This is a genomic window from Enterococcus sp. AZ141, assembly GCF_051714385.1.
GTDB classification, from domain to species: Bacteria; Bacillota; Bacilli; order Lactobacillales; family Enterococcaceae; genus Enterococcus_D; species Enterococcus_D entomosocium.
The window spans coordinates 1385001-1615686 of the sequence record NZ_JBIORT010000001.1; the positions used below are offsets into that span (position 1 = coordinate 1385001).

Sequence of the window (230686 nt, forward strand, 5' to 3'; positions counted from 1 at the left end):
TCAATTGAATAGTGTGGTGGCGATAGCAAGAAGGATACACCTGTAACCATGCCGAACACAGAAGTTAAGCTTCTTAGCGCCGATTGTAGTGAAGGGTTTCCCTTTGTGAGAGTAGGACGTCGCCACGCGTTTTTTTTACCTTATGGGGGTTTAGCTCAGCTGGGAGAGCATCTGCCTTACAAGCAGAGGGTCAGCGGTTCGATCCCGTTAACCCCCATATGAGTCGTTAGCTCAGTTGGTAGAGCATCTGACTTTTAATCAGAGGGTCACAGGTTCGAGCCCTGTACGACTCATAGTAATAACCTATGCGGGTGTGGCGGAATTGGCAGACGCACTAGATTTAGGATCTAGCGCCTTCGGGCGTGGGGGTTCAAGTCCCTTCACCCGCACTTCATTGCCGGCTTAGCTCAGTTGGTAGAGCATCTGATTTGTAATCAGAGGGTCGAGGGTTCAAGTCCTTTAGCCGGCATCAGGAATACGCGGAAATAGCTCAGTGGTAGAGCACCACCTTGCCAAGGTGGGGGTCGCGGGTTCGAACCCCGTTTTCCGCTTTGCCTTAGCAATTTTCAGCCGGGGTGGCGGAACTGGCAGACGCACAGGACTTAAAATCCTGCGGTGAGTGATCACCGTACCGGTTCGATTCCGGTCCTCGGCATTTCATAATATGCGCCCATAGCTCAATTGGATAGAGTGTTTGACTACGGATCAAAAGGTTAGGGGTTCGACTCCTCTTGGGCGCGCTTTAATAACGGGAAGTAGCTCAGCTTGGTAGAGCACTTGGTTTGGGACCAAGGGGTCGCAGGTTCGAATCCTGTCTTCCCGATACTTTTACAAAAGGGGCCTTAGCTCAGCTGGGAGAGCGCCTGCTTTGCACGCAGGAGGTCAGCGGTTCGATCCCGCTAGGCTCCATATCATTTGAATAAATGATTCTTTTTTACGCGGTGTAGCTCAGCTGGCTAGAGCGTCCGGTTCATACCCGGGAGGTCGGGGGTTCGATCCCCTCCGCCGCGATTTTTTAAGAGCCTGGACCTTTAGCTCAGTTGGTTAGAGCAGACGGCTCATAACCGTCCGGTCGTAGGTTCGAGTCCTACAAGGTCCATTGTGGCATTGTATCTGTTTTATTATGGAGGATTACCCAAGTCCGGCTGAAGGGAACGGTCTTGAAAACCGTCAGGCGGGTAAAACCGTGCAAGGGTTCGAATCCCTTATCCTCCTTAACTGTCTCTTTTGTTGCGAGCAAAAGAATTACAGTCTTTTAATTACTGAAAAGTAATTACTTATCGCGGGATGGAGCAGTCTGGTAGCTCGTCGGGCTCATAACCCGAAGGTCGTAGGTTCAAATCCTGCTCCCGCAATTGCTTTTGTTTTCAAAAGCGCAATAAAAGCTAAATATGGTTTGGTAGTTCAGTTGGTTAGAATGCCTGCCTGTCACGCAGGAGGTCGCGGGTTCGAGTCCCGTCCAGACCGCCATGCGGGTGTAGTTTAGTGGTAAAACCACAGCCTTCCAAGCTGTTGTCGCGAGTTCGATTCTCGTCACCCGCTTTAGCTTTTATTTTTTGGGGCCTATAGCTCAGCTGGTTAGAGCGCACGCCTGATAAGCGTGAGGTCGATGGTTCGAGTCCATTTAGGCCCATCAAAATGTAGTCATACATTTGGGGAAGTACTCAAGTGGCTGAAGAGGCGCCCCTGCTAAGGGTGTAGGTCGGGAAACCGGCGCGAGGGTTCAAATCCCTCCTTCTCCGTTTTTTTATTGGTCCGTTGGTCAAGTGGTTAAGACACCGCCCTTTCACGGCGGTAACACGGGTTCGAATCCCGTACGGATCATTTGTTACTTTTGGAGGATTACCCAAGTCCGGCTGAAGGGAACGGTCTTGAAAACCGTCAGGCGGGTAAAACCGTGCAAGGGTTCGAATCCCTTATCCTCCTTAACTGTCTCTTTTGTTGCGAGCAAAAGAATCACAGTCCTTTAATTACTGAAAAGTAATTACTTATCGCGGGATGGAGCAGTCTGGTAGCTCGTCGGGCTCATAACCCGAAGGTCGTAGGTTCAAATCCTGCTCCCGCAATCGCTTTGTTTAACGGCAAAGCAGCAATACAAAGCTTCTGGTTTGGTAGTTCAGTTGGTTAGAATGCCTGCCTGTCACGCAGGAGGTCGCGGGTTCGAGTCCCGTCCAGACCGTTGTTTTTGGCTCGGTAGCTCAGTTGGTAGAGCAATGGATTGAAGCTCCATGTGTCGGCAGTTCGATTCTGTCCCGCGCCATAGGAATGCGGGTGTAGTTTAGTGGTAAAACTACAGCCTTCCAAGCTGTTGTCGCGAGTTCGATTCTCGTCACCCGCTTTGCATTTTTTATTTGGGGCCTATAGCTCAGCTGGTTAGAGCGCACGCCTGATAAGCGTGAGGTCGATGGTTCGAGTCCATTTAGGCCCATTACATTTTCAAACTGGTCCGTTGGTCAAGCGGTTAAGACACCGCCCTTTCACGGCGGTAACACGGGTTCGAATCCCGTACGGATCATGCAAACACTCTTGAGAGTGTTTTTTTATTACCCAAAAATGATCTTTTTTATCATTTTTCAACTACGAAGGGTCAAAATTTGTTATAATCAGTCCGTTGCAAGTTCCCGAAAGGATTCGCAGCTGCGAAGATGCCTTGTAACCGAAACATATATTAGGGGGAATACAAAAATGACAGAGAAACACTTATTTACATCAGAGTCCGTTTCAGAAGGACACCCAGACAAAGTAGCCGACCAAATCAGTGATGCCATCTTAGATGCGTTGCTTGCCGAAGATCCAATGGCTCGGGTTGCTTGTGAAACGTCAGTTACCACCGGATTGGTTTTAGTTTTTGGAGAAATTTCTACTTCTGCTTACGTAGATATCCAAAAAGTCGTCCGTGAAACCATCAAAGAAATCGGCTATACACGAGCAAAATTCGGCTTTGACGGCGATACGGTTGCTGTTTTAGTAGCGATCGATGAGCAATCACCAGATATCGCTCAAGGCGTTGACGATGCTTTAGAAAGTCGCGGAGAAACGGATAAAGAAGATATCGGTGCCGGTGACCAAGGCTTGATGTTTGGTTTTGCCGTTGATGAAACACCTGAATTGATGCCTTTACCAATCGCATTGAGTCATCGGTTAGTCCGTCGTTTAGCAGAGTTGCGTAAAAACAATGAACTAAGCTACTTGCGTCCAGATGCAAAATCGCAAGTAACTGTTGAATATGATGATAACGATCAACCACAAAGAGTGGACACCGTCGTTATTAGTACCCAGCATGATGATGCGGCTGATAATGAAACGATCCACCGTGATGTCATTGAAAAAGTGATCAAAGAAGTGATCCCTGCCGATCTTTTAGACGAGCAGACAAAATATTATATTAATCCTACTGGTCGTTTTGTGATCGGCGGTCCTCAAGGGGATGCCGGTTTGACAGGCAGAAAAATCATCGTTGATACTTATGGCGGCTATGCTCGTCATGGTGGCGGTGCGTTTTCTGGAAAAGACGCAACCAAAGTTGACCGTTCAGCCAGCTATGCGGCTCGCTACATTGCCAAAAACATCGTAGCAGCAAAGCTAGCCAAAAAAGTGGAAGTCCAATTAGCCTATGCGATCGGTGTGGCACAACCCGTGTCGATCAGCATCAACACTTTTGGTACAGGAACCGTCAGTAACGATCGCTTGATTCAAGCGGTGCGGGAAAACTTTGATTTGCGACCAGCAGGAATTATTGAAATGTTAGATTTGCGCCGTCCGATTTATCGTCAGACTGCCGCTTACGGACATTTCGGTCGTACAGATATCGATTTGCCATGGGAACGCACCGACAAGGTGGCGGCACTTTTGGCAAGTGTGAAGGATTAAAAGAGGCGACCTCTATTGATGACTATCAATAGAGGTTCTTTTTTTTGGAGTAAAAGGAGGAGTTACATGCGAACCAATGTAAAATTAGTCACTATTGCAGTTTTTGTCGCAACGTTTATGACCGCGATCGAAGGAACGATCATTACGACAGCGATGCCTACCATCGTTAGTTCATTGAAAGGAATCGAGATCATGAACTGGGTCTTCTCGATCTATCTTTTGACCAGTGCGATGTTGACCCCGATTTACGGCAAGTTTGCCGATAATATCGGCCGCAAACCAGTCTTTCTATTTGGTACGCTGCTGTTTATTATCGGGTCGGCGTTTTGTGGGATGGCCAACACAATGTTGACGTTGATCATTGCCAGAGCGTTGCAAGGATTAGGCGCAGGGGCCATGATGCCCGTTGCCCTAACGATCATTGCGGACCTGTATCCTGTTGAAAAGCGGGCGAAAGCCTTAGGGCTCAATAGTACTGCTTGGGGGATCGCCAGTGTCGTTGGTCCCTTAGCCGGTGGATTGATCGTAGATACGATCGGGTGGCATTGGATCTTCTTTATCAACGTGCCCATCGGATTAGGGTTGATCGCCTTAATTTGGTTTTATTTTCATGAAGAAAAAAAGGCCTTTGCTGCAGTCAACATTGATTATGCAGGCAGTCTCTTGTTGATGTTGACGTTAGTAGGGCTCCTGCTAGGCTTCCAATTGCTAGGAGATTATGGTGTAAGTCTGCCTGTTATCGGTCTGTTCGTTTTTTCTGTCCTCACGTTTATCGGCTTCATTCGTGTGGAGAAAAAAGCAGCAGATCCGATTATTGATCTGAAGCTGTTCCACTCAAAACTATTTGTGGTGGTCAACATCGTAGCAGCTTTGGCTAGCGGCTTCCTGATGGGGATCGATGTTTATATCCCAATGTGGATGCAAGGGGTCTTAGGCATGAGTGCGGGGATTGGCGGGCTTGTGTTGGCACCGTTGTCGATTTTATGGATGATTGGTTCCTTCTTAGCCAGCCGTTGGTTGACACAACACAGTGTCAGTTGGGTCTTGACGGTTAGCTTAGTGATCACGGCTACCGGTGCCTTGTGGTTGTTTTTGACACCGGCACAGACATCATTCTGGTTGTTCTTGGTCATTTCTTCTATTACGGGCGTCGGATTAGGGGCAACGATGGTGGTTTGTACCGTTACTGCCCAAACCAGCGTTGCACCCACCCAAGTCGGCGTGGCGACTTCTTTTAATACCCTGCTGCGAACGATCGGGCAAACCATTATGGTGGCGGTCTTCGGTATCGTTTTAAACACCAGCAATAGCGTGGGCTTGGCACAGGCGCAAGTCACTGATAGCAGTGTCATGAATCAGCTGGTAGATCCAGCCGCCGCGCGTCAGCTGCCAACAGCCTTATTAGGGCAATTACGGGAGATTCTTTATAGCGGTCTACACTGGGTTTTTGGGATCGGTGTTTTGTTGATTGTTTTAGCGATTGGTTTGACCCGCACGATTTCGCGAGAATCTGGTACAATATAAAAAAAGGATCGCAGGTGATTGTATGGCTTTTTTACAAGCAAATATCTATTCAAATGTTCTTGAAATGGAGGTAATGATCGATGTGATCTTGCCTCAAAGTACCAAGAAAAAAATCGGCACCCAAAGCCAATCGACGGGCACAGATCTCCCGGTGCTTTATTTATTGCATGGGATGAACGGAAATCATAGTGTTTGGCAGCGACGGACGTCGATCGAGCGGTATGCCGCAGAGTATCAACTAGCGGTCATCATGCCGTCTACTGATCTGGGGTGGTATACCGATACGACCTATGAGATGAAGTATTGGACTTTTATCGCCGAAGAATTACCACAGATTTGCCATGAGCTGTTTCCTCAGCTGACGCAAAAACGAGAAAAAACTTTTGCGGCTGGGCTTTCGATGGGGGGCTATGGGGCAGTAAAACTCGGGCTGAGAAAGCCTGACCAGTTTGCGGCGGTAGCGTCTTTGTCTGGGGCATTAGCGCTGGCTGAAAGCATGGATTCCTTGCTGCAGCTGCGAAGCCAAGCTTATTGGGAAGGAATTTTTGGACCATTAGAGCAATTCAAAGGGTCAGAAAATGATTTGATCCATCTGATTGAGACCATCGATCCAAGCACAGCGCCGCGCTTTTTTATTAGCTGCGGAACCGAGGATCAGCTGTATCCGGCAAGTGAATATGCGGTGGATAAGCTGCAAAAACGCAAACTAGCCGTAACGTTTGAATCGGGAACTGGGGATCATGATTGGAATTTTTGGGATCAATGGATCCAACGAGTCCTGCAATGGCTTTTTAGTGAATAAAAAACCATCAGTCGATCGACACCTTAACGTGCCGAGGACTGATGGTTTTTTCGTTCGATACAAAATAAGATCGGCGGCTGGTTGCGCTGATTGATAAATTGATAGGAAAGGACATTGTATTCCTCTTGCGGCAGCTGCTGACAAAAGGAGTGGACTTCTTTCAGCTCTGCTTCGCCGCCAGCGTGTCCATAATAGCAGACGAGGATGATTCTACCTTTCGGGGCTAAACGTGTCAGTAAAGCTTCTAAAGCCGTTTTCGTTGTATCAGGCAGCGTGATGATCGCTTTGTCCCCTTTCGGCAAGTAGCCTAAATTGAAAATGGCGGCGTGAACCGGACCGCTCACAACATCTGCCAACGTCTCATGGCCTTGATGGATCAGCTGGACTTGCGCCAACAGCTCTTTTTCAGTCAAACGTTTTTTGGTGGCTTGGAGGGCTTGTTCTTGAATATCAAAAGCAAACACCTGACCAGTCGGCCCAACTAAGGAAGCCAGTAATTCCGTGTCAAAGCCGTTGCCCATCGTGGCATCAACAGCGGTATGTCCCGGTTGCACAACTTCTTTTAAAAGGGTGTGGCTATAGCGCATGGCGGTCGGCAGCATTGACAAGCTCCTTTCGCACGTTGAATTTCCCTTGATAGGAGTTGCGGCGTAGCATTTCTTGATCAATCTCATTCAAGACTTCCCATTTTTTCAAACTCCACATTGGACCTACCAGAGAATCCCATGGTGCATCGCCTGTCAAGCGATGAATGATGATCTCTGGGGGGATCATTTCTAACTGATCGCAGATCAATGACACATAGGTATCGCGCCGCATCAATTGCAAACGTCCCTCATGATAATCCCGCAGCATCCGAGTATTGCGCATCAAATGCAGCAGGTGCAGTTTGATGCCTTGGATATCAGAATCTTGAATGGTGCGTCGGACGTTTTCTTGCATCATCTCGATCGTCTCGCCTGGCAGACCATTGATCAAATGGGTACAGACACGAATATTGTGTTTGCGCAGGCTGGCGACGCCGTCTAAGTAGGTTTGATAATCATGGGCGCGGTTGATGGCATTGCTCGTGGTTTCAAAAGTCGTTTGCAGTCCTAATTCGACCCATAAATAAAAGCGTTGATTGAGCTCTGCCAGATAGTCAACGACATCTGCTGGTAAGCAGTCTGGTCGGGTCCCAATGGAGATCCCGACAACACCAGGTAGTGTCAGTACTTGCTCGAAGCGCTCGCGGATCACTGCCACCGGTGCGTGGGTGTTCGTAAAATTTTGAAAATAGACAATGTATTTGTCCACTTGCGGCCACTTTTTGTGCATCATGGCGATCTCTTTTTCAAACTGCTCTGGTAGCGGGGCTTCAGGTGCTACGATCATATCGCCAGAGCCGGACACACTGCAAAATGTACAGCCGCCTTTGGCAACGGTGCCGTCACGATTGGGGCAGTCGAAGCCCGCATCGATGGGAACTTTAAAGATTTTTTCGCCAAATTCTTGCCGCAAAGCAAAGTTCCACGAATGGTATCGTTTGTTTTTATCTTCTGCATAAGGAAATGGATTCATTTTTTTACCTTCTTTTATAATTGTTTACGCGTGAAGCGCCAGACAAAGCGTTTTTGCAAGTAGTACGGATAGGTCAACAGCAGCCAAGACAGGCCGACACAAAAACCGCCTAACACATCGCTGGGAAAATGCACACCAACATAAATACGGCTGATGCCGATGCAGCCCATCAAAAGGCCCAGCAAAAGGCGGATGCCCCATTGCCAAAAAGGTTGCTTGAAGAAAACTGGGACCAAGAAAAGCAAGGTTCCATAAAAAATCATACTGCCCGTCGAGTGTCCACTGGGGAAACTGAAACTTGATTCCGTGACTAAGTGTTCAAGAGTTGGGCGCTCCCGTAAAAAGACCAGTTTGATCAATGGATTAAAGAGCCCAGCAATCCCGATGGTACCAATACTGAGCCATAGAGCTTCAGCATAATACTTGTTGATCACTAGGACAGCTAAGACAGCGAGAAAGAGCAAGATGATCGTGGTAGGATTCGCAAATTTCGTGACCCATAGAAAAAACGGTGTCCAAAACGGGTAGCCGGTACGGATGATGCGAGTCAAGGTTTCGTCAAAGGAGACCAACCAAGTAGGATAAAATTTCACGAGATAGCCGAGAAAAACGAACAGCAGTAAAAAGCAACTGCCGGCAAATTGAAAATAAAGTTTTTTATGCATGGAAAAGCCTCGTTTCTAGAGAATTTCTGCCCCTTCAAGCAAAGAGACATCTAGAAGGTATTATAGCATTTATCGCAAGACGGAAAAAGCAGGGAACCATTCAGGGAGCATCCCACTGCCAAGGAATATTTTTCGTTGGGTTAAATACAAACTCTTCATTTCAATAAATGTTCGTTTGATTACAAAGAGTTTACAGTTTCTGAAATCGGCTCAAATACCTTTTATAAATTCTTAAGAAATTGTATACTAAACCTACGTTCACTATAAGGAAAAAACGGAGGAATAACGGACATGAACACGAGTCAATCAAGAAAAGTACATCGTCAAGCAGACCAATCGGGCGATAAGTATCGAGTGATCAAAAAAAGTGCAGTTGTTTTAGGAACGACACTGACTGCTTGCTCTGTTGTAGCTCCATTGGTGTCATCGGTTCAAGCAGAAGCCGTAGAGACCTCGATCGCCCAAGTTTCTACTAGCAATTTTGCCGCGCCGAATACTTCCGCATTTATTGCCGAAATCGCTACTTACGCTCAGCCCGTGGCACAAGCCAACGATTTATATGCTTCTGTGATGATCGCACAAGCCATTTTAGAAAGTGGTTGGGGCCGAAGCAGTTTATCAAAAGCACCGAATTATAATCTATTCGGGATCAAAGGCAGCTACAACGGTCAAACCGTTTATATGAGTACTTTGGAGTACTTGAACAATCAATGGTTGACTATGAATGAACCCTTTAAGCGCTACCCATCATACACGCAATCATTCGAAGATAACGCACGTACTTTACGCTCAACCTCTTTACAAAGCGGCGTTTCATATTATTCTGGCGCTTGGAAAAGCAATACGACTTCATATCTTGATGCAACCGCATGGCTAGCAGGCCGCTATGCGACTGCACCCAATTATGCTTCTTCCCTGAATGCAGTGATCCAACAATTTGGTTTGACGCAATACGACACACCTGCTTCTGGCAATGCCGGTGGTGGTGCCACAGCTAGCGCATCAACCAATACTACGACTACAACGGCGGCTGTCAGCACGAGCGGCAGTCAAACCTATACAGTCGCTTCGGGCGACTCTGTGTGGTCGATCGCTAACAAACATGGCATCTCCATGGACCAGTTGCGCAGCTTGAACAACATCAAAAATGATTTTGTTTATCCAGGGCAAACGTTGAAAGTTAACGGCAGCACCCAAAGCACTTCGGCAACTTCTACGGTATCGATCGTCAATCGTAATACTTCAGCAACTACATCAGGCAATACCTATACCGTAGTTTCTGGTGATTCAGTCTGGTCGATCGCCAATAAACATGGGATCTCCATGGATCAATTCCGCAGTTTGAACAATATCAAAAATGACTTTGTCTACCCAGGACAAAAAGTTGTCGTAAGCGGTGGTTCGTCTACGAATACCAGCAGTACCACGACCGTCAGCACTGCATCAACTGCTAGCCAAAGCAGTGGCGGTACCTATACAGTGGCAGCGGGTGATTCAGTCTGGTCGATCGCCAACAAACATGGAATCTCCATGGATCAATTTCGCAGTTTGAACAATATCAAAAATGATTTTGTCTACCCAGGACAAAAAGTTGTCGTCAGTGGTAGTTCCGCAACGAGTACAAGTACAACAACGAGCACGACCGTCAGCAGCCAAACCAGCAGCAGTGCTGCAGGCAACACCTATACGGTGGCAGCGGGTGATTCAGTCTGGTCAGTTGCCAATAAACACGGGATTTCGATGGACCAATTCCGTAACTGGAACAACATCAAAAATGATTTTATCTATCCAGGACAAAAGGTGGTCGTCAAGCAAGGCGGCACAACAGCTACTACCAGCACTTCAGCGACAAATGGTACTTACAAGGTCGCAGCGGGTGATTCCGTTTGGGGGATCGCAGATAAGTTTGGCATCACGACGGATCAATTTATTCAATGGAACAATATTCAAAATAACTTTATTTACCCAGGACAAACAGTTAGGGTAAAATAGATTGCTATTCCTAATGATTTTTGTTAGGATAAGTGCAAAGAAACTTTCACGTTTGAGAAGGAATAGTAGAAGTACGGTGGGACTTTTAGAGAGTGCATGGTTGGTGGAAATGCACAGCACACCTTTCGAACTCGTCTTCGAGTGATATCTGACTGAACCTGATTTGGCTAGGCAGATACGGCGATGGCCGTTAAAACATCGAGGTCTGCTTTTTTGAGGAGCAGATAAACTTAGGTGGTACCACGTTGATAACGTCCTATAAAAATCATAGCGATTTTTATAGGACTTTTTTTAAGTTTTGCTGGTTGATTTGACGAGCAAAACACCAATTTTTAGGAGGAGTCCATCGTGAATTACAATCACAAAGAAATCGAAAAAAAATGGCAAAAATATTGGGCAAAGAAAAATGAGTTCAACACCCATGATGAGCCGGACAAACCAAAATTTTATGCGCTAGATATGTTCCCATATCCATCCGGACAAGGATTACATGTCGGACATCCAGAAGGCTATACGGCAACGGATATCTTGAGCCGCTTCAAACGCAGCCAAGGGTACAATGTACTGCACCCAATGGGCTGGGATGCCTTTGGTCTGCCTGCCGAACAATATGCACTAGACACTGGAAATGATCCAGCGGAATTCACGAAGAAAAATATTGAGACCTTCCGCCGTCAAATCAATGCGCTAGGGTTCAGCTATGACTGGAATCGTGAAATCAATACGACAGATCCTGAATATTACAAGTGGACGCAATGGATCTTTACCAAGCTTTATGAAAAAGGGTTAGCTTATGAAGCCGAAGTTCCGGTAAATTGGGTACCAGAGCTTGGAACTGTGATCGCCAATGAAGAAGTCATTGACGGCAAGAGCGAACGGGGCGGCTATGATGTGATCCGCAAACCGATGCGCCAATGGATGCTAAAAATCACGGCATATGCTGATCGTTTGTTGGACGATTTAGAAGAAGTTGATTGGCCAGAAAGCATCAAAGAAATGCAACGCAATTGGATCGGACGTTCTGTCGGAGCCAACGTAACGTTTAAAGTGGCAGGGATGGAAAAAGACTTTACCGTCTTTACGACTCGCCCAGATACCTTGTTTGGTGCGACCTACGCTGTATTGGCACCAGAACATGAGCTAGTGGCTCAAATCACTACCCCAGAACAAAAAGCAGCCATTGATGCCTATGTAGAAGAAGCATCGAAAAAATCTGATTTGAACCGAACAGATTTGGCCAAAGAAAAAACCGGTGTCTTCACTGGTGCCTATGCCATCAATCCCGTGAATGGCAAAGAGATCCCGATTTGGATCGCCGATTACGTTTTGGCTTCTTATGGAACAGGTGCGATCATGGCGGTTCCTGCCCATGACGAACGTGACCACGAATTTGCCAAAACATTTGGCTTAGAGATCATTCCTGTATTGGCAGGGGGCAACGTGGAAGAATCTGCCTATACCGAAGATGGACTGCATATCAATTCAGACTTTTTGGATGGGCTAGACAAAGAGACAGCCATTGAAAAAATGGTCGCATGGTTGGAAGAAAACCATGTTGGGAAAAAAGAAGTCAGCTATCGTCTTCGCGATTGGTTGTTCTCTCGCCAACGGTATTGGGGTGAACCAATCCCAATCATCCATTGGGAAGATGGGACGACCACAGCGCTTGCTGAAGATCAGCTGCCATTGCGTTTGCCAAAAACCGACAATATCAAACCAAGCGGTACCGGGGAATCGCCATTAGCTAATGTCACGGATTGGGTCAATGTCACCGATCCAGAAACTGGGAAAAAAGGACGTCGCGAAACCAATACGATGCCACAATGGGCAGGAAGCTCATGGTATTTCTTACGCTTTATCGATCCTCATAATAAGTCTGTTTTGGCAGACTATGATAAATTGAAACGCTGGATGCCAGTCGATATTTATATTGGTGGGGCGGAACACGCTGTCTTGCATTTGCTTTATGCTCGCTTCTGGCATAAATTCTTGTATGATATCGGTGTCGTACCAACGAAAGAACCATTTGAAAAATTGTTCAACCAAGGGATGATCCTTGGGGAAAACAATGAAAAAATGTCGAAATCCCGCGGCAACGTCGTCAATCCAGATGATGTCATCAATCAATACGGTGCAGATACTTTGCGTCTATATGAAATGTTTATGGGACCATTGGATGCATCGATCGCCTGGAATGAGAATGGCCTTGAAGGCAGTCGCAAATTCTTGGATCGCGTGTGGCGCTTGATCGTCGATGAAAATGGCAAAATGCGCGACCGCATCACGACATTCAACGATGGAAAATTGTCGAAGGTGTATAACCAAACGGTTAAAAAAGTGACGGAAGATTATGAACAGCTGCATTTCAATACGGCGATTTCCCAATTGATGGTCTTCGTCAATGAAGCGTATAAAGCTGATGCCTTACCTTACGAGTATGTCGAAGGATTTGTGCAGCTATTGGCTCCAATCGCACCACATATCGGTGAAGAGCTCTGGTCGATCCTCGGAAATGACAATGGGATCTCTTATGTGCCTTGGCCAACCTATGACGAAAGTGCCCTAGTGGAAGATGAGATCGAAGTCGTCTTTCAAGTCAACGGCAAAGTTCGTGCCAAAGCAATGGTTCCAGCGGACGCAGAAAAAGCAGTGCTTGAACAATTGGCCCAAGAAAACGAACTTGTCCAAGAACAGCTCCAAGGAAAAACGATCCGCAAAGTGATCGTCGTACCCAATAAATTGGTCAATATCGTTGCAAACTAAACGCTAAAAAAGTAGCTGCCTAACAGGTCAATGGTCTGTTAGGCAGCTTTTTGGTAGCGACAAAGAAAAAAAGTGTTACTGAGTGGTTCTCAGCAACACTTTTTTGTTATTTTTTGCGAATGATCCCATAGAACAAAGCGGCTGTTGCGACCAATGGAATCAAGATCACTAGTAGAAAGCCGTTTGGATACGTAGCGCGAGTGAAAATTTCTGATGAAGCATCACTTCCGCCAAATAGATGATTGGAAATCATGAACTGAGCCATCATAGCAACGATTGCGACAAAACCAATTGCAGCACCAGTACCGACGAATAATTTTTTCTTTGCGTTGTTCATTACATTTGCCCCTTTTATAGTCTCTATGTATCATTATACAAAATTTGGATACGTGTTCAATCTGATTTTGTCAAATAATTGATTCGTAATACACTTGAAATGTTTCTGACATATTTAAGCGCTAAAAAAGCCAAATTTCCGCTTGTTAGCGATCATATTATTCGCTGATCCTCACAGACTCTCGTATAATAAAGAAAGAGAAAAGAAAGAGGGGACTTACATGGAGTATCAATCATTTGAAGGCCAAACGGCTTTTTTTGAAGATTATGCACGGATTGCCAAACCTGGCTATGAAGAAGAGGCAGTCACTGCCGATGTCTTGGAACAGTTGAATCAACAATTAACAGAAGAAGAGCTGTTTTACCGTTTAGCAGCCGAAGATGCCAAAGAAGGGCAAGTCTTTTTGTTTCCTTTCAGCAAACGAATGTTTACCGAAGACCTTGACGCTGCCATTTCAACAGAATTCCGTTATGATGGCGCACCCTATGTCTATGAGACTTACGAAGATGAACAACCTTAATCACACAGGAAAAAAGCTTTCAGATGATTTAATGGATCATCTGAAAGCTTTTTTTGTTGAGAAAACTTGTTGCTATTGGTGCTTGGCTTGCTGCTGCGCTAAGGTCAAGTCACCGATGTAAGGGACTTTTTTTCCAGCGACTTTCAAGTATTGTTCGGCGCCTTTGCCCGCAATAATCACGATATCACGACCGTCTGCTTCAGCGATCGCCAATTTGACGGCTTGAGCCCGATCCATCTCATGAATGATAGCAACTTCAGGATTGGTGATAGCATCTGCAATTTCTTTTGCGATCGCAGCTGCTTCTTCAAAATCAGGATCATCGCTGGTCAGGTAGACTTTGTCCGCATATTCTCCTAGCGCTCGTCCCATATCTGCTCGGCGAGATTGGGCTTTTCCGCCAGCACTGCCAGTGACAAAAAGCAGGCGGCCATCTGGGCGTAATTGACGGGCAAGTTCACTTAATGATTGGAAGCTCAGGTAATTGTGGGCATAGTCAACGATCATGACGGCGCCATTTTCTTTTTCTAAAACGATCATTCGTCCAGGGATGATCACTGTCGGCAGGACTTTCTGAGCGTCCTTACGAGAGGCACCCGCTAAGCAGGCAGCCAAAATCGCCGCTGCGGCATTCTCATGGTTGAAAGAACCTAAGATCCCCAGTTGATATTCACCAGAGACCTGCAAGACATCAGAAGCAGCTGTCAGGGCAAAACTCTTTAGGTCCATTCCTTCTTGGACGACATAATCGGCGTCTGAACGTCCGTAGGTGATATAAGGAACTTGATGGACTTCACAAGTTTCTCGCAGCAAGTGGTAGTGATCGCTTTGACGATTTAAAATCATTTGTTTGCTGTTGCGAATCAGTTCCCGTTTGCAGTAAAGATAATCATCATAAGTTGGATGTTCCACCGGTCCAATGTGATCAGGCGAAATATTCAAGAACGCGCCAATATCAAAGGTAATGCCGGCTACCCGTTTGGTTTTATACGCTTGAGAAGAAACTTCCATTACAAGATGGGTCATGCCGTTTGCAACAGCCTCAGCCATCATTTTATAAAGATCCAGTGTTTCGGGAGTCGTCAACACTGCTTCATTAAAGGTTTTTCCATCGACTGAGTTTTCCTCAGATGAAAAGAATGCTACTTTTTGACCCGTCGATTCTGCTAAAATCGCCCGAGCAAAATAGGCGCAGCTGGTTTTGCCTTTGGTGCCAGTGATGCCGATGGTCACCAGCTGTTCTTGCGGGTTGCCATAAAACGCTTGAGCGATCACTGCCATCGTTTCTCGAATGTCCGTAACAATGATCCCGTAGGTTGCGAAGTTGTCATAAGGTGTTTCTGAAATGTAGCACTGAATGCCTTGATCAATGGCGGCGGCTAGGTAGCTTTCTTTAAAAGAAGCCCCTTTACAGAAAAAAAGCGTTGCCGCATCGGCCGTTCGCGAGTCGTAACTTAAGGAGGTAAAGGCAATATCAGTCATTTCTTGCGGCACGGTATAAACCCAATCAGTGGGGGTGATGATTTCTTTTAATAGGTTTTCCTGCAATAAGAGTTTGCGGATCTGTGGCACGGTAATGAGTTCCTTTTGCATCGTTGTTCTCCTTCATTCCTCTAAAGATTTCTCTTATTATAGCATAACTCCTAAAAACCGCCGTTTAGGAGGGAAAAGTTTTCTTTTTTTTCTTCTTATTTTGAAGAAACTTTAAGATGTTGCAAAAATAGATTGCGACCAACTCTTTTTCGAATTAAAATGGAAGGGATATGTTTGTAGAAAGTTGGAGATAATGGCGATGGATAATCACATGCGTTCAGTGTCAAAAGAATTAACTACACAAGAAAAAATGGCTCAAGGATCTGCTTGGATGACAATGGGCAATATCGGTTCACGTTTGCTTGGCGCCATTTACATTTTACCTTGGTATTATTGGATGGGGGCAAATGCCGATAAAGCAAATGCGTTATTTGGGATGGGCTATAATGTTTACGCCTTATTTTTAATGATCTCAACTGCTGGGATCCCATCGGCAATTGCCAAGCAGATTTCTTTTTATAATTCTCGCCAAGAATACCGCACCAGCCAGAAGCTCTTTTTAAGGGCCTTCCAATTGATGGCAGGCTTTGGCGTGGTGACCGCCGGAATCATGTATTTGGCAGCCCCATGGTTGGCAACGGCTTCAGGTGGCGGGGAAGAATTGATTCCTGCAATGCGCTCATTGAGCATTGCACTATTGGTCTTTCCTTGTATGAGTGTTATGCGAGGATACTTCCAAGGAAACCAAGACATGAAACCTTTTGCGATCTCGCAAGTTGTCGAACAAATCGCCCGCGTCTGCTATATGCTTTTGGCGACCTTCATCATTATGCGGGTTATCGAAGGCGAATACACGGCGGCTGTGACGCAATCGACCTTTGCCGCCTTTATCGGTGTCTTAGCCAGTATTTTGGTTTTAGGCTATTACTTCCAAAAGCAACGGGTGCGGATGGACGTCTTAGTCGATATGAGCAAAGAAGAAACCGTGTTGCAAACCAAAGAATTGGTTTTAGCGACCATCAAAGAAGCGATCCCTTTTATTATCGTTGGTTCTGGGATCACGATTTTAAAATTGGTGGATCAATACACCTTTGTGCGGATCATGAGTAGTTTTACTGAATTTTCAAATGATCAGCTCTTAGAATTAATGGCGATCTTCGGTAGCAACCCTGATAAGTTGACGATGGTGGTTATCGGATTAGCTACTTCCATGGCTTCAACAGGCTTGCCTTTGATCAGTGAAGCAGTCGCCAAAAAAGACAAAAAGAACTTAGCTAAATTGATCAGCAACAACTTACAATTGTATTCCTTTGTAATGTTCCCAGCGACCTTTGGGATGATCGTGCTGTCTTATCCCTTATACACCTTGTTTTATCGTCCAGATGCGTTAGGAGCGAGCGTTTTAGTCGCTGCCTGTCTGTCTGGTCTGGTCTTGGGCTTGTTTATGCTTAGTTCTAGTATGCTACAAGGAATGTACCACAACAAAGAAGCCGTTGTTTTCTTCTTTGTAGGATTGCTGGTGAAGTTGATCCTGCAGTATCCAGCGATTCGGTTGTTCCAAGTTTATGGCCCATTAGTTTCCACGACGATTGCTTTAGGGATCGTCTGCTGGCTGAACATTCGCAAGATGATTCGCAAAGGCCATTTCAATGTAAACTTAACGTTGCGACGGACGTTATTGATTGGCGCGATGACGATCATTATGGTGATCGCAGCGTTGATCGCCCGCCAACTCTTTGGTCTCATCTTTAGCTCGGAAAGAAAAGTCCAAGCCTTTATCTTGAGCTTGCTAGTAGCAGGAGTCGGTGGCAGTGTGTACATCTACATTGCGCTGAAATTGCGTTTAGCTGAAAAACTACTCGGCTCATCAATGGTTCGTTTACGCCAGAAATTACACATCAAATAAAACTAGAAGCAGCCGCTGAGCCTCCTTTGCGAGACCTTGGCGGCTGTTTTATATGAAAGGAAGAAACCGATGCGTTTAGACAAGTTTTTAGCGGATATGGGTTATGGCTCCCGCAAAGAAGTGAAACAGTTGATCAAAAAAGGTCTCGTGACCGTCAATGGACAAGTCATCAAGAGTGACAAAGCGCAAGTACTAGAAACACAAGATACCGTTTGTTTTGAGGGGGAACCCATCGTCTATCAAAGCCAGTTTTATTATTTGCTGAATAAACCCGCTGGAGTGATTTCGGCAACCGTCGATTCCTATGAAGAGACGGTCTTAGATTTGTTTTCTGAAGAAGCGTTTCGCGAAGATTTGTTTCCAGTAGGACGGTTGGATAAAGACACCGAAGGCTTTTTGCTGATTACGAACGATGGCGGATTGGCGCATCAATTATTGTCGCCTAAGAAGCATGTGGAAAAAGAATATTATGCCCAAGTCGAGGGAATCATGACAGCGGAGGATCAAAAAACCTTTGCCAAAGGCATCAAATTAGACGGCGAGTGGACCTTGCCGGCTGAACTGCAGATCCTCAACGTCGATGAAGACGAAACGCGCAGCGAAATCAAACTGATCCTCCATGAAGGCAAGTTTCATCAAGTCAAACGGATGGTCCATGCAGTAGGAAAAGAAGTCGTTTATTTGAAACGGATTCGCATGGGAGGCCTGTCCCTGCCAGATGATTTGGCATTAGGCGAGTATCGGGAATTGACTCCTGAGGAATTGGCGAAGCTGCAAGAGCGAGGATAAGACGATCGGCGAGCTAAAGAAATTCTTATGAAAGTTGTTATTCGGCTGCAATATTTGTAAAAAAAGCCCGTTTTATAGGTGATTTACATGAAAGTTTGCAACAATAGACTTTAAACTGTTGGAAAAACCCTCTTTTTTTTCATGAATAAGCATGTTAAAGTAGCCAAGCTACTAAAAAAAGAAGGAGTTACCTAATTGAAGAAAAAGATTTTTTTATTGCTCGCCCTTACGTTGCCTCTTTTCCAGCCAGCTATCAGTTATGCTGCTGAAACCAAGAGCAGCGAGGAACTGACGGTTTTGACCACAGAACTAGCCTCTTATGAAGACGAAGTCACCACCAGCCAACAGAAAGTCACAGCGTTGGAAAGTCAATTAGCGGATTATCAGGAAGAATTAAGCCAATTGGCAGAAGAAAGCAAGGAAGTTCAAACGCAGATCACTGCACTGAATGATCAAAAAGCCCAGCACCAAGGAAGCCAAGCGCAAAGCAGTCTGGTAGTCGATGGACCGCAAGCCACGATCCAGCAACTACGCAAGTTTAGTGAACAACAAGCGGCTTTACGGGAAGTGAACCAACAATTGGCGGAAAAAGAAGCCGAACAACAACGAATCACTTCGTACCAAACCTTGACGCAAGCCCAATTAGTACATAGCGAAGAACAATTAGCAACAGCCAAAAAAGAATTGCAGTCCCAACAAGAGCAGCTGCAGCAGACGCAAGCCCAAGTGCAAGACCTACAAGAAAAAGTGGAGCAAGAAGCAAAAGCAGCTGAAGAAGCGAAACAAAAAGCCAAAGAAGCAGCGGAGAAAGCGGCAGCCAGTGAATTTTCACTGCCAATCACTGACTCCGTGTCGATCTCCAGCGGTTTTGGTACTCGAGCAGACCCGACTGGTTTTTCAGGGACGCAGCATGACGGGATCGACTTCACAGGTCAAGCGGGGGAGAAGATCGTCGCCGCTCGTGATGGACAGGTAGAAGATGCTGGCTATGGCCCAAGCACTGGAAATTACGTGATTTTGGCTCACGATAATGGCTTTTACTCGTATTATTTTCATTTAACAGCTGTCAGTGTCTCAAAGGGGGCGACCGTTGCAGTCGGCGACCAAGTCGGTACGATGGGGACGACTGGAAATTCGACAGGCGTCCATCTGCACTTTGGACTGAGTAAGACGTTGTGGTCAGATTTCGTTGATCCAGCAGCTTACTTACCGCTATAAACCAAAATACCAAGTAGAAGCATGGAGAAAATCATCTGAAACCAAAAAGCATGACTGACAAGAGGGATTCCTCAAGTCGTCATGCTTTTTGGTTGCTTACCACAAGCCCGGTTGAGCGATGATCACTAACTGTTCTTTGGTAAAAGGATGCTCTAGATGCAATTCGTAGCCATGCAGCAGCAAACGTGGCGCTGGTTTGTTTTGGTAAAGCGGGTCGCCAACGACTGGATGACCGATGCTGGCAAGGTGGACGCGAATTTGGTGGGTCCTACCAGTTTCTAACACACAATACACATTGGTTGTCTTTTGTTGGGCGTGGGCGATGGTTACATGGGTGACGGCTGACTGACCGTTGCGGGAGTCAATGATCCGCTTGCGACGATCGTGACGGTCACGACCGATTTTTTTGGCGATCGTTTGATCTTGCGTAAGTTTCCCCAAAACAGTGGCTTGATAGCGACGGAAAATCTGTTTGTTTTCCAGCATTCGGCCCAAGATCGGCAACACCAAAGGATTTTTTGCAAATAAAACCACACCGCTGGTTTCTTTGTCTAGACGATGGACCACATAAGGCTGCTGCTGTTTCGGCGCAAGGTAAGCAGCTGCATCATTCAACAGAGTATCGGCTTCTAATGGCTGATTTGGGTGCGTCTTGACCCCGGCAGGCTTGTTCAGCACCAATAAGTGTTCATCTTCAAAAAGTACGTCGACTTCGTCCGCTTGGCCTAACTGGATCGGCTGGTAGCTGTAATCACTGTCTTCAATGATCAAAGTGATTTGATCGCCGCCACGAACTTCTTGATGAAACATCGCGGGCTGCTGATTGACGGCCACATTTTTCCGTGTGCGCAGAAAATGGCGCACTTTTCGTGGAACGAGCCACTCCTGTTCCAACAAATCGCGAAGCGGCATGGGCGGGTGATTTTCGGGTAAAGTCATGGTGTATTCCATAATAACGTCCTTTCTTTGCTATTCGCTACCGACTATTATAGCATCTTTAAGCTTTTCTTATAAAAAAAACAATAAAAAACAGAGTATTCAATGCTAGAATAATAAAGCATTCTTTTCGAATGAAATTACGTCTAGAGCCGTATAACAAAGAAAGTCATTTATGCTACACTTAACCAAAGGAGCGTGAAGTAATGGATTGGAAACACATCCTTCACAAAATAAAGACCGGTTGGCTGACCTTTTGGCGCTGGTTAAAACCGTATTTGCAGCAATTTCATCAATGGCGCAAGCGGGTTTGGAAAAAATACCACGTAAATAAAATTTTTATTTTACTTAGTTTAGTTGCTATCTTAATCATGAGCGGGTATTTATTTTATATCGCCAAAAATACGAAAGTCAGTGAATTAGAGTCAGGTCTGAAAGAATCGACGGTGATTTTTGATGCCAATGGTGATGAAGCAGGGCAGTTGTACTCGCAAAAAGGCACGTACGTTTCTCTTGATGCCATCTCCAGTGATGTGGTCAACGCCTTGATCTCAACTGAAGACCGCAACTTCTATAATCACCACGGGTTTGATATCAAAGGGATCGCTCGGGCAGCCCTACGTATGCTGGTCAACCGCAGTGCCGAAGGCGGTGGGGGAAGTACCATCACCCAGCAGCTTGCTAAAAATGCCTATCTGTCCTTGGATCAAACCTTTAGTCGAAAAGCCAAGGAGCTTTTCTTAGCGATCGAGATCGAGAAGAAATATTCTAAAGATGAGATTTTAGAAATGTATTTGAACAGTTCCTATTTCGGTAACGGGGTTTGGGGCATTCAAGATGCCTCGCTAAAATATTTCGGTGTCAATGCTTCTGAACTAAGCGTGGGAGAAGCTGCGACGTTGGTGGGGATGCTCAAAGGTCCTTCGATCTATAACCCGATCGACAATCTGGAAAACGCCACGAACCGTCGCGACACCGTCTTGAGTTTGATGGTGGATAACGGCAAGTTGGACCAGTCCGTTGCTGACCAAGAATCACAAGTTGCCTTAGCCAATTTACTTTATGATGGATTTGGCAATTCAGAATCTGGCTATAAATATCCTTATTATTTCGATGCGGTCATCGACGAAGCCGAATCCTATGGGTTGGACGCCGATGATGTCATGAATCGCGGCTACAAGATCTATACAGCCCTGGATCAAAACTACCAAGCACAAATGGAAGCTGCCTATAAAAACGATGCCTTGTTCCCTGAAAATGCCGCTGATGGCACGATGGTGCAATCTGGCTCTGTCGCACTTGATCCGAATACCGGTGGGGTGCAAGCGGTGGTGGGTCGTCGTGGTGAGCACGTCTTTAGAGGATTTAATTTTGCCACGCAAATGAAACGTTCACCAGGTTCCACGATCAAACCGATCAGCGTCTTCGCCCCTGCCCTAGAAGCTGGGTTTGAACCGGACAGTGTCCTGAAAGACGAGCCCCTTGATTTTTATGATGCTCAAAACTTTGACGGGACCTATGCTGGCGAAGCAGTCATGTATCAAGCCCTCGCCCAAAGTTTGAATCTGCCAGCAGTTTGGCTGCTGCATGAGATCGGCTTAGATCGCGGGTATAGCAAAGCACAAGAATTCGGTCTTTCCTTGACCGAATCCGACAAATATTATGGCTTAGCATTAGGTGGTTTGGAAAAAGGGGAATCTCCAATGACGATGGCAGCAGCGTATGGCGTTTTCGCTAATGGCGGGTATTACTACAAACCGCATTTGATCACCAAAATCGTTGATTCAACTGGTGCCGTGATCGTTGACAATACGTCTGTGCAAGGCAAACGCGTGATTTCTAAAGAGACCGCTGATAAAATGACGAGCATGATGCTAGGAACCTTCTCTAACGGGACGGGGGTTAGTGCTAGTCCGTACGGCTTTACGATCGCCGGTAAGACGGGTACGACAGAGACCAACTTTGATGCTTCTAAGGTCAATGACCAATGGATCGTCGGCTATACTCCTGATATGGTTCTGTCAACCTGGCTAGGATTTGAACATGTGAGTGAAGATCATTACTTAACGGGAACTAGCGGACAAGTTGTTGGGAAAATATTTAAAGCAGAGGCCGAAAGCTTACTGCCTTATAGTCAAGGCACCCAATTCCAAGTTGCAGACGCTTATTGGACAGGCGGAAAATTAATGGCAGCCGATGAGGTACCAGATCCTGATAGCAGTACGTCACAAAATAGCAATGATTGGCAACAAACCATCGATGACTTTGCCGAAAGCGCCAAAGAAGGTATGAAGGAATTCGGCAGCAAGATCAAAGAAGGAACGAAAGAATTGTTTGGCGGCTTGTGGAATTCCATTAGTGGAAATTAAAGGAATTAGGCAACTGCTAGTCTAGAACCTGAGAAGAATGGTATACTAGAAAAAAAGAGGAGGCGTCAAAATGGCAAATATTTATGATACAGCAAACCAATTAGAACGTGAATTACGGGAGTCAGAACAATTTCAAGATCTGAAAGGTTCTTTCGACCGTTTGAAAGCAAATGAAGAAGCGTACGCGTTATTCAAAGAGTTTCAAGAGTTGCAACAAAGCCTGCAACAAAAAATGATGGCTGGCGAAGAAATGACGGAAGAAGAAGCGCAAAAAGCCCAAGAATTATCGCAAAAAATTCAACAAGACGGCATCGTTTCTGACTTGATGCAAAAAGAGCAAGCCTTCAGTTTAGTAGCCAATGACTTGAACCGCATCATCATGGGTCCTGTAAGAGATCTATACGAAGCGTAATCGCCAACAAACAAAGACCAAAGAAGCAAGTGAAACTTCAGAGCAACCGGCTGCAACTGCAAGAGTCGTTTCCAAAGAAGTTTCAAAAGCGCTTCTTTGGTTTTTTTTATGAAAAAGGCGAACAAATTTTCGTATTTTGCTGACGAAATGACTGATAAATGTTATGATAGAAGCATTAAGGAGGGAGAAAGAAATGCGATTTTTACATAGTGCAGACCTGCATATCGACCGGTCATTTGAAGGGGTCCATCTGTTATCTGAAAAAGTGAAGACCCAACTCCCTGCTATCAATCAAAAAATCATCCGTAATTTGGTGGATGTTGCTTTAGAAAAAGCGGTCGATTTTGTTTTGCTGGCTGGGGATACATTCCATCAAGCACGGCCGAGTCTAAAAGTGCAGCATGACTTTTTTGCCCAACTGCAACGACTGGGAGAAGCAGAGATCCCAGTCTATATGATTTTCGGCAACCATGATTATTATGATCCGCAACGGTATTGGTTTGCTTTTCCAGAAAACGTCATTCTCTTTTCATCGGAAGAAGTTCAAACGGTACAAGGAACAACGAAAAACGGTGAAACCTATGCAATCAGTGGATTTAGCTACCAACATCCTTGGATCGCTGAAAATAAAGTAACAGAATTTCCCGCAAGAGCAGCGGTGGATTACCATATTGGGCTTTACCACGGGGATCAAGCCGGTGAACGGTATGCCCCCTTTTCAATCAGTGGAATGAAGCAAAAAGGCTATGATTATTGGGGCTTGGGGCACATCCATGTACCTAAGACGCTCTCAGAGCAACCACCGATCCTCTATCCCGGTACGCCTCAAGGAAAGACCAAGAAAGAGCAGGCGACTGGGGTGATTTTGGCAGAATTATCGCCACAAGGACCAACAATCGAGCGCTTGGAGATTGCGGAAATCGCTTGGCAAAAGCAAGTGGTCTCCTTAGCGGATGTGACCGCCTCGAATGCCGTATTGCCAGCGATCATCGAGCGCTTAAAAAGTCCTCGTTCGCGCTTGCTGCATCTGGTGTTGACCGATGTGCAGCAGCTGCCGCCAGATTGGTTTCCAGCTGCGGAAAAAAATGAATGGCTGACCTACCTCAATGAACGGTTGGCACAAACAGAGCCGCTGCAAGTAATCTATGCCCTTGAAGTCGAGCAAGCCAATGAAGACAAGATCGCATTGGCGGTACCACAAGACTATATGCTGCAGTTTTTAGCGATGTATGAGTCACCAGAGATCTTTGCGGACCGACTGTCCGATCTATTGCAGCATCCGCTGATCCAGCGGGGGATCACCCATGAATCATTTCAAGAAGAAGTCTTGCAGCAAGCCAAGCAATTGTTGAAAGACGACTTTCAATGGGAGGAGCAGTCATGAGAATTTTAAAAGCAGAGATTACCGGTTTTGGGAAATACCATGAACAAAGCTTTGCCTTTCATCCGCAAAATCAGCTGCTCTTTGGGCACAACGAGATCGGAAAATCGACATTGTATCAATTTATTGCCGCCATCTTATTTGGCTTTCCGAAAAAGACAGCCAAGAAAAAAGACTATACCCCCAAAAACGGTGCAGCTTACGGTGGCAAGTTATGGTTGGCGCTGGAACCCTTCGGCGAAGTGATCGTGGAACGCTATCGGCATGTAGACCGCGGTCGTGCCAAAGTCCATGTCGCTGGTCAGACGGTCGATGAGCAATGGCTGGCACAACACCTGCAGCCCCTCAATCGAGCATTGTTCTTCGATGTCTTTACCTTTCAGCAAGAGCAATTGACCCAGATCGATAAGCTAGAAGAAAATGAGCTGCACCAAGCGTTGATTTCTCTGGGAATCAGCGGCAGTCAAAAAATGCTGCAGCAAGTGGCACAATATGAAACCATCAATCAGCAGCAATACAAGCCACGGGGGCAAAAGCTGCCTTTGAATCAGGCGTTAAAACAATTAGAAAAACTGCAAAAAACGATTGCGGAAAAAGAAAGCGAAGAAAGCCGCATCCAACAGCAGTATCAGCAGATCGCCCAGTTGCAAGAACAGATCCAAGACTTGCGACACCAGTTTCAAGCATTGAATGAAGCCTATCAGGAAAATCAGCAGCAGCTGAGTCATTGGGGTCTTTATGAAGAGTGGCAGCAAATGGCACCAGCAGATACGTTAGCCGATCCTCAGCAAGTCCAAGCCATCAAACAGTTTTATCAGCAGTATCAGCAGCTGACGGAAGAAATTCGCAAAAAAGAAGCTGAATTAGATCAGTTGGAGCAAGGAAAAGAATCAGATAAGTATTTCTTTTACCTTGATCACGAGCACCAAATCAATCACTTGCTGCAGCAGCAAGTGACGATGGCGCGTTTGGCAGATCGTGAAGCAGCGGCCAATCATCAAGAAGCCGTCGCCATCACGGAGCTGAATCGCTTGGTCGAAAAGCGCCAATGGAGCAGAGAATCGCCGCCGCTAGTAACGGCTTCGATCCATGAACAAACCACACGTTTACTACAAGAACGTGTGCAGTTAGAAGAGCTCGAAAAGCGTATGATGCGTTTAGAAGAAAAAGCGCAGCCTTTGCAAGCCACCGCAGCTCGCTTAGAACAGCAGCATCCTCAATTGATTGGCCGCAAGTCGGTTTCTCACCCGCTATGGCCGCTAGGGATCGTCGGTGGGCTGCTAGCAGTGATCGGTATCTTTTTGCCGAGTCCGTGGCGCTGGCTTGCTCTAGGTGTGGGGATCGCAGCGATCATTGGCAGTGTTTTGCCGTTGATGAAAGCAGCGCCAAACAAACAGCAAGGCATCAAACAGGAATGGCAGACGGTTCTCATGCAGCTGGATCTGCTGGGAGAAGAGTTGGCGCAGCTGGAAAATGAACAGCAGCAAAAGCAGCAGCAGATTGATCGTGCCCACCAAGCCTTAGCCCCCTTTTTTGGTGATTTGCCGGTGGAAAGCTGGCAGGCGTATCTATTGGCCTATGATGAAGATGTTGCTAGCTATCAAGCCTACTCACAGCAGCGCAAACAAGCCTATCAAGAACGGCAAGCCGTCGCAGAAGAACTGGCCCCCTTTGATGAGCAGTTCCGACCTTATGCTGAGTGGCTGCCGTTGCAAAACAAAACCTTGTTAGAAAAAGCAGCGATTTTGCAGAAATTTCATGAAGAGATGCAAACAATCAAGCTTTCACGACTGCAACAACCTAGCACGCTGCTGGCCCAACAGTTGACCCGCACCCGCAATGAACGCGACCAGCTGCTTTCCCAGGCCAGTGATCTCTTGCAGCAACAAGGCTTAGATCACCCTGCAGAAATCAGCCTCTGGTTGAAGCAATGGGAAGCGGCGCAACGCACGCAGCAGCGAGCAGAAGAATTGGCGGTGATGTTAACACCGATTTATCCTAAACCAGTGACGCAAGCAGAATTGCTGCAGCAAAAAGACCAGATCAAGCAGCAGCAAACACAGCTTCAGGCACAAATACAGCAGTTGACGGAGCAAAAACAGCGTTTGGAATTAGAAGCAGCAGCTAGTCAAAAAAATGGCACCTTGAATCAGCTTTATCAAGAAGAAAGTGAGCTAAAGGCGGTCATTGAAGAACTTGCTGTGGCATGGGGGAGTCGTCAGTTGGCGGCTTCGATTTTAACGGATGTCACGACCGAGTTGTCAGAACAGCAATTGCCGCAGCTATTGTCGGCTGCTTCAACCTATTTTGAACAGCTATCAAACGGACGTTATCAAAAGATTCTTTTGGAAAATGGCTTGTTGGTAGCGGCAAATGCCAGCGAGACGTTTTCGATCATCGACCTGTCCACAGGCACGAAGGATCAGTTAATCATGGCGTTACGCTTCGGTTATCTAGCACTGCAAAAAAATCACCCATTGTGTCCAATCATTATTGATGATGGTTGGCTGCATTATGATAGTGTTCGTAAGGAACGGTTTGCCGCACTGTTAAAAGAGTTTGGGCAAAGTTATCAAGTAATTTGTTTGTCTTCTGACCAAGAAATGGTAAGCTATTATCAGAAGTACCAGCAGCCTATCCAGGATCTGAGTAAAGGAAGTGAAAGATTTGGCTGATCGGCCAAATAAGCCCATGAAAAAAATTCGTGAATTAACTGTTGATGAAACGTTTCAACTTTTCTTGCTGATCAAGAATGCCGATGTGCGGATCGCGAAAAACGGCAAAAAATTTATTGCCTTCACCTTTCAAGATACATCCGGCACGATCGACGGAAAGTTCTGGGATGCATCAGATGAAGAAATCGCCCGTTTTGAACCCGGGAAAGTAGTACTGCTAGATGGAAAACGGGAGGTCTACCAAGGCAATCCGCAAGTCAAAATCATGCATTTGCGTTTAGCGAAACCGGAAGAGCCCCATGAACCAAGCCAATACATGGAAAAAGCACCCTTGCGAAAAGAAGAGATGGAAGAAGAAATCAGTCAAACCTTGTTTGAGATCACGAATCCTCACTGGAATCGAATCGTCCGTTTCTTACTGAACAAGTATAAAAAGGAATTCTTTGACTTTCCAGCTGCGAAGCGCAATCACCATGCCTTCGCCAGTGGATTGGCGTATCATACGACCACTATGCTGCGGTTAGGAAAAGCAATCGTCAAAGAGTACCCTGAATTGAATGCTTCACTACTGTATGCGGGTATCATTTTGCATGATTTAGGAAAAGTGATCGAGTTGACAGGTCCGATGACGACAGAGTATACCTTGGCGGGGAATCTAGTAGGGCATTTGGTCTTAGTGGATGAAGAAATCACGCAAGCCTGTATGGCTTTGAAATTTGATGACAAAGAAGAAGATATCGTTGTTTTGCGGCATATGGTTTTAGCCCACCATGGCTTATTAGAATATGGGTCACCTGTTCGCCCCCGCATAATGGAAGCGGAGATCCTCCATCAAATCGATAATTTGGATGCTTCCATGCAAATGATGCTGACGTCGATTCGTTTAACGGAACCTGGTCAATACACAGACCGAATTTTTGGCATGGACAATCGGAGTTTTTATGTACCGAAAGAAGTGTAGCGGTGACCTTGTAGCACGATCAACCAAAGTGAATGACGGAAAGAACAAAAACCACGCTAGGCTTGCTTAGCGTGGTTTTTCAGATGTTGGAAAAAGTAGCTGAATCGGCAATATTAACCTAATTAGCATAAAAAAAGAAGCGCCGCTACGACGGCACTTCTTTTTTCGTTTATTCAGCAGAAGAATCTGTAGCACTCTCACTCGTTGCAGTAGAATCATCGGTTGCATCAGTAGCAGAAGAATCTGCCGCTGAGCTGTCCGTTGCATCGGTAGCAGAAGAGTCAGCAGTCGAATCTTCTGTTTCGGCCGCTGTGATGTAATCAGAAAGCAAGTCTGCTAAGTCAGAGTCTTTCATTTTCACATTAGCTGCTTGCAATTCTTGACCGATCGTTGCTGCCATAAAGGTTGAATCATTCAACAAAGTGTTTTGAGCAATTTCAGTCAATTCATCTTTGTATTTATCCATATCATTGCCTTTGTCTTGGTTTTTCACCATTTTCACGATATAGTATTCCGTCGTGTAAGTTGACGTGTTGGTTGCAGAGATCACTTCAGAGATTTCACCATCTTTTAAATCAAAAGCGGCTGTTTTTACTTCACTTGGTACAGCTGATGAAGTAGAATCGAATTTGATCGTTCCGCCATCTTCTTTTGTTGCCGCATCCGTTGATTTTTCTTTAGCGATTTCGCCAAAGTCTGCATCATCTTTTTTCGCTTCTTCTAAGACGTCTTTGGCATCATCTTCACTTGCTACTTTGATGATTTGTGCTTCTACTTCAGGGTGGAAAGAATCCCAAGCAGTTTTCATGTCTTCATCAGTGATATCCATGTTGGCTTTTAAGCCTTCACGTAACGCAAGTTGTTGTTTCAATTCTGCACGGTAAGATTTCACCGTATAACCAGAGGCAGTCAATGTTGATTCAAAGGAATCACTGCCGCCATATTGTTCAGCCACATTATTGAATTGTTCGTCGATCATTTCTTCTGTTACGTCATCACCGTATTTTTCATCAAACACTTTTAAGACGATCATTTGACGCAACGCTTGTTGATTTTCTGAACTTGTTTTTGCTTGGTCATAAAAATCTTGAACAGTGATTTTACCGCCCTTCATTGTTGCGATTTCCTCACTTGAGTTACCACAAGCCGCTAATGCAAAAAGACTCATTGCACTGACTGCTACTAAAATTAATTTTTTCTTCATTCGTTTAAGCACTCCTAATTCTAAAAAGATTCATAATAATCACTGCACCTACTATACCACTTCTAGAAATGGTTGGAAAGAAAACAGCGGATGTTTCAAACAAAATTCATAAAAACTACAAATTTTCGATTTGTTTGTCATCCTCGGCGCTTTGGGCTTGAATCGTCGTGATGTGCTGATTCAATTGTTCCATTTGGGTTTTTATCCGAGCAAGGCGCGGTTGTGCTTGGAATTTGAAGGCTTCCAAATCTTTCGTGAAAGATTCGGTCACAACTGGGATCGTTTCGTCGATCGTTTTGCGGGTTACCATCACAGCATCTTTGAGCTGTTTGACACTGTCATTGAATTCTAAGGTCGCTTCTGTCGTGTCATCTAAATAGCGAATCAATTCTTCACGGGTTTCATTGCCGCTTTTTGGTGCAAAAAGCAAACCGCCTAAGCCGCCGGCGATGGAACCGAACAAAAGTCCTTTAAGAAAATTACCGATCATTTAGTTCACCTGCTTTCCAATTTTTTCGGCGATTGCCGCCAGCTCTTCCCCCGTGTAATTCTCTGCATGATTGCCAAAATGGATCTTGAAATCATCGTCTTTGCTGTAGCGAGGAATCAAATGGACATGGGAATGGAAGACGGATTGGTACGCCAATTCTTTATTGTTGTTGATGATATTTAAGCCTTCGATCTCAGGGAATGCTTTTTCGATCGCCCGAGCAATCTTAGGGATACGGGCAAAAACCGCTGCTGCCAACGTTTCATCGTACTCGAAAATATCCGTCACATGCGTTTTGGGAATGACCAATGTATGACCAGGGGTGACTTGGGAAATATCTAAAAAGGCATAGACTTGCTCATCCTCGTAGACTTTGTAGCTAGGAATCTCACGATTATTGATTTTACAAAAAATACAATTTTCCATTGTAAAAAACCTCCTTGATCTATTACCTCTACTTTACCATATTTTGCTTTTTTTCGTCTGGTTTCCTCTTTGAAAAAGTCGGAACAAGGCAACTGTTCCTTCAACAAAGGCGCTTTTTTAAAGAAATGCGAAAAGCAAGCGAGAAACGCTTGCATTTAGATTCCAACAACCCTAGACTTAATATCAGAAATCATTTGGAAAGAAGGAACCTATGAAACCGATCATTAAAGAAACCTTACAGAAAAAAACAACGACTTCAGCGAAGCTTCGCTACTTAGCCTATGCCTATAAAGAGTGGTTGATCGCGATCACGCTGTTTGTGGTGTTTGCTGGTTCAATCACTTATTCTCTGACACGTCCGCAAGAAGAAGTAGTCAATGCCGCCATTGTCACTGAAACAGCAATGGACCCTGCGGTGCAAAGTGAATTGGAAGCAGCCGTTGAAGCATGGGCAATAGATCAAGGGTATCAAAAAGAAGAGCTGCGGATCAGCCTGGTTTCTTATGCCGAACCAGCCGCTGTCCAAGCCTTTACCACCCGTCTTGCCGCTGGTGCCATCCAAATGGTCGTCTTTCCAGCCAGCGAAGCACAAACGTGGCAAGAGCGCTTTGGCAGCCAAGAACTAGCGCAAGAAATCATTACAGTGGGAGAAAATGAATTTATCCTGCAAGTCACGAATAAAGAAAAATAAACAACTGTTTTGCCAGCTGACTGAATTGAACAAAAAGAGCCTACGTTGACAAAGAGCCATAATCAGGCGAATCGGAGGGAAAAAATGACTTTACAAGTAGCAAACGTGACAGGCGGCTACAATCAGCTGCCAGTCTTAAAAAATATTGATTTTACGATCGGCGATGGGGAGCTCGTTGGCTTGATCGGCTTGAACGGGGCAGGGAAGAGTACGACGATCAAAGAAATCATCGGTTTACTGCAACCTCATAGCGGCACCATCACGATCGATGGCTTGACCCTTAAAGAAAACCCAGAGCAATACCGCAAACAAATCGGGTATATCCCCGAAACTCCTTCTTTATATGAAGAATTGACCTTAAGAGAGCACATTGAAGTGACGGCGATGGCCTACGATCTTCCACAAGAAGAAGCCATGAAGCGAGCAGAACGCCTGCTAAAAACCTTTCGCTTAGAAAACAAACTCGATTGGTTCCCGGCAAACTTTTCAAAAGGGATGAAACAAAAAGTTATGGTACTGTGTGCCTTTTTGATTGAGCCGAGTGTCTACATCATTGATGAACCCTTTCTAGGATTAGATCCTTTAGCGATCAATGCGTTATTGGAACTGATGAATGAGATGAAACAAACCGGGGCATCTATTTTGATGTCCACCCACATTTTAGCAACCGCAGAGAAGTATTGTGACAAATTCATCCTCTTGCATAACGGTGAGATCCGCGCACAAGGGACATTGGCGGAACTAAGAAGCCAATTTCAAGCACCAGAAGCCTCCCTTGATGATCTGTACCTCGCACTGACAAAGGAGAGTCAAGCATGAAGCAGTTTTTCTCGCAACGCTTACAGCGGCATCAAAAACAGATGACACGCTATTTGCGCTATGTCTTCAATGATCATTTTGCTTTGATCAGCACCTTCTTAGTCGGAGGTCTGGGGCTCTATTATTCTGAATTGCTAAAAACATTGCCGCGGCCGTTTCCATTAGGCGGCATCATCGTGGTCGCTGTTTGGCTCTTTGTTTTACCGCTGGGACGCTTAGCGACACTGACGAAACCGGCAGATTTGATTTTTCTGTTAGCCAAAGAAGGACAAATGACAAGTTATCTCAGCCAAGCGTTACGTTATTCCCTCTGGCTGCCCTTTGGGGTTTTATTTTTAACCGTAGGGGCAACGATGCCTTTGGTCGTGGTCACAGCAAACAGCACCTTTGCCTCATTCCCATACTTTTTAGGGATGATGTGGCTCTTAAAACTGGGGGATCTTTCACTACAACGGATTCGTTTGTATCAAGAAACTCAGCAGCAAGTCAAACAGCAGCGAGGCATCTGGTTCGCAAGTGCGTTAGCTGCCACACTTGCCAGTATTTATGTAGCACCTTGGCTAGGGTTGGGGATCAGCATCTTCCAAGCAATCTGGTTCCTCTTTGGACTGAAAGCCAATAGCCAGCTTTTGGATTGGGACTATATGATCCAAGCCGAACAGTCGCGCTTAATGCGTATCTATCGGTTTATCAACTTATTTACAGATGTTCCCCAAATCACGACGGAAGCCAAACGGCGCAAATACCTCGACTGGCTGCTGGCAAAGATCAAACCAGTGCACAGCAATACGTACCTCTATCTTTACTTGCGCCGAGTGATCCGTGGGGGGCAATATGGCGGGCTTTATGTCCGTTTGACTTTGATTGGTGGGTTCGTCTTATTCTTTGTCGATGAGCTTTGGATCAGTCTGCTGATCGGCTGCTTGTTTCTTTATCTGATCGGTTTCCAACTGATTCCTTTGATCAATGAGTTTCAATACATGGTTTTGACACATCTGTATCCCGTGCCAGAAAAACAAAAAGCCGCAGCGATCAAAAAAATTCTTGGGGCACTCTTACTGGTGACCGCAGTTCTTTTCGGCGTGATCTGTTGCTTGCGCTTGCCTTTTGTTTGGCAAGGCGGTATCGCGTTTCTTGGCTTCTTAGGGTTTGCGGGTCTTTTTTTAGGCATCTACTTGCCAGGGCGATTAAAGAAAATGCACGCCTGATCCACAAGTGGCCTCTCTTACAAAAAGCGAACGCATATGCGCTTGACGGCGACCCATTAGGAAGCTAGAATAAGAGGTACTGCGAAATAAGGAGAGAAGCTAGGATGGATATTCGCTTGGATCAAGATTGGCGTATGCGGCCAATCAAAGGCGACACCGGGAAAGCCTATATCGGGCTCAAGGACAACGACAAAGTCTTTATCAAACGAAATACGACCCCGATGCTTGCGGCACTCTCTAAAGAGGGCATTGCACCCAAACTCGTCTGGACGAAACGGACGGGAAATGGGGATACGCTCTCCGCACAAGAATGGCTGGATGGACGGGTCTTAGATCCCGATGAAATCGGCCAAAGAAATGATGTCATTGATGTGTTGTATCACTTGCATCATTCAAAAACGTTGGCACAGATGCTAAGCAAAATCGGCGGACAAGTCAGATCGCCTGAACAGATGCTGATGGATTATCAGGATCAGCTGCCTTCTGCGGTCGCCCAAAACCGTTTTATTCATTTGGTCACCGAGTATTTAAAAACCAATATTCCAGCTTTTGACGAGCAGAAAGCCGCGGTCGTCCATGGCGATGTCAATTATCGAAATTGGCTAGTTTGTCAAAACTATTTGTATTTAGTCGATTGGGATTCCGTGATGTTTGCAGATCCGGCAATCGATATCGGCACTATTTTAGGTCACTATGTGCCATTATCTGGCTGGTCTCATTGGCTCGTGCGCTATGGTATCCACAGCAGCAGCGAAGTGATCGAAAAGATTTATTGGTACGCATTGTTGAGTATGCTGCAAGAGGTCAAAAAATATTATCTGCGAGGCGATTACAAAGCCATGAATGCAGAGATTTTACAATTAAAACGAATTTATAGCGAATGAAGAGAAGATGGAGCGAGGCAATTTGGTTCCATCTTGTTTTTTCGGAAAGGAAGAAACATGAGAGTAAGAAAACGTGCAGGTGCAAAAGAGCTGATTGACGCTCATCCAGAATACGTTGTGGCAGAGCCTACTGAATGGAAAGGGCGTTGGCATGAACGCTTTGGCAATGATCACCCGCTGCATATCGAAATTGGAATGGGAAAAGGCCAATTTATTACGGAAATGGCGAAAGCTCATCCCGAGATCAATTATATTGGTGTGGAAATGCAGATTAGTGTCGTTTCGATCGCATTAGATAAAATGATCGAGCAGGAGATCCCGAACTTGCAACTGCTGCATGTCGATGGTTCCGCATTGACCAACTATTTTGCAGACAATGAAGTAGACCAGATCTATTTGAATTTTTCTGATCCATGGCCTAAGAAGAAGCATGAGAAGCGCCGTTTGACTTCCAAAGCCTTTTTAGCAGTCGACGAGCAGATTTTACGTCCCAACGGCGAGATCCATTTCAAAACGGATAACCAAGGATTGTTTGAGTATTCCTTAGCGAGCTTTTCTCAATACGGCATGATTATCAAACAAGTTTGGTTGGACTTGCATAACAGTTCCTTTGAGAACAATATCATGACTGAATATGAAGAAAAATTCTCAAGCCGCGGGCAGCGGATCTATCGGGTGGAAGCCCAATTTGTGGCAAAAGAACCACAGAAATAAACGAATGATGAAAGATGAAGCAAATTTGCTTCATCTTTTTTTTCTATTCTCAAAGCGTTTGCGTATTTCTTTTTAGGAGGGATAAGTCGTGGATATTCAAGCATTCTCAGACGAGTTGATTCATTATGGGAGACAAGAACACATGCAGGATCTGACCATTTTGCCTAGCGGTACACAGATGGAGGTGATTTTCAGTAAAAGCTATCTCAGAAAGACCTATCAAGTACTGACCAACGAAGAAGCTCAGCAGCTGATCACCCGCTTCAAATTTTTAGGAGGAATGGAGGTGGGAGAACGGCGCAAAGCTCAGTTAGGCGCAGTCAGCTATCTGTTAGGCGATCAGCTACAGCGGTTGCGCGTCTCAACGGTGGGTGATTATCAAGGGCGTGAAAGTCTCGTGATGCGGTTTCTTTATCCTTTGAACAAGGAGCATCTGCGCTATTTTTTTGCAGAAGACGTCCAGCAGATCCAACAGACAACCAAACAAAGAGGCCTATATTTATTTTCTGGTCCCACTGGCTCAGGAAAATCGACCCTCATGTATCAATTAGCACGGGCAACCAAGGGACAAGTCATTACCATCGAAGATCCTGTGGAGATTGAAGAGCCGCATTTTTTGCAGCTACAGACCAATTTGAAAATCGGACAAGACTATGATGAATTGATTCGCTTGTCTTTACGGCATCGTCCGGACCTGCTTTTGATTGGTGAGATCCGTAACAAAGAGACGGCGCAAGCCGCTGTACGAGCCGCTCTGACAGGTCATCGAGTATTTGCCACGATCCATGCACGAGGCGTAGCAGAAACCAAGACACGGCTGCTGGAATTGCTAGGGGCAGACGATCTTCTGGCGCACGCGTTGCAAGGGATCGTTTATCAGCGATTGTTGCCGAATGAAGTCAACGAACCCCATGGATTGCTGGCGTATCACTTTTATGAGGGGCAAGTGGAAAAACAGTGGCAGCACGTATTAAAACGAGTGAAAGAAAGTGGGTGGATCACCGATGAAGTTTATGAAAAAGAAGCCCCAGCTACCACGCCGTGCAACTGAAGCCCTCTTGGTCACCTTCACGGTGTTATTGGAGAGTGGCTTTTCCCTACAAGAAAGCCTCCAAGTGTTGCTGCGCAGTCGCCAGTTTTCTGAACCTGTGATCGAACAGCTGATTGCCCATCTTGCCCAAGGGCAAAGCTTGGCAGCAGCAGTAGCGCCGTTGTCTTTATCGGCTACCGAAAAAAATCAGCTTTATTTAGCAGAAAGTCATGGGAATCTCACGACGACCTTGCGGCGGATGGTCGACTACCACAAATTGGTCAACAAGCAAAAACAGCTGCTGTACAAAGTAGCGGCCTATCCGCTTTTGCTACTGGTCTTTTTAGTGGCGGCTCTCTTTGGCATGCATCGCTTTTTAATGCCTCAATTGTTAGCCTCTGGCATGATCGACGAAGGTCATTGGGGCATTCGCGCCATCAATTGGGCACCAGCAGTACTTATCCTCTTCTTGTTGGTAAGTGTGCTGCTTTTTGTGATCAGCCGCTGGGTGTTTGCCCGCCGCACTGCCTTGCAAAAAGCTGTATTCTTCAGCCACCTGCCATTGTTCGGAGCATTGTACACGAGTTATCACACGAGTTTTTTCGCATTGGAATGGGGCAAGTTGTTTCAGCAAGGGTTAGATATCCAACAGATCATTGAGTGTATGGAGCACACCAATAAAGCTACCTTGATCCAAGAATTAGCGCGAGAGTTGCGAGTGACCTTGACACTTGGCGGAGAACTCCCAGAAAAACTTCGTCATTTCTCGTTTCTCACACCAGAATTTTCTTTGATCGTCTTTCAAGGAGAAGTACGGGGAAAGTTAGGAGAAGAGCTTTTTTTATACAGTCAATTATTGATGGATCGCTTGTTTCAACGAATCGAAAAAGCTATTCACTGGGTTCAGCCTCTGATTTTTTTGTTGGTTGCTTTAATGATCGTTGGGATCTATGCCGCTATGTTTTTACCAATCTATGGAAATATCCAAGGAGTGATCGAATGATAGAAAAGAAAGTCGCATCTTCTCGCAAGCAGGGGATTTGGCGTGTCAAAAAAGGCTTTACATTGGTTGAAATGTTGGTTGTTTTATTAGTGATCAGTATTTTGGTTTTGTTGTTTGTCCCAAATCTTGCCAAGCAAAGAGGAATCATTGATGAGAAAGGAAATGCGGCCATCGTGAAAGTGGTGGAAACCCAGATCGAACTCTTTCGTCTGAATGAAAATCGGGAGCCCTCGAGAGAAGAATTGATCGCTGAAGGGTATGTATCTGAGGAGCAATATGCGATTTATGAGCAAGGGGACTAAGGGCTGTCGACGTTGCTCTTTTGCTGGTTTTACTTTAATAGAAAGCCTTTTGGTCCTCATGGTCAGTAGTATGTTTCTCTTTTTTCCCGTCGTGGCCATCGAGTACTATCAACGATCTGCTGAAGTCTTAGGCTTTTGTGCACGCTTAGAAAAAGGCCTCTATACCATACAGCAATCGGCCATCATCGATAACACACAAACCCGAGCCGTTTATCAAGCAGCGCCAACGCCAACTGTTTCATTTTATGGCGCTGCAACTGAGCCGGTCACCAAGATCGAAGTCCCTCCTCAACTAGCGATGCAGGCGTTTCCCGATATTCTTTTTAGTGGTCAGTCCGGCAACAATAGCAGTCTGCGAAGGATCGTTTTCTATTGGCAGGAGAAAAAGCAAACCATCAGCTATAAGTTTTTATTTGGGAGCGGACGCTATGAAAAAATCGTTGAATAGCGGGTTCATCTTAGCAGAAAGCCTGATTGGCTTTGGGGTGTTGGCAACCTGTGTGTTATTGTTTTTAGCGATGCAGACCGCTTCACTGACGCAAAGTGCGGCATTGCAGGAAAAAGCCCAAATGCTGCGGGTGCTGTATGAAGAAGTCCAGAACCACTCCTTTGATGCGTCAACCATTACCTACACGACGCAGCGTCAGACGGTCTATCAAGTTCGCTTTTGGCAAGCAGCGCAGCATCAACAGGCACGCATCCAAAGTGGCGAACAGCTCTGGGAGATTGTGTATGAAGAGTAAAGGCTTTACTTTGTTGGAGTGTCTGTTGTCTTTATGGGTATTGGCGATCTGCTTATTGATGATCAGCGGGATCGTCAAGCACCTCGCACCGGTCAATCAGCAGATCATGGCTCGCAAAGATCAAGAATGGCATGTTTTTTTGTTTCAGTTGGAACGGGAATTAAGTACCTGTGTCTATCTATCAGTCAGCGAGAACACGCTATATTTGCGAAGCAGTCAAAACAATTCGGTAACGATCGATCGCATCAACCGCGTGTTGCGGAAACGGGACAACAATGGCTATCAACCGTTGTTGACAGAAGTGGCAGATGTGTCTTTTGAGAAAATTGGCGCAGCGATCCGCTTTACCGTTTCCTTTGAGAATGGAGACCAGAAAATTGGACAATGGAAAATACACTCACAAGAGGCGGCATAAAGGCGGTATTTTACTCACAGCATTGTTGTTTGTGCAGCTGTTGAGTTTGATGTTATTGCTGGTGTTAGAAAACAGCCGCACAACAGCCCTTTTTTATACAAAAACCATTGAAACCTATGAAGCCCGTATTATGAGTGAACTTTTCCATGCGGAATTCTTGCAAAACGAGTTGGAAGATCGAGGGACACGGTTTTATAATGTAGGAAAGTTGACTTATGAACGGCAAGGACAGAGCTTACAGATCGAATGCTATGTCAAAAGTCGGCGATTTACTTTTACCTTTTTGTTGCCTGAAGAGCAGCCTGAAATAGACACAGATGACCAAGAAGAATAGTACAGGAAAAGGATGGTTGTTTCGACCATCCTTTTTCATACAGAAATAGAAAAAGAATGTTTACAGCTTCACAAATTATTCTAAACGAAAGCGATTGATTATTTTGGATGAATCGGCTAAAATTAAACAGGTATATATGTTGTTATAGTTTTGAAAAGAGGTGCAAGATGTCCGCAGAAAAAATGGAAACGTCTTTTCATTTGACCGTTGAAGCGATCCAACTGCTTCAAAACGCATTGGAAACGTCTTTTTTTGATGCTTACGTAGAGACGATCGAAAATTTTGTTGATCAATACCAAGTTCGCGTGATCGATGGGGTACCAGATGAAGCAACTGCTGCTCGTTTAGAAACCATCTATCAAGAAATTCGAGCAATGGAACTATCGGCAGAAGAAAAACGCAAGCTTGCGCAGTTGGTTTTGTTGAAAGGCAGCCAAACGGAGCGCCTGCAGGCCAATCACCAACTGACACCAGATAGTCTTGGGTTTTTATTCGTCTATTTGATCGAGCAGTTGAGTAGTGCCGATCAACCAGTGAAACTTCTTGATTTATCGGTAGGCATGGGGAATCTCTTATTGACAGTCTTGCTGAATCTGCAATTAGCCAAGCGTCCAGTAGAAGGAACCGGTGTGGATATTGACGAAACCTTGTTGGCGATCGCAGCTGCAACTGGCGAATGGACCAAAGCGCCCTTGCATTTGTTCCATCAAGATGGCTTGCAAGAGCTTTTGATCGAACCGATGGATCTGGCGATCAGCGATCTACCGGTGGGCTATTACCCACAAGATGACAAAGCCCGCAGCTTTATTACGGCGGCTCCAGAAGGACACAGTTACGCCCATCATTTGTTGATGGAACAAGCGATGAACTATGTCAAAGCTGGCGGTTACGGTTTGTTCTTACTACCAAGCAATTTCTTGGAAACGGAACAGAGTGAATTTTTGAAAAAATGGCTGAAAGAAAAGGTTTATTTGCAAGGAATGATTCAGCTTCCTGAAGAACTCTTTAAAAATGAACATTCACGTAAAAGTATATTGCTTTTACAAAACCACGGAGGGACAAGCAAACAAGCAGAAGAAGTCTTGCTGGTCAAGCTAGCCTCACTGAAAGAACCAAAGAACATCACAAAACTTTTTGAACAATTTGCGGCTTGGAAAGCAGCAAATCTGTAATATAATTCGGATAAGGAGATCATCATGTCAAAAACAATCGCAATCAATGCTGGAAGTTCAAGTTTAAAATGGCAATTATATCAAATGCCAGAGGAAACCGTTGTCGCTAAAGGAATCGTTGAACGAATCGGTTTGAAAGATTCTATCTTTACCATCAAATATGGGGAAGATCAAAAATTCGAACAAATCATCGATATCAACGATCACGAAGTAGCTGTAAAAATGTTATTGGATCAACTGATCGAATTAAACATTTTAGGTGCTTATGATGAAATCACTGGCGTCGGTCACCGCGTCGTTCACGGCGGAGAAGATTTCCCTGATTCAGTTGTGATCACAGACGAAGTGATGGAACGCATCCAAGCGTTGGCTGAATTTGCGCCATTACACAACCCAGCAAACTTGATGGGGATCACTGCTTTCAAAAAAATCTTGCCTGAAATCATCAGTGTCGCTGTTTTTGATACTTCTTTCCATGCAACGATGCCAAAACACAATTACCTATACAGCTTGCCATTAGAGTACTATAACGAGTTTAAAGTACGTAAATACGGCTTCCACGGTACAAGCCACCGTTATGTTTCTGAGCGTGCGGCAGAAATGTTAGGCAAACCAATCGAAGAATTAAAAATCATCACTTGCCATCTAGGGAACGGTGCGTCGATCACTGCAGTTGACGGCGGAAAATCAGTAGATACATCAATGGGCTTCACGCCATTAGCTGGTGTAACGATGGGAACACGTTCTGGTGACATCGATCCTGCTGTTTTGCCTTACTTAATGGAAAAATTAGATTTGAACATCGATGAAATGGTGGATGTTTTAAACAAAAAATCTGGTTTATTAGGCTTAACTGGTATTTCCAGCGACATGCGCGATCTAGAAGCAAACTACGACAAAGAAGAAGTCAAAGTTGCTTATGACGTCTTTACTGACCGCATCCGTAAATACATCGGTGGCTATGTAACGACCATGAACGGTGTCGATGCGATCGTCTTTACTGCTGGTATCGGTGAAAATGATGCCCACGTCCGCAGCGAAGTTATCAAAGGCATGACTTGGTTTGGTTGCGAATTAGATGCCGATCAAAATGCAAAACGCGGCGAAGAATTAGTGATCTCAACTGAAGAGTCAAAAGTCAAAGTACTTTTGATCCCAACAGATGAAGAATTAATGATCGCTCGTGATGTGGAACGTTTACGCGGCTAAGCGAAAACATTTCTTAGAATAGAAGCTGAAACACATGCAAGAGAAATGCTTGCATGTGTTTTTTTGTAGGAAAGTCCGCAAAACGGGACTAGAGAGAAAAATTGGTGAAGACCATTTTCTAATTTTTTAAACAGAAAATTTAATAATTATACATATGAAAATTGGCTCATACTGCACCTAGGTGGATGGCTTCTCATTTTGCTTTCATTTGAATTTAAATTTCCTTCCTTTTTTACAAGATGTTCTCAGGGAAATACCCTTGTAAAAGTTGCCAAATGGGAATAAACTGGCATTTGTGAATTTTCAGAAAAATTCCGCTATTTTATTTTCATTAATTTTTATAAGGGGCCATTACATATGGAAAAAGAAAAAACATTCTTAGGTCAGCCGCGAGGGCTGTCGACGTTATTCTTCACGGAAATGTGGGAACGATTCAGTTATTATGGTATGCGGGCGATTTTGGTGTACTTCATGTACGATGCAGTTGCCAACGGCGGCTTAGGGTTGCCAAAAGGAACGGCTGTGGCGATCATGTCGATTTACGGTTCCTTAGTGTATATGTCAAGTATTGTTGGCGGTTGGATCTCGGACCGTCTTTTAGGATCAAATAAATCCGTCTTTTATGGTGGGATCTTGATCATGTTAGGACACATCGTCTTGGCAACACCTTTAGGGATTCCAGCGTTGTTTGTGTCCATGATGCTGATCGTCATCGGAACCGGACTCTTGAAATCCAACGTGTCGGGTATGGTGGGGCATTTATACAGCAAAGACGATATCCGTCGGGATGCTGGTTTCTCAATTTTCTACATGGGGATCAATATCGGTGGCTTGTTAGCACCGATCATCGTCGGGATCTTAGGACAAGAGGTCAACTACCACTTAGGCTTTTCGATTGCTGCTATCGGGATGTTTATCGGTTTGGTGCAGTATTATGTGCAAGGAAAAACCACGTTGAAAAGTGTAGCGATCGCGCCAACGAATCCCTTATCGGCAGCCGAAAAGAAAACCTTCTTCCGAGCAGTCGTTCTGGTTCTTCTCGCATTGGCAGTGTTGTTTGGCGCAGCTGCTGCAACGGGCCATCTGACGGTTGATTTCTTCATCAACTTCATCAGTGTTCTAGGTATTTTCTTGCCGATCTACTACTTTACCAAAATGCTGCGTTCGAAAGATGTCACACCAGATGAAAAGAAAAAAGTGTTGGCCTACATTCCGCTGTTCTTGTCAGCGATCGTCTTTTGGTCCTTAGAAGAACAAGGCTCATCGATCTTGGCATTGTTTGCCGCTGACCGTACGCAATCAACGTTATTCGGCATCAATATTCCAGCAAGTTTGTATCAAACCTTAAATCCACTTTTTGTCGTCTTACTGACACCTGTCTTTGTCTGGTTGTGGACCAAACTAGGTTCTCGTCAACCCCGGACAGAAGTGAAGTTTGCCATTGGTTTGGTCTTAGCCGGTTTGTCCTTTCTATTGCTAATGCTGCCAAGCCTCTTGTTTGGAGTAGAAGAACGGGTCAGCCCATTATGGTTGGTATTGAGCTTCTTCATTATGATTGCGGGGGAAATGTGTCTTTCACCTGTGGGCTTGTCGGTGACGACCAAACTAGCGCCGAAAGCTTTCGAAGCACAAACCTTGGCGATTTGGTTGTTAGCAGACGCTTCTTCACAAGCCATCAATGCGCAAATCGCTCGGTTCTATACACCACAAACAGAAGGGATGTACTATGGCATCGTCGGCGGAGTAGCCGTTGTTGTCGGCATCATCTTGTATTTAGCTAGAAAACCGATCCGCAACTTGATCGGCAACATTCATTGATCAAAAAATAAAAACTTGATTTTCCGCCTATGCATGGATTGAACAACCCATGCTTACTGTAGGAAAATCAAGTTTTTTTGTTGCGAATCAATGTCTTAGTCAATCAATGGGCTTAGTGGCTGGCGTGTGATCTGCTGCTGTGCAATGACCAGGGCTTCTTGGAAGTGCTGCTGCAAAAAGTAGCGGTCATGGCTGACTGCCAGCAGGGTCCCTTGATAATCTTGCAGCATTTCTTCAATTTCTTCTCGGGCATAGCTGTCGAGGTGATTGGTTGGTTCATCCAAAATCAGGACGTTGATTTTTTCTAAAAAGAGTTTCAGTAACGCCAAACGGATTTTTTCACCACCAGATAAATCTTTGATTCGTTTGGCCACATCACTTTGATAAAACCCACTTTTGGCCAATTGCCGACGAGCAGCCTCTTCGTTTCCTGTCAACGTCTGTACGTAGGCCAACAAGCGGCTCTCAGGATCGGCAAACTGTAGCTGTTAGGGCAAATAGCCGATTTGTAAGCTGCTGCCGCGCTTGATAGTGCCGCCGCTAGGAAGCTCCTCACCGAGAAGTAATGTGAGTAAGGTTGATTTTCCGGTACCATTGTCGCCGATGATGGCTAGATGCTCCCCACGGTAGATTGCAAAACTGCTGTCTTTGAATAGGAGCTGATCGGCATATTGCTGGTGCAAGTCGCGAACGATGAACACCTCTTTACCTGATTTTCCGCCATTTGCCAAGCCTTGCAGCCGATTTTTCGGGGGCGCTGGCGGTTTGACCAGTGTAAGTTTCGCTAGGCGGCGTTCCAATTCTTTGGCTTTTTTGAAGAAGGATTCATTGTCTCCTTCATGGCCCCACTGACGAAATCGACGAATCATGACTTTCAGTCGCTGGACTTCTTTTTGCTGCAGTTCGTAATTTTTGGTCAGCTCCGCCAAGCGAGCTTCTTTCAAGACACGAAATCGGCTATAGTTCCCAGGATACTCAATCAGGGCGCCTTCTTCCAGTTCCCAGGTCTTGGTGGTGACTTGATCGAGAAAGTGTCGATCGTGAGAAACGACTAGAACCGCTTTTTTCGTATTCTGTAAATAATTTTCCAACCAGCGGATACTTGAAAGATCCAAGTGATTGGTTGGTTCATCCAGTAACAGCAAGTCAGCATCGGTGACTAACACTTTGGCTAAAGCGACTTTGACCCGTTCACCCCCGCTAAGGTCTGTTAACCGTGCGTCCTGCCGATGGGGAATTCCTAACCCTTGTAAGATCGCGGAAATTCGGTCTTCTAATCCATAACCGCCCAGCTCTTCAAAGCGCTGCTGCAGCTCGCCATAACGGATCAGACACTTCTCTAAATCAGTATCGGGTTCTGCCATCAAGGCTTCGTAATGGCTCATTTGCTGTTTGAGTTCTTGAATGTTAGCTGCAGAATGGAGCAGGTAGTGGGTAACGGTTGCTTCAGAAACTGTCAGCTCTTGCTCGACCGTCCCGATCCTCAAGCCTTTTTGGCGGCTGATAACGCCGCTATCGACACCTTCACTGCCAGTCAAGATTTGTAAAAAGGTTGATTTGCCCGTTCCGTTGATGCCGACTAGGGCAATTTTTTCCCCAGCTTCGATTTGGCAGGATAACTCCTCAAATAACGGATTCCCGCCGATATTTTTTTTTATAGCAATTGCTTGTATGATCATGATCTCTCTCCTTGAGACCACTCAAAAAGGCCATGGATATCCATGGCCAGTGTTATTTAAACTCAGATTCTCTTGAGAAAAATACCTTGAGATGGCCATTGATTTTACGTAAATTTAACTGTTTTGGACAGACTCGTCCCGTCAACAGCAACTGTAAAACCAATTGCATGGCTAAATGCGATATGGTATCGTTGGTAATTTTCATTACTTGTTATTTTAGTCATGCGCATCATGGTCGTTTTCCCTCCTTTGTGTCTTTGTCTTTTCAGTGTACCTGAAAGTATCAGAAAGTTCAACCAGGACTGGCGGTTTCTTAGCGTTCCTCGATGCGTAATTCTGTCAGAGAGCTTTCTTTCATCTGACCGATGACCAAAGGAACGGTCTCATGAACCACATCGCTGTATTCTAAGCCGAACCAGCGTTCAGGTGAAATAGTATGGCGTTTGATAAAAAGCTTCGTCTGCATGACTTGCTTCTGCCATTTGCTTAATGCAGTTGCATTCGACAGCTCTTCTTCGATCATCACGAATTGGAAATCACCCACATTGCGTCCAGGCGTTAAGGAATAGCGTTGCGGCTGCAGCGGCAAGCGACCATCTTTCATCAATTCTTGAATGATTTGGCGAATGTAGAGATTGACTTCTTGCGGCACCCGAAAGCCGAGATAAAGCTTTAGTTTAACGATAAAATCGGTATCTGCCATCGAAACTTCATATTTTTTCGTATAAGGTTCATCGGTGACTTCCACATTGACGAACCAATACACTTTGGCACGCTTCGGCCGTTTGTCTAAAATGGAATAGATGAACTGCTGACCGATCTGATCGTCTTGCAGTTTAGGAACCATGAAGACGACGTTCGTCTGAGATAATGGCAAAGAATCATCTTCCCGCAACTGTTTCAATTGAGGGATGTAGGTAGAAAGTGCAACTTCTTCGGCAGCATTTTCTTGAATACGATTGCCCCATTCCCAAATCAGCATCACACCGATGATCACGCTGGCTAATAAGATGGCAACGTAACCGCCATGGAAAAATTTCGTCGCACTAGAGATAAAGAAAATGCCTTCGATCGCTGCAAAAAAGAGCGTGATGAACGGTGCCAAGAAACGGGTCTTCTTGTTTTGGTGCAAGTAGAAATACAGCAAAATAGTGGTCATCAACATCGTTACCGTAATGGCCAATCCATAAGCGGCTTCCATCCGAGTAGAGGTCTGGAAGAATAAGACCACGCCGGAACAGGCGATCCACAGCAAGGTGTTCAAGGCAGGAATATACATTTGCCCGATAGACGCCCCCGGATAGATGATTTGCATCCGCGGCAATAGTTTCAACTTGATGGCTTCAGAAACCAAGGTAAAGGAGCCAGACAGCAGAGCTTGCGAAGCAATGATGGCAGCGAGTGTGGCGAAGCTGACACCAAAGACTGTCCACCCTTGCGGCAACGCTTGGAAAAATGGATTCAAGTTTTCGATTTCTTGATAAGTCGGGTTTTGATAGACTTGCAGCAGCCAAGCCGCTTGACCAAAGTAATTCAGCATCAAGCAGATTTTGATATAGGGCCAGCTAGCATAAATGTTTTTCTTACCCACATGACCTAAGTCCGAGTAGAGGGCTTCCGCACCAGTAGTCGCCAAAAAGATATTGCCGAGAATAAAGAGACCAGCGCTGTTATCGGGACTAAAGAGCAGATTGATCGCATACCGGGGATCAAGGGCCCGAATCACCGAAAGGTCACCGGCAAAGTTCATCACACCGACGATGCCCAAGAAGGTGAACCAGCCTAGCATGATCGGTCCGAAGGCTTTGCCGACAAACTCAGTCCCAAAGCGCTGCAGGGCAAAGAGGACCAATAAGATTGCTAAGGTGATGCCGACGATGATCGATTGGTCATTGCCGAAGCGATCAAAAAAGGCTGGAATTCCCCGTAATCCTTCGATGGCAGTGGTTACGGTCACGGCAGGCGTCAATACCCCATCTGCTAGCAGGGCTGCGCCCCCGATGATCGCTGGAATAATCAAGTAGCGGCTGTTTTTACGAACTAAGGTATAAAGGGAAAAAATCCCGCCTTCTCCATGGTTATCCGCGTTTAATGCGATCAAGACGTACTTGATCGTCGTTAACAAGGTCAGCGTCCAAAAGACGAGCGAGACGCTGCCTAAGATAAAGTCGGGCGTTAAGGTGCGTAGTCCGCCATTATCCTCCACCAGGGCTTTCATTACGTAAAGTGGGCTCGTACCGATATCACCGTAGACCACCCCCATGGCGACTAAAAGTCCGCCGGCGGTCACTTTTTTCATTTTACTTGAACTCATTGACTGTTTTCCCTCCATTTTAAACTGCAAAAAGACCTAAGCGGCCCCTTGCCACTTAGGTCTTGCAAGAAACATCTTAAACCAGCGGATTCCCGCTTGCTGTTGATCTAAGATCATGGAACGATCCATGTGCTACTCCCCTAAAGTGCTCTTATTATCTTTGTTTTTGCAGCTCCTGTCAATTGATTTGATAAAAATGGCAATAAACATTTTTCTTTTACTACGTTTCAGCGTAAGATAACAATAGGTATGGAATAAGGAGGCAGGAAAATGATTGAGATCAAGAATCTGACGAAACAGTATGGACCCAAAAAAGCATTGTCTGATCTTTCCCTGACGATTCGTCAAGGGGAGATCTTTGGCTTTCTGGGACACAACGGGGCAGGGAAGTCGACAACGATCAAAAGCTTAGTTAGTATTTTACAACCGACGAGTGGGGAAATCTTTTTTGACGGTCAATCCCTCGTGGAACATCGGGAAGCGATAAAAAAACAAATTGCCTATGTGCCGGACACGCCAGATTTGTTTTTACAGCTGACGGCTGGGGAATATTGGGACTTGATTGCAGCAGCGTATGAAGTACCAGCAGCGGAAAAGGCCGAGCGTTTGCAAAAATTAGGGCGCTTGTTTGATATGCTGTCTCATGAAGAAGAGACCATCGCTAGCTTTTCCCATGGAATGCGGCAAAAAACGCTGCTGATTGGGGCATTGATCCCCGATCCGGACATTTGGATCTTGGACGAACCATTGCAAGGCTTAGATCCCCAAGCAGCGTATGATTTAAAAGAAATGATGAAACAGCATGCTGCCAAGGGCAAGACCGTGATTTTTTCTACCCACGTCTTAGACACCGCCCAGCAGTTGTGTGATCAATTAGCGATTTTGAAAAAAGGTGAGCTGCTGTACAATGGCTCAGTGGCAGATTTGCTGGCACAGCATCCGTCGCTTTCTTTGGAAACAATCTATCTGCAAATGACTGGGAGAAGTCAAGAAGAAGCGATTCTTGCAGAAGCGGAGGAAGCGTAGATGCGAAAACAACAATTTCTGACGCTGACCTCCGTTAATTTGCGGTATGCCAATCCCCAACTAACAGACAAAGCCCGCAAAAAAGGCAAGGCTGGTTCGACCTTGACCAGTTATTTGTTGTTTCAATATGCGCTTTCTGGAGTGGTGTTTCTGCTAGTCTATGGTTTGACGATGATCACATTGGATTTTAGTCAGATGCCGGGCTTTTTTACCTATTATGTCGCTTTGTTCGGAATCTTAGGCTTTTCCCAAGGGATTTCGTCCATTTACAATGTCTTCTTCGAAAGTCAAGATCTGCCAGCGTATTTGCCGCTGCCCTTTCGACAGAGTGAAATTTTTCTGGCAAAGATCGTGGTGGTATTTCTTACCGTTGCGCCGTTTATTTTTCCTTTGTTGGTCTTATTTCTCCTGACAGGGATTCGGGCAAACGTCTTTTTCTTGCTGACGGTCTTATGGGCGTTCTTGCTATTCGGCTTGTTTTTAGTCCTGATCTTCAGCATTTGCAGCTTGATCGTCTTCAGCCTGACGCGCACCAAGTTTTTCTTGAAGCATAAAAAATTGGTCACTAGTTTATTGCTAGGCGTGACGATGCTGGTTGTTGTGATCGGGGTCTTAATGATGAATCAGGTGAATACCTACGAGGCAGACGTGGTAGACCGAGGAGCGATCAGCTTTTTATTGCCCTTTTATTATGTGATGGTGGCGCCGTTTCAAACAACTGGTTTGCTTAGCTTGCTAGGGATCATCGCCACAGCAGGCGTGTTGCTTTTTGCCCTCTATCGGTTGATCTTGCCGAAGTTTTATGAGCAAGTGGCAGCCGCGGCGCCTAACCAAGGGAGTGTTCGTCGGAAGCATAAACCCAATCAAGGTTTGGGCCAGCTGTTGTTTAATTACAATTCGCAGTTGATCCGTGATCCGAATTTGATCATGCAAGTCTTTTCTTCCTCGTTACTGATGCCCATCATTTTTTTAGTGTCCTTTGTGTTTACTGGGGCGGTTCAGTTAAGTGAATTGGATGAGCGATTTATCGGTGTTGTTTTCGTGGCGGGGATCGCCTTGGCGGCACTGATGGTCAACCCGACTTCTTTTATCAGTAATTTGATTTCATTGGATCAGGAGAATTTCTTGTTTGTCCGCTCCTTGCCGTTATCGATGAAGCGCTACTTGCGGGAAAAATTCCGCTTTGGCGTCGTTTTGCAGCTGAGCTTAACGGCAGTCATCGTGCTGGCAGCAGTGCTTTTATTCAAAATGCCGCTGATTTTGGCTATCTCTTTCCTAGTAGGAGCACTTTGGAGCAGTTTTCTTTTGTGCTTGAAATATTTTGCTCGTGATTATCGATTGCTGCTTTTGGATTGGACCAATATCAGTCAATTGTTTACGAGAGGGGCGGGGAGTCTTGGGTTAGCCATTGGAACAGTCGCAACGCTATTTCTTTCCGTCATTGTTATCATCCTTTATGGCTTTGCTGCGACTTCGATTGATTTTTGGTTATTGAATGGTCCGGTTTTCTTTGTGATCCTCTTGACCAGCGTCCTTTGGATAGCCCACTATGACCATAGATTTTGGCGTCGTTTTTCCTAAGGGAAGCGACGCTTTGCTTTTTTTTATTTAAGGATGGATAAATTAACTATTTATTCAGAAAATTCAGAAAAACTATTTACAATCAAAAGGAAACATGGTTAGATAGGAGTACCTATTACTTTGCTTTCATTTTTTGCTGTACAAGTTTGGATAACCGACTTGTCAAAGAGCTGTGACCAAAGGCAAAAAGACCAATGAGACCTAAGTGCTCGTTGACTCTTTTGCTTTTGTCACGGTTTTTTTTGCACAAAAAAACCTGCCGTTCGTCGGCAGGTCGTCTAGCTATCAAGCTTTGGTGTGGTCTTTTTCTGGGATTTTGTTTTCTAGATCTGTCCGCACAACTAACACATCACAGCCAGCATGGCGAATGACATACTCAGACACGGAACCGATAAAGATTCGTTCCACGGCATTTAAACCAGTGGCACCGATCATAATCAAATCGATGTTGTGATCTTCGGGCAATTGTTTGGCAATGATTGGTTTTGGCGAGCCGTATTCAATCACTGTTTTGACTGCAGTTACTTGGTGTTTGCGGGCATAATCCTCATAGTCTTTCAAAGTTTGTTTGGCCATTTCGGTTGCTTGCTCAGCAAGCATGCCGTCAAAAGAAGAAACGGTTTGAAAGGCCCGAGTGTCGATCACATGTGCTAAAACTAATTCAGAATCATTCCGCTGTGCCACATTCACGGCTTTTTTGAAGGCTAATTCTGACTCGCTAGACCCATCGACGGCTACCATGATTCGTTGATATTGTTGTAACATAAGAAACACTCCCATCTGTTATCTTCTACTTTTATTGTAATGCTTTTTTCTGGAAAAAGAAAACCTAATCTTCCTTTTTTTTCATTTTTTGTGCCAGCAAGATGCTGAATGAAGCGGAAGAGAGCAGCAACAACGCCAAATAAAACAAGGCAATCAGCTCTCTATCGACAAAGCCCACAACCAATGCCACTACGCCTAAAAGGAAATGAATGAGGCTATAGGTTTTTAAGAAGACTTTATTCGCCTCAGTAGTAGGGATCAAAGTGAAAAAAATCGCTTGTTTGGCATAAAGCAAATAACTGGTGCCGAATAATACGAGTGCCACGATCGTAAATAATAGAAGAATCATAAACATACGCCATCCTATTCTAAGTTGATAGGTTTAGTATAGCGAACCCTAGAAAGAATAGCAAAAGCCACCCTTACTTTGATATCAGATGGAGGACGTTGCACGGTTTCTAACGGCTAGAAAACGCAAAAAAGCCATCTGTTAAAAACAGATGGCACATTCTAAAAAGAATGGGTAATATCCGTTGATGCCGTTCTTTTTCCCATAGTATTGATCCCGCAAATTCTAGCAGGTGGGTTCCACGGTCTAAGCTTCGAACTACCAAAGGAAAAGGCATGTTACCAGCATTGACACAAGACGGATCCCAAGATATCAATAAAAATGTTCGGTCAACACACAAAAGGGACAACTCGTACATCACAGAATTCCCACCCTTATAGTAGCATAGGAATGACGAAGGTGCAATAAAGTTGTTTGAAAACGATACCAAAAAGTCACTATTTTTTCTAAGCACCTAGTTTTTTTTCTTTCGTTGCTGCAATTGTTGGTACCGTTGGCCCAACGCTTGCTCGTATTTACCGGTGGCTTTCGGTTGATAATAGTGGGTACCTTTTAGCTTATCAGGTAAATATTGCTGATCGACCCATGCATCATCAAAATTATGTGGGTATTGATAGCCAACTCCTCGATTCAAGCTTTCGGCGCCTTTGTAATGACTGTCTCGTAAATGATCTGGGACATCGCCAGCTTTACCGCTACGAATATCTGCGATCGCTGCATCCACTGCCATGTAGGCCGAGTTGGATTTTGGTGACAAACATAGATCGACCACCGTATCGGCCAAAGGGATCCGCGCTTCCGGCAAGCCCAAACGTTCAGCGGCTAACACAGCATTGACGGTTCGAGCAGCGGCTGCTGGGTTAGCTAAACCGATGTCTTCATAACCGATGACCATCAAGCGCCGACAAATGATCGCCAAATCGCCTGCCTCTACTAAACGACCTAAGTAATGCAGCGCACCATCCACATCGCTGCCGCGAATCGATTTTTGAAAAGCAGAGATCACATCATAGTGCGCATCCCCATCTTTATCATGGGTCAATGCTTTGCGCTGTACGCACTCTTCGATGATCGCTAAGGTCAAATGAATAATGCCGTCTGGTCCTTTTGGTGTGGAACGGGCAGCGAGTTCTAAGCCATTGAGGGCGCTTCGTAAATCACCGTTGGTCGCTCGCGAAAGATGCAAGCGGGCATCATCGGTCAATACGATGGTTTCTGATCCAAGTCCGCGAGTTTCATCTGCTAAAGCTTGATCAATGGCGGTCAAAATATCTTCTTCTTGGAGCGGTTTGACTTCAAAAATCTGTGTCCGACTGCGAATCGCTGGATTGATCGTAATGTAGGGATTTTCCGTCGTGGCACCGATCATAATAATCTTGCCGCTTTCTAAATGGGGCAGTAAAAAGTCTTGTTTTGTCTTGTCTAGTCGATGGACTTCATCAAGCAATAAAATGACAGTACCGCTCATTTTGGCTTCCTCTGCCACGATTTGCAGGTCTTTTTTTGTATCTGTGGCGGCGTTCAGCATGCGAAACGCATAGCGTGTCGAGCCGGCGATCGCACTGGCAATGCTGGTTTTTCCGGTTCCCGGCGGTCCGTATAGAATCATCGAAGAAAGCATTTTGGCTTCGACCATTCGGCGAATGATTTTCCCCGGGCCAACCAAATGCTGCTGTCCGACGACTTCATCTAAGTTCCGTGGCCGCATTCGATAAGCAAGTGGCTGCTGCATAAAACGATCCTCTCCTTTTCCTGTAAGTATAACATAAGAACGTACATTCTCATAAACAAGCTGATTTGCGTCCTTACGAAAACAAAAGGGCGCGTATTTTCCACTCAGTCAGCAAAAAACAGGTTCGTTGAAAAGAAATCGTTGAGATCACCGCAACTCTGTAGTCAAAGATAGTAAGTTGACCGAGAATTGTGTAGAATAAAGAGGGTGATGAGAATGGATGAATTAATGGCACTATTTGCGACACAGCCGACAACGACCATCGCACGTGCCTTATTAGGAATGTATTTGGAACATGAGACCCCAGAAGGAACATTAGGTGGGTATATCGTGGATTGTGAAGCGTATCTAGGTCCCGATGATCTGGCGGCTCATAGTGTGGGCATGCGAAACACACCAAGGGTTCGGGCGATGTATCAGGAACCCGGCACGATTTATTTATATACGATGCATACGCATCGAATTGTCAACTTTATTACGCAACCAAAAGGCATCCCACAAGGAATCATGATTCGCGGGCTAGAACCGGTGGATGGGATTGACTTGATGGAACAACAGCGACAAAAAACGGGACCGGATGTAGCCAATGGCCCCGGGAAACTAGTACAGGCACTACAGATTCCAGCTGAGCTTTACGGCGAATCGATTTTTACGAGTCCGCTGCATTTGGTTCCTGAGCGCCGACGTACCCCAAAAGAAATTTTGGCATTGCCTCGAATTGGTATCCCGAACAAAGGGGAGTGGACTCAGATGCCGCTTCGATTTGCGGTAGCTGGTAATCCTTATTTAACAAATATACGAAAAGCCGCTGTTCAGCAAGATCATGGCTGGCTAGAAAGAAGGAATAGTGATGGCGAAAGAAACGATATTGACTTACTTAGATCAGCGATTAACGAAAAAAATCTCCGATTATGATGTGGCGATCGATTGGGATGCCAAAAATCATACCATCGAATTGGTGTTGCGCTTGTTTGCCGAAAATCCTCAACAAGTCCAAATCGACGATGCGCAAGGTGTGGCATCAGAGGAAGCGATCATTGAATTTGAAGATGGGATTTTGTTGTATGATCCACAAAAATCAACGTTTGATGAAGAAGATTATTTAGCGACGATTCCTTATGCAGGAAAAAAAGGGATCCAAAAAGCGTTGTTAGACGGATTGGTTGATTACATTCAAGAAATTTTAGAAGAAGGCCAAAGCGATCTGCTTGATTTCTTGAACGATGACAGTGAAGAAGCGATCTTTGAATTGCGATTCAACGAAGAAGCATTTGTGGAGAAAATGACGAACTATCAAGCCGGGGCTGGGGAAACCATGATCCCGTACCCTAGTTACTAAGGAGAACGAACATGAAATGGAATGAAGTAACCGTAGCGACAGCTAGCGAAGCAGTGGAAGCAGTCGCCAATATTTTAATGGAACACGGAGCAAGTGGGGTAGCGATCGAGGACGTTTTAGATGTCGAAAATTTTAAAAGCGATGCGTATGGCGAAATTTTGGATAAAGAAACCTATACGACCTTAGAAGAAGGTGCGCAAGTCAGTGCCTATTTCCCAGAGACGATTTTTTTGCCAGAAGTGCTGCCGACGATCAAAGCAGCCATCGACCGTCTGCCGGAGTATGGTTTGGCAATCGGCAAAAACACCATCACAACGAGCGAGGTCGTGGAAGAAGCATGGGCAACGGCCTGGAAAAAATATTACCATCCAGTCCGTATCTCCCGCTATCTGACGATCGTGCCGAGCTGGGAAAACTATCAACCGCTGCAAGAAGATGAAAAGATCATCACCCTTGATCCGGGAATGGCCTTTGGGACCGGCACGCATCCTACGACACGCTTGACATTACAAGCCCTAGAAGTCTACTTGCGGGGCGGTGAAACCGTCTTAGATGTCGGGACGGGCTCAGGGGTGTTAAGTATCGCCAGCAAATATTTAGGTGCCAAAGACGTGTTTGCTTATGATCTAGATGAAGTCGCTGTGAGGTCCGCCCAAGAAAATATGGCGATGAACCCCATTGCTCACGATGTGACCGTGCAAGCCAATGACCTTTTGCAAGGGGTGACGGTCCCTGCTGATCTTATCGTTGCCAATATTTTAGCGGATATCATTTTATTGATGATCCCTGATGCATGGCGTTTATTGAAGCAAGAGGGCACCTTGATCGTTTCTGGGATCATTGAGACGAAAAAACAATTAGTGATCGATGCCATGATCGCACAAGGCTTTGAGATCGATCAATTGTTCAATCAAAAAGACTGGTATGCGATCGCCTTTAAAAAACCAGAGGTAGAGTAAGATGCAGCGATATTTTTTACAGGAGCCTTATGAAGCAAAAGCGGTGTTTGCCGTTTCGGGAGAACCCTTCCACCATATGATCCGAGTGATGCGCATGACTCCCGGCACGAAAGTCGGTTTAGTTTTTGAGGATCATTTGGCGATCATCGCCAAGATCAAAGAGGCCGATGAAGAAACGGTTTACTTAGAGGAAGTCGAAAAAGAACAGCAGGACAAGGAATTGCCGCTGCAGGTCACGATCGCTAGCGGCTACCCGAAAGGCGACAAGCTGGACTTGATCGTTCAAAAAGGCACGGAACTTGGGGCGGCAGCCTTTATCGGTTTTCCTGCGCAAACTTCGGTCGTGAAATGGGATCAAAAGAAGTTACAGAAAAAGCAGCAGCGGCTGCAAAAAATCGCCCAAGAAGCGGCGGAGCAATCCCAACGGCAGATCGCACCAGCCATCACACTGCTGGATAACGCCAAAGCATTTTGGCAAAGCCTCAGTCAGTACGATGCGGTCCTAGTGGCTTATGAAGAATCAGCCAAGCAAGGAGAAGCAGCGATGCTGCTGCAAGTGATCACCGAATTGCCCGTTGGTAGCAAAGTTTTAGCGATCTTTGGCCCAGAAGGCGGTCTGACCCCCTCCGAAATCGAAGGAGCCCAGGAAAACAACGCTAAATTATGCGGGTTAGGCCCTCGGATTTTACGAACAGAAACAGCACCGTTTTATTTTTTAAGTGCTGTCAGTGTGCTAACGGAATTAAAGAGGATGTGAGTTGATGAATAAGAACCAAGAAGCAATCAGTGTCCGTTTGTTGACGGCCGATCTGACCGACTGGGTCTTGAAGGATTTTATCAATCAATATAAAACGGCTTTAAAGGAAGTCGTCGTTTTGCCTAGTGCCATTCGGCGGGCGAAAATCTTGGCACAAGGCTCTTCCTTACAAATCGGCGCAGTGATCGATTACCCCCTTGCCCAAGGAACACTGGCAAAGGTAGCGTTTGAAATCGGTCGGGCGTTTATGGAAGGTGCCGATTTTTTGGAAGTCTGGCTACCGGCTTCTTCCTTCATGGAAAATGATCGTGGCTTTGCGGAATTGACTGAAACGATTCGCTCCTTGACCTTGACAGGAGGGGAGATCCGCTTAGCTGTGCAAACCGAGATCATGAATGAATTGACGAAGATCCAAGTGGCACAACGCTTGAAAGAAGAAGCATGGCCAAAGATCGTGTTAGGACAAAAACAACCACTAGCAGAAGCATTGCACGACGTGAGCTTGTTTTCCTTAGATGGTGGCAGTCAACTGTCGATCCAGATCAATCCTGACACAATAGATGAACAAGCTATGCAATCACTACAGGCTGCCGGCGCCGAGAAAATCGGGCTCTCGTATCATGTTTTTGAAGAATTGCTTAAGGACAAGCCGGCACCCGATGTGCTTTGAACAACAGCGATTGAAAAATAGCTGAAAAATTTGTATAATAATACTACTAAATAAGAACTGCAGGTTAGACAGGAGTCCCATGCTTAGAACGTTTGTCCGCAAGGCTTTGGGTGCGTGACGAAACGTTAACAGCGACTTCTGTCTGCCTTTTTGATAGCACAAAAAAGAAGAGCAGGAGGCGGAATGAATGGCAAAAGAAGTTATATTGACCGGGCCCAATGTCATCAAATTGGTCGCTCATTATATGAGTGAAGAACACGTTGCCTTTGTCCAAAAAGCATTAGACTACGCGACAGAAGCCCACAAAGAACAATTCCGTAAATCCGGCGAGCCTTACATTATTCATCCAATCCAAGTTGCGGGGATCTTGGCAGAATTGCAGATGGACCCTCATACCGTTGCAACTGGTTTTTTGCATGATGTCGTCGAAGATACCGATGTGACGTTAGCCGATCTGAAAGAAGAATTCGGTGCCGATGTAGCGATGCTAGTGGATGGCGTGACCAAGCTGGGTAAGATCAAGTACAAATCTCATGAAGAACAATTAGCAGAAAATCATCGGAAAATGTTGATCGCCATGGCGCAAGATTTACGGGTCATCATGGTCAAACTGGCTGACCGTTTACATAATATGCGTACGTTGAAACATCTGCGGGAAGACAAACAACGCCGCATCGCCCAAGAAACGATGGAAATCTATGCCCCATTGGCTCATCGTTTAGGGATCAGCCGAATCAAATGGGAACTAGAAGATATTTCTTTGCGTTACTTGAATCCACAGCAATATTACCGAATCGTGCATTTGATGCAGACCAAACGAGAAGAACGGGAATCCTACGTTTCCGAAACCGTGGAAGAGATTCGGATCGCTACGGAGGAACTAGATATCTATGCTGAGATCTATGGTCGACCAAAGCATATTTACTCGATCTATCGCAAAATGAAAGACCAAAAGAAACAGTTCAATGAAATTTATGATTTGTTGGCGATCCGAGTGATCGTTGACTCCATCAAAGATTGTTACGCGGTTTTGGGAACGATCCATACAAAATGGAAACCAATGCCTGGGCGGTTCAAGGACTATATCGCTATGCCAAAAGCCAACATGTACCAATCGCTGCATACGACGGTCATTGGTCCCAAAGGCAATCCTGTCGAGATCCAAATTCGGACCCATGAAATGCATGAGATCGCTGAATTTGGGGTTGCTGCGCACTGGGCCTATAAAGAAGGCAAGACCGAAAAAGTCCGAGCCGACAAGATGACCCAACAAGTTGGCTGGTTCCGTGAAATCTTGGAACTGCAAGATGAAAGCTATGATGCTTCTGAATTTATGGAAGGTGTCAAAGGGGACATTTTCAGCGACAAAGTCTATGTATTTACGCCAAAAGGTGATGTGACGGAGTTGCCTCAAGGCTCCAGTCCACTGGATTTTGCCTATAGCATCCATACCGACATCGGCAACAAAACTACTGGTGCCAAGGTCAACGGCAAAATGGTCCAATTAGACTATAAGCTGAAAAATGGCGACATTATTGAGATTCTGACATCACCGAATTCCTTTGGGCCAAGCCGCGACTGGGTCAAACTAGTGGCTACCAGCAAAGCGAAGAACAAAATCAAACGATTTTTTAAAGCCCAAGATCGTGATGAGAATATCATCAAAGGACATGAGGCAGTGGTTCGTACCTTACAAGATATGGGCTTTGTGCCAAAAGAATTCTTGACGAAAAGCAAAATGGCGGAAGCTTGCGAACGATTCAATTATCAAACAGAAGATGACCTGTTTGCCTCTGTCGGCTATGGGGAAGTCAGTCCCACGACCTTAGCCAACCGTTTGACCGAAGAAGAACGGCGCGAGAAACAAATCGAGAAGCAAAAGCAGCAAGTCCAAGAGATGATCAATCAACCGGCGAAAAAAGAACCAGAAAAAATGAAGGTTCGTCACGAAGGCGGCATTGTCATTGAAGGGGTCGATAACTTGTTGATCCGCATCTCCCGCTGCTGCAATCCGGTTCCTGGGGATTCGATCGTCGGCTATATTACTAAAGGGCGGGGAATCTCGATCCACCGCAGCGATTGTCCCAATGTTCAAAACAAAGACGCCGCGAACCGTTTGATTGACGTTGAGTGGGAAGATGCCACCGACATCAACAAAGAATACGATGCCGATCTTGAGATCTACGGCTATGATCGTTCTGGGTTGCTCAACGATGTCTTACAGACAGTCAACACTGTCACCAAGCGTTTGGTAAGTGTCGAAGCCAAAACCAATAAAGACAAAATGGCAACGATCCGTATCACGGTGGCGATTCAGAATTTGACTCATTTGAAATCGATCGTTGATAAAATCAAGCAGATTCCAGATGTTTACAGCGTCAGACGTACGAAGGGGTGAGAAAGAATGCGGGCAGTGATCCAGCGAGTCAGTCAAGCAAGCGTGTCGATTGAGGACAATATCGTCGGTGCGATCCAACAAGGGTTCATGGTTTTGTTGGGGATCACCCATGAGGATACAGGCGACGATGTGGCTTATCTCGTAAGAAAAATCAAAAATCTGCGGGTTTATGAAGACGAAGAGGGCAAAATGAATCGGTCACTGGAAAGCATAAACGGCGCCGTCTTGAGTATTTCACAGTTCACCCTTTATGGGGAGACCAAGAAAGGCAATCGCCCTAGTTTCATTCAAGCGGCACCGCCAAGTATTGCGATCCCGCTTTACGAAGCCTTTAATGAAGGTTTACAAGCCGAAGGCATCACTGTTGCTACTGGAAAATTTGGCGCAGATATGCAAGTCGCCTTGGTCAATGATGGCCCGGTGACGATCGTGATCGATACGAAAGAAAAATAGGGAATACAAAACGAAGGATTTTCTCGCTGGAAAAGAGTGGGAGAATTCCTTCGTTTTTTTTATACTCTCGAAAGCGCTAAGCATTTTTGATGGAATCCAAGTGAAATCTAAGTTGAAATCGGGAAATCTTACAAAACTGTTAGCAAAAATTCCATTCTTTTATTTGTTATTTAACATCTTTTTCTTGTTCTTTTATAAGGGTTATTAAATGGAAATATCTTTTTCACCCGTTTTTTAATATTTTAAATTCGAAAAACGATCCTTTATTGCGATTGTTCTTGAGGGAGAAGTATGGAATAATTGTTAAAAAATAATGTCACTGGAGGAAATAACAATGAACTTTTGGCAGCGTGCATTAAAGAGTATCACCAGAAGAAAAGGGAAATCATTTATTTTATTTTTAGTTCTATTTATTTTAGGCAATGTGATCGCTGGTGCTGTAGCAATTCAACAATCCACTGCCAACGTGGAGCGAGAGACGAAACGCAAAATGGGGAACGTAGCTACGGTGGAAATGGATTGGGAAGGTTTTGAAAAAGACCATGCGGATGCTTCGGAGGAAGAGCAGTCACAAGAAGATTTTTATCCGAAACCACCAGCGCTGGATCTTTATGAGCAAATCGGTCAATTAAGCTATGTGAAATATTTTGATTACCAAAATCAAGCTTGGTTAGAAACAACAAAATTGAAAGCCTATACGCCGGAGGATGGATCGGTCGGCATGGGTGGCAACTACTTCTCTTTGAAGGGCGGAAATTTGGTTGAGCCATTAGACATGCAAGAAGGCTTGATTCGCTTGGAGGAAGGCGAGGGATTGACAGAAAAAGATGTCAGTGAATTGACGAACGCGGTATTGATCAGTAAAGAGATCGCAGAATTGAATAACCTGAGTGTCGGTGATCAATTGGTATGGGATACACGGGCAGAAGTCATGATGGAAGGTGGTTCAAGCGAGGGAGTAAGTGATGATAGTGAGGATGCGACGGACGAAACGGCTGAGAGTGGCAATCGTGTCGCGACCTTTGATTATCCCGTGACCATTGCAGGGATCTTTTCTGTAATTAAAAAGGATCAAAGCAATCAAAGTAGTTCATCAGATCAAAGTGATTCACAAAATAGTGATCAGGTATGGCAAGTGATGGAACAAATCAATACCTTTTATGCTAGCAATAATTTAGTGCAAGATTTTAACAAATTGCAGTCTGAAAAACTTTGGGGTCAAGAAGTGATCGAAGAAGAGTCAGACGCCTATTATCAACCGATCTTTGTCCTAAATTCAACGGATGACGTCGAAGCCTTTAAACAAGAAGCCGGTGCGTTATTGCCCCAATATTATCGTATCATTGCTAATACGGATCAATACGAGCAGATCGCCGGTGGCTTTACTCGGTTAGGGGTGATCGCAAATTACATCGTGATCATTGCGTCGATCGCAACCATCTTTATTATTTCCTTAGTGGTCTTGCTTTTCTTACGAGATCGGAAACAAGAATTGGGCATCTATCTCTCCTTAGGGGAAAGCCGTGGGAAAGTCATTGGACAGATCGTGATTGAAGTCTTGCTGGTTAGTTTAGCCGCACTGCTATTGTCCTTAGTGACCGGGAACTTATTAGGTGGTGCCGTTTCAAATACCTTGATGCAAAACGATTGGATGAGCAATCAAAATGATATGGGCGGTGTTTATTCTGGCGGTTTGATGGCAGCTGATATTGATTACATGGATATCAAGAATGCCTATCAAGTGTCCTTCTCAGCAGGCTACATCATTACGTATCTGCTGTTAGGTTTAGGAACCGTCTTGTTCTCAGCTATTTTACCGCTGTTGTATATTTTACGCTTGAATCCAAAGAAAATCATGATGTAGGAGGAACCAACGATGACTTTATTAGAAACCAAAGCAGTCGATTACTATTACCAAGACGGCGATCAGCGCCGCTATATACTGAAAGAGACCTCTGTTTCTTTTGAAAAAGGGACTTTCTATGCCATCTTAGGGCAATCTGGTTCGGGAAAAACGACGTTTTTATCCTTGATCAGTGCGTTGGATAGTCCGAAAAGCGGTCAAGTACTTTATGAAGGCACCGATATCGAAAAAATTGGGCATGAAAATTATCGCCGCGACGACATCAGTATCATTTTCCAAAGCTATAATCTGATTCCCTATTTAAGTGCAGTTGAAAATGTCTTAGTGCCGATGGCGATCACAAAAAATCAGCTGCCAGACAATCAGCGAGAAGTGGCATACAATTTACTGGATTATATAGGCATCACCAAAGAAAAAGCCGATCGGCTCGTCAATCAATTATCTGGTGGAGAACAACAGCGGGTAGCGATCGCCCGGGCGTTAGCCACCAATGTCGATATCATTTTAGCGGACGAACCAACCGGGAATTTGGATGAAGAAATGGAACAAGAGATCATCGATATCTTTAAGGAGCTGGCACACGTCCACAACAAATGTGTGATCGTCGTGACCCACGCTAACGAGATCGCTCAACAAGCGGATGAAGTCTTGTATTTACGTAAAGGTGTGTTGAGTAAACATGAGTGATTTTTTATCAAATTTTAGCCCGGACAACTATGATGGCAAAAAGAAATCCGCTGGCAATAGCGAGAAAAAAACTAGCGAACCTGTCGGAGATCAAAATGCAAGAGGCGCGGAGCAAGCGAGCAAACCAGCGGAGCCAACGACGGTTCACCAATCAGAAGAGCCGACAGCTAGTGAGCCGATGAGTCGCTCGGCAGCCCGTCAACAAACACAGACGACTGAAGCAAAAGCGGCGAGTTCTGCGACTGAGAAGGTAGCATCAAAGGAACCAGTCAGCCGTTTTGGTAAAGAAGAAACGGAATTTGATCCGACCTACAAAAAGCGTCAGCAGAAAAAAATCTTGCTGATTGCTTTACTGACCGCCTTGGCGGTTGCCGTGATCGGGATCGTCTATTATCAGATGACCCATGTGAAGGTGCCGGATTTCACTGCCCAAGATCTGTCAGAAGCGCGGACGTGGGGCATGGAAGAAGGCGTCGCTATCAAAGTGGAGCAAGAATATGACTTTGACAAAGACGTCAACCAAGTAATCGACCAAAGTGTCGACCCTGAGAAAAAAATCAAGAAGGGTGCCACACTGACACTGACGGCGAGTCTCGGGCCTGATCCTGAAGAACGCTTAGAGCTACCGGATTTTTCAGCGATGCAAGTGACCGAAGCAAAAGATTGGATCGCTAGCAATAAAGCCGAAAACCTCTCTTTGATCGAACAATTTGACGACAATGTAGCAGCAGAAGCTTTTATCAAACAAGAGGCGGCCAACAAAGAGCTTGATTTAGCCGAATACAAACGCAAAGACCGTTTGAGTGTCTACTATTCAAAGGGCAAAGAAGTCTTTGAAAAAAATATTGAAGTACCTGATTTTACAGGCAAAGCCAAAAGTGAAGCTTCTGAATGGGCGAAAAAGAATGACTTGAAATACAAAGAAGAAACCGTCTTTTCTGACAGTGTCGCCCTGGATCTGGTCGTTTCACAAGAACCAGTCAAAGGCAGCAAACTTGCGAAAAAAGAAGAATTTGTGGTGAAGGTCTCAAAAGGCCAAGCTTTGACCGTTCCAGATTTTTCACAATACACGATCGAAGAAGCCCAAGGACTAGAATCAAAAATCCCGCTGCAAGTCAGCACGGTCTATTCCGATCAAGTGGCGTATGGTAGTTTCTTGAGTCAGTCGGAGGAAGCGGGCAAAGAGTACAGCGAAAGCGATACTTTGCCAACTGTCAAAGTCGTCTACTCATTAGGTAGACCGTATTTGAAAGACATCCGTTTCCAAGCAACGGAAGGCGACTTGCCAAAACTATTCTTTGATGAATACAAATCAAAAGGCGCCAATGTCTATTACGAAATCTACTATGTCGATTCGGCGGAACCAAAAGGAACCGTCGTTGAAATGAGCCGCTACGGCGAGTTCATTCCCCTAGAAACGTGGATCACCATCGGTATCAGCCGCGGCAATCTGCAAGGCAGTACCCAAACACCGCCGGCAGAGGATGGCGGGGAGGCGGATGAACCGGTCAGTACCGCTAGTTCATCTGCTGCCGAATAATCTCGCAACCGACACTTTTTCACACAGCATCAAAAGGTAAGCACCCTTCCTTGGAAGGGTGTTTTTACTTACTAATTGTAAAAAAAAACACGAGCGAGCCGCTTGAAATCGCTGGATCGATAAAGTAAACTTGATGGTAACGAGAAAAAATGGCTCCGCAGTGCCATCTATAGAAGGGACGAAACAAATGATAAAAAAATTACTCGCGAATGTTGGCAGCTATAAGAAGGACAGCTTGCTGACCCCTGTGTATGTAGCAGGAGAGGTTGCCTTAGATGTCATTATGCCCCTGATCATGGCAATGATGATCGACCAAGGGATCGAAAAAGGAGACGCCGGTGTGATTCTAAGAGATGGCGGCTTGCTTTTTTTATGTTCCTTGATCGCGTTACTTTTAGGAACGCTTGGCGGACGAACGGCAGCGATCGCTTCGGCTGGTTTTGCCCGCAACCTGCGGCACAATCTATTTCGCCGAATCCAAGATTTTTCCTTTTCAAACATTGACCGCTTTTCTTCCTCCAGTTTGATCACCCGCTTGACCACTGACGTGACCAACGTCCAAAATGCTTATCAAATGATTATTCGTATTCTGGTCCGCAGTCCGTTAGTTCTGATTTTCTCACTTGCAATGGTTAGCACCATCAGCCCAGAGCTTATGACGATCTACTTAGTTGTTTTACCGATTTTAGCGATTGGCCTTGCTTTAGTGATTCGTTTTGCCCACCCGCTGTTTCTAAAAGTATTCCGCATTTATGACCGCTTGAATAATGTGGTGCAAGAGAATCTACAAGGGGTTCGCGTCGTGAAATCGTATGTCCGGGAAGAACAACAAGAAGAACTGTTTGGCGAAGTGTCCACCGATGTTTATCGGAATTTCACTCTTGCGCAACGAATCGTCTCTTTTAACATGCCATTGATGCAATTTGCAGTCTATACATGTATGTTGCTCTTGTCATGGTTTGGTGCCCAGTTGATCGTGGAACAAAGTAGCCTGACGACGGGTGAATTAGTCAGCATGTTCAACTACACGATGCAGATTTTGATGAGCTTGATGATGATGTCGATGGCTTTCGTGCAGATTTTGATCGCACGAACGTCGGCAGAACGGGTCGTGGAAGTATTAGATGAAGAAAGTGACTTGAAAAATCCCGCCGAGCCAATCAAAGAAATCAAAGACGGCTCCATCATTTTTGAAAATGTCGGCTTTAGTTACGCCAATGACAAAAACAAGTTGGCGCTGATTGATGCGAATCTACGCATCGAATCCGGTGAAGTCATTGGGATCATTGGTGGAACCGGGAGCGGGAAATCCACCCTCGTCCAGCTGATCCCCCGCTTATATGATGTGATTGAAGGGCGTGTCATCGTCGGCGGTCATGATGTTCGCGACTATGATTTAGAAGCATTGCGGGACCAAGTAAGTATGGTCTTGCAAAACAATGTACTCTTTAGCGGCACCATCAACGACAATTTACGTTGGGGCAATGAAGAGGCGTCGGATGAAGAGATCCAGCGCGTGGCGACGATCGCACAAGCCGATCCCTTCATTCAAGAGTTTCCTGATAAATATGAAACGCAGATCTCACAAGGAGGGAACAATGTTTCCGGTGGGCAAAAACAACGGTTGACGATTGCCCGTGCCTTATTAAAGAAACCGAAAATCTTGATTCTCGATGATTCTACTAGTGCCGTCGACACCAAAACCGATCGCAGTATCCGCGAAGGCTTGAAACGAGAAATTCCGGGAACGACGACGATCATTATTTCCCAACGGATCAATTCGATCGAAGACGCCGACCGGATCATCGTAATGGATGATGGCAAAATCAATGGCATCGGTACCCACGAAGAATTGTTGGCAAACAATGCCATCTATCAAGAAGTGTACCATTCGCAGCAGAAAGGATTTGGTGAAGGTGAAGAATAGACAAGCAGCAAATCCCAAGCGTACATTAAAACGTTTATTGCGAACGATGTTTGGCGACTACAAAGGACAACTCCTATTCGTCGTTGTTATGATCTTGTTAAGTGCTTTTGCCAACGTTCGTGGTTCGTTGTTTTTACAAGTCGTGATCGACGATCATATCACACCGCTTTTAGGGCAAGCCAATCCTGATTTTGGCGGCTTGTTTCGGGCGATCGTCCAAATGGCGATCATCTACCTGATTGGGATCTTGGCCGCACTGATCTATAACTTTATGATGGTCAAGATCAGTGAGGGCACGCAGAAAAAAATCCGTGACCAAATGTTTACACATATGCAGTCTCTACCAGTCGGCTACTTTGATGCCCGCTCAGATGGCGACATCATGAGTCACTTTACCAACGATACGGATACGTTGCGTCAAATGATCTCCCAAAGTATTCCAAACTTGATGATGGCGACGGTAACCTTTTGTTCTGTCTTTATCGCCATGTTCTCCATCAGTGTTCCATTGACTCTGTTCGTGATGCTGTCGGTTATTTTGATGCTGAATGTGATCCGCATCATTTCTCGCCGCAGCGGCCGCTTCTTTGGCGCACAGCAACGAGATTTAGGCGCTGTCAACGGGTATATCGAAGAAATGATGCACGGACAAAAAGTCGTCAAAATCTTCAATCATGAAAAAATCGTCATGGAAGAATTTGATGCCTTAAATGATCAACTGCAAGAAAGTGCCACTAAAGCCAATGTCAATGCCAATACCTTGATGCCGATCATGATGAACTTACTAAATGTCCAATATGTCTTGATCGCCATCATTGGTGGCCTGTTTGCCATCAATGGTGTTTCTGGACTGACGGTCGGGATGATCGCTTCTTTCTTGCAACTGAGCCGTTCATTGAATGGCCCTATCAGCCAAGTATCACAACAAATCAACTTTGTGATCATGGCATTAGCCGGTGCTGAGCGAATTTTCAACCTATTAGATGAAACGTCAGAAATCGATCATGGCTACGTCACACTGGTCAATGCCAAATGGTCGCAAGGTCAACTAGTTGAAACCAAAGAACGAACAGGCACGTGGGCGTGGAAACATCCCCACGAGGATGGAACCATTACCTATACGGAAGTGACGGGAGACGTGCGGTTTGAAGATGTTGATTTCGGCTATGTCGATAATCAACTGGTCTTACATGAGATCAATCTGTATGCAGAGCCTGGGCAAAAAGTTGCCTTTGTTGGTGCAACAGGTGCTGGTAAGACAACGATTACCAATCTGATCAATCGGTTCTACAACATCCAAGACGGGAAGATTCGCTATGATGGTATCAATATTGAAAAAATCCATCTGGAATCCCTCCGTCGCTCATTAGGAATCGTTTTGCAAGACACCCATTTGTTTACTGGAACGATTCGCGAGAATATTCGCTTCGGAAAACTGGATGCTAGTGATGAAGAAGTGCTGGCAGCAGCGAAACTAGCCAATGCCGACATGTTTATCAACCATTTGCCAGAAAAATACGACACCGTGATCACGGGCGATGGCGAAGGGCTTTCCCAAGGTCAACGGCAGCTGTTGGCAATTGCTCGCGCAGCGATCGCTGATCCGCCAGTGATGATCTTAGACGAAGCCACCTCAAGCATCGATACCCGTACAGAGCGTATCGTCCAATCAGGGATGGATCGTTTGATGTCTGGACGGACCGTGTTTGTGATCGCCCATCGATTGTCTACAATCCAAAACTCCGATGCCATCATGGTGATGGATCATGGCCGTATCATTGAGCGGGGGACCCATGAAACGCTGTTGGCAGAAAAAGGCACCTATTATCAGCTATATACTGGGAAAATCGAATTGGATTGATTCTGCCATTGCTACGGCTTGAAGCTGCAGCGACTGGCGATCTGCCTATTTTCCCCTTGTTTGCAACGACCGATTGGCAGTAAGCCAGTCGGTTTTTTTGCGCAGCTCGAAAAAATGGTATACTGTCACTGAGACAGCCGTAGAACGGCGGCAGCACGTAAGCAGTTGTGCTGCGGAAAATGGATTCCACGAGGTGAAAATATGAAACTAGCATTGGCAAAGATCGTTTTAGACGAAGAATGGTATGAGGTGGTCCAATCGGAAAAAGGGCTAGTGTATTTTGGTCGGCAGCAGGATCATCATGAATTACTCAAATTCTTTCCATTGGCTGAAATCAGTAGTATAGCTGACCTTGATCCAGTAATTGAAACGCAGCTGCAAGCTTATTTTGCAGGGGAACCAGTGACGTTTACTTTTGCGTTTGATTTTGTAGGGACACCGTTTCAACAAACCGTTTGGCAAGCACTGACCCAAATTCCTTATGGTGAAACCACTACGTACAGTGACTTGGCGCTGCGCATTCAACGTCCGACCGCTGTCCGAGCTGTCGCCAACGCAGTGGGGCGTAACCCAATGATGATCGTGGTTCCTTGTCATCGGGTGTTAGGAAAAAACGGCCGCTTGACGGGGTATCGGGGCGGGTTAGCAACCAAACGCCGACTACTGCAACTGGAAGGGATTCCGTTTAAAGAATAAGGAAAGCAAACTATTTATAGTAAAAAATACTAAAAAGCAATTTCATTTCCTTTTTTCTCTGGTATAATAAAATTGATTCCGGTTACAAGAAGGGGTGGAGGAAATGAACATCGTTGATTTGCAAAATGGTTCTGATATTCGAGGGATTGCGATCGCAACAGAAAAAGAACAGGTGACGCTGACGGAGCAAGCGGTTCGGCAAGTTGCTTCGGGCTTGCGCAACTGGTTGGAAACAAAGGGCAGCGGACCTTTTCGCGTGGCAGTCGGTCGTGACAGTCGCTTGAGTGGCGAAGCACTGCAAGAAGTGTTGATGGCACAGCTGCAGCAAGAAGGCGTGGCAGTGATCGATTGTGGCTTGGCAACGACACCAGCCATGTTTATGAGCACACAGTTTGCGGATTTCGACTGTGATGCTGGTGTGATGCTGACAGCTAGTCATTTGCCTTATTACTTTAATGGAATAAAAATTTTCAGCCGCCAAGGCGGTGCCGAAAAAATGGATATCCACTATATTTTGACCCACACTACCGTTCATGAGGCAGCGGAAAAAGGAAGCTATCAGCAAAAAGACCTGCTGACGCCCTATGCCCAAGATCTACTGCAAAAAATTCGCCAAGGGATGGGAACCAATGAGGAAAAACCTTTGGCTGGATTAAAGATCATTGTTGATGCAGGCAATGGTGCCGGCGGCTTTTTTGCTGAAAAAGTGTTGCTGCCGCTAGGGGCAGATACGAATGGCTCGCAATTTTTAGAACCGGATGGGCATTTTCCCAATCATATCCCTAATCCAGACAATAAAGAGGCGATGGCAAGTATTCGTGAAGCCGTCTTACGAGAACAAGCCGATCTAGGCATTATTTTCGATACCGATGTCGACCGCTCGGCTGTCGTGACCAAAAGCGGTGAGCCCTTGAACCGCAACAATATGATTGCTGTATTAAGCAAGATCATCTTAGCGGAACACCCAGGCACGCGCATCGTCACCAATTCGCCAACCTCCAATCATTTAAAAACTTTTATCGAAGCACTGGGAGGACAGCAAGTACGCTATATTTCTGGCTACCGCAATGTGATCAACAAAGCGATTGAATTGAATGAAGCAGGACTGGACACACAGTTAGCCATCGAAACCAGCGGGCATGCCGCGTTTAAAGAAAATTTCTTTTTAGATGACGGGGCGTACGTGATCGCCAAGCTCTTGATGATGCTGCCACAATTGCAACAGCAAGGCACGACACTGGATGAGCTGATCGCGGCGTTGCAACAACCCGCCGAGACCCAAGAATTGCGCTTTGCGATCCAAAAAGCCGACTATCAAGACTATGGTCGCCAAGTGATCGCGGATTTAGCCGATCATTTGCTGCCAGGCTGGCAGATCGATCCAGAAAATGAGGAAGGCATTCGCATCAACTTGACAGCGCCCTATGGCCAAGGCTGGTTCTTGCTGCGAATGAGCTTGCACGAACCACTGCTGGTGCTGCAGATCGAAAATGATGAAGCGGGTCATCTACCGGCAGTCGTTCAAGCAATCGGTCGCTTCCTATCGCAGTATGAAGCCATCGATCAAAGCAAACTGACACAGTTTTTAGCACAGCAACCAAAAATTTGAAGAAAAGCAGGGAACTAAAATGGTGATCTTGATGCTGCTGATCATGGCAGTGACGTATGGTGTGAATTTTTTCTTGTTTCGTTATTTGAACAAACGACCAAAAATCGATGTCGTTGAACGGTTATCAATGCTATTAGGTGTCAACATGAGTGTGCTTTTTTTCGATGGGATTTTATTGTTTATCGGAAAACTACTAATTGAGACTGTTGAGATCATCGAGTAACCTAGTCGTCCGTTTTTTGTTTGCCTCTTCACTGATTCCTCAGGACAGTGAAGAGGTTTTTTAGGGTTTGCTAAAAACGGCGATTAATGTTCGCATTCGTTTTTGATATTTGATAAAGTAAAGAGGAGAAAATTACGCAAAGTGAGGGAATTCACGGATATGGCAAAAATAATGGTAGTAGAAGATGAAGCGGTGATTCGCCAACTGATTATCGAAGAACTAGAAAAATGGCAGTTTGAGACCTTTGGCACGACGGATTTCCATCAAGTGTTGACTGACTTTGAAGAACAAGAGCCCCAACTGATTTTACTGGATATTAATTTGCCGGTTTTTGATGGCTACTATTGGTGTCAAAAAATCCGCGAAGCTTCCAAAGTACCAATCATTTTTATTTCCAGTCGCAATACCAATATGGATATGATCATGGCCATGAATATGGGGGCGGACGATTTTGTGACAAAACCTTTTGAGATCGACGTTCTGATTGCAAAAATCAATGCCTTATTGCGCCGTTCCTACAACTATGTAGAAAGCAGCAGCGAGACGTTAGTGCATAACGGTTTGACCCTCAATATCGACAACAGCAGCATGTATATCAATGGCGAAAGCATCGATCTTAGCAAAAACGAATACCGCCTGCTGTATATTTTGATGAAAAATCACGGCAAGATTTTAAGTCGTGAAAAACTCTTGCGGGCCTTATGGGATGACGAGCGTTTTGTAGATGACAATACCTTGACGGTCAATATCAATCGTTTGCGACGAAAAATCGAACAAGCGGGGATGAATGGCTACATTGAAACCAAGGTTGGTCAAGGGTATATCGTACCATGACAAAGTGGCGGGTTTTGCGCAGTTTTTTGAAAGATCGTTGGCTGCTGTTTATTGGCTGGCTGGTCTTTTTCGTGTTGACGGTCTTAGTTTTTTGGCTGACTCCTCATTCCCCGATGGATTGGGGTACAGTCGGCTATCTCTTTTTGATGCAAAGTGTCTTGATGGTGTTCTTTTTGGCAATCAGCTACTTATCTAAGCGGCGTTTTTGGCAAAAAATCACCCCCAAGCCCGGAGACAGCTTGCTGCAAAACTACTTGCAAGGAGCACGCTCGGCGGAAGAAGAACGGATCGAATCTTACATCAATCAGTTGATCCGAGAGCACCAAGAATTGATGCAGCAAGTCGTCAGCAATCAAGAAGAACAAAAGGAATACATCGATTCGTGGGTCCATGAAATCAAAGTACCTTTAGCCGCATCACGATTGCTTTTGCATTCGATCGAATTTGATATTCCAGATGAAAAATTCATCTTACTAGAAAATGAATTGAACCGCATGAACGAATACGTCGAGCAAGTCTTGTACGTCGCCCGTTTGGACAGCTTTTCAAAAGATTATCTGGTCCAAGAAATTTCATTGAAAGCCGTCATCCAGCCGGTTTTACGCAGTCAGGCAAATTATTTTATCCAAAAGAACCTGCACTATGCCGTTGAAGGTGAGGATCAGCAAGTGTTGACCGATGAAAAATGGCTCGGCTTTATCTTTCGACAATTGGTCAGCAATGCCGTTAAGTACACACCACAAAATGGGCAGCTGACAATTCGGATCGAAAAAGATGCCCAAGGAACCTATCTCCACTTGCAAGATAGTGGGATCGGCATTCCTAAAGAAGACATGCGTCGCATCTTTGATAAAGGCTTTACGGGCGAAAATGGGCGCCAAACGGACACCCACTCGACGGGATTAGGGCTCTTTTTAGCGAAAAGTTTAGCGAAGGAATTAGGCATCGAGCTAACGGCTTCGTCGACAGTTGGAAAAGGAACCACCATGACGCTGTTCTTTCCCTTGTTGAGTTATTATGAGGAAAAACGCTAATCTGCTTTTTTTCGAGTATCTTTTTGTGTTTTTTGACAAAAATCACTTGTCCCTAGAACGTTTTCACTGATACACTAAAGCCTGTGTTTAAAATTGAATGGTAAGGATGAATGAAATGGAGATACTCGTTGCATTAGTACCAATGTTTGCGTGGGGCAGCATTGGTTTAGTAAGTGCCAAACTTGGCGGGGATGCGAACCAGCAAACGCTAGGAATGACGATTGGTGCCTTTTTCTTTTCTCTGGTCGTATATTTTGTGACGATGCCAGTGATTGATGGAAAGGTGATTTTGATCGGTCTTTTGTCTGGTCTCTTTTGGTCCGTCGGTCAAAACGGTCAATTCCATGGCATGAAATATTTAGGTGTGTCTGTTGGACTGCCGCTTTCAACCGGCATGCAGCTGATTTTAAATACGGTCGCCGGTGCATTGTTTTTTGCGGAATGGACCCAGACCCGCGATTATGCATTAGGTGTTAGCGCGTTGATCTTATTGGTGATCGGGGCTTATCTGACCGCTCGCCAAGATGGTGAAAGTCCGGTAGAAGCCGGCAGCAAGATGCTTGATTTTCCTAAAGGATTTCGGGCATTGATCTCATCCACTATTGGGTACGGCGCCTATACGATTTTGATTACTTGGGCAGGATTGGACCCATTGGCGATCATTTTGCCACAAAGTGTCGGGATGCTGATCGGTGCCAGCCTATTTGCTTTAAGAAAGACGAAGGTCGACCGTTTTGTAGGGAAAAATACCTTGTCAGGATTGTTATGGGGCATCGGCAATGTCTGCATGCTGATCACGGTTCAGCAAGTCGGACTAGCGGTGGGCTTCTCATTGTCGCAGATGGGAATCATCATTTCAACGCTAGGCGGGATTTTTATTCTCGGCGAAAAGAAAACCAAAAAAGAACTGCGGTATGTGGTGATTGGTTGTCTGCTGGTGATTATCGGCGGTGTTTTGCTGGGGTATATGAAAGCAACATAAACGTATATTTTTGAGGAGGAGTTATGGATTTATTTCGAAAAAAAGTCATACAACGGGAAAGTGTGACGAATTTAAAAAAAGAGTTGAAGTTAAAAGATTTGATTATGTTGGGGATCGGCGCCATTATCGGCACAGGTATCTTTGTTGTTACAGGGACTGCTTCTGCTGAGTATGCCGGACCGGCATTGATTCTTTCCTTTGTTGTAGCTGGTATCGTTGTTGTGTTATCAGGGCTTTCTTTTGCGGAATTTGCTTCTCGGATCCCCGTTTTAGGGGGCGCCTATTCGTATCTGTATGTCGTTTTTGGTGAATTTACCGCGTGGCTGGCAGGCTGGTTTTTGATTTGCGAGTTCTTATTGGCCGTTTCTTCGGTGGCATCTGGCTGGTCAGGCTATGTGCAAGGCTTTTTGGCCAGTGCGGATATCCATTTACCAACTGCGTTGACGGGCGGTTATGACCCAAGCAAGGGGACCTACATTGATTTGATCGCTGGTTTAGTCATTATTTTTGTAACCTTGTGGGTCAGCCAAGAAGCGAAAAAAGCGTTACGTTTGAACAATGCCATGGTATGGGTCAAATTCGGCGTGATCCTCTTGTTTATCGTCTTTGGTGCCTTTTTCGTGGAACCAGACAACTGGCAGCCCTTTATGCCCTTTGGTTTTTCAGGCGTTTTTAATGGTGCAGCGTTAGTTTTCTTTGCTTTTCTTGGCTTTGATGCCGTCGCAATGGCGGCGGAAGAAGTCGAAGATGCCAAGAAAAATGTCCCTCGAGGAATCATTGGTTCCATTGCGATCGCAACTGTCCTTTATATCATTGTCACACTGATCATGACGGGAATCGTTCCGTTTGCTGAATTAGGAGTCAATGATCCGGTAGCTTTTGCGATGCGTTATGTCGGTCATGGGGTTGTCGGATCAATCATTTCTGTGGGTGCGATCTTGACCTTATTAACAGTGACGATCGCTATGATGTACTCCTTGGCGCGTCTGTTATATGCCATCAGTAAAGATGGGTTATTGCCAAAAGCGATGCAAGCCATTGATCCAAAGCATCAAACACCAAAGAAAGCGACCTACATCGCGGGTGTTTTTGCTTTCTTCTTTGCGGCAGCTTTCCCATTGAATATCTTGGCAGAATTGACCAACATTGCGGCATTGTCGTATATGATCTTAATGTCCTTAGGAATCATCAAGCTGCGGAAGATGATGGGCCCACCTGCTAAAGGCGAATTCAAAGTACCACTGGTACCGTTATTGCCTTTGTTGTCCGTTGCCAGCTGTCTCTTCTTGATGACCCGTCTACAAACGGCGACCTGGATCGTTTTTGGGATCTCCTTAGTGATCGGAATCGCGATCTATTTTGTATATGGCTATCGTAACAGCGAATTAAATGAGAAAATTGACGAATAGGATTGTGAAAAGGCAAAGACCCGGATGCGGTTTTTGTCTTTTTTTATGTAAATATAGCCGAGCTTCCTATAAGCAGCGTTTTAGGAGGCTTTTTTTGTTATTCAAATAGTGGTCATTTCTGGTGCTGATCATTGCAATGACAGTCTTTCTTGATCAAAAGTCCTCTATGAATCTGCTTTTTTGAGAAATTTTCCAAATGACAGATTCGCTAAAGGTTCATCCAGTATGCTTTTGTTAGAGAAAAAAAGAGAGGATGTTGGCAATTGAATTATATGAAACGGGCATGGCTGAGTGTGACGAGAAAGCGAGGAAAATCTGCAATATTGTTTGCTGTTATTCTAATTTTAGGAAATGTGATCGCTGGCGCAATTGCGGTCAATCAGTCGACTCAAAATGTCGAAAAGCAGATCAAAAACCAATTAGGTTCCCTCGCAACGATCGATATCGACTATGAATCCTTGATGGCAAATAGTGAGGGCGGCGCAAGTATGGAGGAGATTCAGCCGCTGCCGGAGGAGCTGATCAAACAAATTGGCGAGCGCTCGGAAGTCAAACAGTATGACTATTTGCGAGAAGCATCGATTGCTGTTGAAAACTTCAAACCTTATCGTTTTAGTCGTCAAGAAGATGATGACAATGTCATGATCGTTGGGGGCATGCTTTCCTTGATCCATTTGGCAGGAACCAATCTCTTAAAGCCGCTAGACTTTGAAGAAGGTACGGTGAATTTAACACAGGGACGCTTCTTCACTGAAGAGGAACAGCGTACCGGAAAACGTGTGGGGTTGATTTCTGAAGAGTTGGCTCAGGAAAACGGCTTAGCCGTCGGTGACACCATGGTCTTAGATGGACAGTTTATCGACTATTCGTCTGGTGAAGAGACAGAGAAACAAAAAGGCAATGATTACCCAATTGAAATCGTCGGGATCTTTAAAAACACAAATTTAGAAAAAGCGAATGAAAAAAATGATAATTCGAGTTCGTCCTTTTTTGATGATAGTCCCTTCAATCGTATCTATATGCCAAATGATGCTGTGAAAACGATTGTTGAAGAGGAACGTGCGGGGCAACAAGCGGCATTTCCAGCGACAGATCCTGGTTCTGATAAGGATTTCTTTACCCCGCAATTTATTTTGAATCAACCAGAAGATGCAGAACAATTCAAACAAGAGGTGACACCACTCTTGCCAAATGGCTATAAGGTCAATGCTTCTACGGATGAGTATGACCGTGTGGGAACCAGTATGAATCGCTTATCACAAATTTCCTCGTATGTCGTAGTGATTGCGGTGATTGCTTCCTTGATTATTATCTCCTTGATCATTGTCTTGTTTACCCGAGATCGTAAATATGAGTTAGGTATCTACCTTTCGTTAGGGGAACGCCGGAAATACGTGTTTGCACAGATTGTGATCGAACTCCTGTTGATTGGTGTCAGTGCAATGCTGATCTCCTTGGTTACAGGGAATATGCTGGGCAAGATGGTTTCTGAATCTTTGTTAACCAGCAGTATGCTAGAGGCAAACCAGACAGGGATGGAACAATTCTTTGTGGGTGCACCGAAAATCGACCAAGCGACGATCAACGAGGCGTTTCGCGTTCAATATACCTTATCTTATGTGATCGCCTTTTTAGCGACTGGGATCGTGACGATCTTGCTTTCGGCAGTGGTGCCGCTGTTGTATATTTTACGGTTGAATCCGAAAAAAATCATGCTGTAAGGAGCGATGAACATGGCAATTTTAGAAACAAAAGACATGACGTATTACTACCAAGATGGCGAGAATCGCCGGAAAATTTTAGATAAAACCAATATCTCCTTTGAAAAAGGCAAATTTTACACGATCTTAGGAAAATCAGGCTCAGGAAAGACCACTTTTCTTTCCTTGATCAGTGCATTGGATCAGCCAACCGATGGGGAAGTGTTTTTTGAAGAAAAAAATATCAAAACGATCGGTTATGAAGAATATCGCCGCAACAAAATCAGTTTGATTTTTCAAAGTTACAACTTGATCCCTTATTTGACGGCTTTAGAAAACGTCCTTGTTTCGATGGCGATTTCAGACAACAAACTCCCGGATCAGCATGATCAAATTGCGTATCGTTTGCTGGACTATATCGGCATCAATTCCACGAAAGCCGATCGTTTCGTCAATCAGCTTTCCGGTGGGGAACAGCAGCGGGTCGCCATCGCTCGTGCTTTAGCGACCAACGTTGATATCATTTTAGCCGATGAACCTACCGGGAATTTGGATGAAGGCATGGAACAAGAAATCGTGGATATTTTTAAAGAACTAGCGGCGATCCACAACAAGTGCATCATCGTAGTGACCCATTCGACCGAGATCGCCAAGCAGTCAGATCAGACTTTTTACTTAAAAAAAGGTGCGTTGACGGCCTATGAGTGATTTTTTATCGAAGTTTGAAGAAGAACCGAAACAGCCAGACAAGGGATCAGCAGCAGCCGAAGTACCTTCTTCCCGTGCTTCCCGCAAAGAAAAAGGTTCAGCTTCTTTAGAAGAGGGGATCGAACATGATCCCTCCTTCAAAAAGAAGCGGCGAAAAAAACGACTGCTAGGGTTAGCTGCCTTGCTTGGACTCTTTATACTCAGCGGCTTTTTATTTTTCCAATTGGCGTATGTCCGGTTGGATAACTTTGTGGACAAAGAGATCTCAGAGGTCAGAGAATGGGCAGCGGAACATGATCTTGCGGTTGATGTCACACCAGCCTATGATGAAGCCCCAGCCAATCAAGTGATCGCCCAAGCAGAAGCCGCCAGAAGTCGAGTCAGAAAAAGAAGCACCCTGCATCTAACCGTGAGCCAAGGACCTGATCCAGAAGAGAAATTGGCATTGCCAGACTTTATGGAAATGACGAGGGACGAGGCAGCAGAGTGGATCGAAAAAAATCAAGCAAGCAATTTGACGATCGTCGATGAATACCACGATGAGATCGAGGAAAAAGCACCGATTCGAGTAGAATTTACCAATAAAGAAGTCTCACGAGAGAACTATCATCGTCGAGATGTCGGACGAGTCTTTTATTCCAAAGGCGAAGAAACCTTTGAAAAAGATATTGAAGTACCAGACTTTAGTGATAAAACCCGTGCAGAGGTAGAAACATGGGGGAAAGCCCATGAGCTGGAGCTTGAAGTCAAAGAACAGGCTTCGGATACTGTGGAAGAAGGCAAGGTCATTGAACAAAGCGTGGCACCAAAAGAAAAAATCGCGAAACGGGATGCGTTTCAAGTAACGATTTCCCTAGGGAAAGGGGTCACCGTACCAGACTTTTCACCGATTTTACCAGATGATGCCCAGGCCGCTGTTGAGGGTGTCACTGTGCGGATGCGGATGCAGTTTACTCAGAGTCTGCCCTATGGACAATTGATCTCGCAAAGTGAGACCGCCGGGACCGTCTTAACCAGCAAAGATGACCAAGGCATTGAAGTCGTCTATTCGGCAGGTCAACCTTATATCAAAGATTACCGTCGAAGCGAGATCCTTGAAGGGGATCTGCAAAAACTCTTCTTTGATGAATTCCGTTCAAAAGGGGCGAACATCAGCTATCAAGTCCGTTATGTCAATTCAGCAGAACCCTACGGGACAATCGTGGGGATGAGCAAGTTCAATCAGTTTTTACCGTTAGAAGATACGATTACCTTCGATATCAGCTTAGGCAATCAGACAGCCCCAGCGGCATCTGATTCTGAATAGTCGCTTTCTTTTTTAGTCAACCTGCAAAAGGAGGAAACCCATGCGTCATCAAGAGAATTTTCAAGACCTTAGGAAAAAGCTGTTTGTGTTTTTACTAAGCGGTATGGTAGCATTGTTGCTACACATGTGGATTCATCAAACAAGTGTACACATGCGGATCGTTTCAACAGAACCTTTTATTGGAGAACAATTGGAATGAGTCTATAGGAATGATTGTGCTTACTGAAAAGTGATTGAAAAAGAAATGATGAGTGTAAAAGGGGGACTGACCGATGCGGATCTTATTCGTAGAAGATGAGCCATCGATCGCAGAAGCGGTTGCCAGCTTATTGAAGAAACAACATTATTCCGTTGATTTGGCGTATGATGGCGAAACCGGATTAGATTATGCAGCGAGTGGTGTATATGACATTCTCGTTTTGGATATCATGCTGCCAAAAATCGATGGGATCACATTGCTAAAGACGTTACGCAAGCAAAATATTCGCACGCCGATCATTATGTTGACGGCCAAAAGCGAAGTCGATGACAAAGTACTCGGCTTGGATGCAGGGGCAGATGATTACTTGACGAAACCCTTTCAAATGAAAGAGTTGCTGGCACGGATTCGTTCGCTAGGCAGAAGAAAAGATTTGGATTATCAAGAAGACCAGTTAGCCTTTGGCAACGTGGGCTTAGATCGTAATGAGCTGCAGTTAGCCACGCCTAGCAATCAAGTGGTGCTGTCACCCAAAGAAATGAAACTGATGGAGCTATTTTTAGCCAGACCTAAAGTGATTTTATCAAAAGAAACCATCATCAATAAAATTTGGGGCTTTGATCCCGATGTGGAAGAAAACCGCGTTGAAATCTATGTGTCTTTGCTGCGGAAAAAACTGACGCTGCTTGAAGCGGATATCGGCATTCGCACGATCCGCAATGCGGGGTATATTTTGCAGAGCAAGGAGCCGCCATGTTAAAAAAATTGCGAAATAAAATGCTGTGGTTCAATATGGCGTTGATCTCAATCATTGTCTTAGGTGCCTTTACCTTTATCTATATTTTGAATGCCACCCAAATTGAAAACGAGATCCAATCATTGATCTCGCAAGAAGCAAACACCCTAGCTGCGGTACCTTTGGATGAGGAGGAAGTGCGGCAATCACTGACAGAGCCTGAGTATCCAATGATGTTGACCATCACGAATAGTACCAGTGAGCTCAGAGAGATCGCTCTACTTGACATTAGCCAAATGGATGTCGTGATTCAAAGTATTGATGAGAGCGTCGATCAAAACGAGCTTTATGAAGCCTTGGTCGATGCAGCGGCGAAACAAGGGGAGATTCCTAACGAAGTGAAGGTGAATGGTCGAAATTGGCGGTATGCGCTCTTTTTAGTGACTTCTTTCAATCAATACTCAATCGATTACGATGCAATAGGGGAATATTCCACCAGTATCAATAATTACGAGCCATTTTATCAAGTGCTGTTCTTTGACGTCACCGACTACAAAACCAGTCTAAGCAACTTAAGAAACACGCTTTTGCTCATCGGCGTTTTAGCTTTAGCCAGTATTTATATCGCTAGTTTTTATGTGGCCAATCGAGCCTTGCGACCGGTGGAACTGGCTTGGCGCAAACAAAAAGAGTTTGTTTCTAACGCTTCCCATGAGTTGAAAACACCACTGGCGATCATTCAAGTCAATGCTGAGGTATTAGCTGGCAGTCCAGAAGAAACCTTGGAAAGCCAAATGAAATGGCTGGAAAACATTCAGTTAGGTTCCGAACGGATGGATGAGCTAGTAAATAGCTTATTGCTGTTGACCAAATTTGAAAGTGCCGAGCAAGAAATGGTGCGTTCGGTGATCGATGCCAGTCAAGTCGTGCAAAGTGTTTATCAAAGCATGGAGGCGATTGCGCTGGAAAAAGGGATCCACTATCAGGAACAGATCGCTAAACAGGTGCGCCTTGAAAGCAATGAGCAAGCCTTGCGGCAATTGACCATGATATTGGTAGACAATGCCTTGAAATACACGCCCGCTGGAGAAACAGTCACAGTGGCCCTAATCGAACGGCAACGAAAGACAGTGCTGCAAGTCTCCAACGGTGGTTGTCCGATCCCCGAAGAAAAAATTCCCTATGTCTTTGACCGCTTCTACCGCGGGGATCCTTCTCGCAATCATCAAGAAGGCGGCTATGGGTTAGGTTTAGCCATCGCCAAAGCCATCACAGAAATGCTGCAGGCGCAAATCAGTTTGACGGTGGATCAAGACGGCGTCAATCATTTTGAAGTTTCATTTCATTGAGATTGGATCGCTGCCTTCACTTAAATAAAATTTTTCAAAAAAAGAGGACTCCATGAATGGAAGTCCTCTTTTGATAGGTGAAATTTACTTGTTGCTAGTTAAATCCAATAAGCGGTCTTTCAAGTCTTCTTCTAGATGACCCAATTCCACTTCGGCAGCACGACGTTTTTCTTTTCCTTCTTTTTGGATCCGTAATGTTTCTTGGATCGTTTCCACAAGGTCGTTTTGTGTTTTTTGCAATGTTTCGATGTCGACGATGCCGCGCTCGTTTTCTTTCGCTGTTTCAATAGCAGAAACTTTCAACATTTCTGAGTTTTTCTTCAATAGATCATTGGTGGTCTCAGAAACTTGGCGCTGTGCCGTAACTGCATCTTTTTGACGCAATAAAGTCAAGGCAATGACCACTTGGTTTTTCCATAGCGGGATCGCTGTATTGACAGAAGCTTGGATTTTTTCTGCTAACGCTTGGTTCGTGTTTTGGATCAGGCGAATTTGCGGTGCCTGTTGGATCGTGATTTGACGTGCCAAGCGCAAGTCATGGGTCCGTTTGTCTAAACGATCTAGGAATTGCGTGTAATCGTTGGCGATCTGTACGTCCATTTGATCATTCGTTTCTTCTGCTTTTTTCATGGCTTCAGGAATGATTTTGGTTTGCAATTCTTGCATCTTCAACTCGCCAGCGGCAATGTAGATGTTCAATGCATCGAAGTAATCTTTGTTCTTTTGATACAACTGTTCCAACATCAGGTTGTCTTTTAGCAAACCGTCTTTTTCTTTATCCAATTTGACGGCGATCTTGTCGATTTGGGCACCGATTTTTTGGTATTTAGCGGTGATTTCAAAAATGGATTGTTTTACTTTACCAAACATCCGCTTGAATAAGTTGCCTTCACCTGCACGCAGTTCATCTGGATTGGCTTCTTGCAAGCGATACATCAACTCAGTCAATGAGTCGCCCACAGGGCCGATATCAGCTGCTTGGACATGGTTCAACATAGATTGGGAAAACTCCCCAAGTTTGGTTTGGGCAGCTGCACCATAGGTGATGACTGCTTGCTGGTCAGTTGCATCGATCTTGCTGGCTAATTCTTGGGCCTGTGCTTGACGCTCTGGCGGTAATTTGTCAATCAAACGCGGTGCTGTTTGCTGTTCTTTCAGCTGACTGATCTCCGCTTGTTGAGTAGTGGTCAAAGTGTCGACAGGGGTTGAAAATGGGTTGTTCAATAAATCGTCAAGCGTATCCGTTACGGGTTTTACTTGATTTGGTGTGTCACTCATAATAACTCCTCCTAATAATTGTCTGCTTTCGAAAAAAATCTAGCCTGGGCTAGATTTTTTTTTAGATTCTTTTTTTGTTGCCAATCAGAATCTATCCCTATTCATTATCTCGTTTTATGCTTTGTTTGGCAATGGATAACTCAATATCCATGTCATCAAGATCGTCTGCTACAAATTGGGAGTAGTCTTTGGCGATCAAGGAAGCCATTTGCTCGATAATTTGTGTGCTTTCTTCGATTTTATCATAGGTCTCACGACTTTTGATCTCATGGCTATTGATTTCAATGAACTTATCGGTCAAATCGACCATATTGGGCAAGTGGGTATAAAGGAAATGACTTGCCAAAGGCAGTTTAGTTGGTTCTTTTACGAGTTCTTTGAAAAGAGCTTTTGAGGCACGCAAGGCATCGTGACGCAAGTCAATGGCTTTTAACTTGTTATTGCTAGTGATATTTTTTTGGTATTTATCGATTTGGTGTTTCGTCTGATTCATCGTTTCACGGAACAATTCGATCTCACGAGCAGTCATTCCGCTTTTCAAGTAATGGGCTTCTCGTTCTCTCGTTAAAGAAGGCAAAACTTGTGGATCCGCTGCCGGAACTTTACGTCCTCTGATACCGACGTAGACTAAAATCGCACCGACGATTAATAATAGGCTCGCAAATGAATCGCCTACTACGTTAAAAATAATACTGATGAGGACGATCGCACCAACGATCAGCCAGATGTTTTTTTTCATTTTTCCTCCTCCTAAAAATCTCTTGGACAAGTAGATTGGGTTATTCGACATCTTTATTTTAGCATGTTCACTAAAAGAAAAATATCAGACTTGGGGTGGATTTTCCGATTTTTAGTAAATTCATAAGCTTTCTTGCTATTTCTTAAGAAGATATTTTTTCTAAATTATGCTAAAGTGTTTGATAGATAAGACGTATGAGGAAAGTTAGGTGTCGATAGATGTTAGAATTTAAAGATTTTGAAGAAAAAACGATCCAACGGAATGAAATTTTCCATGGCAAAATCATTGATGTGGTGGTTGATGATGTCTCCTTGCCCAATGGTGGAACCAGTAAACGCGAACTAGTCTTCCACCCAGGTGGGGTGGCCGTGATCGCCTTGACGAGTGAGAACAAAATGCTGTTCGTTCGCCAATTCAGAAAGCCATTAGAGCGAGTGATTTTAGAGATACCAGCAGGCAAAATCGATCCAGGAGAAGGCGCACGTCCAGATTTGACTGGCGCCCGGGAATTGGAAGAAGAGACTGGCTATCGCGCAAAAACGCTAGAGCATGTTTCTTCTATGTACCTTTCACCAGGATTTGCGAATGAAATCTTGCACGTCTATTATGCGAAAGAGCTGGAAAAAGTGGCAAATCCCTTACCGCAAGACGAAGACGAAGTGCTGGAAGTCTATGAATTGAGCTTAGAGCAAGCACAAGCCGCTATCGCTGATGGAACGATCTGTGATGCGAAGACCGTGTTTGCGATCCAATTTTGGGAGTTGCTGGAATTGAAACGGAGGAACGGACTTGCCTAAAGAACCATTGATCACCCGCAGTGAACTTCGACGCCGACGCGAAGAAGAACAAGCGGCGTCTGAACGTAATCAGCAAATCGTAGAAAAGCAAAGCAAGAAAGAATGGAAACAAAAAGAAAAACAAATTGATAACCACTACCGAAAAGTGCGCAAGAAAAACAAAGAAATCACGAAGACCCGTGCCGGTGAGAACCAGAAATCTCGGGATCTGAACCGTTTTTTAATGAAAGCCATTGTGATCGTCACTTTATTGTTAGTCGTCGTCGGTTTGGCGATCTTTTTGTTGTGATTCATCTAGTACTAAGAAAAAGCCGCCCCTGCATCTTCTGCAAGTGCGGCTTTTTTGTTATTCGGTCGGCTTTTTCAAAATAGCTAAAAACATGGCCGCTGGCTGATTCATGAACAAATGATCCGCTTCATGAAAAACGGTAAAGGAAGGGTCGGTAAACCCAATCGCCTCTGTCAGTTGAGTCAATGCAGCAGGGTCAAACCCATTATGAACCAGCGGGTGAGACACGGCGGGATTTTTGAGGAAATCCACTAGGTAAAGGGTTCCTCCTGGCTGCAGCAAGGCGTATAGTTTTTCCATCATAGCGGCTGTGTCAGGAATATGCAGCAAGACGAGGGATAGCAGCACAGCGTCTGCTTTTGCTTGTAAGGATTCTTGCAGCAGATCGTGGACAGTTGCAGAAGCATTGGCCAGCTGCAGTTGGTTGATTTTTTTTTCAGAAACCTCGATCATGCCAGGGGCAGTATCCCAGATGGCTAAGTGCTGGACATAAGCTGCTAAGGGCAGACTTACTAGGCCGGTACCGCCGCCGATATCGATCAGAGTTTGGTGCTGGTTGTCTTTAAAATAAGGTTCAAGGGTTTGGGTGACTAATTGTGCTAACGCGATCCGTTCAGGGGTATCGTATTTTGCTGCCATGGCGTTGAAAATTTCAGACATAAGTGCCTCCTTTGATAATGACAAAAAACTGTTCGTTTCGTCAAAACTAGTTTATCATGAAAGGAGAAAAAACACGTCAGTAGATACGTGGGAATTTCTGTTGTTTTTCATTTTAAAGGATGAAAAATAAACGAGAAGCAGGAGGCAAACACATGAAAATTGGTATTATTGGTGCAATGGAGGAAGAAATCAAGACGTTGCGGGAACAGTTGATTTCACCGCTTTCTTGGGAACGCGGCGGCGCACTATTTATTTCAGGAAGTATCGGCAATCATGAAGTGATCGTCGTTCGTTCAGGTATTGGTAAAGTTCTGGCATCGATCACCACTAGTTTACTGATCCAACAATACGGGGTCAATATGGTGATCAATACTGGATCAGCTGGTGGGATCGGTGCCGGTTTACAAGTAGGGGATTTAGTGATCTCAGATAAAGTGGCCTATTTTGATGTCGATGTGACTGGCTTTGGTTATGAATATGGCCAGTTGCCTGGTGGGATGCCTTTGTATTATGAAGCCAGCCGCTATTTGATCAGTGAGATGACGAAAGCCGCAGAAGCGACCCATCATACCGTGAAAAAGGGACTGATCGTTACTGGTGACAGCTTTATTCATGACCCGCAAAAAGTACAGGAGATTTTAGGACATTTTCCAGATGCCTTGGCTTGTGAGATGGAAGGAGCCGCGATCGCACAGACTGCGCAGCAATTCAATATTCCTTTCTTAATCGTGCGCGCGATCAGCGACACCGCCGACCACGCAGCAACCGTCTCTTTTGATGAGTTTATCTTAGAAGCTGGCAAGCGTTCCGCTGAAATGGTCTTGGCATTCGTTGAAACATTAAAGTAACTTAAAAAACAGGAGAGCCGATCCGTAAGAGGAGGAAGGAAGCATGAGAGCATTACTATCCATTGATTATACGTTTGATTTTGTTGCAGATGAGGGACGATTGACGACGGGTGCTGCTGGGCAAGCGATTGAAGCTGCCTTAGTGGCTCGGACGCAAGCCTTTATCGAAGCCGGTGAGTATGTCGTTTTTGCCATTGATCGTCATGAGGAAACAGACAACTATCATCCTGAAAACCGCTTGTTCCCACCCCACAATCTTGCGGGCAGTGCGGGGCGACATCTTTATGGTCGTTTAGCCCCGCTTTATGAAACCTATCAGGAAGCGCCAAATGTCTATTGGATCGACAAGCGCCATTACTCAGCGTTTAGTGGTACCGACTTGGACATCCGACTCCGGGAAAGAGGGATCACGGAATTGTACCTGACCGGCGTTTGTACCGACATCTGTGTCTTGCATACAGCAGTGGATGCCTATAATTTAGGCTACCAACTGGTGATCGATGCAGATACCGTTGCCAGCTTTGACGCGGTCGGACATGAATGGGCACTACGCCATTTTGAAAATACCCTTGGTGCGAAAATCATTTCTGCGAAGGAGGAAGCATAAATGGGATGGATGGATCAATTAAAAGCAAATTTCAGTTTCAGTGAACTGACTAGCCTTTATCAAGCGTATCAAAAAGGGAATCTTGATGTGAAGGCGTTGTTGAACAATGACTTCTTACAAAAGTATACAGATTTTCAGAACTTGGATGAGTTTATGGCTAAACTAGGAATCCAGAATGAAAACCAAATCTTCGACTTTCTAAAAGACCGCCCCAATCGACAAAAAGCCGATCAAGTCGTCAATGAGCATTCTCAATTCGATTCTGTGATTAGTATGATGAAAAAAGCTTTACAGAAATAAACAATTGGCGAAGAAAAAGCGCAAGCAGAAAAATCTGCTTGCGCTTTTGTTTACCAGATCTGCACACGATCTTCTGGTGCACGATACATAGGGTCACCAGGTTTGATATCAAAGGTTGTATAAAATTCATCGATATTTTGGACTTGGATATTGGCCCGTAGTTTAGCTGGTCCGTGGACATCGATCGCCAGTAAGAGCTGTTGGTATTGTTCTTTGGCTTTTGTACGCCAAATCTTCGCCCAATTGGTGAAGAAGTCTGTTAAAGAAACATCGCTTTCTTTTTGCGCTGCTTCTAGCGCACAGCTTAGTCCGCCTGCATCGGCGATGTTTTCAGAAACAGTCAATGTTCCGTTGACGGTACCGCCGGCAAAGGGCAGGCCATCAAACTCGTCGATCATCGCTTGAGCTAAGCGTTCAAAGTGGGCCAGATCTTCTTCTGTCCACCAATTGTTTAAATTACCATATTCATCAAATTTTGCCCCGTTGTTGTCAAAGGCGTGGGAGATCTCATGAGCAATGACCGCGCCGATCCCCCCATAATTTGCGCTGGTGGATTGTTCCAAACTATAAAAGGGCGCTTGTAAGATTGCGGCTGGGAAAACGATCACGTTCTTAAATGGGTGATAGTAGGCATTCACGGTAGCGGCGGACATTTCCCATTCCTCGCGATCCACGGGCTGCTGCCATTTTTTGAAGCCATCTTCTCGGAACAAACGATTGAAATGCAGGGCATTTGCCAGCAGACTTTTCTCTTCATCGGTATGCAATTGATCATAAATAGCAGGAACTTGATCAGGGTACCCGACATGGATGCCTAAACGATTCAATTTGATGATCGCTTTTTGGCGGGTTTCTTCACTTAACCACGTGTTGTTGCGCAAACGATCTTGGTAGACAGCAATCATTGTTTCCACCATGTGTTTGACGTCTTTTTTCGCCATTTCCCCAAAGTACTTGCGTCCATAATAATCACCGATCACTTGACTAAAATGACCCATCGTTAAGTAATAAGCCGCTTTTTGTTGGGGAGCCGCTTCATCGATCCCTGATAAGTAGCGACTGTAGGTTCCGCCTAACTGACGCAATTCTTCACTCAGATAGCTAGTATAGCGCAAGCTTTGGTTGACGATCATCCAGCCTTTCAAGAGTTCAAAATGGCTATCAGAAACAATAATGTCAAAGGCTTCAAAGTAAGCGGGTTCCGTTACGATCAGCTCTTCTGGTGTACCTGGTAAAAGGGCTGTCAAGAGTTGTGTAAAATCGATCTTGCTAGCTTGCTTTGCAAATTCCTCCAAGGAGCGAGGATTGTAGTTTTTACTATAATCCGCACTTTCTTCCGCACTGCGGACGTGAGGGGCGATCAATTTATCAAATGCGATCGCTTGCTCTACCAACGATTCCGCTTCTGCTTGGTCTTTTCCGTAAGCAACTAAAACGTTGACGGCCATCTCAAAGTAGACTTGCAGCATTTCGCCTGCTTGGGGATTTTCTGTGTAATAGGTTTTATCCGGCAAAATAGTAGCAGGCGGATAGACCGACAAAGTATTCATTTGCGCATTTTTCATGTCTGCATCGACATCCAGTTGGAAAGGCAAGGCAATGCCATCTAAAACGAAACTTGCCAGTTGCTGATTCAATTCCTCATAAGAACGCAACGCTTCGATTTTTGCTAATAGTGCATTTGCTTCAGTAGCGCCAGCTGCCTCTCGTTGGGCAAAATCGCTGGCTAAGCGGTAAAAAGCCACAGCATCCTTCATGCGGCCTTTTGGCGTAGCATGGGGATCGTGTGCCATATTTTCAAATTCTGCGATCATTAAGGAATCGATTCCGTCAACGAGATCTTGGAATCCACCCGTAGCGGGTTTATCTGCTGGAATAACAGCGGTCTCCAGCCACTCGCCATTTACATAGTCATAAAAATCATCTTTTAACAAGGTTGTCATGTCTTTCGCTCCTCTCGCTTTCTACTATTATGAAACAAAATCTGTAAGGACGCAAAGAAAAGTTTTCTAGACGAAAAAGGGTTTTGATCCAAGTAGGAGGAGAATCTAAGGTATAATAAGAAAAAAGGCAGGTGAACGAGATGGAACAAGTAGAGTGGAAAGGGATCGCCGAAGAGCGGTTTCGTCCGTATAAGCAGTGGGTCACTCCTTCAGGGTATTTATGCGGCACCTATGCGGCAGCCGTCTTTTTGGCCTACTATCAAGATTACATCGATGAAACGATCATCCCGAAAGCGTTTCGTCGAAAAAAACAGCGGGATCTGACAGTAGTGACGGAAATGCTGCGTGTGCTGATTCAGCCTCATGGGTTGCCGACGATCGCTTGGCAAGTCAGTCATGGTTTGACTCGGTTTTTCGATCAATTCCAATTGCCTTACCGCGGACGTGCGACCGTTGTTGGCGGTTGGCATCGAGCGTGCAAACGAATCGACGAAGGCAAACCGGTGATCATCGGTATTTTGAAGCCTTTAGGCAGCACATATGGCAATCATTGGGTCGTGGCTTACGCCTACGCCGAAACCGCCAGCGGAGAACGCTATTTTAAAGTTCATGACAACTGGGGCAACTACAAAAAAGTAATTCCCGCCAGTTGGGTAAACGGTACCGTCACACTTCCTTGAACGAGACGGTTAAAAAAACAGTCACTTTGTGCTAGAATAGAAGAAAACAACCACATTCATTGGAGGCAATCATGGGCGAAAGTTATAAAGATAGTTCGTTGAAAATTTTTAGTTTAAATGGAAATTTACCATTAGCAGAAAACATTGCGAAAGTTTTCGGTACAGAACTAGGGAAGTCAAAAGTGACACAGTTTAGTGATGGAGAGATTGCCATCAATATTGAAGAAAGTGTGCGGGGCGACCATATTTATATCATTCAATCGACGAATGAACCCGTCAATGATCATTATTTAGAGTTGCTGATCATGATCGATGCGATGAAACGGGCTAGTGCGAAGACCATCAATGTCGTTTTGCCTTATTACGCATATGCGCGGCAAGACCGAACCGCCAACCCGCATGAGCCGATTACTGCAAAATTGATTGCCAATATGCTGGTGGAAGCAGGGGCTTCTCGGATCTTGACGCTTGATCTGCATGCCGTCCAAGTTCAAGGATTTTTCGACATCCCAGTGGATAATCTCTTTACGATCCCATTGTTTGCCCATTATTATCGCGAACAAAAAATGACTGGTGACGACTATGTCGTTGTTTCACCAAAAAACAGCGGTGTCCAACGGACCCGTAGTTTGGCAGAATACTTAGATACAGCGATCGCGATCGTCGATCAAGATGAAGCCGATGGCGGCTATGTGATTGGTGATGTCGTTGGGAAAAAATGTATTTTAGTTGATGACATTTTAAATACCGGCCATACATTGGCAAAAGCGGCAGACTTGTTGAAGGAAGCTGGTGCCAGCGAAGTGTATGCTTGTGTGTCTCACGCCTTACTTTCGCCGCCAGCTAAAGAAATTTTGGATCAATCAGCGATTGAAAGGATTTGTGTCACCGATTCTTGTTGGACCAGCGAAGAACGCCATCCAGAAAAACTGCACTACATTTCTTGTGCTGAATTGATGGGGGAAGCCGTTCGCCGCATTCACGAAAATACACCAATGAGTCCATTGTTCCGCCTGGAAAGCAAAGAGTATAAATAAAAATATGAAAAGCACCCGCTATCCCTAGGGACAGCGGGTGCTTTTGCGTGTGGGGGAAGTGGACCAGACACAGCGGATCAGTTCAACTGGTTGCGGTTCAAGACTGTTTCTCGTTTGATCAGCTTATGTGGTACGACCAGCTGTACGCCGTTTGAATCTTCATGATTCAATTGCGCCATCAGCCGTTCGGTAGCGATTTTTCCTAAGGACAACACGTTGATATCGATACTAGTCAAATACGGATGTGTCAAAGTAGCAAAGATCGAATTGTTGAAACTGATGATGGATAAATCGTCGGGGACTTTGTAGCCATACATCGTCGCTAATTGAATGATCCGCACAGCGAACAGATCATCGATCACGACGATGGCCGTTGCTTGGGATTCTTTGATCGTTTCTTCGAACGTGACGTAATCTTCCGCTTTTTCAAAGGTCAATGCTGGATAAAAGGGGAGATTTGCCAGCATCATGGCTTTTTGGTAGCCGAAAAAACGTTCGAAATACAGATTTTCATGGGTCGTATTAGTAGCAAATAAAATCTTCGTATGCCCTTGGGCGATCAGATGCTCGGTTGCTTGCTTGCCTAACAACTGGTTGTCATTATCGACAAAAACGATTTTGTCTTCATTGCTGTATGGCTGACCAATCAAGGTAAAGGGGACTTCTTTTTCGACCAGATAATCGATGATGGGGTCTTTTTCATCGGAATAGACCAAGATAAAGCCATCTACTTGTTTTTGCAGGTGCATCCGTTCCACGTTTTTTAGTAATGTAGCAAAGTCACGGGCGGAGGCAACGGCAACCGTCATTTGATGATGGCGGGCCTCTTCATTGATGGCTTCGATCGTTTCTAAATAAAAGGGGTTTCCTAGTCGTTCTTTCGAATCAAGAGGCGGCAAGATCACGCCGATGGCACTGGATATCTGTTTGCCGAGATTTCGAGCTGCAAGATTGGGGACATAGCCCATTTCTGCCATTACTTTGCGCACTTTCTTCTTGGTATCTTCAGAAATGCTGGGATGATCGTTTACGACACGAGAAACCGTGGATGTAGCGACGCCAGCCTTTTTGGCGACATCTTTGACCGTAATGCTCACTGATTTCCCTCCTTTTTTAGCTTATAGTATCACAAAGTGTCGGCACAAGGGTAGAGCCAATCAAAAGAAAGAAGAAATGCAGACATTTCTTCTTTCAGAAGGCTTGTTTAGTTGATCGCTGTACTGATTTCGTCTTCTAAAACATAGTCTTTGCCATAAACCTTGATTGGCAATGCCTCACCGCTGATTTTTTTCAAAGTCACCGTTGACTCATTGACGGAAACAAAGAGCAGACGTCCACGATAGTTGATGTGGAAGGCATAGCGGCTCCACGTTTTAGGTAAGAATGGCGCAAACCCTAAGTGGTCGTGATCGGTTTTCATTTGAGCAAAGCCTTGAACGATCGCTAACCAGCTGCCGGTCATAGAAGTGATGTGCAAGCCATCATCGGTATCATTGTTGTAATTGTCCAAATCAAGACGAGCAGTCCGCTCATACATTTCCAACGCTTTTTCTTCCATGCCTAATTCCGCTGCCAAAATCGCATGAATACTTGGGGAAAGGGAAGATTCATGCACTGTCATCGGCTCATAGAAATCAAAGTTCCGTTGTTTTTCTTCTTTGCTGAATTGATCACCGAAGAAGTAGATCCCTTGCAAAACATCGGCTTGCTTGATAAAGCAAGAGCGCAAGATATGATCCCACGACCAATTTTGGTTCAATGGTAAATGTTTTGGATCAAGATCGGAAACGGGCATCAAGTCTTTGTCTAAGAAGGTATCATGCTGGACGAAGACTCCAAGCTCTTGGTCTTCTGGGAAGTACATATTGTCGATGATGTCTTGCCATTTGGCTTGCTCTTCGTCAGAGATCGTGACAGCCGCTTCGTCTTTGAAGGCTTCATAGCTGGCTAAGGTATAAGCTAAGACCCAAGTAGCCATTTTATTGGTGTACCAGTTGTTATTGATGTTGTTTTCGTATTCGTTTGGTCCAGTGACGCCATGGATCATGTATTTTTGCTGACGTTTTGAATAGTGGACACGATCTGCCCAGAAACGTGAAATCGCGCTTAACACTTCTAATCCTTCTTTTTTCAGGTAACTTGTATCGCCAGTATAATTCGTATAGTTGTAGATGGCATAAGCGATGGCACCGTTTCGGTGAATTTCTTCGAAAGTGATCTCCCACTCATTGTGGCATTCGATCCCAGTGAAGGTCACCATTGGGTAAAGGGCACCTGCTAAGCCTTGTTTTTGCGCATTGATATGGGCTTGCGGCAATTGGTTGTGACGGTATTTCAACAAGTTGCGGGTCACTTCTGGTTTTGCTAATGCCAAATACAATGGGACTGCATAGGCTTCGGTATCCCAGTAAGTCGCACCGCCATATTTTTCACCAGTAAAGCCTTTCGGTCCGATGTTCAAGCGCTCGTCTTCGCCATAATAGGTTGAAAACAATTGGAACAGGTTGAAACGAATCCCTTGTTGCGCCGCAGCATCGCCTTCAATGATCACATCGGCTAAATCCCAGCGGGCTTTCCAAGCAGCGACTTGTTCTGCACGCAACGCATCATAATCTGCTTTGTATAAAGTGCCTAATTCGGTGACTTTTGCTGGATGATCATGAGCGGGAACATCACGACTCGTAATGATCAAGACTTCTTTGATCAATGAGAAGGTGTCACCGGCTGCCCCAGAAAAGGCAAAGGTATCAGCGACGCAAAGTTCGCTTTTCACGGAATCAGTCGGTGTTTGGCTATGACGCATAGCAGAAGTGACAGTGAAGCGTTCAATGTCAAAATTATTTTCTACAGTCCGAGTGGTCAAGTAATGGAAGGTTTCGGTTTGGCCATGAGCCAATTCTTCCCAGAAACGTTCGTCGTAGTTGCTGTCTTCGTTATGGACGTTGTTATCTAGTTTAGAAACGACTTTAATCTCAGCGTCGCCTTCAATGATCTCAGCATCCATCTTAATGAGGGCAAGTTCACGTTTTACGATGCTCAAGAAGCGTTCAAAAGAGAATTTAACCGTTGCACCTGCCAAAGTGACAGTAAAGTTGCGGCGTAAAATCCCGGTTTCCATGTCTAGTTCTAAACGGAAATCACTTGGGCTGATTTTTGCTAAGTCGACTAATTGGTCATTGACAAATAGGTCCATTGCAATAAAGTTGACCGCATTGATCACTTTGCCAAAATAGTCAGGATAGCCGTTTTTCCACCAGCCAACACGGGTTTTGTCTGGGTACCAGACACCTGCGATATAGGTACCTAAGTGATGATCGCCGCTGTATTGTTCTTCAAAGTTGCCGCGCATTCCCATGTAGCCATTCCCGATGCTTGTTAGCGACTCTTGCAGTCGACGATTTTCTTTATCTAAGGTAGATGTCGCGATTTTCCATGGATCGATCTCGAACAATCGTTGGATTTTTTTCATGAAAGTCCCTCCAGAATCTTTTTGATATCTCTATCATAAGCGCAAACGATTGCATCGTCAAGTGAAAGTTGTTGCGTTTAAAGAATTTCCTATTAGGAAACATCGAGAAAGAAAGATTCAGTTATATAAAGGTGGAAAAGCGAATAGAATCCCTTTTGATATTTCTGGGTTTACAAAATCTTTTTTCTCCGTTAGAATGAAATTATTAAGAAACCGATTGCGTAAATCGATTCAGGGAAGGAAGAAGGAAGATGAAAAAATTATTGAGCTTCGAATTTTGGCAAAAATTCGGAAAAGCGCTAATGGTGGTTGTCGCTGTTATGCCAGCCGCTGGTTTGATGATCAGTATTGGGAAAACGATCCCAATGATTAATGCCGACTGGGCATTCTTGATCACCACAGGAGGCGTCATTGAAAACATTGGTTGGGCAATTATTGGTAACCTGCATTTATTATTTGCATTAGCTATTGGTGGTAGTTGGGCTAAAGAGCGAGCTGGTGGGGCATTTGCTGCCGGGATCGCCTTTATTTTGATCAACCGGATCACTGGTTCGATCTTTGGCGTGACGAGCGCGATGTTAACCGAAGAAGGCGCCTTTACCCATACGTTGTTTGGGACAAAGATCATGATCGACGGTTTCTTTACTAGTGTATTAGAAGCACCTGCTTTGAACATGGGTGTCTTTGTCGGGATCATCGCCGGTTTTGTGGGGGCAACAGCTTACAACAAATACTATAATTTCCGCAAATTACCGGATGCGCTTTCCTTCTTTAACGGCAAACGCTTCGTCCCTTTCGTGGTGATTGCCCGTTCAGTAGTCGTCGCATTAGTATTATCGATCGTTTGGCCTTACATTCAAGCCGGCATCAACAACTTCGGTTTATGGATCGCGCAATCACAAGAAAGTGCGCCCGTTTTAGCACCGTTCTTGTTTGGAACCTTGGAGCGGCTGCTCTTACCATTCGGGCTGCATCATATGTTGACGATCCCGATCAATTACACCGAATTAGGTGGAACCTACACGATTCTTTCTGGGGCACAAGCCGGCACCCAAGTCTTTGGACAAGACCCATTATGGCTTGCTTGGGCAACGGATCTAGTGAATATGCGCAATGCTGGCGATACGTCACAATATCAATTTTTATTGGAAAACTTTGTTCCTGCCCGCTTTAAAGTTGGACAAATGATTGGTTCATCTGGGATCTTGATGGGCTTGTCTTATGCCATGTACCGCAATGTCGATGCGGACAAACGGCACAAATATACCTCTATGTATTTATCAGCTGCCATCGCTGTCTTCTTGACAGGGGTAACAGAACCGTTGGAGTTCATGTTTATGTTTGCTGCCGTACCGCTTTACATCGTTTATGCAGTCGTACAAGGGGCGGCATTTGCGATGGCGGATATCGTCAACTTACGGGTCCATTCTTTTGGGAATATCGAGTTGTTGACCCGTACCCCAATGGCGATCAATGCCGGCTTAGGACAGGATTTGATCAACTTTGTGTTAGTGACCATCGTCTTTGGTGTCGGGATGTATTTCTTGGCAAACTTCTTGATCAAAAAATTCAACTTTGCAACACCAGGCAGAAACGGCAACTATGAAACAGAAGGGGCCAGCGATGCGCCAGCAACTGCTTCGGCGGATGGCAACTTGAACCCAGATTCGCAAGTCGTGAAAATCATTCATTTATTAGGGGGACGTGAAAATATCGCCGACGTTGATGCATGTATGACCCGTTTACGAGTTTCTGTGAAAAATCGAGAAGCGGTCGGCGATGAAAAAGCGTGGAAAGCCGCAGGGGCGTTAGGCTTGATCGTAAAAGACAATGGCGTGCAAGCAGTCTATGGACCGAAAGCAGATGTCTTAAAATCAGACATTCAAGATATCTTAGATTCTGGTGTCACGATTCCCGAACCGACTGCTAGTCAAGCACCCGTAGAAAGCACTACCCATCAAAGCCAAGGCGTGACAGCTGAACTAGCTGCCGTTGCCACTGGAGAAGTGATGCCGATCACCTCTGTCAAAGACCAAGTGTTTGCGGAAAAAATGATGGGTGACGGTTATGGTATACGTCCAGAGCAGACGACAGTTGTCGCACCAATCAGCGGGAAAGTCACCAACATCTTCCCAACGAAACATGCGATCGGCTTGCTTTCTGACGAAGGCATCGAAGTATTGGTTCACATGGGGTTAGATACCGTTGACTTAAACGGTGCCCCCTTTACGGTAGCTGTCACTGAAGGTCAACAAGTGGCGGTCGGTGACAAGTTAGCGGAGATGGATCTAGCTGCAGTAAGTGCTGCTGGCAAAGACATCACCATCGTTGTAGTGTTGACCAACAGCGATCAAATCGATTCCTTTGAATTGACCCAAATCGGCAAGCAACAAGCAGCCGCAGTTGTTGGAATCGTAAAACTATAATAAAATGACAAGCGGGTCGACTCTTTTGTTGACCCGCTCTCTTTTATTTTTAAAAGGAATCGTACAAGCAAATCGAGAGAAGGAGCCTTATTCATGAAGGTATTAACTTTGAACACCCATAGCTGGTTAGAAGAAAATCAGCTAGAAAAATGCAAAATGATCGCACAAGAAATTGCAACAGGCGACTATGACATCATCGCCTTGCAAGAAGTCAACCAAACGATTGCTGCTCAAACCATCGTTCCTGATGGGCTTTATTGCCCGACAGATACGCTGGTGGAAATCAAGGAGGACAATTTTGCTTTACGCCTAGTGGAAGAACTGCAACTGTTAGACTGTGACTACTATTGGTCATGGACATACAGTCACGTAGGATATGACATTTACCACGAAGGCAATGCCTTATTGTCCAAACAGCCCATCATTGCCAAAGAATATCTTGCTTCACAAGCCACGGATGTCTGGGATCATACCACGCGCAAAAACCTGAGCGGCGTGACTGAAGCCGATGGGCAGATCGTACAAGTCGTTAGCTGTCACTTTTCTTGGTGGCAAGACGGTAAATTTGCCTACGAGTGGCAACAGACAGAAGCATTTTTAGCAGAACGGGCAGATACCTTATTGATTCTAGGAGATTTCAACAACGATGCGGCCAGTTCTGGTCATCAACTCGTCCTTGACAGCTCCTTACAGCTGCAAGACAGCTTTTTAACGGCTACCGAAACGATTGGGGAAGCCTCTGTCGTTAAAGCCATTGATGGCTGGCAAGACAATCGAGAAGCGTTGCGGATCGATTATGTTTTTGCATCAAAAGACCTGCAAGCAACGGAATATGAAGTCGTTTTTGACGGAACGCGTACTCCAATCGTCAGCGATCACTTTGGAATCAAAGTGGTTTTTGCTTCAAAAACAGATCCAAACTAACATGAGCGACAGCAAAAAGCAGTGCCAACCGGCACTGCTTTTCTTTTTGGGGAAGTTAAATCGCTGATCGAACAAGGAGGAAAAAGAATAAACTCAATAAAAGAATGAATGCTAATGTCCCATAGGTAAAACTCTTTTCGCCCCAGGTTGCGTTTTCCTCCTGACTCGAAAGACTTCTTCTTGTAAAAAAGACGAGTCCTGCGCCGATGACATTCGCTGTCAGTAACTGCTGGAAGAAGATCAGGAATAAATACTGTCCCAAAAGGCCTTTTTTACTCATGGAAAACCGTTGAATAAAGTACAGGCAAGCCCCTTGCAGCAAAAGGAGACTACTTAACAAGACCCCTAAAGCGGCTAACGGTTGCGAGTTGAGGTACTGGGCAAAGGTCATCCCATGGTTGAAGGCAGTCAAGGAAAGATAAAGATAGTAAGCACCGGCGATCAAAAGCCAATAACTCAGTAAAATCAATGGAAACGCCCATTTTCGTTTAGTCATGGTTGCCCTCCTGTAAAGTGAATAGTCCGTAGGAACGGATCAAATAATCAATCAAGCAGCTCAGTCCGATCAAAGACTGGCTAGGGATTTTCTTGCGACCGATTTGAAAAAAATCGCAATAATAGGTCAGGTGAAACGTTGAATGGCGAGCAAAATAATTATCTCCTGGCGCACTCAATGTCAAAACGGGAATCTGACGAATCGCAAAAGTCGTCAGATTCTCTTTGACGTTTTCTGTTTCGCCGCTGAGTGAGGCGATGATCACACAATCTTCGGCAGTGATCATCGGCATGACCATATCAAATTCCGTTTTGTTCGGCAATACGATCACTCGTTTTTCCATAGAAAGCATCATTTTGGAAAACTCCTCCAGTGCTTTCTTTTGGGAAAACCCAGTTGGGTAGCAGTAGATGGTTTTGCTGCGGTCAAACAAGCGGTTGAGGACAGCTAAGTCTACCGTTTTTACATAGTTGAGGGTGGCGAAAATATCCTCTTGTTGTTTTTCAAAAATCGTTTTTTGCTGCGAAATCGTTGTTGCCTGTTCTTGCTGATGCCGTAGAAAATATTTGAACTCGGAATAGCCAGAAAAACCAAGTTTTTTCGTCAACCGTAAAATAGATGACTTTGAGACGTGAACCTGCTCGGATAGCTCGACGATCCCCATAGATAGAACGGTATCGCCGTGGGAAAGAATATAGTTCAGAATGCCACGATCAAGTTCACTTAACTCTGCTTGGTGCTGTTGAATCAAATACTGTAATTTCACAAAAACCCCTCCTTATTGATTAAGTATAGCTGAAAAGCCAGGAGGGGAGGCGAAGAACGCTGGCTAGTGTAATTCTGGCCAAAAGGCTTGATTTGCTTCGATCAATTCATCGAGTAATTCGTTGGCTACACGGGCATTTGGGACCACTTTTGAAAGAATCAGTGCTTGCCACAGCTTCTGGTAAGAACCCTCTGCCCAAGCTTCCACGACTAATTTTTCTACGGCGACTTGTTGTTCCATCAATCCTTTTTGGAAGCGAGGGATCTTGCCTTGTGTGATTGGTTCTGCCCCGTTACTGCCGACGATACAAGGCACTTCCACCATTGCCTGTTCATCAAAGTTGACGATCGCTCCTTCGTTAGGCACGATCAACAGCATTCGTTCTTGCGTGTTATAAGCAATCGCTCGTGCAAGGTCAACAATGTAGCTGGCGTGTTCATCCACTTCAAGCGTGGTGTCAGTCGCTGTCTGGTTTTCTACGATGCGTTGGCATTCACCAAAGACGTGTTTTTCGCGACCAGCCATGACTTCATTTGCCCGTGTAAAAGATGGGTTGGTGTGCGCCACTTCATCTTGAGGGAAAAAGTAATACTTCAAGTAGGTATTTGGCAAAGTGGATGGATCAACCTCGTACACTTCTTTTGCTTTGGCAAAGGTGTGCATCCAGCTGGCATCAGCATGTTGGCTCGCTTCGATTTCTTCTGGCAATGAATAGCCGTATTTTGCTACATGCGCTTGGATCTGCGGCAGCAAGTCATTGCCAGCTTTGTCTCGTATATCTGTCCACCAGCCAAAGTGATTCAAGCCATAATAGCGAACGACCAATTCTTTGCGAGAAGCTAAACCGATCGCTTGCGCCATCCGTTCTTCGATTCCCACTGGCATATCACAAATATTAATGATCTTAGCATCAGGGCGCAATTTACGAGTCGCTTCTGCGACGATCGCTGCAGGATTGGAATAATTCAACATCCACGCATCAGGGGAATATTTTTCCATATAATCGACTAACTCCAATACACCGCCGATAGAACGCATCCCATAAGCGATCCCGCCAGGACCACAAGTTTCTTGGCCGACCACACCATATTTCAAAGGGATTTTTTCATCCTTTTCGCGCATCGCATACAAGCCAACTCGGATATGCGCCATTACAAAATCGACATCCTGAAACGCGGTTTCGGGATCAGTAGTTGCTAAAAAGCTGATTTCGGGTGCGCGTTCTTTCAATAAAATCTCGCAAGCTTGTGCCACTTTTTCTTGTCGTTCTTCCAAATTGTCGTAAAACTTGATTTGGCGAATTGGGAAACGATCCAAGTGTTCTAAAAGCATCAAGACGATTCCTGGGGTAAAGGTACTGCCGCCTCCGGCGATCACGATTGAAAATTTTTTCATTTTTGTTTCCTCCTTAGTCTGATACAGCTAATAATTTTTCGAATTGTTCTCTCACTTGTGGCACATCCAGGCCAACGATCACTTGGAAGGCGTTGCCGTTGCGAACGACACCATGGGCACCAGCGCCTTTAAAGATGTCATCTGGCAGCACTTGGTCTTGATCTTTGACGGTGATTCTTAGGCGAGTGGCACAATTAGTGACTTTATCGATATTGTCGCGACCGCCAAACCCTTCTAAGTAGACTGCGGCTTGTTCGGTGTAGCGATTGGCACCGGCAATCACTGGAGTTCCAGTGTTGGCTTGTTTTTCTTTGTAATCTTTTTTGGTGTATAGTTTGACTTCGCTATTGTTTTCTTCCCGTCCTGGTGTGGCTAACTTAAATTTGAGGATCAAGAAGCGGAAAACAAGGAAATAAAGCGCAGTAAAGGCTAACCCAATCACCAACTGCGTGAAGATCATACTGCGATGATTTTGAAATAGCGGAATCCAGACCTTCGCTAACAGATCGATCAAGCCGCCCCCCATATCTCCAACGACCCCGAAGGCAAACATCGTTGCCGCCATGGTCGCTGCTAAAACAGCGTGCACCGCAAAGAGGGGTGGTGAGATAAAGAGGAAGGTGAATTCCAATGGCTCAGTGATACCAGCTAAAACGGCAGTTAAAGTGGCAGGGATCAAAATCGCTAAGACTTTCTTTTTATTCTCAGGCTTGGCTGTGAAATAAAAAGCAGCAGCGATCCCCGGTGCAGCAAAGATCTTAGAATTGCCATGTAAAGCAAAGCCCCCTTCAGGGAAAAGCTCTTTCAATGGTCTGGTGGATTGGGCAAATTCTTGTAAATGTGCCATCCAGTATTTGGAGATTCCTTCTTCGACGACAGCAGGACCAAAAACAAAGGGGGTATACACGAAATGATGAAGACCCGTGGGGATCAATATTCGCTCTAAGAAAGTATAGAGCCAGACCCCAAAGACCCCAGCACTTGCTAGAAACCCTTGCATGGACCCAATGCCAGCTTGGACTTTCGGCCAAATCAATGCAATCAAGAAAGCGACTGGCAACATCAAAAAGAATCCAAGGATCACGACAAAGGAAGAGCCTTGGAAGATTCCGAGAAAATCAGGCAGCTTCGTATCGAAAAACTTGTTGTGAAGATAGACGACGATCGCCGAAATAAAAATTGCTCCGATAATACCAGTATCTAATGTTTTGATGCCGGCGATCATTTTCAAGCCACTCTCACCGCCGGGATCAGCTGCAAAGTTGACACCGAAGAAGTGACCAAAGTACTCGATCATGCCAGAAATAAAATAATTACAAGTAATATAGACGACAAAGGCTTCCATTGCCGCTCGCGCATTGGCTTTTTTTGCGAGACCGATCGGTAATCCAATAACAAATAGTAATTCCATTTGGTTGAAGACCGTCCATGCACCGTTTTCAATGATCGTCCAAATGTTGAACCAAGTAGAGCCTTCAGTGGCGATGCTCCCCACAAGCATCGGATTTTTAAAGATAATACACAGCGCGACCATGATCCCCGAAAATGAAAACAAGAGGACCGGGGTAAACATCGCACCGCCAAACCGCTGAACTTTTTCCATCATAATTTCTTAACATCTCCTTTCAATTTTTACTACAACCTCAGTATAGAAAAGAAAGATAGCGGTTACAATAAAGTGAGGCGGCATAGGAACGTAGAAGCAAACAAAGAGAAAAGGTAGCAACTGCGGGGAAATTTCCCATAAAAAAACAAACCTGCGAAAAACAGGTTTGTTTGCTAAGTACGTGTATTTAAATTTCGACGTTGCCATAACGATTGGCAAGGGCGGTGCGGATCAAGCGCTCTGCCAAATGCTCATTTCTTGCGAGAAGCGGTCCGTGGAAGTAAGAGCCGAACACATTGCGGTAAACCACGCCTTCGGTTTGGTCTTCGCCATTGTTTCCTTGTCCTTGGATGACTTTCCCCAATGGTTTTTCCCCTTTACCTAAGAAAGTACGGCCATTATGGTTTTCAAAGCCATAATAGGTCTCATCGAATTCTTCATTGTGGATCACGATGTCACCGATGAAACGGTTGTTTTCTTGGCTTAAGGTGTAATGATCCAAGGCACCGATCCCCTTGATTTTCTCGCCGTTGGCACCGATGTAGTAATGACCCAGCAATTGATAGCCGCCGCAAATTGCCAGCATCACGCCATCATTTTCGATATAGCTGGTCAGGGCTTCTTTTTTTGATTGGATATCTTGTGAAACGATCACTTGTTCAAAATCTTGTCCGCCACCGAAGAAGACGAGATCATATTTTTCAGGATCGAAGGGCTCGTGAATGCTGACGACTTCTGCGTTGAAGGTCACGCCTAGTTTTTCGGCCACGTAGCGCAACATCAAGAGATTGCCGTTATCGCCGTAAGTATTCAAAAGATTTCCATACAAGTGGGCAACATTCAGTTGATACTTAGTCACGACTCATTCCTCCTTTGATATAGCCTTTTTCCGCAAGCTTTTTGCGTAGCTGCAGGACTGCAGTGTAAGTCGCTAAAATATAGACTTTTTCTGTTGGTAAGTCTGCAATTTGCTTGATGACGTCATCAAGTTCAGGGGTTTCAATGATTTTCTCTTCAGGGATCCCCGCAACTTTTAACCGCAACGCCATATCTTTGTGACGATCACCACCAGCGACCACTTGAGGAATCCCCATATCGGCAAACGCTTCATGGTCGCCATCCCAAATCCAGCTGACGTCGATCCCATCTGCGTAGTTGGCATTCAACAAGCTGACTAGTGAGAAAGGATAGGGCGACAGGCTGATCATATCGATGACTTGGTTCAAACCAACAGGGTTTTTAACTAAAACTAACGTACATTCTTTGTCCCCGATGCGGATCACTTCTTGGCGGCCAAAGACTTTTTCGTCATAGGCCAAACCAGATTTGATTTTTGCAGGTGCTACGCCATAATATTCCGCAACCGCAGTTGCCGCCAGCGCATTGTAGACATTGTACATCCCACCAACTTCGATGCGATAGTCATTGCCATCGATCACAAAATCAGCAGAGGTGTTGTCCATTGCAGTCATTTCCGTCAGTTTATAATCCAATTCTGGTCGATGGAAGCCGCAATTTGGGCAGTAGTATTTCCCAAGATTGGCATAGGTGATCATTTTATAATGCAAAATGTGATGACACTCAGGACACAACACGCCATCCGTATTGTAATGGGCCATCTGCTCTTCATCTGGCAAATGATCAAATCCATAGTATTTCCGCGGATTGACAGTTGCCACCGAATTGAACAGTGGCGAATCCCCATTGCAGAGGATCGTTGCTTCCGGTGAGTTTGCGGCACCTTCAACGATCATTTTATAGGTCGTATAGATCTCGCCATAACGGTCCATTTGATCGCGGAAAATATTGGTGAAAACGAACAATTCCGGTTTGATGTACTTCGTTACTTTGCTGAGACTGGCTTCATCGATTTCTAAAACCGCAAATTTTTTGCCTTTTTTAGGGCGTGCCGATAGAAAGGTTGAAACGATCCCTTGGACCATATTGGCGCCGGTGGGGTTCGTTAATACTTCATCAAATTCTTGGCGCAAAATATTGACAGTCAAGGCAGTCGTCAATGTTTTGCCGTTGGTGCCTGTGATCACGACGACTTGGTAATCTTTCGCCAAATGATCTAATATATGTGGATCAACTTTTAATGCTAATTTACCAGGCAGGCTTGAGCCACCTTTGAAAAAGTTCTTTAATACCCATTGAGAGGTCTTACCGACTGAAACAGCCAGATGACTTCGTATTCCCATAATGTAACCCTCCATTAGAGCGAATGCTTTCGTTGTGCAAATTCAATTTATCATACCATATACCAAGAAAAAGGTTAAATTGCTTTTGCGATTCTTTAAATTTCTACAAAGACCATTCTGATAAATGGCTCTTTTACTTGCGATGATCAAAGGCTTGAAAAGCAAAACAGCAAACCTTCTGCCAGGTTTGCTGCTGCTTTAACCGATAATGATTTTTTCCGTTGGGTACTCGTAGCCTAAGTCACGTGTTTCTTTTGGTACGAATAACATCAAGGTGTACAGCATACCGACACGGCCGATAAACATCAAAAGAGCAATCACGAGTTTGCCGATGGTTGATAAATCGCCCGTGATTCCTAAAGAAAGCCCTGTGGTTCCAAAGGCCGAGGAAACTTCAACAATGATGGCGATCAAAGGGATATCCTCGATGGCGGTCAAGAATAAGACACAAAAGAAGCACATGCCCATCGAAAGCATGAAGACCACCACTGATTTACGGACGTCATCTTGATCGATCCGGCGACCGAAGATATTGATATTGTCCTCACTTTTCAAGAAGGCATAGAGGTACAGCCCAATGATGGCAATGGTCGTCGTCCGAATCCCCCCACCAACAGAGCTGGGACTACAACCAATAAACATCAGCAAGGAGAAAACGATCAACGTCGTGGTTTGGAAGTTGCCTAAGTCATGGATCTGCAGGCCAGCATTCCGCGTTGTCATGGAATAAAACATGCTGTTCATCCACATACCACTAAAGCTGTAATCTTTGAATAAATAATCTTTCTCAAGGAAAAAGATCGCTAATGTACCGCCGACAAAGAGGATCACGAAAGCCAAAACAGCAATTTTTGTGAATAAAGAAAAGCGAAACGGCAAGCGGCGGCGTTGTTTTTTCATTTTAAAAAGGACCCATTCCCGAAAGTCCATGATCACTGGAAATCCGATCCCCCCGATAAAAATCAAAATCATGATACACGTCAGGAAGAAATAATCATGGGAAAACGGCAAGATGGAATTGCCCGTCACATCAAACCCTGAGTTGGTCACAGCAGAGATCGCTTGATAAAATCCATAAAAGATCGCGTCACGCCAATTGTCATAATACCCGTAAAGATGAAAATAAACAGCGAAGATCGTACCTGCTACCAACTGACAAACTAAAATGATGGTAAACGTCGTTCGAATCATCCGAACGATCCCGCTAAGCTTTGGCTGGTTCATATCTGTCATGATCAATTGGCGCTGCTTTAAACTGATTTTGCGCCGTGAAACGATCGCAAAAAAGGTCGAGATCATCATGATCCCTAAACCACCAACTTGAAAGAGGACTTCCAATAAAATGACCCCGCGGTCGTTAAATACGTCATTGATCGGGAAGGTAGTCAACCCTGTGACACTGACCGTGCTGACCGCCATAAAGAACAGATCGATAAACGCGACATGAGAGCCCGGTTCCCGAAAGAAGGGAAGTGAAAAAAGCCCCAAAGAGACCACCGTCATCACGATATAATAAAAAACAATCACTTGGATTGAAGATACATTCTGGGAAATAAACGTCTTGCTCCTGCGCTGCGTCAAGCGAGCAAAGCGGGTAAAGTTCATAACAAAAACCCCTCACTAATTAAACTATCCCCAGTATACCAAAGAACCAAGTAGATTTGAAAGAAAGCAGGATAGAATTTATGTGGGGCAGAAATTGCGCAAGGAAACGTTTCTGGAGTGATTCTTTTCATTCGGGCAAAGGAGCCGCCAATCAATCCTTGTGTTTGGCAGCGATGGTCTGCCTTTGAATGATCTTCAATCATTGTAAGGATTTTTGAAAAGGTAGGCACGATTGAATGGTGTAAAGCAGTAGTCTCTTTTTTGAGAGGCACTATCCCTTCAATCGATTTTTTAGCAAGAAAAAGGATGCGGAAGTTGTATATACATGTTAAAATAATAATGTGAGAAAAACGCTTTCTTTAATAAAGAAAGCCAGAATGGAGAGAAGTAGATGAATGCCAACCCTTATGATATCAAGTTAGTAGCTGTCGATATGGATGGAACCTTTATGCGCACGGATTATACGTATGATGTTCCCCGCTTCAAGGCCGTGTTGGCCCGCATGAAAGCAGTCGGCTGTCAGTTTGTCGTTGCCAGCGGCAATCAGTATTACCAGTTGCGGGCTCAATTTCCCGGCTATGATCACGAGCTGAGTTTTGTTGCAGAAAACGGAGCACTTGTCAAAGACAAAGAAACAGTGCTTTTTGCAGCGGACATTCCCCGAGAAACGGTTTTCGCAACCTTAGATTTATGTAAAAAATACCCCGAAGTTAAAAATGTAATGTGTGGGCTCAATAGTGCTTATTGTGAACGGGGAACGGTCAGTGATGCTTTTTTTGAATTAACAAATAAGTATTACCACAAATTGCAATGGGTCGATGACTTTGCCCAAGTAGAGGACACGATCCTGAAATTTGCCCCAACCGTTCCTGTCGAAAAAACGGCCTATTATTCGGAACTATTTCAAAAAGAACTAGCTGGTTTGCTAGTGCCAACAGGCAGTGGGCATGGTTCCGTGGATCTGATCGTGCCTAACTGCCACAAAGCATCAGGATTGGCACGCTTGGTAGAGCGATGGGGGATCACTCCTGAGCAATGTGTCGCTTTTGGCGATGGCGGCAATGATTTGGAAATGTTAGCCTATTGCCAGAGAGGCTATGCGATGGACAATGCGCCAGAAAACGTCAAAGCCGTTGCCACCGCCGTCTGTCCCTCAAATGATGAGGATGGAGTATTAGTCACATTGGATCAGCTGTTCCCGATGGTCTAGGCGTTCTTTAAGATTCTTAAAAATAGGTAAGTATTCCGATCAATTTTCACGATTTCAGAAGAAAACGCTGGCAATTTATGAGAAGATAAAAGAAATAAAAGATAACAGCGACGATCCGCACGGAACAATAGAGAGAAAAGCGCATCAATTTTTTTGAAAATCGAGACGGAAATGGGGAAGATCATGAAGAACGTGAAAATTATTTTTTTTGATGTTGATGGCACACTGATCGACATGAGCAAAAAGCAAATCTCTAAAAGAATGTTAGCCACATTAAAAGCCTTGAAGAAGCAAGGGATCCTGTTGTGCATTGCGACTGGCAGAAGTCCCATCGCGTTGCCGCAATTTGAAGGCGTGACCTTCGATGCGTTTTTGACCTTTAACGGATCGTATTGTTTTAATCAAGCCGAGGGGATCCACCAAAACCCCATTCCTAAAAAAGATGTTCAGCAAATCATAGAAAATGCGACGGCGCTCAAGCGTCCAGTAGCAATCGCAACGAAGGATCGTACCGTTGCCAATGGCAAAGATGCTGATTTAGTTGAGTATTTTTCCTTTGCTCATCAAGAAGTGATCGTGGCAGAAGATTTTGAAGAGTTGATCCAACAGCAAGACATTTTCCAAGTGATGTTAGGTTCAGGGAAAGAAGACTACGCCAAAGTGATGGCAAATACTACAGAGGCGAAAATCACCGCCTGGTGGGATCGGGCAGTCGATATTATTCCAGCCAGCAGCGGGAAAGGAAGCGGCATTGCCAAAATGCTGGCTTACTATGGCTTGGATAAATCCGAAGCCATTGCCTTTGGGGATGGCAACAATGACATTGAGATGCTGGAGGCAGTTGGTTGGGGTCTAGCAATGGCCAATGCTTCGGATGAGTTAAAAGCGATCGCTGACGAAGTGATTGGTCACGTAGCCGAGGAAGGTATTTATCAATACTGCTTAGAAAACGGGTTGCTGGGTGAAGCCGTGCAGTGATGGGCAATGCGTCAGTTGCTGTTGCCCGCTAAGAACATGCGCAGCCAGGATTGCTACTGCGTGTCAGTTTGATCAAATAAAAAAACTGTTTCCGAAATGCATTAGGGAAACAGTTTTTTATTGATATAAAGTTGTTTAGCAATTTGTACGGTTTACAGCGCCTCTACTGCTTCGATCGCCTGATAGACTTTTTCGGGTGTGATCGCAGGATCGATCAAAATAAAGGTTTCTTCTTCCTTGACAGCATAGGTCAGAACCGAGGCGAAGTAATCCCGATCAAGGCGCGTCACGTGGAGATCCTTCAGCTTCATCGGCAAGTGCAAAGCTTCGTAAAACGGCCGTAATTCTTCAATCACATCAAAATCATTGGTATAGGCAAGCTGGACCCAAATGCAGTAGGCGACTTTATTGCCGTGCAAGACACTATGGGTCTCATTCAAATAAGACAAGCCGTCATGCAGCGCATGCGCACCGGACGTGCGGCCAAACTCTACTGCAAAACCGCCAACTTCGCCTGCCAAAGCAATGATCGCGTCGGTGATGCGGGCAAAGGCGGGTGTCAGCTGCCCAGCTTCTAGGTCTTTGACAGCTTGGATCGCATCAGCAATCAGCAAGTTTTTGATCAAAAGAGCGCTTTGGAAACCTAGCCGTACTAAGGCAGTCTTGTCGTCTTCTGCCATGTTGCGGACGATGGCTTCCATTTCATAATATTTGGCTAAGGTATCAGCGATCCCTGCGATAAAGTAATCAACAGGTGTGGCTAGTAAAAAACGGGTGTCGACGATCGTCATGTAGGCACCTTTTTTGGCATAGTCGATTTTACAAATCGTATGATCGGGGTAATAGGCGACGATCACCGGGGTAAAGGGTGCACAGTTGGAAACCAATGTAGGGATCACGATCAACTCTGCGCCAAGGGTTTGGGCGGTGATTTTTGCTGTATCAGCGACCTTGCCGCCGCCGATTGCCACCACGGCATCTGCTTGCTGGATCGCTTCAGCTAAGGTTTGCGCATTTTCATAACTCGATGATCCATCGTAGCGGTAGATCGGGTAGTCAAATGAATGAGGGTAATAGTTCGAAAACACATCGAATGACTGCTCCCCAGTAATTACTGCTACCTCTTGGAACTCTCGTAAATACTCCGGCAAATCAGTTAAGACCCCATCGCCCGTAATATAACGGTTTGGACCTGGACGGACTTCATTAGCTAACATCAAACAAACACTCCTTTATAATCGTCAGAATTTTCTAATCAGTGTAGCGCGAAAATGCCCTGACTGTCAATTTCCTTTTTGGGAAAAAACAGAAAACAGCCGATCTGCTGACGAGGCAGATCGGCTGTTAGTGATGAATTGTAAGGAACGTTCCCCAAAATGTTAAGCCCAGTTTTGGCGAATAAAGCCGGCTCGACCGGAGCCTTCGCTATAAGCATTGTAATGGGCTGCATTTTTTTTGTAAAAATCTTGATGATAATCTTCTGCAGGATAAAAAGGTTCTGCTGGTTCGATCTTCGTTACGATCGGACGGTCAAAGCGGCCGCTAGCTTGCAACTGCGCCTTTGATTTTTCCGCAATCGCTTTTTGTTCTTCACTATTGTAAAAAATCACTGGACGATAGGAATCACCACGGTCGGCAAACTGACCAAACGCATCCGTGGGGTCTGTCTGCTGCCAATAGATGGCAACTAATTCTTCATAAGAGATGACTTCAGGATCAAAGGTGATTTCAACTGCTTCGGTGTGACCGGTGGTACCTGTCGTTACTTGTTGGTAGGTTGGGTTAGGGACATGGCCGCCAGTAAAGCCCGAAACCACTTTGAGGATGCCTGGCTGTGAATCAAAAGGCTTCACCATGCACCAAAAACAACCACCAGCAAAAATTGCCGTATCATTCATAGGTATTCCTCCTTTGCTTCTATGGTATGCTTCTAGTAGAGAAAAACAAGAGATATGCTTAGATAACTTACTAACGAAGAAAGGAACCGCCCATGGAAAGCATGTTAATTTTACTACGGGGGAATTCTGGCAGCGGAAAAACCACTATTGCCAAAGCTGTTCAGCACGTTTTTGGGGAAGAGGCAGTGCTGATTTCACAAGATGTTTTTCGGCGAGAAATTTTTTGTGTCAAAGATACCCCTAATAATTTAGCCAGCGGTTTGATGAAAGAAGCTGTTCTATATGCGAAGGGGAAAGTGCCGATGATACTTGTTGAGGGGATTTATTCTCGTGAAAAATACCAAGACTTTCTCGACTTTCTAATGAAACTCTTTCCCCAAAAAAAGCTAGTTTATTATTTTGATCTTTCTTTCGAGGAAACGGTCAAAAGACATCAGACCCGAATGCAGCGAGACTATTTTTCCGAGGAAGCGATGCGTAAATGGTGGCTTGAGCGAGACTTGCTTTTCCCAAAAGGATCTTCAGAGGAAAGACTGATCAAAGAAGGCCTAACGATAGCAGAAACGGTCGATCAGATCATCGCAGATTATCAAGAAACAAGAAGGAGTGATTGAATATGGCGCGAATCATTGAACAAGGAACAGACCAAGAATTGGCTGCGTTAGAAACAGCATTAACAGCATACACAAAGCATCAAAAACCATTTACACAAACAGAGACCTATCAGAACTTTAGCAGTGTAATCAAAAAAGAGGGTGTGGTGATTGCTGGCGGTATTGCCTACGCCTCAATGTATCATATCGGCTATCTTGACACCCTGTGGGTCAAAGCATCCGAGCGGGGAAAAGGGTATGGCAAGCAGATTCTTACGGATCTTGAACAGCAGTTGAAAGCATTTGGCTGTGAAAATTGCCAGACGGCGACTTTTGATTTCCAAGCACCAGATTTTTATCAGCGAGTGGGCTATGAAGAAATCGGGAGAATCGCCCATACGCAAAATCAGCTAACAGAAATTTTTCTAGTAAAGAAATTACGTGATTGAATCCCAAAGAAACCGTTGAACAAGGACGAAACCAAGGAAAGAGAGGCACAACCAATGTTAGATAAATCAATTCCATATGCAGAAATCTGGATGAAGCGAGCACACAAAAGCACACCGATCCAGCCCATTCAATCCGATAACTATTCGCTACGCAGCTACCAAGCAGGAGACGAAAGGCACTGGGCACGGATCGAAACATCCGTCGGAGAGTTTGACAATGAGGAAGAGGCATTGGCGTATTTTGAAAAAGAATTTATGCCCGAGCAAGCACAGCTAGGACAGCGAATGTTTTTTGCCCTTGATCAAACAGGTACACCGGTCGGCACGGCTACCGCTTGGAAAAAAGCCAAGCAAGACGGTACACCGGTTCCGCTAGTCCATTGGGTAGCAGTAATGCCGCAAGCTCAACGTCAAGGGATCGCTCGCGGCTTGGTCACGCAAGTCGTTTCTGTCTTAGAGGCAGCCAACGAGCCGATGTATCTTCATACGCAAACGTGGAGCCACGCAGCAATCAAGCTCTACCAGCAGCTCGGTTTTGTGATCATTGCAACGGATATCAATGGGAATGAAAATCCAGAATATCCACTGGCTTGTCAAGTATTGGCAGAAGTGGCCAGAAAAGCCAGAAATGATTAAGAAGTACCGGCAGCAAAAAATCCGTTAACTTTTCGTAAAACTCTTGCGTAAAAGGCGGCGTGTGTCGAATTTAAGTCTGTAAAAATTCTCCTTTTTCAAGTATAATACCAAAGGAGTATGAGGAAGGATGGGCGAGATGGCACAGCTTTTTTTTAAATATGGCGCAATGAATAGTGGGAAAACGATCGAGATACTGAAAGTTGCTCACAACTATGAAGAACAAGACAAACCAGTCGTGATCATGACAAGTGGATTGGACACGAGAAGCGGCGTGGGAAATGTTTCGAGTCGCATCGGCTTAGAGCGAGACGCGATCCCGATTTTTGATGAAACGGATCTATTTCATTTGATCAAAGACCTCGGTTATAAACCTTATTGTATTTTGATCGACGAAGCACAGTTCCTAAAGAAGCATCACGTGCTGGCTTTCACCAAAATCGTGGATGAGTTAGGTATTCCTGTAATGGCCTTTGGCTTGAAAAATGATTTCCGCAATGAATTATTTGAAGGCTCAAAATACTTGCTGCTTTACGCAGATAAAATCGAAGAGATGAAAACCATCTGCTGGTTCTGTCATAAAAAAGCAACCATGAACTTGCACTATATCGACGGAAAACCCGTTTACGAGGGCGATCAAGTACAAATCGGCGGCAATGAAGCGTATTATCCAGTTTGCCGCAAGCATTACTTTCACCCGGGAATGAAAAAAGAAGGAGAATAATCAATGTACGATCAGTTACAAGCAATCGAAGACCGTTACGAAGAATTAGGCGAATTACTAAGTGATCCAGCCGTGATCTCTGACACCAAACGCTTCATGCAGCTTTCAAAAGAAGAAGCCAATACACGGGAAACGGTGGAAGTCTACCGCCGTTACAAAGAAGTCGTTGAAGGAATCAAGGACACTGAAGAAATGCTTGGGGAAAACCTAGATGCAGAAATGGCTGAGATGGCCAAAGAAGAACTCTCTGACTTGAAAAAAGAAAAAGACGTTTTAGAAGAACGCATCAAGATTTTGTTGTTGCCAAAAGACCCGAATGATGACAAAAACATCATCATGGAGATCCGTGGTGCAGCAGGCGGCGACGAAGCAGCCTTATTTGCTGGCGATCTTTTCAATATGTATCAAAAATATGCGGAAAACCAAGGCTGGAAAGTCGAAGTCATGGATGCCAACGTCACTGGGATCGGCGGCTACAAAGAAGTCATCATGATGATCACTGGCGACAACGTCTTTTCAAAATTGAAATATGAGAGCGGCGCCCACCGAGTGCAAAGGGTACCGTCTACCGAATCACAAGGCCGAATCCATACGTCTACGGCAACGGTCGTGGTTATGCCTGAAGCAGAAGAAGTCGAAATCGATATCGCAGACAAAGATATTCGTACCGATATTTACCATGCCTCTGGTGCCGGTGGTCAGCACGTTAACAAAACAGCTTCTGCTGTTCGTTTGACTCACTTGCCAACTGGGATCGCTGTTGCGATGCAAGATGAGCGTTCACAGCTGAAAAACCGTGAGAAAGCGATGAAAGTCTTGCGGGCACGGGTCTATGACCAAATGCAGCAAGAAGCACAAAGCGAATACGATGCAAACCGTAAATCAGCAGTGGGTACCGGCGATCGTTCTGAACGGATCCGGACCTATAACTTCCCGCAAAACCGCGTAACAGATCACCGTATCGGGTTGACTATTCAAAAATTGGATCAAATTTTAGCTGGAAAACTCGATGAAATTGTTGATGCACTGATCGTTTACGATCAAACATCAAAATTAGATGAGATGCAAAATGGCTAAAACCTATCGAGAAGTCCTTTCACGGGCTTCTTCTTTTTTAGAAACGAAAGGACTGGACGGGTATGCGATCCAATACCTGTTTTTACAGCGAAAAAACTGGCAGCAACTCGATTGGCTGCTGCAGATGGACCAACCCATCCTAAGGGAAGATGAGGCACAGATCGCAGCAGATCTTGAACAGTTGCTACAGCATGAACCCCCGCAATATTTATTGGGGTATGAAGAATTTTATGGTCATCGCTTAAAAGTGACCCCTGCAACCTTGATCCCGCGTCCAGAAACCGAAGAGCTGGTGGAAAACTGTCTGGCAAAACTACCAGCAGATCAGCCGCTACGAGTCGTTGACATTGGCACGGGTACAGGAGCGATCGCCATTGCCTTAAAATTGGCACGTCCCCAGTGGTCGGTAAGTGCCGTGGATCTTTCAGCAGAGGCGTTAGCTGTTGCTAAAGAAAATGCGACAGCCTTAGGTGCGGAGATCCGCTTTTTCCAAGGAGATACCTTGGAGCCTGTGGCAGATCAGCAATGGGATCTGATCGTTTCCAACCCGCCGTATATCAGCGCTGAAGAGTGGCCGCTGATGGATATCAGCGTACGGGAAAAAGAACCTAAAATGGCGCTTTTTGCTCAAGAACAAGGATTGGCGATCTATAAGCAATTAGCACAGCAAGCACCGAAGTGTTTGGCACCAAGTGGGCAAATGGCGCTGGAAATCGGCTTCCAGCAAGGACAAGCTGTTCAACAGCTTTTTGCAGCCGCTTTTCCCAACAAAGAAGTTACCGTAGTAAAAGATCTTGCGGGTCAAGATCGGATGGTGTTTGTCAGTCATCCACAAGATGTGGATAAATAAATTTTTTTTGCTACAGAAAAAGTGCAAAAACCTTATGAAATGAACAATTTGGGAATAAATGGAGTTATAAACAAGGTTATCCACACTTGACAAACGACTTATCCACAAAATGTGGATAAGAAACGAGAAAATGTTGATAAGTGTGGAAACTTCTCAAAAAAGGATGTGGATAAATTGTGGAAACAAAAATTTTTGATCAATCAAAGTTAAACGAAGCAGCAGCTATCTTAGCTGAGGGGGGATTAGTGGCGTTCCCGACGGAAACTGTCTATGGACTAGGGGCTAGCGCGCTTTTGCCAAAGGCTGTTGCGCAAGTGTATCAAGTCAAAGGACGACCTAGTGACAACCCTTTGATCGTTCATATTGCCGAGCCAGAGCAGTTGGAACCGTTTGTGGATAACAAGCATCCTTTTGCTGATAAATTGATGGAAACTTTCTGGCCTGGGCCCCTAACCTTGATCTTTTCGATCAAAAAAGACAGCTTACCTAGCATCGTTACTGGCGGCTTATCCACAGCGGCGTTTCGGATGCCCAACAACACCAAGACGTTAGCGTTGATCAAACAAGCCCAACAGCCATTGGTTGGTCCTAGCGCAAATACATCTGGTAAACCAAGCCCAACATCAGCTGCGCATGTTCAGCATGATCTGGCAGGCAAAATCGCTGGCATCTTGGACGATGGGGTGACACAGATCGGTGTCGAATCAACGGTCTTAGATTTGAGTGACCCAACGGCACCGCCGATCATCTTACGCCCTGGTGCAATCTCTAAAGAACAGCTTGAAGCAGTCTTACAAACAAAAGTCCTCGTCGATCAGCATTTAGTAACAGAAAGTGAAGCACCCAAAGCGCCAGGCATGAAATACAAGCACTATGCACCGAATACCAACGTCATGATGGTCAATGACCAAGATTGGTCGGCAGCCATGGCTTGGGCGAGAGAACAGCAGCTTAAGGTAGGTGTTTTAGCTGGACCGACGATCGCCGAGCAGGTCCGCTTCGAAGCTGCAGCCATCTATTTATTTTTTGATGACAGTGTGGAAGCTGCGACAAAAGGGCTGTTTGCGGGGTTACGGGCGTTAGATGAATCGATTGCTGAGCTAGATGTCTTATTCTCACCCACGTTTCCAGAAAGCGGCTTAGGGGCTGCTTATATGAATCGGTTGAAAAAAGCTGCAAATCAAAGTTTCTTTCAAGAAAATTAGCAAAAAACCAGAATTCATTATAGGTAGCTTATGAAGAAATGTGATACAATGCTACCATTAAGGTAAAGGGGTGTTGTAAGCATGGATTATCAAACGTTTGATCCCGAATTGTGGCAAGCGATCGAAAAAGAAACGAATCGTCAACAAAACAATTTGGAATTGATTGCGTCTGAAAATATCGTTTCAGAAGGTGTAATGGCTGCGCAAGGTAGTATTTTGACAAATAAATACGCTGAAGGTTATCCAGGTCGTCGTTACTATGGCGGCTGTGAATTTGTTGATGTGGTAGAAAACTTAGCAATTGAACGGGCGAAAAGTATTTTCGGTGCGGCATATGCCAATGTTCAACCGCATTCTGGTTCTCAAGCCAACACAGCAGCTTATTTAGCGTTGATCGAAACAGGCGATACAGTATTAGGGATGGATCTTTCCGCAGGCGGTCATTTGACCCATGGCTCACCAGTGAATTTCAGCGGCAAGACCTATAATTTTGTTAGTTATGGTGTTGATCCTGCAACAGAAGTCATTGACTACAATGTCGTTCGTATTTTGGCGCGCAAGCATCAACCGAAACTGATCGTTGCCGGTGCCAGTGCTTACTCACGTACAATCGATTTTGCGAAGTTCCGTGAAATCGCCGATGAAGTTGGCGCAAAATTGATGGTGGATATGGCGCATATCGCTGGTTTAGTAGCGGCTGGTCTTCATCCAAACCCAGTTCCTTATGCGGACATCACGACTTCTACGACCCATAAAACATTACGCGGCCCTCGAGGCGGCTTGATTTTAACAAATGATGAAGATTTAGCGAAAAAAATCAATAGTGCCGTTTTCCCTGGTATTCAAGGCGGCCCATTAGAGCACGTGATTGCAGCGAAAGCTGTTGCTTTTAAAGAAGCACAAGATGCGTCGTTCAAAGAGTACTCTGAACAAGTCATTCGCAATGCGCAAGCAATGGCGAAAGTCTTCAACCAAGCACCACAAGCTCGCTTGGTCTCTGGTGCAACAGACAATCACCTATTATTGATCGATGTGCGTGGCTTTGATTTGAACGGAAAAGAAGCAGAAGCATTGCTGGATCAAGTCAATATCACCGTCAATAAAAACTCTATTCCTTTCGAATCATTAAGTCCTTTCAAAACGAGTGGGATTCGCGTGGGGACACCAGCGATCACTAGTCGTGGCTTTAAAGAAGAAGATTGTGTCGAAGTGGCGAAATTGATCGTCAAAGTTTTAGAAAAACCAAATGATGAAGCCGTCTTGGCAGAAGTAGCGACGCAAGTCAAAGAATTGACGGACAACTATCCACTTTACAAAAACAAATAAATTGGGACTGTGACAGAAGTTAAGGTCAGACAAGACGTCTCACGCGTTTTTCCTACGCTCCAGCTCCTTTGATCACCAAAAGTGAAAAAGGGGCTAGAATGAACGTAGAGGCGTGTTACATGCCGTCTTGTCTCCTTCCTTCTAACACAATCCTTTTTTTGAGGAAAAGCAGTATTGCCTGTGGCAGATGGTTGTAACAAGAGCCGATTTGCTTTAAAATAAGAGAAAAACCAAAGGAGATTTTTTTAAATGGGTAAATTTCAAGTAATCGATCACCCGCTGATCCAACACAAATTAACAATGATCCGCGACAAGAACTGTGGAACAAAGGTTTTCCGTGAAGTTGTTAATGAAATCGCAATGTTGATGGCGTATGAAGTGTCTCGCGACATGCCGCTTGAAGATCTAGTGATTGAAACACCAATTGAAGAATCAACACAAAAAACACTATCTGGTAAAAAGGTAGCGATCATTCCGATCCTGCGCGCAGGTCTAGGCATGGTTGATGGTATCCTTGAATTGATCCCAGCCGCAAAAGTTGGTCATATCGGGATGTACCGTGATGAAGAAACGCTAGAACCACACGAATACTTCGTAAAATTACCTGAAGATATCGATGAACGTCAATTATTTATCGTTGACCCAATGTTAGCTACGGGCGGTTCAGCGATCATGGCGATCGACGCACTGAAAAAACGCGGCGCTTCAAACATGAAATTCGTCTGCTTAGTTGCTGCACCAGAAGGCGTGAAAGCATTGCAAGATGCCCATCCAGATGTTGATATCTACACTGCAAATCTTGATGAACGCCTAAATGAACACGGCTATATCGTTCCTGGTTTGGGCGATGCCGGTGACCGTCTATTCGGTACAAAATAAATCAATACAAATAAGACAAAGGCAACTGCTTCAAGTTTTGCCTCGTCAATGATGCCATGGAAGAAGATCGACTGCCAAAACGGTTCGATCGGTTATCCATGGCTTTTTTTAGCTTTTCATAAAATCAGACAATGAAAAAAGGAGAAAATCAACTGATTTTCTCCTTGCATTAAACGGGTTATAGTTTGGTTAATTGTTTGTAATTGATGATCAATACACCATTACTTTGCGAAACTAATTTCTGGTTTTCTGGGGTTTCGTTCAGCTCGACCACCGCAGAGTTTTTCAACTGCTTTGTGATGGTACCAGTTTGTTTCTTCCCATGGAACGTGAACATGACAGGAGTAGCGACCTCAAACGTTGAACCTTCTTGTGACGGGACAATTGTTGTTTCGAATTTACCAAATGTTGCCATGTAAAAACCTCCTTGATACTTCTATTATATCACAATTTTCGGAAAATTTCAGTAAGTAGATTTTTTTCAGCAGACCTCTTTACAAAACAACCGTTTTTGCATATAATTTTCTTTGTGCCATACAACGCCAGCTTAGCTCAGTTGGTAGAGCAACGCACTCGTAACGCGTAGGTCACAGGTTCGAATCCTGCAGCTGGCATAAGAAATGAAAAACCATGAATCCTCTTTTAGAGGATTCATGGTTTTTCTTTTGCAGGTGATAAGTAATCTCAATTTTTCCTGATTTACCCGATAACTGTTCTTATTCGCCCATTAGCATTACATGGCATGTCCTATTTCGCACACGATTTTGATCGAAATCAACAAAATAGATATAGCCTACAGAGCCGATCTCTAGCTTGCCGTTACTTAAAATAAAACTTTCGCTTGCACCGAAAAAACTCGAGCGAATATGGGCATCGCCGTTTAAAATCGTTGCTGGATCTGTTGGGTAGTTTGGATCGTCCAGACTCATCAAAAATTCTAAATGCTTTGGTCCAGGATAACGATAATCGGTATTTTCTGATAGTTCACGAGGAATAATTTTATCGAGAATTCGGTTTAAATCAACTTGAAGAAATTCATCTCCGTTAAAGTCTGTATCATGCATGTATTCTTCAAAGATAACAGAACAGGTCGTATGGGGAGACTGTACGAGACAGATTCCATTTGAAATTCCGCTTTTTTCAACCATCGTTTTCACTTCTTCTGTGATGTTGTGGTAAGACACTCGATTCCCGTTAGAAGTTAACGTCAGTTGCTCTTTTAAAAATTTCACAGTGTTAATCCTCCTTTTTATGCTTCACCGCTTGTTTGATCATTTCTGTAAGGGTTTGAACGGGATCATCTGCTTGCACAATGCCGCTTGTCCCTCCGGTACCATCAGCACCTGACGACAAAGCTTTTTCAACATCGGCCGCACTAGATATACCAGCAGCCTGCAAAATCAGGATTTCTGGATCAATTTCCCGAACAACACGATTTGTTTCCGTCATGTATTGAAGATCACTGGTTTGTCCTGTCCCAATTAGTTCGGTTGGCTCGCAAACCATCACATCCGGTTTCAGGGAAGCCGCGGCTCTCGCTTCAGTCAATGAATTCGCACACACAATTGTTAAGAGACCCAATTCATTTGAGCGCTGAATCGCTTTAGTCAGTTCTTGCAATGTCATGGGGTGTTCAGCATGGTTTAAAAAGGTAGCTTCAGCTCCGGCTTCTGCCACTGCTTCGGGTAAAACATAGCCCATTCCACGACCAATTTCGATTCCGTCTAAATGTTGGACAGTGACGAATAAATGTGTTGTTGCCTGTTTAATTAAAGAAACGTCTGCATGCTGAACAGTAAATAGAATGTCGATGTCATACAAAGATGACAACTCATCAGCAACTTTTGCCAATGCCAATGCTTGGTTTCCATAAAGATAGGCTTTGGGATTGACGACAAAGAATGGCGTTCTTAAGGTTCTTTTTTTCATTTGTTTTCTCCTTCACGATAAGGTTTGGTATGAAAGACTGTAAAATAGTGCTCGAGTGTTTTGGCCATTCCATTGCTTGCTGAGTGAAGTAAATCGAAATAGTCATTTGGTTGATTTTTGTTAATTTCATTCATAGCAGCAGTGACAAAGTCAGTAAAAATGTTTATTTTACGGATACCTTCTAAGGCACATTTTTCAAGGTTTTCATCGCCAGAAGAGGACCCACCATGCAGAACAAGAGGAATACTGACGGCAAGGTGTATTTCCTTTAAAACGTCAAAATTTATTTTGGGAATCCCTTGATAATGTCCGTGAGAGGTGCCAATAGAAACTGCCAACGAATCAACCCCGGTTAATTTGGCAAATGCAACAGCCTCAGAAGGTTCTGTGTAAATAGATTGACTATTTCCGGCTGATTCCAGACTGTTTTCCGACCCGACGTGCCCGATTTCGGCTTCAACAACGACACCATTTTTATGAGCGTAATCGGCGATCTCCTTTGATCGGCGGACATTTTCTTCAAATGGCTCCTCAGAAGCATCGATCATTACGGAAGTAAAACCTAAATGAATGGCTTTTTTGATGACCTCTTCATCGGTACCATGATCTAGGTGCAGAGCGATAGGTGCAGTGCTTTTCTTTGCCAAAAATTTTCCAATCATGGCAGCCTCTTCTAAAGTCAACATGTTCATATGGGACTGAGCGAAGGCCAATATCAAAGGCTTGTTTAAACGTTCAGCAGTCTCCGCGTATGTTCTTGCACTAGTTAAGTCGAAAAAATTTGCTGCAGGTAATGCATAGTTGTGTTTTTCTGCATGTGCGAATAGTTCTTTTGTTGTGACCAACATAGGGCATTCTCCTTATTCTTTGATTTTCTTTTCGATTTCCGCGTACATTTCTTCTGTACCAATTCCTGTTAAGAGTGGCAGCCCCATAATTACGCGATCTTTGATTGAGTCTGGAACAACCGTTGTACTCACCACGATGTCATAGTCATCAATTTTATTCATCTCATCTGCCACTTTGGATTGATACAGTTTCACTTGATCAGTCATCCCTTTTTCTTTCAGCCATTCTTTTACCTTATTTGTTACAATTGTTGAAGTTGCAACACCTGTGCCGCACATAATCAATAGTTTTTTCATTATCATTTCCTCCTATTATTTTGATAGTTGTTTCTTGGGACGAATTTTATTTACATAAATCAATCCAAACAAAACAGAGACACCAATTATGGCTAAACCGCCCCAGCTTAATATTTTGGTTAAGCCGACATAAAGGAATGTGGTCCATAAACCACCTTCAGCCATAGCAGTGATCATAGAGTTTCCTTGTAGATCAAAGTTTGCGGATCGAGCAGCAGTAGTGACAAGCGGTGCTGCCCACGAAGTAATATAGAGAATGCTTACCATATAAATCGTTCCAGCAATTACCGTTCGAATGATGTTTCCTCCAAAAACAGCAGCCATCAAGCAAATCAGAAAGGGAATGGTTGCTAAATCACCAAAAGGCAAGGTCGTATTGCCAGGTAGAACTACGGCTAACAAAATAGTGATCGGAACTAGCAGCAATGAGGAAGAAAGGACAGCTGGATGACCAACCGATAATGCTGCATCCATACCGATGTAAAGCTCTCTTCCAGGAAACCGTTTTTTGACGAATTCATTTGCAGATTCAGAAATAGGTGTTAGTCCTTCCATCAGTAAAGCAACCATTTTAGGCATCAAAACCATCACAGCGCCTGTTTGGACGGCTAATTGGCCGACACCTGCTGTGTCATATCCGGCAAGTATTCCCATGATGAGACCAATCAAAAAGCCCATAACAGTAGAGTCACCAAAGACACCAAATTTTTTCTGAATGGTTTCTGGATCTGCTTTCCAATCTTTTAGTCCCGGAATACGATCAAAGAGCCAATTCATCGGTAGTGCAAAGATGAATCCGGGTGCGGCGGTACCATGAGGAAAAGTGATATTAGGAAATCCGTAGAACTTATTAATGATCGGACCTAAAATATCTCCCATTAAAAGAATCATCATCAAATAGATGACGGTGGCCGCGATCCCCATTGCAAAGTCTCCAGTGAGGGCATAAATCAGAGAAGAGATGAAGGCTGCGTGCCAAATATTCCAAATATCTACATTCAATACTTTAGTCAGCCCTAAAATGATGAGTAGAACATTTAGGACCACACCAATCGGAATCGCAAGACTTCCTAAAATCGTCCCATAAGAAATTGCCGCTGCGGCAGGCCATCCGACATCAATCGTTGTCAAATTTAATCCTAGACGTTCAACCATATGCTGGGCGGCAGGACCCAAGCTGCTGCTTAGAAGGTCAATCACCAAATTCAATCCAACAAACCCGACACCAACAGTTAAGGCTGAAGTAAAGGCTTTGCCAGGCTTGGTCCCCAAAATTATTCCAAAAATAAAAATTAAAATAGGCAAAACAACGATTGAACCTAGATCAACGAACCACTGTAATGCATTTAACATAATTGTTCCTCCTTTTTATTGCAGTCCATTTTTTTCAATAATCGAAAGATACGCTTCTTTAGTCGTTACTGCGGATAGGGCTTCCAAAACACCTGGTGTTTGAAACATAGAGATAAGATTTTGTAGCATACCCAATTGCTCATGTGGTTCCTTCAATGCAAGCATGAACAACAGAGATACATCGATTTTCTTTTCTTGCGAACCCATTTCAATAAATGAAAGGGGAGAGGCAAGTGACATAAAAGCGACTTGGGATCGTAAAACAAATTTGCTGTCCGTATGTGGGATCGCTACCCCAATGCCGTTAATTTTTAAACCTGTAGGAAAGGTTTCTTCTCGCTGTACGATATTTTGATAGAACTGATCATTTACACAATGAGTTTTGATGAGTTCGTCTGCTAATAGTCGAAAAGCTTCCTCTTTTGTTTTAAAATCTTTTTCAAGTAACACGATTTGGTGATCAAAAAACATGATCAATTTCCTCCTCTTAACAATCTTTGATACAGTTCTTCTTGCGTTTGACTATTAACGATCCATTGAATTTCTTCGGCTGAGTTAAACAATCCGTAAATCGAAGCGATCAACTCTTTTGCCTCGATCATGTTTTCTTCAGCAATCGCAAGCAAAACAATCAGTTGGATTTTTGTGTCTCCCCAAGTAATTGGCGCATCGAGGGTGAGAAAAGCAAGTTTTGTTTCTTTCACTGTATATGGATCAGCATGTGGAATGGCTACTCCTGTCTTTAAGCCCGTGCTTCCTAGTTCCTCTCGTTCAAATAGAGAATGCTTAAATTTCGTTGTAACAAGCTTTTTTTTCAGATAATCATCTGCTAAAAAATCCAGTACATCTTTTTTTGTTCGAAACTTTTTTTTGACAAAAAGGAAAGTAGGATCTAAATATTTTTGTAATAAAGTCGTTTTCTGGTATTTTTTTGAGTAAAAATTTTTCTCATTCTCATTAAGATTAGATATCTTTGCTGAGATTCTTCCTATTTCTTCGGTAGTAGGAAGCGGCGAAATATAAATAACTGGTAGTGCTGTAATGTCCAATGGAATAGTTGATATAATCAAATCAACAGTCTCAAGAGATGTACTGACCAGTTTACTCAAAGGAATGATCTCCAGTACGGTATCAGCAGCGATCGTCTGTTTGATACGGTTAAAAATCAACTCCGATGTAGCAAAACCAGATTGGCAAACAATTAGTATATGGTTAGTAATTTTTATCTTTTCAAAGGCTAGCTGAAAATGGATCGTCAGAAAAGAAACTTCGTCTTCTGTTAATAAGATTTGAAATCGCTCCTCTAAATCTCCAATTGCATATTTGGTCAATGTATACATTGTTGAGTATTGTTTTTTGATACTTTTTATCAGTGGGTTTTTCAATAAAATTCCTGTCTTTGATCGATGGATCATGGGAACGATATGAGCCAATAATGTTTGCAGCAATAATTTATCTTGTGTCAGATCTGCGTTTAACATATGTGACATTTTTTGAATAATTTGTTTCGTACAATTTGTGATAGTAGATTCGTGAGGCTCATCCATTTGACCAAAAGGTTCGATGCCGTGTGCTAATAACAAGGAACATACATATTGAATATCTGTATCACTAAATTGAACAGGTAGTTGCTGTTGGATCATTTCAGAAAAATCAACCGCGATCATATAGAATTTCATTCGTCTAAGTTCGTCAAATACTAGATGCTCTTGTTTTTCAATGTGTTTATCTATAAGAAGTCTTGAAAGAAAAATTCGCAATGAAAGCTTCAAGGATTCAATAGAATAATTATTGACTGGATGGCCGATTGTTTGAGTCATGTCTGAGACAAATTTCTTCGTTAAATCGAGAACCTTAGAGTCAAAGAGATTGTTGACCAAAAGATTTTCACTGGCTTTGGCGTCGGTATACTTCTCTAAAAAAGATTTGAATACGTTTTGAGCAGCAGATTCAACTGAGGTTAGCTTGAGTCCGCTAGTAGTCATTTTTGTTGATACTTGATGGAATCGACAGAAAGCAACGATTTCATCAACATCTTTCTTTATTGACTGGTTGCTAATATAAAAATATTCAGAGAATTCCTGATAATGCATTGGTTTTACTGAAAACAGATAGTTAGCGAAAATAAAGATTTTACGATAATTAGGTGAAAATAGTTCGAGTTTAGTCTCTTTTTTTGCTAACAATCGATAACCATTCTGTTTTGCTGATTCAGAACCAGATAAAAAGATTCCTTTTCTTGGTACTTTTTTGATAGCTAGTCCCGAATCTTTTAGTTTCTTTTCTAAAGTCGTTAAATTGTTATAAACCGTTTTTTGGGATACATTTAACTGCTTTTGAAAAAAAGAGGCAGGGCGAAACTCCGTTTGTTCTAATAGTAGTTGCAACAGTAGTTGTTCTCGATTATTTAAAATCATTGGTTCACCTCCGGAAGCGCTTCCTTAATTGTATTCTAGTGAAATTATGTGGTGGCGTAAATAACATTTCATTACCACATTAATGTGGTAAATAGGCTCGTCGTGCATCAATTTATATTCTGAGCAACTTAAGGGAAGTAGTCACAGGTTGCTATTTCTTTGAAACGAAAATAAGGTGGCAATTTTTGACTGATTTAAAGTTGCTTTGTTCGGTTACATTGAGTAAAGAATAATTAAAATAAAGAAGAATACTTAGAATAAGATATTTTATTAAGTAAGGAGAATAGACGAATTCAGCGAGTTTTCATTGAAAAGTATGTCGCTGAACTTCCTATCTAGTACATATACGATCGTTTTACTCTGATTGATCAGATATGAATCAGAATATAGCCCTTCTTTCATTGTAATTCTAAACAATTTCGGATTGTTTTTAACCCTCTTTTCCCGAAAATCATTAAAGTTTCTAAATTTTTTGTGAATGCTCGTGGACAATCCTTTCTTTTCTCCTCAAATATCACTATAATGGATAAAGATTCTACAGAAGAGAGTGTGGACATGGAAAATTCACGAATAAAAACGAACGATAATCGAATTGATTACGGTGTGATTCTACCCGTATTTTTATTATGTCTGATTGGTGTGGCGTCCTTGTATGTGGCGTTGACCCACGATCCAAATAACCCGAATATGTTGCGAACGTTAGGGTTTCAAGCTTTATGGTATGTGCTAGGTATTATTGCGGTGATTATTATCATGCAGATCAAATCAAAATGGCTTTGGAAATTGACTCCCTATATTTATGGAGCCGGATTAGCCGTCATGTTGGCGCTTTTGAAATTTTACGACCGGACAATGGCTGCCTCGACAGGGTCAAAAAACTGGTTCCGTTTTGGGGCCTTTACTCTCCAGCCGTCAGAGTTGATGAAGATCGCCTATATTATGATGTTGGCCTTAGTCGTCACACAGCACAATGTCAAGCATCGGGAACGAGATCTGAAAACAGATGGGTTGCTGATTGCGAAAATGTTGGCCGTCACGATTCCAGTACTGATCCTGATCACCTTGCAAAACGACTTTGGTACGATGTTGGTCTTTCTGGCGATTTTCGGTGGGGTCTTCTTGATGTCGGGGATCTCTTGGCGAATCGTTGTGCCAGTGATTGCGGCATTCGTGATTCTCGGCGGCGGAACGATTTTCTTAGTGACTACCGATGTTGGTCGTGAGTTGCTGTACAATACAGGGATCTTTAAAGAGTACCAGTTTGCCCGTATCGATTCGTGGCTAGATCCTTTTCATGATACCCAAGGGCAATCCTTCCAATTGGCGTATGCTCTGATGGCGATCGCTTCTGGCGGGATGTTCGGGAAAGGATTTAATGTCAGCGATGTGTATGTACCGGTCCGAGAATCCGATATGATCTTTTCGGTGATCGGTGAGAATTTTGGGTTTATTGGCAGCGCGTTTGTCATTTTATTGTATTTTATTTTGATCTACCGGATGATCCGGGTATGTTTCGATACCAACAATGAATTTTATGCCTACTTGGCAACTGGGATCATTATGATGATTCTCTTCCATGTGTTTGAAAACATTGGCGCAAACATCGGTCTCTTACCGTTGACGGGGATTCCACTGCCGTTTATCAGCCAAGGAGGATCTGCCCTATTAAGCAATATGATTGGGATCGGTTTGATTTTATCGATGCGCTATCAAGCTGAGACCGCACCAAAAACACTTTAAGGAGTTCACATGATTACATTTTATTGGTACCCAAAATGCAGTACATGCCGAAACGCGAAGCGTTGGTTAGAAGAGCACGAGATTCCCTTTGAAGCGATCGATATGGTGGCCACACCGCCTCAACCGGAACAATTGCTGGCTTGGATTCAATCAAGCGAAGCACCGTTAACCCGTTTCTTTAACACAAGCGGCATGAAATACCGTGAATTGCAATTAAAAGAAAAAGTGCCGACCATGACTGCCCAAGACGCAGCCGATGTGCTGGCAACCGATGGTATGTTGATCAAGCGCCCACTACTCGTTAGCGGCGACCGCTTTTTGATTAATGGATTTAAAGAAAATGAATATGAAGGAGTCTTACAAGAATCATGGAAAAGAAATGCTTAAGAAAAAAAGATAATTTGTGGGTTTTGTTTAACGGGAAAGAATATTGTGTCGGTTTAACAAAAGAAGCGCAAGAAGAACTTGGTGCGGTCACGTTTGCTTCGATTCAAAAAGCAGGAACTGCTTTAAAACAAGGAGAGACCCTTGTTGAGCTGGAAGCGGAAAAAGCAGTCAGTGAATTTCCAAGTCCATTGACGGGCGTGATTTCTTCCGTAAATGAAAAAATCGATCAATCCATTGATACCTTAAATGATGAAGACGAAATGAACGCTTGGCTTGTCAGCTTCAAAGAGGTTGACCCAAGTCAATTTGAAGCCTTGTAAGTCAAATCTGTAAAAACGACTATTTTTTCAAAAAGAATTGACAGTCGGATAAGACGTTGCTATAATTTGCTCAATAAATGAATGCTTTGAAAAGAAGAGTACATGTTCTTAACGTACACAGAGAGCCCTGTTTGGTGCAAATGGGCAACGGAGAGAGGATGGAAGATGGTCTTTGAGCATGATAGGTGAGTGGAAACAAGCCTATCACGGGAGGCACCCGTTACAGTGCAGCAGTATGCGAAGCAATTCAAGTACTGAGCGAGGCTGTTGATGCGAATCGACAGTAAATCAAGGTGGTAACGCGGAAGTTGTGCTTTCGTCCTTTGTAACAGTATAATGTACAGAGGATGAGAGCTTTTTTTGTGTTTAACCAACCAAAGAGGAAAGATGGGAATAACATGGCATTAATCGAATTGTCGCATGTAAAAAAGTCATTCGGCAAAAAGCAAACGGCTGTCCACGCCGTCAATGATGTTTCACTGCAAGTGGAAAAAGGCGATATCTATGGAATCGTCGGCTACTCTGGTGCTGGGAAAAGTACATTAGTTCGTTTGTTGAACGGCTTAGAATTGCCGACAGCAGGAGATGTAGTCATTAACGGTCAAAATATTTTGGCATTGAAAAACAAAGAATTGAGAAACTTCCGCAAAAAAATCGGCATGATTTTTCAGCACTTTAATCTATTATGGTCTCGAACGGTGGCGGAGAACATCGAATTGCCATTGGAGTTGGCTGGCGTTGAAAAAGCAAAACGACGTCAACGAGCGCAAGAGCTGATTAAATTAGTTGGGTTGGAAGGACGGGAAACTGCCTATCCGGCACAATTGTCTGGCGGGCAAAAGCAAAGAGTCGGGATTGCTCGTGCATTAGCGAATGAACCAGAAATTTTGCTGTGTGATGAAGCAACGAGTGCGTTAGATCCACAAACAACAGAAGAAGTGTTGGATCTCTTACTTTCCATCAATAAAAAATTGCATTTGACGATCGTGCTGATTACCCATGAAATGAACGTCATTCGTAAAATCTGCAACAAGGTCGCGGTGATGGAGCATGGGCAGATCGTTGAAGAAGGATCAGTACAATCGGTTTTCCGTAACCCGCAGCAAGAAGTGACCAAACGTTTTGTTCAGCAAGATTTGGAACCAGAAGAAGATGTTGAAGAACTACGGCAAGCCTTCTTACGAGAAAATCCGCAAGGGCATTTAGTGACCTTGACATTCACACAAGACAACGCCAATGAACCAGTGATTTCACAAGCGATCCGCCGCTTTCAGATCGATGTCAATGTCGTTTACGGAAAGATCCAACAAACCAATGAAGGATCCTTCGGCGGCTTGACGGTCTTATTGACAGGTGAAGCAAGTGAGGTCGAAAAAGCGATCGCCTTTTTCAAAGAGCAGCAAGTGGGCGTGGAGGTGATTGAACGTGGATAAGTCATTTGTAGAAACCTATTTTAATTTTGAAAAAGTCGACTGGACCAACATGCAGCAAGCCACTCTGGACACTTTGTTTATGACTTTTTTCTCAATGGTTTTAGTGGTTGTGATCGGTTTGCTTCTAGGATTGGCGCTTTATTCACTAGGGCGTAAACAAACGGCGGGAGCCAACATTTTCTATAATGTGGTTTCCATCATCAGTAACGCCTTTCGCTCAACGCCATTCATGATTTTGATGGTCTTGATCATTCCGTTTACAACATTATTAGTCGGTTCGTTCCTAGGGGCAAAAGCAGCGATCCCAGCATTAGTTTTATCGGCTGCGCCGTTTTATGCTCGGATGGTGGAAATTGCTTTTCGTGAAGTCAATCCTGGTGTGATTGAAGCCGCCGAAGCGATGGGCGCCAGTTACTGGGAAATCATTTATAAGATCGTGATTCCAGAAAGTGTTCCGGCATTGATTTCAGGACTGACGGTCACAACGATCTCAATGATTGGTTATACCGCCATGGCAGGTGCGATTGGTGCCGGTGGGCTAGGCGCTTTGGCTTGGCAAGAAGGATTTCAACGTGGAAATTACACTGTTACGCTTGTTGCAACAGTGATTATTTTAATTATCGTTTTCATTATCCAAGGGGTCGGCGATTTCCTTGCGAAGGCCACCGATAAACGGTAAATGAAACGAAGAACAAAAAGTGGAAAATATGGGAGGAAATGGATATGAAAAAGATTTTTGGTATTGCAACAACCTTATTGTTAACTGCCGCTTTAGCTGCTTGTGGAACGGGCTCAAATTCAGGAAGCTCTGATTCATCTGCGGCTGAGGGAGAATCAACAAAATTAGTGATCGGTGCATCGGTTACGCCTCATGCGGAAATTTTAGAACAAGCCAAACCTTTACTAGCAGAAGAAGGCATTGATCTTGAAATCAAGACCTTCGATGATTATGTGTTGCCAAACAAAGCATTGGAAAATGGCGATATCGATGCCAATTACTTCCAACACATTCCTTACTTGAACAAACAAATCGCAGACAATGGCTATGACTTTGTTAATGCCGGTGCGATCCATATCGAGCCAATGGGTCTTTACTCAAAACGAATCTCTGATATTTCAGAACTAGAAGATGGTGCAACGGTTCTTACTTCCACTTCTGAATCTGACTGGGGTCGTATCCTAACGATTTTACAAGATGCTGACTTGATTACCTTAAAAGACGGCGTTGATACAGAAACGGCAACCTTTGATGATATTGCTGAAAATCCGAAAAACTTAGAATTTAAACATGACGTCGATCCATCTCTTTTGGCGACTGCTTATCAAAACGACGAAGCAGACCTAATTGCCATCAATGCGAACTTCGCATTCGGGATCGATTTGAACCCAGCGGATGATTCTGTTTTATTAGAAGCGGATAATTCTCCTTATGTCAACGTGATCGCTGTCCGCAGTGGTGACGAAGATAGCGACAAAATCAAGAAATTGATCGAAGTGCTTCATTCAGACGAAATCAAAGATTTTGTTGAAGAACAATGGCAAGGTTCAGTGAAAATCGTTGATGCTGACGCAAAATAATTCACTGATAGTAAAATGATTTTAAAAAGAGCGTACCGCTATTCAAGTGGGCGCTCTTTTTGTTGCGGAAAGGCAATGATGGGTTGGAAGAAAGAGACGTCTTGCCAAATGCATTCATAGAGTAAGGGCAACTCGGGATGCTTCTTTAAAAGTTTTTCGTAGTGGGGAAGCTGTGTCAAGAAAGCACGGACCAAGCGTTGTGAACGTTCAGATAAGCGAGGATTTAATGGCGGGTAGACAAATAAATTGCCCTCCAATAATGCCCCCAGCAGATGGGCTTGGAAAATTTTCGGCAAAAGAACCTCTAACGGCTGCTCGATTGGATACTGTCTCAAAACTGGGGTGATGATTTGGCATAAGAGGCCAGATTCTTCTGCAGGTACATAGAAAGGCTCCAGTGTTAGAAGCTGTTTCCATAAAAACAAATAGCTGCGTTCGCCGACTAAGTAGAAACTTGGAACAAAGTGTTTGGGAAAAACTTGTTGAGTAAACGTGATTGATGTGTTGGGATAAAAAGCAGTTTTCCGTAACTGATGGATTTGTGTCAGCTCCTGAAACGCTTGATTGGGGGAGATAAGCGCTGGGTTTGCTAGGAGGGTAAGGCGAAAAAGCACATAGCGCAGTTGTCGTTCGTTGCCAGTGATTAAAGGATAACTGCGGCGATCGATAGCTAGTTGATAAGGTGCTAAAAAGTTAGAAAAGGATGAAAAGCGCCGATGCAAACTGGATGGGCTGAGATAATAGCGTTTGTAGAGATCTGCAAAGGAAATAGTCGGCATTTTTAACAAGAGCAAGAGTAGCTGATAATTTGCACTTTTATTGAATAATGCAGCAATCATTTCCATATGGGGGAGGGTGCAACTGGCTGATTGCTGCAAATGACGGTCTGCACGAATGTGCCCTTGTTGTACATCATAGTGGAAGAATGGGTCCTCGTTTAAATAGCTTGACAGCAGCCGGCGGATCGTTTTGACAGAGATATTTTGGGCGGAAGCAGCTTTATTCAAAGGCAGGGGATTTTCGGTTAAAAGTGTTGTGGAGAGTCGCAGCATTTGCATAATATCTTTTTCAAGGATATTTTTCAACATCATGCACCTCTTTCAGCTAAATTTTGCAACTGTCCTTATTATAAGGGAACTTCATTCGTTATTTTCACTCGCAAAAAATAGTCAATAAAACGTAATAAAAAACGATGTTTTTGTCGAGTATTTATTTGAAATTGCTGCTAGACAGAATTAAATGAAAGGAGGTATGCAAAAAAAACCGCCTTCTAAAATAAAAAGGGTGGTTTTTTATATAGGTGTCGTTATAAAAAGAGAATGGCGAATGGGCGTTAACGAGTCTCGCTAGGCAATAAAATCGTTTGCCGTTGCCCATCGTCATATACATAGACTTTTTGGGGATACAGGTCGGAATACCGGTACGGTAGATCAACACCAAGTTCGATTTGACTTTGGGCTTGAGAAAAAAGCAGGGTGACACGACCATGATTGTTTTGGACTTCAAAGGTGAGCAGATTTGTCAACGGAATAAACCCTTTTAAATCAAGATCAATGATTAACCAGATACTATCGATCAGTTCGCTAGGTAGTGTTTGAACAATACCGCCAGAAGCGTAACGACTGCGGTGATCATCAAATGTTTCAAACATAATAAACCCCTCCTTCAAGTAGGCTTGCCATTAACATCAAATTTGTCTATTTATCATAATGAAGAACCGTCAAAAATGCAACTACTTCTGCTTTTCTTTTTGGTCAGCGACGCATTTTAACTATTTTCTTAAAAATTTGTTGGGTTGGCTGGACCAAGCTTTCCCAAAGACGTCTTTCAATGGGAAATAGTCAGTTGCAGCATACCAGCTCTTCGTAAGAATGAAAAGGACTCTTGAAGGGAAATCCCTTCAAGAGTCCTACATTTCTTAGAAGTGTCTGTTGATTGAAGACGTGGTCTTAAGAACGGTGTTCTATGATTACTCTTCGTCTTCACCGATAACTGCTGGTTCAGCAGCTTCGCCGGCTTCGTCATCTTCAGAGATTTCTTGTGGTTCAGTAACCGCAACGATTTGTTCTTCTGGATCGGTCACGATCGTGTACTCGTCGTTCTTAGGCAGATCAGCCACTGTTAATGAATCGCCGATCTCTAATGACGTCACATCGATCTCAACACGTTCAGGCAATTTGTCTGGTGTTGCTGATACAACGACTGTATACAAGTTTTGTGCTAGAACACCACCAGCTTTGACACCAGCAGATTCGCCAATTAAGGTTACTTCTGCTTCTACTTCTGTTTCTTCATTCATATCGACAGATAGGAATTCAACATGGGTTAAATTGCGTGTGAAGGTATCTGATTGATACTCTTTGATCAGTGTATTGACTTTTTTGCCTTCTAAACTGATCGTGATTACGGTATTCAATCCATTTTCACGCAAGATTTTTTCTAATTCTGCTGCATTGACAGCAATCGGTGTGCTTTCTACTTTGTACCCATTGACAATTGCAGGTACTTTTCCTTCGTGACGCAACTTGTTCCGTAAAGAACGTGGGCGAACTTCTCTTTTCGTAACTTCTAATGATACTGACATAACTCAATTCCTCCTAAAATTTTCTCGTTAGTAACGAGATTTTTTAAGCAAATTTTGTTAACTCTGCACATTAAGTGGTACGTGAGTGAAAACACGCAAAAGGGCAGTTGTGTACACAACTGCCCCAGAAAGTTTTGGTTCAACTTTTCTCCACCAGGTCATAACGCTGTGTATGAGAAACTATATTTACTTTACTCTTTAACCTTACGCAAAAAGACAAAGAAAGTCAAATCATTTGAAATCCTGGCAGTTTCCTTTCGCTAGATCCTAAGCTATAATAGCCACTATGGAGAAAAATTTATGCGTTTAGATAAAGTGATTGAGCAACAATTGAATACATCTCGGAAAGAGATGAAACGGTTGTTCCAGCAAGGAAAGGTCTTTGTGGATCATAGGATTGAGCGAAGGCCCGAGCGCAACGTCGATAGCAGCTTGCATCAAATCATGGTTGCGGGGCGGCAGTTGGAAACACAGGAACGCTATTATATCGTCAACAAGCCCAAGGGTGTCGTTACAGCCAATCTGGATCAACAGCACCAGACAGTGATCGCTTTGATTGCACCCGAAGATCAACATCCTGATCTTTATGCCGTCGGTCGATTGGATCGGGACACGGAAGGGTTGGTATTAGTTACGACGAATGGTCAGTTAGGCTATGACTTGCTGCATCCCACCAAAAAGGTGACCAAGCGATATGAAGTGGTGGTCAATGACTTGGTGACTCCTGAGGATGTGGCGGCATTTGCTGCAGGGATCACCTTTCATGGTGGTGTCACTTGCAAACCAGCTGCCCTAACGATCATCGATGCCCGAGCGGATCATTCCTTTGTTTCGTTAGAAATTGCTGAAGGCAAGTTCCATCAAGTGAAAAAGATGTTTTTATCCCGAGGGAAAAAAGTCATTCAGCTGAAACGAACAGCGATGGGTTCGCTGGTTCTACCAGATGATTTAGCAGTGGGCAGTTATCGCTCGCTGACGCAAGAAGAATTAAAAGGACTGGCGGCGCATTTCCGCTGAGAAAGAGGGAGAAAATGAAGTATAAAACATTATTATTTGATGTCGATGACACGATCCTCGACTTTCAAGATACCGAAGATCAAGCCTTAAAAGCACTGTTTGAAGCTCATGGCTTGGAAATGACTCCAGAGCGCAAACAAAGCTATCAAACGATCAATCATGATTTGTGGCAGCAGTTTGAGCAAGGGAAAATCACGAGAGACCAAGTCATCAATGAGCGTTTCGGCTTGTTTTTTGAAACGCAAGGCATTCAGGTCGATAGTCCAGCAGTTGAATTGGCGTACCGAGAATTTCTAAATGAAGGACATAAACTGTTAGACAACAGTGATGAGATCTTAGCGGAGTTGGCGCAGCATTTTGACCTATACGTGGTTACGAACGGGGTTTCTGAAACCCAGTACCGTCGCTTGGAAGATGCCAAATTGAAGCCCTATTTCCGTGATATTTTTGTTTCAGAAGACACGGGTTATCAAAAACCAATGAAAGAATATTTTGACTACGTGTTTGCCCGCATACCAAACGTTAAAAAACAAGAAACAGTCATTATTGGCGATTCACTGACTTCAGATATCTTAGGCGGACAATTGGCAGGGATCGACACGATTTGGTTTAATCCAAAGAAAAAAAACAGTGGTGAGATTCAGCCTACCTTTGAGATCGAACGCTTGCAGCAATTACTTCCTTTATTGCAGCACTGATTCTACAGAAACAGTAGTAATTTGCCGAATTTTCGCTATAATAGAACCAGTGTGAATTTTTTAAGATGAAAGAGGTTAATTGAATGACGAATGGCAAGCCCATTATTATTGGTGTGACAGGTGGATCAGGTAGTGGAAAAACAAGCGTGAGTCGGGCGATCTTTAATCATTTCCCCAACCATTCTATTATGATGCTTGAACAAGACTCCTACTATAAAGACCAAAGTGATCTGAGCTTTGAAGAACGGTTGAACACCAACTATGACCATCCTTTTGCATTTGATACTGATTTGTTGATCGATCACTTGCAGCAGCTGCTTGCATATCAAAAGATCGAAAAACCTGTCTATGATTATGTCGCTCATACCCGCAGCGAAGCAACGATCATTCAAGAACCCAAAGAAGTCATTATCTTGGAAGGGATCTTGATTTTAGAAGATGAACGTTTGCGTAATTTAATGGATATTAAACTTTATGTTGATACAGATGATGATATTCGCATCATTCGCCGGATCAAACGTGATATGGAAGAGCGTGGCCGGACGTTGGATTCTGTGATCGAACAATACTTGACGGTCGTAAAACCGATGTATCATCAATTTATCGAACCGACAAAACGGTATGCTGATGTCATCGTACCAGAAGGCGGCGAAAACCACGTAGCCATTGATTTGATTACGACCAAAGTGGCAACCTTCTTATCCTAAGGTTTCTTGAATCCATCGATTTGAACGTTTCTTTTGAGAAGAAACAACTGGTTCATGTAAAACTGCTGATAAGTGCTCTTTCTTGAAAGATGTTTATCCGCAGTTTTTGATTTTATAAAAAAAAACAGTAGTATTCCGACTAATTTTATGGTAAAGTAATCCTCATGCGACGAGTCGAGAAGGTCTAGCATTAGCTGACCAGATTGATAGCAGAGGCACACCGCGTAAGCAACCTACCGGATTTGTAGGGTGTCGGAATATTCCTTTTGTGGAGATAGGGTATTCTACTAGCAATAGTACTGTGAGTGAAAAAAGCTGTGAACAATTTTGTTCACAGCTTTTTTTTGTTTATTTACGTGAGAGAACAGCGATAGATGGTGGAAGACTCTCCCCAAGGGTGGTATCCAGTGCCGATCGGTTCGAAAGCAAACTGCTCATAAAAAGTAGAAAGATCCGTACATAGATACAGAGAATCAAAACCAGCTCCAGCAGCGCGCTGTTTAGCTGTTTCGATCAAAAGGCGGGCACCGCCTTGGCCACGCCACAAAGGGTCCACATACAAGGCGCAAAGCCAAGGCGTCAAATCCATCCGACTGATGAAGTCGTTGGGGATCAAGCCGCCGCAGCCGATGATTTGATAAGGTCCGTCGGATGCCATCTCATCATTGACCAGCAGTAGCCATTGCGGCAAAATGCTTGTTGAAAAACTATGGGTCAGGCTGTCTTCATAAACCATGAGGGAATCGGGGCCAGCCCACTGTTTTTGGAAGTAACGGATCGCTTCTGCTAAGTATTCAGGGTGTTCTTTAAGGGTGATGACCTGCATTTTTTTCTCCTTTATCCTTCTTTAGGTAAGCGAATCTGAAAAATAACCCCTCGTGGCTGCAGATCTTTGACCAGAATTTGTCCTTTGTGCTCTTCGACGATTTGCTTGGCGATCGCTAAGCCTAAACCATAGCCGCCGGTCTCCTTGGAGCGAGAACGATCCTCGCGGTAGAAGCGGTCAAAGATGCGAGCTTTCTCTTCATCGGAAATAGTTGGTCCCGTGTTTTTGACCTCGATCAGCCATTGCTTGTTAGAAATCTCCGATAAGAGCGTAATTTTATCACCACTGCTGGTATATTTTAAGGCATTATCTAGGAGAATCACGAGGACTTGATGAATTTTCTTTTGATCAAAGCAAGCGGTCGTTTTGGCAAAATTTTCGACAATAAAATGTTTTTGATCCAGTTCGGCAATTTCTTTGAAAGGTTTGACTAAGTCATCGATAAACGGAACTAATTCGACGGTTTCTTTCGTTAACAGCAGTTGATTGGAATCACTGCGGGCAATCGTTAGTAGATCAGCCGTTAATCCAGTTAGCCGTCGGGTTTCCGCTAACGCTTGTGCAATGCTTTCAGATTCTTCAATGATCGTATGATTGGGCTTGGTAAACAGGCGCTCCAGACTATTTTGAATGATCGTCAATGGTGTGCGCAGCTCGTGAGAAGCATTTTCGACAAATTCTTGTTGTTTCTTCCACGAGGCTAAAATTGGGCGCATGTTCAAGCTGGAAAGCAAGTAGCTGATCCCGATCGAGAGAATCCAGAAAAAAATCATCGATAAAATCAAGATGGTTTGGAAATTGTTCATGGCATTTTTGATTTGATTGGTGTTCGCTAAGACTTGGATATAGCCGACCCCGGCGTCATTGGTTGGGGCTTTGGTGGTGATTGAGCGAAACAAAAGTGTCTCTTCTTCCTCTGACAAGGACTGATCCACCACTGAAAAAGACGTGATACTGTCTAAATGGCTCGTATCTAAAGATAGACTTGCCAATTGTGAAAAACGGCCGCCTAAAGTCTGTTTGTTTAAAATCTCGCCGTCCTCAGACCAGAGGATCAACTGGGTGTTGAAGCGATTGGTACCAGGGATCTTCGGCATTGCACTATCTGGTGGCAATACCTCTAGATTGGATTGTGAAGCGCTGATCTCAGCTTGGATCAAGCGGGTATCTTTGACTGCTTGTTCCAAAGAAATATCGGTTTGACGATAAGCCGATTGGTTGAATAATTGGAGCACGATCGTTCCTAAAAGTAAGAAGACCAAAGCAAAGGCACTGACATTTAGGAGAAAGGAGTGCAGCCGTTGTCTCTTAGAGCGTTCTTTATTCATAGACTAGGCTCCTTGCATAATATAGCCGACATTTCGCAACGTACGGATCTCTTTGTCGATTCCTGTCTGGCGCAAGTGTTTTCGCAGATTGCTCATGTAGACTTCTACGACAGTCAAGGTCGTTTCTGAATCGAACCCCCAGATGCGATCAAAAATCTGTTCCTTGGTCAAAATAATGTTTCTATTTTGTAGAAAATAGAGCAGTAGCTCAAATTCTTTCCCTTGAATCGGTAAAAGCTCCCCTTGATAGCTGACCTCGTTGGTGCCAAGGTTACAGAGCAACCCATTATATTCCAGTGTATTTTCATTGAACAAACCTAAGGAGCGTTTTAGCAACGCTTTGATCCGCATCAATAATTCTTCCCGATAAAAAGGCTTGGTCAAATAATCATCAGCCCCTTTTTGAAAGCCGGTTACTTTGTCTTCTAAGCCGTCTTTGGCTGTTAAAATCAGGACGGGTGTTTGGAGTCCTTTTTTTCGTAATGCTGAAAGCACCTCATAGCCGTTCATCTCAGGCATCATCAAGTCAAGAATAATCAAGTCATAGATCCCCGTTTCCGCCTCGTACAAGCCTTCACTGCCATCATATGCTTGCGTGACTTCACCGATTTCGCTGACGATCTCTTTCATATTTTCAGATAATGTTTTGTCATCTTCGATTACTAATAATTTAATCATGTTCCCACCTCTTTAAGGATAAGAATAGCACGAATAGCATAAAAAATGCTTAAAAAAACTGTTTTGTCTTAAGCTGCATTTAAGATAGCTGCCGTAAATTCAGTGCATGGATTTCAAGGGAGGAACATTTTATGAAATTAAAAAAAGTCTTTCAAAGAAAAGAGACGAAATATCTATTGACTAAGGAGCAATTTCCAGCATTTCTTGGCGGGTTGCAGCAAAAAATGGCGATCGATGAATATGGGCAACACACGATTATGTCCTTGTATTATGATACCCAGGATTACCGCTTTATTCGTCATTCGATGGACAAACCGAAATACAAAGAAAAATTTCGGGTCCGCAGCTATGGGGTACCGACAGAGCAACAGTTGATTTTTTTAGAGATCAAGAAGAAAGTCAGTGGCGTGGTCTACAAACGCCGCGTTCCGATGCCCTATGCTGACTATTGCCGCTGGTTGCAAACGGGGGTCTTGCCGTCAATGGAGGAAGCCCCGCAAATCGCCGCGGAGATCCACTGGTTATTTAAGAAAAACCCGGACCTGCTACCAAAAGTCTTGATTGCCTATGATCGCCTGTCGCTGTTTGTTGATGATGATAGTGAATTTCGCGTGACGTTCGATCAAAACATTCGCTTTCGCACCTGCGATCTCATGTTAGGTTCCGGTAGTGACGGTGCACTAGTAGCACCGGAAGTCGGAGTGTTGATGGAAGTCAAAGCCCTCGGCTCTTATCCAATATGGTTTGTGGAACTGCTGAACAAATACAGTGTGCGCAAAGGCAGCTTTTCAAAATATGCCCAAACCTATCAACGGCATTTATTCAAGAAGGAGGAACGGTTACATGTTATCTAGTCTATTTTCTGGCGATACGAGCACCCTTGAATGGAGTAGCTTATTGATCTGTATCGCCGCCTCATTGCTTTTAGGATTATTAGTGGCAGCGATCCATATGATCCGCAATGTCTATACGAAAAACTTCGTCATTACCTTGGCAGTCTTACCGATTCTCGTTCAATCGGTGATCATGCTAGTCAACGGCAATCTTGGCACAGGGGTGGCGATCTTAGGTGCCTTCAGTTTGATTCGTTTCCGCTCGGTTCCCGGGGGTTCTAGAGAGATTACCAGCGTCTTTTGGTCGATGGGGATCGGTCTGGCAACTGGGATGGGGTATGTCGGCTATGTTGTCATTTTTTCCATTATCGTGGCGCTTTTCTTGACCCTTTTATATACGATGCCCTTTGGCGATCGACAAGCCACGAGTGAACGGGAACTGAAGGTCACGATTCCGGAAGATTTGGATTATCCACAATTATTCGATGATCTCTTTGAAAAATATACGCATTCTGCCAAACTGACATCGGTTCGAACGACGACGATGGGAAGCTTGTATGAATTGCGCTATCAGTTGCTGTTAAAAGACCAAGCGCAAGAAAAGCAAATCATTGATGAAGTTCGGGTTCGTAATGGCAATTTACCTGTTGTTTTAGGCAAGCTCACCGCTAACCGCGATGAGCTGTAGAAGGAGGAACCTTTTATGAAAAAACTCATTTATCCACTCTTGCTCTCATCGCTGCTCTTAGGCGCTTGCGGGCAAACCGATAGTACTAGCACGAGCAGCAGTTCCAGTTCCGCAGCAGCAGTTTCCGGTTCTGCCGCAGTGACCAACGTTTCAACGACCCTTGATGATTCTGTGGACTATTACGGTAGTTACGAAGAAGAAGATGTTGATGCTTCCTACGATGAGGCAACTGCTACGCAACTTGAATTGAATGGCAGCGACACGACGGCTGTTGATGGCGTTTCAGTGGAAGACCAAACCGTGACGATCACCCAAGCCGGCACCTATGTCGTCAGCGGGTCGTTAAGTAATGGCCAACTGGTTGTCAACGTCAACAAAGAAGAAAAAGTCCATCTGATCTTTGCTGGTGTCACGATCACCAATGAAGACGGGGCGGCCGTCGTCATCGAACAAGCAGAAAAAGTCATCACGACCTTAGCCAGTGATACGACGAATACTCTGACGGATGGCAGCAGCTACACCTTGGCTGAAGGCGAGACAGAACCAGATGCTGCCTTTTATAGTAAAGAAGATTTGTCCATCAACGGCGATGGGACGTTGGTGATCACAGGAAATTACAGCAACGGATTGCGCAGCAAAGATGATTTGGTTTTAGCAGGTGGTACGATTGAAATCACAGCGAAAAACAACGCCATCAAAGGAAAAGATTCCGTATCGATCTTGGCGGGGAACTACACACTGAACACCACTGAAGGAGATGGTATCCAAGCGAATAATACGGAAGATGCGGAAAAAGGCTACGTTGCGATCGATGGTGGTACCTTTACGATCCAAAGTGGTCGTGACGGGATCCAAGCAGAAACAAATTTAAGCATCCAATCAGCTGATATCACGATCAAAACGGCTGACGGAGCCCAAAGTCAGTCGCTAGTGACGGATGAAAGTTACAAAGGATTGAAAGCTGGCGGTGTGATGACCATCAGCAGCGGCACCTTTACGATCGATAGTGCGGATGATAGCTTGCATGCCAATGATACGATCAACATTGCAGGTGGCACGATCACTGCCAGCAGTGGCGATGATGGGATCCACGCCGACAATGAATTGACGATCTCCGACGGAACGATTTCTATCGAAGAATCCTATGAAGGATTAGAAGCAAGTGTAATCACGATTGCAGGTGGCACGACACACGTCGTGGCTAGCGATGATGGGATCAATGCCGGTGGTGGCAGTGATACGGATGAAACAACGGGACAATTTGGTCAAGACAGTTTTGGCGGCGGCCCTGGCGGCGGCGATACCGCGGATGACAGTAAACAGATCACGATCACTGGTGGAACGTTGGTCATTGATGCCGAAGGGGATGGCCTGGATAGTAATGGCAATGTCACCATGAGTGATGGCGTCGTCATCGTAAATGGTCCAACGACCGGTGGCAATGGTGCTTTGGACTATAACGGCACATTTGAACTCACCGGCGGCGTCTTGTTAGCGGCAGGCACGACCGATATGGCCATGAACGTTAGCGGTGGTAGTCAACAGTCGATCGGAATCAGTTTCGATCAAACCCAATCAGCCGAGACCCTAGTGACCTTAAAGGACAGTCAAGGTCAGACGATCTTGTCCTATGCCCCAAGCAAAAGCTACCAACACGTGGTTCTTTCCAGCCCAGATTTGACCGATAGCAGCTATACGTTGGTCAGTGGTGGGACGAATGATGCACAAGCAGTCTCCGGTTATTATGCTGGCGGAACCCTCAGTGATGGGACAGAGTTAGGAACATTGTCCGTCACGGATACTATCGCTAACTTGACCCAATCAGGTGCAACAGCGACAACCAATCAGATGGGCGGTGGTTTTGGTCGTTAGTTGAAGTTTCACCGATCATCACCAAATGGTTATCAATAAATCGAACAGATCGCAGGCAGTCGTTGCGGTCTGTTTCTATGATTCAAAAAATCAGGAGACGGTTTAAGGTCAATTTAAGCTAGGATCCTTATAGTCGAAAGACAATAAATAGCTATTCAGGAGGAACAAAGATGAATTTTTTGAAACGAGGTCTCCAAAGTTTATGGGCGAAAAAAGGCCGGAGCCTGTTGCTGATCGCCGTATTTTCTGCAATCTTGATTTTTGTATTGGCGGGTCTGACGATTCGCAGTGCGGCACTAGTAGCGACTGAAAATGCCCAGAAAAGTGTTGGCGCAACTGTGACGTTGCAAGCAAACCGCGAGCAGGCTTTTCAGCAAAGGAGCTCTTCTTCTGACAGCGATGACCAAAGCACCCGACCAGATCCAGGGAGTTTTCAATCGACACCAGTAGCGATTACTGATGCCCAAGCGATCGCCGATTTAGACGGGGTTGCCTCATATAGTTTTGAAGTCAGCACCTCTGCTGATGCCGTCAGCGGGATCGAACCGATCTCCAGCAGTGACTCATCGACAGAGTCAGAAGCAACCGATAGCAGCGAGACGGGGCAAATGGACGGTATGCCAGGAGGAATGCCTGGCGGTAATATGAGTACGGGTGATTTCCAAATCACTGGTGTATCAACTAGTGCGGCGTATACGACTTTTTCGGAAGGAACAGCGACGATCACGGATGGAGAAGGCATTACTTCTGAGGATGAAGGCACGAACCAAGTACTGATCGAATCCTCGTTGGCTGAAGCAAATGATTTGGCAGTCGGAGATACGTTTTCGATCACTGATGCAGAGGACAATGAAGTCGAAGTGACGATCAAGGGAATCTATGAAACGAGTGAAGTAGGCAACAGCATGAGCCAAATGTTCAACTTTCTCAATCCAGCCAACACGATCTTTGCTTCTTATACCCTTGCCAATACGTTGAGCGGCAATGAGGACACCATTGACTCGGCAACCTATACCTTGAGTGATCCGTCTGAGATGACAGCATTCGTGGAAGAAGCGGAAGGGTTGATCGATACAGAAACCTACAGCATTCAAACCAACGATCAAATGTATCAGTCGATGCTGACACCATTGAATAATGTCGCTAGCTTTGCAAAAAATATTATTGTGTTAGTTGCTGCTGCCGGTATCATTATTTTGACGTTGATCGTGATGATGTCGATTCGGGAACGTCGCTATGAGATTGGCGTATTGCTCTCTTTAGGCGAGTCACGGGCCAAAGTGATCCTACAATTTTTCACAGAGATTTTTGTCTGTATGGTGTTTGCTTTAGGGATCGCGGCCGCTAGCGGCAATCTTGTCGGTAATGCCGTCGGAGAGCAATTATTGGCACAACAAACAGAGACAACGACTGATCAAGCAGCCACTGAAAACGCTGGTCCTGGAGGCGGGGAGATGCCGCAAATGGGCGGAAATCGTGGGGGTTCTTTCCCATCCTTCACCCAATCAGCAGAAGTGGAGTCCTTAGAAATCACCGTTTCCCCTCAACAAATTGGTCTATTGGCATTACTCGGTCTAGGGATCAGTTTTGGCTCGATCTTACTCTCTTCCGCGGGCATTTTGCGGTTGAATCCGAAAAAAATCTTGGTTTCTTAGGAGGAACGACATGACATTACGAACAGAACAATTAGGATATTGGTATCAAAGCGAAGCAGAAGCGCTGTTTCGTGACGTTGATTTGACCTTTGAACCTGGCAAGATGTATGCGATCTTAGGTTCCAGCGGATCGGGGAAAACAACCTTCCTGTCGCTGATCACGGGCCTAGATACCCCGAAAGAAGGAAAGATCCTTTACAACGAAGAAACGTTAGCAAAAATCGGATTGCGAGAATACCGCCGCAAAGATGTTTCCATCGTGTTCCAAGCGTATAATCTATTGCCTTATATGTCGGCACTGGACAATGTGATCACAGCCATGGCGATCGCGAAGTCGCAGCAAGCCGATAAAAAGGCCTATGCTTTAGCTAACTTAGCCAAAGTTGGTATCACGGAAGAGCTGGCACTGAAAAAAGTGACCCAATTATCGGGTGGGCAACAGCAACGGGTCGCTATCGTTCGCGCGTTGTGCTGTGAACATGAGCTGATCGTAGCCGATGAACCGACTGGAAACTTGGATGAAACGACATCTAAAGAAATCGTCAAACTATTTCAAGAAATTGCCCATGAGCAAAAAAAATGTATCATCTTAGTGACCCATGAACAAGAAGTAGCAAAGGCTTGCGATGTCGTTTATGAGTTGAAGGAACGAGCATTTTCTAAAATTGAAAGGTGAGCTTTGCATATGGTAACTGCTAGTTAGTGAGACAAAGATCGTCATTCTTATTCCCTCATTGAGCAAGACTGAAATGAAAATACCGCAAAGTCTGCTTGCATCTTCTAGGTGCTCCTCTTACAATAGAAGTAATTGTAAAAGAAGGAACTTTTGAGAGGAGCAAGCAGATGCGGCTTTTTATTGACGGCGACGGTTCGCCGGTGAAAAATGAAGTGATTGAACTGGCTCAGCAGTATCAGCTGCCGGTAGTGATCGTGACCAGTGTCGATCATTATACGACCAAAGACTATCCCGCCCATGTCCACTTTGTCTATGTCGACAAAGGCTCGGATCGCGCGGATTATGAAATCGTGAAGGAGATAGAACCCGGCGATTTTCTCGTCACCCAAGATTATGGCTTAGCATCGTTAGTCTTGCCCAAAAAAGCACGAGTTTTTCACCATAACGGTACAGAGTATTTGCCAGAAACAATCGATTTTTTATTAGGTCAACGCTATTTAGGTGCGCAGATGCGTAAAGCAGGCAAGCGCACAAAAGGACCGAAGCCCTTTACGAAAGAGGATCGGGAAGCCTTCAAACGAATCTTTGAAAACGAATTGCGACAGACCCTTGCAAAATAAGCACCCTCAAGACCCAGCTTCTGCATGAAACACGGGAATTGAAGGTGCTTATTTATTTCTTACGAAAACGATCATAAAAGTATTTGCCGACTAAAGCTACGATCGCGAAAAATGCCAAGGTATATCCGAAGATCCCCATCTGATGGACGAAGGCTCCTTGTTGCGGGCTGGCGACCACCAATAAGGAAGAGCCAAGGATGACCGCAGCTAGAATAATACCGATTACCAGTCGATTGACCATCTGATCAAAGCGGTCCAATAGCTGTTTTTGTTCGCGGATCTCTAAATTTAACCGGTGTTTACCAGTGGCAAAAGTGTCTAAGACAGCCAAGGTCCGATCAGGAAGATGGCTAAGTGCCCGCAAGCTTTTTGCGGTTGCCAAGGCGCTTTTTTTCACCTCGTCTTCAATACTCAGCTGCTGTAAGAAATATTTTTGTGCAAAAGGCTGAGTGACTTCCATCATTGATAATTCGGGGTCTAAGGCTTTGATCACACCTTCCAAGGTGCCAAAAGCCTTAATCAGCAAGGTGATGTCTCGATGCATCTGCAGTTGGTTATCATGGCAGATCGTGATGACTTCCCCCATCACTTTTTGCAAGTCGATATCCTTTAGCGGCATATTATAGTAGTTTTCAACAAATTTTTGAAGATCCTGATAGAAGGCGACTTCATCAAAGGAACTGCCGCTGCTGTTGCACAAACGCAAGACAGCTTTGCCGACTTCTTGGGTGTCTTGGGTATACAAAGCAATCAATGCATCAGCTAAGCGACTGCGTAATGACTGATCCAAATGTCCCATCATCCCAAAATCTAAGAAAATCACTTGGTAAGGCGGCATAATCGCTTCTTCTTGCCACTTCAATGAATAATCAACACCGCCGAGGACACCGACGCGCTGTTTGACTTGGAATGGTTTTGGTCGGTTGGTTTGATCTGTGAAGACATGTAAAAAAAGATTGCCAGGATGCGGATCAGCGTGAAAGAAGCCATCTTCAAAGACTTGCTTCATAAAGTTTTCGACTAATAGCGTTCCCACTTGTTTTTTCACTGCTTTCACGGACTGATTGTCATAAACGATATCTTGATTGCTGCGGGTCAGCAAGCAGTTCAAACTTTCACCGGCCATGTAATCCATGACTAATACTTTTTGGGTGCACCATTCGGGATAAACTTTTGGCAATGCCAATTGCGGGTTTTGGTGATTGTTACGGTAGAATTCCTGCGCATTTTTCATCTCTTGTAAAAAATTTGTTTCATTGGCAAGGGATCGTCTGACTTCGCTTAACACGCTTTTTAAATCCACCACATTGGCTTCTGGAATTGCACGAACCAACGGTAGAGCCTTTTCAAAAAGATCGAGATCCACTTGAATCGCCGCAATGATTCCCGGATGCTGCACTTTGACGATCACTTCTTTGCCGCTGATCAAGTTTGCTCGGTGGGCTTGTCCGATGGAAGCTGAGGCGACTGGGATTTCATCAAAAGCGGAAAAAACTTTCGTTAGTGGCTGCTGTAGTTCTGCTTCCAGCAGTGCTTTGACCTTGGGAAATGGATCGCTTTTGACATTGTCTTGTAACTGCTTGAAGGCATCAACGAAAGTGCTGGAAAGTAGGTCATTGCGGACCGAAAGCATCTGCCCGATTTTGATAAATGTTGGTCCTAATTCTTCAAACGCTTGACGCACCATTTCGGGATGCTGCTGTTTGCTGATATTTTGAACGACTTTGTATTTCAAAAAGACTTGAAGGATTTGTTTTAATCGTCCTTTTCTAGAAGGAGCAGTTTGTTCTGTCATAGGTCCCACCTCTTTAAACGTGCCGTGATATATTCATAGTACTGACAAAATGAAAAACATTCAACTAACGACTGTGTAAGCTTAAAGAAATTTCTGCAAGATTTAATGCCGGTTGGTCGATTTTGTGCTAAAATGTGGAAGACTTAGTTTGGTAGAATCAATGAATACAGGAGGAAATTCTTTTGAAAATCATTTTATTATACGGGGGACGCAGTGCAGAGCATGAGGTATCACTGTTATCCGCTTTTTCAGTTGTTAATGCTGTATATTATAATTACTACCAAGTTCAATTAGTAATGATCACTAAAGAAGGACGCTGGTTAAAAGGCCCATTATTGTCTGAGGCGCCAACGTCACCAGATACTTTGGCATTGACCAACGAAGAGACCAAAGGGGAAGAAATTTCACCTGGGGCCATCTATGAAGAAGACGCGATCGTCTTTCCATTGCTCCATGGACCAAACGGCGAAGACGGCACGATCCAAGGGTTTTTAGAAACCATCGGAATGCCTTATGTCGGAGCCGGTGTCTTGACTAGTGCCTGCGGGATGGACAAAATCATGACCAAGTACATCTTGCAAGCTGCGGGAATTCCGCAAGTTCCCTATGTACCAGTCTTGAAAAATGCGTGGAAAGAAAATCCGAAAAAGATTTTCGATCAATGTGAAGGCAGTCTGCTTTATCCGATGTTTGTCAAACCTGCCAACATGGGCTCAAGTGTCGGTATCTCGAAAGCCGAGAACCGTGAAGAACTGCAAAATGCGCTACAAGAAGCGTATCGCTATGATACCCGAGCGATCGTTGAACAAGGAATCGAAGCCCGTGAGATCGAAGTCGCTGTTCTTGGAAACGAAGACGTGCGGACCACCATGCCGGGAGAAATCGTAAAAGATGTTGCGTTTTATGATTACAATTCCAAATACATTGACAACCGAATCGAGATGCAGATTCCTGCACAAATTCCCGAAGAAACACAAGCCAAAGCCCAAGAGTTTGCGAAAAAAGCCTATACGATGTTGGGCGGCAGTGGGTTGAGCCGTTGTGATTTCTTTTTGACCAATAAAAACGAGCTCTTTTTAAATGAGCTGAACACGATGCCGGGATTCACTGAATTCAGCATGTACCCATTGCTATGGGAAAAGACCGGATTGCCGTATGGTGATTTGATTGAAGAATTGATCCAATTAGGGATGAATCGTTTCAACCAAAGACGTTCTTTCTTGACGAATGTGGAAGAAGCAGAAGTTGAAGCAGAGAATGAAAAAGAAGCAGAATAAATAGCAGGAAGAAAGCCAGCTCAACTCAAGGAAAATACTTGAAGCGATCTTGTGCTTTCTTTTTTTGTAAAAAAGGAGCGAACCTGATGAATTTTACTGTAAAAGAAGCCGCTGCCGTATTTGGTCAGCCAATTGAAAATGAGACACCACTTGCCTCTGTGGAGTTTGACAGCCGTCTAATCAAAGAAAACAGTCTTTTTGTTCCCTTGGCGGGGACTCGGGATGGACATGAATTTGCCCAACAAGCCAAAGACAATGGTGCGATCGCGACATTGTGGAGTCATCCCAACATCCAACCACCGCAAGGCATCCTTGTGATCCCCGTCACGGATACTGTCAAAGCGTTCCAACAATTGGCACGAGCGTATAAAGAAAAGCTTGCACCGAAAATCATCGGTATTACTGGAAGTAATGGGAAAACAACCACAAAAGATATGGTAGACGCGGTTATGGCACAAAAATACCAGACCTACAAAACTCAAGGTAATCATAACAATGAACTAGGCGTGCCTTTGACTATCTTGCATGCACCAGAAGATACGCAAGTGTTGATTTTAGAAATGGGAATGGACCATGCAGGAGAGATCGAAGTCCTTTCGCGCTTAGCAGAACCTGATGCTGCTGCTATCACGTTGATTGGCGAAGCCCACATTGAAAACTTAGGGTCCAGAGAAGGGATCGCCAAAGCCAAAATGGAAATCACCGCAGGATTGAATAAAGACGGCTTCTTTATGATGCCGGCGGATGAACCATTGTTAGACCCCTTTGTTCCTAACTTGACGCAGACCATTGAAACTTTTGGCTTAACAGAGGGAGATCTGCAAGGAGACATCGTAGAGGAATCGCAAGACCAAACGATTTTTACGGTAGCAGGTACGACTTTTACCCTACCGGTATTAGGCGGCTATAATGTCAAAAATGCCTTGATCGCGATTGGGTTAGGACGTCATTTTGGTGTAGCAGATGAAGCCATCAAGGAAGGCTTGGCGCATTTTCAATTAACGAAAAATCGGACCCAATGGGTAACTGCCGGTAACGGAGCAGCGATTTTGAGCGATATATACAATGCCAATCCGACTGCCATGGGTCTTGTATTGGATAGTTTCCGCAAATTGCCGTTAGAAGGCCGACGGATCGCCGTATTGGCAGATATGCTTGAATTAGGACCAGATTCTGCACAAATGCACGAGCAGATGGCCGCACATTTAGATGACTCGTTCCAACTAGTTTTTCTTTATGGCAAAGAAATGCAAGCATTGCAAAAACGACTAGTTCAGTCACCACTGGCTGACAAGGTGCGCTATTTTGCGACAGATGAAAAACCGCAACTGATCGCCTCCTTAAAGGAAACTTTAGAACCTTCCGACAGCTTGGTAATCAAAGGGAGCAATGGCATGGGCTTGAGCGTAGTCGTTGATGCACTAAAAGGAATGTAAAGCGGAGTTGAAATCTTGCTGAAACTTTCAAAACGTGTTATACTTATCTAACGCCGAAAGATGAAGCACAGAATGATTACTGTAAAAAACATTGACGTTTTGAGATAAAATGATGGCTGAGACAAACAACACTTGTTTTAGCCTTTTATAATGCCTTCGTGAAGCGGTTTTTCGGTACCGAGAGAAAGATAAGAGTAAAGGGGACTACTCTTGTGTTTCTGAAGAACTAACCTACGCTTCGATGATAGAAAAACAGGCATCGAAAAGATGACCAGCCTAGGAGGATCCATTTGAAATTTAAAGATCTAGAATTATCCAACGAATTATTGACTTCTGTTGAGCGTGCCGGCTTTGAAGAAGCAACACCCATCCAAGAAGCAACGATTCCATTAGCCTTAGCAGGCAAAGACGTGATCGGTCAAGCACAGACCGGTACTGGTAAAACCGCCGCATTTGGTTTGCCAATGTTAGAAAAAATCGACCCAGCGAACCATCAACTACAAGGATTAGTGATTGCCCCAACCCGTGAATTAGCGATCCAAACCCAAGAAGAATTGTATCGTCTTGGTAAAGACAAAAAAATTCGCGTTCAAGCAGTTTACGGTGGAGCCGATATCGGCCGTCAAATCCGTCAATTAAAAGATCGTCCCCATATCGTAGTTGGTACGCCAGGACGTATGTTAGACCATATCAACCGCCACACCTTAAAATTAGGTACGGTTGAAACGCTTGTATTAGATGAAGCAGACGAAATGTTGAACATGGGCTTCTTGGAAGATATTGAAAAAATCATCAGCCAAGTGCCAGATGTTCGTCAAACGTTACTATTTTCAGCAACAATGCCGCCAGCAATCAAAAATATCGGCGTGAAATTCATGAAAGAGCCTGAACATGTTCAAATCAAAGCCAAAGAAATGACCGCTGATTTGATTGATCAATATTATGTTCGCTCAAAAGATTACGAAAAATTCGATGTCATGACTCGTTTGTTGGATGTGCAATCACCAGAATTGACGATCGTTTTCGGTCGTACGAAACGTCGCGTTGATGAATTGGCACGTGGTTTAGAAGCCCGTGGCTACAAAGCTGAAGGCATTCATGGGGACCTTTCTCAACAAAAACGGATGAGCGTTTTACGTTCATTTAAGAGTGGTCAATTAGATATCTTAGTTGCCACAGACGTAGCAGCTCGCGGATTAGATATTTCTGGTGTTACACACGTTTACAACTACGATATCCCTCAAGATCCTGAAAGCTATGTTCACCGGATCGGACGTACAGGTCGTGCCGGAAAAGGCGGAATGTCAGTGACTTTCGTTACACCAAACGAAATGAGCTACTTGCATGTCATTGAAAACTTAACGAAAAAACGGATGACACCAATGCGCCCACCAACCGAAAAAGAAGCATTTAAAGGTCAATTAGGTGCCGCAATCGAATCTGTTGAAACAAAATTGGATGAAAATGGTTTGGATAAATACTTGCAAGCAGCCGACGATCTTTTGGAACGTTATTCTGCACAAGATTTAGCAGCACTGCTTCTAAAAACAATGGCGAAAGATCCAGCTGATTTAGAACCAGTCAAAATTACACCAGAACGCCCATTACCTCAAGGAAAAAAATCATTCAATAAAAACGGACGTCGCAGCAATAACAGCAATGGCGGCAATCGTAACCGCAAAGAAAACGGTGGGAACCGTGGCGGCAACGGCAATAAAGCCCGTGGTAACTATTCAAAAGATGGTGCCCGTAAAAACAATCGCCGTAGCAACGACAAAAAACGCGGTTTCGTTATCAGAAATAACCAAGACTAATTGAGTTTGTGGACCTTGTAAGGAAACTTGCAAGGTCTTTTTTATATAAAAAACAAATACGAGCAATTGAAAATCTTAATCTCCGTATAAACTCGTCAGATTTGAATGGTAATTCGCCATTTTTTTGGTAGAATGGTAACTAGCTAAACAAGGGCCAATTCCAATTTGGAAACCCCTATCTTAAGTAAAGGTAGCGAGAAGAATGATTAAAGGAATCGGGATCGATGCAGTCGAGCTGCCTCGAATGAAAGAATTAATTGAAAAAAAACCTCAGTTTATAACGCGTATTTTAACAGAGAAGGAAGCAAAATTATTTGCCCGTTTGCCCCTGAAACGTCAGGTAGAGTTCCTCGGGGGGCGCTATGCCTGCAAAGAAGCGTTCTCCAAAGCTTGGGGGACGGGGATCGGCAAAGTTTCTTTTCATGATATTGAAGTCTTGACCAATGAATTCGGTGCACCGATCGTTACCAAAGCACCGCACCCTTTAGAAAAAACGTTTGTCAGTATCACCCATACAAATGATACTGCCTTTGCACAAATTATCTTAGAAGTATCGGATAGTGAGTAACCTGAGTGGAAGTCGTCACTTGGTGAAAAAACGACGATACTTTATGGACGAACAGCCGACTACATAAAACCAACTTAATTTGTTTGTCTGATCAAGCATTAGTAGAAAGAAGGAACTGGAAATGGTGGTTGCTTACCATAGACCAACGAAAGCGATTATTGATACGACCGCGATTACCGAAAACATCAAAAATGAGATTGCTCACTTACCAAGCGAGACGTTTCTTTTTGCGGTGGTAAAAGCTAATGGGTACGGGCACGGAGCGGTACAAACTGCTCAAGCAGCCAAAGAAGGCGGTGCAGCCGGTTTTTGCGTTGCGACGATCGATGAGGCAATCGAATTGCGAGAAGCAGGAATCACTGACCCGCTGCTGATTTTAGGGGTTGTGAACGTGCAAGATATTCCCTTACTTGCAGAATACGATTTTTCTTTTCCAGTCGCTTCGATGGACTGGTTGGTAGAAGCCGGTACTTATTTGGAAGAGAATCCTATAAAGACACCGCTTAAAGTACATGTCAAAGTGGATACCGGCATGGGGAGAATCGGTTTTTTGACCCCAGAAGAAGTGCTTCAAGCCGTTCTTTGGTTGGAAACTCATCCCACATTTGATTGGGAAGGAATCTTTACCCATTTCTCCACAGCCGATCAAGCTGATACAACTTATTGGGAAACACAGCACCAGCGGTTTAAAGAAGTCTTAACTGTTTTGCCTTATTTGCCGACATATATACATACAGGCAATAGCGCGACCTCCTTGTGGCACAAAGAGGCCGTTGGGAATATGGTCCGTTTTGGGATCGCGATGTATGGATTGAATCCGTCAGGTCATGCATTGAAGGAACCATTTTCCTTAAAACCAGCCCTTTCACTTGTTTCTGAACTGATCCAAGTGAAATTACTTGAAAAAGGAGCGGGGATTGGCTATGGTGAGACATATATCACGCCCCATCAGGAATGGATCGGCACTGTGCCTATCGGTTATGCGGATGGCTGGTTACGAAAAATGCAAGGCTTCTCACTCTTAGTAGAAGGTGAACCTTGTGAAATCGTCGGTCGGGTGTGTATGGATCAACTAATGATTCGTTTGCCGCGAGCCTTTGCTGTCGGTACAACGGTCACGTTGATTGGTGAGAATCATGGGAAACGAATTACGATGCAGGATGTTGCAGACCAGTTAGAAACGATTCACTATGAAGTAGCGTGCACCCTCTCAGCAAGGGTTCCGCGAGAATATAAAAGTTAGGGTGGTCCTATGGTAAAAAGGGGAGATATTTATTTTGCCGATCTTTCACCAGTCGTTGGATCGGAGCAAGGCGGAATACGACCGGTCTTGATCATTCAAAATGACTTGGGCAATCACTTCAGTCCCACCGTGATCATTGCGGCGATCACGGCAAAAATGGCGAAGCCGAAATTACCAACCCACATTGGGATTTCCGCTTCTTGCACAGGGATTGGCAAAGACTCCGTCATTTTGATGGAACAGATCCGCACGATCGACAAAAGTCGGTTGAAAGAAAAAGTTTGTCATTTAGACGATAAAGTGATGTGTGAAGTCGATGCTGCTTTGATGATCAGTATTGGTGTGGAGCCGACCTTTGCTACATCAACGATCGAGGTGTAAAACAAGCAATGGGGTATGTAGTATTAATAGTAGTTGTCATTTTATTGATTCTCTTTACTTATAAACATATTCGCCGTTTTCTTTCAGAAACCAAAAAGCGCAACGAAACCATGGAACAAGGGTATTACCTTGTCAGTCATACATATGAAGAGAAACGGGAACAGACCCATTATTACGGCGTTTTTCAACAAGGAGACAAAGAACTGATATTAGAAATGTCACTCCAGCTTTATTTACAGCTACAGCCACCGCAACGGGGGATGTTGACCGCCAAAGAAGGCCGAGTCCTTTCTTTTGAAGGGTGATCATGTGAAGAAAGCAGTGCCCATGAGAGAGTATCTCTTCAAGGAAAAGCAAACAAGCAGGAAAGAGCTGCTCCATTTATTTCACAGGAGTTGGTTCATTCACTGCTTGTTTTTTATGACTAAAATGTTTGTGAGAGCTATTTCAAGTAAGATGGCGTGATGGATGGGAACATTGAGCATCGAAAAAATGATCAACCAGCGCAGTAGAGCAACGGTTTTGCTTTGACAAACAACCAAGGTACGGTTGCTTTTCACAAAGAATTCAGTTATAGTATGTAGCGACTAGTTTGAAAAGAGGGAAAAAAGTGAACCCATCGATTTATGGACTTACCAAATCAGATCTATCTTTGTGGATAACTGAACAAAACGAAAAGAAATTTCGAGCCAACCAAGTGTGGGAGTGGCTCTATGAAAAACGAGTAACCAGCTTTGAAGAAATGACCAATTTACCGAAACCTTTGATTGAGAAACTGACGGCAGCCTTTGTGATCAATCCCCTGAAGCAGATGGTGGTACAAGAAGCCAGTGATGGGACCGTCAAGTATTTATTTCAATTGCCCGACAATCACATGATTGAAACGGTCTTGATGCGTCAAGAGTATGGCATGTCGGTTTGTGTGACGACCCAAGTCGGTTGCAACATCGGTTGTACCTTTTGTGCCAGTGGGTTATTAAAGAAACAGCGGGATTTAACAGCAGGCGAGATCGTGGCTCAAATCATGTTAGTACAACACTATTTTGATGAACGCAACGAGGGAGAACGGGTCTCTCACGTAGTCGTCATGGGGATCGGCGAACCCTTTGATAACTATGACAATGTGATGCATTTCTTGCAGATCATTAACGACCCAAAAGGTTTAGCGATCGGTGCGCGGCATATTACCGTGTCAACCAGCGGCTTGGCGCATAAAATCAAAGAGTTTGCGGAGAACGGCTTGCAAGTGAACCTAGCGATTTCGCTGCATGCCCCAAATAATGAAGTCAGAACCTCCATGATGCGGATCAATCGGAGCTTCCCGATTGAAAAACTGATGGGAGCGGTCGATTATTATTTAGAAAAAACCAATCGTCGCATCACGTTTGAGTATATCATGCTGGATCATGTCAACGACCGACCGGAACATGCCCGTCAGTTGGCAGCATTATTGAAGGATAAAAAGAAATTGTCTTACGTCAACTTGATTCCTTATAACCCAGTGAGTGAGCATGACCAATATGCTCGAAGTAAAAAAGCCGATGTGTTAGCTTTTTATGACATTTTAAAGAAAAACGGCATCAACTGTGTGATTCGTAAAGAACATGGGACAGATATCGACGCAGCATGCGGACAGCTGCGAAGCAAACAAATGAAAAAAGAAGCTTCTGCTTCTTAAACAAAAAAAACCAAAAGAAGGACTGCACAAGCGCAGTTCTTCTTTTGGTTTTTTATTATCTAAGCAATTAAAAAACGCCTTAAAGAAAGCGTATTCCTGTAAAGAAAATTCAAAAAACATTGTTTTACAAGAAAAAAATAGATTATACTAAAAGCTGGTATTCATTAAAAATAACTTACTGTGAAAGGATGATTTGATGGAATGGATTAAATTAATTGGTATTCTAGTTATTTTAGTCGGCTTTTTGCTGAAGCTAGATACTATTGCTGTCGTAATCGTTGCTGGTTTTGTCACCGCGCTTGTATCGGGAATTTCTGTTGTTGATTTTTTAACAATGTTAGGAGAAGCGTTTGTCAATAATCGACTCGTGACACTGTTCTTGTTGACATTACCAATGGTCGGCTTGTCGGAACGTTTTGGCTTGAAACAGCAGGCCGTCATATTGATTGAAAAAATCAAAGGCTTGACACCAGGGAAGTTTTTGAGTTTGTACTTATTTATTCGGGAACTTGCTGGCTTTTTCTCTATTCGGATCCAAGGACATACGCAATTTATCCGCCCAATCGTTAACCCGATGGCGCAAGCTGCTGGGGAAAATAAATTTGGGGAACTGGATGAAAAAGATCAGGAAAAAATCAAAGCTCGGGCTGCCGCTAATGAAAATTTCGGGAATTTCTTTGCCCAAAATACCTTCGTGGCTGCTTCTGGTGTGCTGTTGATCGTAGGAACGTTGCAATCACTTGGATATGATGTGGCAGCTAGTTCGATCGCTCAAGCATCATTGCCGATCGCATTGATCGTCTTAGTTATTGCCACGTTATCGAACTTGCTCTTTGATCGCAAATTAGCAAAAAAATATGGCAAGAAGGAGGAGAAATAGATGGAAGGAATCGTTAACGGATTACTAGAATTCTTTTATATCTTGATTGGGCTGCTGTCGATCATGACGGCTGTCCGGGTTTTTCGTGAAGCAGACCATCCTACACGATTAGGCACCTCTGCCTTTTGGTTACTGCTAGGGGTCGTCTTTGCTTTCGGAAATTTTTTGCCGTATCTTGTGGACGGAATTTTGATCGTTTTGATGGGCTGTTTGACCTTCTTCAAACAAGTACAGATCGGTAAAATCGTCGACGTTGATGATGAAAAAGCCGAAGCGTCAGCAAAACGGATCGGTAGTACGATCTTCGTACCATGTATCAGCTTGGCATTGATCGCTGTGGTGATTTCTTATACACCATTAGGGGGCCAAGTGGGGATCGGGATCGCGTCGATCTTAGCACTCTTGTTGGCAGTCGTGCTAACTTCCGCTAAACCAAAAACAGTGTTAGACGATTCCGACCGGATGCTTCGCCAAGTCGGAACTGCCGGTATCTTGCCGCAGTTATTAGCAGCACTAGGTGTCATTTTTAACGCTGCTGGTGTTGGTGATGTGATTTCTCAAGGAATCTCTGGCGTCGTGCCAGAAGGCAATCGTTTTATCGGTGTCGTGGCTTACTGTTTAGGAATGATGATCTTTACTATGATCATGGGAAATGGCTTTGCAGCATTTACCGTTATAACTGCCGGTATTGGCGTACCTTTCGTAATGGCGCAAGGCGGCGATCCAGTTGTTGCTGGCGCTTTAGCAATGACCGCTGGTTTTTGCGGCACGTTGCTGACCCCGATGGCAGCCAATTTCAATGCACTGCCAGTGGCTTTGTTAGAGATGAAAGACCCTAATGGTGTCATTAAAGCACAAGCCCCAATTGCTTTATTATTGTTAGTGATCCACATCGCTTTAATGTACTTTTGGGCATTTTAGTGGTAAAACAGAGATGGAAGGATGATGGAAATGAAACTATTAATTACCGGATTTGATCCATTTGGCGGAGAAGCAATCAATCCTGCCTTAGAAGCAGTGAAATTACTGCCAGATACAATTCATGGTGCACAGATCGTGAAAGCAGAGATCCCCACTGTATTTGGGAAATCAGCGGCGATCGTCGAAGAGAAAATTGAAGAGGTCCACCCAGATGTCGTCTTAAACATCGGTCAAGCGGGCGGCCGGTTTGCCATCTCACCAGAACGAGTGGCAATCAATGTGGATGATGCTCGGATTCCTGATAATGAAGGCAATCAACCCGTCGATGAAGCGATCCAAACAGAAGGAAAGCCTGCCTACTTCACACAACTGCCAATCAAAGCAATGGTAGAAAATATGAAAAAAGCAGGAATACCTGCAGCCGTTTCTAATACTGCTGGAACCTTCGTCTGCAACCACATCATGTATCAAGTACAATACATGATCGATACAAAATACCCTGAAATGAAAGGCGGTTTTATTCACGTGCCATTTATTCCTCAGCAAGTCGTCGATAAAGCAGGACAGCCTGCAATGAGCATCGAAGACATCGCCAAAGGATTAACTGCAGCAGTGGAAGCTATCGTTGATTATGCCGACAAAGAAGATTTAAAAGCGATTGGCGGCGCGATCCATTAATCATTGAAGGACATCCTTTCGAGGACAAAACAAAAGTTCTTAAAATGAAAAGACCTGATCAGTAAGCATGCGATCAGGTCTTTTTTGTCTGAATTTGATAAGAAATCATCCTTGTTTTCTGCATGTTTGCTTTTCTATCAGACATTTCTCATTTTGATGACTGAAATGAAAAAAGCAGACAGAAAATGAATGTAAGTTACATTTAACCATGTTTTTTTATTATTTTTTTCGCTTTATTTCTTATAAATAAAGAAAGGAAAAATAGCATTTAACGAATGTTTGATGAGAGTAAGGTAAGTAAATACCAAGAAAACTTTCTTCCAAAGGTGTTTTTTATCGAAAAAGGGATTGCTTTTTTAATAATTATTAATTAAAATCTTATCTAACTTCAGAAATCGAATGATTATTCTGAAAATTAATTCAATTAAGGGGTAGGACAGGATGAAAAATAAATGGGCCTATGGTTTAGTAGCTGTGTGTGGCGTGGTGTTAGCCGGCTGTACAACAGGCGGAACAAATAGTTCAAGCAATGACACAGCAACTAGCGGCGATAGCAACGCAGAACAAGTATTTAACGTAGTGGTTTCACAAGAAATGCCAAGTGCGGATCTTTCATTAGCAACCGATACGATCAGCTTCAGTGCATTGAACAATGTATATGAAGGACTGTATCGTTTGGATGCTGACAGCACACCACAACCTGCTGGTGCAGCTGAAGCAGCTGAAGTCAGCGAGGATGGACTAACTTACAAGATCAAATTGCGTGAAGATGCGAAATGGTCAAATGGTGACCCTGTTACAGCAGCGGATTATGTTTATGGCTGGCAACGGACGGTCAAACCTGAAACTGCATCAGAATATGCGTATCTATTTTCACCAGTCAAAAATGCGGATGCCATCACAGCAGGCGATACGGATCCATCAGAGCTAGGCATCAAAGCAGTGGGGGATTATGAATTAGAAATCACCCTAGAAAAAGCAACACCTTACTTTGATTACTTATTAGCATTCCCATCATTCTTCCCGCAAAATCAAAAAGTAGTGGAAGAAAATGGCGATCAATATGCATCAACAAGCGACAATGCCGTTTATAATGGACCATTTGTCCTGACTGGTTTTGATGGGCCAGGAACGGATACAGAATGGGCTTATGAAAAGAACGATCAGTATTGGGACAAAGACACTGTTAAATTACAAACAATCAACGTAAGCGTCGTGAAAGAATCCTCAACTGCCTTGAATCTTTTCCAAGATGGTCAAGCAGATGATGTCATCCTAACAGGTGAACTGGCGCAACAGATGGCTAACGACGAAGCATTCGTTTCTCAACCAGAAGCAACGACTTCTTACTTAGAATTGAATCAACGTGATGAAGATTCACCTTTCCGTAACAAAAACTTGCGTAAAGCAATCTCTTATGCGATCGACCGTGATGCCTTAGTAACATCCATCTTAGGTGATGGTTCAATTGCTTCAAGTGGTTTGGTTCCGGAAGGCATGACTTTCAGTCCTGGCGATCATACAGACTTCACAGAAGCAGCTGGCAGCGTCATTAGCTACGATCAAGAGAAAGCAAAAGAATATTGGGAAAAAGCCAAAGAAGAATTAGGAATCGATTCATTAGAATTTGATATCTTAGCTTCTGATACAGACTCAACCAAGAAAATCATTGAGTACTTGCAAGACACGATCGAAAAAACATTGGACGGTGTGAAAGTCACGTTAAGTCCAGTTCCATTCTCTGTTCGTTTGGATCGTTCAAATGCGGGTGATTTTGATACAGTAATGGGCGGTTGGGGTGCTGACTATGCCGATGCAAGTAGCTTTACTGACTTGTTTACGACAGGTAACTCATACAACCGTGGTCAATGGAGCAGTGAAGAATACGATGCAGCTGTAAAAGCAGCAGGTACGACCAATGCCAATGACCCTGACAAACGTTGGGAAGATTTAGTCAATGCAGAAAAAATCATTATGAATGAACAAGGTGTCATTCCAGTTTATCAAAAAGCGGAAGCACATTTACGTGCAACAAAAGTCAAAGGTGTTGTTGCTCACGCAGCGGGCGCACAATACGACTACAAGTGGACATCAATCGAATAATCACGAGTAGTTGACTTGAAATGCCGAAGAAAAGGCTGGGACAATTTCTTGTCTCAGCCTTTTGCTTCTCATTTCAATGAGTAAAAATATAAGAGTGAAATTAACTAGTAGCAATCATTAAAAAGAGCAATGAAAGGAATAACAAGAAGACACCAGGCCATAACCAAAAGGCGTAACTCTGTTTGCCGACTTGGGATAATTTCAGATAATCTGTTTTATTTTTGGAAAAAGCTTTCTTCATGGAATATTGAAAATGGTCAAAGAAACCAGAAGCAAATACCCATAAAAAACCGCCAATGATCAAAAAGAACAGCGCCCACAAGAAAAGGGCATCTGAAAGAGCTGCTATGGAAAATTCATTTTTTATGGCTAACCATCCGCCAGAAATTGCGAGGCATAGGAGGGGTATGAGCCCACTACTTTTTTTTATTTTCATGATCTGACTCCTTTTTAATGATTCGTACTATGTTAATTTACATAATTATTGAATAGAAGTCAAAATACTTAAGGGGGAAACTGCGTGAACAGCTTTTTGAAATATTTATTGAAACGAGTGTTCTACATGGTCTTAACATTATGGCTGATTGCCACGATCACCTTTTTCTTGATGCAATTTTTGCCAGGAACACCATATACGAATGCTGAAAAATTAAGTCCAGAACAAATTGCCTTGCTAAATGAGCAAGCAGGATTGGACAAACCGATCATTACCCAATATTGGCTTTATTTGACCAATCTACTAAAAGGTGACTTTGGGATCTCTTTCCAATTTAAAAACCAGCCAGTAGCGAATTTATTATCAGGAAGAATCGGACCTTCACTGCAACTAGGACTACAAGCGATCATCTTTGGTACCTTCTTTGGGATCATTTTAGGAACGATCTCTGCAATGAAACAAAATACTTGGGTCGACACAACGTCTACCTTAGTGGCGATCTTAGGGCGTTCGATCCCTAACTTTGTCTTTGCCGTTTTGCTGCAATATATTTTTGCCATCAAACTAGGGATCTTGCCGATTGCCAAGTGGGAGACCTTTGCCAGCACGATCTTACCGACCGTCGCCTTAGCGATGTCGCCGTTAGCGGATTCCGCTAGGTTTATTCGAACCGAGATGGTGGAAGTGCTGCATAGTGATTATGTCGAGTTGGCACGAGCAAAAGGTTTGAGCCGCTGGGAAATCGCCTTCAAGCATGGTTTGCGGAATAGTTTGATTCCGTTATTGACGTTGTTAGGACCGCTAGCTGTCGGTTTGATGACTGGTTCCCTTGTCGTAGAAAATATTTTTGCGATCCCGGGTATCGGTGAACAGTTCGTAAAATCAATCATGACCAATGACTATCCAACGATCATGGCGGTAACGATCCTTTATTCCGCAATGTTGGTCTTTGTGATTCTTGTTGTTGATATTTTATATGGAATCGTTGATCCGCGGATCCGAGTTTCAGAAGGGAGTCGTGGCTAATGGCAGAGAAACCTTACACAGCAAATGATGTTGCTGCCATCGATGCAGCCAAATTTCAACCGTTACAAAAAAATACCAATGAAGAGCGTGAAGCGATCGCAACCCCCTCATTAACCTTTTTCCAAGATTCATGGCGTCGTTTGAAAAAGAACAAAGCCGCTGTTTTCTCAATCGTTTTGTTGCTGATCATTATTACGATCTCAATCATTACCATTTTTGTCTCGCCACATGATCCGACCGCGCAAAATGTGACCTTTACAAATCTGCCGCCGAAAATTCCCGGTATCAACATCAATGGCTTAAACGGCTATGCGATGGTGGGAGGCGAGCTAGTGGATAAGTATGCAGCTGCCAATGTACCTGACGGGACATATTTCCTTTTAGGAACGGATGGATTAGGTCGTGACTTATTGAGTCGTCTATTTGTAGGGACACGTATCTCCTTATTGATTGCGTTTATCGCAGCGATGCTAGATATCATCTTTGGTGTAACCTATGGTTTGATCTCTGGTCTTTTAGGTGGACGAATCGATAATGTGATGCAACGTTTCCTAGAAATCTTATCAGGTATTCCCAACTTAGTGGTAATGATCTTAATGCTGGTAGTTTTCGAACCTGGGATCTTCTCGATCGTGGCAGCAATGGCGATCACTAACTGGATTCCAATGGCGCGGATCGTACGGGCCCAAACAATGAAACTAAAAGATCAGGAATTCGTTTTAGCCGCAACAACGCTGGGGGAAAGCCGTCTCAAGATTGCGATGAAACACGTATTACCAAATATTTCCAGCGTGATCATCGTACAAATGATGTTCAGTATTCCCTCGGCGATTTTCTTCGAGGCCTTCCTAAGCTTTATTGGGCTAGGATTAAAACCACCTTCAGCATCTTTAGGGATGCTACTAAGCGATGGCTACAAAACCTTCTTGTTCCTGCCTTACCAAATGTGGGTACCGGCTGTGACCTTGTCTGTGATTATGATTGGGTTCAATTTGCTGGCAGACGGTTTGCGTGATGCCTTTGATCCGAAAATGAAAGAGTGATTGCTATGAAAAAAGTCTTAGAAGTGAAAAACTTAGAAATTTCTTTTGACACCTTTGCTGGGAAAGTCCAAGCGATCCGCGATGTCAGTTTCGATCTATACAAAGGAGAAACCTTGGCGATCGTGGGCGAATCCGGGAGCGGCAAGTCCGTGACAACCCGCAGTATCATGGGGTTGTTAGCCAGCAATGCCAATGTCGATAATGGCCAGATCCTCTTCAATGGGACGGACATTTTGAAAAAATCCGAAAAAGAACTGCAAAAAATCCGTGGCAAGGAAATCGCCATGATTTTCCAAGATCCAATGACTTCACTAGACCCAACGATGCCGATTGGCAAGCAAGTGGCAGAGTCATTGATGAAGCACAACAAAATCAGTAAAAAAGAGGGCTTGCGACAAGCGTTGGAATTACTGAACCTTGTCGGCATCCCGAATGCTGAGAAACGCTTGAAAAATTATCCGCATCAATTTTCGGGTGGTCAGCGGCAGCGGATCGTTATTGCGATCGCGCTGATCTGTTACCCACAGATCTTAATTGCAGATGAACCGACGACTGCATTGGATGTAACGATCCAAGCACAGATCTTAGAGTTATTAAAAGATATTCAGAAGAAAATCAATTCGTCCATCGTCTTTATCACCCATGACTTGGGTGTCGTTGCCAATGTGGCTGACCGAGTAGCCGTGATGTATGGTGGGAAAATCGTCGAAGTGGGCACCGCAGAAGAAATCTTCTACAACCCGCAACATCCATACACCTGGGGCTTGTTGGGTTCGATGCCAACGTTAGAAGGGACAGGCGATCGTTTGTACGCGATTCCTGGTTCACCGCCGGATCTGTTGGACCCGCCAACCGGGGACGCTTTTTATCCACGAAACGAATTTGCTTTGCAGATCGATGCAGAACAGCAACCGCCGTTCTTTGATGTTTCACCGACCCACAAAGCAGCAACTTGGCTGTTAGCGCCGCAAGCACCGAAGGTAACTCCGCCGGATGAGATCTTGATTCGCTGGAAAAAATTCCAAGAAAAAAATACTCAGGCATCTGTCTAAAGGAGGAGAAACGGTTGGAAAAAGTTTTACTTGAAGTAAAGAATCTCAAACAATATTTTAACGTTGGCCGCAAAGACGAAGTCAAAGCCGTCGATGATATCTCCTTCCAAATCTATGAAGGAGAAACCTTTGGTCTAGTAGGTGAATCCGGAAGCGGAAAATCGACCACTGGACGGACGGTGATTCGTTTGAATAATCCTACCGGAGGCGAAGTTCTTTTTGATGGACAAGATGTTATGAAAATCAAAGGCAAGAAACCGCTGGCTGATTTTCGTCGGGAAGTTCAAATGGTCTTCCAAGATCCTTATGCCTCCTTGAATCCACGGATGAAAGTTCGCGACATTATTGCCGAAGGGATCGATATCAACGGATTAGCTAAAAATGAAAAAGAACGCAATGATCGGGTGGATGAACTCTTGCGAACCGTCGGACTAAACCCAAGTCATGGAACCCGTTATCCTCATGAATTTTCAGGGGGACAACGTCAGCGGATCGGAATCGCCCGAGCATTAGCCGTCGATCCAAAATTCATCATTTGTGATGAACCGATCTCGGCATTGGATGTTTCGATCCAAGCCCAAGTTGTCAACTTGCTGCAAGATCTGCAAGAAGAACATAAATTGACGTACTTGTTTATCGCCCATGATTTATCGATGGTCAAACACATCAGCGATCGGATCGGCGTGATGCACAACGGCAAACTGCTAGAAGTAGGAACCAGTGATGAAATCTATCATTACGGGGTCCATCCGTATACTGAAAGTCTTTTATCAGCGATTCCGCTGCCAGATCCTGACCATGAGCGTCAACGCAAACGGATCAAATACGTCAGCGAACCAAACGATAACCAAGAACGAGCAATGGAAGAGATCGCACCAGGACATTTCGTTTATGCCACGAAACAAGAAGCCAAGATCTACCAAGAAAAGTTAGCACAAAAAAAGGGGAACTAGCGTCAAAGGTATAGGGAGTGTTAGGAGGAGATGAAACTGGGTGTTTTAAAAGCATACAAATTTCGGATCTATCCTAATGGACAGCAAAAACAGTTTTTCATCGAAACCTTCGGCTGTGTTCGGTTTACGTACAATCAACTGCTGGAGGCGAAGATGGAGGAGCTGGCCAACAATGAAGCAAAGCAAGGGTTGACGCCAGCCAAACTAAAAAAGGAGTATCCTTTTTTGAAGGAGACCGATAGTTTGGCATTGGCGAATGCACAAAGGAATCTGGACCGAGCGTTTCGAAATTACTTTCAAAAGCGGGCTGGCTTTCCAAAAATGAAAACCAAAAAAAGTATTTGGCAATCGTATACTACGAATAATCAGCAGCACACCATTTACTTTGAAGAGGATCAAATCAAGCTGCCAAAGCTCAAAACACTGGTTCCAGTAAAAAAGCATCGGGAGATCAAAGGGAAAATCAAATCGGCAACGATCTCAGCGAAAAACAATGAAGAGTTTTATATCTCGATTCTTTGTTTGGAAGAGATCACACCACTCCCGAAACAGCAAGCGTCTATCGCGGTTGTTTATGATCCGCAGCAGCTGATCAAAGCCAACCAATCGGTACCGGTCACTTGTGAGCATGCGATCCAAACAAAACAGAAGCTGACACGAGCAGAACGCAAACTTCAGGTGAAAGCTACGGCGGTCAAACGGAAAAAAATCCTTTTGACTCAGGCACGAAATTATCAGAAGCTAAAAGGAAAAGTCGCTCGCCTCTATCGTTTTCACTGCTGTCAAAAGCGGGAATTCATCGATCAAGTCAGTTATCATCTCGTAAAACAGTACGATACAATCTATTTGGAACAAATTGCTGAAGAAACGGTTCTAAAAGCCGGTCATTACAGCATCAGCGATTGGCATCAGTTTGTTCGCAAAATCCAGTACAAAGCGCAGTGGTACGGCAAAGAACTGCGTTTTGTCACGTTGGACACGCAGGACCAACAGAAGCTAGAGCGGCTCTCAGGCGAAATGAGCAGCTGATCTGCTTGAACTGGAAGGAACGCCAGGGATCGCCTAGGGTATAGAAAAAATCTTTATGATTTTTGTTTCTAGGAACCACGTTCACTAATTATGATTAACCAGCAACCCCCTGCCAAACTACGGTTTAGCAGGGGGTTGTATTTTTTTACATTTTATCACCTAAAAATGCGTCATTTAAGCGATAGATCTTTGAGGGACGCCCGATGCCAACGGGCTTTTCGCCGACCTCCGTAAAATATTGAAGCATGGATTTTTTAAAGTTGGAATGATCGATCATTTTGAAATCGATCCCCAAAAACTTGGCGAATACTTTGCGGGCTTCCGTGATCGTAAAATCTTTGCCTAATACAAGAAGCACTTGCGGCTCGTGTTCCATCTTGTTGGCAACCCGTTTGAAGGCTTTGAGAATGATCGCGCTGTGGTCAAAAGCCAGCGTATCTTTTCCAACAGAGGCACCAGTCACCAGGTCAAGAATGATCTCGATCTCACCGCTGGTCAAATAGATTTGATTGGCTTTTCTTTCCAGAGAAAACCAGCGTACCTGATTCGCATCGTCCCCAGCACTTAAGGGCTCTTCACCAATAAATGCCAAATAGCTGACGGTGATTACCCACCCACGTGGATCACGACCAGGGGTGCTGAAGGTGTGCAGCTGTTCGATGTTTTGTTTGGAGATAGTGACCCCGATCTCTTCTTGGGTCTCACGGATCACACTTTGGCCTGTCGATTCATTCGGATTGACGAAGCCCCCCGGCAATGCCCAAGAATTGCGGAAGGGATGGCCTTTTCTTTGGATCAGCGCAATTTTGAGTTGTTCTTCTTCTTTGTTGTAACACATCAACACCATATCGACGGTTACGGAGGGTTTCTCGTATTTCGGCTGATCTTGTGCCTGATACCACGTAAGAAAGTCTGCTTCAGAAGCTTCTTTCTCATAGTAGTGTTTTTCAGCTGATTTTGAGGTAAATTCTTTCATTGGTTTCTCCTGCCTTAGATAAAGTAAGTAACTGAGCGCGATGGTTTTCCTTAACGGAAAAAATAAGGAACGATCAAATTAATGAAAAACAGTGCGAGATAAAGCCAAGAAGACCGAGGGTGTTCTTTGAGTGCTAAATAGCCCCAAAGAGCGATCCATAGCAGAAAAGCTACTCGTAGGATTGCCAGCGCTGTCGCAAAAAGCGCCGCGTAATCATGGCTGTTGAAGTAAGCAAACAAAAAGGGGTAACCTGTGGTTGAAAAGAGCAAGTGCCCCACAGAAAGCGCGGTTAAAAGCAAAAAATGCTGTTTGTTTTTTCGAGTCATAGCGTTCCTTTCTATAAGAGAAGTCTTCCTCATTATAGCAAAAGAAGTACCTGTTAATCAAAGAGAGATAAAACACCTTTATTTCTTATGAGATTCGTTGTCAGGATCAGATTCTTCCCCTAGAACATTGAAGTGAACGGCTATCTGCGCTATGATAACTAGTAGAAAAGAAATACTCAAATCTGCTGGTTTATTTGCTGCGTTTTAAGGACGAAAACGATTCCTTTGCTTCTTTTAGAGCATGAAGAAAGGTCTTATTATGTCCGCTTTTTTGATTAAATTTATAGCATTTTTGGGTTGCGAACTGTATACTACCTAAGTATACACTTTACTAGTGAAAAGGAGGACTTGCGTCCATGGCTGAAAAAGAAACATTCTATATTACGACGCCAATTTATTATCCAAGCGGCAAGCTGCATATCGGGAATTCTTACACGACGATCGCTTGTGATGCGGTAGCACGATACAAACGATTGATGGGCTTTGATGTCTTTTATTTAACGGGTGTCGATGAGCACGGTCAAAAAATCGAGAAAAAAGCAGAAGAACTTGGCGTAGATCCGCAAGAATACGTCGACAAAATGGCAGCTGACGTCAAGAAATTATGGAACACACTAGACATCAGTTATGACAAATTTATCCGTACAACGGATGACTACCATAAAACAGCCGTTCAAAAAATCTTCCAGCAATTGCTTGATCAAGGAGATATCTATCTTGGTGAATATGAAGGCTGGTATTCTGTTTCTGATGAAGAATACTTTACTGAAACGCAATTAGCAGAAGTTTACCGAGATGAAGAGGGCAAAGTCATCGGCGGCAAAGCGCCAAGCGGTCATGAGGTAGAATTGGTGAAGGAATCTTCTTATTTCTTCCGCATGAGCAAATACGCCGATCGTTTGGTTCAATACTATGATGAACATCCAGAGTTCATTCAACCAGAATCACGCAAAAATGAAATGCTGAATAACTTCATCAAACCAGGTTTAGAAGACCTGGCTGTTTCCAGAACGACCTTTAAATGGGGCATTCCTGTCACGGCTAGTCCTGAACACGTGGTGTATGTTTGGATCGATGCGTTATCTAACTATATTACGGCATTAGGCTATGGCTCAGAGGACGATTCCTTGTTCCAAAAATACTGGCCAGCTGACGTGCATATGGTTGGGAAAGAAATCGTGCGTTTCCATACGATCTATTGGCCAATCATGCTGATGGCCTTAGACTTGCCCTTACCGAAAAAAATCTTTGGTCATGGCTGGTTGATGATGAAAGACGGCAAGATGTCGAAATCAAAAGGCAATGTCGTTTATCCAGAAATGTTAGTGGAGCGCTACAGCTTAGATGCGTTGCGTTACTATCTATTACGGGCGGTTCCTTTTGGTAGCGATGGTGTGTTTACACCAGAAGATTTCGTTTCTCGTTTGAACTACGATCTAGCCAACGACTTAGGCAACCTGCTGAATCGGACGATCGCCATGATCAATAAATATTGTGATGGCTTAGTGCCCGATTATGCCTCAAAAGTAACGCCTTTTGATAGCGAGCTGTCAACGACTGCGGCCAATGTGGTTGGTCGTTACCATGAAGCCATGGATAAAATGGAATTCAGTACGGCATTGTCAGAAGTTTGGACATTGATTTCCCGTGCCAACAAATACATTGACGAAACCCAACCATGGGTGTTAGCCAAAGAAGAAGAAAAGCGCGCGGAATTAAACAGTGTGATGGTTCATTTGGCGGAAAGCTTACGCATCGTTGCGATCTTATTGCAACCGGTGATGACAGAAACACCAGCCAACATTTTCCAACAATTAGGACTGGCTTCTGTTGCCATGGATCTGAAAGATTTACGCTTTGGTGAATTTCCAAGTGGCACGAAAGTCGTTGCCAAAGGCACACCGATTTTCCCTCGGTTGGAACTTGAAACAGAAGTAGCCTACATCCAAAAGAAAATGGCTGAAGGGACACAAAGTCCAGAAGAAACAGTCAAATGGAATCCAGAAGAAACCACATTGCAATCAGACAAAGCCGAGATCAAATACGAAGACTTCGACAAGATCGAATTAAAAGTGGCAGAAGTTGTTGATTGTCAAAAAGTCAAAGGGGCCGACAAGCTGCTACAATTCCGCTTAGCTGCGGGAGATGATCAAGATCGTCAAATTTTATCGGGGATTGCTGAATTTTATCCAGAACCACAAGATTTGATCGGCAAAAAAGTCGTGATCGTTGCCAACTTGAAACCACGGAAAATGCGGGGGCAAGTCAGCCAAGGAATGATCCTTTCTGCAGAAGACAATGATGGTCGTCTGCAAATCGTGGAAGCGCCAAAAGGCATGCCAAACGGCTCGGTCATCGCTTGATTTTTAAGAGAAATTCTTTGTTGAATTTCAGCGAAAATAAAATTGCCAGACCCGAAAAGTTTTTGTATAATGTAGGTTATTGATATGAACATGAGGGAGTAATTGGCGGATTTTATCTGCGGCAGTATCACCATCCTGAAAGAAATTTCTGGTGCTGTCTTAAACAGTGAGACTTATGTATGCTTAGACAGTGCATACATAAGTCTATTTTTTTTCATATCATGTACAATAAAGGAAGAGTAAGTATAAAAGGAGGAGAAACATGTCAGAAGAAAACAAAAAGGAGCAGCTATCGCAGGCGTTTTATGCGCAAGAAGCGCAGCATGTTCTGGAAGAAATGCAAACAGATGCCAATGGATTAACGAACGATGAAGCGCAAAAACGCTTATCTGAGTATGGTCCCAACGAATTAGAAGAAAGCAAAAAGAAATCGATGGCACAAAAATTCTTTGAGCAATTTAAAGATTTGATGATCATCGTTTTGCTAGCGGCGGCAATTATCTCAGCAGTCGTTTCCCATGAAGTCGTGGACTCAATTATTATTTTAGCAGTTGTCATTATCAACGCGATCATGGGTGTTGTTCAAGAGGCAAAGGCAGAGCAGGCCATCGAAGCACTAAGAGAAATGTCCACACCAAATGCCAATGTCCTGCGTAATGGTCATACCGTCACCATCAAGAGCGATGAATTGGTTCCGGGGGATATTGTCCTATTAGAAGCTGGCGATGTCGTACCGGCAGATTTACGCCTCTTAGAAGCAAGTTCGTTAAAAATTGAAGAAGCCGCTTTGACCGGTGAATCCGTACCAGTCGAAAAAGAATTGACTGTCATCGAAGGGACGGATGTCGGGATCGGCGATCGCGTCAATATGGCCTATTCAAACAGTAATGTGACCTATGGCCGCGGAAAAGGGGTCGTGGTCAATACAGGGATGGGAACGGAAGTTGGGAAAATCGCTGGCATGCTAGCTAGCGCCCAAGAAACCGAAACACCATTGAAACGTAACTTAAATGAACTAGGAAAATTCCTGACGATCGCCATCATTATCATTGCAGTGATCATGTTCTTTGTTGGAACGATCTTTAACAATACGTCATGGGTCGACATGCTATTGACTTCGATCTCATTAGCAGTAGCGGCGATCCCAGAAGGGCTGCCAGCGATCGTAACGATCATCTTAGCCTTAGGTACGCAAGTAATGGCGAAACGAAATGCAGTGATCCGTAAATTACCAGCGGTTGAAACCCTTGGGGCAACGGATATTATCGCTTCTGATAAAACTGGTACTTTGACGTTGAATCAAATGACCGTGGAAAAATTGTATGTCAATAACAAACAACATGCTGCTTCAGAAGATATTCCGTTAGACAACATGGCATTAAAAGTCATGAACTTTGCCAATGATACAAAATTTGGTGAAGAAGGCAACTTGATCGGTGATCCGACCGAGACCGCATTGGTGCAATTCGGGATGGATCAAGGATTCCATGTGCGGGATCTCGTCAATCAAGAACCACGGATAGCGGATCTGCCCTTTGATTCTGACCGAAAACTTATGAGTACGATCCACCAACAAGAAGACGGCCGCTATTTAGTTGCTGTCAAAGGTGCACCGGATGTCTTACTAGGCAGAACCTCAAAAGTACTATTGGATGGCCAAGAGCTACCAATGACGAATGAAGAAAAAGAAAAAATCTTATTCAACAATACCGATATGGCAAAACAAGCGCTGCGGGTATTGGGAATGGCCTACAAATACGTAGATCAAGTGCCAGAAAACTTAGAATCAGAAATCGTCGAAAATGATTTGGTCTTTGCTGGCTTAGTCGGAATGATTGACCCAGAACGGGCAGAAGCAGCCGATGCGGTACGTTTAGCCAAAGAAGCTGGGATTCGTCCCATCATGATCACCGGAGACCACCGGGATACAGCTGAAGCCATTGCGGGACGTTTAGGGATCATCAAACCGGGCGATGATGATGCTGTCTTGACCGGCGCTGAACTCAATAAAATGAGCGAAGAAGAGTTTGCCCAAAAGGTAGCCCACTATTCAGTCTACGCGCGGGTATCGCCGGAACATAAAGTCCGCATCGTCAAAGCTTGGCAGCAAGAAGGCAAAGTCGTTGCCATGACCGGTGACGGGGTCAACGATGCACCATCACTGAAGCAAGCCGATATTGGTGTTGGCATGGGGATCACAGGTACCGAAGTTTCTAAAGGTGCTTCCGATATGGTCCTAGCAGATGACAACTTTGCTACGATCGTCGTAGCAGTGGAAGAAGGACGTAAAGTTTTCTCCAATATTCAAAAAGCGATTCAATACTTGCTAGCCGCTAACCTAGGGGAAGTTTTGACCTTGTTCTTAGCAACCTTGTGGGGTTGGGACTCGCTATTGCCGATCCACTTGCTTTGGATCAACCTAGTAACGGATACCTTCCCAGCAATTGCCTTAGGAATGGAGCCTGCTGAAAAAGATTTAATGAAACATGCACCGCGGGGACGCAGTTCCAACTTCTTCTCAGGTGGTGTGATGAGTAGTATCATCTACCAAGGGATCTTAGAAGCGGCAACCGTGCTGTTCGTTTATTGGTCAGCGATCCAATGGCCCGTCCACAATACGTATGATGCGATCCATGCCGATGCCTTAACGATGGCCTTTGCCACGTTAGGATTGATGCAATTGTTCCATGCCTTCAACGTCAAATCGATCCATCAGTCGCTCTTTAAAGTAGGAGCATTTAGAAACAAAGCCTTCAACTGGGCGATCCTGTTGTCCTTTGCGTTGATGCTAGTGATCTTCATTGTGCCAGGATTAAACGATATCTTCCGTGTCGCACACCTTGACTTGTATCAATGGGGCATCGTTTTAGGCGCCTCCTTTGCGATCATTCCAGTCGTTGAGATCGTCAAAGCGATCCAACGAGCAATGGGACGCAAATAAGCCAAAAATAAACAGAAAAACAACGAATGGTCTGCTGTCCTTCTCCATGGGCAGCAGGCCCTTTTTTGCTGGCTTATTTTCGATAAACCCTATGGCTGTTTCTTGACCTTTTCATTTGCAGCAAGAAACGGTAAAATAGAAGATAATAACAAAGAAAGTAGGGGACCCACTGTGCGACCAAACTTAGGTTTTTATGTACAAACAATCAACGATCTTGTCAAAGAAACAGAAGCAATCGGGGAGAAAATGAATCCCAATTATGAAGAGATCCGCAAAGCGATCGACGAGAAGAAAGAAGCAGAGGTAACACCTGAGCGGCTAGCTGAGATTACCAGAATTTTTAAAGAAGGCACGGACAAATACCGCTTGATGCTGGAAAAAATCAGCAAATTGCGTCCACCAGCGAATGTGATGGGGATCCATAAAAAATTCGAGCGAGCGTATATGAAATATGTTGCCGGCTGTGATGAGATGATTTTGAGTCTGGATAACAAAATCGACCAAGAAGCCTTTGATGCAGCTGAAGCTAAGCAAGATGAAGCAACGGACGAAATTTCTTTTGCTATCCAACGGATGACCGCTTTATTGTTAAAAAAATGATAAACATTCAAGTTAAACAAGAGTTATTTAATTTAACTGTTATGTTTTTCACATGTAAAGTTTTTTTATCGGAGGTATAATGAATTCACAACCAACAACCTTTTTATTTTTCATTTTACTCCTTTTGCCATCAGGACTAACCAACCTGATGGTTTTTTTGTTTTTTAATGAAGTGTTTCCATCAAAAGCGGGGATAGTTTGTGAACAAAATATAAAGTTGAAATAGCAAGGAATAGCAAGCTTGCGCTTTTTTGTCGATCAATGCTATACTTAGGGCACTATTAAACGAAATGAGGGATCCTCCATTGAAAAATTAACCAATTTGTTGAAAGCTGCATGAAACTGTTCCTCCAAGGGGATAGTCTGCAGATTTTCAGGATTGGTTGACTTTTTCAATGGGGGATCTTTTTGTGTACCTCTAAAAACTGATTCTGAAAATAGCTTTAGTCTACTCTATTCCGTGAATAGAGACGAGGTATATTTATGTCGAATATCAGTATTAATCATTTAACTTTTGGCTTTGATAGCCAGGAACGGTTGCTTTTTGAGGATGCCAACTTGAACCTTGATACTCAATGGAAATTAGGGTTGATTGGCAGAAATGGTCGCGGCAAAACGACCTTGCTGCGTTTGCTGCTCAATGAATTGCCGTATAGCGGCTCGATTACCCATGAGCAGCAATTCGTTTATTTTCCCTTAACCGTCGCTGACGATCAGCAACTGACGCTTTTTGTTTTACAAGAATCAGGTGAATTTGAGCAGTGGCGTTTGGAACGAGAATTGAACCTGCTGCAACTTGATCCAGAAGTTCTTTGGCGGCCCTTTGCCACTTTATCTGGCGGCGAGCAAACGAAAGTTCTATTGGCGCGTTTGTTCGTTGATGAAGAGAATTTTGCTTTGATCGATGAGCCAACCAACCATTTGGATGTGACCGCTCGCCAACATGTTGCCCGCTATTTGCAGCAAAAAACCGGGTTTATCGTTGTGAGCCATGATCGACAGTTTGTCGATGAAGTCGTCGATCATGTATTGGCGATCGAAAAAAGCCGCTTGGTGTTGTACAAAGGGAATTATTCAGTTTATGAACTGCAAAAGCAGCAAAAAGATGCCTATGAGCAAGAACAAAACAGCAAGTTGAAAAAAGAAATCGGTCGTTTGAAGCAGACGGCAGCCGAGAAAGCGGAGTGGTCCCGAGGACGCGAACGGGACAAATTAGGGTCGCCGACCAAAAAAGGCAGTGGGGCAATCTATGATACGGGGGCGATCGGTGCCCGAGCGGCACGGACCATGAAGCGCTCGAAAGCGATCGTTAAACGGATGGAAGATCAAATTCAAGACAAGTCTGCGTTGTTAAAAGACATTGAGTGGATCGATCCTCTGAAAATGACCCCGCTTGTTAGCCATCATGACGTGTTGCTGGAAGCAGAGCATTTTCAGCTCGGCTATGAGAAGCCTTTGTTTAAACCGCTGACGTTTGCGATCCGTCAAAAAGAGCGCTTGGGGATTCAAGGGGCCAACGGATCTGGCAAGTCCAGTTTGATTGCGAGTATTTTAGGTACTTTCGAAGGACAGCAGACAGGGACGATCAAAACAGCCCATGGGATCACCATCAGTTATGTTCGACAAAACTACGAGGACAATTGTGGGATGCTGACAGAGTTTGCCCAAGAACATGGCTTGAATTATCAAGATCTGCTAAATAATTTGAAAAAACTTGGCTTGGAAAGAGCTGTTTTTCAAACGCCGATCCAGCAAATGAGCATGGGGCAGCGTAAACGCGTGGAACTAGCCAAATCATTAGCAACACCAGCAGAATTGTTTATCTGGGATGAACCTCTGAATTATTTGGATGTCTTCAATCAGAAGCAATTAGAGGAAGTAATCCATTTGGTGGAGCCTTCTATGCTGATCATTGAACACGACCGTTATTTTCTTGAGCAAGTCTCAACGAAATTGCTGACGTTGACGATCGATGAAGTCGAATAACTGAAGGGGAAAAAGGACGATTGTTTTCTTTGGGAAAACCGTCCTTTTTTGTTATTTTAATCGGAGAGATACTGACGATTTTAGTAAGTATTTAATAAGGGTGCTTTTGATAAAAAAGCTGTGTAAAAATAGTGTTATTATACACAGGTATGTATATTTGATAAAATTCATTCATTTTTTCATGAAAATTTTCGAAAAATGACGAAATGTTCGGGATTAGCGGGTAGAATTCCCTTTGAATCACTCATCGTTTTCTCATTGTTTGGTAAATTAATTAAAAATTCTTTCATAATTCCCATTGGTTTTTACAAAACATTTACAATAATAGTATCGAATAAAAACATTCGTTTGTTATGATTAAAATCGAATTTCTTTGAGCGTTTGACCGAAACATCAAGAGTTCGTTTTTTTTGTGACTTGAAATGCCAGTCAACTATTCGGAGGAAAAAGAGAAAATGGAGGGGCAGTTTTGATAGAAGTAGTCGGGTTGAAGAAGGTTTTTGATAATAAGTTCGAAGCCTTGAAAGCAGTAGATTTTACAATAGAAAAAGGCGATTTGGTTTGTTTGTTGGGACCTAGTGGTTGCGGGAAATCGACGATATTGAATTTGATCGCGGGGTTGTTAAGTCCCACCGATGGTGATATCCGCTTTAATGGTACTTCCGTTGTTAAGACGGAGCCGAAAGACCGCAATATCGGGTTTGTTTTTCAGAACTATGCCCTTTATCCCCATATGACTGTGTTAGAAAATGTCATGTTTCCCTTGACAGTCGGAGAGAAAAAGATCAAGAAAAATGAAGCACAAAAAATTGCTGAAAAGTTCATGAAGCTGACCAATATTGAAGAATTAAGTCAGAAAAAACCAGGAACCCTTTCCGGTGGACAACAGCAACGGGTCGCCATTACTCGTGCTTTGGTGCAAAGTCCAGAAGTGTTACTGCTGGATGAACCATTGAGTAACTTAGATGCCCGTTTGCGCTTGAAGATCCGTGAAGAAATTCGTCGGTTAGTCAAAGAAGTAGGAATCACTACGATCTTCGTGACTCATGACCAAGAAGAAGCTCTTTCTATCAGTGATAAGATTATTTTGATGAATGAAGGGATCATTCAACAAAATGATGATCCGCAAAACCTTTACTTAGAACCAAACAATCTTTTCGTAGCGAAATTCATTGGTAATCCAATCATCAACATCTTGCCAGTAGAAGTCAAAGAGGGACAAATGATCCATCCAGCATTCACGATCCCAGTTGACCGCTTTACCGACATTCGCTTCAAGAAACCATTGACAGACGGCCAATATACGTTAGGTATTCGTCCAGAAGATGTGCTGACCACCTTACAAACGGGGTTGTTCCAAACAGAAATCAAGAGTGTGGAGCTGATCGGACGAGAACGAATCTTGAACTTTGATCTGGCTGCAAAACATATGAAATCGATCGTTAGTATTGAAGAGATCATTGAAGAAGGCGCGCAAGTGTCATTTGATTTTCATTACAAAAAAGCCTTTATCTTTGATGAAAAAGGAGAGCGGGTCTACTAATGTTCAAAAAAAATTATAACCCTGAGAATCAACCAAAGGCGTGGCTGTTTTTACTGCCTTCATTGGTCATTATTTTCTTATTCAGTGTGTATCCGCTGTTTCGTTCTTTCATCATGAGTTTCCAAAAAGGAACCTTGATTAACCAACAGTATGCTGGGCTTGAGAACTATCAAAGGGTTTTAACGGACCCCGTATTCTTTCGAGCACTGCAAAACACAGCACTGTTTGCTTTTGCGGTCGTGCCGATCTCACTGATTCTCTCATTAGCGATTGCTTGGATCATTTTTGAAAAAGTCAAATACAAAAGTTTTTTTGAAACGATCTTCTTTATGCCCTATGTCACAAGTACGATTGCGATCGGGATCGTGTTTCGTTACTTTTTCAATGGCTCTTACGGGATCATTAATTATCTGCTAGGTCTTGTCGGCATTGCGCCAGTCAACTGGCTAGATAACGTCAACATGAGTATGACGACCTTGATCATCTTCGGCGTTTGGACGAGCCTCGCCTTCAACATTATTATCTTGTTGGCAGGAATGCGCAACATCGACAAAGAACATTATAAAATCGCAAAAATGTTTGGCGCTACCGATGGCGAAATTTTTCGGAAAATCACCTTTCCGCAGTTGATCCCGACCTTTGCTTTCTTGTTGACGGTCAATCTGATCAGTGCCTTTAAAGTTTATACCCAAGTATATGCTTTGTTTGGCGGCCAGCCAGGGATCGCTCGTAGTGCCACGACAGCAGTCTTTTATATCTACGACAAATTCCATATCGCCGGACGTCCGGGGATTGCAATGGCGGCAACCGTGATCTTGTTTATCATTATTTTGCTCGTCACCTTTATCCAAAATAAACTTTTGAAGAAAGTGGGCGAATAAACGAATGAAAAAAATTGTCACGATTGTTTCGATGCTGTTTTTAGCAATTTTAGCAGTGATCACGCTATTTCCCTTTGTCTATATGATTTTAGCTGGTCTAATGACCTACAGTGAAGCAACCAGTATTCCACCGACGATCATGCCAGAGTCCTTCCAATGGAGCAACTACGGGGAAGTCTTTACCCGAGCACCGTTTTTACGCTACTTCTTCAATACGGTCTTTGTTTCAGCGGTCACTACCATAGCGACGCTGATCACGGCAATTTTAGCTGCTTTTGCATTAACGAGTCTTGAATTCAAATACAAGCGTCTCGTGATTGGTTTAATGATCTCCTTACTGATGGTTCCTTATGAATCCATCATCTTTACCAATTACAATACGATTGCTCGAATGGGCTTATTGAATACGTATAGTGCCTTGATCATTCCGTTTCTGACCAGTATTTTTTACATCTATTATTTAAACGGTTATTTACAAAGTATTTCTAATACCTTTTATAAGGCAGCCAAAATTGACGGTGCCAGCGACCTAGCTTATATCCGCCGAATTTTGATCCCCATGTCTAAACCAGCCTTGGTGACAGTCGGGATTCTGACGTTCATCTCTAGCTGGAATTCTTTCTTATGGCCGTTGTTAGTGACGAATGAGAAAAAATACCGTCTCTTAAATAATGGATTGGCTGCCTTTACCACAGAAAGCGGCAGTGACGTTCATTTACAAATGGCGGCAGCGACCTTGACCGTCATTCCAATTCTGATCATTTACTTGATCTTTAGAAAAGAAATTATCAAAGGAGTGGCTAAAGATGGCATCAAAGGATAAAACAACGATCACCTTCCATAGCGGAATTTTAACGATTGGAGGAACCGTCATCGAAGTTGCGTACAAAGATGCCCATATCTTTTTTGATTTCGGTTCGGAGTATCATCCAGAAACACCCTTACCAGATGAAGAATTACAAACGTTAGTTGCGCATCGCTGGATACCAGAACTGAAAAATGTCTACGATCCACGCTTAGACTACACGTACCAAGGAAGCGAAACGAAAGAATACCAAGAAACAGCAGTTTTTCTTTCCCACGCCCATCTGGATCATTCCAAGATGATCAACTTTTTAGACCCAAATATTCCTATGTACACCTTGAAGGAAACCAAAGCGATCCTCGAAGTGTTGAATCAAAAAGGGGACTTCTTGCTGCCCGTTCCTCATGAGGAAAAAAGCTTTGTCCGTGAATTGATCGGCTTAGAACCCCATGATGTGATTCGGATCGGGGAAATCGAAGTCGAGATCATTCCAGTCGATCATGATGCGTACGGTGCGGCGGCCTTGTTAATTCGCACGCCGGATCATTTTATCGCTTATACCGGTGATTTGCGTTTGCATGGCTATCATCCAGAGCGTACCAAAGAATTCTGTCAATTAGCCAAACACACGGATCTATTGATGATGGAAGGGGTCAGCATCAGCTTCCCAGAAAGAGAACCGGACCCCAAAGCGATCACGGTGGAAAGTGAAACAGAATTGATTGAGACCTTCGTGCGTTTGGTCAAAGAAAATCCCCAACGACAAATTACCTTCAATGGCTATCCAGCCAATGTTGAGCGCTTTATGGCGCTTGTTGAAGCCGCGCCGCGGACGGTTGTTTTAGAGGCGACGCAAGCTGCTTTGTTGAAAGAAATTTTCAATAAAGATGTACCGTTCTATACGATCGATGATCAAGTACCAGCGACTCTCGATCCAGCCTTCGCCATTTCTTATCAGGCATTATGTGCCGACACGAGCCAGTACCTTTGGCAAGCAGTCGCGCATTTTGAAAACTTGCAAACAGGTGGATTGTATATTCACAGTGATGCGCAGCCGTTAGGCGATTTTGATCCAGCTTATCAAGTCTTTTTGGATCAACTGGCAGCACTGGAGATCGAATTTGTCCGTTTGCCAAACTCGGGACATGCGAAACCAGCTGATTTAGATCAGATCATTGCATGGATCGAGCCCCAACGATTGGTTCCAATCCATACGCTGAAACCAGAAAATCTGGTGAATCCGTATGGTGAAAGAATATTGCCGCAACGCGGTGAAAAAATTATTTTAGAGTGATAGAGGAGAGGAAAAAATGAAAACAAAGAAACTTGCATTTGCAGCAGCTGCAGCCGCGACATTGGTATTAGGGGCTTGTGGAAACAACAACGATTCATCTGGTTCTACCGAAAGTGATGAAATCGTTACAGAACTAAGCGAAGATACGACTGTCACCTTTTGGCATGCAATGAATGGTGCGCAAGAAGAATCATTGACGAAATTGACCGAGCAATTCATGGACGAAAATCCAAACATCAAGATCGAATTGCAAAACCAATCCAGCTACTCTGATCTACAAGCAAAGGTGAATTCAACCTTGCCTTCACCAAAAGATCTACCAACTATCACCCAAGCATATCCTGGTTGGTTATGGAATGCTGCCCAAGATGACATGTTGGTTGACCTTGGCGAATACATCAACGATGATACTATCGGTTGGGGTGACCAAGAAGAGATCCGCAGTGCCCTTTTAGAAGGCGCGCAGATCGACGGCGTGCAATACGGGATTCCTTTCAACAAATCAACAGAAATGCTGTTCTACAATGCAGACATGTTAGACGAGTATGGTATTGACGTACCGACAAACCTTGAAGAATTAAAAGAAGCTTCTCAAGAAATCTATGAAAAATCAAACGGTGAAGTAGTAGGTGCTGGTTTTGACTCATTAAACAACTACTACGCCATCGCAATGAAAAACCAAGGTGTTGATTTTGACAAAGACTTGCAACTAGACAGCGATGAATCAAAAGAAGTCATCAACTACTACCTGGATGGTGTCAAAGAGGGCTACTTCCGAATCGCTGGTTCTGATCAATACTTGTCTGGACCATTTGCCAACGAGCAAGTCGCAATGTATGTCGGCTCAATCGCAGGGGAAGGTTTTGTTAAAAAAGATACCGAAGGCAAATTTGAATATGACGTAGCAGCTCGTCCAGAACCAATCAACTTGCAACAAGGAACTGACTTGTACATGTTCAACAGCGCAACACCAGAGCAACGTACTGCTGCTTTTGAATACATGAAATTCTTGACTTCTCCAGAAGCGCAAAAAACATGGGCAATCGATACCGGCTACATGCCAGTTGTTGAATCTGTTTTGGAAAGCGATGAATACAAAAACAATCCTGAAACAAAAGTGGCTGCCAAATTAGAAGATGCAACCAAAGAATTGTTCTCGATCCCAGTGATTGAAAATGCTGATCCTGCTTACAATGAAATGCGTTCAATCATGGAAAACATTTTGTCTAATACAGATCAAGATGTCGATCAATTGATTGAAAACGCAAAACCACAATTAGAAGATGCTTGGAACCAATAATTCTGAATTTCTTCGTCAAAATAGGGTATAATCAGGGAAACACCTGAGATGAAACACCAAAGGGTTTGTATCATAAGGTTTGAAGACGCAAGGAAGCAGAATTTGCTGGCTTTCGAGGGTTTTCGACTTATGCGCATGCCCTTTTGGTGTATTGAGGGGAAAAGGAGTCTTTTGAATGAAAATCACGTTTTTAGAAACGAGCGATATGCATGGCTATGTCTATCCAACCAATTTTGCCGATGACACGGAACAAGGATTCGGCGTGGCAAAAGTTGCCACCAAAATGAAAGAACTGCGCCAAGCAGCCACCGGATCGGTCGTAACGATCGAAAATGGCGACTTTATCCAAGGATCGCCCTTAAGCTATTACATTGCCAAAAGCCAGCACTCCGTTGCCGCATTGACCGCTGTCGTCAACCACCTAGACGTTGATGTTCATGTCTTAGGCAATCATGAGTTCAACTACGGTCTGCCTTATTTGCAAGAAGCGATCGCCAGCTACCAAACGCCGGTACTTGCAGCCAATATTTTAAATGAAGCGGGGGAACCATTCTTTGGGCAAGCTTACACCATCATTGAAAAAGAAGGGGTAAAGATCGCGATTTTAGGAATGGTGACGCCCTATATTCCTCATTGGGAACAACCTGCGACGATTCGCGGGATGCAATTTGTCAGTATTGTTGAGACGGCGAAAAACTATGTACCTTACTTACGAGAACAAGCCGATATCGTTGTCATCAGCTACCATGGCGGCTTCGAGCGTGATTTAGTCACTGGGGAACCGACCGAATTATTGACTGGCGAAAATGAGGGCTATCAATTACTGCAGGAAGTTTCAGGAATCGATGCCTTCTTCACAGGACACCAACATCGTGAGATCGCCACAAAAATCAATGGTGTCCCTGTTGTGCAGCCCGGTTATCGTGGAAGCTTTATCGGCGCCATCGAATTGACGGTTGAAAAAAATCAGACAGGGGTTCATGTCACAAACAGTACGGCTGCGTTGATCCCTGTTGCGGATGCTGTCCCAGATCAAGAGACGTTGGCTTTGTTAGCACCCATCGAAGAAGAGTTACAAACATGGCTAGATCAGCCGTTAGGCAAAGTCAGTGGGGACATGCGAATCAACGATCCGATGGGGGCACGCTTGAAAGAGCATCCTTATATTGAATTCATCAATCGTGTTCAGATGGCTGCCAGCGGTGCTAAAATTTCTGGCACTGCTCTTTTCAACAATGAAGGCAAAGGCTTTGGCGCAACCATCACGATGCGGGATGTGATCACCAATTATATTTACCCAAATACATTAGCTGTAGTCAAAATAACAGGTGCCGAATTAAAAGCTGCTTTAGAACAAACGGCGGATTATTTAGCCGTTGTTGACGGTCAGATCGTTTTCAATCCTGCTTTTATTGAACCAAAACCGCAATATTATAACTACGATATGTATGAAGGCATCGAGTATACGATCGATCTTAGTCAACCCGTTGGTCAACGAATCACCCGTTTGGACTTTGAAGAAAAAGCCATTGCGATGGACCAAGAATTAGAGATCGTCATCAACCAATACCGTGCCGTGGGCGGTGGCAACTACGCCATGTTTTCTGCCGAAAAAATCGTTCGTGAGATTCAAGTCGATATGACGGAACTGATTGCTGACTATTTGAAACAGCATCCTCAGATCGAAGCTACGACGAATCAAAACTTTCTAGTGACGTTATAATAGCAAAACAGCCTGCGATGAATGAATCATCGCAGGCTGTTTCTTAATTTTCTACATTACGTACATAGTCATCAAAGTATTTTACCAAATCCGCTTTGACTTGTTGATAGTCTTCTTCGGAATAGTCTTTGTCTTCTAGTTTTGCTTCGAAAAATGGCATGGCCAATTCTTCTCGTAAACGATCCAACACTTGTTCTTGGTTCATAACGTCACCTTTTTCACTTTTGATTTGATTTCATCATAACAAATGAAATGAGGCTGTCAATGCTTCGTAAGTGTCTTTCATTTTTTCTAAACGATTTTTTAAAGAAACAAAATCATCGTCATCATGAAAAAGGACTTGTTTTAATTCAAAATAATAGATCTCAAAAGCATCAAAGAAAGCAATGACTTCCGCTGTTTGCAGCTCTTTGGCAGTATCGCAGCGAATATAGGCTTTTTCAGCGATCGCATACGTTTCCGCAGTCGTTAATAGGACCAATGATTCATTGTATTTGCGGCTCGTCACTAGTTCAAAGGTTGATTGACATTTATTGTAGATATTAGAAAAATCTTTGAGCACGAGTTCCTTTGGTGTTTTATCAAACATGGGGGAATCCTCCAAAACTTTATTTTTTGAATAAGACGCAGACACATTCTGGTGCGTAGATGTCTTTTTCTAAGACAGTCAATTTGCCAGTGGCTTCATCGCGTTTGTATAACGTTAGGTTATCAGAATTTTGGTTGGCACAAACCAGATAATCGTTTGTCGGGTCCAAATCGAAATCGCGAGGGAAGTCGCCTTCTGTTGAGATTGATTGAACAAAAGCCAGGCCAGCGCCTTCATCGGTTACTTCAAAAACAGCGATTGAATTATGGCCGCGATTTGAGCTGTAAACAAAACGTCCATCGTTCGAGATCCGTACCGCAGCGCCACTGTTGAAATCCGTAAAGTCCGCAGGGATCGTTGGCACCTTTTGGATTTTCTCAAAACTGCCATCTGCTTGATTGTAGCGTAAAACAGTCAATGAGCTGTCTAATTCGCCCACTAAGTAAGCGTATTGGTTATTTGGATGGAAGACTAAGTGACGAGGACCAGTTCCGTCTTCTGCCACATAGACAGCTACTTCTGTCAGTTTGCCATCTTCTGAAATATCATAAGTATAGACCCGGTCCGTTCCAAGGTCACAAACTGCTAAACGTTGGTCTGGTGTTAAGTCAGTATAATGGACATGAGGTTTGTCTTGGTTTTCATGAGAGCCGACGGGTTCATCATGGTAGATGCTGTCCGTTGCTTCGATGCTGCCATCTTCTAGAATTTTATAAACATTCACTTCACCTTTGTGGTAGTTGGCACCATATAAAAGCTGACGGTTTTCATCAACTGCTACATAGCAAAGGGGTGCGCCTTCTTCCGTTGCGGTATTCAGCAAGGTAAAGTCTGGGGTATAAGCAGCGGCGCCGCCGTTGCCAGCTACTTCTGTGACGCTGTAAACTGCTTCTTTTTTACTGCGGACAAGATAAGTCGGACTTTTTTCTTCCGCACATAAGGTCAAATCGGTCAGTGTTCCTTTTTCCGTATCTAAAGCGATCGAATAGATCCCCTTACTTTCGCGACGAGTGTACGTACCTAAATAAATCGTTTGCAACATAAAAAAACCTCCTAATAGTTTCATTCCTCTTTAATTCTACCATAGAATGCGGTTTTGGGCGGGCAGAAAAACTCTTTATGTTATAATAAACGAGAAGATAGAAAGGGGAGTTTGTCATATGAAAAAAGGGACGATCAAAGAAATCGGTCCACAGGCGATCGATTCGCAAGAAAGAATGATCATCTTCTTTGGGGAAGAAGCGACCGATACATTGCGAGAATATTCAGTCATCCAAACGATTCCTGATTCGCAAGCGTTAGTCGTAAAGAAAGAGGATCAGATTACTTTTGGTGATCAGACCTATCAAGTCCAATATGTAGGAACGGTGGCTAACCAAATCCTGCAAACGATCCAGCATGTGACCTTTGTCTTTGACGAAGTGCCGGCTGAAGAACCGCTTTCAAGTGCGATTTATTTAACGCCAACTGTTTTGCCGAACCTAGAAGTCGGCATGCAAGTGACGTACAACTAGGAGGCAAAGAATGTCATGAAAGAAACGCAGAAAAAGCCGCATTCCTGGTTTTGGAAATGGTTTTTAAACAATCAAGCAGTGACCAGCTTGCTGGTCATTTTATTGATTCTCTTAATTTTGCTGCTCTTCACGAAAGTTTCATATTTGTTTGAGCCTGTCTGGCAATTTTTAGCCATCGTCGGATTGCCAATCATTTTGGCGGGGATCTTGTATTACTTGATGAATCCCACTGTTGACTATTTGGAGCGCAAAGGAATCAAACGAATTTACAGTATTTTTGGTCTTTTTGTTTTGGTGGTTGGTCTGATTGTCTGGGGGGTGGTGGTCATCATTCCTAAGATCCAAGAGCAATCCATGAGTTTTGCGGATAATCTGCCGGGGTATTTGACGATTATTGAGAATAAGGTGAATGAAATCTTGTCTGATCCAATCTTCTCGCAAGTCCAAGATCAGATCGAAGCTTCCAATGAGAAGTTGATTTCTTCTCTGACGGATATCGTCCAAAATCTTTCCCGCAGTACGATTCAAAATCTAGGTAGTTTCTTCGGGGCCGTTGCGACGATCGTTTTAGCGGTCATTACCATGCCGTTTATTTTGTTCTACCTACTGAAAGATGGCCGCAAACTAGCCCCTTATTTTGTCAAATTTTTACCAACCAAAATGCGCCAGCCGTCACTGATCGTTTTAAAAGAAATGAATGACCAGGTATCCTCCTATATTCGGGGACAGCTGACAGTGGCGTTTGCGGTCGCAGTGATGTTTATGATCGGCTTTAGTATTATTGGCTTAGATTATGCCATCACACTGGGGATTGCAGCGGGATTTCTAAATTTGATCCCTTATTTAGGCTCCTTTTTGGCCATGATCCCTGCGGTCTTTTTAGGAATCGTCGGCGGACCCGTGTTACTGATCCAAGTTCTGATCGTTTTTGTTATTGAGCAAACCATTGAAGGACGCTTGATTTCGCCATTAGTTCTAGGAAATGAGTTATCGATCCATCCTGTCACGATCCTGTTAGTCCTCTTGACTTCAGGAAAATTGTTTGGTCTTGTTGGGGTCATTTTAGGGATTCCTGTCTATGCGGCTGCCAAGGTGATCATTACCCATGTGTTTGAATGGTATACGCGGGTTTCCTCCTTGTATGAAGAGGAAGAACCAATCCTCGAAGCACCACCAGAGGACACCCCAGAAGTTTAGCAGCTTCGAGTGCAAAAGAGTCCATACGTATTATCAACGGTACAGCCTTTTTCTGTGGGCTGTACCTTTTTTGTGCGGATAAAAGAGCCAACAATCACTGGGAAGTAACGGAAGATTTACAACCTATGAACGATGATTTGGGAGAAACCGACAGCTCTTTATTCAATAGAAAGAGCGAGGGAGTAGTTGTCTTGGACCCGATTGACTTCGCAGGAACAAAAGAATATAATCGAGTTATATAAATCGTTTATATAATGTGACTTGTGCTTAAGGAGGGTCTTGGATGCCAAAACAACGAATAACAAAGGAAATGGTGGTTGATGCCGCTTTTGAGATTGCTCGAAAAGGCGGTATGGAGCAAGTGATTGTCAAAAATATTGCGGAAAAGTTAGGCTGTTCAGTCCAGCCCATTTATAGTTATTGCACCAATATGGAAGGACTGCGGACAGAAGTAGAGCAGAGAGCACGGCAATTTTTACAAGAGTTTTTAGAAGCCCATAGTGACTCCCAGGATCTGTTTCGCAGTACCGGACACGCATATTTGCAATTGGCGAAAGAAGAACCCCAAATTTTGAGAATTTTTGTCTTACAAAAAAGAGCGAATGTTTCGTCATTAGAAGAGCTGTATCAGTTGGAGACGAATCCTCAAGTAGCGAAAAGGATTGCCGCCGATTTGAACATCAGCATAGAAACCGCCAAACAGCTGCACTTGCATATGCTCATTTACACGATCGGAATCGGCACGATTTTCGCAGTAACGACACCAGGTATTCCACTAGGTGAAATCTATGCACAACAGGAAGAAGCTTACGAGATGTTTTTGAAACAGGCAATAGATGGCACAAAAAGTAGGTCGCAGTCCTAACTGCAGGGAGGAATTCCTCATGAAAAATGGCATTATTGTTTATCAATCGAAATACGGCGCTGTCAAAAAGTATGTCCACTGGCTTCAAGAAGCAACAGGTTTTCCCTGCCTAGAAACCCCAAAAGCCAAAATAGCTGAAGTAATGGATTATGACACAATTATCTTCTGTGGGGGAATCTATGCTTCGGGTATTGCTGGACTGTCCTTTTTAAAAAAGAATAGCAATCAGCTAAAAGGCAAAGAGATACTCATCTTTTGTGCGGGAGCTTCTGTTCCTGAAAAAGTGGTAGTGAAAAAACTCAGAGAACAGAATCTCACGGGTCCGCTAAAGGACATCCCCTTTTTTTACGGAAGAGGACAATGGCAGGAAAGCAAAATGAACTTTTTTGATCGAACCTTAGTGAAAATGTTAAGAAAAGCGGCCGCTAAAAAAGAGCCACACACCTATGACCCACAGACGAAGGTACTCATGGAAGCCAATGGACAAGATTGCGATTGGACGGATAAAAAATACTTGGTTCCGTTGGTGGATTATTTGGAGCAGGAATTGTATTGAACGAGCACAAGCGCTTTATTGAGGTTTTATGAATCAAATGAGCAATAAGTGACCAGAGTGTAAGAACAGAACAAAATTAGTTTACTGCGAATAGATTTTTTGTTGTGACACCAAGAGTCTGCAACTAAGTTCTTAAAATTGTTTGATCTATTCCTAAAATTCAATGAGTAAGTAGAATGCCGATCACGCATGAGAGGATGTCTTATGCGTGACGGTTTTTTTGTTTATAGCTTATCTTAATAGAAAAAACGGGAGTAGCTGATTCCTTTGTTTATAAAATTCTCAGACATTGTATCTAATAGTTCTATTTTTTAGCTTTGCATGATGAACATTTTTGTGAAGCTGAACGTTAAACCAGGTCTTTCAAGTGCTAAAAAAATAAGCAGAGAAGCTATCTCTGTATGTACAATGTATATTCTTTCTAAATGCAAGATATCTTTCGTTGCGGGCTTTTTTATGGCTTGGACGGATTTGACATATTGTTGCAAGAAATACATATGGTCGCTGAAAACATTGGTTGCGTATACTGAATGCAAGACAAAAGAAAACCTTGTGAGGTCAAGAAAATGTGGATTTTAGCAATTGATATTGGCGGTACTGCTATTAAATGTGGGTTAGTGAATAGTCAAGGGGAACGCAGACAATTGACTCAATTTCCTATGAACAAGGAATATTCCACAGTCACGCAACGTATATGTCGACAGATCGATGCATTCTATGCAGCAGCATTTGATGGCATCGCTATTAGCTCAACGGGACTGGTTGATCCCCGAAGCCAAGAAATCGGGATGACATCACCTTTATATGAAGGATTTGGTAAAAGACTGGTTAAGCATTTGCGCAGTACATACCAATGTCCAGTGGCTGCCGAAAATGATGGCAACTGTGCGTTATTGGCAGAAAAATGGTTGGGTCACGCTCAAAATTGTGCGTCCTTTGCGACAATTGTCCTAGGTACATCCGTTGGCGGTGGCTTGATGATCGATCATCAATTGATTCGCGGCAAACACTTACTAGCAGGAGAGTTTGGTTATCTGCTTTTTCCGACCGAAAGGAAGGATTGGGAACTTTGGAGCATTGCAGGGTCAACCAGAACATTAGTAGAGAAAACAGCAAAACGTATCGGAGACCCAACAATCAATGGCCAGCGTATTGATACACTGGTTCAAGAACAAGATCCGCGATGTCTGCCAGTAGTAGCTGATTTTGTCGATAAACTGGCGGCGGCTTGCTATAGCCTGCAATATATGATTGATCCGGAAATCATCTTGATTGGCGGTGGAATCAGTGCGAGCCGTTTCTTGATCCCACATGTAAACGCACGATTAGCTATGATTGCTGAGCAGATTCCTAGTACTGTTATCGTGCCAAACATTTGTGCCTGTCGTTTCGGCAATGAATCTAATTTATTGGGCGCTTGTTATAACTGGTTAAGAAAATACAAGCCTGATAGCTGACTTGTAAAAAAGCATTGTTTTTTATTAAAATAAAGCGTATTTTATTAGAGTATCATACATTCTTTTCTCCTAAATAAGTACCAATAAATGAAAGCGTTTTTTAGCTTTCGAAATAACAGAGAATAGGTGATGCAAATGGGAAAGTACACGGAACTGAATCGTCAAAAACTATTTAGGGGAATCATTCGTGCCATCAGCTCTTATTTAATCGTGTTTTTAGTGCCTTTTTTAGCCGTGTCATGGATTTGGTATGATACATCTGTCAAAAGTATCAATGAACAAGTGATGCTGACCGCTAGAAATCAATTGATTCAGTTGAAATATTCTTTAGAAAATACGTTTATTCAATTGAATTATCTGACGCAAAAAATGACCAATGATCATGTTGTCTCATTGAAATATTTGCAGCATCCTTACTTGACCAAAGAAGCAAGAGAGGCCATGCAAACGTACAAAATCACCAACGACTTAGTCGAAGAAGTCTATTTATATTATAAAGAGTCCCCAGCAACCTTGTATTCAACCGTAGGATCATTCTCTTTTGACACATTTTTGAAAAAAGTACTGCCGAAAAATGAAATGGGCCAGGAACAGTTAGCCGCACAATTGGATTCCTCAGCGCCTACATTGTTGACATTAGAAGGCGCCGGTGAGGAGCAGCGATATTCCCGTTTCTTTTATATCGTTCCCATTCAAAGTGAAGAGATGACTGTCTATGGCTCAGCGATCTATGAAATCAAAGAGAACAATTTGAAGAGAATTCTTGATCTCAGCAATAACGATGGGATCAGTAACACCTATATTATCAATGATGAGTACCAGTTATTAGCCAGTACCACCAATGATGAGTTAGCGCGCTTTTTAAATCATCCCGAACGCATGAAAAAAGGCATTCAAACAGGACGAATGCGGTTTGAACAATCAACGTATTTTGTTCAAGCGATTGCCAATAATGAATTGAATATTTCAGTGGTAGCCGTTGCTAATCCGAATCAAGCGCTGGCATCGGTCAACCGTGTACAAGAGCAGTTCGTCCTAGTATTTATCGCCATATTATTTACGGGTATCACTGCAGTCGTGATGCTTGGGTTACGTAGTTATCGCCCAATTCGCAAAATCGAAAATCTGGTTCAGGAGTTTCATCGGGACCCCAAAATGACCCTTCATTCGATGGATGATGTCCATAATACCTTGGAGGCATTTTTGGTTGAGCACCAAGAACTGCATCAGGAAGTCCGCCTGCAAACACCTCATGCCAGAGAGCAAGTGCTGCGCAAATTAATGAGCGGACGTTTTCGGTCCGAGCAAGAACTGGCTTTGCTTTTAGAAGCGGTTCATGTCTGCTTTCCTAAGTCAAATTACTTTGTGATCGCCATCGATACGAAAACTGTGGATTCCAAAGCCAAGCAAGGAGATAAAAAATTTCTGATCGATTATATCGAGGAAATCAAAGAGGCGGATTATACGGCATATGCGACGGAAATTTTATCCAAAGAAATGTTAGCCTTGACAGTAGGGTTTGTTGATGGCAAAGAACAACAAGAAATTGTGGATGCCATTGCGGAAAAAATTACCCATGCGATCTCCCTAACACCCACAATGGGTGTCGGTATGACGGTCGATCAACTAACCGCCATCAATGAATCCTATATCGAAGGGTTGGCAGCACTGGAAAATCAAGGGAGTCAAGGCAAGCAAATCAGCTACTATGCGGAGCTTTCCAAAGAGACCAATCATTTGCCAATCAATTATCCAGACAATCAAAAATTAAAATTGATCCAAGCCTTGAATCAAGGAAATATTGAGATTGCCAGTGAAACGATCCAGCGGTTGATCGAAGAAGGCGAGAGTAAACAGACTTCGCCTCGTGTCCAAAAAATGTATGGCTACTACTTGTTGAATACGATCGCGCAAGTCGGCGGTGAATTGGTGGGGGCAGAAGTACTGCATACCGCTTCTGAAAGTGCTGATTTCAACAGCTTGAATCAATTGCAGTCTGCCTTGTTAACGATTGCCCAGCAGATTTGCACGAAGGTGCAGAAACAGCCGCTGGATGATGAGTCGGAAATGAATGAGAAAATCTTCAGTTTTATCCAAGAAAATTACCATTCCTCACAGCTCTCCTTGGAATCGGTGGCAGAGGAGGTTGGTGTTTCTGTCTCTTATGTCAGCCGTTTTGTAAAAAAAGAAAGCGGCAAAACCTTCTCCAAATATATTCAAGAACTAAGACTGAAAAAAATCAAAGAGGAACTGATTGAAACAGATTTGCCAATCAAAGAAATTATTCGCAACAATGGGTATTATGATGTTTCCAATTATACGAGAAAGTTCCGAAAAATAGTGGGTGTGACACCAGGGCAATACCGTGAAATGAACCAAAAAATGAGAAATTATTGAAAGTATGGGGGAAAATGAGATGAACAAACAAGTTGATTTGACAAAAGTTCAGCAACGAGCAGCCGTCTTTTTTGAGGAAATAGGTTGGCAGTCGGCGAAAGATCCGTTACCGAAAATAGTGATCGATCCGCAGCTGGATGCTGATTTTCGATTTGAAAACCAAACAATCAGTGTGTCCTCGCCAGAACATGCCTTTTACGCGTTAACCAAATATGGCCGAGATCAGGCGACGGGTCAATTAGCACAGAAAAGCTATCTAGCAGCGCTTAAAGAACGCTGTCTGATGATCGATATCGGGCGCAAATTTTATTCGCTAGCTGATTTGAAAGCAATCGTCCGCAGCATGGCTTGCTTCCAATTCACGCATCTGCAACTTCATTTTTCGGAAAACGAAGGCTTTCGGATTGAATCCCAGCAATTTCCAGAAATTGTTTCGGAAGAATGTTTGACCAAGCAAGAAATTCGTGAATTGATTGCGTATGCTCAAAACCATGAAATTGCCATTATCCCTGATTTTGATTCTCCTGGTCATTTGCGTCAAGTCCTAGCACAAAAACCTCAATGGCAATTGCTGACAGCAGATGGCACTCGTGATGATCGAGCATTGAACATTTTGGATTCAGAAGCGGTAGCCTTTATTCAGGAAGTTTATCGGGAATATGCGCAACTGTTTGAAGACAGCACCTATTTTCACATCGGGGCCGATGAGTTTATTGATTTTGACCAGTTAGAAAACTTTCCACAAATGATCGAAGCTGCCCGCGAGCGCTATGGGGAAAAAGCCAGCGGAATCGAAGTCTTTATTGATTATGTCAATGAGCTGGCGGCCTTTGTTGAAAGTCTCGGCTTTGTTGTACGGGTCTGGAATGATGGGTTTTACCGCTTGAATCGCCAAGAGCAGACAACGTTGACGGAGAATTGTCAAATCTCCTATTGGACCCGTTGGAACCAGAATATGGCGCCGGCGGATGTCTTTTTTGAAAAGGGCTATACCATGATCAATCACAATGATAATTTTTTCTATTATGTCTTAGGAGAAGCAGCAGGGTATACCTACCCAACTTACGAAAAAATCAGCAATGAATTCCAGTTGACGACGTTTGCCAATGGACAACAAGTTGCACAGGAACAGCTTGCCCAAACACAGGCGATCGCTTTATCCGTCTGGGCGGATGTACCTGAGGCTCAGACTAGTCGTGAAGTGATCCAAGCGATTTTTTGGCTCCAAACGGCCATTAGCCAAAAAGTTTATAATGAGCCAAATCGACCAAAAGAAACATTTCGAAAGCTTTATGATGGGTGGGAAGCGACATTTAGCTGATTGTTAGAGGAATTGGGTGAAAGGGCACATCGCTGACAATCCCTGTTGTTTTCTTTATGATGAATAAGTTTAGCGACAAGTGAAACAAAAGCCAATAGTATTTTGATAAAATGAACGTAACTCCGAGTGAGGGGAGAAATGGAGCAATAAGTGATCATAGACATTCAACCGTTGAAGAAAAAAGATATCCTTGAAATGGATCAAATGTTTTTAAAGCAAGGGTGGCCTTCTCGCCAGCAGCTCTTGATGGAGTATTTAAACGAGCAAGAAGCGGGGGAGAGATACATTTTGCTTGCCAAAATAAACAACAAAACTGCCGGGTATTTGACATTGGTCCCTCTAGCAAAGCACGGACCATTTAAAGGCTTGTACCCAGAAATTGTGGATTTTAATGTTTTTGAATCTTATCAAAAACAAGGGGTAGGCAGTCAGCTTTTAAAAGCAGCCGAAGAAAAGGCACGAGAAATAGCTGCCGTGGTGACATTAGGGGTAGGTTTACACAATGGTTATGGATCGGCCCAGAGACTGTATGTAAAACAAGGCTATATTCCAGATGGATCTGGTGTTTGGTTCAATAATCAGAATTGTGCGATGAATGTGCCTTGTTGTAACAATGACGATCTTGTTCTTTATTTGTCTAAGGAACTTTGACCCTCCCGTGGTAAGTACCTTTAAAAAAGGATTAACCCCGCAGCTTGTTTGCATGTTCTCATCACCTGTTCAACAAGCTAGCTCGCTACTTTCGTATAAGCGAATTTGGGGAGTTTTTGAAAAAATAGCCATAAAAAATGACTAGAAACGATCAGTTTCTAGTCATTTTTTTGTAAAGAAAGTAAGGACAATGTTTTTGTATCAATAAAATATTCATTTAGGACAGTGCAATAGGCGCTTATATTTCTTTTAAAGTGATTTCGACCACTGGTACCAACACATCTGGGGGGCAGACGGGTAAGCTGAGAACAAGGTCCTCTTTGTTGATGATGGCTTCCGCTGACGTGAGAACTTCCTCGGGATCAAATCCTCGATAAAACAACTCGGAGCCATCATGTAAGAAACGGATATGCTTCACGCATCCTGCAAGTCCCGGAAGATGCAAGGATTTGTAGGGGTAGGAGAAGAGGTGCAAGTAAAGTTTATTCCCGTTTTGGGTGTAACGACTGTCAATAGGCGGTTGAAAAGTGCTGGCACCACAGCCGATAATCGCTTGCTGATGATAATGCATCCATGAACCGATGGCTTCTAAATGGCCGCGAGTTGGTAAGTTGATTTCTCCACGGGCATTCGGGCCGATATTTAAGAGAAAGTTCCCATCTTTTGCTACTGTGTCAATCAGCATTTTGGTCATCATTTCACTGGATTTCCAGTGCTGAGCATCACGATCATAGCCCCACGTTTCGTACATCGTTTGGCACGCTTCCCATATTAAAGGCAATCCATTCGCTTCTAATGGTTTGTCTGGTTGGAATTGCTCAGGGGTGGTAATCCCGCGGCCCAAATCCAAACGGTCATTCAGTAACATCTCCGGCTGTAGACTTCGGCAAATTTCTTCGATCCGCTTACTATCCCAATCGGCGGCACCCTTGCCTTTTGACCAGCCCCAATCTCGATGGCTATAAGGAAAATCAAACCACATATAATCGATGGTTCCATAATTGGTCAATAGTTCGGTGACTTGACCAGCCAAAAAATCTTGGTAACGGCGCATGTCCCGCTGGTCATTGGTTTGACGGGCTTGAATAGACTCTCGTTGCGGATGCAGGCCGTCGAGCGTGAAATCTGGATGATACCAATCGATCAGCGAATGATACAGTCCGACCTTAATGCCTACCTTGCGAAATGCCGGCAGCAGTTCTGCTAAGAGGTCTCGCTTGAATGGGGTGTTGGTTACTTTGTAGTCGCTGAGCGCGGTGTCCCAAAGGGCAAAGCCTTCATGATGTTTCGTTGTGAAGACCATGTATTGAAAACCGGCCTTCTTTGCGGTTTGAGCCCATTCCTCCGCGTTGAAAAGATCAGGATCAAACTGAGAAAAATAGTTCTCGCGATAGGTGGTGGGTCCAATTTTTTCTGTCGTCATAAACCATTCGTGTCGAGCGCCAATACTGAATAGGCCGAAATGGATGAATAAGCCAAACCGATCATGGAGGAACCAGTTTGGATCAGGGTAGTTGGCAGGCCAATTCTTATACGTTCTCATTAAAAATCACTCCTTTTTCACTCACTTAAAGAAATTCTGTATTCGTCATGACTGTTTCTTGAATTTTCCAGCCATCTGCTTCCTTAACGAAAGTATGGTAAGCCTCTGTGATGTGATCACGGTAGGAAGAATCTTTTGGGCTGATCGTTTTCTGCTGCGCCGCGACCAGCATGGATCCTGTCTCTTGTTTAACGACTTCAAAAGAAAGCAGCGTGTGCTGCAGCTGTTCTTCTGCAAAAAAATCAGCCAATTCTTGGCTCGTCTCTGCTCGCGCCGCTGCCACGAGCGTGGCGGCATAAGCTGTCGCATCTTGGTCAGAGGCTGCTTGTAAATTTTCTTTCAGCACTGCCAAACAAGCCTCCGCCGCTGCTTGATTTGTAATATTACCTGTCATCTCCAGTTTTTCTGAAGGTTGGGCATGAACTGGAGCAGAAGAATCGGTTGTTAGAAAATAGAGAAAGAATAGGCTAACAACAGCCAGCAAACTCACGATGATGGTTCGGCGCAGCAAGGATGTTTTCATAATTTCTCACTCCTTCTTTTAAACATCAGAAATTTTCCCCGCACTATAGATTCCATGAAATAAATTGCGACCCACAGAAGTGTTGCCGCTGAAAGGGGTCACCATTGGTAAGGACGGTTGAGTCAATTCTTCCAAAGTATCGAGCTCCCCGTCCAAGAAGGCAGTAAGCCGCCAGAGTGTCGTGTCACAGCGCATCAGCAGGGCCCCATAGCGCAGATCGATACTCTCAAAACCGAAAGGTCGATTCCAGTCAAACCAGACTTGACGATGGGCTTCATAAAGGGATTGCAAGGCGGATTTATAGACACTGAGCTCATCGACTGCTTGGCACAGTCCGGTGCGATCCTTGCTTTGATACGCACGGGTGATTTGGTGGGAAATGTTGGCCTTTTTAGCCAAAACGACTGCCATCTGTTGATAAAAGGCAAACATCGTTTGTGTGTCCCGTGTTGCTTTCACAGCGGCTAACTCTTGAGCCAATGTTTGATAGTGGGATGCTAAAGAAAGATCAGTTAAATTTTCTTGATACAAGCCATACAGCAAGTCTTGGTAGAGCAACAGCTTGCTGGGGTTTTCTCCGTGAGGATTGTTTTCTGGTACACCTGCAGTTTGATCAAAGCGATCAAGCAGTAAAAAATCTTTGGCTATTGATTGGTGAAAGAGCTGAAATTTTTTAGTTAAATTCTCTAACGAAAGGTCGTTTCCAAACTGCGCTTCACTGAAATATTGCAAACCTAATAGCGCAGCAATCAGCGGTGTTTCGGCTCCGTCGTCGCCCCAAAGTGTGGCATAAACTTCCTGAACATCGTTTTCTTTGGCGGCTTGCAAGGCATGACGCATGGTGGCGAAACTCTTGCCATAGTTCGGCGCCAAACCGTTCCAAGTCCAGATACCTCCAGCAAAGGCGATCGGCTGTTTTAATTCCCGATGTTTCGCAAACATTCGCTGATAAGAGGCATGATCATGGTGGTAATAATCCCAGTAAACCATTTTGACAGCAGGAAGGTCAGCAAACAATTCTGTGGGAAAACACACGTCTGGATCGTAATAATCACCAGTAGGTGCACCGATCCTAAAAAACATATCGCTCCACATCATCGGCTTAAAACCCACTTTTTGACAAAGCGCAGCTACCCGCTGCAGATGTTCGGCCATAATCGAGAAACGGTCTTTTAAACCGTGCAATACCAAATATCTTCCTTTCCCCAATTGGTGTGCTTCATCCATGCCAATGTGTAGCTGATCCGTCGTAAAACACGAACGGATCGAACAGATCGCTGCTTCCAAAAAGGTATATGTTTCTTCTTCTCCCACCAGTAAAATATCTTCCGTGTCCCGAATGTTTTTAGCAAATCCCCATTTTAAGGGATTCGTTAAGTGTGCCAATGTTTGAATCGCCGGAATCAAAGTTACACCTATAGATTGCGCGTAGCTATCAAGCTTCTTTAACTCACCTTGTGTATAACGGCCTCGTAAATGACCAAAATAAGGATACTCTGGAATTTCATAAGTGTCTTCCATATAAAGCGTGAGACGATTAAGCCCCATCTTGCTTGTCAATAGAATAAAGCGTTGCAGTTTTTCAACGGTCATTACTGCATTGCGGGACAGATCGATCATTGGTCCAATTGCTTCAAAATGCGGCTGTTCTTCTAAGACATAGACTGGGCGGTCTTCATGCACCCATAAAGTTAATGCCCGAAATAAATGGGCCTTTTCTTGATAGTAAATGATTGTTGCTAGCGGACCGTGGCAAATTTTCAGAGAACCGGGCCGTTGAATCAGCTGTAATGGATGCCCTTGCGGTGATTCTCGCAACGCTAGTTCCGGTAGTATGTGACTAAAAAAATCATCAAGATTTTCATTACTTTGGATAAAAATGTCTTTCATTACGAACGTCCCTTCTTAAGTTTCTTTTATCAGCAATGATTCTGAACGTTGGATCGCTTGAAAAGAGAACCAACTATTTGGAAAAAGGAAAAAAGGAACAAAGCCGATGACTAATAAAATCGGTAAAAAAGTCAAAATGATTGTAGTTACTAAGATTCCCAAAATCATCGCAATCGTTTGGGGAATACTGATAACCATCAGTATTACTGCTTGCTTAAAATAGTGAAGAAGGGGCAAGTCATAACGCAAATACACTGGCAGCAGATACAAGCTGATCAAAAGGGCACTGATAAACAACAGCAGCAAAAAAAAGTGAATCAAGCTATTTTGGATAAAGGTACTAGAGATGCGCAATTCTAGCCATAAGAAAAGCAGCAAACCCGCTTGCATGGCTCCTAATTGATTGGCGCGACGGAAATTTTTTTTCACGACAGTTCTGAACCAAGGCTTCAAAGCCGCTGGGCGTTCCTTTTTTTGGAAACTGTTGAAAAAAGCTTGGATAATCGTAGTGGTGGCAGGGAAAATGCCTAAAAATATCCCATATCGAAATACCCAATAAAACCAAAGAAACTGCAATTTTAGGCAATGGAGGAGCCATTCACCGACTTGATAGGAAACATGATAAAGACCATTGGATTGTTTCATAAAATCCTCACTTTCTTACGGATAACCATTTTGTATCCGCTTTAATTGTTGTCCTTATCGTACCATTGATCCATGGATAATGGGCATGGATGAAAAAATCACACATCCCATACAGGAAAAACACAGCAAATATATTTGATCCGCTTTATTTCTCCTAACGCTTTTATGGAAGGAAGCTTTTTTCGTTACAAATTTTACAAACGCTCTTGCTTGGTTTAACACAGTAAAAAAAGTTACATATTGTTAGATGGACTTTTTTTCGCTTACATTTAGAACAAAGAAAGGAGTGCAAATGCATGACAAAAATTCGCGGTGATATTGAAGAAGCCAAGGAGAGAGAGCAAGCAGCGTGGGTCCCAGAAACAGAAATGCTCAAGCAGCGTCTGGAATGGTTTCAAGACTTGAAATTCGGAGTGATCTTCCATTATGGGCTGTATGCCGAAGCGGGGATCGTTGAATCATGGCAATTATCTGAAAAAGATGAATGGGCTAGAGAAAACCAGCCCTATCGAGAAACTATCGAAGCACTGCGTTTGGATTATTGGCAGTTGATTAATCAATTTGAGCCGAAGAAGCTGGATACCCGTAAATGGGCCAAGATCTGTAAGAAGGCGGGATTTAAGTACTGTTTATTCACAACAAAGCATCATGATGGGTTTTCGATGTTCAACACAATGGAGTCAGAGTTTAAAATCGGCGGGAAATTAAGTCCCTTTAAACGCGACATTTTACAAGAAGTGTTTACGGCGTTTCAAGAAGCAGGGATTGCAACAGGAGCCTACTATTCTAAAGCTGACTGGTATTCTCCTTTTTACTGGTTGGATGATGATACCGTCAAAGGCCGTCATGCCAGCTATGACACCCACCTTCACCCAGAAATCTGGGCGCGCTATGTGTCATTTGTGCATCGTCAGATTGTAGAGATTACTTCCAATTACGGAAAAGTCGATTTTCTTTGGCTAGATGCCGGTTGGTGCGGGCAAGGAAAAGAAGACCTACAAATGGATCGTTTAGCTGAGATTGCACGTGAGAAACAGCCGGAATTGATCATCGTTGATCGAATGATGGGTGGCCGTCATGAAAACTATGTGACACCAGAACGCAAAATTCCTGCATTAGCAGAAATTCCTAAAAAAGTTTGGGAAAGCAATATCCCGATTGGGAATGATTGGGGATATGTGCCAAATGATACCTTCAAGAGCAGCCAAGAACTGCTGGAAACCTTGATTGAGGTAGTCAGCAAAGGGGGAAATTTGATTTTAGGTGTCGGCCCAACACCTGATGGCGAATTTACATTCGAAGAGACCCAACGCTTAGAAGAAATCGGCAATTGGTTGGCGCTATATGGTGAAGGCATCTATGAAACGCGGGCGAAACCAATAGCTTGGCCAAATGAATGGCATTTGACCTATCAAAAAGAGGGCAAGGCTCATTTTGCATTTCGCAGTATCGCTGCAGGCGCTTGCGAACAGATTCCTTTAACAGAGATCGGCGCAACTGAAGAAGACGAGCTAATTGATCTAGCCACTAAAAAAGCGTTACCAGTCTATAAAAACGCTACCGAACCGTACCTCTTATGGTCGGATATCAGTCAGCCGAACGTTGGGGCAGTTGGGATTCGCGTTTCGACACATAGGGAAAAAAATACACATTGATTTGAAAGCGAATACAATTCATGATAAGGCTAACACCAAGCAAGGAGGAGGAAGAATGGAAACAGCGCCAATCAGACAAACCGTTTCAGTACCTAAAACAAAGAAACAAGATATAAAAATGAAGATCAAGAAAAATCGGCAATTGTACTTGTTTGTGTTGCCAGCATTTTTGATTATTTTGATTTTCTCTTATGGACCGATGTATGGAATCATTATTGCATTCAAGGATTATATGCCTTCATTAGGGATTTTGGGCAGTCCTTGGGTTGGATTTAAACATTTTCAACGTTTCTTCGATTCCTATTATTTTTGGGAACTCATCAAAAATACTTTAGGAATCAGTATCTATTCGTTGGTTGTCGGTTTTCCGCTGCCGATCATCCTGGCATTGGCTTTGAATGAGATCAAAGACGGCCCGTTTAAAAAGATTACCCAAACAGTCACTTATGCCCCAAACTTTATTGCTGTGGTGGTCATGGTTGGTATGGTCATTGCTTTCTTATCTCCCTCAACAGGGATCATCAATCACCTATTAGAATTTTTGGGTTTCGAGCGGATCAGCTTTATGACCAATCCTCGTTGGTTTAAAACGATTTATGTCCTGTCCGGAGTTTGGCAAGGAACGGGATGGGGGTCTGTGATTTATCTGGCAGCTCTATCTGGAGTCGATACGCAACTGCACGAAGCGGCAACGATCGATGGCGCTTCTCGTCTGCAACGCGTTTGGTATATCAATATTCCAACGATCATGCCCACGATGGTGATCTTATTGATCATGAGCTTCGGCAGCTTGATGTCAGTTGGGTTTGAAAAAATCATCTTGATGCAGAATCCTTTGAATATGCAATCCTCGAATGTGATTGCGACCTTTGTTTACCAGCAAGGGCTGTTAGATGCGCAGTACAGTTTTGCTGCGGCAGTCGGCCTATTTAACTCATTGATCAATTCAGTTTTGTTGATCGTAGTCAATCATATTGCCAAACGTTTAAGCAATTCTAGTCTATTGTAGGAGGGAGGATCAAAAGTGAAAACAACTTCTTTAATAAAAGATACCCGTGCTGATAAAATCTTTTTGATCTTTGTTTATGTGTTTTTAGCAATTTCATTGCTGATCGTTTTATATCCGCTGATCTATATCGTCAGCGCTTCGATCTCAAATCCGCATCTGGTAAACTCAGGTGAAATGTGGCTTTTACCAAAAGGAATCACCTTCGAAGGCTATCGAACATTATTGGGCAACAGCAGTATCTGGCGTGGCTATTTGAACACGATCTACTATACAGTGTTAGGAACATCGATCAATCTCTTGGTAACCTTGCCTTGTGCCTATGCGTTATCGCGAGAAGATTTTTATGGGCGACGGGCCTTCACCAATTTTATGCTGGTTACCATGTTCCTGTCTGGTGGCTTGATTCCCAGCTATTTGCTGATTCGCAGCTTAGGTATGCTGAATACCGTTTGGGCACTGGTGATTCCAGGGGCCGTCTCGGTTTACAATGTGGTTGTCACACGAACGTTTTTTCAATCCACAATTCCGCGAGAGATGGAAGAAGCAGCGATTGTGGATGGTTGTTCCGATTTTCGTCTATTCATGCAGATCGTTTTACCATTATCAACGCCGATCATTGCGGTAATGGCTTTGTTCTATGGCGTCGGACATTGGAACAGCTTCTTTAACGCATTGATCTATCTTTCTGATCGATCGATGTACCCGCTGCAGATGATTTTAAGAGAAATTTTGATTCTTCAAGATATGTCTTCAAATACCGTCAGCAATGTGACTTCAGAAATGGCGAATATGCTATACAGCAAACAGCAACTCGCTCAAGTCATCAAGTACGGTGTCATGATCGTTTCTTCGTTACCGGTAATCATCGTCTATCCGTTCTTACAAAAGTATTTTGTCAAGGGCATGATGGTCGGTTCAATTAAAGGATAAAAAAATCAAAGGAGGAAGAAAATGGGATTAAAAAAGAAACTTTTAGGAATGGCGGGTGTCGCTTTATGCAGTACCCTCGTCTTGGGTGCCTGCGGCAATTCTTCAGATGAGGGAACTGGAGAAAAAAAAGAGGTTGCTATCAATCATGACAGCCAATTTCCAATCATCAAAGAAGGCGAAGAGCTGACCTTGAATATCATGGCACCAGGTGTGGGAATGGCCGAGTGGGAAGACATGCCGACGCTACAGGATTACCAAGAAAAAACCGGTATCAAACTGACTTATACGACACCGCCATCGGCTGACTTTAGTACGAAACTGAACTTAGCCTTTGCTTCCGGCGACTTGCCGGATATCGTTTACGGTGCTGGTTCGCAAGCACTGACGGCTTCGATGGAGATCGATTACGGTTCACAAGGGATTTTACTTCCCTTAGAGGAGTATATCACGCCAGAAATCATGCCAAATCTTTATGCACTGACGCAAGAAGATCCTTCTATTTTAAAATCGATCACCACGCCAGATGGGCACATTTACTCCTTACCAATGATCTCTCGGAATGCGACTTCAATCTGGTGGCAAGGCCCGATGTGGTACAACGGCACGTGGCTAGATAATTTAGGCGTATCAGAACTGCCGAAAACCACAGAGGAACTGCAAGAATTGTTGACGCGTTTCAAAGACGAAGATCCTAACGGAAATGGTCAAGCAGACGAGATTCCATTGACGGATGTCGATATGAACTCGACACGTGTTTGGTTGATGGCCGCCTTTGGCTTACGGACTCGCGGGATTCAAGTGGACGATGATGTGGTCTCCTACACACCGACATCAGAAAACTACAAAGCATTCTTGGAATACATGAATACACTGTACGATGAAGGCTTGCTGGATAAAGAAGTTTATGGACAGTCCGATGAGCAGAAAAAAGCGAAGGGTGAAAACAATCAACTAGGGCTTTTTGCCGACTATTTCAGCTTCTTTACTACTGGTCGCAGTGAGGCAGAGGCGATGAACGATCCGATGTTCCAACCGTTGACCTCTGAATGGGCACCAGAAGCCAAGATTCCTGGCAGTCCACGAATCTCTCGGGGAACTTTTGCATTGACCAATGTCAATCCTTCCCCAGAAGCTTCCATGCGTTGGGTGGATTACTTCTATTCGGAAGAAGGCACAAAATATATTGAACAAGGGCCAGAAGGTGTTCTTTGGGAGTACCAAGAAAATGCGGATGGCGAAAAAGTCCGGGTTTATGTGGATGGCATTGATACAGACAACACGGAAGACGAACGCGGCAAAATCACGCCGGCGTATGGATTGACTACACCAAACATTGTCATTGATACAACAGGTGAATACCATATCCGCAAAACGGCTGATGAAGAACCAGATACTCGTTTTAGTGATTGGGTTGCACAAGAAACGGCAGAAAAGATGGAAGACATCGCTGAAGTACCATTCCCGCTACTGTATTTAACGATTGAAGAAAATGACAAAGTAGCAGCCACTGCCACTGATTTGACAACTTATGTAGAACAAATGGAAGCGAAGTTTATCACAGGTGTCGAGCCATTAGACAATTGGGACGATTATGTGAAAACGATCGAAGCAATGGGCATTGACGAATATGTCGAAGTCTATCAAACGGCCTATGACCGCTGGAAAGCAAACTAATATCATACGATAAGGGAAACGGGTCGAGACAATCAATCTCCACCCGTTTTTTTTCAAAAAATAGATAGAGGAGTCAAAAGAAAAATGAGAGTTATGCAGCCTTACGAGTTTGAACGCATCCGAAAAATTTTCTACAAATTAAAACAGTACCGTGTACGCTATCAACAGCCAATAGACCCGCTTTTTTTAAAACAAGAGGATTGGGTACCGTATGAACAAGGGAGTTATTTCGGAGAAAAAAACACCTATTATCAGTTGAAAGGCAGCTTTCAAGTTCCCGCTGACTGGGTAGGGAATCCTTGTGTCGTCTTACAAGTCTATTCAAGTCTCTCAGAGTGGGACAACACCACCAATCCCCAAATCAAAATTTATTTGGACGATACCTATGTCCAAGCTATCGATGTCAATCATCGAGAGGTCACTTTGGCTGAAGGATATCAACAAAAAGCAGTCAAACTGAAGATTGATCTGTTCTCGGGCCGTTCCGATAAACCATTCCCACTGCATATCAACTTATTGGCATTGGATCCTGTCGTCAATGAACTCTGGTTTGATTTTTATACGCTGTTTGATAGTTGGCGTGCCATTCGTGCGTTTGGCGGTGACGAAGCATTTTATCAACAAGTTCTTGGTCAAGTCGCCAATGTCTTGGATTTTCGTACGCCCTACTCAGCGGCATTCTATGAAAGTCTCGCAAAAGCCAAGCAACTGCTTGCGTCATGTTACTTACCAGCGCATACACCAAAACAAAAAGTGACGGCTGTCGGCCATACCCACATCGATCTGGCGTGGCTTTGGACGGCACAGCAAGCAATTGAAAAAGGTGAGCGCAGTTTCCAGACGGTCTTGAAATTGATGGAGGAGTATCCAGATTACACGTTTTTTCAAAGCCAACCACAACTGTATCTCTCCATGAAAACACATTATCCTGAACTTTACGCTGCAATCAAAGAAAAAGTTCGAGAAGGAAGATGGGAAGTTGACGGGGCGATGTGGGTGGAAGCCGATTGCAATTTGACTTCAGGGGAATCGCTGGTTCGTCAGATCCTTTATGGCAAACGGTTTATGAAAGAGGAATTTCAAGTCGATAGCCGCATCTTATGGCTACCGGATGTCTTTGGTTATTCAGCCGCCTTGCCGCAAATTTTACGCAAAACAAATACGCCCTACTTTATGACGACGAAGCTGTCATGGAACCAGTTCAATCAAATTCCTTATGATTCCTTCTATTGGCAAGGAATTGATGGCAGCCGCGTTTTGACGCATTTTATTACCACCATCAGTGAAGGATACAGTCCAAGAGATTATTATACGACGTATAATGGATTGCTAGATCCTTACACGATCAAAGGCAGTTTTGAACGTTATCAGCAAAAAGATCAGCACGACGAAATTTTGATTGCCTATGGGTACGGTGACGGTGGCGGAGGCCCAACGAAAGAGATGCTAGAAGTCCAGAAACGGCTGCAAAAGACACTGCCAGATATGCCGACGATTACTGGCAATCATGTGGGGGGCTTTTTTGATCGACTGGCAGATTCTTTTAAGGAAAAACCTGGCCCGGTCTGGTACGGCGAATTGTACTTTGAATACCATCGTGGAACACTGACTTCGATTGGCAAAAACAAGAAGGCCAATCGCCAAGGAGAATTTTTCTTACAGACGATTGAAAAACTTTATAGTATTTGTGCAATCAATCGTTATCCGCAAGCTGAATTAGAACAACTTTGGAAACAGCTGCTATTTAATCAATTCCATGACATTCTGCCGGGAAGCTCGATCAAAGAAGTTTATGATCAGACGGATCAAGAATATCAACAGCTCTTTGATAAAGGCTGCAAGCTGATCGAAGCTTTGATTCCAGCGGCGCAAGCAGCCGAAGCTACGTCATGGCATGTCTTTAATCCGCTGGGACAAGAGCGGACGGGTCTGGTCTATTTAGACGATCAGACAGGGATCAAAGAAGCTTACCTGATTCAGCGGACCCATGATGACCGGCTCTTAGTCAAAATTCTCGCCATGGCTGGATTGAGTAGCAAAAAATTGACCCCTGTCTCAGCTGTGCCTCAATCAAAGCAAGTGGCAATGCGGCTGGAGGAATCGTTTGAAACGGTTGATTTTAAAGTGATTTTTGACGAACACTTTGACATCATCTCTTTATTTGACAAACGGCAGCAGCGAGAGATCGTGCCAAAAGGAGAGCGGTTGAATCAGTTAGTGGCTTACGAAGATCTGCCAATGGATTATGATGCGTGGGACATTGATATTTATTACCAGAAGAAGCCTTATCCTGTGAAGCAAGTTCTCTCAGCTGAGGTTGTTGAGCAAGGGGAGATTCGCGATACCTTGAAGATCAAACGTCAGTTTGAAGATTCTTTTATTACGCAATGGCTGCATTTTTACCATGGCACGGGAAGAATCGATTTTGAAACAGCGGTTGATTGGCACCAGCATCAACTGCTGTTAAAGGCATTGATGCCGATTGATGTTAACACATTGGAAGCAACGTTTGATATTCAATTCGGGCAGGTAAAACGGCCTGTGCATCAAAACACGACATGGGACCAAGCGCGTTTTGAGAGCTGTGGACAAAAATGGGTAGATCTCTCAGAAGGGAATTATGGGGTTAGTATTTTGACGGATTCGAAATATGGGTTCAATACGGATTATCAAAAAATCGGGCTTTCTTTGATTAAATCGCCGATTGATCCGTATCCTGAAGCGGATCAAGGCCTTCATGAGTTTACCTATTCCTTGTACGCCCACGAAGGAACTTGGCAAGACGCGCAAACGATGGAAGAAGCTTTGGCATTGAATGTTCCCGTTCTAACCGTTCCAAGTGTGCCACAACTATCAGCAGAAGCTTTTCTAGCAGTCGATCAAAAGAATGTCTTGCTGGATACGGTGAAAAAAGCCGAAGATGAAGAGGCACTGATCGTGCGGTTGTATGAATATCACAATCAAACCACCGCCTGTCAATTGCGTTGCCAAAAAAGAATCAAAAAAGCATTTTTAACGAATCTTTTGGAAGACAGCGTCGCTGAACTGCCGGTCGAGCCGCTGGATGCCCAAAGCATCACAATCCATTTCCAGCCTTTTGAGATCCAGACCATCATGCTTTATTTAGAAGACTAAATAGAAATGGAGAAGCATATGATTGAGACCCTTTTACGGCAAATGACATTGAAAGAAAAAATCGGCCAGCTGAATCAGCGTCTGTATGGTTGGGAAGTTTACGAAAAAAACAATGGAAAAATTATGTTGACTGAAACCTTTAAAAAAGAAGTAGCTCGTTTTGGCAGTCTTGGCTGGATTTACGGCGTGTTTCGAGCTGATCCTTGGTCAAGTAGAAATCAGCAAACAGGCCTGACGACCACGGAGTCCTATGAGCTATCCCTTATGATTCAAACTTATTTGCAGGAGCACACTCGGCTGGGGATTCCGGCCCTTCTCAGTGAAGAGTGTCCTCACGGGCACCAAGGTTTAGAAGCGACGACGTTTCCGGTCAATTTTAGTGTTGGTTCTAGTTGGAATCCAGAGCTGTATCAAGCGGCCCAAACCATCACTGCTCAAGAGATTCGGGCAAAAGGAGCCCATGTTGGCTTGGTTTCCGCATTGGACATTGCTAGAGATCCGCGTTGGGGGCGAACTGAAGAATGTTTCAGTGAAGATCCGTTTTTAACCAGCAGCTTTACCAAAGCGGCCGTCAGAGGATTACAAGGATCAAAAACAACGATAGAAAAGCAGAACGTTTTAGCGGTATTGAAGCACTTTGCTGCCCAAGGTGCAGGAATGGGGGGACACAATGCAGGGCCAGTGGCAATCGGTGATCGGGAATTCCGCGAGATCCATCTGCCACCAATGAAAGCAGGGATTGCTGCTGGGGCCTTGGGGTGTATGGCTGCATACAATGATCTAGACGGTATCCCATGCCATGCCAATGCGTATTTGCTGCAAGATGTTTTACGAGAAGAAAGTGGCTTTACGGGAATTGTGATGGCCGATGGGTGTGGGCTGGATCGGATTGCTGACTGGCTGGGGAGCCACCCACAAGCGGCCGCCAAATCCTTGACCAGCGGTGTGGATGTTAGTTTATGGGATGAAGTTTTCCCAGTGTTAGAAGAAGCTGTCCTTGAGGGGCTACTTGCGGAAACGGCGATCGATGATGCAGTCCGTCGTGTGCTTCTTTTGAAAGAAAAACTTGGCTTGTTTAAAGAAGCAACGCCCCGTGTTTCATTGCCCCGTAAAGAAAAGGCGCAACAAGTTGCCTTGAAATTGGCGGAGGAATCGATTGTTTTACTAGAGAACAATGGTATTTTGCCTTTGAAGAAAACGCAACAAAAGATTGCCGTCATCGGTCCTCACGTTAAACAGCTCTATCATCAGCTGGGGGATTATACGCCATTCAAGGAAGAAACAACATGTACGACCCTTTGGGAAGGTTTGACCAGTTTAAGTACGCATCAAGCTGACTTCTTCTACGAGAAAGGCTGCGAAATCTCTAGTGGCACACTGGCTCAACGAAGGCAAGCCTGTCAGATTGCAGAAAAAGCGGATGTCGTCTTAGTGACGATCGGCGGCTCCAGTGCCCGTGATTTCACAACGGATTTTGACAAAAACGGTGCCGCCTTAAGGGGATCTCAGGAAATGACCAGTGGAGAAAACATCGACTTGGCTACCCTCGATTTGCCGCAATACCAGTTGGATTTACTGTTTGCGTTGAAGAAGAGTAAAAAGCCGCTGATTGGGATCGTGATTTCCGGTCGACCGCATTGCTTAGCTCCTTTGCAAGACTTGTTCGATGGGGTGCTTTACGTTGGCTATCCCGGCCAATATGGAGGGGAAGCGATTGCTCGGATTCTTTTTGGTGAAACGGTACCTAGTGGGAAATTAGCAGTTTCTATTCCTGATACAGTTGGACAACTGCCTGTCTGTTATAATTATCGCAACACAGCGTTTCAAAAAGACTACCTCGATCAAAAAGGCGCACCAGTATATTTTTTTGGTTATGGGCTTAGTTATGCCTCTTTTATTTGCAGCTCGGTTTCGGCTGAATATGCAGGGGAAGGCATTATCGTCAGTGGCACACTTGAAAATCATTCTACTGTGTCTGGTAAAGAAGTGGTCCAATGCTATCTAAAAGAGTATACAAAAGCATATGTGCCGAGGAAAAAAGTCTTATGCGGCTTTCAAAAAGTATGGGTGCCTAGTCAAGGACAAGCAACTTTTCAACTCGTGATCGGTGAAGCATCATTGCAGCAGCTGGCAATTTCCTTGGAAGAAACAACATCGTTTTGTCTGGAAGTCGAAACAGCAGGTCAGCAGTATCGATTTGTATTTCAACGGTCCAACCCTGACCGCACGTGGCAGGTAATTCAGAAAGGAGCAAAAGAATGATTCACTTTCCAAAAAACTTTTTATGGGGAGCGGCCGCGTCAGCACCGCAAACCGAGGGGGCCGCAGTGGTTGACGGCAAAAGTCCCTCTACATGGGACAAATGGTTTGAGTTGGAGCCGTCACGCTTTTACGATGGTGTCGGACCAAGCGACACCTCAAATACCTACTATCAATACCGGGAAGACGTAGCAAACATGAAGGCCATGAACTTGAATTCCTATCGGACATCGATTGCATGGACCCGCTTATTACCAGATGGAAAAACATTGAATCAGACGGCAGTCCGGTTTTATCGGGCATATTTTCAGGAAATGCTGGATCAAGGCATCGAACCAATCATTAATTTGTTTCATTTTGACATGCCTTGGTGGCTGATGGAAAAAGGAGGCTGGGAGGCGCGGGAATCCGTGGACCATTTTGCATTTTATGCAAAAACTGCTTTTGAACAATTTGGCGATTTAGTGAAAAAATGGTCGACCTTTAATGAACCATTGGTGCATATTGAATGTGGGTATTACGGAGATGCTCATTGGCCGCAAGTACGTGATTTCAAGCGGGCAATTCAAGTTGGTTATCATACCTTGTTAGCCCATGCGAAGGCAGTTGCTGAGTTTCGTAAAATCGCACTTCCTGATGGAGAAATCTGTATCATCTTGAATTTGTCACCTGTTTATCCAAAAAGTCAAGAAGCGGCTGATCGAGAAGCCGCTGAATGGGCAGATCTCTTGTATATTCGCAGTTTTTTGGACTGTGTCGTTTATGGACAATTTCCAGAAAAGCTAACGAGCTTATTCAAGGAGCATCACTTGTCCCCTGAATATGAAGCAACAGATGCGGAAATTTTTCGTGAAAATACCGTAGATTTTATTGGTTGCAATTATTATCAACCGTTGCGGATCCAAGCACCACTTCCGCAGAAGGCAGCATCCGGTCCCTTTGAGCCACGTCAGTTATTTCGTGGGTACGATTGGCCAGAGAAAAAAATCAATCCTCATCGCGGCTGGGAAATCTATCCAGAAGGGATTTACGATATCGCGATGCGTCTAAAGAATGACTATCAAAACATGCCATGGTTTGTTTCCGAAAATGGCATGGGGGTATCTGAGGAAGAACGGTTCATGGACGCCACGGGGCAGGTCAATGATAGGTATCGGATCGCCTTTGTTGAAGACCATTTGCGTCAGCTGCATCGCGCGATCGAAGATGGGTCACCTTGCTTCGGCTACCATATGTGGACCTTTATGGATTGCTGGAGCTGGTTGAACGCTTATAAAAACCGCTATGGGTTTTATCGAGTGGATTTGAAAAATGACTTCGAGCGTTATCCCAAAGCGTCCAGTTTTTGGTTGGCAGAAGTAGCTGCCAAGAATGCCCTTGATTGATCAAAGTGTCCTTAGAAGAAAAAATACCGCAGGAAAACTTTCCTGCGGACTTCTTTGGCTATGAATATTTTATAAATACTTCTCACGAAAATCGGCAATGGCTTGGCGTGAGGCATAGATATTGCGTGCCAGCTTTTCATTCTTACTTAAAAAGACATAGAAAAGGACATCGACCGCCAATAGGTGGGCGATAATCGAATTCGTAGCAGCACTACGTTGGTTGGCTTCTTTGGAACGGGACACTTGCAGGGGAACATCCGCCAACTTTGTTAACGGATTACTGCCAAATCGGGTGAGTGACAGAATCGGGACGCCAAGATTTTTAACGATTTCTGCTAAGTGAACCATCTCAGGCGTGTGTCCACTGTTGGAAATGACCCAGAGGAGACTTTTTTTCTCGTTTTTGACGAGTTGCGGCAACAAGAGATTGTAGTCATTTTCAAACACGACGATTTTGCCTAAACGGGTCCATTTTTGTTGGATATCTTGTGCGATCAATGAAGAAGCACCGATCCCGCAGACAAAGATTCGCTCACGAGTCGCGATCAGTTCAGCGGCAGCCAACATCAGCTGTTCTTCTAACAATTGGGCCGTCTCATTCATAGTCACCTGTGCATTGTGGCTTAATTTAGATGTGATGGCATGAAAGGGCTCATTTAATTCAACATCGGCATAGCCCAAGTTTTCATTGGCATTTTGGCGCAAGCCGGATTCCGCAGATAATTGTATTTTTAAATCTGTCAAACTAGCAAAGCCGGTTTTTTTCGCAAAGCGTACGACAGTCGGCGCACTGATCCCAGTGGCTTCTGCTAATTGACTCGCAGTCATCGACGGCACTTTTTCAGGATTGGCCTCCATGAATGCGAAGAGTTTCTTCTCAGAAAGCGATAATTCATTTTTCATGCTCTCGATTCGGGAAAGAACGCTCATCCTTACACTTCCTTTAGATAGAGTAGTATCCTAAGTATAACATAAGTTTTGGAGGAGCTTTCAAAAGAAACGAAAAGAATAGGTAGATAAACTTGCTTTTTTCCTTAGAATCAAGTAAAGTAATTACGTGTGAAAAGCACAGTACCTGTTACTTGGTTTAACGAATCACCAACGTTTTACTCAGTCGCAGGGGAAAAAGAAAAAGAGGTGAAAAACATGGCAATTTCAAAAGAACGCAAAAACGAAATCATCAACAAATTTGCACGTCATGAAGGAGATACTGGTTCTCCAGAAGTTCAAATCGCTGTTTTAACAGAAGAAATCAACCATTTGAACGAACATGCACGTATGCACAAAAAAGACCACCATTCATACCGTGGGTTGATGAAAAAAGTTGGACATCGTCGTAACTTATTAGCTTACCTACGTCAAAAAGACGTACAACGTTACCGCGAATTAATCCAAGCTTTAGGATTACGTCGTTAATCAAACAAAGAAAAGTGAGGTTCAACCCGAATCTCACTTTTTTGCTATGAATCACTGCGACTGAGCGGCGCAAGCCGCACAGAGCAGATGATGAATAGTACTAGGCGAGGGAAACGAGCGTAGTGACCAAGCAGCGGAATCACTGCGACTGAGCGGCGCAAGCCGCACAGAGCAGATGATGAAACCTACTAGGCGAGGAAAACGAGCGTAGTGACCAAGCAGCGGAATCACTGCGACTGCAGTGTCGGCTAAAACAGCTGATGCAGTCTGACAGGTGATCTCGAGCCATCTAAAAAGTGAAACACCGAAAGAGCGGCCTTTTGACTGGTGAATCAAAAAGCGCAGCTAAAAAGAATTTTGGGTCCTTGTAAGCAGCATCCTACTAACCAAATGAAAGCAGCGGAACGACATTCCGATTTTTTCATTTGTTTAGTAGTGACTTGCTGGGATCCGATGAAAAGGAGCAGAACATGACAGAAAAACAAGTATTCAAAACAACTTGGGGCGGCCGCCCATTAGAAGTAGAAGTTGGCCAATTAGCCAAACAAGCAAACGGAGCTGTATTGGTTCGTTATGGCGATACGGTTGTCCTAAGTGCAGCGGTTGCATCTAAGGAAGCAAAAGATACCGACTTTTTCCCATTGACAATCAATTACGAAGAAAAAATGTATGCCGTAGGGAAAGTACCTGGTGGCTTTATCAAACGGGAAGGACGTCCAAGTACGGAAGCAACCTTGACTGCCCGCTTGATTGACCGTCCGATCCGTCCAATGTTTGCGGAAGGTTTCCGTAACGAAGTACAAGTAACAAACATCGTAATGAGTGTTGAGCAAGATTGTACGCCAGCAATGGCGGCAATGTTAGGTTCTTCTTTAGCATTGTCTATTTCAGATATCCCGTTTGACGGACCGATCGCTGGTGTTGATGTTGGTCGGGTCAATGGCGAGTACGTCTTGAATCCAACAGTAGAACAAGCAGAACAAACTGATATCGAATTGACAGTAGCTGGAACGAAAAAAGCCATCAACATGGTTGAATCAGGCGCGAAAGAAGTTTCTGAAGAAGACATGTTAGGTGCGTTATTATTCGGTTTTGATGCTATCCAAGAATTGGTTGCCTTCCAAGAAGAAGTTGTCGCAGCTGTGGGCAAACCAAAAATGGAAGTCAAATTGTTACAAGTAGATGCTGACTTGAAAAAAGAAATTTTCGACGGCTACTACCAAACAATGAAAACTGCTGTTATGACTGAAGAAAAATTGGCTCGTGAAGACGAGATCGATAAAGTCAAAGACACAGTGAAAGAAGTGTATGCAGAAAAATTTGCTGGACATGAAGAGGAAGCACAATTCTTGAAAGAAGTGAAACAAATCGCGGAAGATCTTGAAAAAGATGTGGTTCGCGAATTGATTACTATCGACAAGATTCGTCCGGATGGTCGTCAATTAGACGAAATCCGTCCACTGGCATCAGAAGTTGGCCTATTGCCACGTGTTCATGGTTCTGGTCTATTTACTCGGGGACAAACCCAAGCATTGTCCGCCTGTACGTTAGCACCTTTAGGAGAACACCAAATCATTGATGGATTAGGGGTTGAAGAATCAAAACGATTCATCCACCATTACAACTTCCCTCAATTTTCTGTTGGTTCGACTGGTCGTGCCGGCTCACCAGGGCGTCGTGAAATCGGTCATGGTGCATTAGGCGAACGTGCCTTAGCACAAGTGATTCCTGATGAAACAGACTTCCCTTACACAATCCGTCTCGTTGCAGAAGTATTAGAATCAAATGGTTCTTCTTCTCAAGCAAGTATTTGTGCTGGAACTTTAGCATTGATGGATGCAGGGGTACCAATCAAAGCACCAGTTGCAGGTATCGCAATGGGACTTGTATCTGATGGTGAAAACTACACGATCTTAACTGATATTCAAGGCTTAGAAGATCACCTTGGCGATATGGACTTTAAAGTTGCTGGAACCAAAGATGGGATCACTGCGTTACAAATGGATATCAAGATTCAAGGAATCACTGAACAAATCTTGACAGAAGCATTAGATCAAGCGAAAAAAGCACGGATGGAAATCTTAAATGAATTGACATCAACATTGGCTGCTCCTCGTGAAGAGTTAAGCCAATATGCACCGAAGATCGAAATGATCCAAATCGATCCTGCGAAGATCAAAGATGTAATCGGTAAAGGCGGCGACACCATCAATGGCATCATTGATGAAACTGGCGTGAAAATCGATATCGATCAAGACGGAAAAGTTTCGATTGCTTCTGCTGATGCAGAAATGATCCAAAAAGCTATCAAGATTATTGAAGAATTGACGAAAGAAGTAAAAGTTGGCGAAGTGTACCTTGGGAAAGTTGTCCGTGTTGAAAAATTCGGTGCGTTTGTCAACTTGATCAAAGGCAAAGACGGCTTAGTTCACATTTCACAACTTGCGAACGAACGGGTCAACAAAGTAGAAGACGTTGTCAAAGAAGGCGACGAAATCTTAGTGAAGGTCACAGAAATCGACAAACAAGGCCGTGTGAACCTTTCAAGAAAAGCACTATTGAACGAAGATAAAGCAGAGCAAAAATAAGCTGTTACTTCTAAATCATAAGCAAAGTCTAGGAAACTGGACTTTGCTTTTTTTGTGTCTAAGTAGCAGCTCTTCAAAAGGGTCTTACTTGACAGGAGTTATTTTTTGCGTTACCGCGAAAAATAAGAGATAATTCAGAATATTGTCTTTGCCATGCAAGCAATAATTCTAAGATGTTAAACGCATCTTATTTAGGATAAGGAGTACGATATGAAACAAACATTTCCAACTAATTTTTTATGGGGAGCATCGATTTCCGCTCACCAAACCGAAGGGGCGTATCAAACCGACGGCAAGGGGCTGAGTGTCCAAGATACTCGTCCAAGAGACAACCACAAGATCGCGGATTTTACTGTGGCTGTTGACCATTACCACCAGTACAAAGAGGATATCGCCTTGTTAGCAGAAATGGGGATCAAAATTTTCCGTTTTTCGATCGCTTGGTCGCGAATTTTTCCAGAAGGGCGCGGTACTATTAATCAAAAAGGATTGGATCATTACAGCGATGTCATTGATGAATTGCTGAAACACGGCATTCAGCCCTTTGTAACGTTGAACCATTTTGACTTGCCGCAAGCATTGGAAGACGAAGGCGGCTGGACAAAACGCAGCACCGTTGAGGCATTTGCCGCATACGCCAAAACGCTGTTTACAGCCTATGGGGATCGAGTGACGCACTGGCTGACGATCAATGAACCAAATATCATGCTGTTGGTGGATCAAAAAATATTAGGGAAAAAGATTCCATTATCAGAAAAATACCAGCAATTTCATCACCTGATGATCGCTGAAAAATATGCTTTCGAAGCGTGTCATGAAATCGTACCGAATGGCAAAATCGGACCGGTGCCGAATATTTCGTTGGTCTATGCGGCGACTAGTCGACCAGAAGACAACCAAGCGGCGCTGTATTTCAACAGTGTCCGGAACTGGGCGTACCTTGATTTCGCCTGCTTCGGTCGTTACAATACGGTCTTTCAAGATTATTTGAACCAAAACGGCCTCACGATTGACTTTGGTCCGGAAGATGAGGTGTTGATGAAACGGGCTCTGCCTGACTTTGTCGCAATGAACTTCTACACCACGGTGACAGTGGAGCAGCCGACGGAAGCTGGGGACATGAAAAACGGCATCAGTGATCAGCAAAGTGAAGACATTATGGAGCGTGGTTTTTACAAAGGGTTCACCAATACGTTCTTGAAGAAAAATGCCTTCAATTGGACCATCGATCCCTTGGGACTGAAAACGACGTTGCAAACACTTTATGATCGTTACCACTTGCCGATCATCATTACTGAAAACGGCTTAGGGGCCGAAGACTATCTAGAAGCAGATGGCACGGTTCATGATCCGTACCGTATCGATTATTTGTCTCAGCATATCAGCCAATGCTTAGCCGCGATCAATGCTGGGGTGGATCTGATCGGATATAGCCCGTGGTCTGCCATTGATTTGATTAGTGTGCATGAAGGGATTCGAAAACGGTATGGTTTTATTTACGTAGATCGCAATGATGCAGAGGAAAAAGAACAAAAACGAGTGAGAAAAGACAGCTTTTATTGGTATCAAAAGCTGATTGAAGAAGGGGCGATCCCTTCGTTGGAGGAGTAACGATGACAAGTGTTTTTACCTTTTTAGAAACGCGTTTGATGCCGCCTTTGAATAAGTTGGCGAATTTACGCTTTATTCGCGCAATCATGCAAGCAGGGATCATTACGGTCCCTTTTACGATCGTCGGATCGATTTTTTTGATCATTAATAATTTACCACAAATCATTCCGCCACTGGCTAGCTTTTTCGAACAAACGATTTTACGATTTTCGCCGCTTTATAGTGTCGTAACTACCATGTCTGTCGGTTCGATTGCTGTTTTTTATTGTTTAGCAACAGGGTATTATTTAACTGAGATTTATCATAAAGAAGAGCATTTGATTATGAGCAGTTTTGTAGGAGCGTTATTAAGTTTGTTTGCCTTTTTAATGACGATCATTCAGGTCGATATCACAGATGGTACTGCACAATTGCTACAATCAGAAAGCGAAACCGCCATTGTTTACAATGGGGTCGCTTTAGGCGGTTGGATCACTCGCTTCAGTGGAGTAGGGATCTTCATCGGGATTATCACCGCAGTACTTGCTACGTCAGTCTATCGTTTTTGTGTAAAAAGAAAGATCACCATCCAGATGCCTGTAGGAGTTCCCGATGGAGTCAGCAAAGCATTTGCGTCATTGATCCCAGCGATTTTGATTGCCTTTTTGATGGTGGCGATCAATGGAGTACTGGCGGTTTTCCACACGGATCTTCACGGATTGCTATCCAAACCATTTGAATTCGTGAAGGAGTTGACGGGTTCTTGGTTAGGAATCATCGTGATTATGCTCCTTATCCACCTCTTATGGGCAGTGGGGGTTCATGGGACGGCAGTTATTAAAAATAGTTTCATCAATCCCATCCTATTGGTGGCTCTAACTGAAAATATCGATGGTGCCAATAATATTTTTGCTGGGGATTTTGTGAACATGTATATTTTTATGGGCGGAGCAGGAAGTACGCTTGGATTGGTTTTATTGATGCTGTTTGTGGCAAAATCACAACAGCTCAAAGTCTTAGGAAAAGCAGCGATCTTACCGGGGCTTTTTAACATCAATGAACCAGTGATCTTCGGGGCACCGATCGTCTACAATCCGTATTTGATCATCCCCTTTATCGTAACACCTTTGATCAACGTGACGATTGCTTACTTTGCTAGCTCGTTTGGCTTTGTCGATAAAGTCATTACGGGAATTCCCTGGATTTCACCGGTGGGCATAGGGGCGTTTTTAGGAACCGGCGGTGATTTCCGAGCCATCCTGATCGCTTTGATCAACTTAGGGGTTTCCATTCTCTGCTATTATCCATTCTTTAAGATGTACGATGGCAAACTCTACACGGAACAACTTGCCAATCAAGCATAAGTAGAAAAAACAGCAAAACGCCCGTTGATGGACTTCTAGTGAAGTGCCAACAATGGGCGTTTTTGCTAGTGCAAATAGTGGTCACGTATGCAAAGACTGTTGATACAAGACACAATCATCGCAATCTTTGCGGGTTGGTTTGGCTTGCTGGGGTGTTTCTTTGTGTAATGGCAAAAGCATACGCAACCCGTTTATGATAACTAAGATCGTGCTTCCTTCATGACCCACGACCCCTAGAGGTAGCGTGAGAAATTCAAGGAAGTTTGAAGCGATCAGCAACAAGATGACACTGATAGAAAAGACGATGTTTTGTTTGATGATCCGCTGTAATTTCTTAGCCAAACGGTGACTGTCGACCAAACGCAGCAAATCATTTTTCATCAAGACGATGTCCGCCACATCCATTGCGACATCTGTTCCTTCGCCCATCGCGATCCCTACACTTGCGGTCGCTAAGGCGGGGGCATCATTGATCCCATCACCGACCATCGCATTGATTTGGTAGGTTTCTTTCATTTCTTTGATACGAGTGGTTTTCTCATCAGGCAGGCAATCACTTTCATAGTCAGACAAGCCGATTTCTGCGGCGATCACTTTGGCAGTACCTAAATGATCACCCGTCAGCATCGTCGTGTGAATTCCTTGCTTATTGAAGTAGGCAAGACTCTCACGAGCTTCAGGACGGGGCTGATCCAATAGTGCTAAATACCCTGCTAATACACGGTCACGATTGATATAAATCAAGGTTTTTCCGGCTGCTTTCAATTCTTGGATGCGGGTTTGTTCACTGACAGCAACAGAGGTTAGATCGACTTCTTTTCCAATCGTCCAATGGGCAGCTTGGTAAGTGGTGGCTAGACCGACCCCCGCTTGTTCTTCCACTGCTAATTCCAATGGTCTTTCATCGTGGAAATACGCCAAGATCGCTTCAGCCAATGGGTGATTTGATTGTTTTTCCATCCCAACAATCAGTTGGGGGATAAACGGTTCATCCAGCAATAGATGAACATCAGTGACAGCAGGTTTGCCTCGAGTCAGCGTTCCGGTTTTGTCAAAAGCGATCGCTTTGACATTGGCAAAGGCATCCAAGGCTTGTCCGCCTTTGCATAAAACGCCCAAACGAGCAGCGTGAGAAATGGCTGCTAACGTCGCAGGAGTAGCAGAGGCGACTAAGGCACAAGGGGATGCCACTACTAGTAAGACCATGCCACGATAAAAACTTTCTTGGAACCCCCAATTCGTGAAAAACGTACACAAAACGATCATTAGTGGGACGGCGATCAGGACGATCGGCACATAGATCCGTTCGATTTTTTCGATCAGGGTCGCCGTTTGACTTGGCATTTGCTGCGCTTCTTCCACCAATTGAATGATTTTTGCAAAGCGGGTGTTTTCACTCGTTTGAGTAACTTCAATGTACAATGGCTGCCCAAGGTTGATGGTTCCCCCAAAGACTTCACTGCCTAAACGTTTCTCGACAGGAATGGATTCGCCACTGATGGCCGCCTCATCAACACTGCTGGTTCCTTGGATCACGATACCGTCGATCGGGATCGCACTGCCTTTTGCCACCATAATCGTATCTTTTAACTGAAGGGCTTCGACTGGTACTTCGACGAGCTCCCCAGATTCAATCATTTTTAAGGCAGTCGTTGGTTGCAGTGCCATTAATGAACTAATTTCTCGCGTACTTTTGTTGGTCGTATATTCCTCAAGGGCACCGCTCAAACAAAAGATAAAGGTCAGCATCGCCCCTTCAAACCAATGCCCAATGATACAGGCACCAATGGCGGCTAACGCCATCAGTAGATCGACGTTCAACCGTTTGTCGTGCACCAATTCTTGCGTGCCTTCCCAGGTTTGTTTCCAACCCCCGGCAAGAATCGCTAACAGATAAGGGACAAAGCTATAAGGAATGGAAAAAGATGCCATAAGAAAGCCAGTTGCCATCAATAGCAAACAAGCAATCGTTGAAAAAACAGCCGACGATTCGGATTTACTCATAAGAAACGCCTCCTTTTGAATGTAGTCTAGGAATGAAAAAACCGATCCTTTTCTCAAGAAACAATCGATTATTCCTCCCTCGACTTGAGCATAGCACATTCGAAAACAAGATGGTAAAAAAACAACGTACCTGATAATGAAAGTGATTATCAAGTAGCGATTAAATAACGCTACTATCCAAATGATAAATGGAAACTTACTATTATAGAAAAAAGAACACAAAAAAAGCAGCACAATAAAAAACGAATTGTACTGCTTTTACTTATTTGATGTGGTAGTCAGCGATTGGATCTCTCAACGCAAACTATACTTTGCTAAGGGAATTTGACGTGCTTCACACCACTCTTTGACAGCGCCAGAAAAAATCAGCTGAACCTTGGTGAGGTCTTTAGTGCTTGTCTGTCCTGCCATTGTGTAGAGCATCTGCAGCTGTTCCTTCCATGATTGTAAGGTGGCGATGGTTTCTTCTTTGCCTTTTGACAAAAGCAGCACGAGGATCGTGGCGGATAGTCCTACGCTATCCGCACCAAGGCAAAGTGCTTTGAAGATATCGTAAGCATCCCGAACGCCGCCTGAAGCGATGCGGGTAAAGGGCTGTTGGATCTCATTTGCTTCCAGCAAGGAAATCACGGTGGATTGGCCGAAGGTATCAAGATACGCCAATTCACGTTTTTTTCGACGAGCATTTTCGATTTGAGTAAAACTTGTGCCGCCGCTCCCAGCAACATCAATCGTTTGTACGCCGATCGCCAGTAACTGCTGGATCGTTTCACGGGACATCCCAAAGCCGACCTCTTTGACGACAACCGGAACGGCAACAGAAGCCATCGTTTTTTCCAATAAGGACAGCCATTGGCTAAATTGACGATCGCCTTCGGGCATCACTAATTCTTGCGGTGCATTAAGATGGATCTGCAAGGCATCGGCATCAAAGAGCTCCACTGCCCGCTGTGCATTTTCAACGGGACTGCCCGCGCCAATATTGGCTAATAAGAAGCCGTCAGGATTGGCTTTACGGACGATACGGAAAGAATCGGCGACACTTGGGTCTTTTAAGGCAGCCGAAACGGAGCCGGTTGCCATCATCAAATCACAGGCTTGCGCGATCTCTGCTAACTCTTGATTGATTTTTAAGGTTTTTTCACTGCCGCCTGTCATGGCATTGATGAAAAAAGGGCTGGAAAATGAGCGGTCAAAGACAGTCGTCGTAATTGACACATCAGCCACGTCAATTTGCGGAAAGGACTGGTGGACCAAGCGAACTGCATCAAAATCGTTGCTGTGTTCTTTATGGAACGCTTTTGCTAAGGAAACATGTTCATCTTTTCGATTCATGATAGGTCCTCCCGGTAATGGTAAACATGCAGCGGCAATGGGGTGATCTCGGCTTTTTCCCACGCACTCATCAATGGTAAAATACCGGTTTTTTGGTCAACGATCACGATACCGCAATCGCCGCCGCCGGCACCGGAAGATTTGGCTGCACCACAATAATTTTCTGCTAGATCACAAAGCTTTTTAAGTGCTGGAGTTTCAATCGGCACACCAGTCAGTGCGGACAACTCCCGCAGGAGCTTTCGATTTTCTGTGATCATTTTTTTGATCGTGCGACTGTCTTCATTTAAGAAGCCGTCGATCAATCGATTGACGCAGTCTTTGCTGGCTGCTAAAAAGGCGGCATAGGCGTTTTCTTTTTCTTCTTTGGATTGATAGACTTGATCCACTAAATCAGAAGTAGAGGCAGGAGAGCCTGTCCAACCAATCAATAGTCGAAGCGATTTCGGAACCGTCAAGGGACGGATCGATAATCCTGGCCAATCGAAAGCGATCAATTCTGTTAAGGTATGGTCCTTTTGTTTGGCTAAGACCCAGTCGTGATCGAAGGTTGAAAAAGCGATCCAGCCGCCATAACAAGAGGCTGCAATATCACCGCAAGACCCATTGCCTTGAACAGCGAGATGGGCAAGAGCCGCAATTTTGAATTGGGTCAACCGATCCATTTCCATTTGATAGTACAGATTCAATGCTTTGACCGTGGCAACAGTCACGGCGCCGCTGGAACCGAGGCCATATTTGCGACCGTTCGAGTTATCCAGTTCACTGGTCACTTTTAAATCGTAAAAGGAAAGGGGAATGCCTTTTTCTTGGGCATATTTTTCCGTCAGACGAATGGCTGCCAAAATATAGTGGAAAGGATTATCCCGATGGTCTAAGACTAATTCGCCTTTGCGACGCGTCCAGCGAATCGGCAGGTCGCTGTATTGGGCAGACTGGATGCTGCCGTTTTTACGGGCCTCTTCCACATTGACCGTAATAAATTGGTCAACGGCAACGATGATTGCAGGATGACCAGGTTCGACAACCGCGTATTCACCAGCAATAAATAGTTTTCCGGGAACAGATAGTTCAATCATTTCGACACTCCTAATCGATGGCTTCTTAGTTGATGGCAGAAGATTCTTCCACCGGTAAAAAGGCTAATCCTTTACCCGCGTGAGCAGTTACTAATTGTTCTGAGGCAAAGTGAGCACTTAATTCACGTAAAATCGTTTGTTCTTCTTGTTTTTGGCATAAAACTTTGACATTGGGACCAGCATCCATCGTGAAATAGCAAGCCAATCCTTTTTTTCGCAGCATTCGGACACATTCCATGGCTCGTAAAGATTCAGAAGACCAATAAGTAAAAGGTGGTTCGGCGGCTAAGGTCGTTCCATGCATTTTCAAGGCGTTGGCCTCGGTCGTTTCACCTAAAGCAGTAAAGTCTTTCTCGGCAATCGCTTGTTTCATTTTCACGAGATCAGTTGCGGTGGCAGTAAGCCAACCCGGATAAAAGCTTGAGGTTTCAACGGTTCGGCGCATCCCCTCACGACTGGAGACTTCTTTGGCTTGTGCGTTGATCAAAATAAAGATCATACTCAATTCTTCTTCCCAGCCATTCGACGGCACTTGCGTGGCAAAAGAAGTCTCATCGGTGCCTTGATGCCATTCAGCAAAGCCGCCGTAGATACTCCGACACGCCGAACCAGAACCGCGACGGGCCAAACGGGATAACTCTTGCTCCGACAAGTTTAAGTCCAGTGCTTCACTACAGGCACCCGCCAAGGCCGCTAATCCGCTGGCAGAAGAGGCAAGTCCAGCAGCGGTTGGGACGAAGTTTTGACTTTCCACCGTGGCATACCACGGGCAGTCCGCTTTTTTTCGTACCAGATCCAAAAAGTCCGCAACTTTTTTTGTGGCAGCGTCTGTTTGCACCACACCATCCAGCGTAAAGCAATCCTGTGGAAAATCAGGTGAAAAAGCCACCGTTGTTTCTGTGTAAAAAGCATCGAGGGTCAGGGACAAACTATTGTTCATCGGTAAAATGAAAGTTTCATCTTGTTTTCCCCAATACTTGATCAATGCGATATTCGTGTAGGCGCGAGCCTTTCCCTTATACATGTTCATAAACTCCTAATCCTTGTATCCATGCCGCACGAGCGCCATCGGACAATAAAATACGGCTGATATTCTCAGCCTGTTCCTTCGTTTTGGTTAGTGCGATCATACAGCCGCCCCGGCCCCCGCCGGTCAGCTTTGCCCCGTAAGCACCGTGTGCCAACGCTAAGGAAACCAACTGATCCAGTTGCTGATTGCTGACCCCTAGCTGCTGCAGGGCCTGATGGGCGTTGTTCATGCTTTCACCTAATACTTCTAATTGATTGGCTATGATGGCCTCTTTAGCTTTTTTGGTTTCGATCCCTAAACGCTGGATTGCTTGACTAGCCAGCTGCTTGCTGGTTTCAAAAAGATGGGCGACACTTTTGACTGCTTCTCTCGTTTGCCCTTTGATTCCAGTATCAGCGACGAGCAAATAACCGTCGATCGTGAGGGGAAACGAAGTGATGGGATGCCCTTTGATAAAGTAAATGGCATCTGTCCCACTGGCTGCCGCAGCATCGATCCCGCTAGGATTGCCATGAGCGATTTTTTCAGAAAAGTTGACATAGGTCATCAATTCTTCTTTTGTAAAGTCTTTTTTGATCCAATCAAAAAAAGCGCGAGTCAGTGCAACAGCGACCGCCGCGCTAGAACCCATTCCCCGTTCAGAAGGGATAGTGCTGACGATGGAGGTTGCAAAAGGACCCGTGTGGAAGTCTTGTTGCAGACGATGCAGCAAGTCTTTGACATTTTTTAAGTGGCTGGGGACTTCTTCAAGCAGACCGTGATAGTAACTTGAAATCAAGGTGTTTGTTTCATTTGCTGTAATCTCGACTTGTACTTTTGCTCCCGCAAAAGGGAAAGCAATTGCTGGTTCACCGTAAACAACTGAATGTTCACCCATTAAGATGATTTTTCCTGTAGCTATGCCAGTACCAATTGACATTATTTTCCTCATTTCTCTAGGGAGCTTACCCCACATGATTCATTTATCGTTTGTCAGTCAATTGTAACTATCTCCTGACAAAAACACAATTTAATTAAAGATCCTTTCCTATTTTACTAGAAGAAGGCTCTTTCGTTAAGCATTCCGTATGAGATTTCAAAAAAAAGCAAAAATCTTTAAACTTTTATTGAAAAAATTCTTGATCTGTGCTTCAAAAGTTTCAGTTGACGGCACAAGATATAGTGTTGTATAGTTGATATCGCAAATGCAACATACAATATTTAGTGATGAGTGAGTTGGGGGATATGAGCGTGATCGTATTAGCAGGAACGATTGGTGCCGGTAAATCAAGTTTGACCGCATTGATCGCCAATCATTTTGGCAGTCAAGCCTTTTATGAATCGATCGATGACAATGAAGTGTTACCATTATTTTATGCAGATCCAAATAAATATGCGTTTTTACTGCAAATCTATTTCTTAAATAAACGATTTGAAAGTATCAAGCAAGCCATGAAAGACGACAATAACGTCCTGGACCGTTCCATTTATGAGGATTCACTGTTGTTCCATTTAAATGCGGACCTTGGGCGAGCGACCGATACCGAGGTCAAAGTCTATGATGAATTGTTAGCCAATATGTTAGAAGAGCTGCCGTATGCAGCTCACAAAAAGCATCCAGATCTTTTGGTGCATATTCGCGTTTCTTTTGAAACGATGCTCGAGCGTATTGAAAAACGTGGGCGGGAATATGAGCAGTTGACCTTTGATCCTTCGTTATACGACTACTACAAAGAGTTGAACAAACGCTACGATCAATGGTACGAAGAGTACAATGAGAGTCCAAAGATCCAGATCGATGGCGATCAATTCAATTTTGTCGAAGACCCGCAAGCGGCACAGGCCGTTTTAACGATGGTGGAAGAGGCCTTGAAAGACGCCCGTAAATAAGTAATAGCTGATACAGCCAGGAAAGTCCTTTGATTGGGCTTCTGGCTGTTTTCTTTTATAATAGAAGAAAGCAAGAGTGGAGGATGGATTGTGGAAAACAAACATGTCTTTTATGACGGAAACTATGAATGGATTCAAGTCGACCAACAAGACGCAAAAAGCGTGATGGCACTGCAAAAACAATATCATTTGTCTGACGAGATGCTTACGTACTCTTTAGATAAAAACGAACGCGCGCGGGTCGAATATGATGCCGAAGAGGAAGCATTGCTGCTGGTTTTCAATGTACCTCAGCAAGAAAAGCGTGAAAATCATTTTGAGACCAGCCCGATGACGTTTATTTTAAAAAGGAAGCAACTCTTTACATTTGCATCCCACAATACCCGTTATGTGATTCCAATGATGGAGCGCTTGATCCTGCAAAACCCGCTGCAAACGCCCATTCATTTTTTGTTTCAAAGCTTGTTCTTGATTTCTGGCACGTTTTTTCCGTTAGTCGAAGAAGTCAATAGTGAGCGGATTCGCTTGAATCAGCGACTACGGGAAAAAACAACCAATAAAAACTTACTGCAAATGTCTGATTTGGAAGTTGGACTGGTTTTTTTAGTGTCTGCCACGAAACAAAATGCGGTCCTCTTGGAGCAAATCAAAGCATTATCCATTTATCGTTTGATGGATGATGATGAGCGGGAACAACTGGATGATGCCTTGATCGAAGCCAAACAGGCAGTGGAAATGACCCAACTGGCATTCCAAATTTTGGAACAATTGTCTGGTACCTACAATAATCTATTAAACAATAACTTGAATGATACTATGAAGTTTTTGACCGTTTGGTCCCTCTTATTGACTGTGCCTTCCATCGTCACCAGTTTCTTTGGCATGAATGTTCCGCTGCCTTTTACCAATAGTATTTTCGGTTGGGGTATTGCCTTGTTGATCAGTTTAGTGTTATCCGTCTGGATGTTGATTGCTTTATGGCGCAGAATTCGTTAGTCGATCACCAAACCTAGACCGGCGGCGATGACCAAGGCTTGTTCTTGATCGACTGTTAGTCCTCGCAAGTGTTCAAAGGACAACGCGACCTTTTGAAATTGATTGGTCCGAAAATCTAAAGTTGCTAATTTTGTGTGAAACCAGTTGCTATTGTTCAACTGGTTTTCTTGTAGCGTCAAGTGTTTCCAATCCATCTCATAAAACTCACTGTCGTTTAGTTGGCACTGACGAAACAGCATCGTCCGTAAATTGGTATTGCTAAAAGAAGCAAAGTTTGCCACGCAATCTTCAAAGGTACAGTCACGGAAATAGCTTTCCGCAAAATTCGTACCAGTCAATTTACACTGTTTAAAGTGAACGCGATGAAAGCTGGCACCAAAACATTCCAGATTAGAAAAATCGCAGTTCTCAAAGAGAACATTTTGACATTCCCATTGACTCAAGCGTGTTTTTTGCATCGTCACTTTCTTGAAATGACATTGCTTCAAGATAAGGTTTTTGCAAGTATCATAGCTATAATCATCGCCTTCGAACACCCCCCCTTCGAAAAGCAGTTCTTCTTCTAAATAAAAATCCTGTGGCTCTAATGCCGACAATAAGGGCGGTAGTGGCAATACGATTTTTTTCTTCATCAAGATCCCATCCTGTATGTTTTTCTCTCAGTATAACACGGCGAATCGATGCCGCGATAGTTACGAAAAAGCGGTGGGGCATTGTGAAATTTATTCAATCGGTTTGCAGAATGCTTTTATAACAAGGAAAACCTTTGATTTTGAATACATATTTTTTCACAATCTTTTTACTTGCAAGACAAAAATAATTTTGATATAGAAACTTAACCCGCTGAAAGTGACGTATATCAACGAAAAACTGTCACAAATTTTTAAAATCGCGAAAAAGTTGATAGTTTTCAAATTCACAAGCGAGCTATAATGACAATGTAAACAAAAGGAGGAAATTTTCCATGACAAAAACAGTTATTATCGGTGCAAACCACGCGGGGATTGCTGCTGCCAATACATTATTAGATAACTACAAAGACCAAGAGGTCGTAATGATCGACCGTAATACAAACTTAAGCTACCTAGGTTGTGGGACTGCTTTATGGGTTGGACGTCAAATCGATTCATACGAAGGCTTGTTCTATACAAAACGTGAAGATTTTGAAGCAAAAGGTGCAAAAATCCATATGGAAACAGTGGTTGACCATATCGATTTTGAGAAAAAAGAAGTACACGCTGTGACCAGTGAAGGTGAAACGATCGTTGAATCTTATGACAAAGTTGTCATCGCAACTGGATCTGTTCCGATCTCACCCAAAGTACCTGGACGTGACTTGAAAAACATCCATTTCTTGAAAAAATTCCAAGACGGACAAACGGTTGATCAAGAGTTAGCCTCAGAAGACGTGAAAAACGTTGCCGTTATCGGTGCTGGTTACATCGGTGTTGAAATTGCTGAAGCAGCAAAACGCCGTGGCAAAAATGTGTTGCTTTTTGATGCAGCGACACGGGCATTGCCAAACTACTACGACAAATGGTTCACAGAAGATATGGACAAAAACTTAGCTGACAATGGCATTGAATTGCATTTCGGTGAATTAGCGCGTGAATACAAAGGAACAGAGAAAGTAGAAGCAGTTGTAACAGACAACGGCGAATACCCAGTTGACCTAGTGATCAACGCGATCGGTTTCTTACCAAACAACGAGTTAGGCAAAGATCATTTGGAATTGTTTGCTAACGGCGCGTACTTAGTGGACCGCCATCAACGGACAAGCGATGCAGATGTTTACGCAGTCGGTGACTGTGCAACTGTGTACTCAAATGCTTTGCAACAAACCACTTATATCGCATTAGCAACGAATGCCGTACGTTCAGGGATCGTCGCTGCCCATAATATCGGCGGAACTTCTTTAGAATCAACGGGTGTTCAAGGATCAAACGGGATTTCGATCTTCGGCTACAACATGGTTTCAACGGGCTTGTCAGTAGAAGCTGCCGAACGTAATGGCATGAAAGTGAAATACTCTGATTACGAAGATACCCAAAAACCAGGCTTCATGAAAGAAAATGCGACAGTTAAGATCCGCATCGTCTATGAAGAAGAAACACGCCGCATCGTTGGTGCGCAAATGGCGTCACGTACATCTGAAATCGCAATGGGCATCCACATGTTCTCATTAGCGATCGAAGAAGGCGTAACGATCGACAAGATGAAGCTATTAGATATCTTCTTCTTGCCTCACTTTAACCAACCATACAACTACATCACGATGGCTGCGTTGAAAGCAGAATAAGAAACACAAAAGTCGGAGCGTATGCTCCGGCTTTTTTTTGAAACAATCATGAAAACTGTTGACAATAAGAGGGAAAAGCAGTATACTATAAAAGTTGAGAAATAAAAGCAGAAGCACCCGCTTCTCGCCTGAGTGAAGATATCGCTGGGCAGAATAGGATTCCTACCATTTATTTGTGTGGAGTACGTGCGGGTTCGTGAAGAACTCGTTTTTTTATTGTCTGATTTCGAATCGACAAGCTTTTCTTTCTCTCAAAAAACTCGGAGGTGAATGACCATAGCAAAGGATATGATGGTAAACGACGGCATTCGTGCACGTGAATTGCGTTTGATTGATCAAAACGGCGAACAACTTGGTGTAAAGAGTAAAGCTGAAGCATTGCAAATTGCAGAACGAGCAAACCTTGATGTGGTATTGGTGGCACCAAATGCTAAGCCACCAGTAGCAAGAATTATGGATTACGGGAAATTCCGCTTTGAGCAACAGAAAAAAGACCGTGAAGCTCGTAAGAAACAAAAAGTAATCAACATTAAAGAGGTTCGTTTAAGTCCAACGATCGACGTCAATGATTTCAACACAAAATTGCGTAATGCACGTAAATTCCTTGAAAAAGGGGACAAAGTGAAAGCTTCGATCCGTTTCAAAGGCCGTGCCATTACCCATAAAGAAATTGGTCAGAAAGTGTTAGATCGTTTGGCGGAAGAAACTGCTGATTTGGCAACTGTTGAGCAAAAGCCAAAAATGGATGGCCGCAGTATGTTCTTAGTATTAGCACCAAAAAACGATAAATAATGACTCACTGAGTTTCAGTTTAAAGTCAGATAACGAAAGATTTTGAGGAGGAAATTAGTTATGCCAAAACAAAAAACACACCGCGGATTAGCAAAACGCGTAAAACGCACTGGCGGCGGCGGATTGAAACGCTTCCGTGCCTTTACCAGTCACCGTTTCCACGGCAAAACAAAAAAACAACGTCGTCAATTGCGTAAAGCTTCAATGGTTTCAGCTGGCGATTACAAACGTATCCGTCAACAACTAGCACGCATGAAATAATTGCGTAACCCAAGCTTCACGTATACAAACAATTATCGATTTTCATATTAGGAGGAATTATACATGGCACGTGTTAAAGGTGGAACAGTAACTCGTAAACGTCGTAAAAAAGTGCTTAAATTAGCAAAAGGTTACTACGGTTCTAAACACACTCTATTTAAAACAGCAAAAGAACAAGTAATGAATTCATACAACTACGCATACCGCGATCGTCGTCAAAAGAAACGCGACTTCCGCAAATTGTGGATCGCTCGTATCAACGCAGCGGCTCGTATGAATGGTTTAAGCTACTCAAAATTGATGCACGGCTTGAAATTAGCTGAAATCGACATCAACCGCAAAATGTTAGCTGACTTGGCTGTAAACGATGCAACAGCATTTACTGCATTAGCTGACCAAGCAAAAGACGCTTTAAACAAATAATCAATCGTTGGCAACAACGTTAGCCCCGCTCTTTGAGCGGGGTTTTTTGGCTCTTTGTCAATAAGGACTGATGAGTTGTGCAAAATCAAATCTGGGTCAGAATGAACCACATTCTGGCTCAGATTTTTTGTTATCTTACATTGATTAATTGATTGATCAAAAAGATTCTAATTCTCATGTTCTCGAATGATTTAAATCCGTAGGATACTCGTTTCATTGTCTTTATGTGGGTATTCTTCGCTTCTATTTTTCCATTGGAATAAGGATAGATCATTGCGTTGGTGATGCCTTCTTCATAAGTCAGAAGGTTTTGAAGCTTCTCCCGAAAGCCGTCATCTAACGTTTCGGGAAGTTCTGCCAATATGCAGAAAAATAAGTCAGGGTCTTTGTCTCGAAAGGCTTCAACTAATTCATGAAAAAAGGGATACGCCTCCTTCAGGGGCGTAGAAAACTCAAGCAATCGATCAATCATCATTGCTTCAGTAAGAAATGGGTATTTTGGTGCTCGGAAACTTTTCCATGTTTTGTATTCATAATGGTTGATGTTTGCACGATTTTTTAGCAAAAAGCGCCAGTTCTTTTTCAGTTTTTCTGCCTGGCTTTTCTGTCCGGCTTTACGAAGTTCATTCATTTCACGGATACGCAACTCATTGAACGCTTGATTCATGTGTTTGACAATATGAAACCGATCAATCACTACTTTCGCATTTGGCAGAACACGTTTGGTGAGCTGGAAGTAGGCGGCGTTCATGTCTGTCACCAAGAATTCTACTTCTTCTGGATTGGTACAACCTAAGAAATAGCTTGTTAATCGAGGTAATTTACGCGTAGGCAAAACATCTATTAATTTTCCTGTTTCGCCATCTGCGCAAATAAAGCTCATTTTATCTTCTATGGAAGCATGCGAACGAAATTCATCAACCATCAATACTCTGGGGAGAATCTTCTTAGATTGCTTTGGTAAATAGCTTTTAAACTCTTTCAATGTACGAATAACGGTGGTCAAAGATACCTGACAGCTTTTCGCAATAAAAGATAAAGATACTTTTTCAGTCAGTAAAGAAGCAATTTTATATCTAACATGATTTGCGATTGAATGTCTGGGTTGGACAAAATAACTTTGAGCAGTCCAATGGGTTCGGCAGTTTTTACAGGTATAGCGCTGCTTTTTTAGGCGCATAACCAAAGGCATATGATTGTATTGTTCAAAACGGACAATCGTTTCCTTCTTCCCATTTTTCACTATAATTGCTTTCCCGTTTCCATCTACCACAGTAGAACCACAACTTCTACAAGCACGAGGAGTAGGCGAGAGAACAGCATCGACGACCAACGTCTTTTTCTTCTGAAGGGTCTCGTAAGAGACCTCTATAATCATCAAATCTTTCTCTATTATTCTCAGCATTTTTTTGATAGAATCATTCATATAGCATATCGTCCTCTCAGTTGTTTATTTTGTGGTGATTTAATCATACTAGAGAACGATATGTTTTTTAATACCTAAAATGAAAATGGGACTGAAGAATCAATTCTGATTCATCAGTCCCATAAATTATAGAGCCGGTTTTTTTGTTTTTCTCGATGACCGAGGAATGGTTTCTCACTATCTTTCATACGTTTCTTTCCATTAAGCGAAAAATAGATTATACTTTTTGAAAGCGGTTATTTTATTTATCTCACGACTTTTCCACGAACACTGCAGCAAAAGGAGCTTACGATGGCGATTGATTTATGGCGGCATTTTAAAAAAGGATTGACGGTATATATTGGGATTGGAATTGCGGTCTCATTTTTGAGTGCCGCGAATGTCTTTTATTTTCAAAAATTACTCGATTCATTTGGCAAGACATTTGATTGGTCAGTTATTTTTATCTATGGGTTAACGCTTGTACTGGTACCGCTTTTGTCCTATCTCGAGCAGAAACCCAAAACGAAATTGCACAACAGCATGTATTTCTATCTCAAAGAACAAGCTTTAGTGAAAATCAGTAAGATTGCCTATTCTGAATACTTGCAGATTGGCTCTGGAGCACTCTTACAGAAAACTGAAGCGGGAGCAGCGGCGGGTAGAAATATCCATTTGAATTTTTATGGACGCTTGTTTAAAGAATTGCTTCCCGAAACACTGTTTAACTTAGCTTTTATTGCTATGATCGATAAAAGGTTGATTCCAGCGATCCTTGTGGGCTATCTAATGGTGTTTATCGTGACCAATTTGCTTTTGAAAGTTTTACGCTCTCTCAAAGAACATGCGCTAGTTTCAGAAGAAGCCATGAACAGCACCTTTATCCGCGGATTAACGGAAATGGTCACGTTTCGGATCAATAAACGGTTTGAAAAAGAGATCGCACAATATAAAAATATGTCTGCTGATACAACAGAACGTTTGACGAAAATGACGATGATCCATGAGTTTTTCTTTGGTTTTTTTGCAGTTTTAGTCGCATTGATCAAAGTCGCAATTGTGGTATTGGCATTTACAAATCAGATTACGGTCAGCTTGGGTGGTTTAGCAGCATTGATTATTTATGTGGATCGAATCTACACGCCTGTTGCAATATTTAACGTGATTTTTGTTCAATACAGCTTAGATAAAGTTGCCTTTGCACGGTTAAATGAATTTTTCTATCTGCCAGAGGACAAAGCATTAACACAAGGAGATGCATTGTCTGAAACCATCAACTACATCACAGTTAAGGATCTATCCGTCATACTTCAAGAAAAGAAAATCTTAACCGATAGCACACTGGAGCTGAAGCGGGGAGCGATTTATGGGTTAGTAGGAGAAAGCGGCGCAGGAAAATCAACGCTGGTCAAAACGATTTTAGGCTTGTATCAGCCGACGACCGGTGCGGTCCTGATTAATCACAAAAATTTAGTTGCTTACAACTTAAATGATTACTATCAGCATGTCTTTTATCTATCGCAAGATGCGCCAATATTCCAAGGAACGCTGAAAGAAAATATCATTTTTGATAAGGAAATCGCAGACGAGGAAATCATAGCGGTATTAGAAAAATGTCAATTAGGCGCATTCTATCAGGCACTCAAGGGAGGACTGTCTACTGAAATTGGAGAAAAAGGAGCCAACCTTTCTGGTGGGGAAAAACAGCGGATCGCTTTTGCCCGATTGTTTTTCACAAACGCAGAAGTCATTGTCCTTGATGAAGCCACATCGGCTTTAGATGAAGCAACAGAAGAAAAGCTTTTTGCAGCGATCAAAGACCAATTAAAAAATAAACTAGTCATCATGATTACCCATCGTCCGAAAAACTTGGTTTATGCGGATGAGATCATTGAATTGAAAAAAACACAGGTTGAAGCGGCTTCATCATAAAAGCAGCTTCAACCTGTGTTTTGATCAGCGCATCAGTAAATGCGGCAGTGTACTAAGCCATGCGATGATGCCGACAATCAAGGCAAAGACCAAGACGATGACTGTTTTTGAGAGGAAATCTTTTTTGATGTCCCGCTTTTTCCTAATGGCATCGAGGTCTTGATTTTCCATGAAGGCAACGATCTCTTTATACGTTTTGATATTTTGGGTTTTCTTGATTTTTTCGATCTTCAATGCGGCATACATGGAGACGAGCCAAAAACATAGAGGCGGGGCAATCCACCAGTGTCCTGGTAAAAAGAGAGCAGGCCCAACAGATAATGCGGCCAACAATGTAAAGACCAACATTATTTTCGTGTAGCGATCCATTGCTGTTTTCTCAATCGTTTCTTTCATTTGTTCAACATCCCCTTTGACTAATTCATCTAAAGAAACATCAAATAGAACACTGAGCAATAATAAGTTGTGAACATCAGGATAACTTTTTTCATTCTCCCAATTTGAGATCGTTTGTCGGGAGACATAAAGTTTTTCTGCCAGCCCTTCCTGAGAGAGACTTAATCGTTCCCGATGTTTTTTTATTTGTTTGCTTAAGTTCATTTTATCCGCTCCTTCTACCATTAGTGTAGGCCAATGTCTGCTTTTTAACGATCAAATGTCTTTGACAATGCCTTGAAATCAAGTGTCAAAATGTTTTTACAGTTGGGTTTGGACTTTTTATAACAATATTATTTTTAAACTTAAGATAATAAGCAAAGGTATTTTTTTCTTCACTTTGTTTTTTATTTGTATCGATCTTTCTCTAGTAAAAAAAGAGAATTTGAACTATCTAGTATCATCTTATATACTCGATCTTTCTCTATTATTCATCAAATGAAGGGGGAAAGAAAGGAAAAGAGAATATTTATTTTCCTATCTTCTGTACTACGATTTTTAACATAAAGGAAGAAAAATGCTTTTTAACAGGAAAAGACCAATCTAGTAACCACGCTAGATTGGTCTTTTTGTAAGTTTAGCAAGATACTCGAATAAATAGGCGACTTCCTCAATATAACCCAAAACTAGCTAACCAAGCCAGAATCACTGCTAAGGGACCAGTGAGTAAGCGAGAGAACAAAACGGCAGGGACACCGACTTCTACGGTGTAAGGCTCAGCTTCGGCTAATGTGAGACCGACAGGGGTAAAATCTGCACCGGCTTGAGAATTGATTGCAAAAAGAGCGGGTAGTGCCATGGCGGGAGCGATCGTGCCTTTGCCAATCTCTACTCCTAACAATACGCCGACGACTTGAGCAATGACGGCACCTGGGCCTAGAACGGGTGAAAGAACTGGAATTGAACAAATAAGAGATAAGATCACGAGACCAACGATACTACCAGATAAGGGAGTGACACCGCTAGCAATGATGTCGCCAATGCCTGTATAATTGATGATCCCTACTAACATACTGACAAATGCCATGAAGGGAAGAATATTTTTGATTACGATTTCGATCGTATCACGACCCGCTTGGTAAAAGATTCCCACAATGTTGCCGACGGAACGACCAAGGCGATTGATGAAACCTAGAAGCCCTCCTTGTGATTCAGCGACTTTTGCTTTAGCAGCAGTGACCTGTTCTTTTTTAGTAGGTGTTGGTTCTTCCACTTTTTCGCTTGTTACCGAAGATTCTGTCATTGCTTCATCAGAGCTGTAAACGTCATCTATGGTGACGCCTGAGACAAAATTCTTTTCATTGATAAATTTCATTAACGGACCTGAAGGAGTAGTAGGATGGAGATTGACGGTCAAGACATTTAATTTGGGATAGACACCGCAACGGGCAGTCCCTCCACAATCAACAACCGCACAGATCATTTGACTTGGTTCCACTTTTTCTTTAAATCCGTCGATTGCTTCCACACCCAATTGTTCAGCAATTTTTTTCGCCACTGGATGGATACCTCCGCCTGTGATGGAAGCAACGACGTTTTTTTCAGTCGTGGGTTCTAGCGTTAGTGGACCACCCCAACCCTTCGTTCCATGTTTGACAATAACCGTTTTTGACATTGTTTTTCCTCCTCTTTCCAATGAACATCATTCAGTGGTTTCTTTCCACATCAGTTTCGTTAATAATTCTGTGACAACGCCTCGAATGGTGATAACAACAAGACCGACTAGAAAATAGCGGACAGCTAACGGCATGGTGGATAAGCCTAAAGTAGTTAAACCAGAAGAAATACCAGTCCAAACAAATAATTCACCGGCATTTGCATGGGGAAATAAGCCAGTGATGGGATGGACCAAAGAAACAGCTGAATCGTAGAAAGCCGGTTTTTGCTTT

209 protein-coding genes, 26 tRNA genes, 1 rRNA gene, 1 other RNA gene, 1 pseudogene, 1 riboswitch and 3 other annotated features (1 of these 242 running past the window's edge) are annotated in these 230686 nt (G+C 44.0%); of the genes and pseudogenes, 171 read left to right on the forward strand and 67 right to left on the reverse strand.

What is annotated here, in order from left to right; all coding sequences use genetic code 11:
- The first annotated feature begins 12 nt into the window (after positions 1-12).
- The 29 genes from rrf to IGI89_RS06535 all read left to right on the forward strand — a co-directional run bounded on the left by rrf (position 13) and on the right by IGI89_RS06535 (position 6196).
- Positions 13-128 (forward strand): 5S ribosomal RNA (gene rrf / locus IGI89_RS06395).
- Positions 129-144: 16 nt separating this feature from the next.
- A tRNA-Val gene (locus tag IGI89_RS06400) sits at positions 145-217 on the forward strand.
- Between the two features lie 3 nt (positions 218-220).
- Positions 221-293: transfer RNA gene (locus tag IGI89_RS06405), tRNA-Lys, on the forward strand.
- Between the two features lie 14 nt (positions 294-307).
- Positions 308-389 (forward strand) — tRNA-Leu (locus IGI89_RS06410).
- A 7-nt stretch (positions 390-396) separates the two neighbouring features.
- Positions 397-469 (forward strand) — tRNA-Thr (locus IGI89_RS06415).
- A gap of 10 nt (positions 470-479) precedes the next feature.
- Positions 480-551, forward strand: a tRNA-Gly gene (locus IGI89_RS06420).
- 18 nt (positions 552-569) lie between these two features.
- A tRNA-Leu gene (locus tag IGI89_RS06425) sits at positions 570-655 on the forward strand.
- Between the two features lie 11 nt (positions 656-666).
- Positions 667-740, forward strand: a tRNA-Arg gene (locus tag IGI89_RS06430).
- 9 nt (positions 741-749) lie between these two features.
- A tRNA-Pro gene (locus tag IGI89_RS06435) sits at positions 750-823 on the forward strand.
- 13 nt (positions 824-836) lie between these two features.
- Positions 837-909 (forward strand) — tRNA-Ala (locus IGI89_RS06440).
- Positions 910-937: 28 nt separating this feature from the next.
- Positions 938-1011, forward strand: a tRNA-Met gene (locus IGI89_RS06445).
- 14 nt (positions 1012-1025) lie between these two features.
- Positions 1026-1099: transfer RNA gene (locus IGI89_RS06450), tRNA-Ile, on the forward strand.
- A gap of 26 nt (positions 1100-1125) precedes the next feature.
- Positions 1126-1215 (forward strand) — tRNA-Ser (locus IGI89_RS06455).
- Between the two features lie 66 nt (positions 1216-1281).
- Positions 1282-1355 (forward strand) — tRNA-Met (locus tag IGI89_RS06460).
- A gap of 38 nt (positions 1356-1393) precedes the next feature.
- Positions 1394-1470 (forward strand) — tRNA-Asp (locus IGI89_RS06465).
- A gap of 1 nt (position 1471) precedes the next feature.
- A tRNA-Gly gene (locus IGI89_RS06470) sits at positions 1472-1542 on the forward strand.
- 17 nt (positions 1543-1559) lie between these two features.
- Positions 1560-1633 (forward strand) — tRNA-Ile (locus IGI89_RS06475).
- A gap of 21 nt (positions 1634-1654) precedes the next feature.
- Positions 1655-1742: transfer RNA gene (locus IGI89_RS06480), tRNA-Ser, on the forward strand.
- Positions 1743-1752: 10 nt separating this feature from the next.
- A tRNA-Glu gene (locus IGI89_RS06485) sits at positions 1753-1824 on the forward strand.
- Between the two features lie 12 nt (positions 1825-1836).
- Positions 1837-1926 (forward strand) — tRNA-Ser (locus IGI89_RS06490).
- 66 nt (positions 1927-1992) lie between these two features.
- A tRNA-Met gene (locus tag IGI89_RS06495) sits at positions 1993-2066 on the forward strand.
- 39 nt (positions 2067-2105) lie between these two features.
- Positions 2106-2179 (forward strand) — tRNA-Asp (locus IGI89_RS06500).
- Positions 2180-2187: 8 nt separating this feature from the next.
- Positions 2188-2260: transfer RNA gene (locus IGI89_RS06505), tRNA-Phe, on the forward strand.
- Between the two features lie 7 nt (positions 2261-2267).
- A tRNA-Gly gene (locus IGI89_RS06510) sits at positions 2268-2338 on the forward strand.
- Positions 2339-2354: 16 nt separating this feature from the next.
- Positions 2355-2428 (forward strand) — tRNA-Ile (locus IGI89_RS06515).
- 15 nt (positions 2429-2443) lie between these two features.
- Positions 2444-2515 (forward strand) — tRNA-Glu (locus tag IGI89_RS06520).
- 91 nt (positions 2516-2606) lie between these two features.
- Positions 2607-2688, forward strand: a riboswitch (SMK box riboswitch).
- Entirely contained in the window at positions 2686-3870 is a 1185-nt protein-coding gene (gene metK, locus IGI89_RS06525; protein WP_008382004.1) for a methionine adenosyltransferase, read from the forward strand. Its footprint overlaps the riboswitch before it by 3 nt.
- A gap of 66 nt (positions 3871-3936) precedes the next feature.
- Entirely contained in the window at positions 3937-5394 is a 1458-nt protein-coding gene (locus IGI89_RS06530; protein WP_438735453.1) for an MDR family MFS transporter, read from the forward strand.
- 22 nt (positions 5395-5416) lie between these two features.
- A complete protein-coding gene (locus IGI89_RS06535; RefSeq protein WP_005227672.1) occupies positions 5417-6196 on the forward strand; it encodes an alpha/beta hydrolase in 780 nt (259 codons plus the stop codon).
- A gap of 23 nt (positions 6197-6219) precedes the next feature.
- On the opposite strand, the gene IGI89_RS06540 is transcribed toward IGI89_RS06535, so the two are convergent.
- The 3 genes from IGI89_RS06540 to IGI89_RS06550 are packed head-to-tail and all read right to left on the reverse strand — an operon-like array spanning position 6220 to position 8421.
- Entirely contained in the window at positions 6220-6798 is a 579-nt protein-coding gene (locus IGI89_RS06540; RefSeq protein WP_176273436.1) for a tRNA (mnm(5)s(2)U34)-methyltransferase, read from the reverse strand.
- Positions 6773-7756, reverse strand: coding sequence for a TIGR01212 family radical SAM protein (locus tag IGI89_RS06545; RefSeq protein ID WP_005233367.1), 984 nt, complete (start codon positions 7754-7756; stop codon positions 6773-6775). Before IGI89_RS06545 ends, IGI89_RS06540 begins: the two co-directional genes overlap by 26 nt.
- A gap of 14 nt (positions 7757-7770) precedes the next feature.
- Positions 7771-8421: a phosphatase PAP2 family protein gene (locus tag IGI89_RS06550; RefSeq protein ID WP_438735456.1), complete on the reverse strand. Its 651-nt coding sequence runs from the start codon at positions 8419-8421 to the stop codon at positions 7771-7773.
- A gap of 291 nt (positions 8422-8712) precedes the next feature.
- Here IGI89_RS06550 and IGI89_RS06555 point away from each other — a divergent pair, with 291 nt between their 5' ends.
- On the forward strand, positions 8713-10413 hold the full coding sequence (locus IGI89_RS06555; RefSeq protein WP_431410156.1) for a LysM peptidoglycan-binding domain-containing protein: 1701 nt from the start codon (positions 8713-8715) through the stop codon (positions 10411-10413).
- A gap of 42 nt (positions 10414-10455) precedes the next feature.
- Positions 10456-10675: a binding site (T-box leader), on the forward strand.
- A gap of 86 nt (positions 10676-10761) precedes the next feature.
- A complete protein-coding gene (leuS, locus tag IGI89_RS06560; RefSeq protein WP_061053373.1) occupies positions 10762-13176 on the forward strand; it encodes a leucine--tRNA ligase in 2415 nt (804 codons plus the stop codon).
- Between the two features lie 106 nt (positions 13177-13282).
- Here leuS and IGI89_RS06565 read toward each other — a convergent pair whose 3' ends face one another.
- Positions 13283-13513 carry a hypothetical protein gene (locus IGI89_RS06565; protein WP_005233376.1) on the reverse strand — a complete coding sequence of 77 codons (231 nt, stop codon included), beginning with the start codon at positions 13511-13513 and terminating at the stop codon, positions 13283-13285.
- Positions 13514-13733: 220 nt separating this feature from the next.
- Between IGI89_RS06565 and IGI89_RS06570 the strand changes: the two genes are divergently transcribed.
- On the forward strand, positions 13734-14033 hold the full coding sequence (locus tag IGI89_RS06570) for a DUF5960 family protein (protein WP_008382014.1): 300 nt from the start codon (positions 13734-13736) through the stop codon (positions 14031-14033).
- 72 nt (positions 14034-14105) lie between these two features.
- Here IGI89_RS06570 and murE read toward each other — a convergent pair whose 3' ends face one another.
- Positions 14106-15626, reverse strand: a complete 1521-nt coding sequence (murE, locus tag IGI89_RS06575; RefSeq protein WP_016620002.1) for a UDP-N-acetylmuramyl-tripeptide synthetase — start codon at positions 15624-15626, stop codon at positions 14106-14108.
- A gap of 199 nt (positions 15627-15825) precedes the next feature.
- On the opposite strand from murE, the gene IGI89_RS06580 reads away from it, so the two are divergent.
- The 3 genes from IGI89_RS06580 (at position 15826) to IGI89_RS06590 (ending at position 19479) form a co-directional block, all read left to right on the forward strand.
- Entirely contained in the window at positions 15826-17472 is a 1647-nt protein-coding gene (locus IGI89_RS06580) for a putative polysaccharide biosynthesis protein (protein WP_008382016.1), read from the forward strand.
- A 69-nt stretch (positions 17473-17541) separates the two neighbouring features.
- On the forward strand, positions 17542-18261 hold the full coding sequence (locus tag IGI89_RS06585) for a pseudouridine synthase (protein WP_008382017.1): 720 nt from the start codon (positions 17542-17544) through the stop codon (positions 18259-18261).
- Between the two features lie 195 nt (positions 18262-18456).
- Positions 18457-19479 (forward strand): peptidoglycan DD-metalloendopeptidase family protein, encoded by a 1023-nt coding sequence (locus IGI89_RS06590; RefSeq protein WP_438735457.1) that lies wholly within the window; start codon positions 18457-18459, stop codon positions 19477-19479.
- A gap of 96 nt (positions 19480-19575) precedes the next feature.
- Here IGI89_RS06590 and IGI89_RS06595 read toward each other — a convergent pair whose 3' ends face one another.
- Positions 19576-20430, reverse strand: a complete 855-nt coding sequence (locus IGI89_RS06595; RefSeq protein WP_438735458.1) for an RluA family pseudouridine synthase — start codon at positions 20428-20430, stop codon at positions 19576-19578.
- 191 nt (positions 20431-20621) lie between these two features.
- Between IGI89_RS06595 and IGI89_RS06600 the strand changes: the two genes are divergently transcribed.
- The 5 genes from IGI89_RS06600 to IGI89_RS06620 all read left to right on the forward strand — a co-directional run bounded on the left by IGI89_RS06600 (position 20622) and on the right by IGI89_RS06620 (position 28213).
- Positions 20622-22784, forward strand: a complete 2163-nt coding sequence (locus tag IGI89_RS06600) for a PBP1A family penicillin-binding protein (RefSeq protein ID WP_008382020.1) — start codon at positions 20622-20624, stop codon at positions 22782-22784.
- Positions 22785-22854: 70 nt separating this feature from the next.
- Positions 22855-23196 carry a YlbF family regulator gene (locus IGI89_RS06605; protein ID WP_005227708.1) on the forward strand — a complete coding sequence of 114 codons (342 nt, stop codon included), beginning with the start codon at positions 22855-22857 and terminating at the stop codon, positions 23194-23196.
- A gap of 193 nt (positions 23197-23389) precedes the next feature.
- On the forward strand, positions 23390-24580 hold the full coding sequence (locus IGI89_RS06610; RefSeq protein ID WP_430617529.1) for a metallophosphoesterase family protein: 1191 nt from the start codon (positions 23390-23392) through the stop codon (positions 24578-24580).
- Positions 24577-27252, forward strand: coding sequence for an AAA family ATPase (locus IGI89_RS06615; RefSeq protein WP_438735460.1), 2676 nt, complete (start codon positions 24577-24579; stop codon positions 27250-27252). The genes IGI89_RS06610 and IGI89_RS06615 overlap by 4 nt, the downstream gene beginning before the upstream one ends.
- Before the next feature lie 16 nt (positions 27253-27268).
- Positions 27269-28213: a 3'-5' exoribonuclease YhaM family protein gene (locus IGI89_RS06620; RefSeq protein ID WP_034872173.1), complete on the forward strand. Its 945-nt coding sequence runs from the start codon at positions 27269-27271 to the stop codon at positions 28211-28213.
- A gap of 169 nt (positions 28214-28382) precedes the next feature.
- Here the strand turns inward: IGI89_RS06620 and IGI89_RS06625 are convergent, their stop codons facing one another.
- The 3 genes from IGI89_RS06625 to IGI89_RS06635 all read right to left on the reverse strand — a co-directional run bounded on the left by IGI89_RS06625 (position 28383) and on the right by IGI89_RS06635 (position 30333).
- Positions 28383-29417: a peptidylprolyl isomerase gene (locus IGI89_RS06625; protein ID WP_061053367.1), complete on the reverse strand. Its 1035-nt coding sequence runs from the start codon at positions 29415-29417 to the stop codon at positions 28383-28385.
- A 115-nt stretch (positions 29418-29532) separates the two neighbouring features.
- Positions 29533-29907 carry a YtxH domain-containing protein gene (locus IGI89_RS06630; protein ID WP_005227717.1) on the reverse strand — a complete coding sequence of 125 codons (375 nt, stop codon included), beginning with the start codon at positions 29905-29907 and terminating at the stop codon, positions 29533-29535.
- Entirely contained in the window at positions 29908-30333 is a 426-nt protein-coding gene (locus IGI89_RS06635; RefSeq protein ID WP_005233401.1) for an HIT family protein, read from the reverse strand. It lies immediately after the preceding gene.
- Between the two features lie 211 nt (positions 30334-30544).
- On the opposite strand from IGI89_RS06635, the gene IGI89_RS06640 reads away from it, so the two are divergent.
- The 15 genes from IGI89_RS06640 to IGI89_RS06710 all read left to right on the forward strand — a co-directional run bounded on the left by IGI89_RS06640 (position 30545) and on the right by IGI89_RS06710 (position 42675).
- Positions 30545-31024, forward strand: coding sequence for a hypothetical protein (locus IGI89_RS06640; protein ID WP_005233404.1), 480 nt, complete (start codon positions 30545-30547; stop codon positions 31022-31024).
- Between the two features lie 84 nt (positions 31025-31108).
- Positions 31109-31843: an ABC transporter ATP-binding protein gene (locus IGI89_RS06645; RefSeq protein WP_005233406.1), complete on the forward strand. Its 735-nt coding sequence runs from the start codon at positions 31109-31111 to the stop codon at positions 31841-31843.
- On the forward strand, positions 31840-33051 hold the full coding sequence (locus IGI89_RS06650; RefSeq protein WP_087664548.1) for an ABC transporter permease: 1212 nt from the start codon (positions 31840-31842) through the stop codon (positions 33049-33051). Before IGI89_RS06645 ends, IGI89_RS06650 begins: the two co-directional genes overlap by 4 nt.
- A 104-nt stretch (positions 33052-33155) precedes the next feature.
- Positions 33156-33935 carry a phosphotransferase family protein gene (locus tag IGI89_RS06655; RefSeq protein WP_005233409.1) on the forward strand — a complete coding sequence of 260 codons (780 nt, stop codon included), beginning with the start codon at positions 33156-33158 and terminating at the stop codon, positions 33933-33935.
- 57 nt (positions 33936-33992) lie between these two features.
- Positions 33993-34649, forward strand: coding sequence for a tRNA (guanosine(46)-N7)-methyltransferase TrmB (gene trmB, locus IGI89_RS06660; RefSeq protein WP_005233410.1), 657 nt, complete (start codon positions 33993-33995; stop codon positions 34647-34649).
- Between the two features lie 88 nt (positions 34650-34737).
- Entirely contained in the window at positions 34738-35700 is a 963-nt protein-coding gene (gene comGA / locus IGI89_RS06665; protein WP_244732532.1) for a competence type IV pilus ATPase ComGA, read from the forward strand.
- Positions 35654-36682, forward strand: a complete 1029-nt coding sequence (gene comGB, locus IGI89_RS06670; RefSeq protein WP_438735462.1) for a competence type IV pilus assembly protein ComGB — start codon at positions 35654-35656, stop codon at positions 36680-36682. Before comGA ends, comGB begins: the two co-directional genes overlap by 47 nt.
- Complete coding sequence (gene comGC, locus IGI89_RS06675; protein WP_005233413.1) at positions 36679-36984, forward strand: competence type IV pilus major pilin ComGC; 306 nt, start codon at positions 36679-36681, stop codon at positions 36982-36984. The genes comGB and comGC overlap by 4 nt, the downstream gene beginning before the upstream one ends.
- A gap of 58 nt (positions 36985-37042) precedes the next feature.
- Entirely contained in the window at positions 37043-37432 is a 390-nt protein-coding gene (gene comGD / locus IGI89_RS06680; protein WP_438735463.1) for a competence type IV pilus minor pilin ComGD, read from the forward strand.
- The gene (locus tag IGI89_RS06685) at positions 37413-37727 is read left to right on the forward strand and encodes a hypothetical protein (protein ID WP_005233415.1); all 315 of its coding nucleotides are present in this window, start codon (positions 37413-37415) and stop codon (positions 37725-37727) included. The genes comGD and IGI89_RS06685 overlap by 20 nt, the downstream gene beginning before the upstream one ends.
- Positions 37717-38142, forward strand: coding sequence for a competence type IV pilus minor pilin ComGF (gene comGF, locus IGI89_RS06690; RefSeq protein WP_005233416.1), 426 nt, complete (start codon positions 37717-37719; stop codon positions 38140-38142). Before IGI89_RS06685 ends, comGF begins: the two co-directional genes overlap by 11 nt.
- Positions 38105-38476 (forward strand): competence type IV pilus minor pilin ComGG, encoded by a 372-nt coding sequence (comGG, locus tag IGI89_RS06695; RefSeq protein ID WP_008382038.1) that lies wholly within the window; start codon positions 38105-38107, stop codon positions 38474-38476. The genes comGF and comGG overlap by 38 nt, the downstream gene beginning before the upstream one ends.
- 167 nt (positions 38477-38643) lie before the next feature.
- The gene (locus IGI89_RS06700; protein ID WP_005233418.1) at positions 38644-39648 is read left to right on the forward strand and encodes a class I SAM-dependent methyltransferase; all 1005 of its coding nucleotides are present in this window, start codon (positions 38644-38646) and stop codon (positions 39646-39648) included.
- A 24-nt stretch (positions 39649-39672) separates the two neighbouring features.
- The gene (locus IGI89_RS06705) at positions 39673-40857 is read left to right on the forward strand and encodes an acetate/propionate family kinase (protein WP_005233419.1); all 1185 of its coding nucleotides are present in this window, start codon (positions 39673-39675) and stop codon (positions 40855-40857) included.
- Positions 40858-41214: 357 nt separating this feature from the next.
- Positions 41215-42675 (forward strand): peptide MFS transporter, encoded by a 1461-nt coding sequence (locus IGI89_RS06710; protein WP_005227746.1) that lies wholly within the window; start codon positions 41215-41217, stop codon positions 42673-42675.
- Positions 42676-42770: 95 nt separating this feature from the next.
- Here the strand turns inward: IGI89_RS06710 and abc-f (IGI89_RS06715) are convergent.
- From abc-f (IGI89_RS06715) to IGI89_RS06725, 3 genes and pseudogenes are all read right to left on the reverse strand, one after another.
- Positions 42771-44354: pseudogene (abc-f, locus tag IGI89_RS06715) on the reverse strand (ribosomal protection-like ABC-F family protein).
- Positions 44355-44458: 104 nt separating this feature from the next.
- Positions 44459-44587, reverse strand: coding sequence for a hypothetical protein (locus tag IGI89_RS06720; protein ID WP_005233423.1), 129 nt, complete (start codon positions 44585-44587; stop codon positions 44459-44461).
- Between the two features lie 80 nt (positions 44588-44667).
- The gene (locus tag IGI89_RS06725) at positions 44668-46668 is read right to left on the reverse strand and encodes a KUP/HAK/KT family potassium transporter (protein WP_008382045.1); all 2001 of its coding nucleotides are present in this window, start codon (positions 46666-46668) and stop codon (positions 44668-44670) included.
- Positions 46669-46938: 270 nt separating this feature from the next.
- Between IGI89_RS06725 and IGI89_RS06730 the strand changes: the two genes are divergently transcribed.
- Both IGI89_RS06730 and IGI89_RS06735 read left to right on the forward strand, forming a co-directional pair.
- Positions 46939-47694, forward strand: coding sequence for an ABC transporter ATP-binding protein (locus IGI89_RS06730; RefSeq protein ID WP_008382046.1), 756 nt, complete (start codon positions 46939-46941; stop codon positions 47692-47694).
- Positions 47695-49275, forward strand: coding sequence for an ABC transporter (locus IGI89_RS06735; RefSeq protein ID WP_438735464.1), 1581 nt, complete (start codon positions 47695-47697; stop codon positions 49273-49275).
- 285 nt (positions 49276-49560) lie between these two features.
- Here IGI89_RS06735 and IGI89_RS06740 read toward each other — a convergent pair whose 3' ends face one another.
- The 4 genes from IGI89_RS06740 to IGI89_RS06755 all read right to left on the reverse strand — a co-directional run bounded on the left by IGI89_RS06740 (position 49561) and on the right by IGI89_RS06755 (position 52121).
- A complete protein-coding gene (locus IGI89_RS06740) occupies positions 49561-50040 on the reverse strand; it encodes a universal stress protein (RefSeq protein WP_008382048.1) in 480 nt (159 codons plus the stop codon).
- Between the two features lie 64 nt (positions 50041-50104).
- The gene (locus IGI89_RS06745; RefSeq protein ID WP_005233435.1) at positions 50105-50395 is read right to left on the reverse strand and encodes a hypothetical protein; all 291 of its coding nucleotides are present in this window, start codon (positions 50393-50395) and stop codon (positions 50105-50107) included.
- A 168-nt stretch (positions 50396-50563) separates the two neighbouring features.
- A non-coding RNA gene (ssrS, locus tag IGI89_RS06750) (6S RNA) lies at positions 50564-50758 on the reverse strand.
- Between the two features lie 85 nt (positions 50759-50843).
- A complete protein-coding gene (locus IGI89_RS06755; protein ID WP_061053360.1) occupies positions 50844-52121 on the reverse strand; it encodes a replication-associated recombination protein A in 1278 nt (425 codons plus the stop codon).
- Positions 52122-52337: 216 nt separating this feature from the next.
- On the opposite strand from IGI89_RS06755, the gene IGI89_RS06760 reads away from it, so the two are divergent.
- The 25 genes from IGI89_RS06760 (at position 52338) to IGI89_RS06880 (ending at position 79361) form a co-directional block, all read left to right on the forward strand.
- Entirely contained in the window at positions 52338-53036 is a 699-nt protein-coding gene (locus IGI89_RS06760; protein WP_005233451.1) for a DNA-3-methyladenine glycosylase, read from the forward strand.
- A complete protein-coding gene (locus IGI89_RS06765; protein WP_034872159.1) occupies positions 52972-53460 on the forward strand; it encodes a DUF3013 family protein in 489 nt (162 codons plus the stop codon). Before IGI89_RS06760 ends, IGI89_RS06765 begins: the two co-directional genes overlap by 65 nt.
- Before the next feature lie 11 nt (positions 53461-53471).
- Positions 53472-54419: a 50S ribosomal protein L11 methyltransferase gene (gene prmA, locus IGI89_RS06770; RefSeq protein WP_005233456.1), complete on the forward strand. Its 948-nt coding sequence runs from the start codon at positions 53472-53474 to the stop codon at positions 54417-54419.
- A 1-nt stretch (position 54420) separates the two neighbouring features.
- Entirely contained in the window at positions 54421-55176 is a 756-nt protein-coding gene (locus IGI89_RS06775) for a 16S rRNA (uracil(1498)-N(3))-methyltransferase (protein WP_016612975.1), read from the forward strand.
- A gap of 4 nt (positions 55177-55180) precedes the next feature.
- Positions 55181-55846 (forward strand): hypothetical protein, encoded by a 666-nt coding sequence (locus IGI89_RS06780; RefSeq protein WP_005233460.1) that lies wholly within the window; start codon positions 55181-55183, stop codon positions 55844-55846.
- Positions 55847-56033: 187 nt separating this feature from the next.
- Positions 56034-58244, forward strand: a complete 2211-nt coding sequence (locus tag IGI89_RS06785; protein WP_010749038.1) for a RelA/SpoT family protein — start codon at positions 56034-56036, stop codon at positions 58242-58244.
- A gap of 6 nt (positions 58245-58250) precedes the next feature.
- Positions 58251-58697 (forward strand): D-aminoacyl-tRNA deacylase, encoded by a 447-nt coding sequence (dtd, locus tag IGI89_RS06790; protein ID WP_438735466.1) that lies wholly within the window; start codon positions 58251-58253, stop codon positions 58695-58697.
- 313 nt (positions 58698-59010) lie between these two features.
- Positions 59011-60561 carry an ABC transporter permease gene (locus IGI89_RS06795; RefSeq protein ID WP_140966116.1) on the forward strand — a complete coding sequence of 517 codons (1551 nt, stop codon included), beginning with the start codon at positions 59011-59013 and terminating at the stop codon, positions 60559-60561.
- 12 nt (positions 60562-60573) lie between these two features.
- Positions 60574-61248 carry an ABC transporter ATP-binding protein gene (locus tag IGI89_RS06800; RefSeq protein WP_005227776.1) on the forward strand — a complete coding sequence of 225 codons (675 nt, stop codon included), beginning with the start codon at positions 60574-60576 and terminating at the stop codon, positions 61246-61248.
- Positions 61241-62788 carry a PASTA domain-containing protein gene (locus IGI89_RS06805; RefSeq protein WP_008382063.1) on the forward strand — a complete coding sequence of 516 codons (1548 nt, stop codon included), beginning with the start codon at positions 61241-61243 and terminating at the stop codon, positions 62786-62788. The genes IGI89_RS06800 and IGI89_RS06805 overlap by 8 nt, the downstream gene beginning before the upstream one ends.
- 187 nt (positions 62789-62975) lie before the next feature.
- Positions 62976-64715: an ABC transporter ATP-binding protein gene (locus IGI89_RS06810; protein ID WP_086332719.1), complete on the forward strand. Its 1740-nt coding sequence runs from the start codon at positions 62976-62978 to the stop codon at positions 64713-64715.
- Positions 64654-66576, forward strand: coding sequence for an ABC transporter ATP-binding protein (locus tag IGI89_RS06815; RefSeq protein WP_438735848.1), 1923 nt, complete (start codon positions 64654-64656; stop codon positions 66574-66576). Before IGI89_RS06810 ends, IGI89_RS06815 begins: the two co-directional genes overlap by 62 nt.
- A gap of 201 nt (positions 66577-66777) precedes the next feature.
- Positions 66778-67272 carry a methylated-DNA--[protein]-cysteine S-methyltransferase gene (locus IGI89_RS06820; protein ID WP_005233483.1) on the forward strand — a complete coding sequence of 165 codons (495 nt, stop codon included), beginning with the start codon at positions 66778-66780 and terminating at the stop codon, positions 67270-67272.
- A 103-nt stretch (positions 67273-67375) separates the two neighbouring features.
- Positions 67376-68881 (forward strand): phosphoglucomutase, encoded by a 1506-nt coding sequence (locus IGI89_RS06825; protein ID WP_005233485.1) that lies wholly within the window; start codon positions 67376-67378, stop codon positions 68879-68881.
- Positions 68882-68900: 19 nt separating this feature from the next.
- Complete coding sequence (locus IGI89_RS06830; protein WP_005227790.1) at positions 68901-69104, forward strand: hypothetical protein; 204 nt, start codon at positions 68901-68903, stop codon at positions 69102-69104.
- Positions 69105-69263: 159 nt separating this feature from the next.
- Complete coding sequence (gene sapR, locus IGI89_RS06835) at positions 69264-69938, forward strand: two-component system response regulator SapR (protein ID WP_005227794.1); 675 nt, start codon at positions 69264-69266, stop codon at positions 69936-69938.
- The gene (sapS, locus tag IGI89_RS06840; protein WP_016621950.1) at positions 69935-70972 is read left to right on the forward strand and encodes a two-component system sensor histidine kinase SapS; all 1038 of its coding nucleotides are present in this window, start codon (positions 69935-69937) and stop codon (positions 70970-70972) included. Before sapR ends, sapS begins: the two co-directional genes overlap by 4 nt.
- A gap of 115 nt (positions 70973-71087) precedes the next feature.
- Positions 71088-71954, forward strand: a complete 867-nt coding sequence (locus IGI89_RS06845; protein WP_008379298.1) for a GRP family sugar transporter — start codon at positions 71088-71090, stop codon at positions 71952-71954.
- 23 nt (positions 71955-71977) lie between these two features.
- Entirely contained in the window at positions 71978-73363 is a 1386-nt protein-coding gene (locus IGI89_RS06850; protein ID WP_005233503.1) for an APC family permease, read from the forward strand.
- A gap of 272 nt (positions 73364-73635) precedes the next feature.
- A complete protein-coding gene (locus tag IGI89_RS06855; RefSeq protein ID WP_016621948.1) occupies positions 73636-75084 on the forward strand; it encodes an ABC transporter permease in 1449 nt (482 codons plus the stop codon).
- Positions 75085-75096: 12 nt separating this feature from the next.
- A complete protein-coding gene (locus IGI89_RS06860) occupies positions 75097-75771 on the forward strand; it encodes an ABC transporter ATP-binding protein (RefSeq protein WP_008379303.1) in 675 nt (224 codons plus the stop codon).
- Positions 75764-77077, forward strand: a complete 1314-nt coding sequence (locus tag IGI89_RS06865) for a PASTA domain-containing protein (RefSeq protein WP_438735467.1) — start codon at positions 75764-75766, stop codon at positions 77075-77077. The genes IGI89_RS06860 and IGI89_RS06865 overlap by 8 nt, the downstream gene beginning before the upstream one ends.
- A 40-nt stretch (positions 77078-77117) precedes the next feature.
- Positions 77118-77276, forward strand: a complete 159-nt coding sequence (locus IGI89_RS06870) for a hypothetical protein (RefSeq protein WP_016621946.1) — start codon at positions 77118-77120, stop codon at positions 77274-77276.
- Between the two features lie 73 nt (positions 77277-77349).
- A complete protein-coding gene (locus tag IGI89_RS06875) occupies positions 77350-78036 on the forward strand; it encodes a response regulator transcription factor (protein WP_005233513.1) in 687 nt (228 codons plus the stop codon).
- On the forward strand, positions 78030-79361 hold the full coding sequence (locus IGI89_RS06880; protein ID WP_016621945.1) for a sensor histidine kinase: 1332 nt from the start codon (positions 78030-78032) through the stop codon (positions 79359-79361). Before IGI89_RS06875 ends, IGI89_RS06880 begins: the two co-directional genes overlap by 7 nt.
- A gap of 84 nt (positions 79362-79445) precedes the next feature.
- On the opposite strand, the gene IGI89_RS06885 is transcribed toward IGI89_RS06880, so the two are convergent.
- The gene (locus IGI89_RS06885; protein ID WP_005233515.1) at positions 79446-80639 is read right to left on the reverse strand and encodes a toxic anion resistance protein; all 1194 of its coding nucleotides are present in this window, start codon (positions 80637-80639) and stop codon (positions 79446-79448) included.
- Positions 80640-80736: 97 nt separating this feature from the next.
- Positions 80737-81378, reverse strand: coding sequence for a 5-bromo-4-chloroindolyl phosphate hydrolysis family protein (locus tag IGI89_RS06890; RefSeq protein ID WP_008379306.1), 642 nt, complete (start codon positions 81376-81378; stop codon positions 80737-80739).
- A 218-nt stretch (positions 81379-81596) separates the two neighbouring features.
- Here IGI89_RS06890 and IGI89_RS06895 point away from each other — a divergent pair, with 218 nt between their 5' ends.
- Both IGI89_RS06895 and macP read left to right on the forward strand, forming a co-directional pair.
- Positions 81597-82175, forward strand: coding sequence for an NUDIX hydrolase (locus tag IGI89_RS06895; RefSeq protein ID WP_008379307.1), 579 nt, complete (start codon positions 81597-81599; stop codon positions 82173-82175).
- Positions 82168-82464, forward strand: a complete 297-nt coding sequence (macP, locus tag IGI89_RS06900) for a cell wall synthase accessory phosphoprotein MacP (RefSeq protein WP_005233519.1) — start codon at positions 82168-82170, stop codon at positions 82462-82464. Before IGI89_RS06895 ends, macP begins: the two co-directional genes overlap by 8 nt.
- A gap of 57 nt (positions 82465-82521) precedes the next feature.
- On the opposite strand, the gene IGI89_RS06905 is transcribed toward macP, so the two are convergent.
- Positions 82522-83124 carry a class I SAM-dependent methyltransferase gene (locus tag IGI89_RS06905; RefSeq protein WP_430619161.1) on the reverse strand — a complete coding sequence of 201 codons (603 nt, stop codon included), beginning with the start codon at positions 83122-83124 and terminating at the stop codon, positions 82522-82524.
- A gap of 152 nt (positions 83125-83276) precedes the next feature.
- Here IGI89_RS06905 and IGI89_RS06910 point away from each other — a divergent pair, with 152 nt between their 5' ends.
- Genes IGI89_RS06910 through IGI89_RS06920 form a run of 3 tightly spaced genes read left to right on the forward strand, consistent with a single transcriptional unit; the run spans position 83277 to position 84879 of the window.
- Complete coding sequence (locus IGI89_RS06910; RefSeq protein ID WP_042890679.1) at positions 83277-83972, forward strand: 5'-methylthioadenosine/adenosylhomocysteine nucleosidase; 696 nt, start codon at positions 83277-83279, stop codon at positions 83970-83972.
- Between the two features lie 43 nt (positions 83973-84015).
- Positions 84016-84579, forward strand: coding sequence for a cysteine hydrolase family protein (locus IGI89_RS06915; RefSeq protein WP_008379309.1), 564 nt, complete (start codon positions 84016-84018; stop codon positions 84577-84579).
- Complete coding sequence (locus IGI89_RS06920) at positions 84580-84879, forward strand: hypothetical protein (protein ID WP_008379310.1); 300 nt, start codon at positions 84580-84582, stop codon at positions 84877-84879.
- Between the two features lie 50 nt (positions 84880-84929).
- Here the strand turns inward: IGI89_RS06920 and IGI89_RS06925 are convergent, their stop codons facing one another.
- Complete coding sequence (locus tag IGI89_RS06925) at positions 84930-86822, reverse strand: M13 family metallopeptidase (protein WP_016612961.1); 1893 nt, start codon at positions 86820-86822, stop codon at positions 84930-84932.
- A gap of 140 nt (positions 86823-86962) precedes the next feature.
- Here IGI89_RS06925 and IGI89_RS06930 point away from each other — a divergent pair, with 140 nt between their 5' ends.
- The gene (locus IGI89_RS06930; protein WP_005233534.1) at positions 86963-87502 is read left to right on the forward strand and encodes a C39 family peptidase; all 540 of its coding nucleotides are present in this window, start codon (positions 86963-86965) and stop codon (positions 87500-87502) included.
- Positions 87503-87573: 71 nt separating this feature from the next.
- Positions 87574-88539, forward strand: coding sequence for a ribose-phosphate diphosphokinase (locus IGI89_RS06935; protein ID WP_005233536.1), 966 nt, complete (start codon positions 87574-87576; stop codon positions 88537-88539).
- Positions 88540-88616: 77 nt separating this feature from the next.
- Here IGI89_RS06935 and IGI89_RS06940 read toward each other — a convergent pair whose 3' ends face one another.
- Together IGI89_RS06940 and IGI89_RS06945 are read right to left on the reverse strand one after the other, a co-directional pair.
- Positions 88617-89636, reverse strand: coding sequence for a LacI family DNA-binding transcriptional regulator (locus IGI89_RS06940; protein WP_005227844.1), 1020 nt, complete (start codon positions 89634-89636; stop codon positions 88617-88619).
- Between the two features lie 107 nt (positions 89637-89743).
- Positions 89744-92008 carry a glycoside hydrolase family 65 protein gene (locus tag IGI89_RS06945; RefSeq protein WP_438735468.1) on the reverse strand — a complete coding sequence of 755 codons (2265 nt, stop codon included), beginning with the start codon at positions 92006-92008 and terminating at the stop codon, positions 89744-89746.
- A gap of 251 nt (positions 92009-92259) precedes the next feature.
- Here IGI89_RS06945 and IGI89_RS06950 point away from each other — a divergent pair, with 251 nt between their 5' ends.
- The gene (locus IGI89_RS06950; protein ID WP_087664566.1) at positions 92260-94434 is read left to right on the forward strand and encodes a PTS transporter subunit IIBC; all 2175 of its coding nucleotides are present in this window, start codon (positions 92260-92262) and stop codon (positions 94432-94434) included.
- 93 nt (positions 94435-94527) lie between these two features.
- Positions 94528-95358 carry an endonuclease/exonuclease/phosphatase family protein gene (locus tag IGI89_RS06955; protein WP_060791568.1) on the forward strand — a complete coding sequence of 277 codons (831 nt, stop codon included), beginning with the start codon at positions 94528-94530 and terminating at the stop codon, positions 95356-95358.
- A gap of 55 nt (positions 95359-95413) precedes the next feature.
- Here the strand turns inward: IGI89_RS06955 and IGI89_RS06960 are convergent, their stop codons facing one another.
- From IGI89_RS06960 to IGI89_RS06990, 7 genes are all read right to left on the reverse strand, one after another.
- The gene (locus tag IGI89_RS06960) at positions 95414-95854 is read right to left on the reverse strand and encodes a hypothetical protein (RefSeq protein ID WP_008379328.1); all 441 of its coding nucleotides are present in this window, start codon (positions 95852-95854) and stop codon (positions 95414-95416) included.
- On the reverse strand, positions 95847-96620 hold the full coding sequence (locus tag IGI89_RS06965) for a MurR/RpiR family transcriptional regulator (protein ID WP_008379329.1): 774 nt from the start codon (positions 96618-96620) through the stop codon (positions 95847-95849). The genes IGI89_RS06960 and IGI89_RS06965 overlap by 8 nt, the downstream gene beginning before the upstream one ends.
- A gap of 63 nt (positions 96621-96683) precedes the next feature.
- Positions 96684-98015 (reverse strand): 6-phospho-alpha-glucosidase, encoded by a 1332-nt coding sequence (locus tag IGI89_RS06970; RefSeq protein WP_438735469.1) that lies wholly within the window; start codon positions 98013-98015, stop codon positions 96684-96686.
- A gap of 13 nt (positions 98016-98028) precedes the next feature.
- Positions 98029-99621 (reverse strand): alpha-glucoside-specific PTS transporter subunit IIBC, encoded by a 1593-nt coding sequence (locus IGI89_RS06975; RefSeq protein ID WP_005233553.1) that lies wholly within the window; start codon positions 99619-99621, stop codon positions 98029-98031.
- 187 nt (positions 99622-99808) lie between these two features.
- Positions 99809-100480 carry a type 1 glutamine amidotransferase gene (locus tag IGI89_RS06980; protein ID WP_005233555.1) on the reverse strand — a complete coding sequence of 224 codons (672 nt, stop codon included), beginning with the start codon at positions 100478-100480 and terminating at the stop codon, positions 99809-99811.
- Positions 100473-101822, reverse strand: coding sequence for a MurT ligase domain-containing protein (locus IGI89_RS06985; protein ID WP_438735470.1), 1350 nt, complete (start codon positions 101820-101822; stop codon positions 100473-100475). The genes IGI89_RS06980 and IGI89_RS06985 overlap by 8 nt, the downstream gene beginning before the upstream one ends.
- A gap of 198 nt (positions 101823-102020) precedes the next feature.
- On the reverse strand, positions 102021-103427 hold the full coding sequence (locus IGI89_RS06990; RefSeq protein ID WP_008379338.1) for a TrkH family potassium uptake protein: 1407 nt from the start codon (positions 103425-103427) through the stop codon (positions 102021-102023).
- 391 nt (positions 103428-103818) lie between these two features.
- On the opposite strand from IGI89_RS06990, the gene IGI89_RS06995 reads away from it, so the two are divergent.
- Both IGI89_RS06995 and IGI89_RS07000 read left to right on the forward strand, forming a co-directional pair.
- Entirely contained in the window at positions 103819-104637 is an 819-nt protein-coding gene (locus IGI89_RS06995) for a Cof-type HAD-IIB family hydrolase (RefSeq protein ID WP_438735471.1), read from the forward strand.
- A 183-nt stretch (positions 104638-104820) separates the two neighbouring features.
- Positions 104821-105615 (forward strand): HAD family hydrolase, encoded by a 795-nt coding sequence (locus IGI89_RS07000; protein ID WP_369076018.1) that lies wholly within the window; start codon positions 104821-104823, stop codon positions 105613-105615.
- Positions 105616-105767: 152 nt separating this feature from the next.
- Here the strand turns inward: IGI89_RS07000 and IGI89_RS07005 are convergent, their stop codons facing one another.
- Positions 105768-106832, reverse strand: a complete 1065-nt coding sequence (locus IGI89_RS07005; RefSeq protein ID WP_005233563.1) for an iron-containing alcohol dehydrogenase family protein — start codon at positions 106830-106832, stop codon at positions 105768-105770.
- A 162-nt stretch (positions 106833-106994) separates the two neighbouring features.
- Entirely contained in the window at positions 106995-107513 is a 519-nt protein-coding gene (gene msrA, locus IGI89_RS07010; RefSeq protein WP_008379347.1) for a peptide-methionine (S)-S-oxide reductase MsrA, read from the reverse strand.
- 92 nt (positions 107514-107605) lie between these two features.
- On the opposite strand from msrA, the gene IGI89_RS07015 reads away from it, so the two are divergent.
- The 9 genes from IGI89_RS07015 to upp all read left to right on the forward strand — a co-directional run bounded on the left by IGI89_RS07015 (position 107606) and on the right by upp (position 115249).
- Positions 107606-108127 (forward strand): AAA family ATPase, encoded by a 522-nt coding sequence (locus IGI89_RS07015; protein WP_008379349.1) that lies wholly within the window; start codon positions 107606-107608, stop codon positions 108125-108127.
- Between the two features lie 2 nt (positions 108128-108129).
- Positions 108130-108555, forward strand: coding sequence for a GNAT family N-acetyltransferase (locus IGI89_RS07020; protein ID WP_005233566.1), 426 nt, complete (start codon positions 108130-108132; stop codon positions 108553-108555).
- 54 nt (positions 108556-108609) lie between these two features.
- Positions 108610-109191: a GNAT family N-acetyltransferase gene (locus IGI89_RS07025; RefSeq protein WP_008379353.1), complete on the forward strand. Its 582-nt coding sequence runs from the start codon at positions 108610-108612 to the stop codon at positions 109189-109191.
- Positions 109192-109327: 136 nt separating this feature from the next.
- On the forward strand, positions 109328-109912 hold the full coding sequence (locus IGI89_RS07030) for a thymidine kinase (protein WP_005227882.1): 585 nt from the start codon (positions 109328-109330) through the stop codon (positions 109910-109912).
- Positions 109913-109915: 3 nt separating this feature from the next.
- Entirely contained in the window at positions 109916-110989 is a 1074-nt protein-coding gene (gene prfA / locus IGI89_RS07035) for a peptide chain release factor 1 (RefSeq protein WP_005227884.1), read from the forward strand.
- The gene (gene prmC, locus IGI89_RS07040) at positions 110982-111839 is read left to right on the forward strand and encodes a peptide chain release factor N(5)-glutamine methyltransferase (RefSeq protein ID WP_005233577.1); all 858 of its coding nucleotides are present in this window, start codon (positions 110982-110984) and stop codon (positions 111837-111839) included. Before prfA ends, prmC begins: the two co-directional genes overlap by 8 nt.
- A gap of 176 nt (positions 111840-112015) precedes the next feature.
- Entirely contained in the window at positions 112016-113044 is a 1029-nt protein-coding gene (locus IGI89_RS07045; protein WP_438735472.1) for an L-threonylcarbamoyladenylate synthase, read from the forward strand.
- A gap of 81 nt (positions 113045-113125) precedes the next feature.
- A complete protein-coding gene (gene glyA / locus IGI89_RS07050; RefSeq protein ID WP_005233585.1) occupies positions 113126-114370 on the forward strand; it encodes a serine hydroxymethyltransferase in 1245 nt (414 codons plus the stop codon).
- 249 nt (positions 114371-114619) lie between these two features.
- Positions 114620-115249 (forward strand): uracil phosphoribosyltransferase, encoded by a 630-nt coding sequence (gene upp, locus IGI89_RS07055; protein ID WP_005227894.1) that lies wholly within the window; start codon positions 114620-114622, stop codon positions 115247-115249.
- A gap of 178 nt (positions 115250-115427) precedes the next feature.
- On the opposite strand, the gene IGI89_RS07060 is transcribed toward upp, so the two are convergent.
- On the reverse strand, positions 115428-115664 hold the full coding sequence (locus tag IGI89_RS07060) for a hypothetical protein (protein ID WP_005227896.1): 237 nt from the start codon (positions 115662-115664) through the stop codon (positions 115428-115430).
- Between the two features lie 126 nt (positions 115665-115790).
- On the opposite strand from IGI89_RS07060, the gene IGI89_RS07065 reads away from it, so the two are divergent.
- Positions 115791-115863 (forward strand) — tRNA-Thr (locus IGI89_RS07065).
- A 102-nt stretch (positions 115864-115965) separates the two neighbouring features.
- Here IGI89_RS07065 and IGI89_RS07070 read toward each other — a convergent pair.
- Genes IGI89_RS07070 through IGI89_RS07100 form a run of 7 tightly spaced genes read right to left on the reverse strand, consistent with a single transcriptional unit; the run spans position 115966 to position 122093 of the window.
- Entirely contained in the window at positions 115966-116481 is a 516-nt protein-coding gene (locus tag IGI89_RS07070) for a YjbQ family protein (RefSeq protein ID WP_005227898.1), read from the reverse strand.
- Positions 116482-116485: 4 nt separating this feature from the next.
- A complete protein-coding gene (locus IGI89_RS07075; RefSeq protein ID WP_086298299.1) occupies positions 116486-117178 on the reverse strand; it encodes a triose-phosphate isomerase in 693 nt (230 codons plus the stop codon).
- The gene (locus IGI89_RS07080; protein ID WP_016621926.1) at positions 117175-118026 is read right to left on the reverse strand and encodes a class II fructose-bisphosphate aldolase; all 852 of its coding nucleotides are present in this window, start codon (positions 118024-118026) and stop codon (positions 117175-117177) included. The genes IGI89_RS07075 and IGI89_RS07080 overlap by 4 nt, the downstream gene beginning before the upstream one ends.
- A 12-nt stretch (positions 118027-118038) precedes the next feature.
- A complete protein-coding gene (locus tag IGI89_RS07085; protein ID WP_008379369.1) occupies positions 118039-118323 on the reverse strand; it encodes a PTS sugar transporter subunit IIB in 285 nt (94 codons plus the stop codon).
- 15 nt (positions 118324-118338) lie between these two features.
- Positions 118339-119676 (reverse strand): PTS galactitol transporter subunit IIC, encoded by a 1338-nt coding sequence (locus IGI89_RS07090; RefSeq protein WP_005233598.1) that lies wholly within the window; start codon positions 119674-119676, stop codon positions 118339-118341.
- A gap of 15 nt (positions 119677-119691) precedes the next feature.
- Complete coding sequence (locus IGI89_RS07095) at positions 119692-120147, reverse strand: PTS sugar transporter subunit IIA (protein WP_008379372.1); 456 nt, start codon at positions 120145-120147, stop codon at positions 119692-119694.
- 2 nt (positions 120148-120149) lie between these two features.
- Positions 120150-122093, reverse strand: coding sequence for a BglG family transcription antiterminator (locus IGI89_RS07100; protein WP_016612940.1), 1944 nt, complete (start codon positions 122091-122093; stop codon positions 120150-120152).
- A gap of 555 nt (positions 122094-122648) precedes the next feature.
- Here IGI89_RS07100 and IGI89_RS07105 point away from each other — a divergent pair.
- The 6 genes from IGI89_RS07105 (at position 122649) to IGI89_RS07130 (ending at position 127551) form a co-directional block, all read left to right on the forward strand.
- Entirely contained in the window at positions 122649-123833 is a 1185-nt protein-coding gene (locus IGI89_RS07105; RefSeq protein WP_034872154.1) for an FtsW/RodA/SpoVE family cell cycle protein, read from the forward strand.
- Positions 123834-123842: 9 nt separating this feature from the next.
- Positions 123843-124220: an arsenate reductase family protein gene (locus IGI89_RS07110; RefSeq protein ID WP_008379379.1), complete on the forward strand. Its 378-nt coding sequence runs from the start codon at positions 123843-123845 to the stop codon at positions 124218-124220.
- Positions 124202-124540 (forward strand): glycine cleavage system protein H, encoded by a 339-nt coding sequence (locus IGI89_RS07115; RefSeq protein ID WP_010749086.1) that lies wholly within the window; start codon positions 124202-124204, stop codon positions 124538-124540. Before IGI89_RS07110 ends, IGI89_RS07115 begins: the two co-directional genes overlap by 19 nt.
- A 77-nt stretch (positions 124541-124617) precedes the next feature.
- Positions 124618-124867, forward strand: a binding site (T-box leader).
- Between the two features lie 71 nt (positions 124868-124938).
- Complete coding sequence (locus IGI89_RS07120; RefSeq protein ID WP_008379383.1) at positions 124939-125973, forward strand: methionine ABC transporter ATP-binding protein; 1035 nt, start codon at positions 124939-124941, stop codon at positions 125971-125973.
- Positions 125966-126652, forward strand: coding sequence for a methionine ABC transporter permease (locus IGI89_RS07125; protein ID WP_005233617.1), 687 nt, complete (start codon positions 125966-125968; stop codon positions 126650-126652). The genes IGI89_RS07120 and IGI89_RS07125 overlap by 8 nt, the downstream gene beginning before the upstream one ends.
- Before the next feature lie 44 nt (positions 126653-126696).
- Positions 126697-127551, forward strand: coding sequence for a MetQ/NlpA family ABC transporter substrate-binding protein (locus IGI89_RS07130; RefSeq protein WP_010749087.1), 855 nt, complete (start codon positions 126697-126699; stop codon positions 127549-127551).
- Positions 127552-127589: 38 nt separating this feature from the next.
- Here the strand turns inward: IGI89_RS07130 and IGI89_RS07135 are convergent, their stop codons facing one another.
- The 3 genes from IGI89_RS07135 to IGI89_RS07145 all read right to left on the reverse strand — a co-directional run bounded on the left by IGI89_RS07135 (position 127590) and on the right by IGI89_RS07145 (position 130135).
- Entirely contained in the window at positions 127590-128642 is a 1053-nt protein-coding gene (locus IGI89_RS07135; protein WP_438735473.1) for a helix-turn-helix domain-containing protein, read from the reverse strand.
- Positions 128643-128884: 242 nt separating this feature from the next.
- Positions 128885-129202, reverse strand: a complete 318-nt coding sequence (locus IGI89_RS07140; RefSeq protein WP_005233624.1) for a DUF960 domain-containing protein — start codon at positions 129200-129202, stop codon at positions 128885-128887.
- Positions 129203-129520: 318 nt separating this feature from the next.
- Complete coding sequence (locus tag IGI89_RS07145; RefSeq protein ID WP_438735474.1) at positions 129521-130135, reverse strand: 50S ribosomal protein L25/general stress protein Ctc; 615 nt, start codon at positions 130133-130135, stop codon at positions 129521-129523.
- Between the two features lie 300 nt (positions 130136-130435).
- Here IGI89_RS07145 and IGI89_RS07150 point away from each other — a divergent pair, with 300 nt between their 5' ends.
- The 3 genes from IGI89_RS07150 to udk all read left to right on the forward strand — a co-directional run bounded on the left by IGI89_RS07150 (position 130436) and on the right by udk (position 132557).
- The gene (locus IGI89_RS07150; protein ID WP_016612935.1) at positions 130436-131152 is read left to right on the forward strand and encodes a 16S rRNA pseudouridine(516) synthase; all 717 of its coding nucleotides are present in this window, start codon (positions 130436-130438) and stop codon (positions 131150-131152) included.
- 14 nt (positions 131153-131166) lie between these two features.
- Complete coding sequence (locus IGI89_RS07155) at positions 131167-131850, forward strand: YjjG family noncanonical pyrimidine nucleotidase (RefSeq protein ID WP_016612934.1); 684 nt, start codon at positions 131167-131169, stop codon at positions 131848-131850.
- A gap of 83 nt (positions 131851-131933) precedes the next feature.
- Positions 131934-132557 (forward strand): uridine kinase, encoded by a 624-nt coding sequence (gene udk, locus IGI89_RS07160; RefSeq protein WP_194188231.1) that lies wholly within the window; start codon positions 131934-131936, stop codon positions 132555-132557.
- Between the two features lie 352 nt (positions 132558-132909).
- Here udk and IGI89_RS07165 read toward each other — a convergent pair whose 3' ends face one another.
- From IGI89_RS07165 to IGI89_RS07175, 3 genes are read right to left on the reverse strand one after another with little or no spacing between them, the layout of a single operon-like run.
- Positions 132910-133383, reverse strand: a complete 474-nt coding sequence (locus tag IGI89_RS07165; protein ID WP_196043802.1) for a GNAT family N-acetyltransferase — start codon at positions 133381-133383, stop codon at positions 132910-132912.
- An 11-nt stretch (positions 133384-133394) separates the two neighbouring features.
- On the reverse strand, positions 133395-134711 hold the full coding sequence (locus IGI89_RS07170) for a sensor histidine kinase (RefSeq protein WP_005233642.1): 1317 nt from the start codon (positions 134709-134711) through the stop codon (positions 133395-133397).
- A gap of 3 nt (positions 134712-134714) precedes the next feature.
- A complete protein-coding gene (locus IGI89_RS07175; RefSeq protein ID WP_005233644.1) occupies positions 134715-135389 on the reverse strand; it encodes a response regulator transcription factor in 675 nt (224 codons plus the stop codon).
- A 131-nt stretch (positions 135390-135520) separates the two neighbouring features.
- On the opposite strand from IGI89_RS07175, the gene IGI89_RS07180 reads away from it, so the two are divergent.
- The 6 genes from IGI89_RS07180 to IGI89_RS07205 all read left to right on the forward strand — a co-directional run bounded on the left by IGI89_RS07180 (position 135521) and on the right by IGI89_RS07205 (position 141733).
- Positions 135521-136243 carry a polyphosphate polymerase domain-containing protein gene (locus IGI89_RS07180; protein ID WP_438735475.1) on the forward strand — a complete coding sequence of 241 codons (723 nt, stop codon included), beginning with the start codon at positions 135521-135523 and terminating at the stop codon, positions 136241-136243.
- On the forward strand, positions 136233-136910 hold the full coding sequence (locus tag IGI89_RS07185) for a DUF4956 domain-containing protein (RefSeq protein ID WP_005233649.1): 678 nt from the start codon (positions 136233-136235) through the stop codon (positions 136908-136910). Before IGI89_RS07180 ends, IGI89_RS07185 begins: the two co-directional genes overlap by 11 nt.
- Positions 136911-136925: 15 nt before the next feature.
- Positions 136926-138782: a carbohydrate-binding domain-containing protein gene (locus tag IGI89_RS07190; protein WP_016621916.1), complete on the forward strand. Its 1857-nt coding sequence runs from the start codon at positions 136926-136928 to the stop codon at positions 138780-138782.
- A 170-nt stretch (positions 138783-138952) separates the two neighbouring features.
- Positions 138953-140437 carry an ABC transporter permease gene (locus IGI89_RS07195; RefSeq protein WP_438735476.1) on the forward strand — a complete coding sequence of 495 codons (1485 nt, stop codon included), beginning with the start codon at positions 138953-138955 and terminating at the stop codon, positions 140435-140437.
- Between the two features lie 10 nt (positions 140438-140447).
- The gene (locus IGI89_RS07200) at positions 140448-141113 is read left to right on the forward strand and encodes an ABC transporter ATP-binding protein (protein WP_008379404.1); all 666 of its coding nucleotides are present in this window, start codon (positions 140448-140450) and stop codon (positions 141111-141113) included.
- 167 nt (positions 141114-141280) lie between these two features.
- A complete protein-coding gene (locus IGI89_RS07205) occupies positions 141281-141733 on the forward strand; it encodes a YaiI/YqxD family protein (protein ID WP_015510428.1) in 453 nt (150 codons plus the stop codon).
- A gap of 52 nt (positions 141734-141785) precedes the next feature.
- Here the strand turns inward: IGI89_RS07205 and IGI89_RS07210 are convergent, their stop codons facing one another.
- On the reverse strand, positions 141786-143528 hold the full coding sequence (locus IGI89_RS07210; protein ID WP_086298287.1) for an ABC1 kinase family protein: 1743 nt from the start codon (positions 143526-143528) through the stop codon (positions 141786-141788).
- Between the two features lie 182 nt (positions 143529-143710).
- On the opposite strand from IGI89_RS07210, the gene IGI89_RS07215 reads away from it, so the two are divergent.
- The 12 genes from IGI89_RS07215 (at position 143711) to IGI89_RS07270 (ending at position 156507) form a co-directional block, all read left to right on the forward strand.
- Positions 143711-144805 (forward strand): D-alanine--D-alanine ligase, encoded by a 1095-nt coding sequence (locus IGI89_RS07215; protein ID WP_005233659.1) that lies wholly within the window; start codon positions 143711-143713, stop codon positions 144803-144805.
- 86 nt (positions 144806-144891) lie between these two features.
- Complete coding sequence (locus IGI89_RS07220) at positions 144892-146241, forward strand: UDP-N-acetylmuramoyl-tripeptide--D-alanyl-D-alanine ligase (RefSeq protein WP_438735477.1); 1350 nt, start codon at positions 144892-144894, stop codon at positions 146239-146241.
- 290 nt (positions 146242-146531) lie between these two features.
- Positions 146532-148055: a degradosome RNA helicase CshA gene (gene cshA / locus IGI89_RS07225; protein WP_438735478.1), complete on the forward strand. Its 1524-nt coding sequence runs from the start codon at positions 146532-146534 to the stop codon at positions 148053-148055.
- A 202-nt stretch (positions 148056-148257) separates the two neighbouring features.
- Positions 148258-148623 carry a holo-ACP synthase gene (gene acpS, locus IGI89_RS07230; protein WP_005233665.1) on the forward strand — a complete coding sequence of 122 codons (366 nt, stop codon included), beginning with the start codon at positions 148258-148260 and terminating at the stop codon, positions 148621-148623.
- A gap of 121 nt (positions 148624-148744) precedes the next feature.
- Entirely contained in the window at positions 148745-149866 is a 1122-nt protein-coding gene (gene alr, locus IGI89_RS07235; protein ID WP_008379416.1) for an alanine racemase, read from the forward strand.
- Positions 149867-149875: 9 nt separating this feature from the next.
- Positions 149876-150247 carry a type II toxin-antitoxin system PemK/MazF family toxin gene (locus tag IGI89_RS07240; protein ID WP_005227961.1) on the forward strand — a complete coding sequence of 124 codons (372 nt, stop codon included), beginning with the start codon at positions 149876-149878 and terminating at the stop codon, positions 150245-150247.
- A gap of 8 nt (positions 150248-150255) precedes the next feature.
- Positions 150256-150552, forward strand: coding sequence for a hypothetical protein (locus IGI89_RS07245; protein ID WP_016612926.1), 297 nt, complete (start codon positions 150256-150258; stop codon positions 150550-150552).
- Positions 150553-150857: 305 nt separating this feature from the next.
- Positions 150858-151925: a 23S rRNA (adenine(2503)-C(2))-methyltransferase RlmN gene (gene rlmN, locus IGI89_RS07250; RefSeq protein ID WP_438735479.1), complete on the forward strand. Its 1068-nt coding sequence runs from the start codon at positions 150858-150860 to the stop codon at positions 151923-151925.
- A 196-nt stretch (positions 151926-152121) separates the two neighbouring features.
- Positions 152122-152805, forward strand: a complete 684-nt coding sequence (locus tag IGI89_RS07255) for a DUF969 domain-containing protein (protein ID WP_005233676.1) — start codon at positions 152122-152124, stop codon at positions 152803-152805.
- The gene (locus IGI89_RS07260) at positions 152806-153726 is read left to right on the forward strand and encodes a DUF979 domain-containing protein (protein WP_005233677.1); all 921 of its coding nucleotides are present in this window, start codon (positions 152806-152808) and stop codon (positions 153724-153726) included.
- A 30-nt stretch (positions 153727-153756) separates the two neighbouring features.
- Positions 153757-154404: a pyroglutamyl-peptidase I gene (gene pcp, locus IGI89_RS07265; RefSeq protein WP_008379428.1), complete on the forward strand. Its 648-nt coding sequence runs from the start codon at positions 153757-153759 to the stop codon at positions 154402-154404.
- A gap of 441 nt (positions 154405-154845) precedes the next feature.
- Positions 154846-156507, forward strand: coding sequence for a peptide ABC transporter substrate-binding protein (locus IGI89_RS07270; protein WP_438735480.1), 1662 nt, complete (start codon positions 154846-154848; stop codon positions 156505-156507).
- 100 nt (positions 156508-156607) lie between these two features.
- Here the strand turns inward: IGI89_RS07270 and IGI89_RS07275 are convergent, their stop codons facing one another.
- The gene (locus IGI89_RS07275; RefSeq protein WP_005227990.1) at positions 156608-156943 is read right to left on the reverse strand and encodes a DUF3899 domain-containing protein; all 336 of its coding nucleotides are present in this window, start codon (positions 156941-156943) and stop codon (positions 156608-156610) included.
- An 84-nt stretch (positions 156944-157027) separates the two neighbouring features.
- Between IGI89_RS07275 and opp3b the strand changes: the two genes are divergently transcribed.
- The 5 genes from opp3b to IGI89_RS07300 are packed head-to-tail and all read left to right on the forward strand — an operon-like array spanning position 157028 to position 162046.
- On the forward strand, positions 157028-157969 hold the full coding sequence (gene opp3b, locus IGI89_RS07280; RefSeq protein ID WP_005233681.1) for an oligopeptide ABC transporter permease: 942 nt from the start codon (positions 157028-157030) through the stop codon (positions 157967-157969).
- Positions 157969-159012: an ABC transporter permease gene (locus IGI89_RS07285; RefSeq protein ID WP_005233683.1), complete on the forward strand. Its 1044-nt coding sequence runs from the start codon at positions 157969-157971 to the stop codon at positions 159010-159012. Before opp3b ends, IGI89_RS07285 begins: the two co-directional genes overlap by 1 nt.
- Entirely contained in the window at positions 159012-160064 is a 1053-nt protein-coding gene (locus IGI89_RS07290) for an ABC transporter ATP-binding protein (protein WP_216593164.1), read from the forward strand. Before IGI89_RS07285 ends, IGI89_RS07290 begins: the two co-directional genes overlap by 1 nt.
- Before the next feature lie 14 nt (positions 160065-160078).
- The gene (locus IGI89_RS07295) at positions 160079-161017 is read left to right on the forward strand and encodes an ABC transporter ATP-binding protein (protein ID WP_005233685.1); all 939 of its coding nucleotides are present in this window, start codon (positions 160079-160081) and stop codon (positions 161015-161017) included.
- A 30-nt stretch (positions 161018-161047) separates the two neighbouring features.
- The gene (locus IGI89_RS07300; RefSeq protein ID WP_008379437.1) at positions 161048-162046 is read left to right on the forward strand and encodes an RNA-guided endonuclease TnpB family protein; all 999 of its coding nucleotides are present in this window, start codon (positions 161048-161050) and stop codon (positions 162044-162046) included.
- Between the two features lie 145 nt (positions 162047-162191).
- Here IGI89_RS07300 and IGI89_RS07305 read toward each other — a convergent pair whose 3' ends face one another.
- Together IGI89_RS07305 and IGI89_RS07310 are read right to left on the reverse strand one after the other, a co-directional pair.
- A complete protein-coding gene (locus IGI89_RS07305) occupies positions 162192-163022 on the reverse strand; it encodes an NUDIX domain-containing protein (protein ID WP_005233702.1) in 831 nt (276 codons plus the stop codon).
- 50 nt (positions 163023-163072) lie between these two features.
- The gene (locus IGI89_RS07310) at positions 163073-163348 is read right to left on the reverse strand and encodes a hypothetical protein (protein WP_034872151.1); all 276 of its coding nucleotides are present in this window, start codon (positions 163346-163348) and stop codon (positions 163073-163075) included.
- 356 nt (positions 163349-163704) lie between these two features.
- On the opposite strand from IGI89_RS07310, the gene metG reads away from it, so the two are divergent.
- The 10 genes from metG to IGI89_RS07360 all read left to right on the forward strand — a co-directional run bounded on the left by metG (position 163705) and on the right by IGI89_RS07360 (position 178784).
- Entirely contained in the window at positions 163705-165711 is a 2007-nt protein-coding gene (gene metG / locus IGI89_RS07315; RefSeq protein ID WP_005233704.1) for a methionine--tRNA ligase, read from the forward strand.
- Positions 165712-165973: 262 nt separating this feature from the next.
- Positions 165974-168652: a cation-translocating P-type ATPase gene (locus IGI89_RS07320; protein ID WP_438735481.1), complete on the forward strand. Its 2679-nt coding sequence runs from the start codon at positions 165974-165976 to the stop codon at positions 168650-168652.
- 171 nt (positions 168653-168823) lie between these two features.
- Complete coding sequence (locus IGI89_RS07325; RefSeq protein ID WP_005228008.1) at positions 168824-169252, forward strand: hypothetical protein; 429 nt, start codon at positions 168824-168826, stop codon at positions 169250-169252.
- A 483-nt stretch (positions 169253-169735) separates the two neighbouring features.
- Positions 169736-171238, forward strand: coding sequence for a ribosomal protection-like ABC-F family protein (gene abc-f, locus IGI89_RS07330; protein WP_086316601.1), 1503 nt, complete (start codon positions 169736-169738; stop codon positions 171236-171238).
- Positions 171239-171707: 469 nt separating this feature from the next.
- Positions 171708-172781: an ABC transporter ATP-binding protein gene (locus IGI89_RS07335; protein ID WP_005233711.1), complete on the forward strand. Its 1074-nt coding sequence runs from the start codon at positions 171708-171710 to the stop codon at positions 172779-172781.
- A complete protein-coding gene (locus tag IGI89_RS07340) occupies positions 172781-173662 on the forward strand; it encodes a carbohydrate ABC transporter permease (protein WP_008379450.1) in 882 nt (293 codons plus the stop codon). Before IGI89_RS07335 ends, IGI89_RS07340 begins: the two co-directional genes overlap by 1 nt.
- Before the next feature lie 4 nt (positions 173663-173666).
- Positions 173667-174485 (forward strand): carbohydrate ABC transporter permease, encoded by an 819-nt coding sequence (locus tag IGI89_RS07345; RefSeq protein ID WP_005228015.1) that lies wholly within the window; start codon positions 173667-173669, stop codon positions 174483-174485.
- Positions 174469-175761, forward strand: a complete 1293-nt coding sequence (locus tag IGI89_RS07350) for an MBL fold metallo-hydrolase (RefSeq protein WP_005233728.1) — start codon at positions 174469-174471, stop codon at positions 175759-175761. Before IGI89_RS07345 ends, IGI89_RS07350 begins: the two co-directional genes overlap by 17 nt.
- A 16-nt stretch (positions 175762-175777) precedes the next feature.
- On the forward strand, positions 175778-177061 hold the full coding sequence (locus tag IGI89_RS07355; protein ID WP_016612916.1) for an ABC transporter substrate-binding protein: 1284 nt from the start codon (positions 175778-175780) through the stop codon (positions 177059-177061).
- Between the two features lie 175 nt (positions 177062-177236).
- Positions 177237-178784, forward strand: coding sequence for a bifunctional metallophosphatase/5'-nucleotidase (locus tag IGI89_RS07360; protein WP_016612915.1), 1548 nt, complete (start codon positions 177237-177239; stop codon positions 178782-178784).
- 43 nt (positions 178785-178827) lie between these two features.
- Here the strand turns inward: IGI89_RS07360 and IGI89_RS07365 are convergent, their stop codons facing one another.
- The 3 genes from IGI89_RS07365 to IGI89_RS07375 are packed head-to-tail and all read right to left on the reverse strand — an operon-like array spanning position 178828 to position 180415.
- A complete protein-coding gene (locus IGI89_RS07365) occupies positions 178828-178989 on the reverse strand; it encodes a hypothetical protein (protein ID WP_005233739.1) in 162 nt (53 codons plus the stop codon).
- Positions 178990-179022: 33 nt separating this feature from the next.
- Positions 179023-179373 (reverse strand): hypothetical protein, encoded by a 351-nt coding sequence (locus IGI89_RS07370; protein WP_005233740.1) that lies wholly within the window; start codon positions 179371-179373, stop codon positions 179023-179025.
- Between the two features lie 19 nt (positions 179374-179392).
- Complete coding sequence (locus tag IGI89_RS07375; RefSeq protein ID WP_034872149.1) at positions 179393-180415, reverse strand: lactonase family protein; 1023 nt, start codon at positions 180413-180415, stop codon at positions 179393-179395.
- A 118-nt stretch (positions 180416-180533) separates the two neighbouring features.
- Here IGI89_RS07375 and IGI89_RS07380 point away from each other — a divergent pair, with 118 nt between their 5' ends.
- The 8 genes from IGI89_RS07380 to IGI89_RS07415 all read left to right on the forward strand — a co-directional run bounded on the left by IGI89_RS07380 (position 180534) and on the right by IGI89_RS07415 (position 189331).
- On the forward strand, positions 180534-180887 hold the full coding sequence (locus tag IGI89_RS07380) for a PTS glucitol/sorbitol transporter subunit IIA (protein WP_042890673.1): 354 nt from the start codon (positions 180534-180536) through the stop codon (positions 180885-180887).
- 15 nt (positions 180888-180902) lie between these two features.
- A complete protein-coding gene (locus IGI89_RS07385; protein WP_005233743.1) occupies positions 180903-182084 on the forward strand; it encodes an AI-2E family transporter in 1182 nt (393 codons plus the stop codon).
- A gap of 283 nt (positions 182085-182367) precedes the next feature.
- The gene (locus IGI89_RS07390; RefSeq protein ID WP_429960248.1) at positions 182368-182949 is read left to right on the forward strand and encodes a TetR/AcrR family transcriptional regulator; all 582 of its coding nucleotides are present in this window, start codon (positions 182368-182370) and stop codon (positions 182947-182949) included.
- 19 nt (positions 182950-182968) lie between these two features.
- The gene (locus IGI89_RS07395; protein ID WP_008379457.1) at positions 182969-183505 is read left to right on the forward strand and encodes a flavodoxin domain-containing protein; all 537 of its coding nucleotides are present in this window, start codon (positions 182969-182971) and stop codon (positions 183503-183505) included.
- Between the two features lie 530 nt (positions 183506-184035).
- A complete protein-coding gene (locus IGI89_RS07400) occupies positions 184036-184962 on the forward strand; it encodes an ROK family protein (protein ID WP_101699360.1) in 927 nt (308 codons plus the stop codon).
- 129 nt (positions 184963-185091) lie between these two features.
- The gene (locus IGI89_RS07405) at positions 185092-187359 is read left to right on the forward strand and encodes a helix-turn-helix domain-containing protein (RefSeq protein ID WP_438735482.1); all 2268 of its coding nucleotides are present in this window, start codon (positions 185092-185094) and stop codon (positions 187357-187359) included.
- Positions 187360-187378: 19 nt separating this feature from the next.
- Complete coding sequence (locus IGI89_RS07410) at positions 187379-188680, forward strand: family 20 glycosylhydrolase (protein ID WP_438735483.1); 1302 nt, start codon at positions 187379-187381, stop codon at positions 188678-188680.
- Between the two features lie 150 nt (positions 188681-188830).
- Positions 188831-189331 (forward strand): GNAT family N-acetyltransferase, encoded by a 501-nt coding sequence (locus IGI89_RS07415; protein WP_005233764.1) that lies wholly within the window; start codon positions 188831-188833, stop codon positions 189329-189331.
- 238 nt (positions 189332-189569) lie between these two features.
- Here IGI89_RS07415 and IGI89_RS07420 read toward each other — a convergent pair whose 3' ends face one another.
- Genes IGI89_RS07420 through IGI89_RS07435 form a run of 4 tightly spaced genes read right to left on the reverse strand, consistent with a single transcriptional unit; the run spans position 189570 to position 193932 of the window.
- Positions 189570-190874 carry an alpha-L-fucosidase gene (locus IGI89_RS07420; RefSeq protein WP_438735484.1) on the reverse strand — a complete coding sequence of 435 codons (1305 nt, stop codon included), beginning with the start codon at positions 190872-190874 and terminating at the stop codon, positions 189570-189572.
- Between the two features lie 25 nt (positions 190875-190899).
- On the reverse strand, positions 190900-191397 hold the full coding sequence (locus IGI89_RS07425; protein WP_016612906.1) for a hypothetical protein: 498 nt from the start codon (positions 191395-191397) through the stop codon (positions 190900-190902).
- 18 nt (positions 191398-191415) lie between these two features.
- Entirely contained in the window at positions 191416-193287 is a 1872-nt protein-coding gene (locus IGI89_RS07430; RefSeq protein WP_438735485.1) for a beta-N-acetylhexosaminidase, read from the reverse strand.
- Positions 193288-193302: 15 nt separating this feature from the next.
- Positions 193303-193932 carry a YesL family protein gene (locus IGI89_RS07435; protein WP_438735486.1) on the reverse strand — a complete coding sequence of 210 codons (630 nt, stop codon included), beginning with the start codon at positions 193930-193932 and terminating at the stop codon, positions 193303-193305.
- Between the two features lie 296 nt (positions 193933-194228).
- Here IGI89_RS07435 and IGI89_RS07440 point away from each other — a divergent pair, with 296 nt between their 5' ends.
- From IGI89_RS07440 to IGI89_RS07470, 7 genes are all read left to right on the forward strand, one after another.
- Complete coding sequence (locus tag IGI89_RS07440; RefSeq protein ID WP_429968106.1) at positions 194229-195587, forward strand: alpha-L-fucosidase; 1359 nt, start codon at positions 194229-194231, stop codon at positions 195585-195587.
- A 55-nt stretch (positions 195588-195642) separates the two neighbouring features.
- Positions 195643-196596, forward strand: coding sequence for an ABC transporter permease (locus IGI89_RS07445; protein ID WP_008379472.1), 954 nt, complete (start codon positions 195643-195645; stop codon positions 196594-196596).
- Positions 196597-196611: 15 nt separating this feature from the next.
- A complete protein-coding gene (locus tag IGI89_RS07450; protein WP_008379474.1) occupies positions 196612-197526 on the forward strand; it encodes a carbohydrate ABC transporter permease in 915 nt (304 codons plus the stop codon).
- A 21-nt stretch (positions 197527-197547) separates the two neighbouring features.
- Entirely contained in the window at positions 197548-199200 is a 1653-nt protein-coding gene (locus IGI89_RS07455) for an extracellular solute-binding protein (RefSeq protein WP_061053315.1), read from the forward strand.
- 84 nt (positions 199201-199284) lie between these two features.
- Complete coding sequence (locus IGI89_RS07460) at positions 199285-202335, forward strand: alpha-mannosidase (protein WP_438735487.1); 3051 nt, start codon at positions 199285-199287, stop codon at positions 202333-202335.
- A 6-nt stretch (positions 202336-202341) separates the two neighbouring features.
- Positions 202342-204597, forward strand: coding sequence for a glycoside hydrolase family 3 N-terminal domain-containing protein (locus IGI89_RS07465; RefSeq protein ID WP_438735488.1), 2256 nt, complete (start codon positions 202342-202344; stop codon positions 204595-204597).
- On the forward strand, positions 204594-205979 hold the full coding sequence (locus IGI89_RS07470) for a glycoside hydrolase family 1 protein (protein WP_438735489.1): 1386 nt from the start codon (positions 204594-204596) through the stop codon (positions 205977-205979). The genes IGI89_RS07465 and IGI89_RS07470 overlap by 4 nt, the downstream gene beginning before the upstream one ends.
- A 69-nt stretch (positions 205980-206048) precedes the next feature.
- Here IGI89_RS07470 and IGI89_RS07475 read toward each other — a convergent pair whose 3' ends face one another.
- On the reverse strand, positions 206049-206909 hold the full coding sequence (locus IGI89_RS07475) for a MurR/RpiR family transcriptional regulator (RefSeq protein ID WP_008379484.1): 861 nt from the start codon (positions 206907-206909) through the stop codon (positions 206049-206051).
- 216 nt (positions 206910-207125) lie between these two features.
- Between IGI89_RS07475 and rpsO the strand changes: the two genes are divergently transcribed.
- From rpsO to celB, 4 genes are all read left to right on the forward strand, one after another.
- Positions 207126-207395, forward strand: coding sequence for a 30S ribosomal protein S15 (rpsO, locus tag IGI89_RS07480; protein ID WP_005228072.1), 270 nt, complete (start codon positions 207126-207128; stop codon positions 207393-207395).
- A gap of 470 nt (positions 207396-207865) precedes the next feature.
- Positions 207866-209983, forward strand: a complete 2118-nt coding sequence (gene pnp / locus IGI89_RS07485) for a polyribonucleotide nucleotidyltransferase (protein WP_008379486.1) — start codon at positions 207866-207868, stop codon at positions 209981-209983.
- Between the two features lie 210 nt (positions 209984-210193).
- Complete coding sequence (locus tag IGI89_RS07490; protein WP_438735490.1) at positions 210194-211594, forward strand: glycoside hydrolase family 1 protein; 1401 nt, start codon at positions 210194-210196, stop codon at positions 211592-211594.
- A 2-nt stretch (positions 211595-211596) separates the two neighbouring features.
- A complete protein-coding gene (celB, locus tag IGI89_RS07495; protein WP_438735491.1) occupies positions 211597-212937 on the forward strand; it encodes a PTS cellobiose transporter subunit IIC in 1341 nt (446 codons plus the stop codon).
- A gap of 81 nt (positions 212938-213018) precedes the next feature.
- Here celB and IGI89_RS07500 read toward each other — a convergent pair whose 3' ends face one another.
- From IGI89_RS07500 to mvk, 5 genes are all read right to left on the reverse strand, one after another.
- Positions 213019-214941 carry a heavy metal translocating P-type ATPase gene (locus IGI89_RS07500; RefSeq protein ID WP_438735492.1) on the reverse strand — a complete coding sequence of 641 codons (1923 nt, stop codon included), beginning with the start codon at positions 214939-214941 and terminating at the stop codon, positions 213019-213021.
- Between the two features lie 294 nt (positions 214942-215235).
- Positions 215236-216276: a type 2 isopentenyl-diphosphate Delta-isomerase gene (gene fni, locus IGI89_RS07505; RefSeq protein WP_438735493.1), complete on the reverse strand. Its 1041-nt coding sequence runs from the start codon at positions 216274-216276 to the stop codon at positions 215236-215238.
- Positions 216273-217355, reverse strand: coding sequence for a phosphomevalonate kinase (locus tag IGI89_RS07510; RefSeq protein ID WP_005233792.1), 1083 nt, complete (start codon positions 217353-217355; stop codon positions 216273-216275). The genes fni and IGI89_RS07510 overlap by 4 nt, the downstream gene beginning before the upstream one ends.
- A 25-nt stretch (positions 217356-217380) precedes the next feature.
- Positions 217381-218379 carry a diphosphomevalonate decarboxylase gene (mvaD, locus tag IGI89_RS07515; RefSeq protein WP_438735494.1) on the reverse strand — a complete coding sequence of 333 codons (999 nt, stop codon included), beginning with the start codon at positions 218377-218379 and terminating at the stop codon, positions 217381-217383.
- Complete coding sequence (gene mvk, locus IGI89_RS07520) at positions 218372-219304, reverse strand: mevalonate kinase (RefSeq protein ID WP_008379501.1); 933 nt, start codon at positions 219302-219304, stop codon at positions 218372-218374. The genes mvaD and mvk overlap by 8 nt, the downstream gene beginning before the upstream one ends.
- A gap of 305 nt (positions 219305-219609) precedes the next feature.
- On the opposite strand from mvk, the gene IGI89_RS07525 reads away from it, so the two are divergent.
- Together IGI89_RS07525 and IGI89_RS07530 are read left to right on the forward strand one after the other, a co-directional pair.
- Complete coding sequence (locus tag IGI89_RS07525; protein ID WP_008379503.1) at positions 219610-220254, forward strand: deoxynucleoside kinase; 645 nt, start codon at positions 219610-219612, stop codon at positions 220252-220254.
- Between the two features lie 90 nt (positions 220255-220344).
- Positions 220345-221250, forward strand: coding sequence for a magnesium transporter CorA family protein (locus tag IGI89_RS07530; RefSeq protein ID WP_008379505.1), 906 nt, complete (start codon positions 220345-220347; stop codon positions 221248-221250).
- Here IGI89_RS07530 and IGI89_RS07535 read toward each other — a convergent pair.
- Entirely contained in the window at positions 221247-221882 is a 636-nt protein-coding gene (locus IGI89_RS07535) for a pentapeptide repeat-containing protein (protein ID WP_438735495.1), read from the reverse strand. The two genes, IGI89_RS07530 and IGI89_RS07535, sit on opposite strands and share 4 nt — an antisense overlap.
- Before the next feature lie 332 nt (positions 221883-222214).
- On the opposite strand from IGI89_RS07535, the gene nox reads away from it, so the two are divergent.
- The 4 genes from nox (at position 222215) to rplT (ending at position 225025) form a co-directional block, all read left to right on the forward strand.
- On the forward strand, positions 222215-223549 hold the full coding sequence (nox, locus tag IGI89_RS07540) for a H2O-forming NADH oxidase (protein WP_438735496.1): 1335 nt from the start codon (positions 222215-222217) through the stop codon (positions 223547-223549).
- Between the two features lie 99 nt (positions 223550-223648).
- Positions 223649-223772: a sequence feature (ribosomal protein L20 leader region), on the forward strand.
- Between the two features lie 47 nt (positions 223773-223819).
- Positions 223820-224341: a translation initiation factor IF-3 gene (gene infC, locus IGI89_RS07545; protein WP_005228103.1), complete on the forward strand. Its 522-nt coding sequence runs from the start codon at positions 223820-223822 to the stop codon at positions 224339-224341.
- Positions 224342-224401: 60 nt separating this feature from the next.
- Positions 224402-224602 carry a 50S ribosomal protein L35 gene (gene rpmI, locus IGI89_RS07550; RefSeq protein WP_003128650.1) on the forward strand — a complete coding sequence of 67 codons (201 nt, stop codon included), beginning with the start codon at positions 224402-224404 and terminating at the stop codon, positions 224600-224602.
- Between the two features lie 63 nt (positions 224603-224665).
- On the forward strand, positions 224666-225025 hold the full coding sequence (gene rplT / locus IGI89_RS07555) for a 50S ribosomal protein L20 (RefSeq protein ID WP_003128653.1): 360 nt from the start codon (positions 224666-224668) through the stop codon (positions 225023-225025).
- Between the two features lie 130 nt (positions 225026-225155).
- On the opposite strand, the gene IGI89_RS07560 is transcribed toward rplT, so the two are convergent.
- Positions 225156-226451 (reverse strand): ISL3-like element ISEfa11 family transposase, encoded by a 1296-nt coding sequence (locus IGI89_RS07560; RefSeq protein WP_429972316.1) that lies wholly within the window; start codon positions 226449-226451, stop codon positions 225156-225158.
- Positions 226452-226742: 291 nt separating this feature from the next.
- On the opposite strand from IGI89_RS07560, the gene IGI89_RS07565 reads away from it, so the two are divergent.
- Entirely contained in the window at positions 226743-228362 is a 1620-nt protein-coding gene (locus IGI89_RS07565) for an ABC transporter ATP-binding protein (protein WP_438735497.1), read from the forward strand.
- A gap of 24 nt (positions 228363-228386) precedes the next feature.
- On the opposite strand, the gene IGI89_RS07570 is transcribed toward IGI89_RS07565, so the two are convergent.
- The 3 genes from IGI89_RS07570 to srlA all read right to left on the reverse strand — a co-directional run.
- Positions 228387-228962 carry a helix-turn-helix transcriptional regulator gene (locus tag IGI89_RS07570; protein WP_074536806.1) on the reverse strand — a complete coding sequence of 192 codons (576 nt, stop codon included), beginning with the start codon at positions 228960-228962 and terminating at the stop codon, positions 228387-228389.
- Between the two features lie 445 nt (positions 228963-229407).
- Positions 229408-230412: a PTS glucitol/sorbitol transporter subunit IIB gene (gene srlE, locus IGI89_RS07575; protein ID WP_074536805.1), complete on the reverse strand. Its 1005-nt coding sequence runs from the start codon at positions 230410-230412 to the stop codon at positions 229408-229410.
- Positions 230413-230439: 27 nt separating this feature from the next.
- On the reverse strand, positions 230440-230686 hold the end of the coding sequence (srlA, locus tag IGI89_RS07580; RefSeq protein ID WP_438735498.1) for a PTS glucitol/sorbitol transporter subunit IIC. The gene runs 275 nt beyond the window's last position; the window shows 247 of its 522 coding nt (coding positions 276-522); its start codon lies off the right edge, out of view; its stop codon occupies positions 230440-230442.

Bases quoted from the DNA above. Each gene is read 5' to 3' on its own strand.
- metK (WP_008382004.1), top strand. From the start codon at position 2,686: ATGACAGAGAAACACTTATTTACATCAGAGTCCGTTTCAGAAGGACAC.
- IGI89_RS06530 (WP_438735453.1), top strand. From the start codon at position 3,937: ATGCGAACCAATGTAAAATTAGTCACTATTGCAGTTTTTGTCGCAACG.
- IGI89_RS06535 (WP_005227672.1), top strand. From the start codon at position 5,417: ATGGCTTTTTTACAAGCAAATATCTATTCAAATGTTCTTGAAATGGAG.
- IGI89_RS06540 (WP_176273436.1), bottom strand. From the start codon at position 6,798: ATGCTGCCGACCGCCATGCGCTATAGCCACACCCTTTTAAAAGAAGTT.
- IGI89_RS06545 (WP_005233367.1), bottom strand. From the start codon at position 7,756: ATGAATCCATTTCCTTATGCAGAAGATAAAAACAAACGATACCATTCG.
- IGI89_RS06550 (WP_438735456.1), bottom strand. From the start codon at position 8,421: ATGCATAAAAAACTTTATTTTCAATTTGCCGGCAGTTGCTTTTTACTG.
- IGI89_RS06555 (WP_431410156.1), top strand. From the start codon at position 8,713: ATGAACACGAGTCAATCAAGAAAAGTACATCGTCAAGCAGACCAATCG.
- IGI89_RS06565 (WP_005233376.1), bottom strand. From the start codon at position 13,513: ATGAACAACGCAAAGAAAAAATTATTCGTCGGTACTGGTGCTGCAATT.
- IGI89_RS06570 (WP_008382014.1), top strand. From the start codon at position 13,734: ATGGAGTATCAATCATTTGAAGGCCAAACGGCTTTTTTTGAAGATTAT.
- murE (WP_016620002.1), bottom strand. From the start codon at position 15,626: ATGCAAAAGGAACTCATTACCGTGCCACAGATCCGCAAACTCTTATTG.
- IGI89_RS06580 (WP_008382016.1), top strand. From the start codon at position 15,826: ATGGATAATCACATGCGTTCAGTGTCAAAAGAATTAACTACACAAGAA.
- IGI89_RS06585 (WP_008382017.1), top strand. From the start codon at position 17,542: ATGCGTTTAGACAAGTTTTTAGCGGATATGGGTTATGGCTCCCGCAAA.
- IGI89_RS06595 (WP_438735458.1), bottom strand. From the start codon at position 20,430: ATGGAATACACCATGACTTTACCCGAAAATCACCCGCCCATGCCGCTT.
- IGI89_RS06600 (WP_008382020.1), top strand. From the start codon at position 20,622: ATGGATTGGAAACACATCCTTCACAAAATAAAGACCGGTTGGCTGACC.
- IGI89_RS06605 (WP_005227708.1), top strand. From the start codon at position 22,855: ATGGCAAATATTTATGATACAGCAAACCAATTAGAACGTGAATTACGG.
- IGI89_RS06610 (WP_430617529.1), top strand. From the start codon at position 23,390: ATGCGATTTTTACATAGTGCAGACCTGCATATCGACCGGTCATTTGAA.
- IGI89_RS06615 (WP_438735460.1), top strand. From the start codon at position 24,577: ATGAGAATTTTAAAAGCAGAGATTACCGGTTTTGGGAAATACCATGAA.
- IGI89_RS06620 (WP_034872173.1), top strand. From the start codon at position 27,269: ATGAAAAAAATTCGTGAATTAACTGTTGATGAAACGTTTCAACTTTTC.
- IGI89_RS06625 (WP_061053367.1), bottom strand. From the start codon at position 29,417: ATGAAGAAAAAATTAATTTTAGTAGCAGTCAGTGCAATGAGTCTTTTT.
- IGI89_RS06630 (WP_005227717.1), bottom strand. From the start codon at position 29,907: ATGATCGGTAATTTTCTTAAAGGACTTTTGTTCGGTTCCATCGCCGGC.
- IGI89_RS06635 (WP_005233401.1), bottom strand. From the start codon at position 30,333: ATGGAAAATTGTATTTTTTGTAAAATCAATAATCGTGAGATTCCTAGC.
- IGI89_RS06640 (WP_005233404.1), top strand. From the start codon at position 30,545: ATGAAACCGATCATTAAAGAAACCTTACAGAAAAAAACAACGACTTCA.
- IGI89_RS06645 (WP_005233406.1), top strand. From the start codon at position 31,109: ATGACTTTACAAGTAGCAAACGTGACAGGCGGCTACAATCAGCTGCCA.
- IGI89_RS06650 (WP_087664548.1), top strand. From the start codon at position 31,840: ATGAAGCAGTTTTTCTCGCAACGCTTACAGCGGCATCAAAAACAGATG.
- IGI89_RS06655 (WP_005233409.1), top strand. From the start codon at position 33,156: ATGGATATTCGCTTGGATCAAGATTGGCGTATGCGGCCAATCAAAGGC.
- trmB (WP_005233410.1), top strand. From the start codon at position 33,993: ATGAGAGTAAGAAAACGTGCAGGTGCAAAAGAGCTGATTGACGCTCAT.
- comGB (WP_438735462.1), top strand. From the start codon at position 35,654: ATGAAGTTTATGAAAAAGAAGCCCCAGCTACCACGCCGTGCAACTGAA.
- comGC (WP_005233413.1), top strand. From the start codon at position 36,679: ATGATAGAAAAGAAAGTCGCATCTTCTCGCAAGCAGGGGATTTGGCGT.
- comGD (WP_438735463.1), top strand. From the start codon at position 37,043: ATGGTCAGTAGTATGTTTCTCTTTTTTCCCGTCGTGGCCATCGAGTAC.
- IGI89_RS06685 (WP_005233415.1), top strand. From the start codon at position 37,413: ATGAAAAAATCGTTGAATAGCGGGTTCATCTTAGCAGAAAGCCTGATT.
- comGF (WP_005233416.1), top strand. From the start codon at position 37,717: ATGAAGAGTAAAGGCTTTACTTTGTTGGAGTGTCTGTTGTCTTTATGG.
- IGI89_RS06700 (WP_005233418.1), top strand. From the start codon at position 38,644: ATGTCCGCAGAAAAAATGGAAACGTCTTTTCATTTGACCGTTGAAGCG.
- IGI89_RS06705 (WP_005233419.1), top strand. From the start codon at position 39,673: ATGTCAAAAACAATCGCAATCAATGCTGGAAGTTCAAGTTTAAAATGG.
- IGI89_RS06710 (WP_005227746.1), top strand. From the start codon at position 41,215: ATGGAAAAAGAAAAAACATTCTTAGGTCAGCCGCGAGGGCTGTCGACG.
- IGI89_RS06720 (WP_005233423.1), bottom strand. From the start codon at position 44,587: ATGATGCGCATGACTAAAATAACAAGTAATGAAAATTACCAACGATAC.
- IGI89_RS06725 (WP_008382045.1), bottom strand. From the start codon at position 46,668: ATGAGTTCAAGTAAAATGAAAAAAGTGACCGCCGGCGGACTTTTAGTC.
- IGI89_RS06730 (WP_008382046.1), top strand. From the start codon at position 46,939: ATGATTGAGATCAAGAATCTGACGAAACAGTATGGACCCAAAAAAGCA.
- IGI89_RS06735 (WP_438735464.1), top strand. From the start codon at position 47,695: ATGCGAAAACAACAATTTCTGACGCTGACCTCCGTTAATTTGCGGTAT.
- IGI89_RS06740 (WP_008382048.1), bottom strand. From the start codon at position 50,040: ATGTTACAACAATATCAACGAATCATGGTAGCCGTCGATGGGTCTAGC.
- IGI89_RS06745 (WP_005233435.1), bottom strand. From the start codon at position 50,395: ATGTTTATGATTCTTCTATTATTTACGATCGTGGCACTCGTATTATTC.
- IGI89_RS06755 (WP_061053360.1), bottom strand. From the start codon at position 52,121: ATGCAGCAGCCACTTGCTTATCGAATGCGGCCACGGAACTTAGATGAA.
- IGI89_RS06760 (WP_005233451.1), top strand. From the start codon at position 52,338: ATGGATGAATTAATGGCACTATTTGCGACACAGCCGACAACGACCATC.
- IGI89_RS06765 (WP_034872159.1), top strand. From the start codon at position 52,972: ATGGCGAAAGAAACGATATTGACTTACTTAGATCAGCGATTAACGAAA.
- prmA (WP_005233456.1), top strand. From the start codon at position 53,472: ATGAAATGGAATGAAGTAACCGTAGCGACAGCTAGCGAAGCAGTGGAA.
- IGI89_RS06775 (WP_016612975.1), top strand. From the start codon at position 54,421: ATGCAGCGATATTTTTTACAGGAGCCTTATGAAGCAAAAGCGGTGTTT.
- IGI89_RS06780 (WP_005233460.1), top strand. From the start codon at position 55,181: ATGAATAAGAACCAAGAAGCAATCAGTGTCCGTTTGTTGACGGCCGAT.
- IGI89_RS06785 (WP_010749038.1), top strand. From the start codon at position 56,034: ATGGCAAAAGAAGTTATATTGACCGGGCCCAATGTCATCAAATTGGTC.
- dtd (WP_438735466.1), top strand. From the start codon at position 58,251: ATGCGGGCAGTGATCCAGCGAGTCAGTCAAGCAAGCGTGTCGATTGAG.
- IGI89_RS06795 (WP_140966116.1), top strand. From the start codon at position 59,011: ATGTCACTGGAGGAAATAACAATGAACTTTTGGCAGCGTGCATTAAAG.
- IGI89_RS06800 (WP_005227776.1), top strand. From the start codon at position 60,574: ATGACTTTATTAGAAACCAAAGCAGTCGATTACTATTACCAAGACGGC.
- IGI89_RS06805 (WP_008382063.1), top strand. From the start codon at position 61,241: ATGAGTGATTTTTTATCAAATTTTAGCCCGGACAACTATGATGGCAAA.
- IGI89_RS06810 (WP_086332719.1), top strand. From the start codon at position 62,976: ATGATAAAAAAATTACTCGCGAATGTTGGCAGCTATAAGAAGGACAGC.
- IGI89_RS06815 (WP_438735848.1), top strand. From the start codon at position 64,654: ATGCCATCTATCAAGAAGTGTACCATTCGCAGCAGAAAGGATTTGGTG.
- IGI89_RS06820 (WP_005233483.1), top strand. From the start codon at position 66,778: ATGAAACTAGCATTGGCAAAGATCGTTTTAGACGAAGAATGGTATGAG.
- IGI89_RS06825 (WP_005233485.1), top strand. From the start codon at position 67,376: ATGAACATCGTTGATTTGCAAAATGGTTCTGATATTCGAGGGATTGCG.
- IGI89_RS06830 (WP_005227790.1), top strand. From the start codon at position 68,901: ATGGTGATCTTGATGCTGCTGATCATGGCAGTGACGTATGGTGTGAAT.
- sapR (WP_005227794.1), top strand. From the start codon at position 69,264: ATGGCAAAAATAATGGTAGTAGAAGATGAAGCGGTGATTCGCCAACTG.
- sapS (WP_016621950.1), top strand. From the start codon at position 69,935: ATGACAAAGTGGCGGGTTTTGCGCAGTTTTTTGAAAGATCGTTGGCTG.
- IGI89_RS06845 (WP_008379298.1), top strand. From the start codon at position 71,088: ATGGAGATACTCGTTGCATTAGTACCAATGTTTGCGTGGGGCAGCATT.
- IGI89_RS06850 (WP_005233503.1), top strand. From the start codon at position 71,978: ATGGATTTATTTCGAAAAAAAGTCATACAACGGGAAAGTGTGACGAAT.
- IGI89_RS06855 (WP_016621948.1), top strand. From the start codon at position 73,636: ATGAAACGGGCATGGCTGAGTGTGACGAGAAAGCGAGGAAAATCTGCA.
- IGI89_RS06860 (WP_008379303.1), top strand. From the start codon at position 75,097: ATGGCAATTTTAGAAACAAAAGACATGACGTATTACTACCAAGATGGC.
- IGI89_RS06865 (WP_438735467.1), top strand. From the start codon at position 75,764: ATGAGTGATTTTTTATCGAAGTTTGAAGAAGAACCGAAACAGCCAGAC.
- IGI89_RS06870 (WP_016621946.1), top strand. From the start codon at position 77,118: ATGCGTCATCAAGAGAATTTTCAAGACCTTAGGAAAAAGCTGTTTGTG.
- IGI89_RS06875 (WP_005233513.1), top strand. From the start codon at position 77,350: ATGCGGATCTTATTCGTAGAAGATGAGCCATCGATCGCAGAAGCGGTT.
- IGI89_RS06880 (WP_016621945.1), top strand. From the start codon at position 78,030: ATGTTAAAAAAATTGCGAAATAAAATGCTGTGGTTCAATATGGCGTTG.
- IGI89_RS06885 (WP_005233515.1), bottom strand. From the start codon at position 80,639: ATGAGTGACACACCAAATCAAGTAAAACCCGTAACGGATACGCTTGAC.
- IGI89_RS06890 (WP_008379306.1), bottom strand. From the start codon at position 81,378: ATGAAAAAAAACATCTGGCTGATCGTTGGTGCGATCGTCCTCATCAGT.
- IGI89_RS06895 (WP_008379307.1), top strand. From the start codon at position 81,597: ATGTTAGAATTTAAAGATTTTGAAGAAAAAACGATCCAACGGAATGAA.
- IGI89_RS06905 (WP_430619161.1), bottom strand. From the start codon at position 83,124: ATGTCTGAAATTTTCAACGCCATGGCAGCAAAATACGATACCCCTGAA.
- IGI89_RS06910 (WP_042890679.1), top strand. From the start codon at position 83,277: ATGAAAATTGGTATTATTGGTGCAATGGAGGAAGAAATCAAGACGTTG.
- IGI89_RS06915 (WP_008379309.1), top strand. From the start codon at position 84,016: ATGAGAGCATTACTATCCATTGATTATACGTTTGATTTTGTTGCAGAT.
- IGI89_RS06920 (WP_008379310.1), top strand. From the start codon at position 84,580: ATGGGATGGATGGATCAATTAAAAGCAAATTTCAGTTTCAGTGAACTG.
- IGI89_RS06925 (WP_016612961.1), bottom strand. From the start codon at position 86,822: ATGACAACCTTGTTAAAAGATGATTTTTATGACTATGTAAATGGCGAG.
- IGI89_RS06930 (WP_005233534.1), top strand. From the start codon at position 86,963: ATGGAACAAGTAGAGTGGAAAGGGATCGCCGAAGAGCGGTTTCGTCCG.
- IGI89_RS06935 (WP_005233536.1), top strand. From the start codon at position 87,574: ATGGGCGAAAGTTATAAAGATAGTTCGTTGAAAATTTTTAGTTTAAAT.
- IGI89_RS06945 (WP_438735468.1), bottom strand. From the start codon at position 92,008: ATGAAAAAAATCCAACGATTGTTCGAGATCGATCCATGGAAAATCGCG.
- IGI89_RS06950 (WP_087664566.1), top strand. From the start codon at position 92,260: ATGAAAAAATTATTGAGCTTCGAATTTTGGCAAAAATTCGGAAAAGCG.
- IGI89_RS06955 (WP_060791568.1), top strand. From the start codon at position 94,528: ATGAAGGTATTAACTTTGAACACCCATAGCTGGTTAGAAGAAAATCAG.
- IGI89_RS06960 (WP_008379328.1), bottom strand. From the start codon at position 95,854: ATGACTAAACGAAAATGGGCGTTTCCATTGATTTTACTGAGTTATTGG.
- IGI89_RS06970 (WP_438735469.1), bottom strand. From the start codon at position 98,015: ATGAAAAAATTTTCAATCGTGATCGCCGGAGGCGGCAGTACCTTTACC.
- IGI89_RS06975 (WP_005233553.1), bottom strand. From the start codon at position 99,621: ATGATGGAAAAAGTTCAGCGGTTTGGCGGTGCGATGTTTACCCCGGTC.
- IGI89_RS06985 (WP_438735470.1), bottom strand. From the start codon at position 101,822: ATGGGAATACGAAGTCATCTGGCTGTTTCAGTCGGTAAGACCTCTCAA.
- IGI89_RS06990 (WP_008379338.1), bottom strand. From the start codon at position 103,427: ATGAACTTTACCCGCTTTGCTCGCTTGACGCAGCGCAGGAGCAAGACG.
- IGI89_RS06995 (WP_438735471.1), top strand. From the start codon at position 103,819: ATGAATGCCAACCCTTATGATATCAAGTTAGTAGCTGTCGATATGGAT.
- IGI89_RS07000 (WP_369076018.1), top strand. From the start codon at position 104,821: ATGAAGAACGTGAAAATTATTTTTTTTGATGTTGATGGCACACTGATC.
- IGI89_RS07005 (WP_005233563.1), bottom strand. From the start codon at position 106,832: ATGTTAGCTAATGAAGTCCGTCCAGGTCCAAACCGTTATATTACGGGC.
- msrA (WP_008379347.1), bottom strand. From the start codon at position 107,513: ATGAATGATACGGCAATTTTTGCTGGTGGTTGTTTTTGGTGCATGGTG.
- IGI89_RS07015 (WP_008379349.1), top strand. From the start codon at position 107,606: ATGGAAAGCATGTTAATTTTACTACGGGGGAATTCTGGCAGCGGAAAA.
- IGI89_RS07020 (WP_005233566.1), top strand. From the start codon at position 108,130: ATGGCGCGAATCATTGAACAAGGAACAGACCAAGAATTGGCTGCGTTA.
- IGI89_RS07025 (WP_008379353.1), top strand. From the start codon at position 108,610: ATGTTAGATAAATCAATTCCATATGCAGAAATCTGGATGAAGCGAGCA.
- IGI89_RS07030 (WP_005227882.1), top strand. From the start codon at position 109,328: ATGGCACAGCTTTTTTTTAAATATGGCGCAATGAATAGTGGGAAAACG.
- prfA (WP_005227884.1), top strand. From the start codon at position 109,916: ATGTACGATCAGTTACAAGCAATCGAAGACCGTTACGAAGAATTAGGC.
- prmC (WP_005233577.1), top strand. From the start codon at position 110,982: ATGGCTAAAACCTATCGAGAAGTCCTTTCACGGGCTTCTTCTTTTTTA.
- glyA (WP_005233585.1), top strand. From the start codon at position 113,126: ATGGATTATCAAACGTTTGATCCCGAATTGTGGCAAGCGATCGAAAAA.
- upp (WP_005227894.1), top strand. From the start codon at position 114,620: ATGGGTAAATTTCAAGTAATCGATCACCCGCTGATCCAACACAAATTA.
- IGI89_RS07060 (WP_005227896.1), bottom strand. From the start codon at position 115,664: ATGGCAACATTTGGTAAATTCGAAACAACAATTGTCCCGTCACAAGAA.
- IGI89_RS07075 (WP_086298299.1), bottom strand. From the start codon at position 117,178: ATGAAAAAAAGAACCTTAAGAACGCCATTCTTTGTCGTCAATCCCAAA.
- IGI89_RS07080 (WP_016621926.1), bottom strand. From the start codon at position 118,026: ATGTTGGTCACAACAAAAGAACTATTCGCACATGCAGAAAAACACAAC.
- IGI89_RS07085 (WP_008379369.1), bottom strand. From the start codon at position 118,323: ATGAAAAAACTATTGATTATGTGCGGCACAGGTGTTGCAACTTCAACA.
- IGI89_RS07090 (WP_005233598.1), bottom strand. From the start codon at position 119,676: ATGTTAAATGCATTACAGTGGTTCGTTGATCTAGGTTCAATCGTTGTT.
- IGI89_RS07095 (WP_008379372.1), bottom strand. From the start codon at position 120,147: ATGTTTTTTGATCACCAAATCGTGTTACTTGAAAAAGATTTTAAAACA.
- IGI89_RS07100 (WP_016612940.1), bottom strand. From the start codon at position 122,093: ATGATTTTAAATAATCGAGAACAACTACTGTTGCAACTACTATTAGAA.
- IGI89_RS07105 (WP_034872154.1), top strand. From the start codon at position 122,649: ATGGAAAATTCACGAATAAAAACGAACGATAATCGAATTGATTACGGT.
- IGI89_RS07110 (WP_008379379.1), top strand. From the start codon at position 123,843: ATGATTACATTTTATTGGTACCCAAAATGCAGTACATGCCGAAACGCG.
- IGI89_RS07115 (WP_010749086.1), top strand. From the start codon at position 124,202: ATGGAAAAGAAATGCTTAAGAAAAAAAGATAATTTGTGGGTTTTGTTT.
- IGI89_RS07120 (WP_008379383.1), top strand. From the start codon at position 124,939: ATGGCATTAATCGAATTGTCGCATGTAAAAAAGTCATTCGGCAAAAAG.
- IGI89_RS07130 (WP_010749087.1), top strand. From the start codon at position 126,697: ATGAAAAAGATTTTTGGTATTGCAACAACCTTATTGTTAACTGCCGCT.
- IGI89_RS07135 (WP_438735473.1), bottom strand. From the start codon at position 128,642: ATGATGTTGAAAAATATCCTTGAAAAAGATATTATGCAAATGCTGCGA.
- IGI89_RS07140 (WP_005233624.1), bottom strand. From the start codon at position 129,202: ATGTTTGAAACATTTGATGATCACCGCAGTCGTTACGCTTCTGGCGGT.
- IGI89_RS07145 (WP_438735474.1), bottom strand. From the start codon at position 130,135: ATGTCAGTATCATTAGAAGTTACGAAAAGAGAAGTTCGCCCACGTTCT.
- IGI89_RS07150 (WP_016612935.1), top strand. From the start codon at position 130,436: ATGCGTTTAGATAAAGTGATTGAGCAACAATTGAATACATCTCGGAAA.
- IGI89_RS07155 (WP_016612934.1), top strand. From the start codon at position 131,167: ATGAAGTATAAAACATTATTATTTGATGTCGATGACACGATCCTCGAC.
- udk (WP_194188231.1), top strand. From the start codon at position 131,934: ATGACGAATGGCAAGCCCATTATTATTGGTGTGACAGGTGGATCAGGT.
- IGI89_RS07165 (WP_196043802.1), bottom strand. From the start codon at position 133,383: ATGCAGGTCATCACCCTTAAAGAACACCCTGAATACTTAGCAGAAGCG.
- IGI89_RS07170 (WP_005233642.1), bottom strand. From the start codon at position 134,711: ATGAATAAAGAACGCTCTAAGAGACAACGGCTGCACTCCTTTCTCCTA.
- IGI89_RS07175 (WP_005233644.1), bottom strand. From the start codon at position 135,389: ATGATTAAATTATTAGTAATCGAAGATGACAAAACATTATCTGAAAAT.
- IGI89_RS07180 (WP_438735475.1), top strand. From the start codon at position 135,521: ATGAAATTAAAAAAAGTCTTTCAAAGAAAAGAGACGAAATATCTATTG.
- IGI89_RS07185 (WP_005233649.1), top strand. From the start codon at position 136,233: ATGTTATCTAGTCTATTTTCTGGCGATACGAGCACCCTTGAATGGAGT.
- IGI89_RS07190 (WP_016621916.1), top strand. From the start codon at position 136,926: ATGAAAAAACTCATTTATCCACTCTTGCTCTCATCGCTGCTCTTAGGC.
- IGI89_RS07195 (WP_438735476.1), top strand. From the start codon at position 138,953: ATGAATTTTTTGAAACGAGGTCTCCAAAGTTTATGGGCGAAAAAAGGC.
- IGI89_RS07200 (WP_008379404.1), top strand. From the start codon at position 140,448: ATGACATTACGAACAGAACAATTAGGATATTGGTATCAAAGCGAAGCA.
- IGI89_RS07205 (WP_015510428.1), top strand. From the start codon at position 141,281: ATGCGGCTTTTTATTGACGGCGACGGTTCGCCGGTGAAAAATGAAGTG.
- IGI89_RS07210 (WP_086298287.1), bottom strand. From the start codon at position 143,528: ATGACAGAACAAACTGCTCCTTCTAGAAAAGGACGATTAAAACAAATC.
- IGI89_RS07220 (WP_438735477.1), top strand. From the start codon at position 144,892: ATGAATTTTACTGTAAAAGAAGCCGCTGCCGTATTTGGTCAGCCAATT.
- acpS (WP_005233665.1), top strand. From the start codon at position 148,258: ATGATTAAAGGAATCGGGATCGATGCAGTCGAGCTGCCTCGAATGAAA.
- alr (WP_008379416.1), top strand. From the start codon at position 148,745: ATGGTGGTTGCTTACCATAGACCAACGAAAGCGATTATTGATACGACC.
- IGI89_RS07240 (WP_005227961.1), top strand. From the start codon at position 149,876: ATGGTAAAAAGGGGAGATATTTATTTTGCCGATCTTTCACCAGTCGTT.
- IGI89_RS07245 (WP_016612926.1), top strand. From the start codon at position 150,256: ATGGGGTATGTAGTATTAATAGTAGTTGTCATTTTATTGATTCTCTTT.
- IGI89_RS07255 (WP_005233676.1), top strand. From the start codon at position 152,122: ATGGAATGGATTAAATTAATTGGTATTCTAGTTATTTTAGTCGGCTTT.
- IGI89_RS07260 (WP_005233677.1), top strand. From the start codon at position 152,806: ATGGAAGGAATCGTTAACGGATTACTAGAATTCTTTTATATCTTGATT.
- pcp (WP_008379428.1), top strand. From the start codon at position 153,757: ATGAAACTATTAATTACCGGATTTGATCCATTTGGCGGAGAAGCAATC.
- IGI89_RS07270 (WP_438735480.1), top strand. From the start codon at position 154,846: ATGAAAAATAAATGGGCCTATGGTTTAGTAGCTGTGTGTGGCGTGGTG.
- IGI89_RS07275 (WP_005227990.1), bottom strand. From the start codon at position 156,943: ATGAAAATAAAAAAAAGTAGTGGGCTCATACCCCTCCTATGCCTCGCA.
- IGI89_RS07285 (WP_005233683.1), top strand. From the start codon at position 157,969: ATGGCAGAGAAACCTTACACAGCAAATGATGTTGCTGCCATCGATGCA.
- IGI89_RS07300 (WP_008379437.1), top strand. From the start codon at position 161,048: ATGAAACTGGGTGTTTTAAAAGCATACAAATTTCGGATCTATCCTAAT.
- IGI89_RS07305 (WP_005233702.1), bottom strand. From the start codon at position 163,022: ATGAAAGAATTTACCTCAAAATCAGCTGAAAAACACTACTATGAGAAA.
- IGI89_RS07310 (WP_034872151.1), bottom strand. From the start codon at position 163,348: ATGACTCGAAAAAACAAACAGCATTTTTTGCTTTTAACCGCGCTTTCT.
- metG (WP_005233704.1), top strand. From the start codon at position 163,705: ATGGCTGAAAAAGAAACATTCTATATTACGACGCCAATTTATTATCCA.
- IGI89_RS07320 (WP_438735481.1), top strand. From the start codon at position 165,974: ATGTCAGAAGAAAACAAAAAGGAGCAGCTATCGCAGGCGTTTTATGCG.
- abc-f (WP_086316601.1), top strand. From the start codon at position 169,736: ATGTCGAATATCAGTATTAATCATTTAACTTTTGGCTTTGATAGCCAG.
- IGI89_RS07340 (WP_008379450.1), top strand. From the start codon at position 172,781: ATGTTCAAAAAAAATTATAACCCTGAGAATCAACCAAAGGCGTGGCTG.
- IGI89_RS07345 (WP_005228015.1), top strand. From the start codon at position 173,667: ATGAAAAAAATTGTCACGATTGTTTCGATGCTGTTTTTAGCAATTTTA.
- IGI89_RS07350 (WP_005233728.1), top strand. From the start codon at position 174,469: ATGGCATCAAAGGATAAAACAACGATCACCTTCCATAGCGGAATTTTA.
- IGI89_RS07355 (WP_016612916.1), top strand. From the start codon at position 175,778: ATGAAAACAAAGAAACTTGCATTTGCAGCAGCTGCAGCCGCGACATTG.
- IGI89_RS07360 (WP_016612915.1), top strand. From the start codon at position 177,237: ATGAAAATCACGTTTTTAGAAACGAGCGATATGCATGGCTATGTCTAT.
- IGI89_RS07365 (WP_005233739.1), bottom strand. From the start codon at position 178,989: ATGAACCAAGAACAAGTGTTGGATCGTTTACGAGAAGAATTGGCCATG.
- IGI89_RS07370 (WP_005233740.1), bottom strand. From the start codon at position 179,373: ATGTTTGATAAAACACCAAAGGAACTCGTGCTCAAAGATTTTTCTAAT.
- IGI89_RS07375 (WP_034872149.1), bottom strand. From the start codon at position 180,415: ATGTTGCAAACGATTTATTTAGGTACGTACACTCGTCGCGAAAGTAAG.
- IGI89_RS07380 (WP_042890673.1), top strand. From the start codon at position 180,534: ATGAAAAAAGGGACGATCAAAGAAATCGGTCCACAGGCGATCGATTCG.
- IGI89_RS07385 (WP_005233743.1), top strand. From the start codon at position 180,903: ATGAAAGAAACGCAGAAAAAGCCGCATTCCTGGTTTTGGAAATGGTTT.
- IGI89_RS07390 (WP_429960248.1), top strand. From the start codon at position 182,368: ATGCCAAAACAACGAATAACAAAGGAAATGGTGGTTGATGCCGCTTTT.
- IGI89_RS07395 (WP_008379457.1), top strand. From the start codon at position 182,969: ATGAAAAATGGCATTATTGTTTATCAATCGAAATACGGCGCTGTCAAA.
- IGI89_RS07400 (WP_101699360.1), top strand. From the start codon at position 184,036: ATGCAAGACAAAAGAAAACCTTGTGAGGTCAAGAAAATGTGGATTTTA.
- IGI89_RS07405 (WP_438735482.1), top strand. From the start codon at position 185,092: ATGCAAATGGGAAAGTACACGGAACTGAATCGTCAAAAACTATTTAGG.
- IGI89_RS07410 (WP_438735483.1), top strand. From the start codon at position 187,379: ATGAACAAACAAGTTGATTTGACAAAAGTTCAGCAACGAGCAGCCGTC.
- IGI89_RS07420 (WP_438735484.1), bottom strand. From the start codon at position 190,874: ATGAGAACGTATAAGAATTGGCCTGCCAACTACCCTGATCCAAACTGG.
- IGI89_RS07425 (WP_016612906.1), bottom strand. From the start codon at position 191,397: ATGAAAACATCCTTGCTGCGCCGAACCATCATCGTGAGTTTGCTGGCT.
- IGI89_RS07430 (WP_438735485.1), bottom strand. From the start codon at position 193,287: ATGAAAGACATTTTTATCCAAAGTAATGAAAATCTTGATGATTTTTTT.
- IGI89_RS07435 (WP_438735486.1), bottom strand. From the start codon at position 193,932: ATGAAACAATCCAATGGTCTTTATCATGTTTCCTATCAAGTCGGTGAA.
- IGI89_RS07440 (WP_429968106.1), top strand. From the start codon at position 194,229: ATGACAAAAATTCGCGGTGATATTGAAGAAGCCAAGGAGAGAGAGCAA.
- IGI89_RS07445 (WP_008379472.1), top strand. From the start codon at position 195,643: ATGGAAACAGCGCCAATCAGACAAACCGTTTCAGTACCTAAAACAAAG.
- IGI89_RS07455 (WP_061053315.1), top strand. From the start codon at position 197,548: ATGGGATTAAAAAAGAAACTTTTAGGAATGGCGGGTGTCGCTTTATGC.
- IGI89_RS07460 (WP_438735487.1), top strand. From the start codon at position 199,285: ATGAGAGTTATGCAGCCTTACGAGTTTGAACGCATCCGAAAAATTTTC.
- IGI89_RS07465 (WP_438735488.1), top strand. From the start codon at position 202,342: ATGGAGAAGCATATGATTGAGACCCTTTTACGGCAAATGACATTGAAA.
- IGI89_RS07470 (WP_438735489.1), top strand. From the start codon at position 204,594: ATGATTCACTTTCCAAAAAACTTTTTATGGGGAGCGGCCGCGTCAGCA.
- IGI89_RS07475 (WP_008379484.1), bottom strand. From the start codon at position 206,909: ATGAGCGTTCTTTCCCGAATCGAGAGCATGAAAAATGAATTATCGCTT.
- rpsO (WP_005228072.1), top strand. From the start codon at position 207,126: ATGGCAATTTCAAAAGAACGCAAAAACGAAATCATCAACAAATTTGCA.
- pnp (WP_008379486.1), top strand. From the start codon at position 207,866: ATGACAGAAAAACAAGTATTCAAAACAACTTGGGGCGGCCGCCCATTA.
- IGI89_RS07490 (WP_438735490.1), top strand. From the start codon at position 210,194: ATGAAACAAACATTTCCAACTAATTTTTTATGGGGAGCATCGATTTCC.
- celB (WP_438735491.1), top strand. From the start codon at position 211,597: ATGACAAGTGTTTTTACCTTTTTAGAAACGCGTTTGATGCCGCCTTTG.
- IGI89_RS07500 (WP_438735492.1), bottom strand. From the start codon at position 214,941: ATGAGTAAATCCGAATCGTCGGCTGTTTTTTCAACGATTGCTTGTTTG.
- fni (WP_438735493.1), bottom strand. From the start codon at position 216,276: ATGAATCGAAAAGATGAACATGTTTCCTTAGCAAAAGCGTTCCATAAA.
- IGI89_RS07510 (WP_005233792.1), bottom strand. From the start codon at position 217,355: ATGATTGAACTATCTGTTCCCGGAAAACTATTTATTGCTGGTGAATAC.
- mvaD (WP_438735494.1), bottom strand. From the start codon at position 218,379: ATGTATAAGGGAAAGGCTCGCGCCTACACGAATATCGCATTGATCAAG.
- mvk (WP_008379501.1), bottom strand. From the start codon at position 219,304: ATGTCAATTGGTACTGGCATAGCTACAGGAAAAATCATCTTAATGGGT.
- IGI89_RS07525 (WP_008379503.1), top strand. From the start codon at position 219,610: ATGAGCGTGATCGTATTAGCAGGAACGATTGGTGCCGGTAAATCAAGT.
- IGI89_RS07535 (WP_438735495.1), bottom strand. From the start codon at position 221,882: ATGAAGAAAAAAATCGTATTGCCACTACCGCCCTTATTGTCGGCATTA.
- nox (WP_438735496.1), top strand. From the start codon at position 222,215: ATGACAAAAACAGTTATTATCGGTGCAAACCACGCGGGGATTGCTGCT.
- infC (WP_005228103.1), top strand. From the start codon at position 223,820: ATGACCATAGCAAAGGATATGATGGTAAACGACGGCATTCGTGCACGT.
- rpmI (WP_003128650.1), top strand. From the start codon at position 224,402: ATGCCAAAACAAAAAACACACCGCGGATTAGCAAAACGCGTAAAACGC.
- rplT (WP_003128653.1), top strand. From the start codon at position 224,666: ATGGCACGTGTTAAAGGTGGAACAGTAACTCGTAAACGTCGTAAAAAA.
- IGI89_RS07560 (WP_429972316.1), bottom strand. From the start codon at position 226,451: ATGAATGATTCTATCAAAAAAATGCTGAGAATAATAGAGAAAGATTTG.
- IGI89_RS07565 (WP_438735497.1), top strand. From the start codon at position 226,743: ATGGCGATTGATTTATGGCGGCATTTTAAAAAAGGATTGACGGTATAT.
- IGI89_RS07570 (WP_074536806.1), bottom strand. From the start codon at position 228,962: ATGAACTTAAGCAAACAAATAAAAAAACATCGGGAACGATTAAGTCTC.
- srlE (WP_074536805.1), bottom strand. From the start codon at position 230,412: ATGTCAAAAACGGTTATTGTCAAACATGGAACGAAGGGTTGGGGTGGT.